The following is a 230,686-nucleotide window of genomic DNA, read 5'->3' on the forward strand; positions in this document are numbered from 1 at the left end:
TCAACAGGACGCCAGTGTTCGGGTGACGGCCCGAAAAAACCGGCAGCAGGTATCGGTGTATGCCTCTCCCCGCCAGGAAACCTCCCTTTCCCTCCCTTTATCCCCATGAAAAAAATAACCTTCCTGATTCTGTGCGTCTTCCCCACAATGATGCGGGCGCAATCGCCTTGCGTCCAGGAATACAAAGGTGAAGTAACCCTGTTTTCCGGTAAAGGAAAAGGACTGGCTGGTATCCCCGTCATCATTGATGGCAACCAGGGCTCGCCCACGGATGCCAACGGTATTTTTCGCTACCGGCTGAGCAAATGTCCGGGTATGAGTGTGCGAATAAAGGTAAGCAGTGAGAATTATGCCATCGTTAATCACATTGAGACGGGTTCATACACCCTGAGGAAGCTGGCCGATCCTTCGGATTTTCAGTTCGCCTTGCTTTTGGCCCCAGCCCGGCAGGTGGAACAGGACCGGGTAGCCTATTATACGACGCTGGCCGGGGTGGCATTAGACCGGAATCTGACCCTCCAGAAGGGTCGGATCGACGAGTTGGAAAAGCTCCTGAAAAGCCAGCAACAAAAGAACGAGGGCGTGATCGACAGCCTGGCCAGTTTGCGCAGCCGGTATGAGCAGGTACTGGGAGAACGCGAAAAACGGCTTAATGACGCCAAGTCGATGGCAGTGGTGTTTGCCCAGCATACGGAAGTGGACAGCAGTTATCAAAAAGCGTTTGGGTTGTATAAGGAAGGGCAGTTTCAGGCGGCTTTAGCCCAGTTATCAGACAACCGGATGCAGTCCGAGAAAAAGCGGTTTCAATCAAAGCTCGGGTTGGCTAAACAACTGGAAGCAGAAGCGCTGCAAGAGCAGGCCTTTTACATCAACAAGTGTGTGTTTAAGGCCACTATCTACCGCAGTCTTAATGAGAGCAACAAGGCCGGGGAGTGGTACCGGGAAGCCGTGCTAACCGACACCACGCAGGCGACTAATCTGATTACGTATGCCGACTATTTGCTGAAAATAAACCAACTGGGTGAACCCGAAGTCTGGTTCCGGAAAGCATTGGCTCTTAACCCGCCAGATGTAGGTAAAGGAGCTATACTGGAAGGATTAGGCATTTATTACACGGACCATAACCGGCCAAAGGAAGCGGAGGTCAGCCTTTTAGAGAGCAAAAGAGTTCGGGAGAAACTTGCCTGGACAAATCCGGATCAGTATGAACCTGATCTGGCGGTAACGCTCCATAGCCTGGGCTATTTTTACGCGGTTATGAATCGATCCCAGGAATCGGAAGCGGTTTTTCTACAGGCGAAAGAGCTTCGGCAAAAACAGGCGAAACGGGATCCCGACAAGTACGAACCTAACCTGGCATCTGCTCTAAACGCGTTAGCCGGCACCTATTTCAACACGAATCAGAAAGCGAAAGCGGAAACGGTTTCTTTACAGGCCAAAGTGCTTCTCGAGAAACTGGTCCGACAGAATGTGAATCAGCAGAATGAACATGAACTGGCCATCACCCTGAGTAACCTGGGGAGCATCTATTCGACGACCAGTCGATTCGCTGAGGCAGAAGTGGTTACGCTCCAGGCTAAAGCAATTTGGGAAAAGCTGGTGGAGAAGAATCCGGGTGAATATGGCCCTTATTTGGTTCATATGCTGAACAACATGGGGGAGGCATACCTTGAAAACAATCGATTAAAGGAAACCGAGACAACCCTATTGCAGGCCAGGGCACTGCTGGAGAAACTTTTGCAGAAAGACCCCGAGCAGTTTGAACCCCAGTTGGCGAAGACAATGGTCAGACTGGGAGACTATTTTAGTAGAGTAAGCCAATTGAAAGAGGCTCAGACTGCATATGCACAGGTCGAAGAAATCTGTAAACGGCTGGCGAAACAGAATTTTGATGAGTACGGCCCCTGGCTGACGTCGATCTTACACAAACGGGGATCGATCAGTACTGGACAGGAACAGATCGATTTTTTTCGGAAAGCGGTTTCCGCGCAGCAGCAAGTGGTTAGCCAGTTAAAAAACCGCTCGTCTGATTCCCTCAGTCTGGCTAAACAATTGGGCGACCTGGCGTACGAATCGCTCTTTAGCAAACAATTTGCCCAAGCTCAGGCAACGGCACAGGAGGGGTTAATGCTAGCTCCCGGGGAAGAATGGATTCAGGCGAATTTGGCCCTGGCCTATTTATTACAGGGGAAACTGGAACAGGCCAAAGCCATTTACGGGACGCTGAAAGACAAACCCTATGAATCCGACACCTTCAAAAAGGTGTTTCTGGGCGACCTGGCCGATTTGGAGAAGGCCGGCATCACGCATCCGGATATGGCAATCATCCGCCAGTTATTAAACTGAATCATCGGATCAGACCTCCCGAACCGCCCAAAATAAGCCAGCAATTAGTACGAATGACCCAATTCTGGAAGCATTTGGCTCAGAATTGAACGCGTTTGCTTGCGCAGCAGAGGATCTTTGAGCGGTTCAAAACCAATTTAATTAAAACCAGCAAACCCCTACCATCAAAATGCAAACATTACCAGAAGGCCAGGTTATCATTTATTCAGACGCATCGTTTAACGGAAGATCCAGAATGTATGGAGTCGACGTGAAAAATACGCCGATTGAGGTTCCAAACTCCGAGGAGCTAAGTCCAGTTGGAAACGATGCCGTTTCATCGGTCAAAGTGGGCAGAGGAGTACGATTGGAAATGTTTTCCGACAATGGCTTTCGGGGCGATAAGCTAACCCTTTTTGAAGGGAATTACCCCCATTTACTCGACTGGAATGACCGGGTAACAGGGCTTAGAGTGGAAAAAATCAATCCGGTCAGACACCCGGTTGCGATGTTCTATGTCGACAACAACATTGGCGATGACGATGCTACCTGCCATGGATTGAGTAGTGGCGATTATCCGGATTCCAGTCAACTGCTTAAAAATGACAGTTATACAGTCGTTGTCGTTCCGTATGGCTTAGATGTCACTGTTTTTGAGAATGGAAACTTTAATGGGTATTCCCAGACATTCAACCGAAAAGGTACTTACTTCCTGAGACAATATAACCTGAATGATAAACTATCATCAATTCGGATTATCAATCAAAAATACCTTCTAACAGAAGTTTTTTTCTCCAACGGAAATATTATCGCTGCCAATCTCCAGGAAACACTTCTTGTTGAAGGTAGTATATACAATGAATCAGATAAGGTTTGGGCTGAACAGGAATTATCTCTCGAAACGAGCAAAATGGCATCCATGGCTTCAACCAAAGAAACCAGTCAAATGTACGGTTTAACCGTTACAGCCGGAACGTCACTAGACATAGAGGGGCTTATCACCGTTGAGAGAAACATTGCCTTGAGTACCCAGCAAGTGTTTGTCAATAGTGAAACAAAGAGCGACCAGACATCACAAGCAATTGGAGGGAAAGTAACGGTTAAAGTTCCGCCCAAAACCAGGGCTCGGGCGCGTTTGGTTGCCACGCCGGTAACAAAGCAGTTCGATGTCACATACAGGTACAAAAGAGTCAATGAAAACGGGCAGGAAATCGCTGGAGGAGAGATCCTTGAAGAGAAGGATACGATAATCCTTAAATATGCCTCACAGGTCTACGTTATTGTAGAGGATATTTCGGGCGACGTCCCGACGTTTCTCGATAATTACAATATAAAGAAAGAGGAAGAGAAAGGGAATGGCCCCAACGCAACCATGTAGCATTTCTGAACCGGGTAGAATCGGTTTACTAAATGAGCGGCATCCCCGTCATCCTCGATGAATTCGATCAAATTTGGGCCGTGTCGGGATTCATTCCCGAACACGGCCTACTTATGAGAATCCGGCGATGCTATCCCTGTGCGCGTTAAGAAATGAATGGCTATCCCGTTTTGCCGATCACTTGTGTTGGCCGATTCGCTAAACGTAGTTCCCAAACCGCTACTCGACTCGCTTCGAATGGATGTGCCCATCAACTTACTGGTCTGTCGTGATTCTTTGCTCCCCTTACATCATCTTAACACCCGCTTCTTTAAATCGCCGGTATAGATTCAACAAAATTTCGCTGCGGAACTGATCTTCTTTGTTGACCGAATTGATCCAGACCCGGACTTTTAGTTCGATGGTATCATTGGTAATGGTAGCCAGAAGAATTTCGGGCTGCTGCCGTTTAACGGCGTTCGGATGTTTCGTAATTTCTTCTTTAATCAACGCTTTCAGGGTGCTTAATTCATGCTCGGCATCGGTCTTAATGGTGAGTTCAATTCGTTTGGCTTTGTGATTGATCGTCCAGTTGATGACCTGCCCCGACAGCAGATCGCCGTTCGGGATAATCACTTCCGAACCTTCCGTTGTGAGCAGGCGGCTGGAACGAATTCCGATGGTTTTTACGCGCCCTTTTTTGTTGGTGATCTCGATAAAATCACCGATCTGAAACGGTTTGTCGAAGATCAGAATAATACCGGAAACCAGGTTGTTGACGATGTTCTGAAGCCCTAGCCCAATCCCGACGCCCAGGGCGCCGACAATCACCGTTACCTTGTCCAGCCCAATGCCGGAAGCCAGAATGGCGAACAGAAAACCGCCAATCAGCATAAAAAGCCGGATCATCACCAGCCGCGAATCGGCGTTGCTGATGTTTCCGCCAATTTCGTCGTCGGTTTCCCCGAAAAAATAGCCAATGTATTTCCGCAACGCACCGGAGAGGTAAAGCACCAGAAAAAACAACACGATGTTTCCCCACGTAAAGCTCGTGCTGCCAACGCTTCGTTCCGTTCCTAAAAAATGGGCAAGAGACTGATACACTGCATTGTAGATGTAGAGGTTATTGGTAAAAATAATCAGCCAGGCGATCACGGCAAGGGCGCTCATCATGCGGTGCAAGCCGATTTCCAGTTTGGCGTAATTAAACCGGGCGGCAATGCCTTCGGTGAGTTTTCCACGCATGACCTGAAGCGCAAAGGCTTCGTTGATAATCTGAATCAGTGTAAAAAGGCCAACGGCCTGCGTCAACCCATAAATGGCGGCTGTAGAGAATATTTTCGCCAAACTCATCCGGCCAAAAATGTTGCAGAAAACCGCCAGCACATTCAGGATAATATACAGAATTGAAACCTGTTTGATAAAACCGGTAAGGGATAATGTTTTGCGGATTCGGAACAGAAACAAAAATCCAAAAACGACCGATATAGCATTGAGAACCAGGAGCCAAAGCCGGAAGGTAAGCCCCGGGTCGATGATTGACGTACGCGTAATGATGACCAGAATATAGAGCGCAACGATCGCCAGCCAGTTGAGGAAAAGCTGTCGCGGCCAGCTTCGGAAAAACAAGCCGGTAAGTGCCAATAAAAGAATAAACTGCGTCAGTTCGACGTAAACCGCCGGGGGGCGAAGGTCGAAAAAGGGGGCTAAATTAAAGACGACAACCAGCACCGGGAAAATGGGAATGGCGCGGAGGTATTTAATTTTTAATTCTTTCTGAACTTCCTGCTGTTTTCCGTGGCGTTTAATGATTGAAAAACTCCGGAATACCCAGGCGAAAAAGGCCACGCCGATCAGCAGCATGTAGAGTCCGTTGCCCGCACTTCGATCAAAATAATACGAGAGCATATCCCGCTGGCCTTCGTAGGAACGCTTGATCAAATTATCTAGGTGATCGTCGGAACCCTCGCTTTTGGGAATGGCCCAGATAAAATCGGTTTCCTTACCGGTAATTTTGACGTTAAACTCCCGGATGCGCTCATTAACGACGTTGGTTAATTCGGCAGTTTCGAAATATCCGTCGGAAACGGCGGCCTGAAGTTTATTGATGCGGGTCAGGTTTTTATTGGTCGATTCACTCGCATCGATCCACTGTTGCCGTAATTCCTTCAAGGAGTTAAAATACAAAGCCCGGTACGAACTGTCGGTGGGAAGAACCAGCACCGAATCCCGCGCCAGCGAAATCAACTGCCCGTTCATGCCCGACAACTGCTTTTCATGCCCGGAAAGCGTTTCCCGCCAGACTTTAAGCTGCGTTTGCATGTCCTCGAGCAGCACCTGAAACATGAGCATGTTTTTCATGTCATGCACCTTTTGGTACAGCGCCAGGTTGGTCCGAATCGTTTTGATATACGACTGAACTTCCGGCAGGTTGTTCTCAATTTGCCAGGTGCTGAATCCCCGCCGGGTGCGGTTGTTGATGTCATTCAGTGCCGTATGTCCTTTTTCAAGCCGGGCAATGATGCTATCGACCGGAATACCGGGTTGCGGAATAATCGGTAAACTGTCCACCGGACTCTCCCCGGCGGTTTTCTGAGCGTATAGCGTTGGCGTTAAAAACAGAAAAATTGCTATTAAACTACTGAAAATCAGGCGGTTTTTAATGATGCATTGGTCTGTTAAATGGCTTTTATTCCCAATCATTCTGCAACTGGTTTTATCCACATCAAGCTCCTCATTCGTTGTGTCGCTCTATATGAATACTACCAAAATTCACTAATTGTTATGATTTGGGGTGTCATTGCCCACCAGTAGCCCGCATTGGGCTTTGAAATTTGGATAGGAACGCGGATTGGACGGGTCTAACAAGCTGTTTGAGTTAACCGGGGAGAGCCCTGGAAGGGCGTTCTGTCAATAGTCAATAAGATCCATCAGCTCGTGGTAGCTCCGGAGGAGCGGCCTGAAGATGTTTTTAGACCGCTCCTCCGGAGCTACCACGAGCTGATGGATTGACTATTGACAGGACAGGCCTCTGGCCTTAATTCAAACAACTTCTAAAGTTTTCCCGGTTTCTGCCGATACCAAAACCCGTAAAACGGAATCCCGGTGGCAATCAGTCCCAGCCCCATCAAAGCTTCACGGGGTTGTTCGATGAGGGTAATAACCACCAGTGTCAAACAGAAAAGACAGAAAACAACCGGCAAAACCGGGTAGCCGATGACGCGGTAGGGGCGGGGCAAATCAGGCTGTGATCGCCGGAGCAGCAGGACGCCGAAGGCCGTTGAACCGTAGAAAATGAACGAGGCAAAGACCAGCATATCCGTCAACTGGTCAAACGTGCCGGACCAGACCAGCGCCACGGCCCAAACCGCCTGCCAGACAATCGACACCGAGGGCGACTGAAACCGGGGGTGAATCCGGGCGACCGCACTGAAAAACAGGCCGTCGCGCGCCATTGCGTAATACAAGCGGGCCGACGTCAGGATGGAGCTGTTGGTGGCGTTGAAGGTCGTACACAAAATCAGGACGGATACCAGCGTGGCTCCGGTCGGACCGCTGACCCGCCGAATGACCTCGACGGCGGCAATCCGGCCGGGCGTCTGGTTGAGCGCCATCAGCTCTTCGATTGGCAACACATAAACGTACATGACGTTCAGGAGCAGGTACAGCCCCACGACGAACAACGTGCCGAGGCCGAGGGCCAGCGGTAGATTCCGTTGCGGATTTTTGATCTCTTCGCCCAAAAAAGCGATGTTGTTCCAGCCGTCGTAGCCCCAGAAAGCACCCAGCGACGCAATGAAGAGCGCTTTGACCAGAACCATTCCTTCAATGGCCCCGCTGTCGAAGGCCGGGCTATTCCGGCTCAGGTTGTCGAAACTGCCCAGCGGGGAACTGAAACCCGCGACGGTAAGCCCGACAATGGTGAGCAGAATGACGCCCATCAGCACCCAACTGATGCCGCCCGCAAACCGGATGCCGCGGTAACTGGCCAGACTGAGGAGGATAATCAGCGCGGAAGCGATTCCTTTCGTCCAGAAACCGGCACCGTCGTCCAACACCAGCAAACCGACCAGCGACTGGGCAAAAATGTGGGCCAGCGCCGAGATGGCGGCCGTTTTGACCACCATAAAATTGCTCCAGCCGTAGATGAAGGCAAAAAAGCGGTTGTAGACTTTCTGGTAATAGATGTATTCGCCCCCCGAATTCGGAAACATGCCGGCCATTTCGGCGTTGGTCAGCGCACCGGCCAGACTCACCAGCCCGGCCAGCAGCCAGCAGAGCAGAATCAGCCCGGGCGACTGCAGAGCGTCGGCCATCGGAGCGATTTTCTTGAACACGCCCGATCCCACCATGACGCTGATCACCAGTACGATAGCCGTGGGCAAGCTTAGTACCCGCGCCAATTTAGGGGCTGGTTTCATCGGTTACAGGGTTAAATCGGTGAGTCCCAAACCGGGCAATCCGGTGGGGCGCATCAGGCCATTTTCAATGCTAAAACCACCTTTGACAACGTCTTCGGCGAGGTCCAGACTGCCGTCCAGATCGAGGTAGCGGGTATGCGAACAGGCAAACGCTGCGTGCAAAGCGGCCGTGATGCTGACAATGCTCTCGTCGTTGCAACCCCAAAACAGCTCAATCTGACTCAGTCGGGCCACCGTTGCAATGTCGAACGCGCCCCGAATGCCCCCGCACTTCATGAGTTTGATGTTGAAAATCCCGAATGGCTGCGGTGTCTGCGCCAGTTTCAGGGCGGTTTCCCCGCTTTTCAGCGATTCATCGGCGGCCAGGCGCTGACGGAGTGGCAACGGCAGTGAGCGGAGTTCGTCCTCCATGCCCACCGGCAACGGTTGCTCAATCAGTTCAACGTTGGCGTCGTCGGTTTGTCCGATAAACTGAATCAACTGATCGACGGTATACCCCTGATTGGCATCGACGCGCAGCACGATGTCGGGGCCAAACTGTTCCCGTAGTTTCCGGATTCGCCCGATGTCTTCGGCGACGTCGAGCCCGGTTTTTACTTTCAACACCCGAAAACCCTGCTGGATATACGCGCGGGCGGCTTCCAGCGTTTCGGCAATCGGCATAATCCCGATCGTGATGGAGGTGGGCAAGGCTGTGATTTTTTGTCCGTACAACTCAACCACCGGAATGCCCAAAAACTGCCCGAGGGCATCGTGGAGGGCAATGTCGAAAGCCGCCAGTGTGCCGGGCAGATTCGGAAACTGCTGTCCGGCTTCGTCGATTAACTGAAACGCATGGCGAATGTCACGACCCACAAACCGGGTGATGCCGTCACTTTGCAGATTGGCGAACGTCTGATCCGGTGATTCGCCGACCACTTCCGGCGACGGGTTGGCGGCTCCAACGCCAATGATACCGTTGGCTAGTTCGACGGTCAGAAAGATGTTCTCAACGGCCGAAATCGTCTGGTAGGCAATCGTATACGGTTTCGTGAGTGCCAAATCCCGGCGGTAGGCCCGGATGGATTTAATCTGCATGATGGACGGTTTTTTCAACAAGTTGACGGATGATCGGAACCACCGGTGCCAGGCCTTCCTGGAGGGGCAGCAACACCGGAACGCCCAGCCGGTCGGTGTATTCCTGCTGAAACTGTTTGGCTTCCTCCAGCGTGCAATCTTCCGTGTTCAACGCCAGCGCCACCACCTCCGATCCGAACTTTTGGATGATTTCGATTTCTGATTCCACCGACGGAATTTCGCCCCAATGCTCATCATAATCAAAATACCTGCGTTTGGGCGCGTGCATCAGCACAACGTGTTTGGCATTGCCCGAAACCATAAATTCCAGCCCACATGGGCCGCTGGGATTCCGTAAGGACGACTGCCCTTCAATCAGCAATACCTCGGCGCCGGTTTCCTGCCAGCACGACACGAGGGCGTGTTCAATTTCGCCGGAAATGAAATCGTTGAGCGTCGAGTCGAAAATAAAACCGTATTTTCCGCCCTGCAGCCAGCCGGTCTGGCCGGTATAAATCATTTGCGCATGGAGTCCGGCGGCCTGGCAGGCCTGGGCCAGCAGGCGGGTGGTGGTTCGCTTGCCCATCGCACAGTCCATACCCAGCACGGCAATGATGGGGGCGGTAATCTTGAAAACATCGCCCGACCAGAAATGCAGTTCGGCGCGGGATTTGGGTTTTCGAATATCGATCAGCTTGGCGCGGTGTTCGGTCGCCAGTGCCACCAGTTCAGGGCGGTCGTTCAGCAAATCATGGAGGCCGTTGACAACTGACAACCCATTTTTCAGGCACGTTTTGATTACGGTCAGAATCTCTTCCGGTAAAACACCGCCGACAGTGGCAACGCCCACAATGCCGTATTGCACCGGCCCGACGGCGGTCAGGGCTTCCTCCAGCGAGGCAAAAACTGGTATTTGACGAGGTTTGCCATCCAACACTTCCCCCGCGTCACGCCCGGCAGTCGGTGGGTCGATCACACCGACGATGGTGTAGCGTTCGCTGTCCCGAATGAGCCCGTGGGCGGTTTTTGCATCCGGTGACGCCAGTAATCCATTGGTTAAAAGTAAAGCACGGTTGTTCATTGTTTCTCTGAGGCATACAGTTCAGCAAAGAAAGCGTATTCTGTTTAATCAGTATCAAAATTTCAAAAAGGACGGATTTTTCATGAAAAAATAGCTGATAAATCCATTTTTATCTCCTATTTGTTCCGTAGCCGGTTCAGAAACCCAACCGAACAAAACCACCGGTTTTTGAGTCTACTTACCAACCAGCCTGAAAGGCTGCAATCATTAGCCCCGGGTATCGCCCGGGGAATGCCGGATATGTGGTTTCATTGCCGGAATGCCGGGTGTGTGGTTTCATTGCCGGAATGCCGGATATGCGGTTTCATTGCCGGAATTCCGGGTGTGTGGTTTCATGCCCGGAATGCCGGGTGTGTGGCCATTAGGCGGGAAACACCGGATGTGGTAATTATCATACATATCCCGAATTCCGGATGTTCCCCGGGCGATGCCCGGGGCTAATGATTGCAGCCTTTCAGGCTGGTACGAATTGTAGATGTGAGCGTTTATGGGTATTCTGTGGATGTATTTGAAACCACACCGTTGGCTGGTGGTTTTGTCGCTGCTGCTGGCGGGTGTTAGTCAGATTTTGATGATGATCGATCCGTTGATTTTTGGAAAGATCATCGACGAGTACGCGACCAAACCGGCGGCTCGGCCTGAAAATGAGCTGGTGAAAGGCGTTTTGTTCTGGCTGCTGATTGCCGTCGGCATCGCCACGCTGGCGCGACTAGCCAAATCGTTTCAGGAATATTTCATGCGGCTGGTTGTGCAACGGTTTGGTACGCAGGTATTTAACGACGGACTGAAACAAACACTGCGTTTGTCCTTTCAGGAGTTTGAGGAACAACGAAGTGGCGAAACCGTTGCACTGTTGCAGAAAGTACGGACGGATACCGAGAAGTTTATCAACGCCTTCATCAACATCCTGTTTTCGTCCATCGTCGGCATGGGTTTTCTGATCTGGTACGCCATCACCAAACATTGGGCGCTGATTCCCATTTTCGTCATTGGAATTCTGGTGTTGGGCGGCTTGACCGGACTGCTCAGTAAGAAAATCAAAACCGTTCAGAAGGCCGTCAACCGGCAAACCGTGAAGCTGGCCGGGGCCATCACCGAATCCCTGCGCAACATCGAACTGGTGCGGAGCCTGGGGCTGACGTTTCCGGAAATCCGGCGGCTCAAGCAATACACCCAACGGATTTACGACCTCGAAATGGAGAAAACCAAACAGGTTCGGACCCTGTCATTTTTGCAGGGAACCACTCTCAACGTGCTGAAACAGTCGATTTTGTTTGCGTTGCTGTGGCTTATTTTCCGGGACGTCCTGACCACCGGCGAACTCATTTCGATGCAATTTATCTCCACGGCCATTTTCGCGCCCTTGCAGGATTTGGGCAACATCATCCTGTCATACCGCGAAGCCGAATCGTCGCTGGGCCTTTTCGATGCGCTCATGCACAAATCCGTCGAACGACGGCCCGACGACTCCATCGACTTTGGTGTGCTGGAACACCTGCGGTTCGATAACGTCGTTTTTCGGCACCAAACCGCTAAGCAGAACGCGATGGACGGCATTTCGTTCCGGGTCGGTATGGGCGAAACCGTCGCTTTCGTAGGGCCTTCGGGTTCGGGAAAATCGACGCTGGTGAAGTTGCTGCTGGGATTGTATAAACCGGTTTCGGGCGAAATTTACTTCAATGACGTGCCGGCGAGCCAGATTCGCTACAACCCGATGCGCCGGCAAATTGGCTTCGTAACGCAGGATACGCAACTTTTTGCCGGTACGATCAAAGAAAATATGCTGTTTGTGAAACCGGATGCCACCGACGATGACATCCGGGAAGCTCTCCACAAAGCCTCCTGCGATCAACTGATTGCCCGCTCCGAGAAGGGCATCCATACGGTTTTGGGCGAAGGCGGTATGAAACTATCGGGGGGCGAAAAACAACGGATTTCCATCGCCCGCGCCCTGATCCGAAATCCCCGGCTGTTGATTTTCGACGAAGCGACCTCGGCGCTGGATTCGCTGACGGAAGAAGCCATTTCTGACACCGTCCGCAGCATTTCGGCCCGGCGCGAACAGATCACCATCCTGATTGCCCACCGCCTTTCGACGATCATGCACGCTGATACGATCATTGTGCTGGAAAAAGGCAAAATTGCCGAAACCGGCTCCCATGCCGAACTGCTCGAACAAAAAGGATTATACTACGCGATGTGGCGGCAGCAAATCGGCGAGCGTCGGCCGGAAAAAGCGGTGGCTGAGGGGCTTGAAAAAATGAATATCGAATAATGAATGTTGAATAACGAAGTCGGTAACCAGCGTACGTACTTCGTTATTCGCTATTCAACATTCATTATTCGATATTCCCTTATTTTTAATTCTTATTGGCTCCTCCCTGGCGGGCCGGTGGCTGCGTGCTTTGCCGCTGTTGCTGCATCGGATTCGGAGCACCCCCACGACCGCCAGCCTGCTGCTTATACAATTGGAAACGCGTCGGTTTTTGCGCCTGACGCGGGAAGGAATTATTCTCCGTGTCGATGTCGGCAATTTCCTGGAATGGATCGAGCGTCCACTGCGTCACCTTCTTGCTGGTCGCAATCACCTTGTTGATCTGCGCATCGTTGAACCGCCAGATCTCCGCCGGAAACCGTGCCACCGAATCCGTACCGTCCTCAAACTGCATCCGAATGATCACCGGCATCGGCAAACCGCCCTTGTTCTTCAGCGTCAGCGTATAAAAGTTGTTCTTCGATTCAAGCGTTTTGCGCTCCTCGTCGCTGAGCGACGCCAGGTAATCCTGGTATTTCTTTTTGTCGGCATCCGTCACCGCAAATGGGTCGTAGCTGTTGTAGAAATCCCGCATGGTCGAGTCTTTGGCCACCACGCTTTGGTCTTTCGTAGCCGCGTCGCGAATCTTGCTCATGGTGTTGGCTTTCGCTTCGGCTTCGGAGCGGGCCAGGGCTTTTTCAATTTCGGGATTCTGGGTGTTGAGCGTAAACCAGTCGACTTCGACCAGATCCTGATCGACGGGTTCGACGCCGTAGAACCAGCCTTTCCAGAACCAGTCCAGATCGACGCCGGAAGCATCTTCCATGGTGCGGAAGAAATCCGCCGGGCTTGGGTTTTTGAAGGCCCAGCGATTGGCATACTCTTTGAAAGCATAGTCAAACAGTTCGCGGCCCATGACGGTTTCGCGCAGAATGTTCAGCGCCACGGCGGGTTTATCATACGCATTCGGGCCAAATTGAATGATGTTGTCCGACGAGGTCATGATGGGGGACAGTGTGGCCGGGTCTGACTTCATATACGGCACAATGCGCTGCGGTTCGCCATAGCCGCTCGGGAAGTTATAGTCCCATTCTTTTTCGGCCAGATACTGACAAAAACTGTTCAGTCCTTCGTCCATCCAGGTCCACTGCCGTTCGTCGGAATTGACGATCATCGGGAAAAAGTTGTGACCCACTTCGTGAATAATCACGCCGATCATTCCGGCTTTGTTGCTTTCCGAATAGGTGCCATCGGGTTCGGGCCGACCGCCGTTGAAGCTGATCATCGGGTATTCCATGCCGCCGTAGCGCGTTGCGTGGCAGGAAATGGCGACCGGATACGGGTATTTGAAGGTGCGGTTTCCGTAGGAACGCAGTGTATGTTCGACGGCGCGGGTCGAATATTGTTCCCAGAGCGGATTGCCTTCTTTGGGGTAAAACGACATGCTCCAGATTTTCTTCCCATCGCCATAGACGTCGGTTTGCATGGCATCCCAGATGAATTTGCGCGACGAGGCAAAGGCGAAATCCCGGACGTTGTCGGCTTTGTAAATCCAGGTTTTCTTGCCGGTCGGTTTGGCTTTTTCGGCCGCAATGGCTTCGTCCTGCGTCACAATTTTGAGTGGCGTTTTGGAGGTCGATGCTTTTTGCAATCGTTGAAACTGCGTGGGCGTCAGCACCTGCTTATAGTTCAGACATTCGCCGGTCGAACCGACGATGTGGTCGTTGGGAACGGTGATGGCCACTTTATAATTGCCGAAAATCAGCGTGAACTCGCCCTGACCCAGAAACTGCTTGTTCTGCCAGCCGTTCACATCGTCGTAAGCGCACAAACGCGGAAACCAGTGGGCAATGAAGTAGTTTCGGTTGCCATCTTCGGGGAAATATTCATACCCGCTCCGTCCGTAATAAGCGGTGATGTTGTAATTCCAGTCGACACCGAACCCGAATTTCTGACCCGGTTTCAGCGGAGCAGAAAGATCGATCCGCATCATGGTTCCATTGATGGTATACTTCAGCGGTTTCCCGGTCGCGTCCCGAACGGCGGTTATTTTATGGCCATATTCTTTTTGGGGATCGATCTGGGCACCGGGCTCGGCATTGTTGAGGTTGTGCAACCGGGTCAGGCTGCTCCCGTTGGTCGAAACCGCCGACCGGGTGGCTAAGTTCGCCGTTGAATTTTTCTCAAACAGGTTCTGATCCAACTGGAGCCAGATGTATTTGAGGGCGTCAGGAGAATTGTTATAATACGTAATGAGTTCAGAACCAATGATTTTCTGGCTCGCATCGTCAAGCTCAACCTTAATGTCATAATCGGCGCGGTTCTGGAAAAAATCCCGGCCCGGTGCGCCGGTAGCCGTCCGGAAGGTGTTGGGAGTGGGTAGTTGGGGGCCGAGTTGTTCAAAGCGGTCGTTGGCCTTATAAGGCGTCGTCGAGGGAGCCTGCGCCCAAGTCCGAACAGTCAGGGTCATGCATACCGCAACCAGAGCGGTGATTTTTAGTCTCATAGGTTCGTAGAAGTCTTTCGCGTACAAAAGTGGATGAAGTGCGCTTTAAAGATAAAACGAAAGCAGAAGTGTCCCAAATTTTCGGCTACGATTCCACGGAAGAACCCGGTTTTTACAAAAAACACCACGCGAATCCTGCCTGATATGCCCGATTCGCGTGGTGTGTGGTATTGGATTATTTCCGGCTTAAACGCTTCTGAGGGGTGATCAGAAGGCGTGGATAATGACCCGTTCGGCAATCTTTTTAACCACCCAGGGGACCTCACCGGACCGTCGGGAAGGCGTGTGGTTTACCTTCCAGGTGCCTTCTTTTGTGCCTGCGATTAGTCTCGGATTATCGGAATTGACCAGCCCCGGTGTCCAGACCACTTTGAGCGATTGACCCGGTTCGAGAAACGTATAGCCCGCAAAGGGTTTGTACTGGTCTTTTTCCGGCAGCGAAATAACTTTCAAATCATCGTATCGTTTGCCCGGATCCCAAACCGACTCGATAAACGTATCATCCTGATAAACAAACCGGTATCCGGTAACGGGAATCCACTTGCCCTCCACTTCGTCGGACCAGGCCATGTAATCCGAGTGCAGCAAACCGGCTTCCCAGTGGGTTTCCAGTCCTTTGGTCCGGTCGGTAAATTCATAGCCCGGCAGTGGCTTCCAGTCGCCCTCGGTTGGGGTGGTTTCGGCATTGAACTCCGGATGTTTGATGCCCGCCAGCCATTTTACGCCGGTGATTTGCCAGAAAAACCGGGCATCGGCATTGCCGCTGTCGGCCCAGCCATACCCAGGGTCAGCCGGTTTCGACAAAAACAGGCCGCAGACCGTGATTTGGTTGGTCATGGCCACAACGAGATGCCACAACACGACCAGAGCGAATATGCCAATGGCAATTTTCTTGTAACTATTCATCCGTCAAAACCGTTTGGTCGTCCTGGTGTCCTTAAAATTTGACCGAAAGCCCAACCCGCGACGACGACAGGCCGGTGTAGCCCAGTTCCAGAAAGGCGCCGACCTTCGCGCCGAAGTAGTATTTTCCACCGATGAAGTAGTTCAGGAACAGCCCGCTGCGGGAATCATACCCGTAGCCATACCCCGAATCATTCCAGCGGAAGCTGCGGTAGCCCAGCCCCAGCCCGGCGTACAGGTCGACCTTCTGGGTGTTCAACTTCAGCAGCCGGTTGGCGTGGAAAGACCCCCGAAGGCCCAGATACGTGGCGGTGTAGCGCCAGCGGGAGCTGTTGTAGTAGTAATCGCCGTAATTGCCGGAGTTATAATCCAGTTGAGCGCCGACGCTGAAATCCTTGTCAACGCCCACTTCATACGATAGACCAATGGGATTGCCGTAGTAATACGATGACAAACCGACACCGATATTGAGCAGGTTGTCGCCTTTTTTGTAGCCGTAGCTGGGCGAGCGGCTCGATTTCCAGGCATACCCCCGAACGGGCGACGGTTGGGTCGTCGTACTCGGTGGGGGTGGTGGCGGAGTGGGTGGTGGCGGTGGGGGCGGAGTGGTTTTCTGGGGAAGTTTCGACGAATTGGCCCGGTCCGCAGCGGGGGTGCCGGGCGTGCGCGGTGCCGGTTTTCTGGCAGGTGCGGCAGCCGGCGTTTTCAGAACCCGGGCTTTGGTCTGGGCGCGAACGGCAACCGACAGACCGAGGGCGAGCAGGATCATCAATATGGTCAGGGACTTTTTCATTTGTGGGCTGGTTTAGAGAAGTTAAATCTTCTTGAAATCGGTGAACTGGCCATGAACCGTGAGGGTGTAGTTGCCAGGCCCCCGTCTGGTCGCAGAAGGATACGATTGCACCATGATCCGGTAGGTTCCTTGTGTTACTTTTTCAACCGCGAGATAAGTTGACTTGACCGCACAACAGGTGTTGTCGAGCTGCTGACCGACGCTGTTCTGCAAGTTTATCCGAACGTCGATGTCGGCCGAGGAGAGATTAATATCCAGTGGCGAATTATTATTGGTAATCTGGATCGTATAGGTATCGAATGCCCCGCCTGAAGCCCAATTTCCCGATACGGTTGTCGACTGTGAGACCACCCGTTTCAGACTACCTACTTTGCCGAATACGTTCAGACGATAACTTCCAATGCTTCCCCGCTCACGGGTACCAGCCATAACCGTGTAAGTGCCTTTTTTGGCGGCAATAATTTTGAATCCATAGCGGTTACCGTATTCCTTTGTAACAAGTTGCCCCAATTCATCATATAAATGCAGCGAAATATCCGTATCGGGCGATTCCAGTTCAACATCGATGCTGGTGTTGTCGTCGGTAATGTCAAACGTGTAGAAATGATTCTTGAATGATTTATCGAGACCTCCACCGCCCAGCGTTCCCCAGTTTTGGGTCTCCGATTGCAGAAGTTGCGACGGTATTCGGACGGGTTCACCGTTTACCCCCAGCATCGTGAGTTCAAATTTGCCCACGGCCCGCCGGTCGGAGGTGACCACCACGCGGTATTTTCCGGCGTTGAGTTTATACGGTTTCGACATACTCCGCGATTGCCCGGTCACATCGATACGCTGTCCAAGCGGGTCGAACAAGGCATACGCTACATTGATGTCGGGTGAGGTAAGTCCGATAATCACTTCCTGATTTGCGTTTTTGACCTCAAAATTGAACTGGTAATTTTTGAAGGTATCGAAGTTATTGAAACCGCCCCCCCCACCCTGGGCTGCCACCCACTCGCCGGTAACCTTTTGGAGTGTAATAATCGGGTCAACAGGTGTAGGAACAACAGGTGTAGGCACAACGGGTGTAGGGGCAACGGGATCAGGTTCCCCTTCTTTTTTGCAACCCAGCAGAATGCCGATCAGCAGGGCGAAAAATAAACTACGTTTCATGGTCGTGTTCGTCTTGAATGTTGCGTTGGTAATTAATTGGTGGCCAGCGTGTAGCGGTTGTAAACGCTTCCCCGGTTTTTGATGCGGATGGTAAACAGACCGGTGTAGCGCGGTGTCCAGGAGGCCACACAGCCGTCGGTGTAATCGTCATCGCGGGCAATCAGGTTGCCGTTGTCGTCGTAGATATACAGGTCGAGATCCGTGTCGCCATCGCCCCGCAGGGCTACGACGGCCGACTCATACCCGCGAAACCGGATTTGGAATACGTCGACCGAGTTGGCAGAAACGCTGGTTGTGCTGTGCTTGGGTCCGCCAACGGCGCCCCGGGTGGGCAGAGCGGGCTTCACCCGGTTTGCCAGAGCCAGTACGGTCGCATCGCCTTTGGCCAGCCGTCGGGCGTCGATCAGCAGTTGTTCGGGATTGGCCAGGTCGGGCTTGGCGGGTTTGGAATCCGCCGGGGCCGATCCGGAGGGGTTCTGACGGGCGCTGGCGGGCAGGGGGCTGACATTCAGTTTGTACATCATGTCGGCAGCCGTGATCAGACACAACGCATTTTTCGTGGCATAACCGTAGCGGGCCAGGCTCAGGGCCGAGCTGTAGTCCTGCACCTTCTGGGTTTGGGGAGTTGTCGGTACGGCGGGTTTTTCGGTCTCTTCGGACTTGGTGACCGGAGTCTTCTGGGCCGACAGGGAACCACACAACAGGGTTAAAATCAGGGCGAAAATAGCGGGCTTTTTCATGGGACTTAGCAAAATGTTTGGTTGTTTAGTAGGTTATTCAGGAGGGGGGGTAAAATGTAACAACCCGTCCGGAAAAATTTTACAACCTTTTTTTGCTTCCGCGTCACGCCCGTCAGTTACCCCGGAAAAGCCCGGAACTCCTCACGGTTTCACCAGGGCCTGCGCCTGGGTCAGCACCAACTGTGCCAGCTCGGGCAGCTTGCTTTTTGTGCCCGTTACCACAAATTCGCCCACCGCAACGGTGGCCCTAAATACTTTACAGGACACCGAAATCTCCTCGCCCCGCAGTGTATAGCGACCGCTCAGGGTGTAAGCTCCCGGATAGTCTTTGGCCTCCATCGTGAGTACCGGCGCGTCGGCACCCCGCGTGGCGATGAGGTCGTTCAGGGCACTTTCGACCTTATTCTTCAAATCCAGCACGTCGTCAAACTGCGTTTCTTCCTGAAAGCTTCTGACCAGCAGCACCGGTTTGGGTTCGGATATCCGGATTTTGGCTTTCACCTCCTCCGTCACCCGCCCAACATCGAAACTGCGCTGGTTCTGAATTCCCCGGTAGAATGGTTGCTGGATACCACCAATGCCTTTGGCCAGCAGCGGAACCTGCTCTACGGCATAGCCCAGCCACTTTTCTACGTCCACAAACTCCTCGGAACCTTCCCGGCGCAGGGCCGCACCCCGCAGGCCTTTCAAGAGTGCGTAGGTGAGTAACCCCTGCCCATACACGCTGGCTTCGTAGCTGACGGCATCAGCCGCCGAACCGGCCAGCACGTAAAAACCGGTTCGCTCCTGGAGCCGATCCAATGCCCGGATCTGGCTGGCGGGAATGTCACGGGCCGCGACGAGCAGCTTCTCTGCGCCTTTGCCAGCCGCGCACACATCCAGAATCAGGAGCTTTTTGCGGGCCGGGATCAGGTTGAGATAACGGGTCAGCTCCTGGCTCGACAGGGCGTAGGTCTGGCGAATGGCCGGATCGGTGAGGTAACTGGCGTCGGCCGAGGTGGCCCCGGCGGTGAGGTAATACAAATCGCCATCCTGTCCGCCGTAGTTGATGGCGTGGCCCGACAGGTGTAGTACAAACAGATCCTCCGGCCGGGTTTTCTGAGCGGCTTCCAACGCTTTTATAATGTCGGCTTTGGTGGATTGGGGTGGTGCGCCCGGCTTGGTAACGAGCCGTTGCACGCTTACATTCGTCGGGCCGAGCAGTTCGGTGGCGGCCAGTTGCAGACCATTCGCAATCTGCTCGGCATCGGTATGGGCAAAGTGCAGCCCGACGTTGGAGGTGCCGACCACCACGGCCCAAAGCCGCACGGTTTTGCGAAGGCCCGACGATGACGGCTTCTCGGCTATGCCTCCCCTTGTCGTAACACCAGGCCGGTAGCTGATTTCGGCGGGGCGGCTGCGCAGCCAGTTGGCCCCATTGAGTGCCACCACCCGAACGGTATTGAGCGTGTCGAATCGATTGGCAAACCGGTTCAATGACAGCGTGAGGGTAAGGTCATTTTTGTTCACATCCCGCACCGGATTAGCGCGCAAATCATTGACGACTTCAGCCCCGTTGATGAAGACCGAAACCGGACCAATGCCACCCCGACGGTTTTTGAGCTTGACAGTCAGCTTGTCATCTTTCAGGGAAAGCTGAATGCTGGGCGGCAGGTTGACCCCTTCGAAAGCGGGCACCTGACGAAGGGTCTCTTTGCTGCTTCCCATCAGAATAGGTAGCAAACCCGGCTGATAGTAGCGCTGTTTCAGTTGTTCCAGTTCAATTACTTTCCACGGTTCGTCGCGGTCCGTGGAGTCGTTGACCACGTAGTGCATGAGATTCATTGCTCCCGGTGAGGCATCGAACAAACCGGTGGGAGTGGTTACGACCCAATCGGTTGAGTTAATGGCGATGAGCGTAGCGAGTTCTCTACCGGTTTCCGTATCCCAGATTTTGGTCGTGTTGTCTTCGGAACCGGAAAAAATGAAGCGGCCATCGGAGGAGAAACATACAGAGTTAACCGCATTTAAATGAACTTCAAAATTGCGAATTAATTTACCCGTACTGACTTCCCATAATTTAAGAGTTTGATCCCCGGACCCGGAGAGGATGTACTTTCCATTGGGTGAAAACGCTACCGAATAGACACTCTTCGTATGTGCGTTAAAAATTCGTATCAGCTTGCCCGTGTTGACCTCCCAAAGAATAAGCTTTCCGTCATCTGCCCCTGATAATGCATAATGACTATCGGGCGAGAAAGCAACGGAATTGACCCATGCTGAATGACCTTCAAAACTCCTTATTAACTGACCGGTATTGGTATCCCAAAGTTTGAGCGTTTTATCCATAGACCCCGACAATGCGAGAAGACCATCCGGCGAGAAACAAGCCGACGTTAAAAATTTTGTATGCCCTTCAAAATTTCGCACCAATTTTCCTGTACTGATCTCCCATAGCTTTAGCGTATTATCCGACGATGCTCCTGAAAGCGCATAACGCCCATCTGGTGAGAAAGAAATTGACCTGATAACCGCATTAGGAATACGACTTGTACTTTTATGTCCTTCAAAGCTTTGCACTAACTGTCCTGTATTGGTATTCCATAAGTGGATGGTTCCACTATTTGTTCTGGATAAGATAGAGGAACTGTTAGGGGAGGGGAATATTCTGTAAATTGAACCAGAAGGACTATAAAAACTCCGCACCAGCCTGCCCGAGTTAATTTCCCATAATCGGAGCGAACCATCCGCTGAAAAGATATACTGGTTATCGAACGAGACCCTAATGGAGTATATTCCAGAAGAATAACCCGTAAAGATTTGTATCAGTTTTCCTGTTTTGATCTCCCATAACTTCAGTTTTCTGTCAAACGATCCTGATAAAGCATGACGACCATCGGGAGAGAAGCAAACGGAGGTTACATTATATTTGTGACTAAAAGTCCGTATCAGTTTTCCTGTGCTAATCTCCCATAATTTAAGCGTATTGTCACCTGAACCCGAAAGGGCATAAAAACCATCGGGAGAGAAACGAACGGAGGTTACGTCATAGGTATGTCCCTCAAAAGTTCGTACTAATTCTCCGGTTTTTATATTCCATAATTTAAGAGTCTTGTCCTGCGATCCTGATAAAGCGTAATTTCCATCCGGTGAGAAACAGACGGTACCAATCACACCAGCATGCCCCTCAAAAGTTCGCAATAAATTTCCGGTATTAACCTCCCAGAGCTTGAGTGTATAATCCTTATAATTCCAGGATCCTGACAGAATGTAGCGATCATCTGGTGAAAAACAGGCTGAGCGAATGGCACCAACGCGGTCCCTTAACGTTCGTAGTAATAAACCCGTGCTAATTTCCCAAACTTTCAGGGTCTTATCAAACGATCCTGAAAGAGCGTAACGACCATCGGAAGAAAAGCAAACCGAGCAAACAGTTTCAATATGTCCTATAAAAGTTCGTACTAACTTCCCCGTACCCGTATCCCATAACTTCAGTGTCTTGTCATTAGATCCGGATAAGATTAAGCGGCCATCTGGCGAAAAAACCGCTGACTCAACCCAACTCGTATGACCTTCAAAACGGCGTAACAATTTTCCTGTACTGATTTCCCAAAGAATAAGAGTATGATCCAAAGATGCTGAAAGCACGTATTTTCCGTTGGGTGAATAAGCCACGGAGTTTATAGCACCTGTATGCCCAATCGGCACCACCAGCTCCGGTTTCTGGCTGTAGGTGATGAGAGAGGCCAGCAAGAGATAGAAAAACAGGATAAACAGCAGCAGGGTTTTCATCGTGATCCGTTCGTAAGATGCAGGTTGACAGGGTAACGTCTTCAAAAGCGGGGAGCTAGGGGCGTGGTTCCGGGCCGGAACCCATCAGACTGGGCAAAAGACCGGGTCGGTAGTCGGGGTGTTTAAACGGCTCCTGTCCAAACACTTTCCACGGTTCAGCGTGGTTCGTGGGATCATTGACTACGTGGTGCAGGCATTTCATCGCGTCTGGTGAGGCATCGAATAACCCGTCCGGCGTGGTGACGACCCAATCGGCAGTATCAATGATAATCAGCGTGGCGATTTCCCGGCCGGTGTCTACATCCCAAAGTTTGATGGTATTATCTTCGGAACCGGAAAGGATGACGCGGCCATCGGGCGAAAAGGCGACAGCCGTAATTTTGTCTGTATGGCCTTCCAGCCGCCGGAGCAATTTTCCGGAACGGACTTCCCAAAGGATCAGCGTTTTATCCTCGGATCCTGAAAGCGCATAACGACCGTCCGGGGAGAAAGCGATGGCACGAACCGAGCCCGTGTGCCCCGCCAGCCGTCGCCGTAATTTACCCGTACTACCGTTCCGAAGAATCAGGGTTTTATCATCAGATCCCGACAGGAGATCGCGACCATCGGGCGAAAAAGCAATGCAGGTAATCGAGTCGGTATGGCCTCTCATCCGTTTTAGCAATTTCCCCGTACGGACTTCCCAAAAGAGAAGCTGGTTATTCCAGGACCCGGCCATGGCATAACGGCCGTCGGGCGAAAAAGCAATGCTGCTAATCCCGCTTGTATGCCCCTTTAGCGGTTGCAGTTTTCCCGTACGGACTTCCCAAAGAATGAGCTCCTGATAACCGTCAATCGACAGGAAATAGCGACTGTCGGGGGAGAAAGCAATGGAATTAATCGAACTTGTGTGGCCTTCTAACGGTCGTACTAATTCCCCGGTGCTGACGTCCCAAAGGATCAGCGTTTTATTCCAGGACCACGACAAGGCATAACGGCCGTCGGGAAAGAAGGCCGCCGACTCAGCCCAGCCGGTATGGCCTTCAAACTCCAGTCGCCGGATTCGTTTACCCGTACTAACCTCCCAAAGCGTAGGATGCTCGAAATCGGTTCCTGACAACAGATAGCGACCATCGGGGGCGAAGGCGACTGACTGAATCGGGGCGCTATACTTTTTCCCGGTGCGCTCCCAATAGCCTCCCGAATGGTCTTCCAGCCGTTGCAATTTTCCCGAACGGACATCCCCCACGATGAGGGTGTCAGGGTTTCCTTCCGATAGGGCAAAGTGTCCGCTGGGCGAGAAGGAGATCGCCCGAATCTGCGCTCTATGGCCTTTGAACTGTCGTATAAATTCCCCCGTACTGACGTCCCAAAGAATAAGGGTGTGATCTTCTGACCCCGATATGGCAAAACGACTATCGGGCGAAAAGGCGACAGCCCAAATCTCCAGCGGATGGCCTTCCAATTGTCGTATTTGTTCTCCCGTATTGACGTCCCAAAGATCAGCGGTATTGTAGTTTCCTGCCAGGATGTAGCGACTATTGGGGGAGAAGGCAAAGAAGACAGGCACCTCCCGATAGCTCGTATTCAACGCTTGCACCAGGCTGCCCGAATTCATATCACAGAGGATAATCGTGAAATAAGACTTTTCCACCACGGAGTAGGTGCCTTTCGGGGCAAAAGGGCTGAGCACAGGAGAGAGCGATTCGCTCCGGGAAAGCGCGGCAAACGCCACAAAGCGACCGTCGGGCGAGAAGGCTACGGGCGCGACACTCTCCGTATGGCGTCCTACGATCCTGCCTGTAGCGACTTCCCAAAGCAGAACCGTTTCGTCCCGGGAGCCCGACAAAACGTAGCGCCCGTCGGGTGAGAAGGCCACGGAATCAACCTGGTCCGTGTGGCTTTCCAGTCGGCGCACCACCATACCCGAACTGACTTCCCAAAGTAGAATCGTTTTGTCCGAGGAGCCCGACACGGCATAGTGCCCATCGGGTGAGAAGGCCACGGAATCAACCTGGTCCGTGTGGCTTTCCAGTCGGCGCACCACCGTACCCGAACTAACTTCCCAAAGTAAAATCGTTTTGTCCCACGATCCCGACAAAACGTAGCGCCCGTCGGGTGAGAAGGCCACGGAAGAAACACCGTCGGTATGACCTTTCAACTGGTTTAGCAATTTTCCCGAACTGACTTCCCAAAGAATGAGTGTCTTGTCCGAAGAGCCCGATAAGAGATAGCGACCATCGGGCGAAAAAGCGACCGAGGCAACACTATTGGTATGCCCAATCGGTACGACCAGTTCTGGTTTTGGGGTATGATTGGGGTGTTTCATCGCGATCATTTTACAGGATTCAGGTTGGGCGTCCGTTGGGTGAAAATACGCTACAAGATAAAAATGAATTGAAATTCAGCCAATCGATCCCCACACCCGGCTTCGTGAAGACCGAAACCGGGTGTTGTTTCAATGGATATGGATAAAATCGGAAAACCGTGGTGTGACGGGTGTTACATTTGGTTATTCTTGCGGAATAAAGAAATGTAACAGGTTCGCCGAAAAAAAACCGTTGTCGCATGGGCCAGCCCTTTTTCATGCACTTTGTACTGGCAGTTAGCCTGCTTTTTCCCGTTTCTCCTCCGAAAAAACCGGTCGATCAAACGGTTTTGATGCACCAAGTTTATGCCCGGCTGCTCCAGACCATTGGCAATCCGCCCGATGCGCCCGTGCTGAAACTCCTGCCACGGCGACAAACCGGTGTCGAAGGCCGGCTGAGATACCGACCCGATAATCCGACCCGAATCGAACTGGGTGACGATGTGCTATCGCTCTGCGGGGGCTTTGGTGCCGAGGCCGATGCTGCACTGGCCTGTTTGCTGGGGCATGAACTGGGTCATTTTCAGTATCGGCACGGCAGTAAAAAGGAATTCTTTTCGCCGTTGGAAGTGCCAAACAGCAACCCCAATTCGCCCGAAAATCAGGAAGCCCTCGCCGATCGTTCGGGGGTATTTATGGCTTATCTGTCGGGCTACGATGCTTTTTCACTGGCCCCGGAAGTCTATACCCGGTTTTACGACGCTTTCGTACACGGTCAATTGACGGGGTATCTCAGCAAGCAGCAACGCTTAAAAATGGTGGCCGACACCACCGACCGGGTGCGGGAACTGGCCCAACTGTTCGAGGTCGGCGAAATCAGTTACCTTATGCGCGATTATGAATCTGCCAGTAATGCTTTTGTCGGGTTAATCAAACGGTATCCGAGTGCTGCAACGCGCAACAATCTTGGAGCGATCAAACTCAATCAGGCGCTGGCCCTGATGCCTTTAGCAAAGGAAGATCCCCGGCTGCGGTTTGAATTTCCGGTCGAATTCGATAGCGATAACCGGCTGCTGACCGTGCTGCGACGCGATCGCTCACTGCCGTTTCGGCAACTGTTGACCGAAGCCCGGACCCTTTTTCGAATCGCTTTGTCGGAGCAACCCACGCACCAGACGGCCGGGCTCAACCTGTCCATTGCGGAGTATCTGCTCAATAATTCCGACGAGGCCCGGCAAACGCTGGCCAATTTGCAGAAACCGCTGTCGGCCAATGCCCATCTGATGTTGGGCATCGTTCAGGCCGACCTCGGTCAGACTGACGAAGCCCGGAAGTCGTTCAAGCTGGCGGTAACACAGGGGGCTTTTCGGGCAGCCGGGAATCTGTCGTATTTTGAAAAAGGCCTGCAACCCGGCTGGAAACAGTGGCTGGACGGCTTCGTTCGGGAGCGGGATGCGAAATCGGAGAAACAGACACCCATTCCAGCCTGGCCAGATCCGAAGAATTTGCCCAAACTTCCGCCGATGGAACAACTCCCCGGCGTTTCAAAGGCCGCCCGGATCGCCCGAACCGACTCGCTGACCAGCTACTGGCTGCCGATTGCCGACGAGCCAGCCAGGAGTTCGTCGCCAACGGTGCGGATGTACCGGATCCTGAAAAGCAGTCGACTGGCCCTGAAAGGGCTCGCCATCGGTAGTCCGGCCAGTCAGCTAAAGCGGTATGGGACGCCGGCGACCGTTATCGCCGGTGCCCGGAACACGGTTTTCTACGGATTTCGGAGTGCCAAACGGTGGCTTTTTCTGGAATACCGCGACAGTCGGCTGGCGGGCTGGGTGGCTGCCGAAACTAATTGATCGGTAAAAGCGGTTTTCGTTCGCCAAAGGTCTGTTTATCAAGCTGGTAGGATTTTCCCTGGGGCGTTCTGAGTAAATAGTCGCCCTCACGCCGATCGCTCAGAATCCATTGTTTTGCATCGGCAGGCAGCTCAGGCAGGAAAAGCTGGATACGGCCTTCACCGCTGCTGTATTCGCCCCCGGACGGCCCCCGGCTGTTGAATTCAACCGAAAAAGTCGTCCGGTTAACTGAGCTGTCAGTTGCCATCGCGAAGTCCCGTTGGTCATACGGAATTTCGACGGCCAGCATTTCCGGAGCGCGGTTGTTGTAGGCCAGCCAGCCTAAGCCCACCACCAGAACGAGGACGGCTGCGGCCCGGACCCAGGTTTGCCGCCAAATCGGTACCGGCAGCGGCTTCACGATGCCTCGCTTCGGCCGGTTTGCCATGAACTGCGCTACGAGATCGTGCTCTTCGGCCTGTTTCTGCACTTCGATTTCGCGGTTAAGCGCCTGTTGAACCAGTACATCGGTTCGAAAAACCGGGTCCTCGTCCATTTTCTGGCGAACCAGGGCCTGTGCCGACGCATCGAGTTTTCCGGCCAGGAATGCCTCGATAAAGGTCCATTTATTTTCGTCCGTAATCATTGGGCTGAGGGGGTGACGTTAAGTTTGCTTTTCAGGCAATCATAAATCTTTTGCCGGGTTTCTTTCAGGCGTACACTCGCGGTGTGGGCGTCCTTATAGCCGGCCATTGCGGCAATTTGTTCCATGCTTAGTTTGTCGAAACTACTGTCTATGTCTTCGTCACTGAGCAGGCCTTTGTCGTAGCCTTTCCAGAAGGCGTATTTGAGTCGCAGCAACAATTGCCGTCGATCCAGTAACTGCTTGAAACAGTCAGCAATGGAGCGCTGGAGTTCTGCGTAGTCAATTCGTTTGAGAAGGGGTCGGAAGTCATCGGGTCGACCTGGTGTTGTATTTTCCTGGACAACCTCTTCGAACCGCAGGTGAAGATCAACACTGTCGGGCTCCTGATTGTCATCGGGCGGTACGGGGTAATCGAAGGTTCCGATGTCGTCGTCTCCATCCGATTCATAGGGTGTTTCGAGCCATTGCCACGAATCTTTTCGATTGATGCCCAATTGTTTTAGTGCCTTGTACCGGGCAATTCCTTTTACCACGGTTGAGATGAGGGCCATCACCGGTTTTTGGTTGGAGATCATCTCAAAAAACACCCTGAAACTGTCGTTCAGAACCTCTTGTTCCTGGTCGGTGGTCCGAAAGGTGTAGGCACTTAAAAACCGCTGGACGGTGGCCTGATTTTCGGCCATGATCTGGTTCATGGCTGTAGCCTGCTTTCGGGCGTCGCCGTGTACGGCCAGCCAGACTTGGGCCTGCTCCCGGGTCAGCCGTTTCGCAAAAGCGGTTTGTTTCAGTCGCTGCTTGGTGGCCACCCGCCGGATGTGGAGAGCCGTCTCCAGCGTTCTGCCCGTAATCTGGTCGATAGCCGGTTCTGAGAGAAAGGCAAAGTCAGTCGTCAAGGTTTGAGAAATAACGGGTTCGATCTGTGACAGATACAGCGGAAGGTCGTCGGGAGTGCGCGGGGGGGCAGCCATCAGGAACAGGAGCGATTAAGCCACAAAGTAAAGAAAAAGCCGCCACATTACACTCCCGTAACGTGGCGGCTGTTTTTTACCGTCCTGGTGGTCTGGTCGGCCGCTCAGGTGCGTCGTCGGCGGAAGTAACACGGACAGCGGGCTGTGTTTCGGCAGGAGCGGGTTCAACCGCTACCGATTCGCAGGCACTCATCGCCAGCATCACCACCAATCCGCACATGCCCAGCCAGCCCATAGCCGAAGCTTTGGCTTTCTTTTGCATAGTGGTAACCCTTTTACGGGTCGTTTATTGGTTGGTGAAAACCGGCTCCGGGACGTCCGCTAAAAGCTTTCGAAGCAGGGTTTCGAAGGTGTATGCCCGGCTCCGAAAAAAAAATCACAACCCACCTGAAAAAAATGTTACATTCCTCGGCAATTGCGGAATATGGGTATGAAACCTGATCCGCTTCCGCATGACCAGCCAGGACCAAAAGCTATATGAAGACCTTTGCTCAGACGACCCGCGCCAATTGGCCGGTGCGATCCGCCAGTTGACCCGTCGGGTCAAAGTGATTGCCCGGCGGATTGTGCTGGCCAATAGTGGAACCCATTCGGATATCGATGATGTGGTGCAGGACACGGTGGTGGCCGTTTGGCAGCAAATGCGCTCGGGCAGTTATCAGGTTCGGCACGGTATACCGTTGGATGCGTATTCAGCCAGCATTGTGCGGAATAAATGGTTGAGAACGCTGCAAAAGCGGTCGGTTGTCGTACCGGGCGATCTTGATGAGACCCGGACCAACGACGTACTGACCGAGCACCCTAAGCTCTCCGATCTGGAAGAGGCTCTGGCGCGGCTGGGTCAGGCCTGCCAGCGGTTACTCAAACTTTTTTACTGGGAGGGCTATTCCATGGAGGAAATTGCCCGCCTGCTGGAGATCACGATGGAAGCGGCTAAAGTGCGGAAATACCGCTGTATGCTGCGGCTGGGTGAAATCCTGCGCAAAAAAAGCGGTCGGGCTGAGTGATTTGCCCGTACCCAAACCGTTCTGATACCGAACGGATGATTGACTAAAAACACCAGGAGCAAGGGCTTGGGCCCGCTCCACACAAACCACATCTGTTATGCGACCAACCGATCAATTGCAACAATGGGAATGGATCGAAGCCTATTACCAGAACAAATTACCGACTGCCGAGCGGCTGGTTTTTGAACAGGAACTGGCCCGTGATGCCGACTTCCGGGAAACCGCCCTGCGGCTCCAAACCGCCGATGAGGCCCTGCGGATCTTAAGTTTGGAACATACCGTTCGGAAAACCGTCCGGCACGAATTGGCACATCGTCGGCCACTCCGCCGGTGGCGGCTGGGGCGGGTCGTGATGAGTGGGATGGTTTTGATCGGGTTGGGACTGGCGTACCTGACTTTCGACCGGGTTGATCTGCAAAGCTACCGCGACGACGTGACGCTGACTCAACGCTACCGGGCGTCGGGCGACGATTTGCAGGAGACCGATCTGACGCCCCGGCAACGGGCGTTCTACCGCGACTTTTTCGACGCGCAGGCGTTTCTGGCCAACGGACAACCCGAAATGGCCATTCCCTCGCTGGAGACGCTGTCGCGGGCCGACAGCCTGCGGCCGTATTTCCGGCAGGCGGTGCAGTGGCACCTGCTGAACGCGTATCTTCTGAACAACCAGCCCGACAATGCCGATGCGACGTTTCAGTTGCTCGACCAGTCAGGGGAGCCGGTGTATCCCATCAATCGAACCGATCGCTGGAAGGTCTGGTGGCAAATTCGCTGGAAAAAACTGGCACCTTAGCGTAATTGATAGTAACGGTATAGTATATACGTAGCAAAACCCAGAAAAACCGTAATGCCAAATCCCAGCCAGCCCCAGGGCCACCCGGCCGGACCGGAGTAAACGGGCTGGTGGTTGCCCATCAGGATCAGGTGAGCCCAAAAATGTGGTGGGGTAAATGCGCCGGCCGTCGCCTGCATCGTCAGAAACCGGAGCTTGGCCTGTTGCAAGGCTACATCCGTCGGTTGGCCGCGCCGGAGTTCTTCATAAAACAGTCGTGTCAGGGTCGCCGTAGTACCGTCGTTGGCATTCCAGAGCGAGGTGATCACCTGCGGGCAACCGGCAGAAGCGAAAGCCCGGCTGAGACTCAGGAGTCCTTCGCCCTCGTGGAATTGGCCGCTTCCGGTGCGGCAGGCACTCAGCACCGCCAACCGAATGTGCCGCAAATCCAGTAAATCCAGTTCGTGGGCATAGAGCCGGTGCGACGAATCGGCGGGGAAAAACGAGATGTTGGAATTACCGGGGTCGGTGTCGCTGGCTTCGGCATGGGTGGCCAGGTGCAGCAACTGGTGCTGGGGAAGCAGGGCCAGAAAAGTGCTTTTGCTGGCGTTGTTTGCCGTTGAATGGGTTCCCGACAACACCTCGGCTTCAACATCTGACCCCGCCAGGGGTTCGTAGCCCCATTGCCGAACGGTTGCCAGGGCGGTTTTTGTTACGGCAAATGGCGCCATACTCAGCACCGATGGGTTTCCTTCCGGGGGAGATCCCTGGCCTTCGGCTACCCGGTTCATCGCATACGCATAGGTGATGGCAGCATAGCGCAGCAGGTAATCATCCGGGCGAAGGCCCGTTTCCAGCACCTCGAAGGGAACGTAGTGTAGCGGCCCGTCGCGCACGATCACCAGTCGGCTGATGCCATGTAAATCCGTCCAGACGGGACCCAGCAGCCGCTCGAACAGGGTCCGCGCTGTGGCCTGACCGGCGTATTGAAACGGGTCGGGATTGCGGTAGGCTTCGCGCCGGAGGAGGGTACTCAGCCGGTTCAGGTCGGCTCCGCTAATGGGCAACAACTGCACCCGAACCGTGTTTGCCTTCACCACCGTCAGCAGCAGCGAGTCGGGCGTGAGGCTGTATTGTAAGATGGCGGTTTGGCGATCCAGGCGGCTTTGTAATTTTGGCAGTTCAAGGGGCTTGGCCAGAGCATGGCGGTTGTAAGGCTGGAGTTTCTGGTAGACGCGGCTCCAGGCCAGTTCGGCGTTGACCAGATCAGGATCAATGGATTGCGGTATACCCGCCTGATTGCGTTCGACCCAGGCGGTTTTGGCTTCCGATAACCGGCTTTTGGTCTGTTGCAGGGCTTCAATCAGGTGCGAGGGCGCGTTGGCATACGGTTTTTGCAATGTTTGGAACAGTTCGTGCAAAACCGACGCGTTGCCCTGTTCCTGCCGGTGCAGCAAGGTTGCGAGTGTGGCGGGGCCGGGCTGTTGCCGGTAACGGGCGTAGGCGACGGCGACAGCTTCGCGGTAGGCTGGGCGGAGTTTTTCCTGCACAAATAATTTAGTCACTTCCGAACTGTAGGACCCCTGCAACAGCTCGCTGAGGGCGAAGGCCCGCTCAAAAGTTTGGTCGGCCAGGTGCAGGTGGTTGGGTATTTCCCCCGCCGATCGGAGCAAGCGGGCTTTCTGACAGAGCGATTCGAAGAGGTCAGGTCCATTTAAAAAATCACCGGGGGTGGGATTCTGGCTCAGGTTGGCGCTTTGAAACCGGATGCTGGCCTGCTGGATAGCCCGCTGGGCAAAAGCCAGTGCGCCGGGCAGGTCATTCTGCTGCTGAGCAATCCGACTCATCGCCATCAGACCACGCCACAGTAACCGGTACGATGCCTCCAGCCGTTGGCTCATTATCAACGACCGGGTAAACAAACCCTTGGCCCTGACTAGCTGGTTTTTTTGTTCCCAGTACTTACCCAGCGACTGATTGAGGTAAACAGCCAGCTCGGCTCCATCGGCCCCCGCCCGTCGTACGCATTGCTTCGCTTCACGCACGAACAGCAAGATCGAATCGGTTCGCTTTTGGTGTAATCGACACTCAATCAGGCCCAGGAGTAGCCATCCGCGCGTGAGATCCGGAGCGGTGTAATGTCGTAGCGAGGCTCTGAAGAGTGAGTCAGCACGAATAGACTGACCAACCTGCCGGTAAAAAAGTGCGAACTGATTTTCAGCAATGGCCAAACGGGCTGGGGTATTTAGGCTACCCAGTAATAATAGTCGTTTCTGAAAGCATCGCTCCGCCTGTTGGTAATCGCCCTGCTCCATATACGTAGCACCCCGGTTTCCCCAGAAAGCCGCCACATGCGTCCGGGTTTCGCGTTCGAGGGCTGGGCGGGTCGTTAAAAGGGCATCGGCGCGTTGCCAGAACCAGGCCAGCGAGTCAGGTCGGTCGCGCCGGTGGTACAACTCGCCTAAGCTGGCCCAGAGTTTAAACCGGGTGCTGTCGGCCAGCGGACTAAGTTGAAGACCGGACCGGCAGATCGTGGTCGACTGCTGGTAGTTGTCGTACACTACGTTATACACCGTGGCCTCGTCCACGAGAATATTGGCGACCCGGTCGGCTTGTTTGTGCCGGAGCGCCAGTTGCCGCGCCTGACCGAAGAGCCGGAGGGCTTTGGCGGGCTCGGTGCGGTAGATGGCGTTGCCCTCCCGTTGCAGAGCCTCCGCCGACTGCGCCAGGGCAGGGAGCATTCCCAGCGGGGCGAGTAAAAGCAGCAGCGAGGCTCGGAGCGACAAAAAAGGATGGCGGATCAAAAAAAACCGGGTTTTGATGTTACTATTTCACCGAATTAGCGAATATAGATGAAATTCCTGTTTGTATGCCAACACTTTCTCTGTCAGTTCGATTCGGACTTCTTTTTTTGTTGATGCCGCTGCTGGCGCAGGCTCAGATTGACCCACGACTGCTAACTGCCATTCGCCAAAACAACCTGACGGGCGTGCAAACCGCTCTCAATGCCGGAGCTAATCCGAATGCTACCGACTCATTGGGCGCTACACCCCTGATGTGGGCGTGTTTTAAAGCCGATACCTCGGTGGTTAAGCTGCTGGTACAACGTGGAGCCAAAACCGAGTGTAACGGTATAATCCGCATAGACAGCACAACTTACTACGGCAACCTGACCGGGCTAGCTGCCGGACTGAACAAGTTGCCTCTGCTGCGTTACTTGCTGGAAACGCTGAAAATACCGATTAATGAGCCGGAGTACGATCCGGAAACCAAGAAGAATAACGGCTGGACACCGGCGGAGTGGGCGATTGCTAATGGACATCTGACGGTGTTGACTTATTTAGCGGGGCGTGGAGCGGATTTGAATGTGGCGAAGGGGAATCCGCTGGTGTTAGCTTTACAGCTAGAAAGGGAGAAAATTGTGGCATTCTTGCTTGGTCGGGGTTTGGTTTTGCAAAAAAATCACCCAAATTATGCTTTGGCTCTTAACAATCTGGCCGTGTTGTACGAGTCGATGGGTCAGTACGAGAGGGCCTTGTCCCTGTATGAAGAGTGTCGTACGATTCGGGAAAAAACCCTGGGTAAACTCCATCCATTCTATGCTACTGTCCTCAACAATCTGGCCGTGTTGTACAAGTCGATGGGTCAGTACGAGAAGGCTTTACCCTTGTTTGAGGAGTGTCTTATGATTCAGGGAAAAACCTTGGGCAAACGTCATCCATCCTATGCTACTGTCCTCAACAATGTGGCTGGGTTGTACAAGTCGATGGGTCAGTATGGGAAGGCTTTACCCCTATTTGAAGAGTGTCGTACGATTCAGGAAAAGACCCTGGGCAAACGCCATCCTGACTATGCTACTCTCCTTGGCAATCTGGCTGTGTTGTACGTGTCGATGGGTCAGTACGAGAAGGCTTTACCCCTGTTTGAAGAGTGTCGTACGATTCGGGAAGAGATCTTGGGCAAACGCCATCCTGACTATGCTACTCTCCTCGACAATCTGGCCATGTTGTACGAGTCGATGGGTCAGTACGAGAAGGCTTTACCCCTGTTTGAAGAGTGTCTTATGATTCAGGGAAAAATCTTGGGCAAACGCCATCCAGACTATGCTGCTGTCCTCGGCCATATGGCCGGGTTGTACGTGTCGATGGGCCAGTACGAGAAGGCTTTACCCCTGTTTGAAGAGTGTCGTACAATTCGGGAAAAGACCCTGGGCAAAAACCATCCTGACTATGCTGCTGTTCTCGGTAATCTGGCCATGTTGTACAAGTCGATGGGTCAGTACGAGAAGGCTTTACCCTTGTTAGAAGAGTGTCGCACAATCCAGGAAAAGACCCTGGGCAAAAACCATCCTGACTATGCTACTCTCCTCGGCAATCTGGCCATGTTGTACGAGTCGATGGGCCAAGACGGGAAGGCTTTACCCCTGTTTGAAGAGTGTCGTATGATTCGGGAAAAGACCTTTGGTAAACGCCATCCAGCCTACGCTTTTGACCTCAATAACAGGGCCGTGTCGTACCTTTCGATGGGTCAGTACGAGAAGGCTTTACCCCTGTTTGAAGAGTGTCGTATGATTCGGGAAGAGATCTTGGGCAAACGCCATCCTGACTATGCTGATGTCCTCGACAATATGGCGGTGTTGTACCATTTGATGGGTCAAAACGAAAAGGCTTTACCTTTATTTGAAGAGTGTCTTACGATTCAGGAAAAGACCCTGGGTAAACTCCATCCTGACTATGCTTTGGCTCTCAACAATATGGCCTTTTTATATGAGGCAATGGGGCAATATGAGCACGCTTTATCCTTATATGAGGAGTGCCGCATAATTCGAGAAAAAGTTCTGGGTAAAGCTCATCACGACTTTGCGAATACACTTCAACTTCAGTCCAGATTGTATGCAAAGTTGGGACAGGACGAAAAAGCTCTGCCACTGGTTACTCTTACTCGTCTACAGTATAAAACACAGCTCCTTCAAAACATTGCCATTCTCAATGAAACCACATTAGGGCAGTTCCAACAAAAATTTGACTTGACGAATACGGCCTATTCTTTCGGCTATACTACTCGTTCGCAGATAATAGCAAATCAGCATTACAACGATGCCCTGCTCAGCAAAGGTGTGGGACTAATGGCCACTCAACTCCTAAACACTCTACTGGCTCAAACGAAAGACAGTGCCACTATCCGCATTGGAGAACAACTTAAGAACATCAAACTAACTTTAAACCGCCAGCTCACACTCCCCTTACCCAGGCAACAGGGCGTAGATTCGCTCCAGCGTAAAGCCGCCGACCTGGAGCAGCAACTCGTTTTGCGTTTGCCCGAATACGGCCAGGCCTTCACTTCCTTGCGCATAGAGTGGCCCCAGATTCAGCAGGGGCTCAAACCCGACGAAGCCGCCATTGAGTTCGTTTCCTTTCAATACTACCATAAACGCCCGACCGATAGCACCCTTTATGCCGCTCTGGTGCTGCGGCCCGGTTATACCCAACCCAAGCTCGTGTTTTTGGGCGAGCAACGACAATTTGATCAATTGCTCACTGCCGGAACCGCATCTCCTTCCGACATCAATGGGTTGTACCGGGGCGGTGTGGCCGAAACCGGCAACGGTAGGGCTCAATTAGGAAAAGGACTCGCCCTTTCTCAGCTCATCTGGCAACCGCTCGATTCGCTCTTACAGGGTGCCAAAACCGTATTTGTTTCCCCCGCCGGGCGGCTGCACCAAATCGCGCTGGCAGCCCTGCCCAACCCCGCCGACACCAGCCAGCGCATGGCCGACCGCTTCCGGATTCGGCAGGTCGGCAGCACCCGCGTGGTAGCCCTGCGCACAGCCCAAACCGAGCAGCCGCTGGTTAAAAACACCCTCAAAACCAGTCTCTACGGCGGTATTACGTACGATGCCGACAGTGTGGGGCTGGTTCGGCAGACCCGTCTGAAGGAGGTTCAGCAGCGACTGGCCCTGCGCGAAGCGACCCGCTCCGGCACTTGGGATTATCTGCCCGGCACCCAGGCCGAAGTGGATAACCTGCGCCGGATACTGCCCCCTACTCAAACTACTTACCTAACCAAAGAAACCGCTACGGAAGGCAGTGTAAAAGCGTTGTCGGGTCACTCGCCGAAAATCCTGCACATTGCCACCCACGGTTTTTTCTTTCCCGATCTGCCCAAACCCAAAACCGACGGAATGGCGCTCGTTAGCGACGAACGCAACCGGTTTCAGTATTCGGAGAATCCGCTGCTGCGGTCGGGGCTGGTGATGGCCGGAGCCAACTACGTCTGGAAAGGAGGCACGCCCATCGAAGGCGTCGATGACGGCATTCTGACGGCTTACGAATTGTCGAATCTGAACCTGCGCGGCACCGAACTGGTGGTGCTGAGTGCCTGCGAAACGGGGCTGGGGCAGGTGAAGGGCAGCGAGGGCGTTTATGGCCTGCAACGGGCGGTGAAGATGGCGGGAGCGCGGTATCTTCTGATGAGCCTGTGGCGGGTCTCGGACCAGGAAACCGCCGAATACATGACCCTGTTTTACCGAAATTTACTCGAAAAAGGCTCTGTCCCCGCAGCCTACGACTATGCCCAAAGCCAGATGCGGAGCCGGTATCCGAAGGAGCCTTTCAAGTGGGCGGCTTTTGTGCTGGTGGAGTAAGGCGTCTGATTCAGCGTAAAATCAATTTTGTGGTTTTGTTACTTTCTTAAGCATCAACGGAATAATCAAAAAAGACCAGCATCTGCGCTATGCTCACCCGACTTCCTCTGCTCCTTCAATCCTTCATTTTTGGGCTCTTGATTACTTCCGTCTTCGCCCAACCGCCAGCTACCAACCGGGGCGGCAAGGCCGAGACGACTCAAACGGCACCTGGCGTCGGCACGACGGCCTACGGCGTGGTGGTGGGAATTTCGACCTACCAGCACCTGCCGTCGCTGCGGTTTGCGGACCGGGATGCGCTCGTTTTTGCCGATTACCTCGTCCGGTCGGCGGGCGTACCCGCGTCGCAGGTCGAGACGCTGATCAACCGGCAGGCGACGCTCATCAACCTGACCGACGCCCTAACAACGGTCAAAAAAAAGGTGAAAACCGGTGATCGGGTCTATGTCTATTTTGCCGGACACGGTGACATCGAAACCCGCACCGACAGTGCCGAAAACGCCATGCTGATGCTCTACGGAGCTTCCCGCCAGGACTATAATGCAACCTTCGACAAGTGCTACCTGCGGGAGATGAAACGCTGGCTCGACGAACTGACCGCAGCCGGGGCCGAGGTGGTGTTTGTGGCCGATGCCTGCCGGTCGGGGGCGTTTGCGCTGATGGGCGGGAGTGTGGGCCAAAGCCGGACGATGCTGGGTCTGGGCAAGGAATGGGCGGGGCAGGTCAAAATTCTGTCCTGCGAACCGGGTGAACTGGCCATCGAAGGGGTTGAATTCGGCAATGGCCGTGGGCTGTTTTCCTACTGCCTGGTCGATGGCCTGATGGGCATGGCCGACAGCGACAAGGATCGTATCGTCACCAAATCGGAACTGGAGGTATATCTGAAAACCACGGTTCCCAAAACCGCCAGGCCCCACGTCCAGCATCCGGAACTGCTGGGTGGAGAGGGCGATATGTCCATCGGAACCGTCAATTCTGACTCGCTTCGGGTTTATCAACAGCGTAAAACCCGCGACTATTCCCTGCTGACGACCACCCAAACCAAGGGCTTTGAAGCCGACCTGCTCCGGGGCCTCGACTCGACTACGCAGCGGGTCTATAAGCAGTTTGAGAAGGCCCTCACCGCCCGGCATCTGCTGCACCCCGCCGGGCAGTCGGCACTGGATTACCTGCGGCAACTGCCCGCCCGCAACAATGCTAAATTGCGGGGCCTGATGACGCGCAACCTGGTGGCGGCACTGCAAGTCCGCACGGAAGGGTTGCTACGACCGCTGTTGCGGGTGATTCGCGACTATGAACTACCTACGCCTGTCGCCCAACTCGACTCTGCCATTGCCGAAATGGATACGTCTATTATACTGCTGGGCAAAGGCCACAACCTGGTTCAGAACCTGACAGCCCGGCGGTTATTTCTGGAAGGAAAACGACTGATGATCACGAAACGTAATCAGATCGAACTCAACGACAGCCTGACCCTGATGGCGATGACTCGCTTCCGGGAATCGGCCAGAATGGAGCCCAATATGCCGTATACCTATTGGGAAATGGGTATGACAAGCTTTGTTTTAACGCAGCTCGATTCCTCAATGATATATATGGAAAAATGCCTGGAATTATTGCCGAACAGCGTAGCTGTACTGAATTTAATAGGTGAACAGTATTTGGCTAGGAATCAACTCAGTAAGGCAAAAAAGTATTATGAAAAAGCCTTAAAACTTGATGCCTCCAGTCCGATGAGCCATGCGGGATTAGCTAAATTTTATCATGAATCAAAAGATAAAAAACGTACTGAATTTCATCGACAAAAAGGTATAGAAGGTTATGAAAGACAGTATAAAGGAAGGTTAAATGAAATACTAATAGCTAAGATAGACATATATCGAAAGATTGGTCAACATGACAAGGCAATCAGTATAGCGCGTGACTTGCTAAAAATGGACTCGACCTATGCCTTTGCACTGGCTGAAATTGGATTGAACTTCTGTATACTGCAAAAATGGGATGAAAGTATTGATGCCTATGAGCGTTATTTTCGACTTAACTCATCCGATGGGCTTTCACATGCGATGATAGCCTTCGCTTATTTAAAACGATACGAAAAGGCCAGGCAAATTAGGGATAGGCAAGGGGCTGATGAAAATTCGCAATTGAGTTTACGCCTGAATCCGGGAAACCTCGTCGGATTACTGGTGCGCTATGACCTTGAGTTCGAAAACGAGAATTATTCTGCCGCTATGCTTTTGGCTAAACAAGCGATTTTGATCTACCCATCCTCTGCCAGTTCTCAATTTAGGCTGGGCAGTATCTATTTAGCTTTAAATGATTCATTACAAGCCTGGCGCTGCTTTCAACTCGCTGACTCGCTAAGTTCTGAAGGGGATGATGTATCGGTAGCGCTAGGTGACCTTTATTTTTCTAAAGGAAATTATAAAGCAGCAGAAAGTAGCTATCGCCGGGCTATTGCTCTACTACCCGATCAGCCGGTAGCTCTGTATCAATTAGCTATGACATTGGCAGTGGTCGGGGATCATAACGATGAAGCTTTGGCACTTTGTCAACAGGTTCAGAGACTTACCCCCAATGATGATGCTCAATGGTTTTTAAGAGGTATGCTATTGGCTGGTCAATACAAATATCCAGAGGCCCTTGCCGCCCTGAAAGAGGCTGTTCGGTTAAATCCCAAAAAAGTCAAAGCACTTGCTTTGATGGGAAATATCCAGAAGCGCGTCGAACAATATCAACCAGCTGCCGAATCCTACCGCCAGGCTGCTTATTGGGACAGCATCAACGCTGCATACGCAGTTGAAGCAGCTTGGTTATATTATAACGAGCTAAGACAGAATGATTTGTCTTTTGAGATGTGTAGCCGGGTACTTGCTATCGATACAGCCGTCTATCCAATTGCCGCACAACGAGGCACTAAAGTGATTGAACGCCTGGCGATAGCTTACGCAATTATGGGCCATATTTCCGTTGATCGGAAACAGGATCATCAAATTATTTATTATTACACGAAGGCAATAACTACCAAGCCTGAAGGTTATGATAATGACAATTATCAGTACCAGATTGGATTAGCTTACATCAATCTGGGTCAACCCGCCAAAGCAATACCCACTTTACAGGAGGCCATTCGGTCGAAGCCATATATTTTAGATTACCATAATTTATTAGCTACAGCTCAGGTCCGATCGGGTGATGCCGTCGCAGGTGAAACCGAAGCCAGAGCCGCATTGCGCCTGGACTCGGTCAACGTGCGGGCTACGCAGACCTTAGCCGTTGCCATCCTGCGCCAAAACCGGTATGCCGAAGCCTGGCAGTGGGGGCAGCGGCTCGAAAAAATAGCCACGGTCAACCTGTGGGAAGCGCCCTATTTCTACGCCCGCTGGTTTGCCCGGCAAGGAAACATAAAAGAAGCATTACCCCACTTGGAGAAAGCTTTTAAACAAGGTTTCGGCACCGATGCCAGCGTCATTCTGACCAATCCCGATTTTGATCCCATCAAATCGGACACCGGGTTTATGAACTTGATCCGAACCTATTGCCCGGAAAAGAAATAAAACCGCTACTCTTAACCCATTTCGGTCGTTCGCACCTGTTACTTTTTGCCCGGTTTTCGGAATAACCCACTAAATACGTTCTTTCAACCTAAGTCTTTTTTCTATGGATGTCCTGCGTCAATTTATCCCGTATTCGGTCCGGGCGGTTTTAGTTGCGTTGGTGCTGGCAACGACGCCCGCGCTGGCTCAGACCAAACGCGCCCTCATTGTGGCCATTGGCGACTACCCGAACGAAACCAACAAAAACCGGGGCAATACCGACTGGCCGGATATCAATTCGGCCAACGATGTGTTGCTGATTCAGGGCGCGCTGAAACGGCAAAATTTTACCGAAATCGTTGTGCTGCGCGACGCCAAAGCGACCCGGGAAGGTATTCTGGCGGCCGTAGACACCCTGATTGCCCATAGCCGGAAAGGGGATATTGTGGTCATTCATTTCTCCAGCCACGGCCAGCAGATTAATGACAACGACAGCGACGAACTGGATGCCCTCGACGAAGCCATTGTGTGTTACGGCGCACCGAGCGATACAACCGGCCAATTTGCAAACTACGACGGAAGCCAGCACCTGCGCGATGAAGACCTGGGCGAATACATCAACCGGCTCCGTACCAAACTGGGGGCCGATGGCGACGTCCTGCTGATTGCCGATGCCTGTCATTCCGGTACCATTACGCGCGGAAACGATGGCCCGTTCCTCCTGCGCGGCAACAAAAAGCCGATGCATCTGGCAAATCATAAAACCAAAACCGCCCCTCCGGTTGCGCAAAAACCGCGTCCTTTTTTGGCTGCAACCTACAACCGCCCCGCCAGCCAGACCGGTATGGCACCCTACGTCGTGATCTCGGCGGCCCGGGCCAATGAAGTCAATCAGGAGTGCATTACGGCGACCAAAATGCCCGCCGGATCACTCTCCTACGCTTTCACCCGATCGATGACGAACCTTCGGCCGGGTGAAACCTACCGGTTATTATTCAACCGGATTGTTACGGAGTTGCTGCGCATGGGCAAGAGTCAGCACCCCGAAGTGGAAGGAGATGTGGACCGGCAACTGTTTGGGGGGCAGGTGGTGGAGCAGCAACCCTATTACACGATCAGCGAAATGGCCGAAAACCGGCGCCAGTTGACCATTCCGGCGGGGCGGTTAGAAATGATTTATCCCGGAACAACCGTCCGCGTTTGCCCGGCCGGAACCCAAAATCCCGCGATGGAAACGAAGGCGGTTTCGGGCACCGTAGCGACCGGTACGCTGTTTTCGACGACCATCAACCTGGCCAAACCGCTTCCGCCGGGTCTGGAGAGTGAATACTGGGTGTTTCTGCAGGAACGGGCTTTTGGCGACCTGACGGTTCGGGTTAGTCTCGACAGCCTGCAGCGACCCGCCCTGCGACAACCGCTGCAGGCTTCATTGGCTAAATTGCCGCTGGTGAAATTTGACCGGACGACGCCCGACTTGCAACTCTGCCAGCGCGATTCCGCGGGATTTTCGCGGGTGGCCGTGAAGCGAACGTCTGACGGAACGCAATTTGGCGACTTGATAAGGCTTGATGAACCGGGCGGGGCAGAAAGGGTGAGCCTCCGGATTCAGGATTATGTACAGGCCAAATTTCTGCAAAATTTCAACCCGTCGTATCCCGGTATCGACGTTCGGATGGAAATCCTTCCCAACAAACCCCAAAGCCGCGACGCCAACGATACCACCAGCCGCGAGCCGTTTCTTCAGAATGGTTTGCTGGCGTTGCCACCGGGGTGGATCTCGGTGCGCATGATCAATGCCGGCGATTTGCCGGTTTATTATTCCGTGATCGACATTCAACCCGACGGCATCGTGTCGGTTATTTTTCCCCGACCGAACACGCCCGACACGCCCGACCAATACCGACTTGAGCCGAAGCAAAGCCTGATCATTCCGAGCCGTGTGGCAATTTCTGCGCCCTACGGAAGCGAAACATTCAAAGTGCTGGCATCCCTCGAAAAATTTGACCTGCGTAATGTCATTAAAATGCGTGAACGGGGCAATTTGAGCATGCGGGGCGTCAACAATGTGCTGGAACTCCTGTTTGGTCGGGCTCAGGTGATGGCCCGGTCGTCCGTTGCCGAAACCGGTTTTCCCGAAACCACCATCGGTTCGTTTAGCTACCCTTTCCTGATTGTCCCGAAAAAACCGTAAGCCTGTCTGCCTGAACCACTAAACCCTCTTATTTCCCGTCTTTCTCATAAAATCGCCACGACGTCTTGAAATCCTTGCTCAGTTTCTGGTTGGTCAGAATGGCCCGGATCATTTCGACCGGCATGGCGTTGAGTTGCAAAATGGCGTCATGGAATTGCTTGTAGGTCATTTTTTTGCTGTCGACGAATTCTTTTTTCAGGCCGTAAAACTGAAAACCGCCCGTCATGTAGGCAAGTTGGTAGAGTGGGGGATAACCGCCCACGAACGACCGGCGCACTTCGCCCTCGGCATTGGCCCGCTCGTGGCCAACCCGGTCCACCAGAAAGTCGATGCACTGCTGCGGTGACCATTTGCCGAGGTGGTAATTGAGCGAAAAAATGATGCGGGCGCAGCGGTGCATCCGCCAGAACAGCATCCCGATCCGGTCTTCGGGCGACTGCGGAAACTTCATGTCCCACAGAATCATTTCCCAGTACAAGGCCCAACCTTCCGTCCAGAATGGCGTGTCGAAATTGCGGTAGGTCTTGTGCCGGTTGTTCATAAATCCCTGGAGATGGTGTCCGGCAATCAGCTCGTGGTGAACCGTCGAGCGTGAGAAATGCGGATTGTTGCCCCGCATACTCATCATCTTATCCTCGTGTTCCATGGTGTTCGTCGGATACGAAATCAGGATGGATTCACCCCCCAGAAAGAATGGAGACACCTTCTGCCGGGCTGCTGCCATCATGTTCATCCGCCAGGTTTCTTCGGCGATGGGCGGAATGGTCACCAGATCATTTTTTTTCAGGAAAGCAATGGATTCATCGTACAGCCGCAGGATCAGTTCGGGCTGTTTGCCGGCCGGGACGGCGGTATTTTTGACTTTTTCCTGAGCGGCTTTCCAGTCCGTGCCGAATCCCATTTCCTGCGAGGCTTTCAGCAATTCCCGGTCGCACCACGCAAATTCGCGGTTGGCAATGTCGACCAGTTCTTCCGGCGAATACGGAATCATTTCAAACTGCAACTGCCGGAGCAGTTCTTCACGACCCACGGCAATGCCCGAAATACCGCTGCCGTCGTCTTTGGTTGGGGCGGCCTCTCTAACTTTTTTGGATAGCAAAGCGGTATACGTCGTCAGCAGGCTGTCGGTTTTTCGGTACGGTTCGGGTACCCACCAGCTAAACTGCGGGTCGTAGGCGTTGTAGAACGTAAATACGCTTTTCAGGGCAGCCTGCAAGCCTTTGGCGGTTCCTTCGGCGCGCCGGGCCTGCGCCGGTTCGATCTTCTCGGTTTTCTCAACCGCCTTCCGAACCGTGATGATCTGTTTCCCAATGGTGTTCAGATCCGCAGCCACCTGCTCGGCCACCAGCGGCATTCCCCGCCGACGGAGTTTTTCCAGCGCATAGATTTTGTCGGCAAACGGAAACCAGTCTTTGGTCTGGTTAACCTCGCGTTCTTCGTCCGCTAATTCCTGAAGCGTTTTCTTTAGGTTTCGTTGAAACAGCAGATAATCCACCCGGCTGTCGGTGCTCATCCGGTCGAAATCCAGTTGTTGCAATTGCCGCAGGTAATCGGTGTGAAACGTCTTGAAACGCTCCCGCCGTTCGGGCGAATTTTCAAGGGTGTAAAACCGGCTGAGACTGCCCCGATCGGCTTCGTAGTTCGTCAGCAGATGATGAACATCGCTTGTTTGCCGGTATAATCCGTTCGACGAATTCGGTTGAGTGAATGCCACGAGTGGGCCGACAAAAAGCAGGAAGGAAAGGACGGAACGGGTAAACGGTGGTTTCATGGACGGTTTCATCGGTGGTTTCAATTCACTAAAGTAGTTATTGTATAATAAAAACCGGAAAATATTCGGCCAAAAACGATTTTTGCCAACTATTCTGTAAATTTTAGGCCTGTTAACCTGAACAACCTGCTCATCTATGAAACACAACTCCGTTTGCTCAGTACTTTGGCTGGCGTTGAGTCTGACCGCGGCACAGGCCCAAAAATTTACCGGTTTTACCCCCGCTCGTCAGGCCACTGAGGAAAAAGCGGAAGCCGAATTCAAGAAACACCAGTCGTCGGCAGCTTTTAAAAAGCACCTCGAAATGCTGAGCAGTGTACCCCACGTGGCTGGAACGCCTGAAAATGAGAAAGTTCGGGACTACATCGCCGAAACCATGCGGAAAGCGGGCTGGCAGGTCGACATTTACCCGCACGACATTTATTTGCCCAAAGGTCCGGGTGAAATTGCCGTCGAACTGGTGGAACCCATTCGCCAGCCGCTGAACATTCGGGAGTTTCTTTTTTCGGAAGACAAATACGCCAAAGACCCGCGCCTAATGCCGGGCTGGAATGCCTATTCCGGTTCGGGCGATGTCACGGCAGAAATCGTTTATGCCAATTACGGACGCAAGGAAGACTTCGAGCAACTGAAGGCAATGGGCATTTCGGTGCAGGGAAAAATCGTGATGGCGCGCTACGGTGGTAACTTCCGGGGCTACAAAGCCCTGTTTGCCCAGGCCGCCGGAGCCGCCGGGGTGATTATTTACACCGATCCGGCCGACAACGGGTATACGAAAGGACTGACGTTTCCGGAAGGGCCGCAACCCAGCGAGAGCGTCATTCAGCGTGGATCATTGCTGACGGTTCCGTATACCGGCGACCCGCTGACGCCCGGCGAACCCGCGTTGCCGATCGACGGAAAAACCAAAATCAAACGGCTCGATCCGAAGGATGTTGCCCTGCACACCATTCCGGTGACGCCCATCCCGTACGGTTCGGCCACCGAAATTCTGAAACGCATGACGGGCAGCAAAGCCGTTCCGACGGGCTGGCAGGGCGGTTTGCCGTTTACGTATCGTCTGGAAGGCGGTTCTGCCCTGAAAGTGCGGCTGATGGTGAAACAGGAAAAAGCCATTACCCGGATTTATGAAGTGGTCGGGACGATGGTCGGAACGGAATTTCCCGACGAGTGGATCATTGCCGGTTGCCATTACGACGCCTGGTCGTTCGGGGCCACCGATCCCAACAGCGGCACGGCGATGTTGCTGAGTCTGACCGAATCATTGGGCAAGCTGGCAAAAACCGGTCAAAACCCCCGGCGCACGATCAAAATAGCGCACTGGGATGCCGAAGAGTTTGGCGTTATCGGTTCGGCGGAATGGGCGGAGCAGTTTCGGGATGAACTGACCCAAAAAGCCGTTGCCTACATGAACTATGATGCCGCCGTTTCGGGCCGGAATTTCGGGGCCAGCGCGTCGCCGTCCATGAAGAAGATTTTGATTGAAGCCACGCAGGCTGTTCAATACCCCGATTCCAACAAAACCGTCTATGAGCATTGGCTGGCGCAGGGCGGTCGCCGGGGCGGCAGCACCGTCGGCATTGCCTCATCGGCACCGGCTACGGTCGTCAACGAGCCGGTTATCGGCAACCTGGGCGGTGGTTCGGATCACATTGCACCCTACATGCACGTCGGCATTCCGTCGCTAAACGCCGGAACGGGTGGCCCGACGCTCTACCATTCTTCCTACGACGACCTGTTTTTTTACGATAAATTTGCCGATCCAACCTACAAAATGGGGCCGATGGTGGAGCAGGTGGTGGGAACCATGACGCTGCGGCTGGCGAATGCCGACGTGCTGCCCTACGATCTGGTGCGCTACGCCAACGATCTGTCGACGCACCTGAAAGCCGCCGAAAAAGCCATCAAAGCCTACGCGCCGACCTATTCCATTGAACCATTGCTGACGGCGGTGGTCGATCTGAAGAAAAACGCCGAAGCCGCCGAAACCGCCCGCCAGAACTATTTGCAGGCGGGTCGCACCGACAAACTGGCGGAACTGAACAAGACCATGCGCCAACTGGAGCAGTCGTTTATCGATCCCAAAGGCATGGCGTTCGGGTCGTGGTATCGCTCGTTGTATGCCTCCTCGGACCCGAACAGCGGGTATGCGTCGTGGATGTTGCCGGGACTGCTGTACGAAGCTTCGTTAAAATCTACCGCCAACCTGCCCGATCTGGAGGCTCGTTACAAGAAAGCCATTCAGACGCTGAGCGACCGGTTGGGAACGCTGGTGGAAGGCATGGCTGCGGGCAATCCGGCGACGTTGGGCGGAGGGAAAAAATAGGGCTGGAATGAATCCATAAATTCAAGAATACCAGCCCACGATTTCAATCGTGGGAGCTCGAAAAAACAACCAGCATCACTAACCGTTTTAACGGTTTAAAATCCCGAAACCGCTAAAACGGTTAGTAGCCGTCCATTTTTTACGCCGTGCCCCCGGTTTTAACCGGGGGCTATTGAAATCATTTTGAATACCGATTGCCTATTTGTCAATTACAGAGTTCAATAAACGGGGTTCTGGTCGTTGGAACGGGTTTTTATTTCCAAAGAAGTAGGTCGTTACTTCACGAAGCTTTTGGAGAAAAAGTTTGTGAAGAAATTAGCCTGCATCCATGAAACACCCGATTCGACGTTCCTTTCATATCTCTCTGTGCTGTGCGCTTTTGGGCGTAGTTCTCCTCCCGTCCGTTCGGGCGCAAACCAACGCAACCGGTCCGGCTACGGCGGCCATTCTGAGTCGCTGGGAAAAGCAGGTGACGCCCGAAAATGCCTGGCGCGACTACCCGCGTCCGCAACTGGTGCGGGCCAACTGGCAGAACCTGAACGGAATGTGGGAATATGCCATCCGGCCCAAAACCGAAGGTCAGCCCGCCAACTTCGACGGGCAAATTCTGGTGCCCTTCTGCGTGGAATCGACGCTTTCGAAAGTAACAAAATCACTCAAATCGGACCAGCGGCTGTGGTATCGCCGGAATGTGACGATCCCCAGCGACTGGAACGGGCAGCGGGTGTTGCTGCACTTCGGCGCGGTGGATTACGAATGCCATCTGTGGGTCAACGGCGGTTTGGTCGGTTCGCACGTCGGCGGTTCGGATGCGTTTGAGTTCGATATTACGGATTTTCTAAAATCGGGTCAGAATCAACTGATTCTGGGCGTGACGGACCCCACCACCGACGGCGAACAACCGCGCGGCAAGCAGGTTTTTAACCCTAACGGCATCTGGTATACGCCGGTGTCGGGCATCTGGCAAACCGTCTGGCTCGAACCCGTTCCCAATTCGGCTTACATTGAAGAAGTCCGGCTCACGCCCGAACTTGATTCCAGCCGGTTGCGGGTGGAAGTGCTGCTAAACCGGCCCCTCACCAACCCAACGAGTGCCATCCGGTTGACGGCGCTGGACGGAACCCAAACCGTTGCGAGCCTCCTGGTTCGGTCGGGACGTGTGGCCTATCTGCCCATCAAAAACCCGAAACTGTGGTCGCCCGACAGTCCATTTCTATACAACCTGAAAGCGGAACTGGTGATGGTAAAAGACCCCTTTCCCGGAATTGAAAACCGCAACCGCCCGCGCCACAACGACGCCGAACGCTCGGCCTACGCCAAAGCCGAGGTAACGGGCAATGCCGTCGATGCGGTAACGAGTTATTTTGCGATGCGGAAAATGTCGATGGGGCCGGGCAAGATCGCCGGGCAGCCCATGATGTTGCTCAACAACAAACCGGTTTTCCAGAACGGCCCGCTCGATCAAGGCTGGTGGCCGGGGAGTTTGCTGACGCCCCCGTCGGACGAAGCGATGGTGTTTGAGCTGGATTTTCTGAAAAAGTCCGGGTTCAACATGCTGCGGAAACACATCAAGGTGGAACCCGACCGGTATTATTACCACTGCGACCGGCTCGGTTTGCTGGTCTGGCAGGACATGCCGTCTGGTTTTTTGAGCGGACAGGACATGGGCCGTCAGGAGGTCGTCGAACCGTTGCGCCGGTCGAAAGGCAAAGAGCAGTTTGAACTGGAACTGCGCCGGATGATGAACCGGCTGCACAATCACCCCAGCATTGTGACCTGGGTGGTGCACAACGAAGGCTGGGGGCAGTACGACAACGTTCGGCTGGCGGATTGGGTGAAGGCGCTCGATCCCAGCCGGTTAGTCAATGCCGCCAGCGGCTGGTCGGACCTGGGCGCGGGCGATTTTTTCGACATTCACACGTATGAAGAAGTGCCGAACATTCCGGAACCCAAAAAAGACCGGGTGATTGTCGTCGGTGAGTTTGGCGGCATCGGCTGGCCGATTACCGGGCATTTGTGGGACCCCAATAAACGAAACTGGGGCTACCAGACGTATCAGGATCAGGATGCGGTTTTGAAGGCGTATCGCACTAAATACGCCAAAATGGTGGAAATGTACCGGAAGAACGGCGTTTCGGCAGCGGTGTATACCCAAACGACGGATGTGGAAGGCGAAGTTAATGGCCTGCTGACCTACGACCGGGAAATTATCAAGATTCCGATTGAGACATTGCGGGAAATCCACGCACCCCTGTTCAAATAAAGGCGGTTTTCCCGACCGGCCAAAAGTCCGGCAAGGACATCAATTTGCCGGATTTTGAGTGAACAGAAACAGCCCTGCAACGGGCGACAACCAGCGGTTGTTGCCCGTTGCAGGGCTGTTTCTGTTGTTGTGCAGGCGTATCGTTTTAGTAACTCTCCAAATGGGCGGAATTAGGTGCCAATTTTGGTCGAAATCGGCAGCTTTACAATCGGTATGGTCTGATTATCAGTTCGTAAATTCTGGTTTCGTAATGTCTCTCATCCGTTTCCGGGCAAAATTTTGCGGTTTACTTGCGTATTAAAATAAAAAACGATTACTTGCTTGCAACTACAAGCAACTATCTCAATGAAGATACAATTTCTACTTCTGATTTCTTTCATCCTGCTCAGCCTGGGGGGATCGGCGCAGGATTTAGATTGGAATACCTATCCGGACGGATCGCTCAATCACACCTATCCGACGGTTGGTAATGCTCCGGTCAGTGTGGGTGTTGTGACGACGGGTAGTACATCATCGCTCAATGCGAATGAACCCAACGGCCGTCCGACAGGCTTGCGGCTTGCGGCTGATTTTCCCGCCAGCGGCAATTGTGTTTCGGTGAAAATTACGTTTTCGCAACCCGTCAGTAACCTGAATTTCAACCTGATCGATATTGATTATGCGGATGGGGATAGTGATTATCAGGACGTCGTAACGGTTTCGGGTAGCAACGGGGGAACACCGGTTAGTCCGAGTATTGGGTCGGCGGCTACCAATACGGTCAGCGGCAATACCGTCACGGGTACGAACAGTGACGTTGCTTTAGCCCAAAACCTGGTCACGTTCAGTAGTCCGGTCACCGAAGTAACCATCCAGTACTGCGCCGGACCGGCTTTTGCTCTTCCCGAATCGCAGGAAATTTATATTGGCGACTTTACCTGGGACGATGCACCCGCTATGCCCGTGCGGCTGGCGTCGTTCAGTGGCAAGCGGGTCGAACACCAGATGTTGCTGGGTTGGCAAACCACCTTCGAGTCCAACAGTGCCTATTTCGTCGTGGAGCGCAGCACCGACGCCAAAGCCTTCGAAGCCATTGGCCGCGTGGTTTCTCAGGGTTTCTCCGAAACGATGCAGACATACGGTTTTACGGATGAGGCTCCGCAAAAGGGAACGAATTATTACCGCTTGCGGCAGGTCGACCGCGACGGCCGGTTCGAATTTTCGAAAATTCTGGGGCTGACCTACGATGCCGACGGGTTCTATTTCGAGGTGCTGGCGCTGGAACGGGGCCGGATCGAAGTGAAAACCAATGCGCCCGATCCCGCGTTTGCGGTGGTGGACCTGCGGGGCATTGCCAATCTGGGCTCGGTTGAAAAAGTGGGCGCGACCCGGTATGTTTTGCAGGTAATACCCGCGGGCCTGGCCACACCGTCCCTGAAAATCGTCCAGATGCGAACAAACCAGTTCGGCTATGCCAAACGGGTGCTGCTGAATGAATAACCTGAATTAATGTTTATTTGTGTATACCAGACACCCTGCCGGTTTTGCTGACAGGGTGTTTTTATGCCCCTTCCTCAAGGGCTGGTGTGAACGCCGAAACACGACCGGAGAATCGTGTCGAACGTGGCCCCGTAGGTTTCCTGATCCGGGCGGCTCACTTCTACTTTTCGGGTGAGTGGCGCGCGGCTGAAAATGAAGACCTTTTCTTTGGGGAGGTCGGCGGGGAGATAGGGTGAATGGGTAGTAATCAGACAGTCCTGCCGGATGGTTTCCGCGTTGTCGCTGCGCTTTCCGTTCGATGTCGGCAGTTCCCGGAGCCGTTCCATCAGGTTCATTCGCCAGACCGGATTGAAGTGCGATTCGGGTTCGTCGAGCAAGAAGAGGACATTTGAAAACGAAATCATGCTGAAAGTTCCCAGGAGCTGGGCCAGTTGATGCTCGCCATCGGAAAGAGACACATAATCGACAATGGCGGTACGATTTCGGGCGTGAAAGTTCACCCGTTCGAAACGGAAAACCTTGTCTTCATCCTGCGGCTCCGGCAATCGTGAGGCAAACCGACGGGCTTTGGTTTCTTTGCTAAACCGTTCGCGGGCGTGTTTGGGAATCACGAGATCATTCAGCATGGCGAGCTTGTGAAAAGCCGAATACAGGTCGAAGGCGGTTTTCCAGAAAAACCGAAAAGCGGTTTTTGTTTCGGTATCCACCAGAAAATCAAAGGTGTAGGTTTCGGTTTTGTCATCGTACTGGTAGCAGGTAGCACAGCGTTGCAGCCGGGTCAGGTATTCTTCGAGTTCGTCCGTGAGCTGGATGCCTTTCCGTTTCGACTGCTTGCCGGCGCGGGCCGGTGCGCGGGGAGCCGCTCCGTGGGCCAGTTGAATGCTGCATCGGAAGGAGTGGAGGTCGTCCAGGTGGGCGTATTTCAGCAGGGCGGAGCGCTGTTCGTCGCTGCCCAGCAGCAGATTGGCAACCAGCACTTCCAGGTGTGTTCCGTAGTCGATCAGCATCAGGCGTGTATCCTGAATACCGGTCGACGGGGTGGTATGATCGATGGCACTCTCGCGCACTTCCTCCGCATAGCCGCTCCGGCTGAGCAGGAAAGGCAGACTCAGCGTCTCATTGTCCCCGGACGAATACCCTATCACCTTGCCGGGCAGCAATTCCTTCGTTTCGGGCGCGGTCAATTCGCAGTTTATCCAGGTTCCGTCCACCATTTTTCGGATCGTCACCACCGGTCGGCGTTTCGTTTGCGCCCGGCGCGAGATCCGGACGTGAACCGTTGCCGGACTGCCGTGGGGCCGGATCAGGTAGTCGACTTCGAACTGCAGACCGGGGTTTCCTTCGATGCGTTCTTCCTCACATACCACGGCATGGAAGGCCGACTGAAACATTTCGGCCAGCACCTGGAGCAACTGTGATTTGCCGGTTCCGTTGGCACCCAGCAGACACAGGGGTGTAAAGGTTGTTTGCTCATCCATTTGAGAGCGCAGCGAAATGTCGAGCCCATCGAGCAGTCCGCCACACGTATCGGCTGAAATGATGTGAATGCGTAGGAGCTTCATGGTTTTATCCGGATCAGGGTCATGGCCTGTTTTTCGGGGTCAAAGACCTGTTTCAGTGCCGGTTGTTTTTCGGAGAGAAGCGTAAAAACCGCTTCTTTCAGGGCATCGTATTCAACGGCGAGCTGACTGCGCAGTTCGTCGAAGGTAAACGGACCATCGGGCAGGAATCGAATGGATTCCAGCACGGTTTCGGGCGAAAGTCGGGTCATTCTGGGTTTTCGGGTGCGTTTGGGCAAGGGCGTTGTTTGGAATCGGGCGGTTTTGTCGGCCTGGAGGCGTTGGAGAAGCAAGTCGGCGGGTTCCTCTTCCGGGTCTTGCAGTACCAGTTGGCCGCGAAAAGCGCTATCGAGTGTGGCCGCCGGCAGCCGCTCAATTTTTGCCCGGGCCGCCAGACAGCGCGTTTCCAGGGCATCGGCATTGGCAAACAGGGCATCTACCCGGCGGACAATTTCGTGCTGCTCGGCGACGGGCGGCACCGGAAACCTGAAATCGCGGCATTGGGAAAGCGAAACATTGATTTGCCCCGCCGACCCGCGCGTCTCGTGCAGAATGGCCGCCAGGTTATCACCTTTGCAAAGCAGGTAATACAGCCAGCCGCTCGTGATTCGCGGGCCGGGCCGGAAAAGCGTCAGGGCCTGGTTGATGTTCCATTCGGGATAGGTATCGGGCACAATGGCAACCTTGCCCAGCGGTGGCCCCACAATATTCATCAGAACATCGCCCGGTCGGGTTTGCGACCTTTTCAGGGCCTTATCGTGCGATGCCGTCGAAATAAACTGTGGTCTGGAAGTGAAGTCAATAGACTGATTGACAATGTTATAAACCTTTAAAAACGGAATATTGGGGTGATCGAGAAAACCTTCTGCGGGGGTGCCTCCGTTTTGAACTTTTGTGCAAACCTCGTCTGCCCGTTCCAGGGTCCAGTCCGACGGGTCTTTCCCGCGCCATTTCTCTGTGAGTTTTCCGGAAATAGCCGCTGATAGAATCGACTGGCGCAGGTTTTTCAGCAGGCCCAGCACCCGGTCCAGACGGTCGCGGCAGGCTTCAATCCGGGTGAGGGTAGCCTCGATTTTGTGTACAATCCGGTGCTGTTCCCGGAGTGGGGCAATCAAAACCGGCAGGCTGGCCACTCGCTTGGGCTGCGCCCGGGTGAGCGACCCCCCCACGCCCGTGACGCCCTGGCAAATCAGTTCGCGGAAAACCGGGGTGCTGAAATAATACCGTAAAAAATCAGGCGATAAAACCGGTAACCGCACAACAATCCATTCGGACGACGCAATTTGCCGGAACTCGCCTTTGGGCATCACCCGCCAGACGCGGTTGATCCGGGGATTGATCTTGCAGATCAGAATGTCGTTGGGCTCAACCAGTTGTTTGACGGAACCAATGGCCGCGCCGGGCAACCGCTCGGGCTGATGGGTTGGAAAGGCCGGGACGCTGTAAAGTTCAAAAATAACATCGGGTTGACTGGCGGGGTTGATCACCAGCGACGCGAATTCGTTGACTGCGCCCAGGTTGACCCTGATCCAGCCCAGCGGTAGGTCATTCATACTTCCACCTCCTCTCCCAACTCCTCCATAATTTCCCGCAATTCCTCCAGCGCCCCCTCGAGTTCTTCCATCACCTCCAGGGCCAGCACGCCCGGCTCCGGCAGTTCTTCGCTTTCGTCCTTGAGCCACGAAATATCCAGGTTGTCGTTGTGCTGCGCGATCCACTCGCGGCTAAACCGGCGGAAGCGGTTGGTGATGCCGGGATCGTCCCGTCGCCGGGACAAAGCCTCCGGACGTCCCAGTGGATCATCGCCAAAGGCGGTTTCAAATTCGGAAAAGTGGTTTCGGGTCAGGAGTGTGCGTTTCCCGTATTGCGGCATGTTGGCCCGCAAATCATACACCCAGACTTCTTTCGTATTGCCCTGATCGGTGTGGCCTTTTGTGAAGAAAATCACGCAGGTTTTCACCCCCTGGGCATAAAAAATGCCCGTCGGCAGGCGCAAAATGGTGTGGAGATTGCATTTATCCATCAAATCGGCCCGAATCTGTTTTCCAATATTGCCTTCGAAAAGCGCGTTGTCGGGCAACACGACAGCGGCCCGGCCACCCGGTTTGAGGCCCCGGTAAATGTGCTGTAGAAAACAGAACTGCTTGTTGCTGGTCGGGTAGGGGAGGTCGGTCCGCTCGGGCAGCCCTCCGCCTTTTTTGCTGCCAAAAGGCGGATTGGAGAGAATCAGCGTGGCTCCCGGCAGCTTCTGCCCGTCGGGCGACAGCGTATCGCCGTAATGAACACCACCCGCATCGGGGTTGAAATCAATACCGTGGAGAAATAGATTCATGAGTGCCAGCCGATGCGTATCCTGCACATGTTCCATGCCAAAAAAGGTGCGGGTGCGATATTTTTCAAGCTGGTTTTTGTTCCAGTTTTCCGGATTCTGGTGTTCACGAATGTAATGATTGGCTGCGATCAGGAAACCGCCCGTTCCGGCCGCCGGGTCCTGAATCAGATCGTCCAGCGTGGGTTTCATCACCGTCACCAGGCTGTCGATCAGCGAGCGGGTGGTGAAATACTGACCGGCCCCCGACTTCTTTTCGTTCGCACTCTTTTCCAGCAGCCCTTCGTAGATGTCTCCCAGGTCTTCCCGGCCGGCATTGTACCACGCCAGTTTATCGATTCCGTCCACCAGCGCCGACAGGGTTGCCGGTTTTTTGATGAACGAGCTGGCATTGCTGAAAATTTCCTTCACAATCTGCTCTCCGTGTGCGCCCAGATGAATCAGGGTGATTTTGTAGGCTTCGAGTCGTTCCGGTTTTGGTTTGGCAATCAGGTTATCCCAGCGGTGGCCCTTCGGAATCTGCCCCTCCGTACCGGTTTCCTTCGCCATCTTGAAAAACAGCAGGTAGGTTAATTCGGTAACGTATTGGTGATAGGTCACGCCATCGTCTTTCAGCACATTGCAGAGATTCCAGAGCCGGGCGATGATGTCGTTGGAAATAGGTTTCATAATCAAAAGAGGATACCCACGAAAACAAAGCAAAAAGCACTATGCTGTACCCTCATTTTCCGAGAAAAGTTACATAGGGTAACCAGTGTTGTGATTCGCTGAAGCTACTGATCTGGGCAAAACTACGCTTTATTGTTTACAAGAATAATTCCTTTTGAATCTTCTCAGACCCCTTTTTGTCTTTTTCTTGTACGGTATTTGACTTTTGCTTGTGTTTCATCTCAATATTTGTTAATTCGCATGTACACACAAATAAACATTAAAATCATGAAACGATTTGTACTACTGGCCATGGTATGGCTAACTAAAACTGTGGGCTGGGCGCAGGATTTGAACTGGAACACCTATCCGGACGGAGAGTTGACGAATACCTATACCAACATCGGGAATATTCCGGTCGATGCCACGGTGGAAGTAACCGGTCTGACGAGTTCCTTTTACCTCGATTATCCCCGGCCGAGCGCCAACGGGCTGGAACTGAATGCCAACTTTCCCACAAATGGCAATTGCATTTCCGTCAAAATAACCTTTTCGCAACCCGTCAGCAACCTGAATTTCAACCTGCTCGATATTGACCGAATTGATGGTGACAGCCAGTATCAGGACGAGGTGACGGTTTCGGGCAGCAATGGAGGAACGCCGGTGAATCCGGCCATTGGGTCGGCCGCAACCAACACCGTCAGCGGCAATACCATCACAGGCATCAACAGCAATGTCAACAATGCGGTCAACTCAATTACGTTCAGCAGTCCGGTGACTGAAGTGACCATCCAGTACTGCGCCGGGCCGGATTGGGTCGACCCGAAGCGACAGTTTATTTTCATCTCCAATTTCAATTGGGACGATGCTGCGGCCATGCCCGTGCGGCTGGCGTCGTTCAGCGGCAAGCGGGTCGAACACCAGATGTTGCTGGGCTGGCAAACCACCTTCGAGTCCAACAGTGCTTATTTTACCGTGGAGCGCAGCGCCGACGCCCACGCCTTCGAAGCCATCGGGCGGGTGGTTTCCAAAGGGTTTTCCGAATCGATTCAGGCATACGGTTTTACGGATGAGGCTCCGCTAAAGGGAACGAATTATTACCGCTTGCGGCAGGTCGACCGCGACGGCCGGTTCGAATTTTCGAAAATTCTGGGGCTGACCTACGATGCCGACGGGTTCTATTTCGAGGTTTTGGCGTTGGAACGGGGCCGGATTGATGTGAAAACCAATGCGCCGGACCCCGCGTTTACGGTGGTGGATTTACAGGGCATTCCGAATCTGAAGACAATTGAAAAGGTCAGTGCCACCCGGTATGTGCTCCACATAACGCCCGCGGGTTTGGCCACACCAGCCCTGAAAATCGTCCAGATGCGAACCAATCAGTTTAAGTATGCCAAAAAGATTCTGCTGAATTAACGGGTCTTTACGGTCAAAGCCAGGTCGGCCCCGAAAGCCGGGGTATTAAGCATCGCCAAACCACCGGAATGCCGAAGTTTTTTCTTCAGCTTCCGGCCGGTTTCCGGCTCAACGTACGTGACCGTGTAGCGACCGGCGGGCAGATTCAGCGTCAGGCTCATGGGTTCGGGCTGTTTCGGATGATTGCCGTTGTAAACGTATAGGGCGTACTGTTTCCCGGTTTCGCTGAGAGCGTGAATCCGTACCCGCGACGGCAGCGAACCGCCCACCAAAACCGCATCCGGTTTCATCCGAACGAAATCCAGCCCTTGCATAAAGTCTTTCAGAACACCCAGTTGCTTCCGAAACGCCGGACTGCCCCCGCCGGGCGATTTCGGCCCCGGCGTGTAGGTTCCGTCGGGTTGGACGGACGTAAACGAATAATCGAGGTTGTTGTAGAGACCACCCCCGGCCAGCAGAAACTCCCAACCTTCCTTGCGGTAGGTCGAGTCGGCGGTGCCTTTAAAACCGGTTTCGTTGTCGCCCAGCACTTTGTTCAGTCCGTAATTGAGCGGGACGGTTTTGGGTGGGGTGGCGTAGTGAAAATTGAAAACCGACACCGCCGGATGCGGCTTTTCGATTTTGGCCGAGCCGTTGGCGATGTTCTGCGTAATGAGGTGTTTGTTTGGTAAATTCGTCTCGGTTTCCACAATGAGGTCGGCGATGTGGTGCTGCCAGTTCAGTTGCACCCCGCCGAAATACGGTTCGTTGCAGATTTCAAACAGCACATTGCTGAAACCGTTCAACTCCGTCACGATTTTTCGCACCATCGCTTCCTGAATGGCCAGCAACCCGCCGTTTTTGTCGAGCGTGTAGACGTCGTTCCGCCCGACGGCCCCGACCGAATTAACGTTGTTGGCGGCATTCATCGGACTGATCACCCACATTTTCTCTTCGTAAAACGGACAGAAAAGCGCCAGTTCGACAACGATCCCGCGTTGTTCGGCGGCTCCCACAAAGGCCTTCAATCGCTTGAAATAAGCCTCATCCCAACGCGAAAGGTCAAACTGGTTGCCGCCCAACGCATAGCCAGCCTGCCCGCTGCGGGGCCACGGACAAACAAACCGCCCCGTTTCCGGTGCCATCGTGTTGTGTTCGATCCCGAAATCGCCGGGGGCTTCGCGGTAGGCTCCGGTGAAGGTACGGGTCAGGTTCAAACCGTCTTTCTGAAGCGTGTTGAGATAGGTAATGAAATCAAAATCCAGGTTCAGAACCGCTCCGTAATGTTCGCCCGACGTGATCAACACCGTATGTTTCCCCTGATAACTGAAATAATGCGGGTTGTCCGGGTGCAAACGGATGGGTTGTGCCGAAAGACAGCCGGTTAGGCCAGCTAGTACAAGGGTCGTTAGAAACCGGTTTTTCATGATTCAGGAGTCGAATGGATGAAGGGTTATTTCTATTCTCTTGTCTTTGCTCGCAGGTCTATTTCAACAAAAAATCCCGCGCCAGTTCCAGTTGATCGGTGCTCAGGAAATCGGCACCGGCTTCGCGGAGTTTGGCCCACACCGCCGGGTCTTCGGGGCAGGCCCAGAGCCGCAGTTTCTTCCCTTCGGAATGAACCCGCTGAACCAGTTGCCGCAGTTTTTGAAACTGGTCATCCGGCATCGGTCCCTGTCCGCGCCATTGAAGCTGGTTACCATACGAATCGCTCACCACCGGCATCAGGTCGCGGCTGAATCCCTTGCCCAGATCGGCGGGCCGTCCGTCGATGCCCACCAGGCGTTCTTTCGCTTTTTTGAGGGTTTCGATGGGGCGGTTTCCGGAAATAAAAACCGTGACGGCTCCGGGCTGGCAGCGGTTTCCCTTGCAGGTGGTTAGAATCGACCGATAGCGTTGCAATACCTTCTCCAGGGCTCGATACGTGCTGTCGGCCCCGGTTTTGAAGTCGATCATCAGGTAAACCGGGCCGTTGTGATTGGCATACACTTTCCCACCGTTCTGGCGAATTCGCTCGGCGAGCGGGCGCAGATACAGATTTTCGAGTGACTTGTCGGCGTTCCAGAAAGCCGGGCGGTTGTGGGCGACGAACAGCGTATCCTTGTGGGCGTACACATCGGCTTCCACACTCGTAAAACCGTGGTCCAGCGCATCCCAAAGCGGCCGCGATTGCTCGTAATCATTGTGGGCGTGGGCGTTGGGCAGCGGCACCACGCTGGCGAGTGGCTGCGGAGTCTGCAACGGAGCCAGGGGCTGCGTCCAGGCGGTTTCGACATCCCCCGGCTCAAACGGATTGAATTTGGGTTTGGTCGAAATGACCTTGGCCCGCACCAGCAGCTCGTCGGTCAGCGTATAACTTGCTTCCGTGCCGGTCAGTTCACGCAGAATTTCCGCCTTTTCCTGCCCTTTCCGAATCCCGATAAACTGAATCCGATAGGTGACGTCCGGTTCGGTTTTAATTTTGAACGCCACAGTTTTGGCGGTTTGCGTCAGGCTTTCGAAGGTGACGCCCGTGGTGGCGTAAAACCGCCCGGCTTCCAGGGCTTCCACAATCGTGTTGGGTTTTAGCTCGGGCGCGTTCACCATCACCCAGCCCCGCCCCGAATTGCTGTAGGTGGGTCCGAAGAAATTGTAATTATGGCTGTCGTCGGTGGCCAGGCCGAGCATCAGCGGTCGACCCTGCCGCAGAAACGTCAGGTTAATTTTGTCCCACATGGCCTCGGTGCCTTCGCGGGTGCTGTCGCCGTAGTTATGCACCTGCGGGTGGCCGTTGAAAACCTCGAAAAACCGCTCGTGCCGGAGTTGCATCAGGTCATTGGCGGTGATGGCGTAATGAAAATTGGGGTGATTGATGTGGGGAAACATGGGCTGACCCGTTTGCCGTCGTTGCGCCACCACGGCGTCGATGTTGTTCTGCATGACCTCGGCCACGCTGTTGCCCGGTAGCGGTTTCAGCAGGTTTTGCAGGTTGGTCATGTTGATGTGAATGGGCTTGCCCTGGTAGCCCGTCGAAACTTCTTCACTCTTGAGAATCAGGAATTTCTCCGGTTCTTCGAAATAGCTCCGGTATTCGCTCAGGTTTTTCAGCCGCACTTTCAGGGAATCATTCGGGCCGGTCTGGTATTTCACCCAGTCGGGGCCGAAGGTGCGCAAATACCGCTCGAAGGTACGACGGCGGTCGGGAGCGCGCGGCACTTTGATCCATTTTTCACCTTCCTGAAACGTGTTGTGATCCGACAAACCGATGAAATGGTAGCCGTTGGCCTTGTACCAGTCCATGATCATTTCGGGATAATCGTCGCCGTCGCTCCAGAGCGAGTGCGTGTGGAGGTTACCTTTGTACCAGTGCTGGGCCTGGGCAAGCGGAATAAACGACAGAAGGAAAAGAAAGAAGAAAACCGGTCGCATGGGAGGATAAATGAGGATGCAACCGGGAAAGAGATTTGGGGGCGTTTTCTAACCTCTTCCACTTCGTTATTCGGTACTAACTTCGTTATTCGTTATTCGTCATTCAATATTCGATATTGATTTCATTTTTCGACTTAATATCGAATATTGAATGATTAATATCGAATAACGAAGTAAAATGGAAAAGTATAGAACAAAAAAAAACATGCCGGGAAGCATGTTTTTCAAGCGTTTCAAATTATTATATCTTTCGATTAAATAACCTCTACGTTAACGGCATTCAAACCTTTTTTACCTTGCTCAACTTCAAATTGAACTTTGTCGTTCTCGCGAACTTCGTCAATTAAACCTGATACGTGAACAAAGATGTCTTTGTCTGAATCCGAAGGGGTAATAAACCCAAAACCTTTGAGTTCATTAAAAAATTTAACAGTTCCTGTTTGCATTATATTGTATTGTATTTTAAAATTTCACCAAAGGTAACAAGAATAAATCAGAACTGCATCATGTCCTTTATTTATTTTGATGCACGGCAGGCCGAATAAAACCGCCCTGTCCGGATTTTTCGTGTTTCGAAGATCATTCCGTCAGTTTCTTCTCAAGACCACAGCCTGCCCGCCGGAGGGTAACAGGTTGGCCGTCAGTCGGTCTTTCGACGTGACGGTCCGGCTTTGTTTCCGGATCTTTCCCGTTCCATCATCTTCATACGCCGAGAGCGAATACCGTTTGCCCGGCTCCAGAAAGGCGAGCGACAGGTCGATTTTTCGGGCTTCGGTGCTGGTAATGGTGCCGACAAACCAGTCATTCCCTTTCCGCCGGGCCACCGACACAGACTGACCGGGGGTTCCATCCAGCACTTTCGTTTCGTCCCAGACCGTCGGGAGGTCTTTCCAGAATTCAATTTCCTGCCGATCCGGGAAATCGGCCGGTTTGCCATACCAGTACAAATATTGAAGCGGACTGAAATAAATCACCGGCAACGCCAGTTGGTGGCCTTTGGTGTTGGTCAAACGCGGCTGATTAAAGCAGAAGGTGTAATCGGCGGCTCCGGCAATGTACCGCGTGAAGGGCAAAACCGTGTTGTGGGTCGCATTGGGCCACTCTTCATTGCCCCGCACGCCTTCCTGCGTCAAGAGGTTCGGATAGGTCCGGCTGAAACCGGTCGGGCTATATTCATCGTGGATGTCCAGAACCAGTTGGTGTTTGGCGGCTTTGCGGATGGCGTCGTGCAGCCAGACCGTCCAGTGGTGCGATCCCGTATGCACAAAACCGTATTTGATGCCGGCAACGCCCCAGCGCTGGTAGAGCGGCAGCAGCGTGTCCAGTTGTCGTTCGAGGGCGCGGTGGTTGACGTACAGAATGACCTTCTTCCCTTTCGATTTGGCATACCGGATGGCTTCGGGTAAATCCAGATCACCTTTCGGATTCCGGCGCGGATCGACGGACACTTTGGTGGCATCCGACGCAATTTCGTATTCATGGCCGTACCAGCCCGCGTCGAAATGGAGGTAGTCGATGTTTTGCTCCACCGCAAAATCGACCAGGTTTTTGGCTCCGGTGGTCGACAGCGTCACTTCCCGCATCACTTTACCCGGTTTTATCCAGCTCACATCTTTGATTTCATTCGGCGGATTGAGGTTCTGAATCAGGTAGTTGTGTTCCAGTAAATCGCCGGGCCGGTCGGCTGCCATCACCACCCGCCACGAACTGGCAAAGGGCGACGCTTCGGTGATTTCGCCCGCCAGTTGGCTGACGAGTTGGTTCAGACCGGCGGTTTTGAGTCGTACCAGCGGATAACTGCTTTGCTCGGCTTGTGTGATGCAGGCCCAGGTTCCATTGTCGAGTTTCAACGTCAGCGGCATTTGGGCGGCTTTCGTCCAGTTCTCTACGGTCCGTTCTTCGTAGCTTCCCTGCGCATGATCGGTATAGAGCGCTTTCGTTTTCGGCGGGAGGTTAAAAAAGGTCATTTCCTGCCCGACATCCAGAATCTGCATGCGCAGATCTTCCGGAAAAAAATACCGGAAAGCCACGCCCTCGTCGTACGCCCGAACGATGAGCTGCATCGTTCCGCCCGGCCCCGACCCGTTGCGCAGGCTGACAACCAGCTCGTTGTAGTGATCGGGAATCTCGGCGCGTTCCCCCCAGACCGGTTTCCAGTTCGATTGCTGGCTCCGTTTCGTCGCCGACACGATCCGCAGGTTCTTATCCCAGTTCAACGGCCGGGAAGTAGCGGGATTACCGCCCAGTCCCAGCCGTGAAGGCTGAATCAGGGGCTGGTTCCGGTACGATATTTCGTACACCGGGCTTTGGGGCGATTCCGGCAGGTCGCGCAAGGCAATCGACCACGTAAGCAGTCCGTTGGGCGAACTGATCCGGAGTGAATCCGGCGTTTGCGCCCGCCCTTTCTGAAGTAAAATGAGGCAGGAAAGGATACAAAGAATTCGGGTCATTCAGGTTGAAAGGTTAAAAAGGTACATACACCAATCGCGCAGGTTGTTCGCGATGACGGTTTAATATAGGAATTAAAAAGGCGAAGCATCCCGTAGGGATTCAACAGCGCAGCGTCGGTAGAAGACACGGAGTCTCCATGTTTCCGCGTGCCTTTAGGCACGCAACGATTTGTGGTAGCGTTCGGTCGCGTGCCTAAAGGCACGCCGGAACTGTTGGTACCTTATTTTCTACCGACGCTACGCTGTTATGCCCCTGACGGGGCATAATTCCCGATAGCCCATACTTACTTATCAAGGTTCTCCGGGCAGTTATCTACTACCGGTTTTTCAATTAATACCCCGGATTCTGCTCAATTTTAGCATCGAGGTTGGCATCGATGAATTTCTGCGGAATCGGGAATAATTCGTGTTTTTCGACGATGTTGCTGCCGGTTTTGGTATTGTATTTCTTTACCCGTTCAACCAGCAGGGGTGAATTGGCCAGAAAACCGAAGCGGATGAGCGTTCGACGGCGGGGCTCTTCCATGATCAGTTCCCGCACGCGTTCGTCCAGAATGTAGTCGAGCGTGGCGCGGTCAGCCGTAACCGGTTTGGCTTTGGCCCGGCTGCGCAGCACGTTGAGGTCGTCGGCGGCTTTTTGCCGGTCGCCTTTCCGGATGTAGGCTTCGGCCCTGAGCAGGTAGGTTTCGGCCAGCCGGATTTTATAAAATTCTACGAACGTTCGCCCGGCGGTATTTCCGGCCAGCGGATCACCCTCGAGCTTGCGGGTATACGGATAATACCAGCCGGAGTTCAGCGTATCGATTTTGGCCGCCACAGGATCAACTTTCTGTCCGAAAAAACGGGAGGTGGCATTGTTGTAATAGAACGTCCGACGCATGTTGTACGGTGAATTCCGCATGTCGTTCCAATCTTCTTTCCAGACGTCGTAACTGGCGTAGGGCGTTCCCATCACCCAACCCACCGGACGGCCCAGGCTATCGCAAACGACCATGCCCGACTTGCCTTCCGGGTCTTTGATGTTGTGATACCCGGCTCCCCAGGCCCGCATGCTGCTGTTTCCGCCGAAAGCGGTCGCGTTGGTTGCATTGGTGTAGGCAACGCCACCGGGTGTCTGGTATTCGAACTGAATGGCCCAGATGGTCTCGGTATTGGCCGCCAGATTCTGGTTTTTATCCCGAAACAAATCCGAAAAAACATCGCCGGGTTTGTCCAGTTTGCTGCCAAAGCGCTGCGTCATGAGCTTGTACGAACCGTCGTTGATCACGGCGGAAGCGGCTTCAATGGCTTTGTCGTTGTTGCCCAGCGCCAGGTAGACTTCGCTCAGAAAATGGTCGGCAGCGGCTTTCACGATCCGACCGGGAGCCGCCGGTTTTTTGGGGAGCCATTGCGAGGCAAACTCAAGATCCTGCCGGGCAAACTCCAGCACCTCCTGACGACTGGCCCGCGTATAATCCGTTTTGGGTGCCGTTTCGACATGCGACACCAGCGGGACACCACCGTACAGATTGGCCAGAATCGAGTAGGTGTAGCCCCGAAAAAACCGTGCTTCGGCCAGAATGGCGTTCTTTTCAGCTTCATTCGCCCATTTGGCGGTCGGTTTATCGGCATAATCGACCACGATGTTGGCACGCGGCAGCATTTTGAGATACGCCCATTCCCACCACAGATCGACGGACGCCAGCGTAGGGGTCAGCGAAACGTTGTAATCACGCAACAGCGTCGATACGGCCCCCGGCATGTAGGCATCCGTGCCGATGTTCATGGCGTGCAGGTTCTCGGTGTCGGTTCCGAATAATTCGTCCCGGGCGGCCGCGTGAATGGCGATGATGGCGGTTTCAAAACCGGCTTTATCCACCAGCACTACATCGGGATTCAGAAAGGCCCGGGGCGTTTCGTCGAGTACATTGTCTTTGCAGGCACTGGCCCAGAAAACCAGCAGCAGCGTTCCCAGGAGCGTCAGATGCCGTTTTGAAGCTAAAAAAAGGATGCGTTTCATTGGTTGAAATCCGTTCAGGGTGGCTGGAATGTTAAAAACTGAGGTTAATACCGCCCGTCAGGGTGCGGGGCATGGGATAACCGCTGGCTTCGGAGCCGATTTCGGGGTCAAAGCCGGGATACTTCGTGAACGTCAGCAGGTTTTTGCCACTGACATAGGCCCGGATGGTTCCGACTTTCCAGCGATTCAGGAGTTTTTTCGGCAACTCATACGCCAGCGAAACATCCTGCACCCGAACAAAATCGCGGCTGACGTAATACCCGTGTCCGTACGGATTGGTATACACCAGCGATGCCATCGTGTTCGATTTGTTTTCGGACGTCCACCAGCCGTTGTCCGGAAAATTGGACGCACTTCCCGGAAAATTGTTGCTCGGAATCATCTGGTTGTAACTTCTGATCCAGCCCTGCATGGCATTCAGAAAAACCGACAGCGTGAAATTGCTGTAGCGGAACGTGTTCGTCAATCCCCAGCGGTATTTGGGTTCCAGACGCCCCACCACCGCGCGGTCGTCAGTAGTGATTTTGCCGTCGCCGTTCAGGTCTTTCAGGCGGTAAAAACCAGCTTTATAACCGGTCGGGAGCTGATCGCCTTCCTGGTAAACGCCGTCGATGAGGTAATCGAAAGCAACCTGCACGGGCTGACCAATGAACCATTTGTTGCCCAGATCATTGTCTTCCAGGCCATCCTGGTTCAGATCGCGGCTGTAGATGTGGACAATGCGGTTGCGGTTGGTCGAAAACACGATGTTGCTGCTCCATTCAAAAGGACCCCGCTGAATGTTGGCGGTATTGATCGTCAGCTCGAACCCCCGGTTGTTGGTGGCCCCCAGGTTGGTGATGACCGATTTGAAACCGGTAGCGGACGGCAGGGAACGGTCCAGGAGTAAATTTTTGGTGTCCATGTTGTAGTATTCGAGCGTTCCGCCAACCCGTCCTTTCAGGATTTCAAAATCAACCGCGACGTTGGCTGAGGTGGTGGTTTCCCACTTCAGATCGGTGTTGGCCATGCCCGATGGGTAGGTGCCGGTATAGGTCGGGCTGCCGTCGCCGAAAACATACTGCGCGATTGCCGAACGACTCAGCGATTGGTAAGGCGAAATAGCCTGATTCCCCACGGAGCCGTACGACACGCGAAACTTCAGCAGGTCGATGAAAGGCATCGACTTCAGAAAAGGCTCATCGGAGGCAATCCAGGCCAGGGCGGCCGAAGGAAAAGTCGCATATTTATTCTGGGCACCAAACACCGAACTGCCATCCCGGCGGGCGGTGAGGGTCAGCAGGTAGCGGTCTTTGAAATGGTAGTTCAGCCGCAACATCGACGAAATACCGTCGACGGAGGAGGCTCCCGTTGTGGTTTGCTGGGTTTGGGCAATGCCCAGGTTATTCCAGCCGTTGGCGCCGTTGAAGAAATTGGAAGCCGTGGCGGTGGTCGATTCCGACTGGCTGTGGTTGCGGCCATACAAAAGTGTCACATCGAAGGCATGATCGCGGCCCAGTTGGCGGCTGTAGGTGGCAATGTTTTCCAGCACCCAGTCGAAAATTTCGACGTTGTATTTCGTAGCATTCGACAGAATGTTCTCGCCAAAACGCTGATACGCCGGTTCGAAGGTGTAGTTGTGCTGCCAGCGGTAATTGGGCGAGTAATTGATCCGGTAGCTAAGTCCCTTGACAAATGGCACTTCAATTTTGGCGTAGAAATTTGAAAACAGGTTGTGGTAAATTTCTTCATTCTGACGCCGGATGGAGTTGAAAAGCGGATTCGGCACCAGTTGTACATCCTGCGGAAAGTGAACCGGATCGGTTTTGGCGTCATCGTAATACATCTTGGCAAAGGGGCTGATCTGGGCCGCCCAGTTGAGAGCCACATCGACGCCCGACAAATCCCGGCGGGCGTAGGTGGCATTGGTCCCCACCGTCAGCCAGTCGGCCACCTTCGTCTCCAGATTGGTTCGTAACGTAACGCGTTTCGCCATGTCCTTGTAAATCAAACCCTGTTCGTTCACAAAAGCCCCGGAGACGAGGTAATTCGTCCGGCCCGACTGGCCGGCAATGCTCAGGTCGTAGGACTGCACCCCGGCTTTCTGCGAAATTTCATCCCAGGGATCGGTGACGGTGCCATTGCGGTAATTTTCGGCTTCGGTATTCTGGAGATAACTGGCCACGTTGGCCGGATTGGCTTCCTGTCCGCTCTGCGCGCGGTAATCCAGCGTTTTCTGAAGGTAGCGTTCCGGCGACAGCATTTTGATGCGGTTACTCCAGTCGGCCACGCCATAATAGCTGTTTATCCGAATGGTTGGCTTGTCGCTTTTGCCGCGTTTGGACGTAATCAGAATAACGCCGTTGGCGGCTTTGGAACCGTAAATAGCGGCTGCGCTGGCGTCTTTCAGAATTTCCATCGACTCGATGTCGTTCGGATTGATTTCGGCCAGACTGCCGTTGAAAAAAATACCGTCCAGAATAATGAGCGGATCGTTGCTGGCGGTGATGGAACGACGCCCCCGAACGAGGATGCTACCGCTTTGTCCCGGTCGCCCGTTGTCGATAAACTGCACCCCGGCGACGCGCCCGCGCAGGGCCTGAGCGACGTTGGTATTGGGCAGGTTTTCGGTAACTTTCATGTCTACTTTTGCCACCGAACCGGTGACGTTTCGTTTCGACTGGGTTCCGTAACCTACCACAACAACTTCACTCAATGCCTTGGTATCGGATACCATCTGAATGGTGAGTATCTGCCGGTTGGTAACCGGAATTTCCTGCGTTACATAGCCAATGGAGCTAACGACCAAAACCGCTTTCCCGTCGGATACCTGAAACGTAAACTTGCCGTCTTTGTCGGTGGTCGTTCCCCGGCTGGTGCCTTTCTGAATGAGGTTGACGCCCGGCAGGCCTTCGCCTTTTTCGTCGGTTACGGTGCCGGACACGGACTGATCGAGCGGGGCGGTTTGGGCCATGTCATTGTCGGGCAGCGGTTTGGCGGCCGGTGTGGCGGTGAGCAGAATCTGTTTGCCTTCCACTTTATAGGTAATCTTCAACGGCGTCAGGAGTTGATCGAGGATGGTTTCCAGCCGCTCATCGACCGCCGTAAACGTGACTTTCCGGTCGGCCTGAATGAGCAGCGAGCTGTACAGAAACCGTACCTGAGCCGCTTTGCTGATGGACTTCAGGGTGGTTTTAACATCCTTATCGACCACCTGCACGGTTACTTTCTTGTTCAGCATTTCCTGAGCCCGGCTATCGCGGGCGAAGGAGAGGCTAACCACACAGGCAGCAAGCAGCACCTGGAGGAGGGAAAGTTTCATAAGCTTGATAAAGGAGGGTGAAATCCAGTCTGGATTTTTCATAAATTGGGTCGTTTTTTGAGTCGTTTCGGTTCGAAATGGACAAAAAATACCTCATCGACGCCCTTTTGGGCGTCTTGCAATCCGATGAGGAAATGGGTGGAACGGGCTGGGGGGCGCGGTCGGGTGTCGGAACGATGCTGTTGGAACCATTACCGGTCAGGCAGTCGGACACGCCAACCCAGCGACGTTTTCGCGAAGGCGGTGAGGGGAAGTAGAGTTTTTAGTCAGGCATAGGCAGTGCGGGTGGTTTTGAAAAGATTCACGAAAAGCGTTTGGAAACCGTCAGGGCGTGCAACCCGGGCTGTGAATCATCACCCGACCCTCTACAACCTCGTAGGTCGCTCCAATGGCCTGGCAGATAAAACCGAGTTTTACGGATAGCGTTTCATCGGAAAATTGTGCGGTAATCGGGCATTTTTCCAGCAGTTTTTCCTCGTAATCAATAGCGACACCGTAGGCTTTTTCCAGTTTGGCCAATACCTGCGTCACCGGCACATCTTCAAAATCCAGTTCCTGAACGTGGGTAGCCACGGCCACCCGCTCCGGTTTTTCGACCAGCCCGCGTTGCAACTGTTCGGTTTTTCGGTTAAAGACCACTTCCTGATTTCGAATCAGCAGAACGCCGTTGCGGGTTTCGGTCTTCGTTTTCCGGAACGTCTTTTCAGCGAAAACCGAGACTTTCCCGGTTCGGACGGCCACGGCCACTTCCGGTTCGTGATCGAAAGCCCGAATGCGAAAGCTGGTCCCCAGCACTTTGGTGACGGTTTCACTGGCGTAGATCAGGAACGGTTTTTCGGGATTCCGGGCAATTTCAAAAAATGCTTCGCCCGACAAATACACTTCCCGGAACGAACCGGTAAACGTCTTCGGGTAACGGATGCGGCTGTTTTTTTCCAGCGTAATGGCCGACCCATCGCTCAGCACCAGGGTCAGCGGTTCGTTGGCCGTATTCACTTTTTCAGAAAGCACCGTCGAATCGCTGGTCAAAAGCCGGTGGAATGCGGTCTGATTGGCCGGAGAAGGGTGGTCTGGCCGAAGCAGTAGGAAGCCTAGGCCGATGATCACGAGAACCGAAGCGGCCAGACTCAGCCAGGTTCGCCGGTTTTGCCCCCACCAAACGACCGGTTCAGCTCGGGATTCGTCGTCGTTTGCCCGCTCGGCCTGTTTCCGTTGGCGGAACTGCCCCACCAGATGCTGCACTTCCTGCCGTACTTCGTTGTCTGACAAATCCACCGGTTGTTGTTTCAGGGCATATAGCAGTGCTTTGGCCTGATTCAAAACCGCCCGTTGTTCCGGGTGCTGGCTGCGCCAGGCTGTCCAGAAGGCCGTCGCGTCCGGGTCGCCGTCGATCCAGGCGCGGAAGGTGGGGTCGTTCAAAAAATCGTCAACCTGCTGGTAGAGCTTCATGAAAAATGCGGAGCGTTAAAAAAGCCATTCAGATTAGGAGAATCAGCATGTTGCCGGAAATAATCAAAAAAATCATTTTATTTTTTTATAAATGCCGGAAGTTGCCCGACTTTTGTAGTCGGCAGAAATCCCCATGAGCGGGTAAAAACCGGTTGGTGGTCTCTTTTACCGTCGGCTCCGGGTGGAAGGCGGTTTTCGTTTGCCGGTTGCTACCACCAGAAATTAGTCGTACCATGCCGTATGTTTCGCGCACCCTCCCAAAACCGTCCTTCTGAATCGCCAACTGACGCAGCCTTGTGGCATCAGTTCAGGGAAGGCGATGAAGTGGCCCTGGGCGAGCTGGCGGAGCGGTATTACAAACGCCTGTATGGCTACGGCAGCAAATTCTCCCGGGATCGCGAAGCCGTCAAAGATTGCATTCAGGATCTTTTTCTGGAAATCTGGGACAAGCGGCACACCATCAGCGAACCGGATTCGGTTAAACTCTATTTGCTGGTTTCGATCCGGCGAAGAATTCTCCGGCGGAAAACCGGAGACAAGTGGCTGGAACAAAGTGAAGAACTGGATTTTGATGCCGCCGTGGTGGGTGATTTACCCATCGAAACCGCCATTATTGAAGACGAAACCAGCCAGTATTACGTCCGGAAACTTCAGCAACTCATTCCTCAGCTTTCCCGGCGGCAGCAGGAAATTATTTACCTCCGGTTTTACGAAAATCTGGACAACGAGGCCATTGCCGAAGTCATGTCACTCAGCCGGGGAGCCGTTGCCAACCTGCTCTGGCGCGCTCTGAAAGAGCTGAAGGAATACTGGTATGCCGGGTTACTGCTTTTCATTGTACCGGGAATCTATCTTTTGAAGTAGCTGGGAAGGCTTTTCCAGTAACCTTTGTTTACTCTTTCGAAAAGAGCAAATTGTTGCCTGCAATGCCACTTTATCCCCTGATTTGGGTGAAATTAGCGCAGCTTCCGGCTAAAATCAGTAAACTATACCGGAATTCGCCTTCGATTCGTTATACTAGACTGCTACCAGCGCGAACCAGTTTCTGTTTCAGTTGTTAACAGAAAGAGACAACTGCTAACCTTCTTTTCTATGTCGTTCAAAAAGTTTGTATTCCGACTCCTGAGTCTCTATACATTCATCCTGTTTGGTTTCGCCCGTGGGCAGGCCCAGACATCCCAATGGTTTCACCTCGATTCGAAAGCCGACAGCGTCTGGGGAATCAGCACCGACCGCACCTACCGCGAATTACTGAGCCACCGCAAACCGACGCCGGTTGTCGTGGCCGTGATCGATGGCGGAATCGACTCCACCCACGAAGATTTAAAACGAATTCTGTGGACCAATCCGAAAGAAATTCCCGGCAACGGGATCGACGACGATAAAAACGGCTACGTCGATGATGTCCACGGCTGGAATTTTATCGGCGGAAAAGACGGCCGGAACGTCCAGTATGAAACCGCCGAAGTGACCCGGCAGTACGCCCGGCTGCGTCCGCTGTATGAAGGCAAAAGCCGGTCGTCGCTGAAACCGGCGCAGCAGAAAGAATTCGACCAGTTTGTGAAATACAAAACGGAGATGGAGAAGAAACGCGCTGAGTATAAGGAGCAATACGATTCGTACAGCACGTTCAGTACCCAACTGGTGACGATCATCGACGGATTGAAAAAAGCCCTGAACGTCTCCAAACTGGACACCGCGACGTTGCGCAATCCGGCCACAGACAATGATTTTGTGAAAAAAGCGGCTGCTGCCCTCTATGAAATGACCAGCGCGCAGGGATTTGGACAGGCCGAAGATATTCAGTCTGAACTGACCAGAGGGCTGGAAGACCTGAAAGGCAAAGCCGAATACGCTTACAACCCGGACTTCGACAGCCGCTCGATTGTGGGGGATAAACCCGACGATCTGACCGAAACCGCCTACGGCAATCCCGACATCACCGGCCCCGACGCGCTGCACGGCACGCACGTCGCCGGCATCATTGGTGCCGACCGGAGCAACAACCTCGGTGTTCAGGGCGTGGCCGATCAGGTGCAGATCATGGCCGTTCGGGCCGTTCCCGATGGCGACGAACGGGACAAGGATGTGGCCAACGCGATCCGGTATGCGGTTAATAATGGCGCCCAGATCATCAACATGAGCTTCGGAAAAGACGTTTCGCCCCAACGCAAAGCCGTCGACGACGCCATGCGGTACGCGCTTTCCAAAGGCGTGCTGCTGATTCACGCGGCTGGGAATGACAACAAGTTGCTCGATACAACCGCCAGTTTTCCATCGGATCGGTTTATGGATGGTTCGGCCATTCCCAACCTGATTACGGTGGGGGCCATTACGTCCAAAAACAACGAAAACCTGGTTGCTCCGTTTTCCAATTATGGCCGCAAAACCGTCGATGTGTTTGCGCCGGGCATGGCCATTTATTCGACAACACCCCGCAACGGGTATGACAACCTGAGTGGTACGAGCATGGCGGCTCCGGTCGTAAGCGGGATTGCCGCCGTTCTGAAGTCGTATTTCCCGAAACTGACGTACAGCGATCTGAAACGGATTATCGAAAAATCGGCCATTGTGCAAAACCGGCAGGTGCTTCGTCCCGAGTCTACGGATCTGGTCAATTTTACCGATTTATCGAAAACCGGTGCCATCGTGAATCTCTACGAAGCTGTCAAACTGGCTGAGGCCGAAGAAGCCGCAGCGGCTGCGAAGAAAGGCTGACGGTTTACGGCAATAAAGAAGGCGGGGCGCACTATCGGGTCAGACTGAGTGCGCCCCGTTTTTGTTCAGCCAACACGCTGGTGCCTTGCTGAAGCTGGTAGCGAATCTGCCAGCCATACACCCCAACCGGCGCGGTTTTTCCCTGGTACATTCCGTTCCAGGCGAACGGCGGCTCGGCGGTCTGGAAAACCAGTTCACCCCAGCGGTTGAAAATCGACAGCGATGTAATGGTAATGTCTCCGCAGCCAAACGGTTGAAAGACATCGTTTTGTCCGTCGGCGTTGGGCGTAAAGATATCCGGTGTATACAACACACAACCGCAATCGGCGTACGAAATGCGAACTGTATCGCGTATGGTTGCGCAATCGTTGCTCACCGATGCCTGAAAAAAGCCGGACTGCCCCACGGTTCTGATAACCGCTTCGAATGGGTCCTGCCAGCTAAATTTCCCTTCGGCAAAGTCGGGCCGGATCGTAAATACTTCTGCCCCGCACAGGTTCTGATCTGGCCCCAGATTCAGCCGGGGTGGCGGCACAAACCGGATCTGAATGCTGTCGGTAGCCACACAGCGAGCCTGCTCGACCCGCAAGCTGTATAAACCATCCTGCCGGACGGGATAGGTCAGGGCAGTAGAACCGTCCTGCCAGCGGAATGTTGGCGGAACATCAGGGGGCGTTTTGAGCGTCAGGGTTTGTCCCTCACACAGCGTCGTGTCGCGGCCCAGATCGAAATCGAGGGCGTAATCCACCCGGATGGTGTCGCGCAGAACTTTGCAGGGCGTGGTGACCGTGACGGAATAATGGCCCGGTTTGGTGACCCGAAACGTGGGCGATGTGCTGCCGTCGTGCCAGCGGTATTCCGTAGCGCCGGGCGTAGTCGCATTGAGCAGGTGGGTGCTGGTTCGGCCACAAAGCGTGGTGTCTTTTCCGAGATCCATTTCAATGGGCAACAGCGAAACGTCGTCGATGAACAGGTAGAAATAACCCAGAAAAACCGGCAGTTTTTTAAAACTCCCGATGGTTAAATACTGCTCCCCGCCTTTAGCTTTGACGTAGCCCGAAATTCGTTCCCAGCGCAACTGCAGAATGCTGGTGGTCAGGGCATTGTCAATGATTTGCGCATCCGCCGGAAGCAATCCTTTTTCCAGGGAACTGATCGGTTTTTCGGACAAAAAAGCACCCACCGTTCCGCTTAAATATTTGTTGGGCGTTGGCGTCGCAACGTACATTTCGAAAAAATAACACTCATCAGCAACCAGCGGTTTTTTCAGGGGTGTCGCGAGGTATTCGGCCCAGCTCACATCCAGAAAAAGCCGCGCCAGACCCTGCCCGGAATGGGGTGGCAATTCCATCTGAACCGTCGGAAAACACTGGTGGTAAAAATCGGGCGTGGCGCCGTTGGGATTGTACCAGGGCAGGGCTTCTCCCAGTAGATTGTCCTGACGGGGGCAGGCTCGGTACTCCTCAAAACCGCCGTTCTGAAGCAGATTCTGGGCCACAGCGATTCCCGGCAGGCACATAACCAGCCACCACACCATCCAAACGGCACGACTCCGCATGTTTCAGTCTACGCGCTAAAGTGATCGGGGAGATGTAATATACGGTCTTTTTGCGAAAAACCCCGTTGGGTTGGGTGATTGGAAGTTAGAGTTTCAGCCGGATGCCTGCTTTGCCCAGCATTCGGGTTATCCAGACACACAGCAGGGCAAACAGGAAGGATTTCAGCAGGCCGATGCCGCCGATTAACAGAACGTCCGGCAGGCGGATTCTGAGGAAAGCCGTGGTGGCGTAGGCGAAGTACGGGATCAGGTAGCAGAGCAGCGTGTCCGTTCCGGCGGGTTTAATCAACTGGAACCAATGGCTTTTGCCCTTTACGTCGGCAATCCAGTAAATGGCCGTGAACGCCAGAATCGTGAACGCACTGCACAGAAACAGCCAGGCTGGCGTGGCATCCAGCTTCGATAAGCCCCAGTAGGGCCGGGTGATGACGGACAGACCGGTTAGCAAAACCGCCGTTCCGAGAAAAACGCTGGTCATCCGCAAGTTGTCGCCCTGTTTGCGGTAGAACTGAAACAACGTCGCGATCACAACCCCGCCCATGCTCAGACCCGCCAGCGTGCCGCCCCGGATGGCAGCCGGAATGAAGTTGATGGCGCTGGGTAAAAGATCTGCCTGCGACAGCATACTCAGCAGTGCAAAACCGCACCAGGCCGCGATGAGCAAAAAAAGCCGGTTTCGGGCAAACACCGTGACGAGCGCGGCCGCCAGATACGACCAGCCAATGAGTCCCAGAATGCCCCACCAGTGCGGCTCGAAACGGGTAATTCTTTCAGCATCACCACCCCGATACAGGACGGCCAAGACCAGGAGCGTTAGCAGTCCGACGGTTTTCGCCCCTGTGCTTAGCCACGTCGGAACTGATTTTGGGTAGATGTTCCAGATCAGAATGAACGACGTGCAGCACAGCACATTCCACAAAAGCCGGGGCAGGCCCGTTGCGGTTTCGTTGATGGATTCGCCGTTAACCAGAAAAACACCCATCGTCAGCAACGCCACCGACCGCAGCAGAACGTGCCCGACGAGTTGAAGATCCGTGTCGCCTTTTTTTCGCCGGTTATCGATGGCGAAGGGCAGCGACATGCCGACAATGAACAGAAAAACCGGGAAAACGACGTCGGCCAGTCCGATGCCGTCGGCGCCGGGCGACACGTGTTCGAGCCAGGCCGGAATGCCGGTTAACGACCAGAGATCATTGACGAAAATCATGAGCACCATCGTCAGCGCGCGCAGTATGTCGATGGCCCCGACCCGCGCCGGATTCAGAGCGGTTTGAGTGGGTTGAGGAGAAAGGCTTGCGGTTTTGTTCATGAATAGGACTGGCTGATGGGAACACGGATTAGGCTGATGGGAACACAGATAGAGCGGATGGAACGGATTGACACAGATTAAAATTAAAATCCGTTTTTTGATCCGTTCCATCCGCCTAATCCGTATTCCCATCCAATTTGGTTCGTAAACTTCACGCACGTCCTAACGCCCACCGTCAAATGTACACGCATTCGTGGGTTGGATGAAACGAAAACGGGAGAAAATACCGTTCGAAATTTTATTCCGAAAAAAGGAGTATAGGCCGTACACACTTGCATCTTTACATACAAATAGCAAAGTATTACTGTTTTGTATGCAAGATTATCGGAATTTCGAGGCTGAAGAATTAGCTATTGATCCGTCTTTTCAACGTTGGAAATTACTGGACGATCCTGCCGATCGTGATTTTTGGAAAGAATGGCTGGTTCAGAACCCTGATAAAGAGGAGCTTGTCGATAAGGCCTACCAGTTGTTGAGTACCCTGAATGACGTTTATACCCGGTTTCCGGGCGAGCGGGCAACGGTTTCGGACCGGGAAGTGCAAAACGAAATTCAACGGTTGAGTCAAGCCATCGATAGCCACGGGAAACCGTCGGTTCGCTGGTATCGGTCGGCGTGGGTGCGGTATGGGATGGCGGCTAGTATCGTCCTGATGCTGGGCCTGTTCTGGCAGTATGGAATCCGCCCGACGGAGCCGAAAAATGGGAACGTTACCTACGACGAACTGGTGGCGCAGGTGTCGAATCCGCTTCGGGAAGTGGCTAACACGACCAACGCATCGCGTCAGGTTCAGTTGCCGGATGGAAGTACCCTTATATTGAAACCGAAAAGCCGGGTGAGTTATCCCGATCCGTTTCCGGGAACGACCCGCGAGGTTTACCTCGTCGGGGAGGCTTTTTTTCAGGTTCAGAAAGACCCGAACAAACCGTTTTATGTCTACGCCAATGGGCTGGTCACGAAAGTGCTGGGGACCAGTTTTACGGTGCAGACTTTCGAGGATAACAAGCAGGTTAAAGTGGTGGTTAAAACCGGAAAAGTATCCGTTTTTGCCGGCACTCAGGCTACGGTAACCCAGCAGAAAGAGGATTATAAACTGGGAGGAATCGTGTTGACGCCTAACCAGCAGATCGTCTTTACGCCGACTGACACCCGGATTGTCAAAAGCCTGGTGGCCGAACCGGCTTTGCTGGAAAAACCGGTTCAGAAACAGCCGTTTAGCTTCAGACGAACCCCCATTGCCGAGGTGTTTGCTACCCTTGAAAAAGCGTACGGCATCCGCATCGTGTTTGACGAAGAAATCATGAAATCGTGTTACCTGACGGCTTCGCTGGAAGACGAACCGCTCTTCGAAAAGCTGGACTTGATTTGCAATACCATCAACGCCCGCTACGAGCAACTGGACGCCCACATCATCATCAACAGCAAGGGGTGTGAATCACTCTAAAAATAGCCGAATACATTTTTGACCAAAATCTGGCAGGATACGTAAAAACATTTTACTTTACTTAAATTTTTTTAGTAATCATTCATCCATTCTTCAATTTTCTAATGAAACCACAACGCCGATCCATTTTAAAACGACTCTTTGCCTCCGTAGCCGGTGTTACTGGCCTGGGTGTGGCTACCACCGCAGCTAAAGCCGAAGCCGCTCCCGAAAAGGAAGTATTTAACGTGGTGACTGAACAGGATGTCCCACTGTTTTCCGGTTCAACCAAGATGGGAAATCTGGTCTTCGTGGCCGGGAAAGGATACCACAAGGATGGGGACATCAAAGTGCATACGGACGAGGTGCTGAAGGAGTTGGAAAAGGAACTGATCAAAGCCGGTTCTTCGATGGAGAAAGTGCTGAAAGTAACGGTTTTTTTGCACGATCTGAACGACTATAAAGCCATGAATGAAGTCTACAAAGGCCGGTTTGGCAGCAAGCCGCCGGTGCGCACGACGGTAGCCGTTTACGGCGGTGTTCCCGGCGCGTCGCTGGTCGAAATGGACTGCATCGCCTATATTTAATTGGCCATTGTTCCCCACTTTTTTGCTAACCCATCCCATGATCAGTAGAAGAACCATCCTCAAAAGACTGTCGGCCATGCCGCTTTTAGGCGGTATCATCGGCAGTGCCGCCCCCTTGTCATCGGCTGTGGCCGCCACGGCACTCGCTCCCCGCAACCTGGTGAAAGAGCTGGGCATCAGAACGTTCATCAATGCCGCCGGGACCTACACGGCCATGACCGGCTCGCTGATGCAGGACGAAGTAATGGAAACCATCCAGGCGGCTTCCAAAGAGTTTATGATGCTCGACGATGTGCAAACCAAAGTCGGGGAAAAAATTGCGGCCATTGTCCACGCCGAATCGGCGGTCGTAACGGCGGGTTGTTTCTCGGCTATGACGCTCGGACTGGCGGGGGTGCTGACCGGCATGGATCAGAAAAAAGTAGAAGCCTTGCCCCAACTGGAAGGCACCGGCATGAAATCCGAAGTGATCGTTCAGAAGGGCCACAATGTCGGCTATTCGCACGCCTTAACCAATACCGGTTGCAAGATGGTTTTCGTGGAAACCGTGGAGGAAGTTGAGAAAGCGATCAACGAAAAAACCGCCATGATGTGGTTCCTGCACATCCAGTCGGATCAGGGGAAAATCATGCACCAGGAGTGGGTGAATATGGCCAAAAAACACAACATTCCGACCATGATCGACATTGCCGCCGATGTGCCGCCGGTCGAAAACCTGTGGAAATTCCACGAAATGGGCTTCGATCTGGTGTGTGTTTCGGGTGGAAAAGCCATGCGCGGTCCCCAGAGTGCCGGTATTTTGATGGGCAAAAAACACCTCATTGCAGCCGCCCGGCTGAGCATGCCACCGCGGGGTTCGACCATCGGTCGCGGCATGAAAGTGAACAAGGAGGAGATTCTGGGCATGTACGTCGCGCTGGAGAAATTCGTGGGTCAGGATCAGCAGAAAGAGTGGAAAATGTGGGAAGACCGCGTCGCGCACATCGCCGATGCCGTCAGGAAAGTCAATGGCGTCACGACCGAAACCGTCCGGCCCGAACTCGGCAACCACACGCCGACGCTGCGGATCAAGTGGGAACCGGCCAAAATCAACCTGACGACCAAAGCCCTGCAGGAAGCCCTGCGCAACGGCAATCCGTCCATCGAAATCGTGGGTGAACAGGGTGGTATTAGCCTGACCACCTGGATGTTGAAGCCCGGTCAGGAGAAAATCGTTGCCACCCGCCTGAAAGAAGAACTCGCCAAAGCTGCGGTCTGATTTTTCCGGTTATTGTTCCCTAAACCCATGCGAAAACTTTCCTTTTTACTGGCCGTACTTGGTCTGATCAGCGGTTCGGTTGACGCCCAAACCTACAGCCTCGTCATCAAGGGCGGGCAGGTCATCGATCCGAAAAACAACCTCAACGCAGTGATGGATATTGCCATCACCGACGGTAAAATTGTTCAGGTTGCCAAAACCATCGACGCGAGCAAGGCCAAGCAGGTCGTCAATGCCAAAGGGATGTATGTCACGCCCGGCATCATCGACATTCACGGCCACGTTTTCTACGGAACCGAACCCAATCACTACCTCAGCAACGGCCTGACGGCGGTTTCGCCCGACGGTTTCACGTTTCGGGTGGGCGTCACCACCATCGTCGATGCGGGTGGGGCGGGCTGGCAATCGTTTCCGGCGTTCAAAAAGAACATCATTTTTTCGTCCAAAACGCGCGTTCTGTCGCTGCTGAACATCGTGGGCGAAGGCATGCGGGGTGGTGACTGGGAGCAGGACACCACCGACATGGACCCCAAAATGGCGGCTGCGATGGCCCTCGGCAATCCGAATGATGTGGTCGGCTTTAAAGTGGCACACTACATGGGCGGCAGTTGGGCGCCCGTCGATCGGGCTGTTCAGGCCGGAAAACTGGCGAATATGCCGGTGATGATCGACTTCGGTCGACACGATCCTCCGCTTTCGCTTGAAGAACTGTTTATGAAACACCTCCGCCCCGGCGATATTTTTACGCACACCTACACCTTGCTGGAAGACAATGTGCGGGAAACGATTGTGGACGAAGCCAGCGGAAAAGTGAAACCGTTTGTCTGGGAAGCCCGTAAACGAGGCATTGTGTTCGACGTGGGTTACGGTGGGGCGAGCTTCAATTATTCGCAGGCCATTCCGGCGGTTAAGGCCGGTTTTTATCCGACCACGATCAGCACCGATTTGCACACCGGCAGCATGAACGGTTCGATGAAAGACATCCTGAGCATCATGTCCAAATTTGTCGGCATGGGCGTTCCGGTGGCGGAGGTCATCAAAGCCAGTACCTGGACCCCGGCGCAGGTGATCAAACGCGAAATGCTGGGGCACCTTTCAGTGGGAGCCATCGCCGATGTAGCCATCCTGAACATGCGTGAAGGCAATTTTGGCTTCTACGACAAAACCGGGTATCGGGTGGAAGGCAAGAAAAAATTCGAGTGCGAAATGACAATCAAAGGCGGCAAAATCGTGTATGACCTCAACGGCATCGCCAACCCGCTGGTGGTGAACTAAGAATGAATCTGACTAGTCCTAATCTCTGAAACTTCTGAATGTCAAGACTCTATACCCGTAGCCTTTTTCTGGCTTTACTTGCTGCGGTCGGTTTTGTCCGGCCCGAAACGAATACCAACCTTCCGGTTCGGACGGCGGAAAATGGCGGACTTTTTCTGCCGGAGGGCTTTGAAGCTACCGTCGTTGTCGATAGTCTGGCGGGTCGCGCACGGCATATTGCCGTCAACGACAACGGCGACATTTACGTGAAAGCACGGTTTGCGCGGGACAAGGACGAATCGGTGATTGCCTTGCGGGACACCAACGGCGACGGCCGGGCCGACATCATCAAACGCTTCGGCGGTCTGTCGCGCGAACGGGCGTACGGCACGGCGATGCGGATTCACAACGGCTATCTCTATTTCAGCTCCGAGCTGATCGTGTACCGCTACAAATTGACGCCGGGCAAACTGATTCCCGACGGGCCGGTGGAAATCATTCTGACCGACGATCACGCCCACGGCATGCACGAACACATTACCAAACCGGTAGCCTTCGATAACAAAGGCTATATGTACGTGCCGTTCGGGGCCGGTTCCAACGCCTGTCAGGAGAAAAACCGCATTCCGAGTTCGCCGGGGCTGAATCCCTGTGGCCTGCTCGCCGACCACGGCGGCATCTGGCGGTTCGACGCCAACAAAGCGGGGCAGACCCAGAAAGACGGAAAACTCTTCGCCACCGGGCTGCGGAGTATCGTTGCGCTGGACTGGAATCCGGTCGATCAGACGCTGTACACCGTCGGCCATGGTCGGGATGATTTTCTGATGCTGTGGTCCCATTTGTATTCGCCCTGGGAAAGCGCGGTGTTGCCTTCCGAGGAGTTTTTGCGGGTGAAAGAAGGGATGGATGCAGGCTGGCCGTATTATTATTACGATCAGGAAAAGAAGAAAAAACTGCTCAATCCGGAGTACGGCGGAGACGGTAAAAAAGCGGGGAAAGGGGCTGATTATGAGCAGCCCATCATCGGTTTTCCGGCCCACTGGGCGCCGAACGATCTGGTGTTTTACCAGGGTGCCGGTGCTTCAAACGGTTTTCCGGAGCATTATAAAAACGGCGCGTTCATTGCGTTTCACGGTTCGACCAACCGCGCACCGTATCCACAGGCGGGGTATTTCATCGGGTTTGTTCCCGACAAAAACGGCTCGCCGTCGACCGATTGGGAAGTGTTTGCCGACGGGTTTGCTGGTGTCGATCCGATTGTCAACGTGAGCGACGCGGTCTATCGTCCGATGGGTATTGCGGTGGGGCCGGACGGTTCGCTGTATCTGGCTGAAACCGAAAAAGGGAAAATCTGGAAAGTGACCTACAAGGGTGATAAGAGCAAATTCGGTTCGGCGCAACTGGCGCAGATGGAAAAACGCAAGACGCTAGCGCACATCCGGACGCCGGATAAAGTCAATGACAACCTCGACAAAGACAAGCCGGTGCTGGGGAGCAAAGTCTACGGCGTCTATTGTGCCGCCTGCCACCAGCGCAACGGTCGGGGTGACTCGCAGCGGTTTCCGCCCCTGGCCGATTCGGAATGGGTGCTGGGCGACAAAACCCGCCTGATCGAAGTGCTTCTGAAAGGCCTGGAAGGGCCGATCGAAGTGAAAGGCCAGTCGTATAACAACGTGATGCCGCAGCACGATTTTCTGAAAGATGAAGACATTTCCGAGGTGCTGACGTTTGTCCGGCAAAGCTTTGGCAATTCGGCCAGTGCGGTTTCCGCCGATGAGGTGAAAGCCGTTCGGAAGTCGATTAAGAAAAAGAAATAACCGGTTATCAAAAAAATAGCCCACGGTTAAAACCGTGGGATTATGTCGGAAAACGCTGTCTCACATAAACCGTTTTAACGGTTTCGACGACCAAAACCGTTGAAACGGTTTCAGAATTGCCCGCTATCCGTTTGAACCCCCGGTTAAAACCGGGGGCTAATACGTGGTTCATCCCTCCGGGATTATCAAATCCAACAATCCTGGAGGGATGAATCATTTTGTATCGGTGGTTTTTAATCTGCCTGCGTTAAAACTCAATTTCAATTCAACAATGCGATTTTTTAAAGGATTCATCATTGGTTTTTTAGCCCTGGGTTTAATCGGCATTATGGGGTTCAAGGATAATCCAGAACCCGACGAGCCGAAACAGGAGAAATGGAAAGCCCCTGTCTGGGCCGATACGCTGAAAAGCCACTTCCCGACCGAGCCGTTGACGCTCGAACAGGGCGAAGAATTATTCATGGAATATTGCTCGTCGTGCCACGGCGAAGCGGGCTACGGCGATGGCGCTGCGGGCCGGGCGTTGGGGGCCAAACCGGCTAACTTTCACGATCCGGAAGTGACCAAACAAACCGATGGCGCCCTGTTCTGGAAACTGTCGACCGGTCGCGGAAATATGCCGCCTTTTAAAGATGTTTTTTCGGACGAACAGCGGTGGCAACTGGTCGCTTATCTCCGGAAATTAACCAAAAAGAATACCGACACGAAATGAGGGCGTTCAACGCATTTTTGAGAAAAATAAACCTGCTGACGGCCAGTGTGCTCTGCCCGGTTCTGCTCCACGCACAAGGCCCCGACGCCAAAGCTCCCATTCCGCCGACGGCCCTGCGCCCGGACATCAAGGTCGAGCATTTCATGACTGTCGGCCCTGAAGCCGTGCGGCTGATCCAGCATCCAGGCACCGGCGATATCTATTACACGACCTTTACCGGGGACGTGTTTCGGGTGAAGCTAAATGGCCAACCGCCGGTGGCGGAGAAGGTTTTTTCGGCCGAAGACCACGGTATTACGCGCCTGCAGGGGGCGGCTTTTCTGAAAAACACGTTGTTTCTGGCGGGTAACATCAGCGTCAACGACAACAAGGGAACGAAGGGCCGGATGGTGCGCTACGACCTGGCGTCGGGCGAAAAACCGGAGCTGACCGTTGTGTTCAATACGGTTGAATACGGGACCAATAAAACCACCTTCGACCACGGCTGGAACGCGCTGGAAATCAGCCCGGATCAGAAATACATCTACGTCAATACCGGTGCGCGAACCGACCACGGCGAGGTGCAGGACAACGGGGGCGTGTATCCCAACGCGCGGGATAATGCGTTGACCGCCAAAATCTTCCGGTTTCCGGTCGATGCGAAAAACCTGGAACTGCCGAATGACGAAGCCAAACTGAAAGCTGATGGCTACATCTACGCGGAAGGCATCCGGAATGCCTACGATATGGCGTTCGATGGCGATGGCAGGCTGTTTGCGGTTTCCAATTCCGGCGACTACGACCACGCCGAAGACATGTTCTGGGTACAGAAAGGGCATCACTACGGTTTTCCGTGGGTGATGGGCGGCATCGACAATCCGCAGCAGAACCCCGACTGGCAGCCCGATCCGGAGAAAGATCCGTTCCTGAGCAAATTCGCCCACGCGTGGCTGATGCGGTATTTCCGGAATGATCCCGAGTTTCCGAAAAAACCGGCGGGCGTCAACTTCACCGGGCCGGTTTTGAACGTCGGCCCCGATGCCAACGAATACCGCGACCGGGCCACCGGCGTCGTCATGGATGGGGATTCGACGGGCGTTCCGGTTGGCACGTTCAACGCGCACAGTTCGCCCTTGGCCTTGTTTTTTGATACCCAAAACGTGCTGGCGGATGACCTGAAGGGCGACGGTTTTGTGATCCGGTATTCCGGGCCGCGACGCAATTCGACGGCGATCAATCCGCTGAAAAAACAGGGGCGGGACCTGTTGCATCTTGATTTAACGTACAACAAAACCACAGACAATTACTCGGTTAAAACCACCCGCCTGGTCGATGGTTTCACGGAGCCAACGGACGCTTTGCTGGTCGGCAACACCGTCTATGTGATCGAATACGGCGGCAAGGGCGGTAACCTCTGGAAAATTACCTTACCCGCCGATTCGAAAGCGGCAAAGAAACAGCGTAAGAAGTCCAACTAACCGATTAATGACACGATTATGTTAAGCAGAAGAAAACTCATCAAACGCCTGTCGAGTGTCCCGCTGTTGGGCGGACTGGCAGGCGGTTTTTCGTTACCGGCTGCCGCTGCGGTGGCGGCTCCCAAGCGGGATTTATTCAAGGAATTTGGGGTTCGGACATTCATCAATGCCGCCGGAACGCTTACCTACATGACGGGTTCGCTGATGCACGACGAGGTGCTCGAAGCCATCAATTATGCCTCGAAAGAGTTCTGTTTGCTGGACGAATTGCAGGATAAAGTCGGGGAGAAGATTGCCAAAATGGTGCATTCGGAAGCCGCAGTAGTAACCTCTGGTGCTTTTTCCGGGATGACCCTGGGACTGGCCGGCATTCTGACCGGAACGGATCAGAAAAAGGTCGAAGCGTTGCCGCATCTGGAAGGAACGGAGATGAAGTCGGAGGTGATTTGCCAGAAAGGACACGATATCGTCTATAACCACGCGCTGACCAATACCGGCTGTAAAATGGTGATGGTCGAAACCGTCGAGGACGTGGAAAAAGCGATCAACGAAAAAACCGCGCTGATGCACTTTCTGCACATCCAGTCGGACAAAGGCAAAATCATGCACGAAGAATGGGTGGCGCTGGGCAAAAAACACAACATTCCGACCTGCATCGACATTGCCGCCGACGTGCCGCCAACCGAAAACCTCTGGAAATTCAACGATATGGGGTTCAGTTTTGTCGTTGTTTCGGGCGGAAAAGCCATGCGTGGTCCCCAGAGTGCGGGTTTGCTGATGGGCAAAAAAGACATCATTGCAGCCGCCCGGATGCACATGCCTCCACGTGGTTTCAACATCGGTCGTGGCATGAAGGTCAACAAGGAGGAGATTCTGGGCATGTACGTCGCGCTGGAAAAGTTCATTTCGCAGGATTATACCAAACTCTGGAAGTCGTGGGAGGACGGCGTTGCGCACGTTGAAAATACCGTCAAAACCATCAACGGCATCAAAACCGAGGTGCGCGTGAACCCACTCGGAAACCACACGCCCTCGCTTCGCATCTCCTGGGACCCGGCGGTGGTGAAAGTAACCGGAAAACAGGTGCAGGAAGCCCTGCGCAACGGTGACCCGTCCATCGAAGTGGGGGGCGGTGGCCCCAGCAGCATCGGCGTGACGGTCTGGATGATGAAACCGGGTCAGGAAAAAATCGTGGCGAAACGAATCAAGGAAGAACTTTCGAAGGCGGTTTGAGAAAAAACGCCCCTAAATCCCCTAAAGGGGACTTGGACGCGGCTTAATCCGGATGCTGTCGCGTCCGTGTCCCTTTAGGGGTCTGGGGCAAAAGCGAATTCCTATAATCAATAACCTGAACTCTATGAAAAAATTAACATTTTTCATTCTTGCGGTTTTTGTCGCCTTCGGCAATCTCGCCTGGGCGCAGCCCTACCACGTCGTCATCAAAGGCGGTCATGTGATCGATCCGAAGAATAATATCAACGGGATTATGGATGTGGCCATTCTGGACGGGAAAATCGCGAAGGTGGCGAAAAACATCGACGCGACGGGCGCCCGGCAGGTGGTCAAGGCCAAAGGGTTGTATGTAACGCCCGGCATCATCGACATCCATACGCACGTTTTTTTCGGAACGAACATGGACCAGACCTACAGCAACGGCCCGAATGCCTTGCCGCCCGACGGTTTTACGTTCCGGAACGGCGTGACGACCATCGTGGATGCGGGTTGCTCGGGCTGGCGGGATTTTGAAGCGTTCAAGAAGCAAACCATCGATGCGTCGCAAACGCGGGTGCTGGCGTTGCTCAATATTGTCGGTAGCGGGATGCGGGGCGGTAAGTTCGAGCAGAACATCGACGACATGGACGCCAAAGCGACGGCGGAAATGGCCCAAAAATATCCCGATCTGGTGGTCGGTGTGAAGCTGGCGCACTTCAACGGCCACGACTGGACGCCCACCGACCGCGCGGTGGAAGCCGGAAAGCTGGCGAATAAACCGGTGATGATCGACTTCGGTGGCAGCAAACCGACGCTTTCCATCGAAGAATTGTTTCTGAGACGCCTGCGGCCGGGCGACATTTTTACCCACTGTTTCGGTCAACTGGCCACCCGCGAGCCGATTCTGGATGTGGCAACCAACAAGGTAAAACCGTTTGTTTGGGAAGCGCAGAAGAAGGGTGTCATTTTCGACGTCGGCTACGGTGGGATTAGTTTTGCCTTTTCACAAGCCATTCCGGCGCTGAAAAGCGGTTTTTTTCCGAACACGATCAGCACCGATATTCACACCGGCAGCATGAATAATGCCATGAAAGACATGTTGAACGTAATGTCGAAGTTCATGGCGATGGGCATGGATTTGCCAGCGGTGATCAAAGCCAGTACGTGGAGTCCGGCACTGGCCATCAAGCGGCCCGAACTGGGCAGCCTGACCGAAGGTTCGGAAGCAGATGTCGCCATTCTGGATTTGCAGGACGGCAAATTTGCGGTTCGGGACACCGGTTATTTTGGCTTCTTCGATTACACCGGCCACAAGATTGAGGGAAAACAGAAGCTTACCTGCGAAATGACCATCCGCAAAGGCCGGATCGTGTACGACCTGAACGGTATTGCCGATCCGATTGTGGTGCGTCCGCGGGCGCAGTAGCGGTATTCGGTTTACAGTTTTCGGTTTCCGGTGGGCTGACGCATTCACTGGGGCTAATCAAGATTTGCAATCTTGATTCTAGCTGTTCCGGATTTTAAATCCGCAACAGTTTAGGTCGGTATTTCAAATGCCGACCAGCGCAGACAGTTACCGGGACGACGGCCCGGCGTAAACTGAAAACCGAATACCGTCAACCGAATACCTCAAACTGTTATATTTGGGGGTAATTCCTAAACCTTCTGAAAATAGTATCATGCATAAACTGATTTTGGGTCTGGCGGGCGTCTGTCTGCTGGTAGCACTGGGGTTGATGATCAGCGGAAATCTTCCGCTGGCGGGTCCGTTTCTGATTGCTTTCTTTCTCGCGGTCGCCATCGGTTTTCGGGGGTTCGAAACCCTGAAAGGGTTTTCCTACACGGTTATGATTTTTGCCGCCGTCACCACGGCCTTGTTTTATCCCACGTATTTTGTTTCCTACAACGGCTTTAAATTCAGTACGTTAATTACGCCATTGATTCAGCTCATCATGTTCGGAATGGGTACGTCGATGAGTCTCGATGATTTTGTCGGTGTGGTTAAAATGCCGCGCGGGGTGCTGATCGGCGTCGTTAGTCACTTCATCATTATGCCGACGATCGGCTACACGCTGGCGAGCATCAGCGGTTTGCCACCCGAAATTGCCGCCGGAATTATTCTGATCGGCTGTTCACCCAACGGCATGGCTTCCAACGTGATCTCGTATTTAGCCAAAGCCAATCTGGCGTTGTCGATTACGATTACGGCCATTTCCACCATGCTGGCTCCTTTCGTAACGCCCCTGTTGATGCGGACGCTGGCGGGTGCTTTTGTCGAAATCGACACGCTGGCGATGATGTGGGACATTACGAAAATGGTGATTCTGCCGATTGGTGCGGGCTTGCTGTTCAACAAGTTTCTGAGCGGGAAAGCCAAATGGCTGGACGATGCCATGCCCTATGTGTCGATGTTTGGCATCACGTTTATCATTGTCATCATCACGTCGGCGGGGCGCAACAGCCTGCTGTCGATCGGACCCATTTTGCTGGGTCTGGTTCTGATTCACAACCTGTCCGGTTATTTTCTGGGCTACTGGTCGGGCCGTCTGTTCCGCATGAGCGAGCGAGACTGCCGAACCATTGCTATCGAAGTCGGCATGCAAAACGGTGGTCTGGCGTCGGGAATTGCCAACCAGATGGGGAAAATGGCCACCGTTGGTCTGGCTCCGGCTATTTTTGGGCCGTTGATGAACATTACCGGTTCCATTCTGGCGTCGTGGTGGCACCGCCGGATGCCGAAAGAAGAACGCGATGCTCCGCAGGAAGTGGTGCACGGCCACCGGAGTTTGTAGTTTTTAATTGGCTATAAGCGACAGCGATCGTAATGAGTAATGAATCCCTGTAGGGATTGAACAGCGTACCTATCGGCACGCTGGGAAAAATCAATTACGTCGGGGCTACCGACGCTGCGCTGTTTTGACCCTTTGGGCAAAAACGCTTTGGTAATTACGGTTCGATAATCAATGAGAATCAATCCGACGTCAAAACGATTATAAACCGTGAATCACGGACTTTTTACAATGAATCGAATGCCCTTCAAAAAAATATCGCTCGTTGTTGCCGCGCTGACTGGCGCGGGTTTACTCCTGATTTCAGCCATGCCGAATACGGCTGAGGAATTGTTCAAATCGACGGTTTTTACGCCGGTCAACGGTTTTACCTCCGGCGTCGAAGGCCCGGCGGTGGATAAATCCGGGACGGTTTATGCTGTCAACTTTGGCAAACAGGGCACGATCGGGCAGGTGACGCCAACGGGTGATGCCAGCGTGTTCATCGAGTTGCCCGAAGGCAGCATCGGCAACGGGATTCGGTTCAATAAGAAGGGCGATATGTTCATTGCCGATTATCCCAAACATAACATTCTGAAAGTGGCCGCAGGCACCAAAAACCTGAGCGTTTTTGCCCACGAACCGCGCATGAACCAGCCCAACGACATCGCTATCGACGGCAAAGACCGCTTGTATGCGAGTGATCCAAGCTGGAAAAATAATACCGGCAACCTCTGGCGCATCGATACCGACGGCAAGGTGACCCTGCTCGAAGAAAACATGGGAACCACCAATGGCGTTGAAGTAAGCCCGGATGACAAACACTTGTATGTCAACGAGTCGAACCAGCGGAAAGTCTGGGTCTACGATTTATCCGCCGATGGTAAGATCAGCAACAAACGCCTGTTGATCGAGTTCCCGGACTTCGGCATGGATGGCATGCGTTGCGACGCCGACGGCAATCTCTATCTCACCCGGTTTGGCAAAGGCACCATTGCCAAAGTGGCCCCGAGCGGCAAGGTGACTCAGGAAATTCAGTTGGTGGGCAAACGCCCCACGAACATCTGTTTTGGCGGAAAAGACGGTCGCACGGCCTACGTCACGCTGCAGGACCAGGGCAATCTGGAAAGCTTCCGGGTCGATAAACCGGGCCGGGAATGGGCGATCCGGAAGAAATAACCGGTTTTTTACGGCGGTTTTACCAGCGTGACCGTTTCAGTTTTTCGGGCTGGAGCACGCGGATGTTGGTTCCGCTGATGTCGATCAATCCATCGCTTTTAAACTCACTCAGCGTTCGGATCAGCGATTCGGTGGCGGTGCCGACCATCGCGGCCAGGTCATCGCGGGAAAACTGAATCACCGGCTCACTTTCGTGGGTTTGCAAATTCTGGTGGAGCCGCAGCAGCGTGTCGGCCACCCGCCGACGCAGCGAATCGTAGGCCATTTCCAGCAATTGCTGTTCGCGCTCGGTCACCCGGTTGGCCAGCAACTGCACAAAACTCCGGGCCACTTCCCCGTCGCGCGAAAGGAGATCGATGAAGACTTCCTTTGGAATGTACACCAGTTCGGAATCTTCCAGCGCCACCGCCGAATCCGTGTGGTCGGTTTGCTCCAGCAGGCTCACATACCCGAAAAAGTCGCCTGTCTGGTACAATCCCGTAATAAATTCCTTGCCATCCGGGTTGGTTTTGTAGGTTTTCACGCGGCCACTCTGCACAAAATACAGCCGCATCGGTTCGTCGCCTTCCGAATACACAAACTGCTTTTTGCGGATCAAATGCCCTTTCCGGTCCACGGTCAGCGAATCGATGCCGGTCAGCGTCTGGGCATCGTCCAGAAATTGAGCCAGGCCGTCTTTGGTTTGTTCGTAGGCCGGTCGCATCTGGTCGAAGCGTTTCAGCCGTCCTTCCACCGCGTTCAGCAATTCAATTTCATCGAACGGTTTGGTCAGGTAATCATCCGCGCCCATTTCCATGCCCCGGCGGAAGTCGGAACGCTCGGTTTTGGCGGTCAGAAAAATGAACGGAATGCCCGACAAAACCGGGTTTTTGTTGAAAATATGCAGCACGCCGTAGCCATCCAGAATGGGCATCATGATGTCGCAAATCACCAGATCGGGCCGGGTTTCGAGGGCTTTCTCCACGCCGATCTTGCCGTTTTCGGCCGTCAGAACGTGGTAGTTGGCGAGTTCCAGAATTTCGGCCGTATTTTCCCGGATATGACTGTTATCTTCAATGAGCAGAATCGTCTTCATGACTGAACGAAATGGTTACGGTGGTTCCCTGGTTAAGCTGGCTCTGGAAGTCGATGGTGCCGTTGAGCAGCGTCAGATACTGCGCGACGATGTGTAATCCCAAGCCCGTTCCCTGAATGGCCGTGACGTTTTTGGCGCGGTAAAACCGTTCGAACAAATGCTTCTGATCGTCGGCTGACATGCCGATGCCCTGGTCCTCGATCGACAGGCGGACCCGGCCATCGCGGCACCGGAAACGAACCCAAATCGGTTTATTTTCCCCGGAATATTTAATGGCATTCGACAGCAGATTGACCAGCATTTTGCGAACCAGCGACGGATCCAGCCACACGCTTCCGGCACAATCCCGCTCGGTTTGAATGGTTTGGCCGGGTTTTAACATACCCTGCACATCCGCGATTACGCTGGTTACCAGCTCGTCTAGGTCGAACCGGGAGTAGGACGCTTCGATTTTTCCTTCTTCCAGCTTGCCAACCGACAAAAACTCTTCCAGAATGTCGTTGAGGTGGTTCACCGACGCCTTGATGCGCTGGATGTGGCGGTTGCGTTTGTCCTGCTGCTCCGTTGTTGTGTATTTATTCAGCAAATCGGCCGACGTCTGGATGGCGCTCAGGGGCGTTCGGAATTCGTGCGATGCCATCGACACGAAGCGGGATTTGAGTTCGCCCAGTTCGCGCTCGGTGGTCAGGGCTTTTGACAGCTCGTCTTTCGACAATTCCAACTGGTGCAGCGTCACCATGAGGGCGTTGGTCCGGTCGGCTACTTTCTGTTCCAGTTCGGCGTTCAGTTGTTCGATGCGGTTTTTCTGTTCGATGAGTACCCGCTCGGCTTCTTTTTTGTAGGTCGTATCGATGATGTAGGCGACCACAAACAGCTCATTTTCCCGGTGAAAATAACTCAGGCTAATTTCGGCCGGAAACAGCGAACCGTCTTTGCGTTTGACGTGCAGATCGCGACCGTGGCCCATCGGGCGTACTTCCGGCCGGGCATTAAACGACTTCCGGAGGTTCTGGTGGAGGTGAACCAGCGAGTCGGGAACGAGCAATTCGATGGATTGTCCCACCATTTCGGCTTCCGAATACCCAAATAGTTGGAGCGCGTAATGACTCACCGAAATCATCCGGCCCCGGCTGTCGGAGAGAATAATGCCGATGGTCGCGTTGGCAAAAACGGCGGAAAATAGGTCGGAAATCATGCGGTTTGTCCGGAAACTGGCAATAAAAGAGCATCTAACGGGATTGGATGCAAGTTAAGCGGGAAAAAGAAGCCGCTACCTGACAAAAATCAGTTCGCGAACCAACCTATCTCATGGTCGTTGGGGCGGTAAAGCGGCAATTTTGGGTATTCTGTTTAGAGTTTATGATTTCCGGGTTGATCGTTGGGGCTGACTTATGCTGCTCTCGTATCGTAAACCGTAAACTTTAAACCGTAAACCATGAACTGAATTTATGAACTCGACCCTTTTTCGGCCCCTGATCGTTCCCGCCAAAACCGTGGTTCTGCTGGTGTTTGTCCCTAATTCCGGGTCACAGCAGAATTCGGTCAATCAGTTGTTGGACCGGGTTGGAGTGGTGTTGGGCGATCGCATTCGGATCACCCGCGTCGATCAGGTCGTTCATCCTGAAGTGGTCAGAAGCTTTGGGGTTCACCAGTTGCCGTCGTTCATTCTGCTGAAACAGGGCATTGAGATCTGGCGGCACAACGGGTTGATGGACGCCCGGGAGTTAGTTCGTACCCTGTCGGTGCAACTCCAGGAAGAGGGCAGGGAGTAGATCAATCGCAATCTAGTAAGCGTAAATATAGTGCCGTGTAAATTCTGACTTAGCTGTTCGGAAACGTACCCTGAAAGCGTGTGATGGGAAAACAAAACCCTGCCAGGGGTCTAAACCGCCCCGGCAGGGTTCCCATTTACCATCTTACTCAAACGTACTCAACTATTTATTGTCGTCCGTAGCCGAAGCTTCCGGTTTTTCCTCTTCTTTTTTGGTATCCGCCACCCTATCCCGTTTATCGATGTAGTCCAGCAGTTGCTGAACGTTCTTGTTGGCGGGGTCCAGCTCCAGCGTCTTTTGCAGATACGGAACCGCCTGAGCAATGTCTTTTTCGCGGTAATACTGATAACCGATGAAGCTGTTGGCTTCAATCAGGTCTTTCTTCGACACCTTGGACGAATCGGCACTTTCCAGAAAAGCCTGGTAATACGTAATGGCCCGCAGACCGGCGCTGTCATCTTTCATATACCGGTTGACCCGCGCGCGCCAGAAAGGCCCCCGGTCGTAGGTGGGATTGACCTCCGTCAGTTTGGCAAAAGCCGAGTCGGCTTTCGGCAGCAGGGTGCTGTCTTTGTTGATGGAAAATCCGAAATACGCACTCCGGCCGACGTTGTAATAATCCTGCCCTACCACGCGCTGGTTGTGTTGTTGCTTCCACTGGATGCCCTGTTCGTAGGCGCGGGCGGCCTCGCCGTAGTTTTTGAGGTCTTTATACTGAATCAGCGCGATTTCGTCGAAATAGTTTTTGGACGTGTCCGCCGTGGCTTTGTTCAAAAACACCAGCGCCAGCGAATCACTGACGGTTGTCGTATCGGCGCGGTTGGCATAGGCCCGGCCCAGAGCCGCATAGTCCATCGTAAACTGGTCTTCTTCTTTCGATTCGTTCAGCACCTGCTGCATCAGCTCCAGGGCTTCGTCATACTTTTTGTAGTCGTCCGTCACGTAGGCATAGGCATACATGCGCCGGACGGCGTTGCTGTTTTTCAGGAGCGACTGGTCTTTGATTTTGGCCAGATAGTCCATCATGTTCTTGTAATCTTCGCTCAGGAAAGCCAGCTTGGTGTAGCGCAGGATGGTCGAATCGGACGGTTCTGAGTTATCCACCATTTTTTTGTAATTATAAGCCGACGACCGGTAATTGCGGCTCAGGGAGTACAGATCACCCAGGTTTTCGTAGGCTGGCGTGAACGTCGAATCGACGCCGAGGGCTTTGACGAAGTAATCACGCGCGGTGTTGTAGTTTTTCGACCCTTTGAAAATATAACCGATGTTCGTCAGGACGTACGGTTGCTGAGCGTCAAGCTGCAAAGCCGATTCGTAGGCCGACACGGCTTCGCCACCCTGGTTTTTCAGGCGCAGCGCGTCACCTTTCAAGACATAATATCCGGCTTTTTTCTCCACTTTTTCGTTGGACAACACCTTGTCGATCAACCGCAGGGCTTCGTCGGGATTCCGGTTTTTGTCGATGAGAATGTTCATTTCGGCCAGTCGGTGGAGCCAGTCGGGGTGTTTGCGTTTGGCTTTTTTCTCCACTTCAGCCCAGAGCGTTTTGGCTTCGTCGGCTTGCCCGCGCAGCAGGGCCACGCCCCCCAGACCGATTTTATTCAGGTAGTTCTTTTTTTCCAGATCAGCCCCTTTCTGAAAGGCCAGACGAGCCGAATCAGGCTGGTTGATTTGCAGGTAATACCGGCCCAGAAAGAAATAGGAATCGGGAGATGGCTGGCTGGAAACGGCCTGCCGGTAGAGCTGACCCGCCTGCTGGGGCCGGTCGGACTGAAAATGGGTGATGGCCTGCTGGATCGTGGCATCGGCGGATTGTGCGACCGCCGTACTGCCCGCCAGAAGCGCCCCTATCAAGGAAAAGATGATGTGCTTTTTCATGGTTTTGAGCGTTTGCGTGGATGCATTTCACCGGGAAAATCCCGGTGGGATGGACTGCAAATTGCATGAGAAAGCTAAGAACGGGCTTAATAAAACCTTAGAATTGCCTTAGAGCCTGCGGACGTCAGTGGCCGGAAAACCGTCAGGTTGCTTTCGGTGTCGCAACCGGTTCGTTGGGCATGGCTTGGTGGGTTTCGGCCAGAAATCCTTTTTTCAGGTGTTCATACATCGAGTGTGGATCGACCAGCGAAGCTACCAGTTGCGCGGTCATGCCGCCGAGCAGCAGCGGGAAGATGGCCGAGTGGCGGTCGGTCATTTCCAGCACCAGAATGGCCGCTGTGAAAGGCGAACGCACCACGCCGGTCAGAAAACTCACCATCCCGACCAGCACCACAACGGTGGTTTCCTGCTGGTCAATCGTCAATACGTGCGCAATCAGTTCGCCCAAAACGGCTCCGGCGCTCAATGAGGTGGCAAAGATTCCCCCGGCTCCCCCGCTGCTGTAGCTCAAAACCATGCCCATGATCCGGGCCGGAAACACGTACCAGGGCACTTCGCCGGGGTGGTGGAACAGCAGGTGATTGATGAGCGGTTTGCCGGTTCCGGCCGCATCGAGGCCACCCCAGTAGATCAGGGCGGCAAACAGGACGCCACAGCCGATGACCCAAAGCACCTGCTGCGGCACGGTTTTCCAGGTTTTCCGGTATTGATTGATTTGCACCAGCAGTTTGCCAAAGAGCGCCCCGGCCAGCCCGGCGATGAGCGCAGTAACAAAGGCTACACCCAGAAAAGACAGGCCGGTGGTAGGAATGGCGGGATAGCCGAGGTATAGATAGGAGCCCAGCAGAGCCTGTGCCGTCATGCCGGCAATGATGACGGCGGTGAAAACAGCGGTTCGGTAGAGCGTGATGTGCGTGTGCGTCAGTTCTTCCACCACAAACACGATGCCGCCCAGCGGGGTGTTGAACGCGGCCGCCAGCCCGGCGGCTCCGCCGGTGACGAGCACAATCTGGCGGGATAGCTGCGGCCAGCCCCGGGGTTGCAGGCGGTTGATGAGTTGAAAGAGCGAGGCCGAAATCTGAATCGTGGGACCTTCGCGGCCAATGGCTCCCCCGCCGAGCAACAGAATCCCGCTGCTCAGGATTTTGACGATGGCAATCCGGATGCTCAGCAGATACGAAATTTTGGTGTGATGGGCGGGGGTCGCCAGGTCAATGGCGGCCATGAGTTGCGGAATACCGCTCCCGCGGGCGGCCGGAGCCAGCACCCGAACCAGCGCCCATGAAAGCAAAAAACAGAGTGGGGTGAGCAGGAAAGCCCAGGCCGGAATCCGCTGAAACCAGGTTTGAAAGGTGGCTTCTGACCACGCAAACAGGCGTTCGTAGCCCACCGTCACCAGGCCCGTCAGGAGTGAGGCAATCCAGAACGGAATGGATTGCAGCGTAGTTCGGCGGACGCGCTCATTGTAAATGGACCGGACAAAACGGTTGTCGAAACGGGTTAATAGCTTCTGGTACAACGAGGGCTGGTTTTTCATCAACGATAGAAACGTTCCGACGGTCTGTTTTGTAAATCTGGAAAAAGAACGAATTTTAAACGCTTTCCAATCCAATAAGTTATTCATTGGGCTGAGTCCTGGTGCGTTGCAGAAAGCGGTTTACCACCTGGTATTTATCGATCTACTATCTGAACCTGTGGATTGGTGCTGGCTGCCAAAGCTGACGAACACCGATTAGGCCGGGCTTAATACCGGATTAGATTTTGCTTAGAACCCGGTTTTTTGGAACAAAAATTGCGTTTTTTAAGATAGATTCAACCCGGTTCTGGTGTCATCTTCTTATTGGAAAAACCGGAAAGCATCAGATTAGCTCCTAAACCTACCGACGTTATGTTAACCGAAGAGCGGAATCAAGCCCAAAAACAACGAAGTTCGACCTGGGATACCATCCGCCATTTCATCCGCGACCGGTTCAGTCTGGATGAGGATAAGGCCGATGAAGCCGAAATTATTCAGTCCATCAGCCGGGGTATCGAGTTTAAAGGGACCAATCTGTGGGCGCTTATTTTTGCCATCTTCATTGCCTCCATCGGGTTGGATGTCAATTCGACGGCGGTCATCATCGGAGCCATGCTCATCTCTCCGCTGATGGGGCCTATTATGGGCATTGGATTGGGCGTGGGCATCAACGATCTGGCCCTGATTCAACGGGCCTTCAAAAACCTGTTCATTGCCGCCATCATCAGTCTGCTGACGTCCACTCTCTACTTTCTGGTTAGTCCACTGCACATTGCGCAGTCGGAATTACTGGCCCGTACCTCGCCCACCATTTGGGATGCGTTCATCGCTTTTTTTGGGGGCCTGGCCGGCATTGTGGCAGGGTCGCGACGGGACAAAATCAGCAATGTTATTCCGGGCGTGGCCATTGCCACCGCTCTGATGCCGCCCCTTTGCACGGCGGGTTACGGCATCGCCAACGGCAATATTTCGTACTTTTTCGGGGCATTTTACCTGTTTCTGATCAACAGTGTCTGCATTAGCCTGTCCACCTTTCTGATCGTACGGTTTCTGGGGTATCACCAGAAGGAATACGCCAATCCGGCCATCGAGAAACGGGTTAAAAATACCATTCTGGTCGCCGTCCTGATCGTGCTTGTACCAAGCACCTACCTGGGCTACCAGATTGTTCGGAAAACCATCTTTGAGCAAGCCGCCAAACGGTTTGTGACCAACGAAGGAAATTTTCAGTATCGGCAGGTGGTCAATTATACGGCGCGTTACCAGCGGAATGCAAGCAGTATCGAACTCATGGTGGTGGGCGAACCCATGCCACCCGATTCGATTCAGCTCCTGAAAGCCAAGTTGCCTGCCTATGGATTGGGGAATACCGCCCTGATCATCAGGCAGGGAGCCTTGAAAGATGCGGAAGTCGATGTCAACACCATCACGTCGACCGTCACCGACCAGATCATCAAATACAGTCAGGGGTCGATTGCCCGCAAAGACCAGACGATCGATTCACTCCGGAATTACATCGAAACCACGCAATCGGCCCATTTGCCAGTGGCCGATTTGCGCGACGAACTCAAAACCCTCATGCCCGACGTGCAGTCGTTCACAGCCGCGCGGTCGCTGGTCATGAGCCGCACCGGCAACCGCCCGGATACGGTTTTGCTGGTCTACGCCAAATTCAGCCGCCGACACCGGCCCGCCGAAAAAAGGCGTATCGAAAACTGGCTGCGCAGCCGCACCAAGAGCCGGAAAATTAAGTTGATCGTGGAATAGCCTTCTGGCTGAAGTCAGATAACCGTATTCTTCTCGAAAATCTGCTGAATTCGGGCAATTTCTTCGCTGTAGATGGTTTTTTTCCGGGTGCCGAAATACAGCGTGTTTTCAATGACGTTCGTTCCTTCCCAAACCAGTTTCACCAGTCCCCGATCCATTTCGTCCCGGCACAGAAAATCCGGAATGATCGAAAAACCCTCCCGGTCGCTCAGGCAGCGGACAATGGAGCAGATGTTCGGCACAATGTAGTTGGGTTTGAAGTCCGGGTGGCGGTTGAAATTCAGGTGCCAGAACCGCCTGAGGTGATCCATGTCGGCGGCTGTGCTGTACCAGACCTGCTGTTTTAACCAGACTTCGGCTTCGCCAAACTTTTTCTGATTCAGCAACGCGTCCAGTTCGGCGGTTTGCGACCTTGCACCCCCGATCAGCACAATTCGCTCTTTCGAAAACGGCTGGTAAGTCAGGTTGGTCTGTGTGCCTTTCTGGGGCGTAATGATCAGATCCAGCAAGCCTTTGTCCAGATCGTGCTGCATTTCGGTGTATTCCCCAAACTTGATGATGACGTTGAAGGGCAGCGTAGCGATGTGCGGTTCCAGCGTAAACTGAAACGTCTCGAAACACATGCCGATGCTGATGGTCGCCCTGCCGGTTCTGGAGCTTTTGTGAAACTGCTGTTCGGCGGCTTCGAGCTTGCTGATGGGCTCCAGAATGAAATTATACATGACTTTTCCGCGTTCTGTCGGCACCATTTTCCGGGCCGCCCGGTCGAAGAGTTTGTAGCCCGTATGCGCTTCCAGCGAATTCAGGTGCAGGCTGACGCCCGGTTGCGAAATATACAGGGCTTGGGCCGCTGCGGTCAGTGAACCGGTTTCGTAGATGGCCTTGAACGTCCGAAACCATTCCAGATTGGCAATCATGATCTATCAGTTTTATGATGCAAATCTACTATTTAACTTATTTTTATGATAGTGGTAGGGCCATTACTTTTGCATCGACATAAACGAAAAACACCCATGAAGAATATATTTGTAATCAATGGCGGTCAAAAATTTGCCCATTCAGGCGGGGCATTCAACCAGACGCTGACGGGCTGGACCGTCGATTTTCTGCGCCAGCATCCTGATTTTGCCGTAAAAGTGACCAATGTCAACGACGACTACGACCCCGCTGAAGAAGTGAAAAAATACGTCTGGGCGGATGTGGTGATTTACCACACGCCGGTCTGGTGGTTTCAGGTACCCCACCGGCTGAAGGAGTACATCGACGTCGTGTTTACGGCGGGTCATCAGCAGGGCATTTACGTCAGTGATGGTCGTTCGCGGACAAATCCGGCCGTCAACTACGGCACCGGCGGAACGTTGCAGGGGCGGCACTATATGCTCACCACAAGCTGGAATGCGCCGGAAGAAGCCTTCACGCTGCCCGGCGAGTTTTTCAACCAAAAAAGTGTCGATGAAGGTGTCATGTTCGGGTTTCACCGGATGAATGCTTTTACGGGAATGGAGCCGCTGGAAGGGCTGCACTTTCATGATGTGGAAAAGAATGCCAACATCGACCGGGATCGGCAACGGTATTTTGCCCATCTGGAACGGGTGCTGTTGAGCGATTCCGTGGTGGCTGCTTAAGGCGGTTTTTCAAAACCGACCGGCTGACCGGGTTGATGCGTTTGGAAGATCGATCAGGAGGGCGTAATTTGTGGACACCGATTCAGGTGTCTTCCCAACCATTCGATTAACTCATTCTTCATGCGTGACCTGGTTTTCCTCGGACTGGCTTTGTTACTGGGCATGGCTCTGCTCGCAACGCTGGCGCAGCGGTTGCGGATTCCTACGCCCATTTTTCTGGTCATCGGCGGTCTGCTGACCAGCCTGATTCCGGGTGTGCCGACGCTGACCATCGAACCGGATCTCATCTTTCTGGTATTTCTGCCACCCTTGCTTTACGAAGCCGCCTGGTTCATGTCCTGGCGCGAACTCTGGCGCTGGCGACGGATTGTGCTGGTGCTGGCCTTCGGGTTGGTTGTGCTGACGGCCACGGCGGTGGCGTATGCCTCAACGGCCCTTATTCCCGGTTTTACGCTGGCGCTGGGGTTTCTGTTGGGCGGTATTATCTCCCCCCCGGATGCGGTGGCGGCAACCTCGGTGCTGAAAGGGGTCAACGTTCCCAAAAGCACCCTGAGTATCCTGGAAGGGGAGAGCCTGATTAATGACGCGTCCAGTCTGGTGGTCTTCCGGTTTGCAATGGCGACGGTGATTTCGGGCACCTTTGTCTGGCAGGAGGTTGGCCTTAATTTTGTTCTGGTGACGATCATGGGTGCGGTGATCGGCCTGGCGGTAGCGGGTGTATTTTACGCGATTCACCGCTGGTTATCCGTACAGCCCCGAATCACGATTCTGCTGACGTTCATTGCGCCTTACATCATGTACCTGACCGCGGAGCAGTTTCATTATTCGGGGGTCATTGCGGTCGTCAGTGGCGGGCTGTTTCTGTCGAACCACAGTTCGCGGCTGCTCAATCACACGGAGCGGGTGCAGGGGCTGGCGATGTGGGCAACGGTTATTTTTATCATCAACGGCCTGGTGTTTGTGTTGATCGGCCTGGAATTAGCCGTTGTTGTGAAAGGACTGGACGGCCATTCATTGACGGACGCCATTGGCTACGGTCTGGCCATATCGGCCCTGGTCATCGTCGTTCGGCTGGCGTTTGCGCTGTTTGCCATGGTATTTACCGAAATCGCAGGGCGGTTTATTCCCGTTGCGGTGCGGAATGTAGGTTGGCGGGGCCCCGTCGTATTGGGCTGGGCAGGCATGCGGGGTGTGGTCTCGCTGGCGGCTGCCCTGTCGATTCCGTTGAAACTGCCCTCGGGTGGCCCGTTTCCCGAAAGATCCCTGATTTTGTTCATTACGTTCGTGGTGATTCTGGTGACGCTGGTGTTGCAGGGACTGACGCTGCCGCTGGTGATTCGCTGGGTTCATCCGAAAGAACTGATTCCGCGCCTGGCCGAAGAAAAGCAGGAGGCTACCATCAACCGTCAGTTGCACGAAGCGGCTTTACGGGAACTGACCCAACAGTTTACCATCGCCGACAACCACCTGCTGGTAAATTTGAAAAACCGGCTGGAAAGCGGTTTACTCCTGAATCAATACGTATCCTCCGACCGCGACGGCCCGCTGCTGGCCGACTACAACGAGGCCCTGGCCCGCTTGCACCGCATCAAACGCCAGGAACTGGAGCGGCTCCGCCACCAGGAGGAGTTCGACGTGGATGTGATCCGGAAAATAGAAGCGCAGCTCGATCTGGAAGAAGAAAAAAGCAATCACGCGATTCGGTAACGACATCCGTTTTCAGACCGTCATACCAGACTGAGCGATAGCTACGTCGTATGAACCGCCATTTTATTTGTATATTCACAAAAATTAGAGCGCCATGAATGCAATTCGCCAAATTTTAACGCCGGATTCGTCAGGGAACGTACAAATTCAGGTTCCCATTGAGTTTCGTCAGAAGGCTGTTGAAGTCATTGTAATGCCAATCGGAGAAGAAACCGATAGCCTTGACCTATTGACAGTCATGGACTATATAGGATTCAAGGCGAAACAGCGCGGTTTGACGCCCGAAATTCTGGACGATTTACTACGGGAAGAATAGTGGCTATCGTCGTTTTTGATACAAATATTCTGATCAGTGCAGCTTTGCTGCCTGAGTCCCTCCCTCGAAAAGCATTAAACAAAGCAATTCTTCATCATACCCTTGTTTGTTCGGACGTCTGTTTTAATGAATTGTCTACAGTATTGCCCCGGCCAAAATTCAGAAAGTATATTACTGAAGGGGAAGTGAGCCTGTTTCTAGTGGCGTTTGCTCAACAAGCCAAATGGACTGACATTACTTGCACTATCACTGACTGTAGAGATCCTAAGGACAATAAATTTCTGGAATTAGCAGTCAGCGCAAATGCTGCATACCTTGTTACAGGCGATGCAGATTTATTGATTTTGCACCCCTATCAAGCTATTCAAATCATCACTCTCGCCGACTTTTTAGCCCAAATTTGAAATTTTCTGTAACACGACCTTTTTTGTACTCAATCACCCGCATCTTCCCCTCCGCCCTCTGCTCCGTCAGGAACTTAACAGCGTATAATCTGGTAAATCACGAATTCAACCGTCATTCTCCGCCCTCTGCTCCATCAGGAGCTGAACAGCGTAGCGTCGGTAGAAGGTAGTTATCCCTTTCGTCCGCAGCGTGCCGTGAGGTACGCGACTTCTCCGGTTTTTACGATACTGACACGACCAGTTGCACCGGTTTTACCGGCAAAAGGCTCTCACCTATTCGGAAGGCCGATGTAAATTCCGCCAGTCCGTGGCTGCCGCCGTTGACGAGTCTGCGGGCTTGCCGAAGATCGTTTTCGAGCAACGCTTCCTTGATTTGTCGTTCTTTCCGTTTCAGGAAGAGCGCCAGAATGGCCGCTGCTACGTCGGGTTTGTTGGCCAGCGCCGGATTCCCGATCAGATCGACGCCCAACTCTTTTCCGATGGACTGGTAGTTGCTGCGTCCGGTGAGCTGGATGAAGCCCCGGCCCTTGAACCGATCGCCGTCGGGCGGCCCCTGATTGCCCAGATCCCGGCGATTGTCGTACAGGTCGAACGGTTTGCCACCCGGCGAGGTGTTGAAACGCGATTTGCCTTCGTCGATGGGTTTGAAACCGGCGGTTTCGGCCCGGATGGTCGACAGGGCCATCAGCACCATGTTGCGGTCGGTCAGGTCCTGCTTTTTCAAGGCGTCGAGTACGGCGGGGAGGTGCTTTTTGATGTTGTCGAGGGGCGTAAGCGGAAACATCCGGGACACCACGCCTACGGTAACCTGCGGCAACACCGAGTCGGCAGCAACGGCTTCGGGTGTGGGTTCAAAACCGAGTGCCCGCAGGGTTTTGAGACCAACGATGCCGTCGGCCAGCAATCCTTCGCTTCGCTGAAACGCGATCACGGCGGCTTCGGTGCCGGTTCCGAAATCACCATCGATTTTGCCGGGGTTGAAGCCCAGGGCTTTCAGTTTTTCCTGGAGTTGGACGACGTCGGCGCCGGAGGAATTGAGCTGCAAAGGTTGCATGAAGGAGAAGGTTTAGACGCTTGTGGGAATGCGCCCAAGTTCGCTCATTTTCAGGGCAATGGAAAACCGTTCACACAAAAGTCGGCGTGAGATTGCCGAATTTCAAAGGTCGGGAAAATTGCCGGAAAACAGCGGACGACAACGGTTTTTGGTACTGGGATGCTGTCACTGCCATCACCGGTTCGCTCTACAACGACCGGCTGCTGTTTCATTTTACCGAACAGAAAGGCAATACCAGTCAACAAAACGAAACGCTCCGGTTTTACTGGAAAAAATCTGGCGTTGGAAACCGTTTCAACGGGTCTTGACATATCCGTGATTATACAAATTCGCCATTTTTATTTATCCGTAAAGTAAACGTACTTCGTATTTGATTTTGCGGCACCTCCGAGAAACGTTCTAAAAAGAAAAACATGTTAAAAATTTCTTTAAGTCTGGTCTATAGTGTTCTGATCCTGATGGGGTTGGTTGGACAACTAGGCAATTCTGAAACCAAACTACTCCAAAAATCTACGAATCGGGCGGTTGTTTCTGCCGACCCTGATGAACTGGTCATTACGAATTTTGCCGGCCCCGACCTGACCCCCAGCCCATCCTGCCTTGCTGTGGCCCCCACCGGCGAAGTTTATGTCGGGGTGGACATGATCGGTTCGCTGGGCAAAACGCCGGGCAAGGGCTACATCATCAAACTGGTCGATAGCAACAACGACGGCAAAGTTGACCGGCACACCAAATTTGCGATGGCCGACAACCCGCGCGGTATTATTTCCCAGGGAGATCAACTGTTCGTCCTGCACACGACGTTTTCGGCCGAAACCGGGGTCGCCAGTGGCATGGATCTGGTGGTTTTCGAAGATAAAAACCACGACGGTGTGGCTGATGGCCCGTCAAAACCGCTGATTCAAAACATTAGCTCGCCCAAATTTCTGCAAAGCCGGGGTACCGACCATTCGACCAACGGCATCCGGATGGGGATCGACGGCTGGATTTACATCGCCGTCGGCGACTTTGGCTTCCACGGCGCCGTGGACCGGAGCGGAAAGAAATTGACCCAACTCGGCGGGGGCATTGTGCGGGTGCGGCCTGATGGAACCGAAATGGAAGTGTATTCGCACGGGATGCGGAACATCTATGACGTGGCTATCGATCCCTACATGAATATTTTCACGCGCGACAACACCAACGACGGCGGGGGTTGGAACATCCGGTTTAGCCACCAGATTCAATCCGGCGAATACGGTTATCCGGTTCTTTTTAAGGGTTTTACGGATGAAATCATTCCCGCGCTGGTCGATGTGGGGGGTGGTTCGGGAACGGGTTCGCTGTTTATGGATGATCCGACCTGGCCGGAAAAATACAACCACGTGCCGATGATGGCCGACTGGGGAAGAAGCCAGCTTTACATTCACCGTGTGACGCCGGACGGCCCGAGCTTTACGCAAAAAGAAGAAGAATTTATCAAATTGCCGCAGATCACCGATGTGGACGTCGATGCGTCGGGCCGGATGTATCTGTCGGCCTGGGACGGTGCGGGTTATTCCGGCAATCCGGCCAAAGGCTACGTGGTGCGGGTTGTGCCGAAAACCTGGTCGTACAAAGCCTTTGCGGATGTCAAAAAGGCGTCGGTGAAAGAGCTGGTCGCCCTGTTGAAATCCGGGAGTGCCGTGGCGCGTCTGGCGGCCCAGCAGGAGTTGCTGACCCGCCCGAAAGACGCGGCTGACGCTTCCTGGAAACTGGCCGCCGACAAAAGCCTGCCACTCTACGTCCGGGTGGCCGGAATCTTTACGTACGCACAGGCGGCCGGTGCCAACGGGATTTCCAATCTGGTGAAACTGACCTCGGAAGCTGATGTCCGGGAATTTGCATTGAAGGCCCTGGCCGACCGGAAACCGAATCTGCAAACCGTGCCGATTGAACCATTTCTTCAGGGATTGAAAGATCCGTCGGAGCGGGTGCGGCTGGCGGCCACCGTCGGTCTGGGGCGTTTGGGACGGATCGAAGCGGCTCCGGCCTTGTTGCAGGTGAAAGTGCCGGCTTCGTTTGTCGCCCCGGCGAAAGGCGCGGAAGGCCCGCACGCGACGCCTAACGCGGCCATCATTCCTCCGCACCTGGCGGTTCGGGCGTTGGTGAGCCTGAACGCGGTCGATGCGTGTGTGAACGCCATCGGCACCGAAAATTCGACGATTGCCCTCTGGGCGCTGCGGTATATGCATGACCCGAAAGCAGCCACCGGTTTGATTGCGGCCTATAAAAACGCGAAGGATGAAACCCTGAAAAAGCAAATCTTGACGACGTTGTCACGGCTTTACAAAAAAGAAGCCGATTACGACGGTTCGTGGTGGTGGAGCACCCGGCCCGATACGCACGGTCCTTATTACAAGGGTGTTACCTGGGAATCGTCACCGGCCATCAAAGATTTGCTGATGCAGGAATGGACGAAAGCGGATGCGTCGGGCAAGCAATTTTTTGCTGATTTGAACGGACGGCACCGGATGGAAATCACTGAATTTGGCGGGGAGGAAGTCGTGGCGGCCAACGAAGAAACGAAAGTCGATCTGGAAAAAATCCGAAACCAGAAAGGACAGGTTGGCAAAGCGTCGATCGAGGACGTGATGCTGGCGATGGCGAAAATCAAGGGTGATGCGGCCCTCGGAAAAACGCTGTTTACTCAGCAGGGCTGCATTGCCTGCCACAGCCTGAGCAAAAGTGAGCCGATGAAAGGGCCGTTCATGGGGCAGATTGGCTCGATCATGAACCGCGAACAGATCGCCGAGTCGATTCTGAAACCCAACGCTTCGATCTCGCAGGGCTTCGCTACGGTGCTGATCACGGCCAAAGGCAATAAGAGCTACATGGGTTTTGTTTCCGAAGAATCGGCCAGCAAGGTGGTAATGCGCAACATTACGGGCGAAGTGTTCACTATCAAAACCAGCGATATTCTGTCGCGAAAAGAACAGGAAACCTCGATGATGCCTTCGGGTCTGGCCAACGCCCTGTCGTACGAAGAATTTGCGTCGCTGATCACGTTCCTGTCGCAGCAGAAGAAGTAAAGGCAGTTTTCGGTATACGGTTTTCAGTTTAGGGTTTACGGTAGGCTGACGCATTTGGAATGACGCGTCAGCCCACCGCAAACTGAAAACCGTATACCGAAATTAAACCGGCTCGGCCGTTTGCAAGGCTTTCCGAACGGCTGGGGCCACTTTGGTTCCGAACAATTCGATCGCGCGAAGCACTTTGCTGTGTGGAAGCTGATGGCTGCCAATGAGTTGGGCCAGATAGCGCGTGTTCTGGAACAATTCGTGAAAATGCAGAATCTTGTCGATGGCTTGCTGCGGACTGCCCACCAGCAGCGGCCCGGACTGGCGCATGTACTCAAAATGCTCCCGCCCAATGGGCGACCAGCCCCGTTCACGCCCAATGCGGTTCATCATCTGTTCGTACGACGGAAAGAGTTCGTCCGACGCCTGTTGTGAATTGTCGGCCAGGTAAAAATGGGAGTTGATCGCCAGCGGCAACTTCGCAACGTCGTGACCGGCTTTTTGCGCCGACTGCCGGAACAAATTCACAAACGGCACAAACCGGTCGGGCGAGCCGCCCAGCATCGCCAGCGTCATGGGCAGGTTCATCGTACCCGCCCGAACGGCGGATGCGGGTGTTCCACCAACGGCCAGCCAGATCGGGAGCGATTCCTGATACGGACGGGGGTAAACGCCCAGGTTGCGGATGGCGGCCCGGTGTTTGCCCTGCCAGTTCACGATTTCGCTTTTATTAATCGCCACCAGCAGATCCAGTTTTTCGGTAAACAACTCGTCGTAATCCTTCAGGTCGTAGCCAAACAGTGGGAAGGATTCGATGAACGAACCGCGCCCGGCCATGATCTCGGCCCGGCCGTTAGAAATGAGATCCAGCGAAGCGAAATTCTGGAACACCCGAACCGGATCGGCGGAACTCAAAACCGTGACGGAACTCGACAGCCGGATATTTTTCGTGAGAGAGGCTGCGGCTGCCAGAATGACCTCCGGGGCCGAAACCATAAAATCCGGCCGGTGGTGTTCGCCGAGGGCAAAGACGTCCAGCCCCACTTCGTCGGCGAGTTTAATTTCTTCCAGCAATTGCTGCATCCGCTGGTGGGCGTTGACGGCTTTTCCGGCCACGCCATCGGGCAGAACTTCGCCAAAACTGCTAATACCTAATTCCATGATTATTCAGTTAAAAAGTATACGTCGTAAAAAGCAGACCGCCCCAAACCGGTTTGTTGAATTCAGAAGCAGTTCCGTTTTGTTATTAACACAAATTATGAGACTTACTACTTGATTGTGAGTTAATTACGTGCCATAGGTACGATATGTTTGTAGCAAAAGGAATCACCTGGTCCCTCCCGCGTGCCTTTAGGTACGCAACAGGTCCAGGAGATTGCGTACCTAAAGGCACGTGGGAAGGACCAGGTGATTCCTTTTGCTACAAACATCAGTCCGCTACGCGTCCAATAATCTCATAGTACGCGCGCGTTGTTAGTAGTACTTTTAAAAACCGCCAATAGTTCATTTATGGAATCCACTGCGTTACAGTTTTCCATTTACCACATTTTTGTGGAATTCCGTCGTAACCTACTTATTTTGCGTATATTCATAGAGCGATTAGTCAATCCAAAAGATGAGCAAACTGGATAAACCCGAAAAAATACTGGCAATCGCGTTGAAACTCTTCGTTGCCTACGGTTTTCACGGCACGCCCACGAGCAAAATCGCCAGCGAAGCCGGGGTTTCCAACGGAACACTTTTCCATTATTTCAAGACGAAAGACGAGCTGGTAGTGGCTCTGTATACGGCCATCAAGGAAGAACTGAATCAGTATTTGGCAGAAAAGGTCAACGAAACCGGCGACGTGAAGGAAAAATTCAGGAACCTGTTTCGGCATTCGCTGGAATGGGCGCTGGAAAACCGGGACGCTTTTTACTTCATCCAGCAGTTTCATTTCTCACCGCATCTGGGCCTGGTTCCGGACGAGGCGATTCGGAAGCAATCTGAAAAGCACCGAAACCTGTTTCAGGAGGCCCATGACGCGAAGGTGTTGAAACCGTTGCCGCCAGACTTGCTCATGATGCTTTCGATAAACCAGATCAATGGACTCTTTCAGTATCTCACTGCCCAAACCGTACCCGCTGAAAACCAGCAAAACCATATCAACGACGTTTTTGAACTCACCTGGACGATGATCGCAAACCCCGAAAAACCATGAAAACGAACGGAATCAGAGCCATTATTACCGGTACGACCGGCATGTTAGGCGAAGGCGTTTTGCACGAATGCCTGCTGCATCCGGAGGTGGAAGCGGTGTTGATCATCAACCGAAAACCGTCCGGAATCTCCCATCCCAAATTGACAGAAATCATTCATGCGGATTTTTACGACCTGTCGGCGATTGAAAACCGTTTGTCTGGTTATAACGCGTGTTTTTTCTGTCTGGGCGTCTCGTCGGTTGGCATGAGCGAACCGGAGTATTACAAAGTAACCCACACGCTCACGCTGAACGTGGCGACGGTTTTGAGCAAACTGAACCCGGACATGACGTTTTGTTACATTTCGGGAGCCGGCACGGACAGCACGGAGAAAGGCCGTTCGATGTGGGCGCGGGTCAAAGGGAAAACCGAGAATGATTTGCTGAAACTGCCTTTTAAGCAGGTATTTAACGTCCGGCCGGGTTTTATCAAACCGACCAAAGGACTGAAAAATACGCTGAAAATGTACCGGTATATTCGCTGGCTGTTTCCCATTGGCCGGGCGTTGTATCCCGGCGGTTTTTGCACCTTACGGGAGTTGGGGCTGGCCATGATCCATACCGTCAGCAAAGGCTACGAAAAACAGATTCTGGAGGGGAAAGATATTATTGAACTGGCAAAACGGTAGAGACTGGCAAGCGGATGTGAAAAGTAATCCGTTCGTTTTCAGGAAGTAAACTGACGGACTAGTTCCAGTTGAAAAACCGTGGGCTGGCCTTCGCCGGAGGTGACGGACACCCGGCCCTGATGCAGCCGGACGATGCGTTCCACCAGTGACAGACCGACGCCGTTGCCCCTGACTTCGGCGGTTTGTCGACTTCGGTAGAAAGGTTCGAAAATATACGGCAAATCATCGGCGGGAATGGGTGTGCCATTGTTCTGTACGCTGATCAGAACGGCGGTTTTGGTGAAACGGACGTGGATCACGGCTTTGCCGTCGCTGGAAAATTTGCAGGCATTTTCGGTCAGATTTTTCAGGGCCGTTCGCAGCAGGGCGGTATTGCCCGGCACGGCCAACTGGTTGAAATCGTCCGGTAATTCGTCAAAACGAACCGTTACGTCGTAGCGGGAATGGATGTTGCTGACTTCCTCCCGAATGTCCCACACCACTTCGTCCAGGCGCACCGAATCCGTCAGCAAGCCGACCGCCGACGCCTGGTTGACCTGCGAAAGCTGCAGCAATTCCCGCGTCAATGTTGACAGCTCGCCCACATCGTCCAGCACCGACCGGATCGTTTCTTCATACACCGCCGACTCCCGGCGGTTGAGCAACGCCACTTCCAGTTGGGAGCTGATCTGGGTCAGCGGATTCTTTAGTTCGTGCGAAACATTGGCCACAAACATCCGTTGCAGCCGAAATGAATCGTCGATGCGGTCGAGCAGGCGGTTGATGGTGGTCGACAGGCGGCTGATTTCGTCATTGTCCGTACTGACCGGCAGCCGTTCCTGCAACGTATTCGGAAAAATGTGGTTCAGTTGCTGTTCCATGCGCTTCATGGGCCGGAGTGCGTCGCCCGCGTAGAGCCAGCCCGAAAAGGCGACAATCCCGACAATGCCACCGAACAATCCGACCAAAACGACCAGCATCTGGCGTAGAAACTGGTCGCCATAGCGGTTTTCGGCGCTGGCCAGCACCACATACTGGCCCGAGGTGGTGGCGTAGCGAACGCCGGTTACGTAAGCCGCTCCCTGCCGGAATTTCTTGTTTTTTTTCGCCCGAATGGCGTCCAGCACCTGGGTCGAGACAGCCAGCGGAACCTGCTCATTGGTGATGAAAACCGGACTGTTCCGACCGTCATAGACCGCTATTTTCTGCGCCGGAAGCTGATCTTTTCGCAGTCGGGTAAATTGAATCAGGAGCTGAGGACCCATTTGCTGCCGAATGAGCAATTCGCCAATGGTGTCGGCTTTTCGGTCGAGCCGCCGGTAGAAATCGGACGAGATAAAATACCAGCAAAACGCGTAGAGACAGGCAAAAGCGAGGGCCAGAATGGCCGAAACCAGGCCCGTAAAACGGAGTGTCAGGCGGGTGCGGATGGTCATAAAACACTACCGGAGTAAAGCCGGAATGTCGACCAGCCAGGCAATGAGCATCGTCAACACAAACAGGCTCACCATCAGGATCATCAGCCAGTCGGGCTGTCGTGGTTCGCGGTTGTTCGATCCGGCGGGAGGTGAACTGTCTCGGTGTCCCGTCAAAGGACTCGAATCCGTTCCGTAGGTGTGGTTGTATCGCAAGTTAGAAGTCATATCACGTGCTGGGAAAACACTTCTTAACGACAAAACTGGAGCGAAGATCTTAAGCAGGATTAAATAACTGCTTAGAATTTCCTTAGAAGTTATTTGAATTAAGGCCGGAGGCCTGTCCTGTCGATAGTTAATAGGATCCATCAGCTCGTGGTAGCTCCGGAGGAGCGGTCTAAAAACATCTTCAGGCCGCTCCTCCGGAGCTACCACGAGTTGCTATCGGCTGTGGACTATTGACAGACCGCCCTTCCAGGGCTCTCCCTGGTTAACTCAAAACAGCTTGTTAGAAAACCGGTCGCCCAACCGAAGACTCTATTCTTCTTTGAGCACATACCCCATCCCAAATTGCGTATGGATAAGTTTCTTAGGAAAATCTTTGTCGATTTTCTTGCGTAAATAATTGATATACACCTCCACGACGTTCGTTCCCGCATCAAAATTCAAATCCCAGACCCGTTCGGCAATATCCACTTTCGACATCACCCGCCCCTGGTTGCGCAGCAGGTATTCGAGCAGGGCAAACTCCCGGGCGGTGAGGTCGATCACCTGACCATCGCGACGAACGGTTTTGGCATCCAGGTTCATTTCAATACCCGAAAACCGGAGCGTCTGGGCCGTCATGGCGACCTGCGTACTGCGCTTGGTCAGAGATCGGACCCGCGCGAGCAACTCGGCAAACTGAAACGGTTTGGTCAGATACTGATCCGTTCCGGCATCGAAACCCATCACTTTATCACTGCTTTCGCCCAGAGCCGTTAGCAGCAGAATGGGCGTCGTAACGCCCTGCGCCCGCAACTGCCGAATCAATTCAAAACCGTTCAAACCCGGAATGATAACGTCGGTAATGATGACGGCATACGAATTTTTTAAAGCCAATCGCTTGGCAATCAGGCCGTCGTAGGCAATGTCTACTTCAAACTGCGTTTCTTCCAGACCCTGCCGAATGGCATTCAGGGTTTTGGGCTCATCCTCAACCACTAAAATTTTCATATACAAAAGGTCAGGTTCTGACTACCTAACCATCGCTGAATCGGATTGTTATCGTACCCCTTTCATTTCATGAACCGCGCTGGAGGGGAAAGCGGCATCCGGTCCCGGCTCACTAAGCAGATTCTAAGCAGTTCTTAACCTCGCTCTAAGAATGCACCGGTTATTTTGCGGGCAGAGGTCAAAAAAATGACGATACAAACCCGATCCTGTTCGACCCGAATACCGGTTTTTATCGTTCAAAGCGTTTTTAGGTTTGTCTATAATTCCCGGATAGCCACTGGAAAGGAGTTCAGTGGCTATTTTTTGTCCGCTTTACTGGAGCAGACACATCACCAGCAGCCAGTACTTAAAAAAGGAAATCTGACTCTTGAGCGACGTCAATGCTTTATAGAGCAAATTGGCTACGGATTGGCGGTTGATTTCCATCAATTCCGCGATCTGCTCATTTTCCAGGCCTTTGTAAAACTTCAGAAAAACCACTTCCTGCTGCCGTTTCGGGAGCGATTCGATGGCCTGACGAACTTTGCGCTGGTTTTCCGAATCGGCCTCATTTTTCTCAATGGCGGTTTCAACCGTTTCCCAGTCAGACAGTTGGCTGATTTCCTGAAAGGACGGAGCCGCAACCGCGTTTTTATTCCGCCGGAATTCCTGCATCAACTGGTTGCGGAGCGATTTGAACAGGTAAATCGCCACGTACTGAATCGTGAGCACCTGACGTTTCTCCCAGATCGTGATAAAGATTTCCTGAATCGAATCCTTAATAAACTCACGATCCTCCGTAAAATTGGCCGCATAACTAAACAGGGCCCGGTATTGCGACTCGGCCAATTGGCAAAAAGCCGCCTTATCTCCGGCCTTCGAACGATGCCAGAGTTCCAGTAAATAGTCGTTTTCCTCGATTATGCGCTGTCGGTGGTCCAACATACCTTGTGCAATTCAAAGGTAAAATAACAGCATTAATCGTTAATACATAAATAAAAAATGGACGATTTGCGATTTATACAAGTAAAAACCGTTTAAATGCCAGGTTGTCAGAATAAAATTGCGCAGAATGGTTTACGGTTTTCAGTATACGGTTTACGGTATTCGGTGGCTAACGCGCGCTTATGAATGCGTTAGCCACCGAATACCGTAAACCGTATACTGAAAACCGTTAATTCATTCTTGAAACTGAATCGTAACAAATTTCAGAATCGAATCGTTGGGTTTGGTTCTCTTGATGGCAAAAAAGTAGACGTCGTGTTTGCCCGTTACCGGTTTGCTGATCGAACCGGTAACTTCCTTGGTCGTGTTCCAGGCCCCGGTTGGTTGGTAGGCCGTCGTGCTGATCACCGGTCCGGCCTGCGAGTCGATCCGCACCTGAATTTCGCCCGGCTGATCCAGCGAGGCATACTCGTAGGTAAACTGGTTAATGTGGGTTAAGTCAATGTTTTTCAGGAGAAGATACGCCTTATGGCCGCCCTGCGACAGGTTGACGCCAAATCGGGGGAAACCCACCTGCGCATCGGTATACACCGCCCGAACTTTCGCATTTCGCAGCGTGACGGCGTCGATGCCGGTCAGTGGACCGACCACGTTCCCACCCTTATCGGTATACGAAGCCAGCAGCGTATATTGTCCCCGTAGCTCCTCTTTCTGGTGGTCGTTCAGGATCAGTGAACCTTGCAGCGGCACGGTTTTCTGAGCCCTCGGTTTGTCGGTCAGGGAGAAGATGTAACGCACCATTTCCTGCGCATCGGTTACCGAAATCTGCGGGTGAGCGCTCATGACGTGCACGGTTCCCCAGTTTCCACCACCGCCGTTGATGATTTTGGTCGCCAGTTGTTCCAGCGCCCCGGTTTGGGTTTTATACTTTTGCGCCACCGCCAGCAGCGACGGCCCCACCGATACTTTATCAATCGTGTGACAGGCTTTGCAGTCGCTGGCATCCATCAGCATTTTGCCCGGCGGATTGCTCACCAGCACGGAAGTCGGCGATTTCGGCGCGTTCGGATCGGCAGTGCTGGGTTGCGGGTTGTAGGCATACAGCACCTTGACGCGCTTCGGGTCGACTTTCCCGTCCTCTCGATCCTGCACTTTTACCGTATACGTAAACGGTTTGCCTTCCCAGAAAAAGGATTGGTTGTCGGTGCTGGCAATGGTTACCGCTGGTTTGGTGTTGCCTACTTTAACGATAACCGTATCCCGGCCCACCAGCCCGGCCCGGTCGGTGACTTTCAGAATGGCTTTGTAAACACCAGGTTTGGCGTAGGTGTTGGTCGCGTTCGGCGTGGTGGCTCCCACTTTTTTGCCATCGAACAGCCACTCGTATTTCACGTCATCATCATCATCCAGATCGCGTGAACCCCGGCTTACGAAGGACACCCGCAACGGAGCAGCCCCGGCGGCTTCGCGCAGAATCGGAAAATTCCGGCGTTCGGACGTCAGAAAAACCGTGCGGTCGAGGTGGTTTTCCACGGCTGTGTCCTGCACGCTGGCCTGCGCCAGTGGCGGGCGGTTCCCGGTGTTGTATTCAATCTTTACCAGACGGGCATCTTCGTTGTCAGCCCCGTAAACCGAACCGTATTCCAGCATATACATCACACCATTCGGCCCGAAATCCAGATCGATCGGGCGTCGAAAATCGCCGTTGGACGCCATAAACGGTTCACTGCGCACGTAGTTTTCGTTTTCATCGAACGTTAGCGCCAGCACCCAGTTGCGCATCCAGTCGAAAACAAACAGCTTGCCGTCGTAATACGCGGGGAATTTATTGGCAGACTTCGAGTTCCTGTCGAAGGTGTAAAATTTACCCGCCATCGCGCTGCGACCGCCGAGGCCCAATTCCGGAAATTCGGTCGAAGCCGCGTAGGGATACCAGATGATCGGGGGCGTCGCGGGCGGTAGTTGGTTCAACCCGGTATTGTTGGGCGAGTTGTTGACGGGAGCCGCCGGATCGAATTTCGGACCGGCGGTTTTGGTCGCAAAATCCCACTTGACGTACGGATAATTGTTACCGACGAAATAGGGCCAGCCGAAGTAACCGGCTTTTTTCGCCTGATTGAATTCGTCGTAGCCACGTGGTCCCTGCACGCCTTCCTTGCCCGCATCGGGGCCAATTTCGCCCCAGTACAACACCGACGTTTTCGGATTAACAGCGATGCGGTACGGATTCCGGCAGCCCATCGTGTAGATTTCGGGCCGGGTTTTTGCTGTTCCTTTCGGGAATAAATTGCCGTCTGGAATCGTATACGTACCGTCGGGTTGGGGATGAATTCGCAGTACTTTTCCTTTCAGATCATTCGTGTTGGCTGCCGACCGTTGGGCGTCCAGACTGTAAAATTCCTTGCCGGGCCGTTCGTCCATCGGCGAATAGCCGTCGGACGGAAACGGGCTGGAACTGTCGCCGGTCGATAGATAGAGGTTGCCGTCTTTGTCCCAGGCCAGCGAGCCGCCGTGGTGCGAACCACTGTTTTTCTCCACCGGTACCGTCAGCAGAATCTTCTCTGACTTCAGATCGAGGGTGTTGCTGGTAGTAACCGTAAACCGGGAAAGCTGAAAATTGATCGGTTCTTCGGTTTGCCCGGCGGGGGTATAATAGACGTAAATGTGCCCATTTTTGGCAAAATTCGGGTCAACCGTCACACCGATGAGTCCGGTTCCGCCCACGTAGGTAATCGGAAATTTGTGAACCAGTGCGTTTTTCCGTGTTTTCGGGTCATAGACCGACAGGTTTCCCTGAATTTCGGAGAAAAACACACGTCCGTCGGGGGCAACCGCCAGTTCCATCGGCGAAGCCAGGTCATTGACCAGAACGGTTTTCACGAAGCGGTTTTGCTCCGGCGTCACGTTAGCGTAGGCTTTTTTATAATCGAGCGGTTTGGCCTTTCCGATGGCGTATTGGATGCCGCCCAACAGGTGTTTGAGAAACAATGGTTCGCTGTAACTTTCGTCGGTGTGGCCATTTCCGGTATAAAAAGCCCGCCCGCCATCAAATTCATGGTACCAGCTAATCGGGTGATTGGCGCCGTTGGTGCCACCCTCGTACGAGTTTTCATCCAGGTTCGCCAGCACGTTGATGCCCGAATAAAACGAGCGGTAATTGTACCATTCGTCGGTGCGATCCCAATGATCCGGTAAGGTCGTCGTAGAAACATGTTTTTTGTCGGTAACATCGACGGTCGCTTTGCGGACGTTGGAATTGTGGGGATGGCTGGCAAAATGCGCGCCCATCAGCTTGCCGTACCAGGGCCAGTCGTATTCCGTATCGGCGGCCGCGTGGATGCCGACGTAGCCACCACCGGCCTGGATGTAGCGTTCAAAAGCCGCCTGTTGCTCACCATTCAGGACGTTGCCCGTGGTGTTGTTGAAGATCACCGTGGCGTATTTTTTCAGGTTTTCGTCCGTAAACACGGCGGCATTTTTTGTGGTATCCACCAAAAAATCATTCTCCTTTCCCAGTTTCTGAATGGCTGCAATCCCGAACGGAATGGAGGTGTGTTTCCAGCCTTTGGTTTTGGAAAATACCAGCACATGAACCGGGTCGGCCACCCGGACAGTCATGCTGGCATGCAATAAAAAAGTAAGGCCAATGATGACACAGGAACTGATTCTCATGAGTACTGACATAAACACAGGGCTTAGGAGGTTGGTTTTTTTGCGCAAACCCCTGTGGCTGGTCTCCCGGGTTTGCAGACTATAAAGCAGATTTGTCGAACAATCTGCTTTATAGTTCTAAAAAATAGTGCTATTATTCCCTCTGAGCATCAAAAATTGCCATGCTACACCTCAAAAGCGTTCACCACATCGCCATCATTTGCTCGGATTACGAGCGGTCGAAGCATTTTTACACGGAGATATTGGGATTAAAAATCATTCGGGAAGTGTACCGCGCCGAACGCGATTCGTATAAACTGGATCTGGAACTAAACGGCCAGTACATCATCGAACTGTTTTCATTTCCGAATCCGCCCGCGCGGCCATCCCGGCCCGAAGCTCTGGGGTTGCGGCATCTGGCGTTTGCGGTGTCGGATGTGGAAGTCGCTAAAACCGCCCTTGAAACCGCAGGGATTGACGTCGAACCCATCCGGACCGATGCGCATACCGGGCGACGGTTTACGTTTTTCAGCGATCCGGATGGGTTACCCTTGGAGTTTTATGAAGAGGATTGACACTCGGAGCACCCTGTCAGCGGTCGGAGACCCTGACAGGGGTATAACAATGTTCGTAGCTCTCGATTAACCGGTAGCTTTTGTGATCGGTTTTGAGCCAGTTTCGGGCGGGCGTTTGCTGGATCAGCTCCTGCATACAGGGATATTTGGCAAAGGCCACTTCCAGATTATGGCGGTTCAGCGACAACACCGGTTCGTCGGGCGTAACGCTAAAAAAATAATGTTCCGTGGCCCCTTCCCCAAATTCAGACTGGCGGTAGAGCGTCAGCGTTTTTTCCTGCACCACCTCGTAGATGTTGCCGAGATACAGCCGGTACAAGGTTCCGTCTGTCTGCTTATAGCCCCAAAGCTGCTCGGTGGCTACGGTTTTTCTCTGTCCCGAATCCGTCGTTACCTGCACCGTATACGGGTGCCACTGCACCTTCACCGCCCGCAGATCCGGGTTCTGAACCTGGTAGCCGCCCCGGTCGTTGCGATACACCAGTTGGTAATGCGTCCGGTGGGTAGCACAACCCTGGACCAACAGCAAAACCGCCCCCAGCAAAATCCAGTACCGCATCATTGCTGAGAAGTGTTTATGGCCTGACCATCGCGAATTTCTTCCGAAGCAATTTTAACAACGGGTTCTCCGGCCCGCAGTCCGCCGAACACTTCGACCAGGCTGTCGAGCGTGTTGCCTTTTTCGACCGAAACCCACTGCGCCTTGTTATCGCGCACCCGAATCACGAACGTTTTTTCGCTGGAACTGACCACGGCGGTTTTCGGCACAAACAACGTAGGAGCCGTCCGTTCCATCGGCATCTTCACCTCAGCATACATCCCTGATTTCAGTTGGTTGGCCTTGTTGTCGAAGTCAAATTCGGCCAGCATCGACCGGTTGGCTTCCACCAGGCTCTGGGCACTCCGGGCCAGTTTGGCGTTAAATTGCTGTTCGGGAATGGCATTAACCGTAAACGTAACCGCACTTTTGGCAGCCAACTGATTCGCAAACGTTTCGGGAATGGCCACCGTTAACCGCAGCGTCCGGCTGTCTTCTAGCACAAACAACGGTTTGGAATTGCTGTCGCCCGCGCCAACCAGCGCCCCGGCGCTCACGTTCCGTTCGGTAATCACACCGTCGAACGGCGCGGTGATGGTCAGGTATTGCCGCAGTTCTTTCCTGGTCTGGTAATTGGAGCGGCCCACCTGAATATTTCCGGTGGCAACGGCCACCGTCGCGCTGTCGGCCAGCATCCGGGCCTGCGCCTGATCGAGTTCGTGCAGCGAAACCGCTCCTTCGACCTTGCTGGTCTGCAGCAAGCGGTTGTAGGTCAGCCGACTGGCGCGGAACCGGGCGATTTGTTCCTGCAACGCGGCTTCCTGCGCCTGGAGTTGGGCCTGCGCGGTGCTCAGTTCCGACAAAACCTCCGGCGCATCGAGCACGGCCAGCACCTGGCCTTTCCGAACCGGCGAACCGCGATCCACGCGCACATCGCGGATAAACCCTTTCACTTTGGCGTAGAGGCTGACGCGGTTCCAGGGCTTCAGTTCGCCAGGCAGGGTAACCGCCTGACTGGGCCGCATCGTTTGCACTTCTGATGTGGCAACCTTTTGTACGTCAGGTGCTTTAGCGGTTTTTTTTTCTTCACTGGCCGCCGACGTACAGGCCGCCATTCCGGCAGCCGCGACGACGGGCCAAACAAGTTTTAACAACGGTTTCATACGACGGTACTCAGGGGTTGATTATAAAATTTGCTTTCCGGATCTTCCGGATCGAGGGAGACAGACTGAACCGAAGCATTGGTCTGGAACTGGGTGAAAACACACGGCAGAATCAGCAGAGCCGCCAGCGTGGAGGCAATCAAACCGCCGATAACGGCCTGACCGAGCGGAGCAATCTGGTCACCACCCTCGCCCATCCCGGACGCCATCGGCACCATCCCGGCAATCATGGCAATGCTGGTCATCAGAATCGGGCGAATCCGGCTGTTGGCCGCCAGCACGACGGCTTTGCGGGTGTCGCCTATTTCCAGCCGTAAATTTTCCGCGTTGGTCACCATCAGAATGGCGTTGGCCACCGACACGCCCACCGACATGATCAGGCCCATATACGATTGCAGGTTGAGTGTGGCCCCGCAGGCCAGCAGCATCAGCAGTGCCCCGGCCACCACGGCCGGAATAGCCGCCAGAATGACCAGTGAGAGCTTGAAGGATTGATAGTTAGCGGCCAGGAGTAAGAAAATAATGACAATCGCGACCAGCAGCCCGGTTTGCAAACTGCTCAATGTATCGGTCAGCAGGCTGGTTTGTCCACCCATTTCGACCAGAACACCCCGGGGCGGGTCGCCCGCGTTTTTGATGGCCAGTTCAACGGCTTTCTGCGCCGAACCGAGGTCTTTGTTTTGCAAATTGGCCGTGATCGTCACCAGCCGGTTGGGTCCGGCGCGGTCGTATTCACCGGGGGCAGTTCCTTCCGAGAACGTCGCGACATCCGACAGCAGCGGATGCATTTCGCCACTTTTCAACGGAATATTCCCGATGTCGCTGGCGCTGCTCATTTTGTATTCCGGAATCTGCACCTGCACCTGGTAGGCCAGCCCTTTCGACTCATCGAGCCAGAGGTTTTTGTCGGTAAAACGGCTGGACGAGGTGGCCGCGACCATCGACCGGGCTACCTGCGTGGATGTCACGCCCAGTTGACCGGCCCGTTCGCGGTTCAGCGTCACGTTCAAAACCGGATAGGCGAGGGGTTGCGCAATTTGCACATCACGCAAAAAGTCGATCTTCGTCATCTCCGTCCGAATCTTGTTGGCAAACCGCCCGGCTTCGCTCAGGTCTTTGGCAGCCACGGTCACCTCAATCGGTGTCGATGCGCCCTGACTCATGATTTTCTCGGTCAGCTCAATCGGTTCAAACGAGATATTGGCTGTTGGCAATGCCTTCGCAATTCGCTCCCGAAGTTCTTCCTTCAGGTTATCCATCTTCACGGGATGATCCTCCTTCAGCGACACCTGTAAAACCGCTTCGTGCGGGCCGCTGTTGAACACAAAAATGTTGGACGTCCCGTAACTCGACGGAACCGTGCCGACGTAGGCCGACGAAATTTCCACGTTGTCGGCACCGACGGCTTCTTTGATAATGTCCAGCACTTTCAGCGTAGCGGTTTCGGTGCGTTCCACCCGCGTTCCGTCGGGAATCCGCAGGCGCATCTGAAACTGGTGGCTGTTGCCGTGCGGCAGAATATCCGTTCCGATGACCATAAAACACACGACGATAATGGCCAGACTACCCGCCAGATAACCGCCTACGACCAAGCCCCGACGGTTCAGGATTTTTTCGAGCCAGGTCGAGTACCGTTGTTTGAATTTGTCGAAACCAGTGGCATTTTTGACCGGATGCGCACCTTCTTCCAGCATCGTATGACGTTCTTCAGCATCGAGTGCCAGCGTGGCCGGTTCGTGCGCCGGATGGCTTTTCAGCAACCAGTTGGCCAGAACCGGTACGAACGTTTGCGAGAGCAGAAACGACGCAATCATGGCAAAACCAACCGACAGCGACAGCGGCAGGAACATCGAGCGCGGGACGCCACTCATCACAAAAGCCGGGGCAAAAACCGCCAGAATCGCCAGCAGAATCAGGAATTCCGGGAAAACGATTTCTTTACAGGCATCCCAGATCGCAACGGCTTTGGGCCGACCCATTTCGAGATGCTGGTGAATATTCTCAATCGTCACCGTGGCCTGATCCACCAGAATCCCGATGGCCAGCGCCAGCCCCGAGAGCGTCATGATGTTGATGGTTTGTCCGCACAGATTGAGCATAATCACCGCCGACAGAATCGAGATCGGGATGGTGACCACCACGATAATGACACTCCGCCAGTCGCGGAGGAAAAGCAACACCATCAAACCGGTCAAAACCGCCCCCAGAATTCCTTCCGTAACGAGGCTTTTCAGGGCGTTGGTGACGTAAACCGACTGGTCGAATTCGTAGGAAATCTTCACATCTTCCGGCACCGCGGCCCGCAGTTCAGGCAGGGACTTTCGAATGTTGTTCACGACGTCGAGCGTCGACGCATCCGATTTTTTCACCACCGGAATATACACCGCCCGGCGACCGTTGACCAGCGCGTAACTCACCGTGACGTCGGCCCCATCTTCCACCGTGGCAATATCCCGCACAAAAACCGTCGGTCCCGAACCCACCCGGATCGGAATGTTCAGGAAGTCTTCGGGTTTCTTGACCAGTGAGTTAACCGGCGTCATCAGCGTTTTTTCGCCAATCCGAATGTTTCCGGCGGGAGACGGCTGGTTGTTGGTCACAATCGACTTGATCACTTCTTCCGGCGTGAGCTGATAACTCCGCACCAGCGCCGGATTCACTTTCACGATCACCGTCCGCTGGTTTCCCCCGAACGGCGGAGGGCTGGAAACGCCCGGAATCCGTGAGAACATCGGCCGCACCCGCGACGACGCGTAATCCTGAATTTCGTTGAGCGACCGGCTCGGACTTTCAAAAACCAGTTGCCCCACCGGCACCGAGCTGGCGTCGAACCGCACGACCTGGGGCGGCACGGTTCCCTCCGGCATGTAGGCTTTGGCGCGCGACACGTTGTTGGCCACCTCGGCAGCCGCCTGGGCCATGTCGGTTCCCGGATAAAACGATAATTTGATCAGCGACAAGCCCTGAATGGTTTTTACGTCGATGTCGCGAATCCCGGAAACATACAGAAAGTGATCCTGGTAGCGGGTGGCGATAAAACCGTCCATCTGGTCGGGGGCCATGCCGCCGTAGGGCTGGACCACGTAAATCGTCGGCAAATCCAGATTGGGGAAAATATCGACGGGAATGGTAAACAGCGACATCACCGAAAAAAACAGGAGGCCGAGCACCAATACCACCACCGAAATGGGTTTCCGCAACGCGGAACGAATGAGTTGATACATAGTTTTGCGGTTTTCGGTCTACGGTATTCGGTTTACGGTGGGCTGACGCATTCCTGCTAACGCTCTGTATAAACGGGCAAGAAGCACGCGTCAGCCCACCGTAAACCGAATACTGTAAACCGTATACATCACTTCAATTGATTCATAAACAGTGAGATGTCTCCCTCGGCTGCGGCTTTCAGGAGCAGGTAGCGCCAGACGTTGCTGGTGGCGACGTAGCCATCGGTTTCGGCCCGGTTCAGGGTTACGAAGCTTTGCAGAAGCGTGGGCAAGTCGGCCAGTCCATTCTGGTAGCGGGCTTTGGCCTGGTTGTAGGCTTGCCGGGCGGCACGCAATTGGACGGGTGCCTGACGGGCCTGTTCCAGTCCGAGCGTCAGTTGCGTTTCGGCTTCCCGGTTTTGCCGGGTGATGCGCAGTTGCTGGTCGTTGTAGAGTTGCCGGAAGCGTTCGACCTGGAATTGTTCGCTGCGGGCGTCGTGTTTGAGTCGCAGGTTGTTGGTCAGATTCCAGCGGGCCACCACGCCGACCAGGTAGTTGGAAGCCTGATAACCCAGTCCCCGGTTGAAATCCATCGCGAAGGATTCATCCGCATTGGCAAATCCCGAACCCCGCGCCCAACCGGCTCCGACGAGCGAGATCGACGGCAGCATGGAACGCTGGAGCGCCACGGTTCGCGCAGACGAAAAGTTGATTTGCGACTGGAAAAACCGCAAAACCGGGTTTTTCGGAGAAATGGAATCCGATTGAAATGTGGTTTGCGGCAGCGTGGTATAAAACCGCATGCTGTCGATGCGAAGACCGGTCTGCACCTGACCGATGAGTTCCGAGAGCCGCAGCCGCTGCACCTGTTCGCGTTGCTGGCTTTCGAGCAGGACTAGCCGCGCCCGAACCGCTTCGGCGGTGGCCAGCGAACTATCGACCCCCGCCCGCATCCCCGAATGAACCCCGGCGTCGACTACGGTTTTGAACGTTTCCGCCCGCTCGACGTTGCTACGCTGGACATCGACCAGTTTCTGGTTGACCAGGAGCGTGAGGTAGGCGTCGATAATCCGGATCTGGTGCTGGAACAGTTCGTTTTCGTAATCGGTTTGCGAGCGGTTGAGATCGGCTTCGGCGGCCTTCACGCTGGCTTTTACACGACCGAAATTGACGATTCGCCAGTCGATGACGGCGCTGACAAAGCTGCCGGTAGTACCCCGGTAAATGTTGTCGGGCCGAATGCCGCCGGAAGTCGAAATGGACGTTCCTTCGTTGGGGAAAAACGAACCGTTGAGGGCGTTGCTGGTCGCATAGGTGTACTGATCCTGTACGATGACGCTGGGCAGAAAGTCCGTGCGGCTGGCCTGAACCCGCTTTTCGGCGCTCTGGATTTCGGCCTGTTTGGATTTCAGAAAAGGGTAGACTTGCGTTCCCCGCTCCAGGGCCTGCGATAGCGTCAGGGTTTGCGCCTGGACCATACGCTGGCCAAACAGGAGCGTTCCGGTTGTGGCCGTTAGTAACCAGATGTGCAATCGGCGGAACCTAAAATGTACGTGTTTCATTGGCAACTCATTTTCCGGCCTTGGTAACAAAACCGTGGTAAGTGCCTGCAAAACAACGGGGCAATTCTGGAAACATTTGGGATAAAAAAGATTGTTTCGCAGAGTTAAGCGGAGGAAATCGGAGTTTATCAGAGAAAACTTTGCTTAACTCTGATTTTCTCCGCTTAACTCTGCGAAACAATCTTTTTCCCTCCAGAATGTTTCCAACATTGCCCGCTACTTTTGGTGTTTATGTATTGGATGAACCCGGAGAAGGATGAAAGTACTGGTGGTAGAAGATGAAAAAGGCCTGGCCGAAAGCATCACCGACTATATGAACAAAGAGGGCTATCTTTGCGAAACGGCGGGGACTTTCCGGGAAGCAGACGAGCGGATTTATCTGTATCAGTATGACTGTGTGATTGTGGATCTGACGCTGCCCGACGGCGACGGTTTTCAACTGATTCAGTCGTTGAAGAACCTGCTGGCCACTACCGGTGTCATCATCATTTCGGCCCGCAACGCGCTGGAAGACAAGATCAGAGGGCTGGAAATTGGCTCGGACGACTACCTGACCAAGCCGTTCCATCTGTCGGAGCTGAACGCCCGGGTGAAGTCGCTGATTCGCCGGCGGAATTTTGGGGGACACACCGAAATCCGTTTCCGGGAAATCCGGGTGAATCCGTCGTCGCGGAAGGTGTATGTGAACGGCCAACTGGCGGTTTTGTCCCGGAAAGAATACGATCTGCTGCTGTATTTTTTATCGAACGTCGACGTTGTGCTGACCAAAGTTTCCATTGCCGAGCATCTGTGGGGCGACAACATCGACTCCGCCGATTCACTGGATATGGTGTATTCGCACATCAAAAATCTGCGCCGGAAACTGCTCGAAAAAGGCGGTTCGGATTACGTACGGTCGGTATACGGGATCGGCTATAAATTCGGGGAACCGTGAAACTGCTCGCTAAAACCAACCGCATTTACCTGGCTTTCTCGCTGGTTATTTACCTCTTCGCCGGGCTGGCCTTCTACCAGGTTGTCCGGATTCTGATTTACAACGAAGTCGAAACCCGCCTGAAGGTGGAAAAACGGGATTTTGAAGCCTATCTGAAACAGCACAAAGCCTGGTCGGATACGACCTATTTTGTTGAAAACAAGATCGATGTCGATCCGGTGGGCACTCATTCAGGCCAACTGGAAACCTTTAGCGACACGTTGATCCAAAACCGGTACGACAATGAACTAATGCCTTTTCGGCAGCTTACATTCTATGTTCCCATCCAGGGTGTGACACACCGGGTCGCCATCCGGAAATCCCTGATTCAATCCTACCAACTCATTGAAGTCATCACGGTGACGATGGCGGCCTGTCTGGGGTTGCTGCTGCTCGGCACGTTCTGGTTTCAAGGGAAACTGTCGGGGCGGCTCTGGCTGCCGTTCTACGAAAGCCTGTCCCGCATTAAACGCTTCAATCTGGCGAGTGCAACGCCCCTGCAACTCGACAAACCGGAGATCAACGAGTTCCGGGAACTGAATGAAGTGCTGCGCAAGATGGGCGACAAAATGCAGCAGGATTACCGCAGCCTGAAGGAATTTACCGAAAATGCATCCCACGAAATCCAGACGCCCCTCGCCCTGATCAACGCCAAAGTGGAGCAACTCATTCAGTCGGAAAAACTGACGGAAACGCAAACCCGCTGGATCGAGGACATTTACCAGGCCTCCCGGCGCATGGCCCGGCTGAATCAGGGATTACTCTTGCTGGCAAAAATTGATAATCATCAATTTACCGACAACCAAACCGTTGACCTGGCGGCTTTGCTGGCCGCAAAACTGGGTGCGATGGACGAGGTGTTGCTCCACAAACGAATTGCGGTGGAGATCGGGAATTTGGCCCCTTTTGCGGTTCAACTGCCCCCGGCGCTGGCCGATAGCCTGGTGACGAATCTGGTCAACAATGCCATCAAGCACAACCACGCGGAGGGGCGCGTCGAACTGCGGTCCGACGGAAAAAGCCTGACACTGGGCAATACCGGTCATGCGCTGGTTTCGAATCCCGAACGCTTGTTTGAACGCTTCAAAAAAGAAGGCTCCAGCCCGGATTCCGTGGGCCTGGGTCTGGCCATCATCAAGGAAATCTGCGACACCTATGGGTTGCAGGTGCACTACGACGAAAACAATGGCTGGCACCGGTTTGGTATTTCCCGGAAAGTGAACGAAGAGTAACCCTGGCAGCGGTTTCGGTTTATGCAGAAGGGTTGTGCATTGCCTGACTCTTTAAGCCTATTTGCATCCCAAAAACCGTTGATACCGCTCGTTGGCATCGAACAGGGCCTGTTGCTGCGCATCGGTTAAGGTGGTGAACAGGCTGGTTTCGATCAAAACCGCATCTTTCTTCAACGTCCGTTTCCAGGTGCCAGCCACCCGCCCGTCGATCACGATAACCGGGCTGAAAATACCGTTGCCGGTTTTGGTGATCTGCGCCGGGTCCAAACCGCCAAGCGGGGCGCTCCGGTCTTTGTAGGCGACCAGATATTCGTCGTAAACCGGTAACAGATAGGCGGTTGTGGTGTTGCTGGGCAGGGCAGGCAGCGACGCGGGCATCCAGTACGTTTGACCATCCACCACCTCCGACACAAAACCGGATTTGATCAGATCCATCCCGGCTCTGGCATCGGTCAGCGTCAGGCCCGACCACCAGCTAAAATCCGCCAGCGTTGCCGGGCCGTGGCTGGTAAAATACCGCCGGGTCCATTCGGCCAGGGCTTCTTCGCGCAGCAGCGGTTTGGTGGGCGGCACCCAGTCGTCCAGCAGCGTGAACGTAAACTCCTTGCCACGTCGGATGCCGTGGCAAAGCAGCCGGTCGTAGGACGCCCGCGCCAGCAGCATACTCAGGCGGTTTTCGTGGGCCGGAATGCCCGCCTGTTCAAGAGCGGTTTTTAATTCGGAGCGAGTCAGGTGTTGGCCGCCGGACAACACTTTCGTAAAAACCGCCTTACTTCTTGCAATAACCGGTTCGTTGAGTTCAAGCTGGCGGAAATGACTGGCGTAGAGGGTTTGCAAACGGGGCTGGTTCAGTTCCAGAATCCAGTGAATATCGGCAGCCGCCACAAAATGCAGGGTGCCGCGCATTGGCCAGGTTCTCAGGATGATCCGGTTGGCAATCGCCTGCTCGATGTCGGCGTCGGTGCTGCCGGGGAGCCGGTTGCCGATGGCCCATTTGCCGGCGGCATAATCCTGCCCCTGAACAGCCCCAAACCAGGCTACCAGGTCGCCTGGGGTTGTCAGCGATGGTTGCATGAGGTGCTGCTGAGAAAGGCGGTATTGAACGATGTCCGAATGGGTCATGGGTGCGCGGTGAAAAGAGACGATGGCGTGTCGTGATTGGGCTGATTGGTATATCATGTTGATACAGCGTAAAAGTACAACCGACTGGTGACAGCCCTGTGTCAGCAGCAAAAATCGGGCGTTTGCATTTTTGAAAAATTTCCCCGCTTATTTTTTCACAGGTGTTGATAACTTTGTACCCATGCCATCCCAACTCATTCAGCAACAAGAACCCGCGCCAGCCCTGTCGGGAATCGATCTCGATGCTTATTTTCAGCGCATCGGCTACACAGGAGACCGTATGCCCACGCTCGAAACGCTGCGAACCCTCCAGCGGCTCCACACCGAAACCATTCCGTTCGAAAACCTCAACCCGTTGCTGGGTCTGCCGGTTTTGCTGGACAGTGATTCGCTTCAGCAAAAAATGGTGCAGCGTGGGCGGGGCGGGTATTGTTTCGAGCAAAACCGGCTGTTGAGCTTCGTTCTGCAAGCGCTGGGTTTTCAGGTTCGGGGGCTGGCCGCCCGCGTTCTCTGGAACGTTCCGGAAGGCAGCGTCAAAGCCATCACGCACATGTTGCTGCAGGTGGAGATGGGGCCGGAATCGTACCTGGTGGATGTGGGTTTTGGCGGTTTGTCGCCCACCGGCCCCGTACGGCTTGAGCTGAATACGGTGCAGGAGACTCCCCATGAACCGTTCCGGTTGATCGAGTCAAACGGTGAGCTGGAAGTACAGGCGGAAGTCAGAAACGAGTGGCGGTCGTTGTATCGCTTTACGTTGCGGGAGTTCCTGTTGCCTGATTATGAAATGTTTAGCTTTTATCTGTGTACGCATTCCAACTCGTATTTTCTCCGCAGTCTGGCCGTTGCCCGAACGACGGCCGACCGGCGGTATGGCCTGCGCGATACGGTTTTGACGACGCATCGTTTGGGGGGCGAATCGGAGCAACGGGAACTTGGCAGCGTGGCCGAATTCCGCACGGTACTCGAAGAAATTTTTCGGCTGACGCTACCCGATACGCCAAACCTTGACGCAACTTTGCAGCGCATTATCGATGCATCATCCGCGGATCAATAACTATTTTGTGGTTACCCGGTTTCGTATTGTAAAGGGGGCGCTGTCGCTTTTCAGTACAGACTGCCCGGTTTGATTTTGATAGAACGAAATAAATTGCCGAGATTGGGCGCTTACTTTATCATCCTATCCCATGAATATTAGCAGCGTATTTCAAAACAACGAAAAGTGGATCGCCGAGAAACTGGCTGGCGACGAAGATTATTTCACCAAGTTGTCGCAGGGGCAACAGCCGGAGTTTCTCTATATTGGCTGTTCCGACAGCCGGGTTACTGCCGAAGACCTGATGGGGGTTAAGCCGGGGGAAGTGTTCGTTCACCGCAACATTGCAAACCTGGTCAACAACGTCGATTTGAATGTCATGTCGGTGCTGAATTATGCCGTTCGGCACTTGAAAGTCAACCATGTGGTCGTGTGTGGACACTACAATTGCGGGGGGGTGAAAGCGGCTATGGAACCGGTCGATCTGGGGATTTTGAACCCGTGGTTGCGCAACATCCGCGATGTATACCGCTATCACAAGGACGAATTGAATGCCATTGAGGACGTTAAAGCCCGTTACGACCGGCTCGTGGAACTGAATGTGGAAGAACAGTGTGTCAACCTGATCAAAACCGCGGCCATTCAGGAAGCCTTCCGCGAGCGGGGCGTCCGGGTTCACGGCTGGGTGTTCGACGTTCGCACCGGAAAATTGATCGATCTGAAGATTAATTTTGAAGAGAAAATGAAAAGCATCATGGAGATTTATAACCTCTATGAGCCCGTTTCACCTATAGTGAAATAAGTCGGGCCAAAACAAATCTGCATGGCCTCAGGCTCAATTCGATATCCGTTACTGACTGCCGTACGGCTTAATTAAGCCGTACGGCCGGTTGAAAACCCGGGAGGTATAATTCCAAAAGACTTTATTGATCAGAGAACTTCATTAACTTGCTTTATGGTGTTTAGGATTTAGGGTAATAAGCGAAAGTGTTGATATTCTTTTGCTATTTTTAAGTTGTTGGATAATTGGCTACATTATGAACCATTTTAGAATTGAAGAATTAGTGGTTAACAAAATAGGGCCGTTTGCTCATTTGAAGATGAAATTCCCACAAAAAGTTAACCAAAATAAAGCTGAAATCCATATCCTTACAGGAGAAAATGGGACAGGAAAAAGCACCATTCTGCAAATTTTAAGTCGATGTATTCCTCAAAATGATCCTGTTTTAAAAAAAAAGCAGTGGACTGCAATGGTTGATGAAAGTAATTATACTATTGCATTTTCTGATGGTTATAAGGGTAACTATGACTTTCGCCATTTAAGATATATTTATACCAAAGGATCCTCGAAGAGCAGAGAAAAGGTTTTTTCAATAGGCAATGATATTATTAAAAACATTAACTCCCCTACTATTAAAAATTATTTATCTAGTGGAGATGAAGATAAATATATAATTGCGTTTTTTTGTTACTCAGGCTACCGGAAATTGTCAGATTCTACTGTCGATGCCATTTCTGGTTTAAAAATGAGCCCATTTGAAAATGCTCTTGATTTTGATAAATCGACCGATACTAAAACATTAGTTAAATGGCTAGCTAATGCTATCACTAAAAATGCCTTGGCTTATGTGAAGAGAACTCCGAAAGACAGAGAACGTGCGTTTGAATATCATAGACCAATAGCACAGCTCGAAGATATTATATCAAAAATAACCGGACAACGCATAGAGTTTGAATTGCAAGAAGATCCTCTTAAAATTGTAATTTATGTAGATGACAACCCACTTGAGTTCGATCAATTACCTGATGGGTTGAAGTCGATTATTAGTTGGATAGGTGATTTGATAATGCGATTAGACCGTATTAACTGGGAAACACCAGAGTCTATAATGGAACGCAATTTTATCTTATTTTTAGACGAGATAGAAATTCATCTTCATCCAGCTTGGCAGCGAAAAATATTGCCGATTATTCAGCATTTATTTGTAAATGCTCAAATTTTCATCTCAACTCATTCACCTTTTGTAGTTGGCTCAGTTGACGGAGCTTGGATTCATCGATTTGTGAAAAAAGATAATGTCACAAGTGATTCTGTGGGGAAACCTATTCTTTCAGAAGATTCAAACAGTTATGAGTATGTATTAAATGAAATTTTCGAAATTAGGGAACGATTTGGAGTCGAAGTTGAAGAATCTTTGCAAGAATTTAATAAGATTAAGAATAAAATTTTAAGTGGCGATAAAGACTATGACCGAACACGATTTTCTGTTCTGATTGATATACTAATGAAGCAAAGTACTGAGATCCAAAATATAGTGGGTATGGAATTACGGCAATTAAACCGTATAACTAATCAAAATTTTGCGTAGAAAATGAAAGCTTTTGTTCGATTAAATTCCCCACCTGTACTCACAGAATTAGATAGTGCTACCAACAAACCGAGATGGATATCTTTTGGCGAACGATATAAAAATAATCGTGAAAGAAATCCTGGGTTTCGCTTTAATTGGCCTAATATTCGAAAAGTTTCATTAAATGCCCACATATTGCCTACACTTAGATTGCAAACACAAGATCATTGTTCTTACTGTGATGGTTTTCCGCTAAAAAAGGGAGAAAATTCAATAGACCACTTTCTTCCAAAATCGAAACCGACATTTTATACGATTGTTTGTCAATGGACAAATTTATATTTGGCATGTACTCATTGTCAAGATTCAAAAGTTGAAAAAGTAAATCCGTTCATATTGCGTCCTGATAATAATGAATATTTATTTTCACGTTTTTTTGTGTACAACTACATATTGCAAACGATAGAAATAAATCCTCTATCTTCTGCTCAAGATCAAAAAAGGGCTGCTGAAACTATACAGTTTTTTGATTTTAATCATACTGCTTTGATAATTAGTCGACGTCATGCATTTGAACGATATAATGGGGTTGTGAATCCTATAATAGATGATTTTAATTTCAGATTTATGTTTGAGTGACAATAAGTATTAAGTTAGTCTTAATTTTAGTATTAAATCTTTCTTGAAGGAAAGGAATCTATTTGTAATTAGTAGTGAATGATTAAAAATAGATTGATGAAACTGGTTTTATTCTATATTTTAATTGATTACGATTCTGGAAAAACCTAAATAGTGGTAATTCTAAATGACTGTTTTAATACATTACCCAAAAATTCTCTAGGTAGTTCTAATCTTTTCTACACTACTTATCTGAAATTAATTTTGTATTAGACGGACCCATTCAGTCCGGCGACCCATGGGGAATTAGCCGGAAGCGATACCGGAGCGCGATGTGTTCCAGGGCACCATCGGGCAACGGATCTTCCTGTTTTGCAGCAGGAGTCAGCCAGGCCGACCAATCCGTCGATGCCTGCGGCCGCTTGGGAAGGTCGAGCGGAAAATCGACCGGCGTATTGTGAACGAATACCCGCATATGCCATTTTTTTAGGCTGATTGGCGTAGTCTCCCACGGTAAAATCACAAAATTTCCTTCTTGTCGAATCCGATCGGGATGCGGGTTGTCCAGATCCTGTCCGATGAATTGAGGAATCAGAACCGAGTCGATGGCCGCTCCCTTGAGAAAGGATTGTGTGGCACGCATCTCCACCTCCACCACCGCCCGGTGATCGGCGTATTCCAGCCGGTATTCCTGCTGATCCGACCAGTTTAGGTATAGTATGAACCAGATAATGAGCGCAATACCGTCGAAGATCTGGAGATGCCGGATGTAATTTTCGACCAGGAAATACCGCGCCAGAAACCACACTACGAAGAAGCCGATGAAGGCCGCCAGAAAACCGCCCCAGGTTGCCAGGTAGGCTACTCCCAGCCGGGCATCCGGGCCGGTGGCATGGCTGTTGAGGGCAACGGTTACTTCGAAAAACAAAAAATAAAACAAGGGTGCCGCACACAGGCTGGCGACGAATAAGGTGAAAAATCGTTCCATGATGGAGCGAAATAACGAACCGAGAACGCACTATTTAAGTGGGAATTGACATTGAGCGTGGTTTGGTGAATAAGGCAACCCGAAAAATCAATAGATAACAAAACTGTTTTCTGCGAATACAATTTCACGCACGATTTTTGATGGAATAGTACAATTGTCAGACACGGTTATAATTTGTTGAGAAATAGTTATTTTACCAAAAAATAACGCAGCGGGTTTTGTATGAAAGTAATATGTGCTGTTCTGTTGCTATCCCTCTTGCAGGTTCAGCCGTTTAACGCCCGGGCCGTTCCAATACGGTTCAAACACCTTACCACCAACGAAGGGCTATCCCAGAACAATGTAACCTGTGTTTTACAAGACAGGCAGGGATTTATGTGGTTTGGCACGCAGGACGGTTTAAACCGCTTTGATGGCTATACCTTCACCGTATATCGGAATGACCCCAGAGAAGAAAACAGCCTGAGTCATAATTTTATCCGGACAATCTACGAAGATCGCAAAGGCCGCCTGTGGATCGGTACGGAAGACGGTGGTCTGAATCTCTTTAACCGCGAAACCGACACCTTTGTCAGCTTTCAGCGGACGGCCGACAAGCTCAACAGCCTGAGCCACAATCAGGTGATCTCGATGGCAGAAGACCGTCAGGGAATGCTGTGGGTCGGCACCTACGGTGGCGGTTTGAACCGCTTCGATCCGACCCGGCAAGCCTTTACCCATTTTACCCACAATGCGGCCAAACCCCGGAGTCTGGGGAATGATTTTATCTACGATATACTGGTCGATGCGAAAGGACGGCTCTGGGCGGCAACCGGCGGGGGCGGACTGGATCTGTTCGATGCGACGACGCAAACATTCCGGCACTTCGTCAACAACCCCGCCGATCCGGGTTCGCTGAGCAACGACAACGTCACCGCTCTCCTGCAAGATTCGCAAAACCGGATCTGGGTGGCCACCGAGGGCGGTGGCCTGAACCTGTTGAATGCCGATCAGCACACGTTTACCCGGTTTCAACACAGCAAAACCGATGTCAACACCATTGGCCACAACGACGTTATTTCGCTGGAAGAAGGAAATGCGGGAAGTCTGTGGATAGGTACCCGGAATGGCGGAATTAGCATTCTGAGCAAAGATTTTACCACTGTAGTCCGCCATCCTTTCAGCGAAACCAACAGCGAAGGATTGAACAACGGCTCGATTTATGCCATCTGCCGGGATCGGAAAGGCGATATGTGGATCGGTACCTACAGCGGAGGAGTCAACTTTTACGATCGTGAACCCCGAAAGTTTGAACACTATGAAAAAGATCGCTACAATCTTAATAGTCTGACTAACAACAATGTATTGTCTGTGCTGGAAGATGCCGAAGGGAACCTCTGGATGGGAACGGACGGCGGAGGTCTGAACCGCCTGAACCGCAAAACCAATCGGTTTACCCAGTTCAGGCACGACCCTGATCGTCCACGCAGCATCGGCAGCGATTTTGTGATGTGTGTCTTCGAAGACCGCGATCACCGGATTTGGGCGGGCAGTTACAAAGGTGGGCTGAGTCGGTGGGAAAAAGAACCGGGCGAGTTTGTCAATTTCCCGAGAAGTGACGGTCCGGATGGCATCAGCCACGAAAGCATTTGCGCCATTACCGAAGACAACGAAGGTAATCTGTGGCTCGGAACGCTGGGCGCCGGGGTGAGCCGGTACGACAAAAAAACCGGGTTGTTTACGCATTTTCGGCCTGATCTGACCCAACCGGGTACCCTGAGCCATGCGGTTATCCGGTCGTTGTATTGCGACCGGGGCGGTACGGTCTGGGTTGGCACGGAAGGCGGTGGGCTAAACCGGTTCGATCGCCGGAGCAATACCTTCATGAGTTACCGGTACCACCGAAATGTGCCCGGAAGTCTGAGCAACAATCTGGTCAACAGCATTTACGAAGACTCTAATGGCACGTTGTGGGTGGGCACCGACAGCGGGCTGAATAAATTCAATGCCAAAGCCCAAACGTTTACAATATACCGTCAGGCGGAGGGCTTGCCGAACGATGTGGTTCAGGGGCTGGCGGAAGACCGTCGGAAAAACCTCTGGATCAGTACCAATCGGGGGCTTTCCCGGTTTACGCCACGAACCGGCACCTTCCGGAACTACGGTGTCAGCGATGGTTTGCAGGGCAATTCGTTCAACCGGAGGGCGGTTTCTAAGGGGCGGCTGGGTGAACTTTTCTTCGGCGGAACCAACGGTCTGAACGCGTTTGATGCCGATAGTTTGCATGATAATTCGGCGATTCCACCGGTTTTTGTTACGAATTTCCACCTGTTTAATCAACCCGTGGTTATTGGCGCTCCGGATTCGCTGCTGCGAAAAAGCATCGATGAAAACACCCAAGTCACACTGGCCTACTGGCAGTCGATGTTTTCGGTAACCTTTGCCGCCTTGAATTACAGCCAGCCCGAAAAAAACCAGTATGCGTATCAACTGGAGGGATTCGACCGGGGCTGGATTTACGCCGGCCATTCCCGGATGGCAACCTACACCAACCTGGACCCCGGCGCGTATGTTTTCCGGGTGAGGGCATCCAACAACGACGGCGTTTGGAACGAGCGGGGCACCTCGCTCCGGATTGTTATTACCCCGCCCTACTGGGAAACCTGGTGGTTTCGAACCGGCCTGGTGCTGGCTTTCCTGCTGGGGGCCTATGGCTTGTATCGATATCGGGTAAAAACCATCGAAAACCAGAAAGAGGAGCTGGAAAAAGAAGTGGGCGAACGAACCGCCGAAGTGTTGTACCAATCGGAAGAAATTCAGACCCAATCAGAACATTTACAGGTTCTGGTCGAAGAAATCCACGAACAACGGTTGCAGGAAAAACACGCGCGGGAAGAAGCCGAAAAAGCCAACCAGGCCAAAAGCGTCTTTCTGGCCACGATGAGCCACGAAATCCGGACGCCCATGAATGGTGTGCTGGGCATGACCTATTTGTTGCAGGAAACGGAACTGTCGGAAGAGCAGCACGAATACGTCGACACCATTCACCAGTGCGGAACGAATCTGCTGGGCGTGATCAACGACATTCTTGATTTTTCCAAGATCGAATCCGGGAGTCTGGAACTGGAACTCCAGGATGTCGATCTGCGGCATTGCGTGGAAGACGTCCTCGATCTGTTTGCCAGCAAAGCCGCCGAACTGGAGCTGGATCTGGTCTATGAACTGGATCCGCAGGTGCCGACACAGGTCATTGGCGACAGCCTGCGGCTGCGTCAGATTCTGATCAACCTCGTGGGCAATGCCATCAAGTTTACCGAGCGGGGTGAGGTGTTTGTCAGCATTGGGTTGCAACGGCGGATCAGCGATCGGGAACTGGAGCTGGTTTTTCAGGTTCGCGACACGGGCATCGGCATTCCGGAAGACAAACTGCAGCGGCTGTTCAAAGCCTTTTCGCAGGTCGATTCATCCATGACCCGGCGGTATGGCGGCACGGGTCTCGGACTGGCCATCAGCGAACGGCTGGTCAAACTTATGGGTGGGGAAATTACGGTTAATAGCCAGATCGGGCTGGGAACTACGTTCACATTCACGATTCAATGTCAGATCAGCCAGCAGGCGCAACGGCAGTATATTTTCTTCAATACCGGCGAAAACGACGGGAAACGGGTTTTGCTCGTCGATGACAATCCCACGAATTTGACCATTCTAAAGGCTCATCTCGAACAGTGGAAACTCGTGGTGGTGGCGGCTTCGTCGGGCAAGCAGGCGCTGGCGATCATAAACCAGGAAGCGCCTTTTCAACTGGTTATTACGGATATGCAAATGCCGGAAATGAACGGGGTGCAACTGGCGCGGGCCATTCGCGGGCGAAACCTGGCGTTGCCGGTCATTCTGCTGAGTTCCATCGGTGAAGAAAGCCGCAAATCGTATCCGGAGCTTTTTTCGGCGGTTTTGACCAAGCCCGTCAGGCAGCAGCAGCTTTTTGATGTGGTGCAGAAGCAACTCAAGCAATCGGTGGAGCCCCGGGCGGTTGCCGCCAAAACCGTCCACCACGCGCTGTCGGATCAATTCTCCAAAGACTATCCTTTGCAGATTCTGGTCGCGGAAGATTACCCGGCCAATCAGAAACTGGCGCTCAACATTCTGAGTAAACTGGGGTATCAGGCGCATTTGGCCCAAAACGGTGCCGAAGTAATGGATCTGGTGAAACGGCGGTTTTACGACGTCATTCTGATGGATGTGCAGATGCCGGAAGTAAACGGCCTGGAAGCCACCATCCGCATTCGTCAGCAGCCGGGGCCTCAACCGACCATCATTGCAATGACGGCCAACGCCATGGCCGACGACCGCGAAGCGTGTTTGCACGCAGGGATGGACGATTACATCGCCAAACCAATTGTGATTGAAGAACTGAAAAATGCCCTCCAACAAGCCGCGATTTTACGGCAAACCGAACCCTGACAGCGCCGGGCCGTCGATACGGCCAACGGCCCTGTCAGCGGTTCGGTTTGCCGTAAAATCAGCCTGAATACAGAAGAAGCGGAAGACGTAATAGCCGCTGACAGCAGTTCGGTCTGCCGTAAAATCAGCCTGAATACAGAAGAAGCGGAAGACGTAGTTGCCGCTGACAGCGCCGTTGGCCATATCGACGGCCCGGCGCTGTCGGGGCAATTACGTCTTCCGCTTCTTCTTCTTGGCGGATGGAAACAGGACGTTGTTCAGAATCAGGCGGTAACCGGGCGAATTGGGGTGTAAGTTCAGGTCGGTCGCCATTCGCCAGCCTCCGCCCCGCGTTCCTTCGGGGTCGTGGCCCCCGTAAAACGTCCATTGGCCAATGCCGACTTCGCCGTAGATGTAGCGGTCGGAGGAAGGGCTGGTGCCCATCACCAGCACATTGGGTTTGACGGTGCTTTTGCGAAAAGCCGTGGTCTGGCCGTGGAATTCCTTGATGTTCGATTCGTGGTTTTGGACGAGCATGGCGGGAATCATATCCCACTTCGCCGAGAAATTGAACAGGTTGAAATAACCCGAGGGCTGATCCCAGCCACCGCCAAACCGCCCCGCCGAGCTGTTGATGTCGGAGAACGCCATGCCGCCGTAGCCGTTGTCGAGTTCGAGGGTGAAGTTCTGGAAGGCGACGGTTTTTTCAAAATCCAGTTTCGACTGCGCTTTGGGGTCAATGCCGTCGCCGTCGTAGGTGCTGCTCACAATGTCGACGCCCTCGGCCGCCAGCGCAATGTCGAACGTTTCGGCACCCGAACACATGGCAAACATATAGCCGCCCCCGGCGCAGAAATCGCGGATTTTCTTGGCAACCGCCAGTTTCATCTGGGACACTTTCGGGTAATTGAATTTTTTGGCAATGTCTTCCTGCGCCTTGACGTCTTCTGCCGACATCCGGCGCGTGTTCCGGCCATACTGACCCGTAAAATCTTCGTGGTGCAGGTGAATCCAGTCGTATTTGGCCAGATCGCCTTTCAGAATCTCTTCGTCATACACGACTTCAAACGGAATTTCAGCGTATTTGAGCACCAGTAAAACCGCATCCGTATTTTCAAATTCAGACGGGCTGACCTTGATTGGCGAATAGACTACAATCCGGGCGGCCGACACCAGTTTGACCGATGCCATGTTCAGGTCCGGGTTGGAAATCTGCTGTTGAATGGTGTTGGCATCGGCATCCGATATGATCTCGAAGGAAATACCCCGAACCCGGCACTCGGTTTCGACGGTCGGGCTGTGTTTGATCATAAAACTCCCGCCCCGGTAGTTCAGCAGCCAGTCGACTTCCAGTCCGGCTTTCAGAACAAAGTAGGCAATACCGTATGATTTTAAGTGGTTTTTCTGGCGGTCGTCCATCGGAATCAGGATGGAATTGGCGCGGCTGGCAATCGACAGCATGACCAGCAGGAGCGTGAGATATCGTTTCATAACGGAATTCGGTTCATGAAAATAGTAAACACAAAAAACTCCCTGTAATTCAGTTACCTAAGTTACTTTAAGTTTAGTCAAAAACGGTGGTTGGACTAAAATTTCTGACGGAAATCTATTGAGTGAAACCCCGGCCGTCAAGGCAGCCGTTGGATACCGGCGTTACTTATTAACCCAAAGCAACTCAGTGTTGATTTTCGATGGTGTTCGCCGGTCGGTATTCCCATCTTCGGGGCATGAAAATCATTACCACGACCAACTGGATTTTTATCGGCATTTACGGAGCACTGGTCATTTTTACCCTGATGACCGTGAACCGCTCGGGCAACGATGCTGCCGGGCGGGGCATGGAATCGGGCCTGGCGATTTTTGCCACGCTGGTGCTGGCCGGTCTCATCGTCCTGAATCTGCTACCGTACCGTTTTGCGAAGATCATCGCGCTGATCGTTCTGTCATTGCCTGCGGTTTTCGGGCTGTACAACGGCATCAGCAACTATTTCGAGTTACAAAAACAGCGCAGAGATGCCGTGGCTGTGGAAAACGGCTCGTTCTATTTCCCGGATGTGGAGCGGCAGCAAATTGCGGCTGCGGTGGCGGTTGGTGATGTGGAGCAACTGAAAACGCTGTTGCAAAAAACACCACGCCAGATCAATCAAAGCGGATACCAATCCACGACCCTGCTCGATTTTGCGGCCCTTACGGCCGTAAGGAGTAAAAACCCGCAGCGGATCCTGCAATGCATGGAACTGCTGCTGGAACACGGTGCCACCCTTCAGGGGCCAGACTCGTTGCACATGCCCACCCAGTTTCTAATTTGCGAAACCGGGTCGCCCGCCCTTCTGGAGTGGTTTCTCGCCAAAGGAGCCGATCCCAACGAAAGACCGCACGAGGGAAGCCCGCTTCTTTTTAAAGTGATGGATCTGGATGTCGAGCGACTGGAGAAAGTACAGGTATTGCTCGATCATGGTGCCGATCCGAATGCGCCTGCCGGTAGCAATGAGTACACGATCAGGCCGTTTACGTCGCCCCTGATGTATGCCGCACAGCGGCAGTCCTGGGCGATTTGCCAGCTTCTGCTGGAACGCGGAGCCGACCCGGCTTACCGGACTCCGGAAGGCGAAGAGCTGAAAACCGTGCTGGCGAAGTTCGAAGAACCGTATACGGACCGGAAGAGCCTGCCGGCAGAATACCAGGCTTTCAAGACGTTCCTGAACACGAAGGCGGCCAAAAAAAGCTAACGAAGGGTATGAAAATCATCACCATTTCAAACTGGATTCTGATTGGTTTATACGGGAGTTGGGTTCTCTATGTACTGCTGGGACCACGCCGACCGGGGGGAGATGCGGCCACCCGTGGATTGGATACGGGATTTGCTTACCTTGGAGCTTTCATCCTGGCGGTATTTCTGGGGATCAATCTACTGCCATACCTGATCCCGAAAGTCCTCATCATGATTCTGATGCTGGTGCCGGGATTTCTTATACTGTCGCGTCTATCTAACTACTACCTGACTTCGCTGGAGCGGGGCCAGGTTGCCACGGCCCGGGCCAATGGTTCAATCTTCTTCCACGACAAACCCCGTCGGGACGTTGCGGCCGCCATCGGTGCCGCCGACACCACCCGGCTTCGGCAGTTGCTGCAGCAGCCGGTTCCGCGCCTGAACGAACCTGGTTCTCAGGCAACGACTCTCCTTGATTTTGCGGGTGAGAGAGCCGCCACCAGCCAGAACATCACGCAGATGATGGCGTGTCTGAAGCTCTTGATCGACCACGGTGCCACCATCCAGAGTGCTGATCCACAGCACATACCGACACATTTCAGAGTCTGTAAACACGGCCCGGCGGTTTTGCTCAAGTGGTTTTTGAACAAAGGTGCCGATCCCAATTTCCGGCCTGCGGACGGTAATCCGATTTTGATTGAAGTAATGCGGTATGGCGACGACCCACTGGAAAAAGTGCGGCTCCTGCTCGACCGGGGTGCCGATCCCAACGCGGTGATGGCGGATGATGAAACGACGTACGAAGCGAGTTATTCGCCCCTGATGTATGCGGCCCGGGAGCAGTTGTGGGACATTTGCCAACTGTTGCTGAAGGAAGGGGCCAACCCGGCCTATCGGACACCGAAGGGCGATGATTTAAAGAAAATAATGACCCAACACGCGGAATTGTATGCCGATGTGGACGATACCCCGCCAGCCTATACGGTTTTTAAAAAACTGCTCTAAAGTCATACGCAGCCCGGACCAAAGTGAAGCGTTACACCTCTTATCCACGATCGCGCTGATGCGGTTTTCCAGAACCCGCCGGGGCTTCACTTGCCTGAAACAGTCGCTAAATTTCCTCATTACCGGGAAAATCCATCTACGTTATATTTACAAACAAGAGTCAGGTTTACATTCCCTCTACGCTAACACACTGATCGTCAATTGCTGATTGTTCTTTTTGGGGCAATGGCACGGTTTTATCCATAGGGAGATATGAATTCGAAAAATTGGACGAAATCGTTAACGAGCAAAGACCTGAAAGATCAGTAAAGAAAGACTGGTCAATTTCTCTCCTTCACTGATTACGTAAAATCTAAAACGAGTTTATTGAAGCGCGACACCACTGTTTTCGCCGAACTGAAATCAGCCAGGATGGAATACAGCGGGGAAGCGTATGTCTTACCCAATCTCTATCATCTCTATTTTAAACACGTTTATGGAACGCACAATTCTGTACGAAGACCGGCCGGGCCGGATGAATTTTATGAAGCGCATTTCCTGGAGTGCGGTCTTCGCTGGTGTACTGGTAGCCATCGTTACCCAGATGTTGTTGACCCTGCTTGGATTAGGCATCGGGCTTGGCACGATCGATTCGGTCGAAGAGCGTAATCCAACGGCAGGATTGGGCATAGGGAGTGCGATCTGGTACATTATCAGTAGTTTGATCTCCTTGTTTTTGGGCGGCTGGGTGGCCGGACGTCTGGCCAGTGCGCCCCGGTTATTCGACGGTGTCATTCACGGCATATTGACCTGGTGTCTGGTAACGCTGCTGACTATTTACTTCCTAACGACCACCATCGGCAACCTGATCGGAGGAGCTGGCCGGTTGGTTGGCGGTGTTGTCCGATCGGCCGGGAATGTGGCTGCTTCAGCCGCGCCGGGCCTGGGAAATATGGTGCAGAACCAGCTCAAGGAAAACGGAATCGATGCCGATAATCTCGATTTGAGCAATCTGAAAAACGAAGTTAACACGATTCTGCGCCAGACGGGCGATCCGAACCTGAATCCGAACGCGTTGGAACGGAAAGCCGACAGGGCCGCTGGTCAGGCTGAGAACACGGCTGAGCGGGCGGCATCGAATCCGCAGGCAGCGGACGATCTGGCCAGCGGATTATTCAACCGGCTTTTTAAAGAAGGACAAAGCACCATCAACCAGGTTGACCGGGACGATGCCGTGAATGTGGTGATGAAGCGGACAGGCAAGAGCCGGGCTGAATCCGAGCGCATTGTAGACAACTGGATCAATACGTACAAGCAGGCGGCTGCAAAATTCGAGCAAACGAAAAAAGGAGCCGAAGCCAAAGCGCGGCAGATTGCCGACGATACTGCTTCAGCCGCGTCGAAAGCCGCCATCTTCGGATTTTTTGGTCTGCTCATTGGTGTGGTTGCTTCGGGCTACGGCGCCAAGATGGGTACTGACTCAAAGGACGATCATAGCAGGTATGACCGCCCGGTGGGAGCAGCACAATAAGCCTGATTAAAAATTGAGTAAGTAAACACCAAAAAAAGCGGACTTTAACGGTCCGCTTTTTTTGGTGCTTTGTAATCCTTATTACCTGGGTTGATACGGTTGATCGGGTCGGGCCGTCAAATACCGCTCGCCTTTCGGCATAATGATCCACAACACAATGTAGATCAGAACGGTGGGGACGGGGTTGGGGATAACCACCATCAGGACGAAGAAAATACGGACTAAAACTTTATCGATTCCGAAATAATCAGCGAGTCCGGCGGATACACCACCCAGCATGGATTCGGAAGGAATGCGGTGCAACTGTTTCGTATTCATGGCTTTATTAGTCTGGTTGTTTACTTTTTCGTGTTCTTTTGCTGTTACTGTTGATTCAAAGGTACTGTGCAATGCCAAGTAGTGAAAGAACTTTCTTACCAACGGATTCGGGGCTATATGACAGGTAAAAAACCGGGATGTTCAGGTCAGAATGGTGTCGGTGAGTTTGGCGATGTCGTGGCTCACTTTCTGAATAAACTCCAGTTGTTCTTTCAGGGAGCGGTCTTCGGTTACAACGGTTTCCGGTTTTTCCGGCAACACCGGCTCGGGAGCGGAGGATTCTGCTGCAGCTTGGGGCGGGGCCGGGTCGAGTTTTTTCAAACTTTCGTTCAAAACCGTCAGTGAACGCCGGATGGGACGCAGAATTTCGGGCGGACAGGCCGCTGGATGCTCGACGTTCAGCCGGGCGGAGGTGATGGTGGCGATGTTGGACGATAGAATGTGGTTCAATACCACAAATTGGTGGATTTCGTTCTTGTGCCATTGCTTGCTCTGCGGCTCGGAAGTCATGCGCTGAAAAGCCGCCGACAGGTTGGCCGAACTAACGTAGACTTCCTTGCGGACCAGTTTGTATTCCAGCAGCGTCAGCGGTTTGCCCGACAGACTTTCGGCCAGTTTGCGCAGATACGCGCGGTTGGCTACCAGCACATCGCGCAGCAGATTTTTGAGTTGCTGTGATTCCCAGTGTGGAAAAAGGTAGCTGGCGGCAAAGGCAATCACGCAGCCAATCAGCGTATCGACCACCCGCTCTTCGGCCACGCTGATGCCGCCTAAACCCAGAAACCGGAACAGAATGAGGATGTAAGGCGTCATCAGGATGACCATCACGATGTAGTTGGTGCGCTGGAAACTGTAGGCACCGATCATCAGAAACAGCATCACCCAGAACAAACCGGTGGTGTTTGGAATCAGAATCAGCAGCCCCACGCCAATCAATCCGCCGATGACCGTGCCGATGATCCGTTCGTAATTCCGTTGTTTGGTCAGGCTGAACGCCGGTTTCAGTATCAGTGAAGCCGTCAACAGAATCCAGTAGCCGTGGTTGCCATACGCGATCAGTTTAGCGGCCACAAAACCGACCAGACAGGCAATCGTGACCCGAAGCGAATGCCGGAAAATCGAGGAGCTGAGGGTCAGGCTGTTGACCACCAGTTTCGGGTCGATCTCCTGGTGCGAAACAAAGCGGGAATACTCGGTAGCTCTACTTTTTTGCGGTTTTTCGCTCAAAACCGTCGGCGAATACGTGTGGATGTCGTTCAGCCGCTGGTTCAGGTTGCGGAGGGTGATCAGGATTTTTTTCAACACCAGGTTGCTGCCTTCGGTGTCTTGTTTGCCAATGTCGTCGATCTTCGTTTTAAGCCGTTCCAGGTGCCGCATGAGATCTTTCCGGCCCTTGTAGGGGCGGTTCGACTGGATGGCAAGGCCGATGTAGTCCATTTCGATGGCCAGTTGGCGAATGAGCCGGGCAATGTCGTCCAGAATCCCGGTTTTGCCGAACCGTTCCCGAATAGAGGGATAATCGTAATACATCGCCGTAATCTGCTCGTACAAATCCAGGATGTCACTGAACGTCAGCACGAGCAGGCGGCCCGTCCAGGTTGTTTCTTTCACAATCACGCGGGTTTTGAACAGGATTTCCCGCACGGCATCCTGTTTTTCGCTGACAATGGCCTGTTGCGCCATCAGTTTCCGGTAATCTTCCTGTAAATCCGTCCGAATGCTGTAAAAGTCGGCCTTGATCATCAGGAATTTTGAAATTTCGTGGATGCATTCGCCCAGGGCCTGTTGAGCGGCCCGGTAGGGGCGGAGTTGGGAAAACGTCAGGCTGATGGCCGTATACCAGAGCCCCCCCGCGCAAACGAGTGCGCCATACTGCCAGACAGCTGCCGGTTCGAGTTCCCGGTCCATGGTCAGGATCATCGCCAGCAAACCGGCGGTTCCGACGGCGGTGGCCCGGTTGCCGTAGAGGGCAAACATCGAGAAGAAAAAACTGAAGAGCAGGATTTCAACGCCCAGGAGCCAGACGTTCAGGCGGGCAAAACCGGTGATGAGCGAAACCAGCACCACCACCAGCAGGCCGTATAGCATGCCATTCCGCCGGTGTACGACCGGGCCGGGCGCGTCCGTAATGCTGACCCAGAAGGCACCCAGCGAAATGATCAGACCGGTTTCGAATTGCCCAAACCGGTAAAGCACCACGGAAGGAATCAGGATGGCTAACGTAATGCGCAGGCCATCCGAAAAATGCTGACCGAATAGAAAATACCGGACTTCCCGGATCTGCCTTTTCATAGTGGCAAGGTAGGCGGTATTGCCCGTGTAACCAACTCCGAAAAGCGATATTCCCGTTTGTTACTAGCGAACTGCGACGGGATACCCGGCTTTTTCCAGTTGCCGGACCCATTGGGGAGGCACGACGCAGAACCGCCGTTTGTCCAGACGCAGAATGCTGTGGAGTTCGCCGGTGCGTTTGTCGATGCACTGCCGGCGATAAAGCGCGTCGGAAAGGCAGTCGAACTGCGGAAATGTTTTCAGAAAATCAGAGGATTCAGCTTGCTGCTGGGTCAACGGTAACGACATACACACGTAAACTTAAAGGGGCGAATAGTATAACACGGATCAAAAAGACGCTTCAAAAAGTGTTACGGTGGGGGAAAGCAGACGGTTGGAAAACCGACTGGTGTGGCGTTTTCGAGAAAGTACCCGATCACTTAAACACAGTTACAAAAGTAGAAGATTTATTAAATAAATACAACTAACAGGAGATGTAAATATCCTTGTATTGATATGATTTTGCGGATATTTTTTACCGATCAATCACTTATTATTATGATAATAGCGAGTTTGTCTCTAATCGGATTCTAATGTCAGGCTTACCTTTGCGACAAGAAATTTACTATTTTTAGACTGGTTTGTCAGACAAGCAGGGGGGTGGATGACCAAATGGTGCTCCAGAACGTCTTGCGAAAACCAGACCTGTTTTTGTATTTGATAGCTGTAATGTGTACTATTACACATTACAGGCATGGTATGATTATCAATTTTCGGCACAAAGGATTACAGCTTTATTATGAGGAAGGTAATTCTTCAAAACTGCCTGCTTCCTATCTCCGAAAAATCAATCGGGTTTTTGACCAGTTGGATGCGATTACATCGGTTGGTGATGTCCAGCAAATAGGATCCGGGATTCATAAACTGACAGGTGATCTGGCAGAATTCTGGGCCGTAACCATAACCCCGAATTACCGGATCATTTTTCGGTTTATAGATGGAGACATTTACGACGTTGATTACGTCGATTATCATTAAGTGGAAAACTATGTTGAAACGCGGACTACCGCCGGTACATCCTGGCGAGATTTTACGGGAAGAGTATATAAAGGAACGCAACCTGACGATTACCGAGGTTGCCAAAGGACTTGGGATTGCCCGGGCGAATTTGTCGGCGATTGTGAACGAGCGGGCAGGCATCAGTCCGGAGCTGGCTGTAAAACTGTCGGAAGCGTTTGGGAATACGGCCCAATTTTGGGTTAATCTGCAAAATAATTACGAACTCTGGCACGCTGAGAAGAAGGTAAACCGTGCAGTGATTCGGCATTTTGGTCATGCAGGAACGGGATTGCAGTCGGCTTAAGGAAAATCCCGAACGCGACTGACGCAACCTGCAACACAAGCTTGCAAACAATTCCCTGCCAATCCCGTTAAAAGGTGATTCAACCAGTCCGAAAACGTGCAGAAAAGAGTGAGGTGACCGGGGAGATACACACAATTACGTAAACGTCACTTACCATGTCTTCGGTTACCCCCCCGCCGTTTTACCACCGGCTTTCTCACACACTTCTGGCTCTGGGTCTGATCATGACCGCATTTTACCTCGGTCAGGACATCATCGTGCCGTTTGCCATGGCCGGTTTGCTGGCGGTTTTGCTGCGCCCCGTCGAAGCCTGGCTCGTCCGGCGCAGGGTGCCGAAAGTGGTGGCTATTAGTCTGGCGTTGCTGCTGGCCGTTGGGGCAATCGTGGGGCTAACCATGCTGATTTCGATGCAGATCGCACATTTTGCCGACGACTGGCCCAAGTTGCAAAAAAACCTCAGCGACTTCTACAACGACGCCCGGCGCTGGATTCGGCAGGAATATAATGTGAGTTACAGCAAACAGGACCAATACCTCAAAAAAGCCCAGGCGCAGACCATGGACACACTGCAGGGCTCCGGAACCCTGGGTGTCATTACCGGGCCGCTGGGAACGTTGCTGATTCTCCCGATTTATATGTTTCTGCTGCTGTATTACCGGGCTATGCTGATTCAATTCATCATCCGGCTGTTCACCAGCCAGCATACGGAACGCGTTCGCGAGGTGTTGGGCGAAATCCGGAGCGTCATTCAAAGTTACGTGGTGGGGCTGGTCACCGAAACCGTCTGTGTGGCCGTGCTCAATTCTGTTGGCTTGCTGGTTCTGGGTGTCCAGTACGCGGTTCTGATGGGCGTGATTGCCGCCATTTTGAATTTAATTCCTTACATCGGCGGGTTGGTAGCAACTGGTCTGGCAGTGGCGGTTACGTTTGTCAACCATCCCGAACCGTCGATGTTGCTGGGGGTCGTAGCGGTTTTTCTGGTGGTGCAGTTTATCGACAACAACTTCCTGGTGCCGGTAATCATCGGGTCCAAAGTGCGGATCAACGCGCTGGTTTCCATCGTAGGCGTGCTGATCGGTGGAGCACTGGCGGGAGTTTCGGGGATGTTCTTGTCGATTCCGATTATCGCTATTCTGAAAGTGATTTTCGACCGGGTCGAAGGCATGGAGCCCTGGGGCATTTTGCTGGGCGACCAAACCTCGGAGGAAGACATCAATAAAATGCTGCGATTGCGACGGCGGAAGAAGAAAATTCCGTCGAGCCAGCCGGGCTAGCCAAACCGGCACGTTGCCTGTTGGAAAAGACCGCTTCTCTGCCTATTTTCCGGTATGAAAACCGCCTTCCGCGTATTCCTGACGGCCCTGCTCCTCACCGGCTGCTACACCATGCAGGCTCAATCGACCAAACGCCCCCGCGACTACGGCATTCGCTTCGGCGTCATGCCCACCGGCCCTCTCAATGCCATCACCGATGTGCCGGGTGTGCGGGTTGGGCAGGTGACCTTGCTGGAAGGCCAGCGGGTGCGGACGGGTGTGACGGCCATTTTGCCCCACGGCGGCAACCTGTTTCAGGAAAAATGTCCGGCGGCTATCTATGTTGGCAACGGTTTTGGCAAACTGGCGGGCTACACACAGGTTGAGGAACTTGGTACGCTCGAAACACCCATTGTTCTGACCAACACGCTCGGCGTTCCGACGGCGGCCGATGCCGTGATCGACTACACCTTAGCCCAACCCGGTAATGAACAGGTGCGCTCGCTGAATCCGGTGGTCGGCGAAACCAACGATGGTGGTCTGAACGACATCCGCAGCCGCCCCGTTACGAAACAGCACGTTCTGGATGCCATCAGACAGGCCAAAACCGGTGCGGTGGACGAAGGCAATGTCGGTGCCGGAACCGGTACGGTTTGCTTCGGTTTCAAAGGCGGTATTGGCACGGCTTCGCGAAAGCTGCCGGTTTCGCTCGGCGGCTACACGGTTGGGGTTTTGGTGCAAACCAACTTCGGGGGCGTTTTGCAAATTGCGGGCGTACCCGTCGGCGTGGAACTGGGCAAATTCTCGTTTAAAGAAAAGCTCGACGGTTCGTGCATGATGGTGGTGCTGACCGACGCGCCACTCGACGCCCGGAATCTGAAACGACTCGCCAAGCGGGCGTTCATGGGCCTGGCCCGCACGGGCGGCATTGCGTCCAACGGCAGTGGCGATTACGTCATCGCCGTCTCGACCGCCAACCGCATTCCCAATGCCTCGAAAAGCACCTTCGACGAGGTGAAACTCCTCCGCAACGATGAGACTTCGCCCTGCTTCATGGCCGCCATCGAAGCCACCGAAGAAGCGATCATCAACTCGCTGTTTGCCGCCCGGTCGATGACCACTAGCAGCGGCTATCAGGTTGAGCAACTGCCGGTTGAGAAAGTGGTCGACCTCCTGAAAAAAGCCGGACAGGTGAAGTAACTCCTCAGCGTTTCCGCGCCCAGATCAGGCCGTAATCCATTTGCGTAGGAATATTCTCGTGAGTGGGTTCCAGTCCGGCTTTGGCAAACCAGTCGCGGTATTCCCGGCGGCTGTAGCAGCGGCCTTTGGTGCCCCAGAACAATTGGGCGGAATAGTCGGTAACGGCCAGCGGACCATCCAGCGCATCGTTCAGAAACGCATCGTGTACCCACAATTCTCCGCCGGGGCGAATGGCGGCAGCAAACCGGTCGGCCAGGAGCTGGCAGGCCTCCGTTGGCCAGTCGTGAAACAGGCTGGCAGCCAGTAGAATATCCGTCTGCGGGATGTCGTCGGTCAGCATGTCGCCGGGTTGGAACGTCACCCGGTTTTTGACGGTTTCGGCGCCCGGACGTCCGCTTTGGGCAAACGCATCGAGTAGTTCTTCGGCCACGGCCAAAACCGCCGGGCGATCCAGAATCGTAGCAGTGGCTGTCGGATTGAGCAACAGCCATTCGTAGGTGTAAAAACCGGTGCCGCCCGCCACGTCGAGCAAATGACCCTCGCTTTTCGACAGCTTTGCGGCCACAATCGGCGACAGTTGCTGCGCCCTGCCGGCCAGGCCGAGCGTAAACATCCGACTCAGATCGGCATCGTCCATCGGCGATGGCTCGTCGCCTTCCTTGACATACGAAATACCGCCGGAAGTATCCAGTGGCCCGTCGTTCCGCAGTCGAACCGCCATTTCCACGGCCCCCGGATCGTTCTTTTCCAATCCGACGTATCCGATCAGATTGGGGGTCTGTTTTTGGGTAAGAAACCGCCCTAATGCCGTGACTTGAAGCGCACCGGTTTCGTTGCTTTCCAGCATGTCCATCGCACAAAGTGCCGGAAAAAGAACGCTGGACGGGCGGTTTTTCAGCCCAATCCGCTGACTGAGTTCGGCGATTGACAGCGGCCCGTTGCTGAGTTCTTCAAAAACCGCCAGATGGTGAACGGCGGCAATCAGCAGCCGGGAGCCAAACATGGCGCGCAGGTGTCGGGTAATGGGAGCGAGGTCGGGTTGGGGTGTTGGTTGCATTCGTACGAAGTAAAAAGAATGATAAATTTAAAATGATGAACGCTAAATGTAAAAGTATTACCCAATCTGACACTTTTACATTTAGCGTTCATCATTTTAAATTTATCATTTCATTTCTACGCTTTCCCGGCTCCAAAAGAAGGAAACGTTCCCGAAAGCCACAGCGGTTTTTCGCAAACTAGTCTCCGGTCGGTCGCGGTTTGGTAAACCAAACCGATTCCAAGAGTGCTGTCAGGGCTGGATAAACTCGGTGAGGTCCAGCCGGGTACGTATTCTGCTGAGTTCGATGTCATTAAATTGGTATACCTTGGTTACTGTAAAGAAAACTTTGTAATTGAAATCATCATTGGCGGCTGAAAGGGTCTGCGTTGATCCAATTCCCCAGTCATTGGATTGGCCCAAAGTCAATTCATTCGCCGGGAGTGGGTCATTGGCCGACGAATCGTCAATTTCGATTCCTGAACATCTGACCACAAACTGCGTCTTGTTGTTGTTCACGTCAACATAAAACTCCCGGCCGACTGGGTGATCGCTATTGTCTCTAACATTATCTGCCCGCCAGTTATATTGTTGAGAATCAACCGTTATGTTGAGACTCCACTCGGCAGAATTGCCCGGTTCACTGAACCAGCCATCGTAGCTCTCCGATTTCCTGACCTGGATACTGTCGATTGTTACTTTAATTCTCTTTTCCATTTTAGTAGATGAGTCAATTGTGGGATGAATACCGGGAAATTGTATTTTCTGACGGTTGATGAACCTGATTTACTGCACGGCTCCACTCGGACCAGGCATGTATACTTTGCCTTTGATGAACGCTACCGGATTGGTGATGGGATTCCAGTCGGGTGAAGAATAAGTACCACCGCTGATGGTGAGCTTGATTGCTCCCGTGGCAGCATCCAATGCGTAGATGGCCGGAGTATATTTCCCATTCAGTTCACTCCCGGTGGCATAAACGATGCCGTCGTCGGTCACGATAGGGCTTGAATAAGCCGGAAATTTGGCGGCAGACCATTTTTTTGCCCCTGTTGTTGCATCGATAGCGTGTAGAAAAGAATCCGACCCGACGACATAGATCACCCCGTTGGCACCGATTGGGGAGGACTCAAAGTGCGCGTCGAACTTGGTTTTATATTCCCACTTTTTATCACCGGTTTTTGCGTCGAGCGCATACAGAATCCCGTCGTAGGAAGCCGCATAAACGAAACCATTGATGACTGTAGGCGAGTTATTGATGGTGCCGGATGCCGCAAAACGCCATTTAACCGTGCCTTTGTCGGCTTCGAGAGCAAGCAACCCTTTATTGTTGTTGTCTTGCACGTAGACCAACCCGTTCGAGACGCACACACCGTTCTTTAAATCGCTGGTCGGGTATTTCCATTTTACGGCTCCACTGGCTGCGTCCAGGGCAAAGAGCATTTTGTCGCCATAACTCGTAATGTAAACGACCCCACCGACAACTGTTGGACTGGCCTGAGCCGAGCTGCCAATTGCAAATTCCCATTTTTTAGTGCCGCTGGCAGCATCGAGCGCATAGACTTTTTTGTCCAGTCCATTACCCCCGAAATAGAGCGTACCGTTTTCGACCACCGGACTCGACCGGATTACGTCTGCCGTTTGAAACTCCCATTTTTTAGCCCCGGTCCGGGCATCGAGCGCATACATTTTCTTCTCGCCCGAACCAAAGTAAATGGTTTCGCCGAGTAGATAGGGGTCTGTCGATATCTGGAATTTATTAGCCGCATACGTCCATAGTTTCATTCCGGTAGCAGCGTCAAAAGCCTGGAGTCCGCCCGTCTCGGTTCCGAAGAAAAGGTAATCTTTAGCGGTAGAACTTGATTTTCCCACCGTTACAGAAACCGTATAGGCCTGCGTGCTGCCGTCTTCGGCTGTAATCGTATAGGTGACGGCTTTGCTGAAATCCTGCACCACGCCCGTGGCGGGTGAAACCGTGGCTTTCTCGGAAACCGTGAGGGTCGGAACCAGCCTCGTTAGGTCAGTGCCGATCGGAACTTCGGCTTTGATGGTTTTGGCCGTCGCGTCGATCGTGGCCGCAACGGCGGGCGTCAGCGCATTGAAGGCGAAGGTTTTGAGGTCTTTGGCCGAACTTTTGGTCGGTGTAACAGGCGTTGGTGTAACGGGCGTTGGGGTGATGGTTTCTTCCTTTTTCTTGCAGGAAATGGCCCCAAACAGCAGCAAATAGAGAAGAACCGTGATGAGTGATACTGGTGATTTCATAATTGAGGTACGTTTATGGTCTATCGAAGCGAATGCGGTGCCGTGGCTGGCCGGTCGATGGTATCAAAGGTCGATACGATTCCGGCGGTCGGAAATCCCTGATACAGATGATTTTGCATCCTAGAATTTGAGGATATGCGCATCCGAAAACCGCCTGGTGGGTGCTATGATTAATGTGAGGGATCGCTTATGTTTGCGGATTACCCGCCGAACATGAAGAAACTGCTGCTCATACTGTGTTTGCTGGCCCGGGCAGGAGTTGCCCAAACGCCGGAGATCGACAGTTTAAAACAGAACCTAAAGGTGTTGCGGGCGCAGCCTGTGAGCCTGGCGCGCGACACTACGATTTACGCGTCACTAAAACAGCTGATGACCCGCTATGTCGAGGTCAATCTGGACTCCGCCCTTCACTTTACCGCTCAGATGATTGCTTTGAGTCAGCAACCTAAACTGCAAAAGGACCTGATTTATGCGTATCAATTTGAAGGGTATATCTACCAGATTAAAGGAGATCATTACCAGAGCATCCAAGCCCATTATAAAGCACTCCTGCTCGCTGAAAAATTAAAAAATCATACGCGGGCTGCCGTGTCATTGGGCGGTCTGGCCCACGCGTATATGAGCCTGAAAGACTATTCAAAAGCCATTGAGTTGTGCGAGAAGGGGCTGAGAATTATCCGAAATCACCCGAACCCCAAAGCCCAGATGCCCATTCTGAATGTATTGGGAGGGGTATACAAAGAGCAGGGTCGGCTTCGCGAAGCGTTAAACGTTTATCAGGAGCTTAATGCCGTTTCCAGAGAAGCCGGGAACCTTTGGTATGAAACCCAGAGTCTGCACGCGATCGGATGGGTGTACGATGGAATGGGAAACGGCCCGAAAGCGCTGGTGTTTTATCAGAAGTCATTGGCACTTTCCGAACAAACCGGCAGCGTGGATTTAAAAGGAAGCATTTTGCTCAACATAGCCGGTTTATACATCACCCAAAAGAAATGGAAGGAAGCGTTAACGTATTGTAATCTGGCCAAAAATTTTGCACTAAGCGTCAACAATTCGAGCGTTGTGGTGGAAGCAGAGGAAAAGCTTTACCAGATTTTTAAACAGACCGGCGAGACCAATGAAGCCCTGAAAGCACACGAAAACTTTACGGTTTTAAAAGATAGTTTATCGAAAGAGCGAAACGAGCAGCGGATTGAAGCGTTGCAGGCACAGTATGACAATGTTCAGAAACAGAACGAATTGCAGAAACAACAGGTGCAGTTGCTGGCGCAGGAAAACCAAAACCAGGAACTGGCCCAAACCCGGAACATACTATTTCTGGGCATAGCGGGAATCCTGTTTCTGGCGGTATTGCTGTTCTGGAACAACCGGCGGCTGCAAAGTAAAAACCGGCAGATCAACCAGCAGAAAGTGCTGGTTGAACAGGCGCAGGAACAACTTTCGAATATTAATAAAACCCTGGAAGTCAGGGTGGAAACCCGGACCCAAGAACTGGTGCAGGCCAACCGGGAACTGATCAAGAAAAATGAAGAAATCAAGGGGGCGCTTTTTAAAGGCCAAACCATCGAGCGGAAACGCGTGGCTATCGAACTGCACGACAACCTGAGTAGCCTGCTGAGTGCGGTCAACATGAGTATTCAGCACATCAACCCCCAAAATCTGTCGGATCAGGAACAATCCGTCTACCGGAACGTGAAGCAAATGGTGAAAAGTGCCTATTCGGAAGTGCGGAATATTTCGCATAACATTCTCCCGGCCGAGCTTGAAAAAGAGGGGTTATCGAGCGTTCTGACCACATTGATTGCCAAATTAAACCAGAATTCTCCGTTGCAGTTCCGACTATCGACGTCGCTCTTCCAGGAACGTCTTCCGGCCGAAATCGAGTTTAACGTATACAGCATTCTGCTGGAATTGATCAACAATGTGATCAAGCACGCTCAGGCGCTAAAAGTGGACATTGAGCTGAAGCAGACAGTCCGTGGAATTGAATTATCCGTCGCCGATGACGGTATTGGCCTTCCTGCGGAATCGGGAAAACAGGGCGTCGGGTTGCAGAACATCAGAAGCCGGCTGGATGCGTTGGGCGGCACGTTTGATGCCCGTCAGCGAATGCCCCAGGGGACCGAAATGGCCATAAAAATCCCCATCGAAAGTAGTTACTCTGATGGGGATGTTCAGGGGCTTGAACTGAGTGCTTAACTCATCCGTCGGCCGGATTCTACCCGGGCCAGGTTACCAGCTTCGAAGTGATTAAGATCGAGTGAAAAAGCGGTAAATTGCTTCGGGGGAGCGCCGGGAGGCACTTTTTCCATAGCCGCTGCAGAGATCCCGGGAGCAGGAAGGATAAAGGGCGGGATGGGAGCCAGACCGGCTGGGATAAACTCTTTTAATTTGGAGAACCGGTCTTCCGTATATGTCACGACTAAATTCAGAAAAGTAACCGTCTGCCCGCCAATTTTGCAGGAGAAAATTTCTTTTTCGAGAACATCCTTATACGGTATTTCAAATTCATGAACATGGTCAGCGTCGTCGTCGCCGTCAAAAAGCTTTACGGTAATTGATTCATTTCGAGCGTGGTGGTCGATTATGGCAAAGCCTTGCAGGCGGAGGGTTCTGGTCTCATTGGATGAGTCGGGTACGGCTCGGTCGAGGGATTCGTCGGACATGGAAGGAGCAATTTAAGGGTTGAAAATGGTTTAAATAAGCTGGAATTTGATGGCATACTTCACCAGCCCAATCGTCGTTTGCGTGCCCAGTTTCTGCATGAGGTGTTTGCGGTGGGTTTCGACGGTGGTGGGGCTGATAAATAATTTTTCGGCAATCTGCGTCCCCGAAAATTCCTGTGCGATGAGCTTCAGCACTTCCAGTTCGCGTTGGGTAATCGTGATTTTCTGCGGTTTTTCAACATTCGGATTCAGCTCGTGGACGGGGTCGTGCGCCAGTTGCATCAACACGGCGTCGCTGTAAAATTTCCGGCCTTCGCAGATGGTTTTCAGGGCGGTTTCCAGGTCTTCCCGTTCCGCACTTTTCAGTACGTAGCCGTCGGCACCGGCCCGCAGGGCTTCCTTGATGGCTTCGGGTTGATCGGCCACGGTAAGCAGGCAGATTTTGACCTCCGGGAAATGCACCCGTATCTGGAGCGTCAGCTCGATACCGCCCATCACCGGCATTTGAAGATCGGAAACCACGAGGTCGATGTTTTTTTCAATCTCCAGCGCGGTCAGAACCTGTTTGCCATTGGTGTGCTTGCCCACGACCTCGATGCCGTCGATACTCGACAGCAGCATCGAAATACTTTCCAACAGAATCCGATGATCTTCGGCGACAAGAATGCGCATGGCAGTGACTTTAAGAACAGAAGGGCTTGCAGACCGGAACTGAATAGTACACTATTTTTCCATTCGAAATCGGTAAACGCGCCAATTATTTTTCTGTGCAAATGTCACAAACGATGCCCTGCCTTGAAATCCTCAAATTCGGGGTTTTTGCATCCTTGAATTTAAGGAGGAACATCGGCTTTTCGAGCTGTTTCAGATGTTATTTAAGCCGATTCTTCGCCGATAGCAGGAGCCAACTGAATCCGCTTCTATTTCGACTCTATTTTCTTGTAGAAAATATTTTTGTATTGGACGATAAAGGGCGGCCCGGCGTGCATCTGAAAGCCTAATAATCCCTCGGGAACAAAGTTTTTAGAATCTTCATCGATCGATATACTCATAACCTGATTGTTAATGATATGGATCATGATGGGGCCGCGGGCAATAATATGGTAGGAATTCCATCCATTCGTGTTGACCACCCCCCGCAACAGAACCGGGTCTGCAATCTTTGCCACGGATTTAAAGGTGGGTCCGTCGACCACCCGCGTTACTTCCCCGCGTCTTGCTAAAACCACATGCCCGGTTCTTCCCCGTTCTTCATGAACATTTCCGGTAAATAAATTAGTGAAATCCAGATCGGCCTGGTAGCCTTTCAGAATCCATTTTCCAACTTCCGGCAATTCGGTACTCCGATACTGCATCCCGCTGTTGGTTCCGTTTATTTTAAAATCAAATTTGATTTCAAAATCTTTCACTTTTCCTCCGCGCCAGATGAGAAAATTATTGACCTTAACAACTTTTTCGGGTGTTGTTTCGCCGATGAGAATGCCATTTTCGGCGCGCCAAAAGGTGGCATCGCCATCCCACCCATTCAATGTTTTTCCATCAAAAATAGAGACAAAGCCCAGGCTGTCATCCTTTACGGTTGCGGGAAATAACCGCCCTACTCCACTTCCTGGTCTGTTGGCTGAATTAGCAGCAGGGGCGGTTTGAGCCTCAACATCAGATCCGGTTAACAATGACAGGAATAATAAGCATCCTCCAAACGCAGGAAGATGGATGCGATTGGTCCAGGTATTTTTCATTTTCATTTCGGTTTAAATGTTGAATTTTTTATTTTAGAATGGCCGTTAAATGGTTATACATTGTATGACAATTCGGTCAATCCTGCACCTGAAAAGGGAGGATTTACTGTATTAATTTCGAATTTACCCGCACATTGTTGAGCATAAACCCCTTGACGACGGTTTTGTCAATGGCCGCGTTTTTACTTTCCACGAGGAAGTTCTCAAAGGTAAAATGGGTGAGTTTGTCGCGTTCTGAAACCGCTACGTCAAAGAACGTATCACACACCAGTTCAATGTTTTTCAGCGTCACGTGATTCGCGAATGAAAGCGGTTGGTCCTTGCGGCCCTGTAGGTCATAAAACTGGGTCCAGGGTTTGGCATACAGCAGGCTGTGGGCCTGGCCTTTGATGTTTTCGACGGTAATGTATTCGTAGAGTTGGGGCGTATCCGGCCGCATCTTCAGCCACAACACCCGGCTGGCTTCGCTGACATGGCAGTTGCGCATCAGAATGTTCCGGTTATGAATGGCTTCACTGCCGCAGGTCAGCGCCGAATGGCAAAAGCCAAATTCACAATCTTCGATGATGATATTGGTGTTGGCACCGTTGCTGGGCACCCGGTCGGCCCAGGGACCCTTGCCGCCTTTGAGAGCAATCGCGTCGTCATTGACCGATAGGTAGCATCCCTTAATCAACACGTTGGTACAGACATCAAGGTCGATGGCATCCGTACTGGGGGCTTTCACGGGTTTGTAGGGCGAATAAATGTGGACATTCAGCACTTTCACGTTCCGGCACTGGTAGTAATGGCTGGTCCAGAAACCCGCATTGTGCAGCTTTACGTCCTGCACCTGCACGTCGTTGCATTTCCAGATAAAGACTAGCCGGGGCCGGGAAACCTCCAGATTCGTGCAGTTCGGATTTTCTTTCCGCCGGGCCCAGAAGGCCTCCCAGAAACGCAGCCCGTTGCCGTCGATCGTTCCTTTTCCCGAAATTGTAAAACCGTCGACCTGATAGGCATTCACCAGTGCCGCAAAGTAATCCAGACTCAGCCCCTCCATCCGCGACGGTAGTTTCGGGTAGTCGGCGATGTTGTCGGAGCCTTTCAGCGTGGCTCCTTCCGCCAGGTGCAAATGGGTTTTAGGCTTGAAAAATAAGGCCCCGCTCCTAAACGTCCCTTTCGGGATGATGACAACGCCCCCGCCTTTCCGGGCTGCGGCATCGATGACCTGCTGAATGGCATCGGTTTGTACAAGGGTACTGTCTGTTTTTACGCCAAAGTCCGTAATCACATACCGCTTTCCGAGTTGAACCGGGTCTACTTTCCGGATCGTCGTAAACCAGCTACTAATCGGACTACCGTCCGGGAAAGACGCTTTTACCGCGTTTTGCGCAAGCAGTGGGGTGCTTAGTGCTAGCCAACACACCAGGGCAACGATCCTTGTTTTCATACTGACTCCGTTTTGCTCAACAGGGTTTGTCTGGTAAGCAAACAGGATGTCTACTTCTACTGATTGATCTTTCTTCGCTTTCCCCTATTTTAGCGAAAGTCTTGAACCCAATCGTTTAACCTGTTGATACCATGCAAAACCGGATGACCCTGAAGATGCGATTTACCCTGCTGCTGACCCTCTGTCTGAGTGCTGTCGGTACGTTTGCCCAAGTGCCAAACTCGCCTTTGCGTGTCATCGTTATTGGCGCTCATCCGGACGATTGCGACCTGGGTGCGGGTGGAATTGCCGCTATTTATTCCGCCATGGGTCACAAGGTGAAATTTGTGTCGATGACCAATGGTGACGCCGGGCATCAGGACATGGGTGGGGGCGAACTGGCCCAAAGAAGGTATAAAGAAACCCAGGAAGTGGCTAAACGGCTGGGCATTACCTACGACGTGCTCGACAATCATGACGGGGAACTGATGCCCACCCTGGAAAACCGCCTGGCAGTCATTCGTAAAATCCGGGAATGGAAGGCAGATCTGGTGATTGCGCCACGGACCAATGATTATCACCCGGATCACCGAAACACGGGCGTTGTCGTGCAGGATGCGGCTTATCTGGTCATCGTGCCCAACGTGCTGAGCAGTGTGCCTCCGCTGACCAAAAATCCGGTTTTTCTCTATTTTCGCGACGGTTTTCAGCGCCCCAATCCGTTCCGGCCCGACATCGCCATCGACATTACCGAAACACTGGCGAAGAAAGTAGACGGTCTCGATGCCCACACCTCCCAATTCTATGAGTGGCTGCCCTGGACCCGACAGGATCTGGCCAACGTTCCCAAAGACCCCGTGGAGCGCAAAAAATGGTTGCTGGCCGCCATGGAAAAGCGGTCTTCCCTGACGCCGGAGATTAAAGCTTCCGTCGAAAAATGGTATGGCCCGGAAAAGGCCGCGAAGGTCAAATCGGTTGAAGTCTTCGAAATTTGCGAGTACGGCAGACAGCCCGGCCCGGACGAAATCAAGCGCCTTTTCCCCATGTTGCCGCGCTGACATTGGCAAAGTAACGGGCTACCGACGACGCTTTCCGGGCGTTTCGATAAACCGGCTTTTAGACCCTCATCCGTTCATACACCGGATTGCCGGCCACCGGGTCGATGCCGAACAGTTCGATGTATAACACCTTCGGCATCAGGCCAGAACCGGGTTCGAGTTGCACGAAGACTTTTTGCAAACAGGCTTTTTGCCCGTTGATGGTCGTTAACGCCATCGGTCGGCCCTGTTGGACATCCACCCAGATGGTGCGTTTTTTGAAGGCATTCAAATAAATCTCAAAACTGTTTTCGCTGCGATTCAACGCTTTGTGTTTGTAGCCGTATGCCAGTTTCCACTGAATCATCGACAGCGATTCGCGTTGTCCCTGCTCGGCGTAGCGAATCCAGTAGACACTGACCGGATCGCTCGCATCCAGCCGCCGACCGGCTGTTAGATTTGCTTCATAAATAACGGTGTTGGTGTTATTGCTCCGCTGAATGTAAAACAGCCGGTTGGGAGCCGACGGCGGCACCGGAAACTCGCGGACGCCGGCCAAAACCGGGATGAATGCGCTGGTCAATTCCAGTAAAAACAGAAAAAAGGAGGTGTGGAGGCTCTTCGTGATCATGATTCAGTAGTTTGTTGTTTACGACCCTAAGACCGCTATCATTGATGTTACCCCTACGCCGGTTTTGAAAAATTTAGCGGATCGTGCAGCGTGCAGCCCGTCATTTTTTCTTCTACTTTCGCACAACTTAACTGCTTTCAGCGTTTTACGCAGGTATGAAGTCATTCCTTTTTCGATTCGGTGTTGTTCTGACTGTCCTGGTCCTTGTTAACCTGCTGTCGTCGTTTTTGTTTTTTCGGGTCGATCTCACGCAGGACGGTCGCTACACGCTATCGGAAGCCACCGAAAATCTGCTGGCGAATCTCGACGATGATGTGCACGTTAACGTCTATCTGACGGGCAAACTGCCACCGGGTTTTAAACGGCTGGAAACCAGCATTCGCGAAACACTGAACGAGTTTCAGGCCCGGGCCGGGCAGGATCTGACATTCCGGTTTATCGACCCCACCGCCAATCCGGACGCCAAACAACGCGCCGAACAACAGACGCAACTGATCCAGAAAGGATTGGCTCCCACCAGCCTGAATTTTACCGCCGAAGGCAATCAGCGCACCGAGCAACTGATTTTTCCGTGGGCGATTGTTTCTTACAAAGGCCGCGAACAGCCGGTTTTGCTGCTGCGCGGAAACCGCTCCAATTCGTCGGAAGAGCAGTTGAACCAGTCGATTGAAAACGTGGAATACGAACTGGCATCGGCCATCCGTCGGCTGACGATCAAGGAGAAAAAAGTGCTGGGGGTGGCGATTTCCTATACCAACGTCGAACCGCTCCGGCTGTCCGATCTGCTGGCGACACTCAATGCGTTTTACGACATCAAGCTGATCAATTTGCAGGAATCCCGCGATTTGGTGGGGCTGGATGGGTTGATTGTACCCAAACCCGACCGCGCCTTTTCGGAAGCCGACAAATACAAAATCGACCAGTTTGTGGTCAACGGCGGCAAGGCCCTGTTTTTTGTCGATGGCCTGAAAATCGACAGCGTCGGGCGGGAGGGCACCTTCGCCCAGCCACTCGACCTGAACCTGAACGATCTGTTTTTTCGCTGGGGCATTCGGGTCAACAACGACATTATCAAAGACTTAAGCTGCGCCATGATTCCGCTGAACGTCGGCGATATGGGCGACAAACCCAACGTTCAGATGTTGCCGTGGCGGTTTTTTCCATTAATCAACACGTTTGGGAAAAGTCCGATTGTCCGCAATCTGGATGCGGTTTATACGCGGTTTACCAGCACACTTGATACCGTACAGGCTGTGGGCGTTGCAAAAACGCCCTTGTTGATGACCTCACAATACACCAAAATCCTGAAAGCCCCGGCCTTGGTGAGCTACAACGAAGCCCGGCAGCAACCCGACCCACGCACCTACAACAACGGCGTTCAGATGATTGCCTGTTTGCTGGAAGGTCGTTTTCAGTCGCTCTATGCCAACCGCATTCTGCCCGGCGACCCACGCGCTGCAGCTTTCAAGGCCCTGGGAGAATCCACCAAAATCGTGGTTTGTTCCGACGGCGATCTGCTCATCAACGACATCAATTACCGCACCAACACGCCCTATCCGCTGGGCTACGAACGGTTCTCGAAAAACACCTTCGCCAACAAGGATTTTGTGGTCAATGCGGTCAATTACCTGCTGGACGATAACGGGATCATTGCGGCCCGCACCAAACAGGTGACGTTGCGGCCACTGGACAAAATCCGGATGAAAGAAGAGCGCACGCCCTGGCAACTTCTGAACCTCCTGGGGCCGGTGGTTTTGGTCGCTTTCGTGGGCGTCATCTGGCAATTCGCTCGCCGGAGAAAGTACGCATAGGGAGGGAAAAGCTATTACACAGAGTTTATCAGAGAAAATCAGGGGTAATCAAAAAACTCTCTGATAAACTCTGATTTTCTCTGATAAACTCTGTGTAACAACCCCTGAAAATTCGACTATTTTTCCTACTTTTGTTCTCATTGGACTAACGGCCCCAAACAAAATTGCATATGAAATTCATCGTTTCCTCCTCCGTATTACTCAAGCAACTTTCGGCCATCAACGGTGTGGTGGCAACGAATCCGATTGTGCCGATTCTGGAAAACTTTCTGTTCAAACTGGAAGATGACATCCTGACGGTCACGGCTTCTGATCTGCAAACGACCATGATCACCAACATTGCCGTGGAGTCGTCGGAGAAGGGAGCCATTGCCATTCCGGCCAAACTGCTGCTCGATACGCTGCGCGGTTTGCCCGAACAACCGATCACGTTCAACGTCAATACGGAAACCTTCGGAACCGAGATTCTGACGGATAACGGTCGCTATAAACTATCGGGCGAAAATCCGATCGACTTCCCGAAAATTCCGACGGTCAACCGCAGCCTGACGGTCGAACTGTCGTCGGATGCTTTACTGAGCGCTATCAACAATACGGTTTTTGCCACCAGCACCGACGACCTGCGCCCGGCCATGACGGGGGTGTATCTGCAACTGACCGCCGGGAGCGCGACGTTTGTGGCCACCGACGGCCACCGGCTGATTCGCTACCGCCGGACGGACATCAGCTCGCCCAGTGATTCGTCGATGATCATTCCGCGCAAAGCCCTGACGCTGTTGAAGGCTTCTTTGCCCGAAGCCGCGCCGGTGAAAGCCGAGTTCAGCCAGTCGAACGCATCGTTTACCTTTGCCGGATCGCCCGCCGGATCGACGCAGATGATCTGCCGGTTGATCGACGAGCGGTTCCCGGATTTCGAAAACGCTATCCCGACCAACAATCCGAACATCATGACGATTGGCCGGACGGACATTCTGAATTCGCTGAAACGGATCATGATTTACGCCAACCGCACGACGCACCAGATCCGGCTTTCGCTGAAAACAAACTCCCTGACTATTTCCGCCGAAGATCTGGATTACAGCAATGAAGCCAACGAAAAACTGCTCTGCGACTACGACGGTGATCCGCTGGAAATCGGCTTTAATGCCAAATTCCTGACCGAAATGCTCAATAACCTGAGCGCCAAAATGCTCTCGTTCGAGATGTCGGCCCCCAACCGCGCCGGTCTGATCATTCCGGCCGACAAGGAAGAAGACGAAGATATTCTGATGCTGGTGATGCCGGTGATGCTGAATACGTACGCGTAATTGGTGATCCGATAGGCTTGAGTGTTTTTAATTTCAAATAATAAATGGTGAATATTAAATGTAAAAGTGCTGGTACTGAGCAACTTTTACATTTAATATTCACCATTTTGCATTTATAATTATTTTATTTTTCACGCCACACCCGGCTTCCTGGGGCATACGGTTGGCGGTGGCCGGAACCGCTCGGCCGGTTTGAACACCCTGCATCAAAAAGCCGTTGCTCCCATTCCCCCGCCGTAAAATCAGTTCACGCCCTCTTCCTGATTTTTAGATTTGCCTTTGTTGCGCCTATTCGTATATTTGAGTTTGTTGCGTATTCTAACCGGACGGCAAATCAGTCTTTTTGCTTTCTTTTCTGAAGCTTATCCTTTCTGTCCGGAAGCGCGATTTTTTTACGACCAACCCGGCAACATCGAGTTTGGTGCAGTCAGGCAGTAATCATTACGGTGTTATGAAAGTCTCTCCCACGGAACCGTTTCAACTGGTCTATTCACTCCTGGAACACGAGTTTCTGGGGTATCTGTTTGAAGCCTTCGTCGTGCAACTCAATGCGCGGGGTGAGCTGACGTTGCAGAACCAGACGCTGTCGGCCAAAAACGCCGGGGAGTTTGCCAGTGAACTGGATGACGCTGATTTTGAGCTAATTCGCATCATCGACGAAATCCAGCAGGACGTCATTCTGAAAAAATTCAATCCCAAAAAATTACCGGCGGTCGATTTCTTTCTGAAGATTTACGACACCCAGAAAGGTGATAAAGAACTGCGGGAACGGATTTGTGAGTACCTCGAAACCCGCCGGGCGCTGATTCTGGAGCGACTGGCCGAAAAACCGTTGTACGTCATGGGCAACGACGGCAACCCGGCCTGGATGTCCGTTGAGCGGATGCCGGACAAGGCCCGCGTCTTCTTCAACTTTGTGCGGACCGAAATTTCCACGGAATACTTTCCCATTATCAAATACGCCGGGGAACGGGTCGAATTTCAGTTCAAGGATGCGCTGTTGATTTGCGACGATCCGGCCTGGATGATGGTGGGAAAGCGGTTGTTTCATTTCGACAAAAATGTCGACGGCAAAAAACTGCGGCCGTTTCTGCAAAAAAGGAATATCGTTATTCCGAAAAATATTGAGGATCAGTACTATCACCGCTTCGTGGCCCCCCTGATTGCGTCCTACGACGTATACGCCAGAGGGTTTGAGATTCGCAGCGAAGTGCTGCCGCCCGCGCCCGTGCTGACGGTTTCGGAACATGCCGTGGCGCAACGGGCCACGCCCGCGCTGTTCGATCAGGCGGTTTCGAACGGCCATCGCAATGGAAACGGGGCGTCGGAACGGATGAATAATGTGCTGACGGAAATGGCCCAGGCCGCGCCCGTCGACGACTCGCAGGTGGTTTTCGACCTGCTGTTTCAATACGGTCAGTTCACGTTTCGCTACGACGGTTTTACGGATTCGTCCAACGTCAGCATCGAAAAGAAGGGCGACGACTACGTTTTTCACAAGATTCGCCGGGATGTCCGGAAAGAGAAATCGACGCTTTTCTGGCTCAAGGAAAACGGCCTCGAACTGAAAGACAATGGCCATTCCAAACTCGGGAAAGCAGTTGCTTTCGAGTGGCTCCAGCAGAACCACAACCGGCTGGTGGAAGCCGGTTTTCAGATTTCGCAACACGCCAGCGATGCCAAACGGTATTTTTTGGGCTATTCGTCCATCGTAGTTTCGATCAACGAAACCCGCGACTGGTTCGACATTTACGCGAAAGTGCAATTCGGCGAATTTGAAATCCCGTTCATCAAGCTGCGTTCGCTGATTCTGAACAAGAAACGGGAGTTTACGCTGCCCAACGGCGAAGTCGCCGTCATTCCCGAAACGTGGTTTACGAAATATTCGGAACTCTTCGCGTTTATGGAGCACGAGGTCGACAGCGACCGGCTGGTGCTGCACAAACACCACATTGCGCTGGTGCAGGAGTTGCAGGAAGAGAGCCTGGCGTCGGCGGTGATCAGCCGGAAGCTCGAAAAACTGCGGAGTTTTGAAGAAATCAATGCGCACCCGCTGCCCGCCGGTTTCAAAGGCGAATTGCGGCCTTACCAGAAAGCGGGGTACGACTGGCTGCAATTCCTGAACCAATACCGGTTTGGCGGTTGCCTGGCCGATGATATGGGGTTGGGAAAAACCGTCATGACGCTGGCGATGTTGCAGTCGCAGAAGGAAGCCGGTTTTACGGAACCGACGCTGCTCGTGATGCCCACTTCGCTGCTGTATAACTGGGAGCTGGAAGCCAAACGGTTTACGCCCGGCCTGCGTGTGATGGCCTACACCGGCACCTACCGCGACAAAAATACCGCCCAGTTCGATGACTATGACGTCATTCTGACCTCGTATGGCATTGTCCGGATCGACATCGATTTGCTGAAGATGTACCGGTTTCATTACATCATTCTGGACGAATCGCAGGCCATTAAAAATCCGTCGTCGCACATCACCCGGGCAGTCATGCAACTCGACTCGGCCCACCGGCTTATTTTGACCGGAACGCCGTTGGAAAACAGCACGATGGATTTGTGGACGCAGATGACGTTTATCAACCCCGGTTTGCTGGGAAGCCAGACGTTTTTCCGGAATGAGTTTCAGATTCCGATCGAGAAAAAGAACGACGAGCAGAAAACGCAGCGGCTTTACGGCATCATCAAACCGTTTATGCTCCGGCGGCACAAGTCGCAGGTGGCGCGTGATCTGCCCGAAAAAGTGGAGAATATTCACTACAGCGACATGTCGCCGGAACAGGAGAAGCAGTACGAAGAAGCCAAATCGTATTACCGGAACCTGATTTTGGAACGCATTGAGGAAGACGGCATGGCCAAATCGCAGATGGTGGTTTTACAGGGTCTGACCAAACTGCGCCAGATTGCCAACCACCCGCGCATGATCGACGAAACCTACGAAGGCAACTCCGGTAAGCTCGACGACATGGTGATGCGGCTGGAAGGGGCGATGGCCGACAATCACAAGATTCTGGTATTCAGTCAGTTCATTAAGCACCTGGACGTTGTTCAGCAGTATTTGCAGGAACGCGGGATTCAGTATGCCTACCTGGACGGTTCGACACAGGACCGGCGGGGGCAGGTGGATCTGTTTCAGAACAACGATTCGATCAAACTGTTTCTGATTTCGCTGAAAGCGGGCGGATTGGGCCATAACCTGACTGCGGCCGATTACGTGTTCATTCTGGACCCCTGGTGGAACCCGGCCATCGAGGCCCAGGCCATCGACCGCGCCCACCGGATCGGGCAGAAACGGACGGTTTTTACTTACAAATTCATTTCCCGAAACACGGTGGAGGAGAAGATTCTGGCCCTGCAACGTTCCAAGCAAAAGCTCGCCAGCGACCTGATTACAACCGAGGAAAACTTCATGAAATCGTTGACCAAGGAAGACATTCTGGCGTTGCTGGATTGACCGGATCAGTTCAGATTCAGCAGTGATTTCAGCCGTTCGTAGAAACCGGTATTTTTGAACGTGAAGGTTTTGTGCAGAATGTAATTGGAGATGAAGCTCAGGCCCATCCCGAACGTGTGAGAAAACAACTTATTAACGTTCACGGTCTTGACCGATCCTGGCAGTGTAAACACGTAAATCCCGTTCTGACTGACCGAAAAGTTGTACAGGGCCGACGCGCCGTAGACCGTGATCAGGCAGGAAATCACCGAAACCATCGCAAATTTAACCATCTCCCGGCGGGTTTTAGTCGAATTTTTGGCGTTGAATGCCAACAGTTTGGTGAGAAAAAAGCCGATGAAAAACGAGCTGATGTAGCCCAGTAAGACGCCATTTTCGTAGGAAACCTTGAACCACTCCTGAAGCAAGGAACTCACAACAATTTGCAGGGAGGCACCAATGGCCGCAACAATGAAATAGGCAATTAGGTCTTTTTGATTGAATAGTTTGTCCTTCATAGGTTAAATAGAGATGAAAGAGGTTAGACGGGAGAAATGAGGCAGATGGTTGATCATCAATGGGTTAATGTGTCTCTTGTCTTTCACCTCTTGTCTTGTACGCTATTTTTGGTACTTCCTGCTTGTGATATGAACGTGCAAATTAACAGGAAGAGTTGGAATTGTTGAGAACCGGGCGGGTGCGGAAAAACGGATTATTTATTAAAAAATCAAAAAACGGCTAAAACAGTCATTTTAAACCCAAAATTGCTGATTGAAAAGACAAAAAATCCAGCCCACGGTTAAAACCGTGGGTCTATGACAGAATAAGTGGAGTTCGAAACCGTTTCAACGGTTTTATGCCCCAAGCCGTTGAAACGGTTCAAAAATGCCTAATTTGATTTATTATCATAATCGCACGTTCAAAACCGGGGGCTGAGCTTCGATATGCGCTTGCAGCAGGAAGGCAACGGGACGCTAAGTAGATAGAATATAGTGTCTTAAAAAGTACGATAAAGTCCGAATTGGGGCTACTTTTGCGGAGGATTGTTACAAGTATGCTTACATTCAACCCCAAAACCCGCATTGGTATTCTCGGAGGAGGTCAACTGGGCCTGATGCTGATTCAGGCCGGGATCGACTGGAACCTGATCGTCCATATTCTCGACCCCGATGCCGAAGCGCCCTGCCGCCATCTGGCTACGGCATTCACACAAGGGTCACTCACCGACTACGACACGGTTTATGAGTTTGGCCAGCAGGTCGATGTGCTGACGATTGAAATCGAGCGCGTGAACGTCGATGCCCTGGAAGCTCTGGAGCGCGAAGGAAAGCGGGTTTTTCCGCAGCCGTCGGTGATCCGGATTATTCAGGACAAACGGGCGCAAAAACAATTTTACCGCGAGCACAACCTGCCGACCGCCGATTTCATTCTGACCGAAAACCGGGACGATGTGGCGCAGGCTTTAGCAACTCGTCCGGGCTTTTTGCCCGCTTTCCATAAACTGGGCCGCGATGGCTACGACGGGCGCGGGGTTCAGCGCGTTGCTTCTACGGACGATGTCGACAAAGCCTTTGACGCGCCGGGCGTTCTGGAAAAAGCCGTTGATTTTGAGAAAGAACTGGCGGTGATTGTCGCCCGCAACGAGCAGGGCCAAACGGCGACCTTTCCGACGGTCGAAATGGTGTTTCATCCCGAACAGAATCTGGTGGAATACCTGTTTGCCCCCGCAGCCATTTCCGAAACCGTCGACCGGCAGGCGCAGGAAATTGCCCGAAAAACCGCCGAAGCCTTCGGGATTGTCGGTTTGCTGGCAGTGGAGTTGTTTCTGACGAAAGACCAGCAAATCATTGTCAACGAAGTCGCTCCGCGTCCGCACAACAGCGGTCACCATACGATTCGGGCGAACGTAACGTCGCAGTTTGAGCAACACTGGCGGGCCATCCTGAACCTGCCCCTGGGCGATACGTCCATCCTTTCGCCAGCCGCAATGATCAACCTACTGGGCGAACCCGGCCACAGCGGCCCCGCCCGATATGAAGGCATGGAAGCCCTGCTGGCAATGCCGGGCGTGTTTCCCTTTCTGTACGGTAAAAAAATCACCCGCCCGTTTCGCAAAATGGGACACATTACCGTTATTAGTTCGGATTTAGAACAGCTTCGGGCGAAAGCCGAAACCGTTAAAGAAAGTATAAAAGTCAAAAATGATGAACGATGAATTGCTCGCGTCAGCTAATTCATCATTCATCATCCTACATATGGTTGGAATCATCATGGGCAGCAGCTCGGACCTGAAGGTCATGCAGGAAGCGGCCGACATATTGACTGAGTTGGGAGTATCGTACGAAATCGATGTGGTTTCGGCCCACCGGACACCGGAAAAAATGGTTGACTATGGCAAAACCGCCCGCCAGCGCGGTTTGAAAGTCGTGATTGCCGGGGCGGGTGGCGCGGCTCATTTGCCAGGAATGGTCGCTTCGCTGACGACCTTGCCGGTAATTGGTGTGCCGGTGAAATCCAGCAATTCGATCGATGGCTGGGATTCCGTTCTGTCGATCCTGCAAATGCCTTCGGGTGTGCCGGTGGCGACAGTAGCCCTCAACGGCGCGCGCAACGCCGGAATTCTGGCGGCTCAGATTGTGGGAACGTTCGATGAAACCGTCGCCCAACGGTTGCAGGACTACAAGGAAGACATGAAAGTGAAAGTGGAGAAAATGAGTCAGGAGGTTAAAAACAGATAAAAGGTTTACGGTTTGCAGTTTTCGGTTGGCTGACGCACGAATAAGAATGCGTGAGCCAACCGAAAACGGTAAACCGTAAACCGAAACCCCAATTATGGAAACCGAAAATGCGAAGCGTAACCCCCGGCAGACGGAGGGTTCAAGTTTGCCCACCATTACGCTGGCCGTTCTGATTCTGACGATTCTGGCCCTGTTGTATGTGGGCTACGAGTACGTGGCCGATGACACGAAAGGGTCGGAAGAACTGACCAGCGTTGCGTTGGATACGACGGTGCAAAAACCGGTAGAACTGCCGCTGGAACCGGAACTGGTGGCACCCATCGAAATCGATACGTCCAGCCGGAATGCGCCCGTCGATTTGTCGCAGACGGCCCCCTCGCCCATCGATGAGGAAAAGGAGGTTCCTAAAAAACCGGCTTTGGATTCCGAAGAACGCCCGGCAGTGGGCAAACCGGCGGAGAAACCGGTAGCCGAAGTCAAAGAAGAAAAACCGGTGCGGGAAGAGAAACCCGTTGAGGAAAAACCGAAAGAAGAAAAGCCCAAGGAGGAGAAAAAAGAAACGCCCAAAGTGAATGTTCCGGCGGGTGGCGTGTCGATTACGCATACCGTAAAACCGGGCGAAACGATCTACAGCGTAGCCACCAAGTATAACCTGAGTATCAGTACGTTAAAAGCGATGAATCCGGATTTGAAAGACAATGCGGTCAAGGCCGACGTGACCAAACTGAAGGTGAAAGCCCGGGCGTATCATACCGTTGGGGCCGGTGATATTCTCCGTGTCGTGGCTGAAAAATACGGGGTTACGGTCGATGCGCTGATGAAAGCGAATGGGAAAACCAAGAATTATGCCGCCCGGGGTGAGAAACTGGTCATCCCGTATGCCGAGAAGCAGTAGGCAGTAGTTTCCGAAGTAGATTGACTTATTTGAAACATTCCGCAGTTGCAGCGTTAAAACTTACGAACCCATTTTATGAAAACCGTTTTTGCCACCCTTCTATTTTTTGGTCTCGCCCTGACCGGCGCTTCCGCTCAAAACAAAATGAATTCATCCGATCTCACCCACGTCGTCCTGTTTAAATTCAAACCCGAAGCTACGCCCGCGAAAGTGGCCGAAATTGTAGCCGCTTTTGAAGCCTTACCGTCCAAAATAAAAGAAATCAAGGGCTTTAAGTGGGGAACCAACAACAGCCCGGAGAAACTCGACAAGGGCCTGACGCACGCCTTTGTGCTGACGTTTGCGAACGAAAAAGACCGGGATACTTATCTGCCGCACCCGGCTCACAAAGAATTTGGTAAACTCGTTGGCGGTTGGCTGGCCGACGTCACGGTGGTCGATTTCACCAACCAGGCGAAATAATCAAGAAAAAAGGCAACGGGAAGTACCGGTTTTAGCCGTTCCTTCCCGTTGCCTTTTTTCCTGGTTTGCTACTCTTTTATCTTTTCGGGTTCTGCCAGAAAGCCCTTCCGTTTCAGGAGTGTATCCATAAACTTCAGTTCGTTTTCGGTGGTGAAGATCGAATACGGCAGGTAGAGGAACTGGGCATTTTTCATGCCTTTGGCCACGATTTTGGCCAGCCAGTTTACTTTCATGCCGTTCATCGCCTGGTCGTTGGAAACCACCATGACGTAGGCGGTTTTGTCTTTGGTCACGCTCCGGATCTGATCCCATTTCAGAATACCACCTTCGCGGGCGTTCAGTTTCAGCAGAATCTGGCGGCTGTCAATCTCGTAGACGTACTTTTGAAACAGTGATTTGGTCTGTTCCATTTGCGTGATGCCCGTAAATTGGACGGCCCAGAACAGCACGTAAAGGATGGTGAGGAGCACAATGACGAGGTAAATCCACCAGTTTGGGTAGACGCCCGTCACGTTCAGCATGGCATTGGCAAAAATGAGACCCAGTGGGACGAAACCCCAGTACCAGTTGTTTTTTACCCAGCTACGCATCGCCAGACTGATGTAAGTTTTCTGGTCGAGGGCGTATTTTTTGGTTTTGATAATCATGAAATAGATAAACTTTTAAGACAAGAGAGGTTAGACAAGAGAACAAAGAAAAGAAACTGAGCGTCTTTTATCTCTTGTCTATCATCTCTTGTCTAATCAGAGTTGCAAAAGTACGAAAAGGCTTCGTTTATTTTGAGCATTCGGCGTTTTCGGGTAATTTTCATTTTTTACCATCGACTTCCCTGATCGGTTATGACTTCCGAGACTACCCAGATTCTGACCCGCGTACAAGTAGAGCAAAAAATACGCCGGATTGCCTTTGAGATTTACGAGAACAACTTTGAAGAATCCGACGTGATTCTGGCTGGCGTATCGGGCGAAGGGCATGTGCTGGCCGAACGACTGGCGGAGGTGCTGCGGCAGATTTCCCCCCTGGAAGTTAAGGTGATGAAAATTATGCTCGACAAAACCACGCTGGAGCAACCGCCGGTGCATCTGGATGGCGAGGAGTCGGTTTTTACCGGTAAATCGGTCATCGTGATTGATGATGTTCTGAACTCAGGCCGAACCCTGGCGTTTGCCCTGCAACCGTTTCTGAATGTACCCGTGACCAAGCTGAAAGTCGCGGTGATTGTCGACCGTGACCACAAACGCTACCCCGTTGCCGCCGATTACATTGGCTACAAACTCAGCACCACCCTGACCGAACACGTGCTTGTGGTGCTGAGCGACGAGGACCGGATTGGCGTGTATATGCAGTAGAAAGTGTACAACCGTTTACCGAATAACCGTAACCCGCAGGAACGTGGCATCTACCGAAGTGAGATTCGGATTGGTGCTTTTGTTCTGACTGGCAAACAGGTCTTCTAATTCGCGCTGTAGCTCCAACGCTTTCCCATTTTTTTCGGCGGCTTCAAACGCGTTCATGGTCGGGCCGTAATAGTTTTTGAACGCCTGAACGAATTCGGAGGGGGAATACGGGGCATTGAAGGTAAAGGTATCTTTCATAAAGGTTATGTTGTCTTTGGAAACACCGGCTTTCTCGAAGCGTTCAGTAACGTGGCTTTCTACTCCCCACAACATGGGGCTGATGAACCCTTCCGGCGGTGGGGGCGTATAGGCCGAGCTGATTTTTAGTATTTGGGCCACCAGCGTAGGATCGCCCGGTATCCAGTTTCCCATGACGATCCGGCCACCGGGACGGGTCACCCGAACCATTTCTTTGGCGACCTCAAAGGGCTTTGGAGCGAACATGGCCCCAAAGATGCTGACGACGAGATCGAAGCTTTGATCTTCCAGTTCCTGCAAATCGGTCGCATCTCCTTCCTGGAACGTGCAATTGGTCAGCCCTTCCGCCTTGGCCCGCCGGTTACCGGCTTCAACCAGATTCCGGGCGATGTCAACGCCTAAAACCGTTGCCCCCCGTTGGGCTTCCGGGATGGCCGTGGTGCCGTCGCCACAACCCAGGTCGAGAACGTGAAGGTCTCTGGTGATGTTCAGGTCGGCAACCAGTTTCTCACCACTTTCCCGCATGGTTGCGGCAATTTGGGTAAAGTCCCCTTTTTCCCATAACGCTTTGTTCGGATTCATGTTTCTACCGTTAGAGTGACGTGTCTTTGACCAGCTTCCCCACCCGGTTTCAGATAAAAAGCAAGGTAAAGACGAGCTGGTTAGATTGCATGAAAGGTAGAAAAACTTGGTGAGTAGAAAGGGATAGTATTGAGTTAACGGAACGTCGATACCGTCACAGCGTCTTCTCCACCACGCCACCCTTCCGGCTGTCGACCGAAACCGTGTATTTGCCACCACTGCCTTTCACGATCCAGCGGACTTTCACGTACCCCATGCCCGGAATGTTCGGCACCTCGATCGTTGCGGGGTTGTTTTTCTGCTCTTTTGTGATATTCAGATCGGCATTTTCGACAATCATGGCCGCCAGTGGCGTGGCTCCTTTCAGCGTGATGTAATCGGGCCGTTCAATTTTAAACCGGATGTCGTGCGAGGAGTGCGTGGGAATCACGCGCTGGTTCACGACGGTGGCCGTCACTTCCGTCAGGCCGTTGCCGAGCGGTTTTGTGGTGATGGCCTGAACGTCCAGTTTCGGCGTCTGATGGGCGTGGAAAAGCGTGAACGACATGTTCCGGTGGGCGTCTTCTTCCAGCATAAAACCGGGGTGATTCCGGATGTAATTCTTCTTGGGGCCGCCAATTTCGATGTCGCCATACTGCGGGTGTTTGAACGGTTTCCAGGCCACATACGCGTCATCGAACAGCAGATATTTCCCAAACTGATTGAACTCATCGTTCTGAAACCGGTTGCTTTCTCCCGGTTTTTGCCGGAACAACAGATACGACGACATCAGCTCGTTCGAGAACGTGAAAACGCCACGGCCCAACGCAAACCAGTCGATTTCGCCACCATAAACTGTATACAAATCCTTGTAAATCACGTAATAATTGTAGCCGGGAATGATTTTTTCGCCCGTTCGCCCGATCACGTCATACACCGCAATGTCACTCGGATTGTAATATTGCTGATCTTCTTCCGCACCCGGTCCGCGCAGCATCATCCCGCCGTAGTTGTGATAGCTCTGGGCACCAGCGATGTTCGGGTGGGCGATGACGTATTTCTTGATGGCCTGCGTTTCGGGCAAGGTACCCGGATAAAACAGCGCCCCGCCCTGAATGTAATCGGGTTGCCAGCCCCAGCCCCAGTCGCGGTTGGGGTCGTAGCGTCCGGCCACATCTTCGTTCACCTGTCCGTCGCCATCGTTGTCGATGCCTTCGTAGCCCAATAGTTCGTATTCACCCGGTTCTTCGGGCTTGGCCGGAATCATGCGCGTTGGGTCGTTGGGGTCCTGTTTCATACGGCCCAGCGGGGTTTTTCGGCGCATCAGCACGATGTTGCCGTCGCCATCCAGATCGTCGTATTTGTCTTCATCGATCTCGCCATCGCCGTCGTCGTCGAACGGCATCAACCCCGAGCGGGGTGAGTTGGGGTTGTTGGGATTTTTGATGAAGTCTTCCCGCGCGTCGAGGTTGATGCTGGGCGCGATGTAAAACACCTTGTCTTTCAGCAACTGGGTCGTAAACTCGATGGTGCCAAAATTCTCGGCCAGATACCAGGCCGTATACATCGCGATTTCCGACCCCTGCAACTCGTTGGAGTGAATGTTGCCGTCGATGTAAAAACCGGGTTTGCGCTCCACGTTGCCGGTTTTGAAATCACTCACCACCAGCACCCACAAATCGCGGCCCTGAAACGTTTTGCCCATCGATTCGAGCTTCACCAGATTCGGGTGGGCTTTGGCCATATCCTGGCAAAACTTCGTAATCCCGGCGTAGTCGTTGTAGTGATTCCACCGCATCGGCACTTTCGGATTGGCGGGAGACCCCACGGCCCGTAAACCCGTCAGATCGTCGTTCTGCGCCGGTTTCTGCTGCGCGAAGAGAGCGAGAGGAATTCCTGTTAGGAAAAGAAAGAATATCTTTTTCATAAAAATTTTCTCTGATTACCTCTGATGTTCTCTGATCAACTCTGTGAAACACTATTAATCAGAGTTGATCAGAGAACATCAGAGTTGATCAGGGTTTATTTAAGGGTGATGTCGATTGATTTAGTGCCGGTCATGGCGTTGCCAGCTTCGAGGGTGGCGCGGCCCGTGCCGGAGACGAGGAACGTGACTTCCATTGACTCGCCAGCCGCCATCGGACTGCGCAGAATCCGCTTCCGGCCCGACACCACGGTTTGGCCGTTGCCGGTTCGCAGTTCAATTTTCATTTTCGGAACAAACCGCACCCGGTCACCAATCTCGGAACCGGTCGGCAGCAAACCCCGGTTGATGACCTGCGCCGTGACCCGCGTCAGTCCGCCCGAAAGCGATTCCGTTCGCAGGTTTACCACGTCGATTACCGGCATCTGGCGGACAAAAGCCGTCATGAATTTCAGGTGTTTGTCGGCGATGTCGTTCAGGAACGAAACCGGCGGATTTAGTTTGGCAAACGGAGCGATACCGCCCACTTCTGCTTTCCGGCCCGGAAAGTCGGGGTGTTCGATGGGTTGCCAGTTGACAAACACCTCGCGGACGTTGTTGGCATCGGCCCATTTCAGAAACTTCACATCGTCGTTGTCCGACGGTTTTGCAGCGGCTTTTCCCTTCGTTGTATCTGACGAAGCAGTGGCTTTGGGTGTCCACCAGCCCGGTGTCGAGAAACTAAACCGCCCGTAGTGGTAATAGGCGGTTTGGGCAAAATTGCCTTTGGTGGGCGGCATCGGTGGCGCATCTTTCAAGGCTGTCTGGCTGTTGTAGAGCTTCGAAACCTGATCGCCGACGGGGGCGTCTTTTTCCAGAATACCGGTGACGATTCGCCGGGCGGTTTTGGTTCGGTCGAATTTCGGCGCTTCCGAAAGGTTGTTGTACGGCCCGAAGGTGAAAACCGCGTAGATGTTGGGGGCTTTGTACAGAAAATCGAGCAAGGCCCGGTTTTCCGGTTCCGACACCGGCATCTCGCCCGAACCCGGCGTGAAGAACGGATAATCGAAGGTGAAATTTTTGTCCAATGCGACTCCACCCGCGCCGTCTTCGTTGAACACGCCGTCTTTATCGTTGTCGGTTCCTTCCGAGATCACCAGATAACGACCCGTTTCAGACTTTGCCGGGTCGGCTTTCACCAGCACGCGCGGGTCGTCTTTGCTGGAAACAAACGTGCCGGTCGGGTCTTCTACGCGGATTTGCGTGATCAAACCGTCTTTGTTCAGGTCTTCAAAAGGGTCTTCGTTCAGCCGACCGTCGCGGTCGTCGTCCGTGTCGGCACCGTTGCCGGTTCGTTCGTAGCGCAGTTTGGCCACAAATTGTTCCTGGGCGTCGGGATTGATGCTGGGGAAAATATAAAACGTCTTGCTATCGAGCAACCGGGCCACGCTATCCTGACCGGAAGCCGCCAGCAGTTTTTCGGCGAGTTGAACGGCCAGTTCCGTACCAGCCAGATGCGCCCCGTGAACTCCGGCAACGATGGCAATGGCCGGTTTTTGGGCTGCCGCTCTACGCCCGACCGTCAGTAGCCAGACGTCTTTTCCTTCGCGTGATTTGCCGATGGACTGTAGGTTGGTCAATGCGCCGTAGCGGCTGGTCAGGGCTTTTAATCGGGTTGAAAGTTGAGCAGAAGAGGGATATGATCCAGCAGGTGGTGTTTGCGCAACGGCCTGGAAAAAGACCGCAAAGCAACTCAGAACGCCCGCCAGCCCGGCCGGGAGAAAACGGTGTTTCATGAAAAACGGGTAAACAAATTTTGAAAGATGGAGCGAAGCGTTAAATTTAGATAATTTGCGGTAACTTTTTAACCCCGTCAGGGTCTTCGACCGCTGACAGCGGTGAAAAAGTTACCGCAATATTCTTCTCAAAGAAACCAAAAGTTTAACCGCTGTCAGGGTCTCCGACCGCTGACAGGGTTTTCGCCCTAAACCCATGAACGCAGATCGTCGTACTTTTTTACAGTCTCTGGCCGGTTTGGCCGCGCTGCTTCCGTTGACCAAAACCGCTGTGGCCGAAGCCAAAACCGCTGCCGCCGGGCGACCGCAGATTGCCTGCAACCAGTATACCTGGCACACGTTTTATCAACGGCAGGGCCGCAACTGGTCGGCGGATTTGGATGCGTCGCTGGCCGATTTTGCCAAATCGGGTATTGTCGGGTATGAGCCGTCGATTACGTCAGCAGACGAAATCCGGAAGCTGGCGCCCTTGCTAACAAAACACAAGCTGGAGATGCATTCGCTGTACGTCAACAGCACTTTGCACAAAGCTGATGAAGCCGATAAAACGCTGGCAACGGTGACGGCCATTGCGGATGCGGCCCGTCCGCTGGGGGTGCGGCTGGTGGTGACCAATCCCAGCCCGATCAAGTGGGGGAGTGGGGAGGACAAAACCGATGCGGACTTAGCCACACAGGCCGCCAACCTGGACCGGCTCGGGGCCGAACTCCGGAAGCGGGGCATGACGCTGTCGTACCATACGCACGACGTCGAAATGCGCAATGCAGCCCGCGAATTTCACCACATGATGCTGGGAACCGATCCCAAAAATGTGTCGCTTTGTCTGGACGTACACTGGATTTACCGTGGTTCGGGCAACTCGCAGGTCGCTTTGTTCGACATTGTGAAACTCTACGGAAAACGCATCACGGAACTGCACCTCCGCCAGTCGAAAAACGGTGTTTGGGCGGAAACCTTCGGCGACGGCGATATCGATTACCCGCGTCTGGCCAAAGAGCTAAAAAACCTCGGAATCCGCCCGCATCTGGTGTTGGAGCAATGCATCGAAAAGCAATCGCCCAACACGATGGACGCGCTGACCGCCCACCGGCAGGATTTAAAAGAGGTGAAGGCGGTTTTTGGGAGTTAGTTTGCCGGTTTACAGTTTTCGGTAAACCGTATACTTAAAAACCGTAAACCGATCATTCCTCCGCCAGCGTTTGCGAAATATTCATCCGGTAGACGCCCAAAGCCGGGAGTGCTGCGGCAATGATCCCGATCAGGACGGCGACGCCCAGCACCAGCCATTCTTCGGGCAGGATGCTCAGGTTGTTCAGGCTGTAATGGAAATTGCGTTCGGCGCGCATCGAGAACAGCAGTAAACCGATGCGGCTGAGAACCAGCCCTAACAGGAAACCGATCAGAGAAAGCGTCAGTCCTTCCAGTAGCAACATGCCGAAGAGTTGTGTCCGGCCAGCACCCATCGAAAGCATCAGCGCCATTTCGTACTTGCGTTCTTTCAGCGAATTGTAAAGCGACACAAATACGCTGATGCCCGCGATGAGCATGATGGCCACCGCCAGCCCGCGCAGCGTATCGACGCCAATGCCCAGCAAATCGAACAGGCGGTTGATTTCGATGGCGGGCAGAGCCGCCAGCAGTTTGGAGTTGTCGTTGATGCCACGGGCCACCATCATGCCCATTGGATTCCGGAACTTCACCAGCATGCTGGTAATTTCGCGGGGTGCTTCGGCTTCGTGATCAGGATCTTCGTCGGCGTGTGCTTCACCCTCGTGATCATGTTCCTCGCCCTCGTGTTCTTCGTGGTGCTCATGAATCGCCCAAACGCTCGACAAAGGGGTGAGAATCAGTTGATCGATGACGCTGTTGCTGGGGTTGAAAATACCGACGACCTTGTATTTCGTCTCGCCGTGTTCTTCGCCATTGCCGTCCAGCCCGTGCGAACCGGCGAAAGTATCGCCTAGTTTCAGACCGGTCGTTTCGGCCACGCGGGCGCCAATGGTCACTTCCAGGTCTTTCTGAAAAAGCGCGCCCTGGTCGACGGTGGCTTCAAAATGATCGACGTATTTTTTGTTCGTACCGACGATCCGGAAGGTTTTGTAACTATCGCCCATCGAAAGCGGAATGGCGGTTTTGATCATCGGGTTGCGGGTCAGCCGTTCGGCATCTTCCAGCGGAATGTTGCCCGTCGGCGAATCGATCTGGTAGATGCTCGACAGAATCAGTTGCAGCGGGCTGCCTTTCGCGCCCAGCACCATGTCGATGCCTTTGACGTTACGGGAAAACTGCTCGTCCAACTGCTTGTTCAGCAGCAGTAACAGTGAAATGATCGTGATGCCCAGCGTCATCAGCAAACCACTCAGAAAACTGCTGAGCGGTTTATCTTTCAGATTGGCCCAGCTTATTTTAAAAAGATTCATACGTTTCTATAGAATCACCTGATTCGAAAATTCGTCTTTCAGTCGCTGGTCGTGCGTCACCACGATCAGACTGGCCCCAATTTGTTCGGATTGTTCGCGCAGCAAGGCCACTACCCGGGCGCAGTTGACGTCGTCGAGACTGGAGGTGGGTTCGTCGGCCAGAATGACCCCCGGTTTGTTCATAACGGCCCGCGCAATGCTCACCCGTTGCTGTTCGCCCTGACTCATCTGGTGGGTTTTCTTGTTCAGGTGTTCGGCAAAGCCCAGATGCGCGGCCAGTTCGCGGGCGCGGTTTTTGTCCTGCGGGTTTTTGGCTAAATAATTGGCCAGCAGAAGGTTGTCCATTACCGAAAGTGCGCTGACGAAATGCGGTTTCTGGTAGATTATACCCACATGAGCGGCCCGGAAGGTAGCGGTTTTGGCTGGAGGGAGTTGGGTCAGATCGGTCTGGTCGATGGTCACCGAGCCGTTCTCCGGTCGAAGGAGTAACGCCAGCAAGTGTAGCAGCGTGGTTTTGCCCGTACCGGATTTTCCCAGAATCAAAACCGCTTCGCGGTCGTTACAACGGATGTCCGGAAAGGCGAATCGTTTGGTCGGTGCGTACGAAAAGGTCAGTTGATGCGATTGAAGCATACGGCTAATATCATCAATTTTTTTCGAAAGATACGTAGGTTTGTAGCGTTATTGCGTTCCATTTTGATCAATCCATGAAGCGAATTGCCATTTTTGCCTCCGGCTCCGGCTCCAACGCGGAGAAAATTGCCGGGTATTTGACGGATCATCCCGACATCGAGGTCACGTTGATCCTGACCAACAACCCGAAAGCGGGGATCATTGAGCGGGCGCGCCGGGGTTTTGGCCCCGACCAGAAACTACACATACCGGTTTTGGTGTTCGACCGAAAGACGTTTTACGAAACCAATCGCATTGTGGAACTCCTTCAGAAACAGGAGATTGATTTGATTGTGCTGGCGGGTTTTATGTGGCTTATACCGGAAGCCCTGGTTCAGGCGTTTCCTCAACGGATGATCAATATTCATCCGGCTTTGTTACCAAAGTTTGGCGGCAAAGGCATGTACGGTCATTTCGTGCATGAAGCCGTGGTTGAAGCTGGTGAACTGAAGTCGGGCATCACGATTCATTACGTGAATGAACAGTATGACGAAGGAAACATCATTTTTCAGGCTTCCTGCGCGCTCGAACCATTTGATACGCCGGAGGATGTGGCCCGAAAAGTGCAGGTGCTCGAACACCGGTATTATCCGGAAGTGGTGGAAAAGGTGTTAATGAATATCGAATAATGAATACTGAATATCGAATACTGAAGTTTAGACCGGGCGGTTTCGTGGGATTGATTTTCCTGATGGCGAGTCTGGCGGGGTGCTTTCGACCGGCGATTCCGATTTCGATGTCGCCCAATTATCCGGTGGATGTATTCTACGAAAATCAGCAGCCTGACCGGCCGTTTACAGAAATGGAATGGCTGGAATACAAGGAAGAAGTGCCGCTGACCCAACAGCAGCAGGAGCCGATCAAGGGGCGCATGGTGAAACGGGGCAACAACATCGAGCAAAAAGAACTGCTGCTGGCGCGCTTAACGATGCAGGCGAAAAAACTGGGAGCCGACGCGCTGATTGCCGTTCGGTACCAATACTACAGTTCGGCAACCGTCAATGGGTATTCCATGCGGGGAATGGCCGTGAAGTACCAGAAGGAACGGGAAGTGGGGCAGTAAGGTTACTTTACCTCGTCGTAATCCACGTATTCGCCCCCTTTCAGCTTGGAGTCGGTGGCACCGGGCGTAGTCGTATAAACGCGGGTCTCGCCTTCGCGACCGCCCTGGTTGAAACGCTCATTGGCTTTACGCTGTTCTTTAGCAAGTTGGCGGCCGACCAGCAGCCAAAAGAAAAACCGTCGTACCGGTGGTACAAAGGCGATCAGGAGTAGAAGAACGAATAAGAATTTAAAAATCATGCTGAACGACCGGGTGTTCGGGTTATGAGATAAAGATATAACGCAAAAGCGGATTAAACAGTTGCTCTACTGTTGAATATATCGATTATAAAACTCGCGTGGCGACAAAATCTCGGTCTTCTCAAAGGTAACCAGGTCCAGCAGATCACGGTCGCCGGTGATAATAAAGTCCGCATTAACATACTGAGCTACTTGCAGGATGTGGTTATCGTCGGCATCACGGCAAACTGTAGGTAACTCGGAGTCAGGAAAAACCACTTGATGGCGTATCCGTATTATTTCATTAATGGCAGAACGGCGTTCGATAGAACAGCGGAATTTGGGAAGACCTAATTTTTCATCTAACTCGTTGAGAATCCATTCGGAAGTGAATAGTTGAAAATTTACCGCGCAAAAATCGTGGACTTTGGCAGAGAAACCGGGAAAGGCAAAGGTAGAGATAAAGACGTTGGTGTCGAATACAATGACTGTCGAAGCCAGTAGGCTTGGGCGAGTTTCCATGGTAAAGTTAAATTAGAAATGGAAACCGACTACCCCTTAGCCGATTGGTGTAAAACTAAGCAATTATTTGTTAAACTCAGGAAATCTCTCTGAAAATATCTTCTTCCGATTGAAAGCCTGCTTCTTGGACAACACCTTTCATTTCCTTGCGAATCTGATTCACTTTTTCCAGATACAAATAGTCGGCTACAATCTTCTGAATTAACTTTTCGGAGGATAAGTTGAGTTGCCTGGACTTCTCCTGTAAGTCATTGAAAGCATTTTCTTCGAGCGACAAGGTCAGGACTGTCATGGTTCTCTTTTTAATAAATATCCGACTTCATAACGTAAAAAACAAAAAAACAGTTGAGTCAACCCAGAATAGGTCGGCTCAACTGTTTTGTAATTAGTATTCGATTACCGGCTCAGATATAAATTCCGCTCGGAGTAGACTTTCTGGAAAAACTCGTCTTCGAGGTCGTCGATGAAGTAAATGCCTTCACCGGTCGATTTCATTTCCGGGCCGAGTTCCTTGTTTACATTCGGGAATTTGTTGAACGAGAAGACCGGTATTTTGATCGCATAGCCTTTTTTGACCGGTTTGAAGTCAAAATCCTTCACTTTTTTCTCGCCGAGCATCACCTTCGTCGCGTAGTTGACATACGGTTCCTGATAGGCTTTGCAAATGAACGGCACTGTCCGCGACGCCCGGGGGTTGGCTTCGATGATGTACACCATTTCATCTTTTACCGCAAACTGAATGTTGATCAGTCCAACGGTTTTCAACGCTTTGGCAATCGTCCGGGTGTGGGCTTCGATTTGCTGGATGACGGCGTCACTCAGGTCGAAAGTCGGCAATACGGCGTAGGAGTCGCCCGAGTGAATCCCGGCCGGTTCGATGTGCTCCATGACCCCGATGATGTAGACGTCCTCCCCATCGCAGATGGCGTCGGCCTCGGCTTCAATGGCATTTTCAAGGAAGTGATCGAGCAGAATATTGTTGTCGGGAATGTCGTGCAGAATTTTGACGACGTGTTGCTCCAGTTCCTGTTCGTTCAAAACGATTTTCATGCTCTGACCCCCGAGAACGTAGCTGGGCCGCACCAGAAGCGGAAAACCCAGTTCGCGTGACAGCTCGACGGCCTCGTCGGAACCGCGTACCGTTCCGAATTTCGGATACGGAATGTTGTAATCCCGCAGCAGCGCCGAGAAACGGCCGCGATCTTCGGCCAGATCGAGGGATTCGTAATCCGTTCCGATGATTTTAATGCCGTAGCGCGTCAGTTTTTCGGCCATTTTCAAAGCCGTCTGCCCCCCCAGCTGCACAATGACCCCCACCGGATTTTCGTGCATGATAATGGCGTGGACGTGTTCCCAGAAAACCGGCTCAAAGTAGAGTTTATCGGCAATGTCGGGGTCGGTCGAGACGGTTTCTGGATTACAGTTGATCATGATCGTCTCATAACCACACTCCTTGGCGGCCAGAACGCCGTGTACGCACGAGTAATCGAACTCGATGCCTTGCCCGATGCGGTTTGGGCCGGAACCGAGGATCACCACTTTCTTGCGATCGCTTGTGATCGACTCATTTCCGGCTAGCAAACCAACGGGTAGAGCCCCTGTTTCGGGGAAATCGCCACCGGCACTGGGCAGTTGCGGGCTGTTAAACGTCGAGTAGTAATAGGGCGTCCGGGCTTCAAACTCAGCCGCACAGGTGTCTACGCATTTGAAGACGCGCCGGATGTTGTGCTCCTGACGAAAATCGTAAATCTTGCTTTCCTTCACCCCCAGCAAATGCGCCAACTGGCGGTCGGCATAGCCTTTCTGCTTGGCTTTCAGAATCAAAGCGGCCGGCACATCGTCCAGATCATACTTTCCGATCTCCTTTTCCAGTTCCACCAGTTCCTCAATCTGGTATAAAAACCATTTGTCGATTTTGGTCAGATTCTGGATGGTTTTGAATGACATGCCAATCTTGAAGGCGTCGTAGATATGGAACAGGCGGTTCCAGCTTGGGTGCGCCAGGCTTTGGGTCAGGGCGGCCTGGTCGGTCAGTTCACGGCCGTCGGCACCCAGGCCGTTGCGCCGGATTTCGAGCGACTGGCAGGCTTTCTGCAAGGCTTCCTGGAAATTGCGGCCAATGCCCATCGCTTCGCCCACGGATTTCATTTGCAGACCCAGCGAGCGGTCGGCACCCGGAAATTTGTCGAAATTCCAGCGCGGCACTTTCACAATCACGTAATCGATAGCGGGTTCGAAGAACGCCGAAGTCGAGCCGGTGATCGGGTTGATCAGTTCGTCCAGGTTGTAGCCAATCGCCATTTTGGCCGCGATTTTCGCAATCGGATACCCGGTTGCTTTCGACGCCAGGGCCGACGACCGGCTCACGCGCGGGTTGATTTCGATGGCGATGATGGAATCGTCGGCCGGGTTGACCGAAAACTGCACGTTACAGCCGCCGGCGAATTTCCCGATGCCGTCCATCATTTTAATGGCCAGATCGCGCATTTGCTGGTAGAGCGTATCGGGCAGGGTCATCGCCGGAGCCACCGTAATGCTGTCGCCGGTGTGAATCCCCATCGGGTCGAAGTTCTCGATGGAGCAGATGATGATGAAGTTGCCCGCCCCGTCGCGAAGGAGTTCCAGCTCATATTCTTTCCAGCCCATCACGCTCTGTTCAACCAGCACTTCATGCACCGGCGACGCGTGCAGCCCGTTGTTGAGTGCCTGATCGAAGTCTTCCGGCAGGTCAACAAAACCGCCCCCGGTTCCGCCGAGGGTATAGGAAGGCCGGATAACGAGCGGAAAACCGATTTCCTGAGCAATTTCTTTTCCTTCGAGAAACGAACGGGCCGTGCGTCCTTTGCAAACGCCAACCCCCAGTTCGATCATTTTCAGCCGGAATTTCTCCCGGTCTTCGGTGGTCTCGATGGCTTTGATATCCACGCCAATGATGCGGACGCCGTACTTTTTCCAGACACCGGCTTTATCGCAGTCGATGGCTAAGTTCAGGGCCGTTTGGCCACCCATGGTCGGTAAAACCGCATCGATGGGGTGACCCTCTTCCTGATGCTTTTTGAGAATTTCGACGATGGATTTTTTCTCAAGCGGTTTCAGATAGACGTAATCGGCATTGATCGGATCGGTCATGATCGTGGCCGGATTCGAGTTAATCAGCGATACCTCGATGCCTTCTTCGCGCAGCGAACGGGCGGCCTGTGAACCGGCATAGTCGAATTCGCAGGCCTGACCGATGACAATAGGGCCGGAGCCGATAATGAGAATCGAACGGATGGAGGAGTCTTTGGGCATTACAGTGAGACGAATGAATAATGAATCTGGCAACCGTTGCCACGGCAAACCGATGAAAAATGTGTGTCAATCCTTAACACACAATCACTATTCCTGACCCCCTGAAACGTACTGGCCCGAAGCGAAAACAGGTTGGCACAGCGACCGGAACGCAGACACAGGGCGAACCGTTTAGTTGCTTCCGAAGCCAATCTGTTTCGGTATGGTCAAAAATCCCACAAAATTAGTGGATGGAGACGAATTAGGAAGAAAAACTTTTAAATGTTTTTGTCGTTGCACCCGGAAACCGCAGTGCAACGACAAAAACGCTATTTTTTAGTAACAAAGATCAAATCCTGGTAATCAACGGTATTGAGTCGACCACACCAGTTGCCAAACTTAATATCGCGAATGGTCAAGCCCGCTTTTTCAAACGCTTTCCGGGCGTAGGTCTCGTCGAACGCAATCATACTTTCGGGCAGATCCTGCAGATACACCATCGTGTTGTCCGTAAAAGGCGTCAGGTGTCGTTCGTACTTGTTTTTTCCTTCGGCATTCAACCGGCGGGATTCTTCGTTCAGCAAAAACATGGTGATATAGCCCCGCGCGCCCTTCTTCAACGTCCGCGAGATTTCGGCCAGATACCGCTCAAAATCCGGTTCGAGCATGTGGGTAAACACCGAATTCAGAATGACATAATCGAAGGTTGCAGACTCAAACGGAAACCGCAGCTCGTGGGCCTGCATGGTTCCGTTCGGGTTATACATCTTGTTGTAGACGTTCAGGTGGTGAAAGTTGAAGTTCGGGAAGCGTTTGTGTACTTCCTTGTTACACCAGTCTACGCCGTCTTTGACGATCTCGATGCCGTCGTATCCACCGGGCGTTTTCAGGTAGTCGGTGAGGGGAATGGCCAGCCGGCCAATGCCGCTGCCGACGTCCAGAACGCGGTCGGTTGGCTTCAGGTCGCCGATTTCTTTCATCCGGTCAATCGTGAGTTTTCCTACTTTCCTGAAATCGCCGTCACCGATAAAAATCATCCTGGACGGAGGAGTGAGGGCATCCCGTTCGCCGGTAATAATCTCCAGTTGATCGATAACGGAAACCGGAATGACATTCTTTAGTGCGGTTTTTATCGAGTTGGGAATCAAGCTTTTCAGGCCCATTATTGAATTGCTTTTGGTTTAAATAGCAGCCAAGTTAAACATTAAAGCCATTATTTTGTAAACTTATCCCCAAGTTTACGTTCTGGAAGAAACAGATATTTATTGATTGGAAAATTAACGGGTTAGTCTCCTTTACAACTATGATGGTACGTCGACGTGCATGGGTCCTGATAGCGGTGGTTGGTCTGACGTTTGCAGGCTGTTACAAATACGAAGAGCGGGTCTGGCGGACGCCTTCCAACCAGGGTGGTACGTCCGGAACGCCGGGTACGCCGGGCACGCCGGGGGGGAATACGGGCGGAAGCGGTCCCGGAACCTCGCCCATCACCGGTTTGCCCAATCCACCGGCCCGACCTTCTTATATCGATAACGGGTCACTTCGCCTGAGCGTCGATCTGAACATGGGCGGGGCCATCACCTACCTGGCCACGTCGGCCAACGGGCAGAACCTGGTGAACAACTGGGATTCGGGTCGTCAGATTCAGGCGTCGTTTTATGCCGGGCCAACACCCTTTGCGCCGGGCGGCAAACAACCCCATCCGCAGTGGCAGGAGTTGGGCTGGAACCCGATTATGTCGGGCGATGTTTTTGGCAACCGTTCGAAAGTGCTTGAGTCGCGGAATGATGGGCGGGAAATTTACGTCAAAACCGTGCCGATGATCTGGCCCAACGATAATGTGGTGGGTGAATGCACGATTGAAACCTGGATTACGCTCGATAAAAATACCGTTAAAGTGCGTCACCGGTTGAACAACAACCGGAGTGATACGAAACAATATTCGGCGAAACCGCAGGAGTTGCCGGCCGTCTTTCTGAATGCGCCGTTTCGGAATGTCGTTGCCTATACGGGTGCGCGCCCTTTCACCAATGATGTGCTCACCAAAACGAATAGCCAGACGGTCAACGAAATTTTTGGCGGACAGCCGCTGATTTCCCCGGAAAACTGGATGGCGATGGTCAACGATGCCAATTGGGGAGTGGCGGTTTATAAACCGAACCACCACTATTTTATCGGCGGTATTTTCGGAACCTCACCCATTGGGGGCGAATACGACTTCACCACGGCTTACATTACGCCCTCGGCCTACGAAGTGATCGACTACAATATTCAGTATCAGTACGATTATACGCTGGTTGTAGGCACGCTCGACGACATCCGGAAGTATGTCTATGCGCAACCCCGCCCCAAACTGGCTCCGGATTATCGCTTTGTGGCCGACCGGCAATCGTGGTGGTATTATCAGGGCACCGATCGCGGCTGGCCCATTAAAAACGAACTGGATCTGCCACTCGACAACGGCAGTTTCCTGATGATTGGCCCGAACGAAATGTACCAGGCCGCCGATGTGCCGAAGATGTACATCAAAGGTGCTTTCAAAACCGATGCAACGCAGGCCCGGCTTCGGTGGATGGTGCCGAAAGACCCCGAATTTGTGGCTGGAAACTTTGTCGATTTTCCGATTATTGGCGATGGACAATACCGGACGTATGAAATCGATATGACCAAAGTGCCCACCTGGAAAGGCTCCATTATTCAACTCGGTTTTGAACCGGCCCTGGGCGAAAAAGGCGGAGCGGGTAAGTTTGCCAAAATTCAGTCCATCTCGTCCAAACCGTAACGGTTGCCCTTTTTATGAAGATACTGGTTGCCATCGCATCCCTTTTTCTGCTGAGCTACCGCCCCGCTTCTGTGACGGAACGCCCGGATTTCGAACGGTTTTTTACCGAACAGAAACTGAAAGGGTCTTTCCTGCTCTACGATCCGCAGCGCGACCATTACACGGCGTATCAGTTTGAACGTACCCGGCAGGGATTTCTGCCCGCGTCCACGTTCAAGATTCTCAACACGCTGATCGGTCTGGAAACCGGTGTTCTGAAAGACGAGCATTCCGTCATGAAATGGGACAGCGTCAAAAGGGACATCGAAACCTGGAACCGCGACAATACACTCGAAACCGCCTTTCAAGTTTCCTGCGTGCCGTGTTACCAGGAAGTGGCCCGGAAAGTGGGCCTGAAACGGATGCGCGAGTGGGTGGCTAAAGTGGGCTACGGAAAACTGGACATCAACGCCGACAACCTGGATTCGTTCTGGCTGGAAGGCAAGTCCACGATTACACAGGAGCAACAAATCGATCTGTTGCGCCGGATTCACGAGGGCAAGGTGCCGTTTGCACCCAAAAACCTGGCGGTTCTGAAAAAAATCATGCTCATCGACGAAAAACCGGGTATGAAACTGTACGGCAAAACGGGCTGGGCCGGCGGCAGTGCGAATCCCAACATCGGCTGGTTTGTAGGCTACGTCGAAAAAGGCGATAAGGTCTATTATTTTGCCACGAATGTCGAAAGTCCAAAACCGGTTCCCGCTACGTTTGTCCCCGCCCGTCGCCAGATCACGGAAGCGATTTTGAAGGAGCTGGGAATTTGAGTTAATACCCCACCGCTTGCCCATCTTTCCGCATTTCTGAGGCCCCGTGATAAACTTTTTGCGTGGTATCGGACAGAATGGCCTGATAGCCGCCGAAGAAATCCTTGGGAATCAGGTGGTGGCCCCGGCGCGCCAGTTCTTCGCGGACTTCGTTTGAAATACCGCTTTCCAACGCCAGGTGACCGCCGTCCAGCATGAGGGTGCCAATGGGTTCGCTGCTGCCGGAGTGGCTGAACCGGGCCGCGTCGCCCGCTTCCTGCACGTTCATGCCGAAATCCAGGAGATTACACAGAATCTGAACGTGGCCCTGCGGTTGCATCGCTCCGCCCATGACGCCAAAACTCAGGAACGGTTTTCCGTTTTTCAGGACAAAAGCCGGGATGATGGTGTTGAAGGGACGTTTGCCCGGTTTGTATTCGTTGGCGTGGCCGACTTGCAGGCTGAAACTCGTTCCCCGGTTGTGAAAAACAAATCCCAGCCCGTCGGGGACCAGCCCACTGCCAAATTCGAGCATGTTGCTTTGAATCAACGACACGATATTGCCTTCGTCGTCGGCCACGGTGAGGTAGGTGGTGTCGCCCTCCCGCAGCGGCAGCGCGCCGGAGTCGACGCGTTTGGCGGCCTGTTTCGGATCGATTAATTTCCGACGCCGGGCAGCGTAGTCCTTCGATAGCAACCACGATAGCGGTATTTTGGCGAAATCCGGATCTGCATAAAACCGGGCGCGGTCTTCGAAAGCCAGCTTTTTAGCTTCCGTCAACACGTGCAGATACTCCGCGCTGTTGTGTCCCATTCGCTTCAAATCATACGCTTCCAGGATGTTCAGCATCTGGAGAACGGCGATTCCCTGGCCGTTGGGCGGTAATTCAAAAACATCGAAGCCCCGGTAGTTGACAGAAACCGGATCGACCCAGGTGCTTCCGTGGCTGGATAAATCCTCTTTGCGAAGATATAGTCCGGTTTTTCGGGCATATTGATCGATGACTGCGGCAATCTCGCCTTTGTAAAAAGCATCCCGACCGCCGTTGGCGATTTTTTCGTAGGTAGCCGCCAAATCCGGGTTTTTGAAGATTTGTCCTTCTTTGGGAGGTAGCTGATTGATCAGAAACGTCCGGCGGAAGTTGTCGAACTCCTGAATCGTGGACCGGCTCGCTTCCAGCCGCCGAACGGCCTCCTGCCAGGAATAGGCAATGACCGACGGAACGGGAGCGCCTTCGCGGGCGTAGCGGATGCCGGGCATCAGCAGGGTTTTCATGGCGAGTTTGCCAAACCGCCGGTGCAATTCGAACCAGCCGTCTACGGTTCCCGGCACCGAAACCGACAGGGGGCCATACAGTGGAATCGTCTTGCTATCGCCTAAAACCGCCTTGAGTTTTTCGGATGTCAGCCCCCGCGGAGAGCGACCGCTGGCGTTCAAACCGTACAGTTTCCGGTCTTTGGCCGACCAGACGATGGCGAATAAATCGCCACCGATGCCGCAGTTGTTGGGTTCCAGCACACCCAGGGCCGCGTTGGCCGCAATGGCGGCATCGACAGCGGATCCACCCTGTTTCAGGATGTCGAGGCCGATTTGCGAAGCCAGGGGATGAGCCGTCGCCACCATGCCATGGCTGGCTACAACCGGGCTTCGGGTGGCGAAATTCAAGCCGCTGATGCGATCTCCTTTCCCCGTTTGCGCCATTCCCGGCGTGGAAAAGAGCACTAACAGGACATGACTGGTCAAGAAAAGCGTCGTCAAACGTTCTATTTTTAATTTCATACCGTAATTGCGTAGGCTCGGTGGGTAAGTTATCAAATAATGAGAAGCGGGGTGGAATTTCTCCCTGAAAAGCGGTCGGAATTCGATTTATTCCTATATTTCCGCAAACCGGTCACCATTTTTTCAACGACCGGTGCCGCATTCGTTTACCGTATCCTACGATGACAGAAATCAAACTAGACCTCGATCAAAAAAATCCCGGTGCTTTTTACCTCTACGAAGAGGGGGTTAAAATTGGCGAAATGGTAGTCAATATCGCCAACAATAAACTGACGGTTTACCACACCGAAGTGGTGCCGGAAGCCGAAGGAAAGGGCTACGCCAAACAGATGCTGGATGCGATGGTGGCGTATGCGCGGGAAAATAGCCTGAAAGTCGTTCCGCTTTGTCCATACGTACACGCCCAGTTCAAGCGGCATCCGAAAGACTATGCGGATGTTTGGACGAAGGAAGAAGACGGATTGTGAAAAAAGGAATTTTAAATTCCCTTCTTTACCCCTGCATGGGCTGCCATTTCCAGTAGGTTAGGGATCGCCAGAGCCATTCGAAGGGGCCGAAGCGGAAAAACCGGAGCCAGACGGCCGAGAAGATGAATTGAAACAGCCACACGGCGGCCACGACGAAGTAAAGTTCGTAATACGACAGCTTGCCGAAATAGCCAAAACCATACCCGTAGAAAAACAAGGTGCAGATAATGCTCTGCATCAGGTAGTTGGTGAACGCCATTTGCCCAACGTTGGCCAGGGCTTTCATGAGCCAGGGAACGATGCCCGAGCGGTAGATCAACAACAGCAGACTCGCATGACCGAGGGCGGAAGCGGCCCGGCGGATCTGGTAGAAAGCCTGGAAAGGAAACGAATTTGCATCCAGGACCTTGCCGGGATTCGTAAACCAGGCGACGCCATCCCAGAAGGCAAACCAGCCCAGCGATAGGCCGATGCCGTAACCGGCCAGCAAGGTCAGAACGTAGGTTCGGGTGGGCAGTTGATTGGAAAAGAAGCCCCATTTGAACAGCGCCATGCCCAGAAACATCAGCGCCCAGGCGTCCCAGATGAAATTCTGGTAGAATTTAACCGACTCAAATTTGGTATTCAGCGGCAGATATGATTTGAAAATCGTGCCGTAATCGCCCTGCATGGTTTTGTTGATTTCGTCTTCTTTCTTCTTATCATATTTCGCGTTTTTTTCTACGGCCAGCCAGCCTTCTTTGGCTTTTTTAAGCTCGTCGGTCAGCGTTTTTTTCTGTTTCTCCAGTTGAATGGCTTTGAGGTAGCCTTCCCGTTTCTCCTGGGTTTCCATCGCCTTGAAAAACCCTTTTACGCCCAAAACCGCCACACAGAAAAACGCAATCAGGAGATACGACCGGGGCTTCATGTTCCGAAACGGAAACAGAAACAGGCCGCAAACGCCGTAGGTATACAGAATGTCGCCGGGCCAGAGCAGCACAAACGCGTTGAACATGCCGAACAGAATGAGCCAGAACAACCGCCGGTAGTAGTAATCGGGCATGCCGTAGCCATCGGTTCGGGTGTCTTTTTTGGCCATAAACAGCAACATCCCCGCGCCAAACAACATCGAAAACAAGGCCCGCATGGTTCCTTCAAAAACTACCGAAACCGTCAGGAAGGTCCGAAAATCCGGTGAATCGACCGGGGCCGTGAAAAACCGGGGCGTGGCCGTGTACGACAGGCCAAAGTAGGGGATGTTCATCATCAGAATGCCGAGCAGCGCAAAACCACGAATGACGTCGATGGTCTGTATGCGGTCGGCTTTGGCAACAGGCTGAACGGCGACGTAGCCGGGAGATTCGGAAGTCAAAGCGACGGTGGGGGAAAGGGCATCCATGGAGCAGAAGGGTAGAGGTTGACGATACCGTTTTGATTTGAAAAGGCCAGAGGATAAGTTTACTGCCGGTTACGGATACCAAACGCAGACAGAAAAGGTATTTTTGTTGTTTATTCTCTGTAATATAACCGGTTACATTCTGGGTATCAAAACGTTTTATTTAACGGCAAATCTTCAAAGAGCCTCACCATCGTGTCATGAAAAAAAGTATTTATAGTCTCGTCCTCCTCCTCAGCATTGGACTTTTTACGTCGGTTCAGGCCCAGAAAGACGTTAAGCTACAGGGTAATGTCAACGGACTGGGTACGGTTATGGTGTACCTCAAAAAAACCGATAATGCCAACAGCAAGCCCTTGATCGTGGATTCGACCCGGGCGGTGGATGGCAAGTTTGCGTTTAGCCGTACCATTCCTGAAATTGATTTCTACAACGTGGTGGCGGCTGGTTTGCCGGGGCAGGTGCAGTTTATCTGGGACGGTGATCTGACCCTCGAAGGCACCCGCGACGCGTTTCGCGAAGCCGAAGTAAAAGGCTCTCCGCTGACCGATCGCTGGCTGAAATTCCAGAATGAAGTGGACCGCCCCTACCGCGAAGTGCTGATGGATTTGTATAATGACCGCCAGCGGTCGACCGGCGACACGGCCATTGCCAACCGGGTGGTGCGGGAAGAAAAGCGGCTGAAGGCCGAACAAAACCAGAAAGTGGCCGAGCAGATCAAGGCCAATCCTGATTCGCAACTGAGCCTGTATTTGCTGAACTGGTACTGGAACCAGTTTCCCAAAGCTGAAGCCCGCGCCATGTACGACAAGCTCAGCAGTTCGTTCAAGAGCCACACGCTGGCCAAACGGTTACAGAATCAGTTGAAGTAAAACCGGTATTCATGTCCGTTTGCTAAATCGTTGTCAGCCTGTTTGGATTGATTGGCCTACTTTTGCCATTTCATTTCAATCCATCCACGCTGCATGAGTCCTTTTTTACTCCGAATCCGGCTGATCGTCCTGATTCAATGGTTTGCTTTTCCTGCGTTTTGCCAGACGCCGAAATTAATACTGGCCACCTATACCTACGCCGACAACAACCGCCTGGGCAATATTCAGCCCCTGGCCGACGTCCTGAGTCAGAAACTGGGAATGCCGGTTCAGACCAAAAGTTACGCAAATGTGGCTTCGTTCATTGCCGGTATCGAGGCTGGTGAAGTCGATCTAGCCCTCATCAGCACGTTTGGGTATTTGCTGCTCATCAACCGGGGCGCCAGCCCGTATACGCCGGTAGCGGCTTTGCAGGTGCCGCCCGATGTGCGAGATAACTATAAAACCGCCCTTATTGCCCACGCGTCGTTGCCTATTGACCGGATGGCCGATTTGACGAAACAGGCTGCGCAGTATCGGATGACCTTTGTGAGCGAAACCTCCACCTCCGGCAACCTCATTCCACGGGCTTATCTGTATGCCCATGGTCTGCCGGAACCGGACCGGCAATTCAAGACCGTAGCATATAGCAAAACCCACGCCAACGGACTGACGCAGGTGCTGGAACGGAAAACCGATCTGGCGGCTTTCGGCAGTGAAGAGTACCACCAAGCCGTCCGGAAAGATTCAACGCTCAAAAACCGGATTAAACTGGTCTGGGAGTCGGAGGAAATACCGCTAGGCCCCGCTTTGCTAAAAAATACGCTGGACGTTTCGTTGCAGAAAAAGATCACGGAAATTCTGCTAGCCTTACACACCGAAAACCACGCTGCGCTGGTGGCCCTGCGTTCGGGTTGGTCGGAAGCCCGGCAAGCCGAGAAATTCCGGCCCATCGACAGGGCTTTTTACCAGTCGTATCAGCAACGAATCGGCGCTCCGAAAGCCCTGATTGAGCAGTTCGCCAATTTAATCCGGTGACGGCCTTTGTCACTACGCCAGCGGAATCCCGGCTTCGGCTGCTTTGCGAATGACGAATTGACGGGCTTCGTCGTATTCTTCCGGCGTGCGGAGGTGTTCGAGCATAAAGGGAACTTCGTTCGGCAAGGCGGTTACATTTCGGATGTAGGTCGGGTAATCGAGCGTTCCGCGGCCCGGCATGGTTTCGGCAAAGTGAACATCCTTGCCGTGGACATCTTTGGCGTGAACGGCCACAATCCAACGCCCTAAGGTGCGGAAAGTCTCGTTGATCAGGGCCGTGTTGTTGTAAAACCGGTCGGGCGTGTTGATGATGTTGGCCATGTCGACGTGTGCGCCAAAAGCCGGTCGGTCAATGGCCTTGATGAATTTCAGGTATGAATCCGGTCCGTCGGGCAAACTCCAGCCCATCATTTCCAGGGCAAATTTGGCTTTTTTCGGGTTGACAGCATCGATGACCTTCCGGCAGTTTTCCACCGTCGCATCGAAGTATTCTTTTGTTAGATTGCGGGCATCCGGACCGTCCCATTGTTTCGGGTTGTAGGAACCGGCAATGTTGACGCAGGTGAGCGCCCCGATCTCTTCGGCCAACGCCAGCCGTTCGATGACATACGCCAGGTTCTTGCTCCGTTTTTCGGCATCCTGATCCAGCATGTTGACCCAGGCCCCCACTTCGGCAATGAGGACGTTTTGCTCCGCGAAAGCCTTCCGGATGGCGGCAATTCTGGCGGTTTCTGTCAGCTTGACCGCCGGAACATACGCCGAACTGTAGTGCAGCCGCCGGTGCTCCCGCGCCAGTTCTGCCGGGTCGTCGCTCTTCAGAAAGATGGGGCCGCCGAGTCGCAACGGTTTCGGGGCGGTTTTCAGAACCGGGAGTTGAGGAGCCACCAGACTGCCTGCCAGCAAGGTGGAGGATTGGAGGAAGTGGCGACGGGAGAAGGAGAGCATACGGTGATTTTGGGTTAAATATACAAGGATTGGAGGAAAGGTTTTTTGTTACCATTTGTGCCTTTTTTTCAATTCAGATGATAACTTATTGCCTGATTTGGCATTTTTAGCTGACGGTGTTTGATGGAGTTTGTTCCCGAGCGGCTGGTTTATGGCCCGTTTGTGCTGCTGTCATCCAACGGATGCCCGTTTTTTGTCAGAAATTTGAAGCGAAATGAAAGCATGTTGAAAATGGATGGGAAAATAGTTGCAACCCTGTTGGTGCTTTGCATCAGTATGATTGAAGGCATATCACCTGCCCAGGCGCAGAAGAATGACGCCAAAAAGTACAAGGATTTGATGGACCTGGGTGTTGCGGCTTTTCAGAAAAAAGACTTTGAAACCGCTGTGCGGCATATGTCGGAAGCAGGTAACCTGATGTCGGCTGACACCATTGCTCCGCTTTATACCGGAATTGCTGCCCAACAACTAAAAGATCAGCCTGCCGCACGTACTCAGTTTGAGAAGTATGTTGTACGTGGAGGGCGGGATGCCGCCGTTTTTTACGCCTTGTCATCGATTTATAAAGCCGATCAGGACTATGAAAAGGCCCTTTCTACGCTCGACAAAGCCATTGCCATTCACCCTGCTAACCGGGATCTTGCCAACGAACGAATCAATATTTTTTTGACTGCCAATCGGATCGATGAGGCAATTGACGATTTGAAAAAGGCGGTTGTGCGAAATCCGAACGATGTACAAAGTCTCGTTAATCTTTCCATCATCTACTCAAATCTAGCTGCTAAAACGGACGAGGAAGTTGGCAAACTGGAAATCGAGACCAAGAAAGAAAGCGATCTGGGGAAACAACTGGCGGATACGAAAAAAACGCTGGACGTCTATCTGACTGAGCAGAAGCGACTCAATGCGCTCCTCAGGAAACAACCCCAAAATGCCGAATTGAAACGTCAACTAGGCACGGTAAAACAGCGCATTACTGATAATCAGGCTACAATCGCTCAACTGGAAGCGAATGACCAATCGGCCATGCACGCTTCAGCCGCGTTGGAAACTGGCAGACGGCTGGCGGAGGTCAGGGAGAAATATGCCGGAGAAAAAAAACTGGAAAAAGCTTACCTGACCCGCGCCCTAGCCCTTGATCCTGGTAATTACGATGCCAATTTCAATATGGGCGTCTGGTATTTTAACCAGGCCGTTAAACTTAAAAAAGTAGTCGATGGCATGAATTTGGCGGAGTATGCCCAGTATGGCAAACGGATAGAAGGGCAGGTATGTGGCACGTTCAAAAAAGTAGTGCCGTATTTTGAACGGGCCAGACAGACTAAAAGCACAGAAGCCGATCTGAACGAGCATTTAACCAATCTGCAAAACATTCTGAAGCAGTTTGAGGAGAAAAAAGTGGCTTGTGTCGTGCCCATCGGCGACGAACCTTTTTTGACCACCATATCCGCCGACCCCGTTGCACAGCGCCCTCCCGAATCTAAACCTACTACCACGCCGGGCCCAAAACCGGGTCAGACCACCCCGCCCACCACGGCGGCTGCCCGGCAACCGGTTGATTCGAAACCCGATAAGCCGACTGAACCACCCGCCAGCCAGGCCGCTGTCGTAGCCTTTCCCCGACGCTTTGCGCTCGTGGTCGGCAACTCCGCTTACCAGAATGGGTCGTCGCTGGAAGGAATGCCCGTCAATGATGCCACTGATATCGCCGATCGGCTGCGTGCGCTGGGTTTTTTGGTGACGCTGGTGACGAATTCTACCAAATCCACGCTTGAAACAAGCATCGGTCAGTTCAATCAACAGCTTAAAAACGCCGATGTCGCGCTTTTTTTCTATGCCGGACACGGTATTGAATTCGATAATCACAACTACCTGATTCCGGTGGATGCAAAGCTGACGGATCCGGACGATGTGGATCTCCAGGGCGTCGATGTGCAGAAACTGATCGACCGGATGCGCCGGAATACCCAGGCGGCTTTTAATGTGATTATCATGGATGCCTGCCGCGATAATCCGTTCAAATCCTTCAGCCGGGGCGGTTCCCGGGGGTTTAAACCCGTTGGTGATCTTTCCGGCGAAGGCAATATGTATCTGGCCATGGCAACCGGCTGGGGGAACGTTGCCGAAAATAGTTCCGGAAGAAATGGCGTATACACCCGCTCGCTGCTCAACCACCTTCGGTCGGGCGAAGTGCTGGATGATGTCTTGTTACGCACTCAGATTGAGGTGAAACGGCAAACCAAAAACCGGCAAAACCCGCAGGTTGTTACGGAAATGGCGCAGGAAATCAAGTTGAAATTCTGATAAAAACCAGGCTGATCATGCTGATCAAGATTTGCCATCCGCGACACAAGTACAATGGGTTGTAATCTTGCTTTCTCGCTGCGGATTGCAAATCCGCGGCAGAGTGGGTCGAGATTTTAAATCTCGACCAGCCATTCCAAATCCCGACCAGCGGTTAACTAATCCGGCTCCAGTTCGTTTCGCCTTCCCGCTGCATTTCGACCTGATTCCGGACGGGGGCGTGCTGGGGCAAAATCAAATCGGGGTCTTCGTCCAGAATCTGTTGCGCCGATTCGCGGGCGGCTGTCAGAATGGCCCCGTCTTTGGCCAGGTCGGCCAGAATGAGGTCGGCAATACCGCTTTGCTGGGTGCCGGAGAGGTCGCCGGGGCCGCGAAGCTGGAGGTCGACGTCGGCAATTTCAAATCCGTTGTTGGTTTTCACCAGCGTCTCGATGCGGGTGCGGGTTTCTTTGGAGAGCTTGTAGTCCGTCATCAGAATGCAATACGACTGCTCGGCACCCCGCCCGACGCGCCCCCGTAACTGGTGCAACTGCGCCAGGCCGAACCGCTCGGCACTTTCGACCACCATCACGCTGGCATTCGGTACGTTTACGCCCACCTCGATCACCGTCGTAGCCACCATGATTTTGGTCTCGCCCTTCACAAACCGGTCCATTTCAAAATCCTTGTCGTAGCCCGTCATCCGGCCGTGCAGCACGCCGATGGGATGATTTGGGAAGGCCCGCGTGATGCTTTCGTGACCGTCCATCAAATCCTTGAAATCCAGCTTTTCCGATTCTTCGATCAACGGATACACGATGTAAATTTGCCGCCCCTGCTCAATTTGCTGCCGGATAAATCCGAACACTTCCAGCCGGTGCGTGTCGTATCGATGAACGGTCTTGATTGGTTTCCGGCCCGCCGGGAGTTCGTCGATCACCGACAGATCCAGGTTGCCGTAAAGCGTCATCGCCAGCGTCCGCGGAATGGGCGTGGCCGTCATAACCATCATGTGCGGGTAAATTTCCTGATTTTTATTCCAGAGCCGGGCGCGCTGGGCCACGCCAAAGCGGTGTTGCTCGTCGATGATGCACAAACCGAGGTTTTTGAACTGCACCACGTCTTCCAGCAGCGCGTGCGTGCCGACGATGATGTGCATCAAACCGCTTTGCAATTGGTCATGGATGATCCGGCGGCCTTTGGTGCGGGTCGAGCCCGTCAGCCGCCCGATGGTCAGGCCCAGTTGGTCGGCAAACACTTTCAGTCCGTAGTAATGCTGGTCGGCCAGAATTTCGGTCGGGGCCATGATGCAGGCCTGAGCGCCGTTGTCGATCGCCATGAGCATGGCAATGAAGGCGACGATCGTTTTGCCGCTGCCGACGTCCCCCTGCAACAGCCGGTTCATCTGTTTTCCGCTGACCAGATCGCCGTGAATTTCGCGCAAAACCCGCTTTTGGGCATCGGTTAGTGAAAACGGCATGAACTCCTTATAAAACCGGGTCAGCAGCGTCATGTTTCGGAATATCTGACCAGGGTATTCGGTTTTGTGAATCAGCTTGTTTTTGATCAGCCGCAACTGGTTGTAAAACAGCTCTTCAAACTTCAGCCGCCGTTCGGCCTGTTTGAGCCAGGCCTGGCTTTTGGGCAAATGAATGTTCTCAATCGCGTCGGCTTTCGAGATCATCCGGTATTTTTCCAGCAGCGAATTGGGCAGCGTTTCGTGAATGTGCGGATACGCTATTTCGAGCAACTGCTGCATCATGCGGGCAATCAGCTTGCTGTCGACCCGCATCCGGCGCAGTTTTTCGGTCAGGTTATAAATCGGGTGAAACGTGCTGCCCTGCTCGTTTTCGGCGGTTAAGGGGTCGAGTTCCGGGTGGGTAATGCTGAATTTGCTGCCAAAGGCAATCGGTTTGCCGTAGGCGATGTATTCGGCACCGGGGCGCAGAAATTTCTCAAAATGCGAAATGCCCTGAAAAAAAACCAGATCCATCGAACCGGTATGGTCGGTAAACTCCGCCACCAGCCGTTTCTTGGGGCCTTCGCCGATTATCGCCCAGTCGCGGATACGCCCGATGACCTGGGCCGCCGGGAGGGCTTCCGAGAGTTCAATGATGGTGGTAAAGCGGGTGCGGTCTTCGTGCCGGAACGGGTAATACTGAATCAGGTCCCGGTATGTAAAAATGTTGAGTTCGGTATTGAGTAACGACGCCCGCTGAGGGCCTACACCCTTCAAATAGTCAATTTTTGTGTCGAAAAACGTTACGCGCTCAGTCATACCCTCAATTTGTTGAACAACCCCGCGGGAGTGGAATGGTTCGGGAGTCAGCCATGTGGTTAACCAAAACTACAAAATTTCGTAAAAGATACTGTTTTTCGGATGAGTTGATACCAATTTGTCGCTTGAAATCAGGGAATAAAGGGCTGAAAATGAAAATTTTTAGAACGATTCTTTTAAATTCTGCCATAATGGCTTACTTTTTGTAAGTACATACCGGGATAGCATGTGGTCTATGGCTCAACGGAATACGTTTCTTTTATTTCTGGTGCTCATCGCCTTAAGCCGTTGGGTATCAGCTTCACATATCGTCGGCGGCAACGTCCGGCTTACCGCCGGGGGAACGCCTGACCAATATACCTTGTCGCTGGATTTGTTCATCGACGAACAAAACAGCCGGGCGGGCGACATCAAGCCAAGCCTCAAACTGGCGATTTACCGCCGACGGGACAATCTGAAAATGGGCGAGTTCGAACTCCCCTTGCTCAGTGAGCAGGCGCTCGCCGTTTCTAACCAGGCCTGTGCGCAACTGCGGCCCCTGAAACTTCGCGAAATCATTTACAGCAAAGCCATTGAACTGTCCGGCGATCGTTTCGACGACCCCGACGGCTATTACGTCGTCCACGGGGTGTGTTGCCGCAGCGGAGCCATCGATAACATCGTTCAGGCTGATGAGTCGGGTATGGTTTTTTACCTGGATTTTCCGCCAATCAAAACCGTCCCGAATTCGTCACCGGTTTTTTCGGTTCCTACGGGCGAATATGCCTGCAAAGGACAACCGTTTACGTTCAGCTTCAAGGCCACCGACGCCGATGGCGATCAACTCAAATATTCGATTGTCACGCCCTACAAAGGCTTTACGAACCAGGGTGTTGCCTTTGACAACCAGCCCAGTTCGACCTACCCGACCGTTGGATGGAAGGCCGGTTTCAGTGCGGCCAGTTCCGTTCCCGGCACGCCGGGCCTTCAGGTCAATGCCGAAACCGGGGTGCTTACCGTAACCGCCAGCCAGGTGGGCCTGTTTGCTTTTGCGGTTTTGTGCGAAGAATACCGGGATGGAAAACGGATCGGTTCCGTTCGGCGGGATTTTCAACTGGCCGTTGTCGATTGCCCGAATAACACACCACCCGCTCCAACGATTACGCTGGAGAAAGCCCCCGAAAATGCCGTGATCGGCAAGGCGGCAAACGGAGCCATTTTAAGTGTTTCAGCCTGCCAGGGTCAGAGCGTAATCCTCAAAACCGAGGCTTCCCCCACCTGGTCGTTTCAGTGGCAACGCGACGGTCTCAATCTGCCGGGCGATACGCTGGCTACGCTGGTGGCCAGAGAATCCGGAAATTATACGGTGGTCAAACAATTCCGGAACACCTGCGGCAAACCCAGTCCGGCGCAAACCAGCGTGAAAGTCGACCTGTCGGAAGCCGAAACCCTGAAACTGACGGCGACGGGGCCGACCACGTTCTGCGACGGGAAATCCGTGATCCTGAAAGCCCCCGAAGGCCCGTATTTGTATGCGTGGTTCAAAGATGACCGTGTGTTTCCGGGTGCCAGCGAGCCGGATTATCAGCCGCACGAAACCGGCGAGTACAAGGTTCAGATCACGAGTGCGATTACCGGCTGCGTCGTCACTGACAGCGTCATGATTCGGGTGAAACCCAAACCGCAGGCGTCGATTGTCCCGCCCTCACTGACAACGGCCTGTTCCGGCGATACCATCCGGTTGAACGCCATCACCCGCCCAACCTATACCTATCAATGGGCCAATACCGGAACGGTTATCGACCAGCAAGCAGGAGCGTCGCTGGCGGTCACACAGGCCGGCCATTATGTGCTGACCGTCACCGACACCAACCAGTGCCAGGCCACTTCCGAAGAGGTTCTGCTGCAATTTAAAACCGCTCCCGCCGTTACGATGGCGCCTTTACCGGCCCTTTGTGAAAATGCCACTGCGCGTCTGGCCCTGCGTGCCGAACCCGGTGGCGGAACGTTTGCCGGTGTGGGGCGGGCGGCTGGTGCCGTTTCGGGGCTGGAATTCGACCCGGCCAAAACCGGCCCCGGTCAGTTTGTGATTACCTACACGCTATCGATGCCGGGCAATACCTGTCCGGGCCGGGCGCAACAGACGGTGGTGGTGCATCAGGCGCCGACCATTACCGTTGCCGACGCGACGGTTCGACGGGGCAGCGAGGTTGAGTTAAACAAAAACAGCATCGATTCGCTCCGGTATTACTGGACACCCTCCATCGGATTGAGCAGCCCGGTGGCGGCCCAGCCTTTTGCGAGTCCCGACACCACCACCACGTATCGGGTGAGGGTTACTTCCCCGCAGGGCTGTGAATATACCACCCGGTTGACGGTGACGGTGATAACGCCCCTTTTTATCCCGGATGCCTTTACACCCAATAACGATGGAATGAACGACCAGTGGGTGATCCGGGGAATCAGCGATTATCCTGATTGCCAGGTTGAAGTATACAACCGCTGGGGCAATCCGGTTTTTGTTTCCCAGGGCTATTCGCAGCCTTGGGATGGCAAAAGCGCAGGGCAGGATTTGCCCCCGGCGGTCTACCATTACGTGATTAAACCCGGTGACTCGCAGCCCCATCGGAGCGGCAGTTTGCTGATTACCCGGTAAAAGGGCAAAACCGTCATGGAATCGCTTTACGACAGCGTGTAAGCCACAGGCCGACCGTTTCTAAAGAGTTTTGTTTAATTTTTCTTCCACATTCTTCCTTTTTTTGATTGAATGGGCTTAACCATTGCCCACGATTGCCGATTTTTGGCGCTTCTTGTGAACGAAAATTGGATCGCATGGAAACACAGTATACTAATTCTGAGAGTAGACCAACGGTTTTGTTGGTAGATGACGACGAAGAGGACCGGATGTTGATGCGAATGGCGCTTGAATCGATGGAAATGGCGGCCCCGATTCGGGAGTTTGACAGTGGAGAGCGGCTGTTGAGTTTTATGGAGCAGGAAGGCGATTCGCCGGCTGCACTGAGTTCGTGGATCATCATTTTGGATAAGTACATGCCGGGCCTGAGCGGATTCGACACGCTGCGGGAAATCATGGACAGGCCGGTCTGGCAACGCATCCCGGTGGTCTTGTTTGTCAATACCCAGAATCAGGGCGAAATGGAATTGTGCATCGACCTCGGAGCCACGGTTTGTATCAGTAAACCCCTTTATTTTGAAGAGATTAAAGAGTTGATGCGGCAGGTCTACCAGCATTGGCTGGCGTTGACGTCGGCGTCATCGACCAACAATTTATCCGTCCAGTAACCGCACTTCGACCCGCCGGTTTTTCCGTTTATTCTCCTCCGTGTCGTTGGCTGCAATGGGTTTCGTCTGCCCGTATCCTTTGAAGCGAAGGCGGCTTTCGGCAATACCGTTGGTTGTCAGGTAGGTTGTAATGACCCGGGCGCGGTTTTCGGAAAGCGCCAGATTCAGCCGCGGATCGCCCACGTTGTCGGTATGACCCGAAATCTCAATTCGCAAACCCGGTCGGCTTTTCAGCAGAGCCACCAACTGATTCAGTTGGGTGTAGGATTCGGGGCGCAGTAAATAACTGCTCTGGTCGAAGTAGACGTTGTTGAGCGTAACGGTTTTTCCCGTCGTCAGGGTGGCTAAATCCGTATTGACCGGGGCGGCTGTGGTCGCTGGTTTGGCTTCCGGCACCACCGGTTTGGTCTCGGCAACCACCGGAGGAGTTGTTTGCTTTGGGCTGGGTGTTGCCACCACCGGGGGCGAAGTCGTCGCGGGGGGCGTTACCACCGGCGGGGTAGTCGCAGGCGAAACCGGTTCTGCGGTGGGCTGCGTTTCGGCAACAACCGAACTTTTGGCCCGCTGCAACCGGATCGTGATGTCGTGCTGATCTTTCACATCAACCGTGTACTCGTAGGGCTGATAGCCTTCAACCTCCACGGTAAACCGGATTTTTTGCCCGAATTCTGCCAGAAACGTAAAACGTCCCTCGCGCGGTGGGCCGTTCATAATCACCCGTTTTCCGTTAAATTCCTGAATTTGGACATTCAGCTTCTGCCGGACGAGTTGCTTGGTGTCGTAGTCAACCACGGTGACATTAACGGGCGATTCGGCCGAAACCTCGCGTTCCATTTCAAGCACGATGGTTTGCTGGGATTGCTCCGGGTCGGTTACGCGGTCGAGACGAAGAATTTTCTGCGTCGGTCGGTAGCCGACATAATTGGCATCGAGCCGGTAGATGTACCCGGCGGGCAGTGCCACGGTGTAAGAGCCCAGTTGCAGTGTACCGCGCTGGACTTTCCTGGTTTTTTCGTTGGTAATGGTCAGGGTTGCCGGAAGCAGGCGGCCGCTGCGGTCTTTCGTTTCAATCCGAACAGTGTATTCTTCCACCGGATTGGTTTGTCCGGTACCCACTACGGCCTGTAGCGTCAGGAAGAGGGAAAGAATAAAAGCGTTAAAACCTTTCATTTCGCTTAGGAGCTACGGTTTTCGGCGACGGCTACCCAGCGCCAGCCCGGCATAGACATCGGCCCCGCGCGGACTCAATTTATTGGAACTACTACCAATCATGCCAAACAGATTGTCGGTTCCCAGAAAAACCGGCCCCACCCGGATGGAAGCCCCCGCCATGAAGGCGTTATTCAGAAACACCAGCGGAATGGCTACGCCAACTGTCGAGGTTTCGAGCCGGGGCGTTATCGCAACCAGCGAAGGCTGGCGAATGGCAATCGCATCTTTGGCCCGCAAATCCTGGAGTAAAGTCCCCGTCAGGTAGAAGCCCCGCCCAACGTTGATGTCGGCATTGAGGGAAAGGGCCGTTGGCAATCCGGACGTAAACCGCCCGGTGTTGTTGGCTTCGGTCAGATTCAGTTCATCCCGAACCACTTCGGCAATGCCTTCGCTGCCTTTGGCTTTGATGAAATCGTCGGACGTAAATTGCTGGTTGGTGGTATTGATCGAATACCGTTGGACGTACCGGTTATCCTCATACCGAATGGCACCGATATCCATCAACGCTACCCCTAGACGCAGCGTATACTGGTCCGGATCATCGGCCGATTTAAGCTGGTATGAAAAGCCAATGTCGGCTCCCCAGCCTCTGCCGGGGTTGTTGCCGTCGAAAAACTGACGCAGGCTGACCGACCGCCCCTGATCCTGCAAATAGGTTGTGTAGCCCAGCTCGGCGTTAAGCTGATCGACCTGCATGTAGTAGGAACCCGTGTTGGCAGTGTCCGACAGGACGCGGTAGGACAACCCCTTGTTGTTCAGAAAACCGGCCGTGATGCCCTGCAGGCGTTTCACCGTGACGCCAATCGAAAGCTGTTGATACTCGTCCTGAATGAGTGCTGCCGCCAGCGTCAACCCGATTTCGGCGTAGGTGTTGGTGTTGATACTGAACTGGTTATCCTTATTCGGAATGTTGTAGAGTTGTTCGTCCTGCAAACCCGCCCGCACCACCGACAGCAGCGATTCCGACGCATTGCGGATCTGGGCCGTGGCCCGTAGCCGGGTTGTCAGCCCAATGGCCGCCCGACCACCCAGTTGAAGCAACAGAGACGGCCCGCGCAGGTCGGTCCAGGCGGTGGCATTTTTGGGTTTCCCATTGGCGATTTCTTCCAGATATTCGGGGCGGAATAAAACGGCCCCATCGGATAATTTATATTGATCCGGCACCCGTTTCAGTGCGAGCGAAGAGAGCGAATAGGGAGCCTGGTAGCGAACGTAATTGTTGTCGATGTGGGCATTCCCGGCCCCCAGATTCAGGTAAAAACCGTATTTGGAGTCGGTGGCAAAAGCGGGATTCAGATAAAGGCTCTGGGTACCGCCGTAGGGACTGGGCGCGATACCCAGAAAATTTTGGGCCGCAACCGAAGAAGTAAACAGACAAAAAGAAAGAAAACGGGTGATCCGTAAACTCATAAACAAAAAGGTTATAAATCTAGATTATGAATGATGGATGATGAACGATGAATTAGCTAACGCATACAAAATTCATCGTTCATCATCCATCATTCATAATTATTTAAACGCCTTCTGCTTCGACTTGTTTTACTTCGGGTACTAAACGCGTCAGGAGATTTTCGATACCGGCTTTCAGGGTCAGCGTGGAAGAGGGGCAACCGCTGCACGAACCTTGCAGCAACACCTTCACGGTGCCGTCTTCGTCGTTGAACGAGTGGAAGCTGATGGCTCCTCCGTCGGATTCAACGGCCGGGCGGATATATTGATCCAGGACGGACTTGATTTTTTGAATGGTCGGCGAATCCGCTTCCACTTTGGTGGTGTTGGAGTCGATGGTTTGCTGGGCAAAAACCGGTTTCTGGTCGTTGAAATACGCCCGGATATATTGTTTAACCTCAATCAGAACATCTTCCCACTCGGTTTGTTCGTCTTTCGTAACCGTGATAAAGTTGCTGGCAATAAACACCCGCTTCACGTAATCGAAGCCAAATAAAGCCACCACCAGGGGCGAATTTTTCCCGTTGATCAGGGCTTCCGACGCGTCGGCATAATCGAACGAAAGCCCTTCCGGTGCCAACGGAAAGTTCACCACGAACTTCATGGAGTTGGGATTCGGGCTGCTTTCGGTATACAGCGATAAAGCAGGATATAACGTACTCGTCATTTTCGTAATCGTTTCAGTTGTGTATCAAAACCGCTACTGGACAAACACCCGGCCGGATTGATTAGTTTGCCAACAATAAAAAACCTGTCCGGTATTCCCAGACAGGTTTTTAAGATCGCTGTGAAACCCTTCGGAATCACAAAAAGAATTTGATTAAGCTACCGGAGCTTCGGCCACTTCTGCTGCCGGAGCCGCTTCTACCGCTGCCGGGGCTGAGGTGATGATGCTCACGAATGAACGGCCACCTTTGCCTTTGCGGAAATGTACGGAGCCATCGACCAACGCAAACAGCGTGTGATCGCGGCCAATGCCGACGTTTTTGTCGGGGTGATGCTTGGTGCCGCGTTGACGAACGATGATGTTACCGGCAATGGCCGACTGACCACCGAACAGTTTCACACCCAAGCGCTTGCTCATCGAGTCGCGGCCGTTCCTGGAACTACCTACACCTTTCTTGTGTGCCATTTTTTTAGAAAGTTTACGGTTTACGGTTTATGGTTTACAGTTTCTGGTTAGCTAATACATCCGGGACAAGCACGTGTCAACCAACCGAAAACCGAAAACCGGGAACCGAAAACGATTATACAGTTATGTCTTCGATTAATACTTTGGTCAGATACTGACGGTGGCCATTTTTCTTCTTGTAGCCTTTCCGACGTTTCTTTTTAAAGACGATCACTTTTTCGCCTTTCAGGTGTTCCAGAATTTTGCCGGAAACCTGGGCGCCTTCGACGGTCGGGGCACCTACCGAAATTGTCCCGTCATTATCGACAAGTAGTACCTTGTCGAACACAAGTGCAGCGTCCGTGTCGCCTTCCAACCGGTGGGTATAGACGTATCGGCCCTTTTCAACTTTAAATTGCTGCCCTGCGATCTCTACGATTGCATACATGATTGATACAGAAAATGTTGTTTCTCAGAAATGAGGTGCAAATATAGGAGTTTTTGTTTGAAAAAAGAAATCAGAACCTTCTATTCGCCAGAAATGTTAAATTAACAGGAAACGCACTGGTTGTTTGTTGGTTAGCACGAATTTTGTGCAGCGTTTTCGGGTTAAACGGCTTGCGTAACGTAGGAGGGCTTGCCGTCGGTCACCGGGCCGAAAGGGTGTATGGGTTCGGCATTGTAACGTCCTGCGGAGAAGATTATTCCGACTTTAACTCGATTCGTATGAAAGCATGGATAAGTCTGCTTGCTGTGCTGATGATTGCAGCAGCGGCCACGTTTGCGCCGGTACCCCCTTTGGCAGAGGAGAAAGTGTATACCATTGGCGACGCCGTCGTGGATTTTAAGCTGAAAAATGTCGATGGTCGCCTGGTTTCACTGAGCGATTATAAAAACGGGAGAGGGGTCATTCTGGTCTTTACGTCCAACCACTGCCCGTTTTCGAAAGCCTACGAAGAACGCATTATGGCGCTGGATCGGAAATACGCCGTGGCCGGTTTTCCGGTGATTGCCATTCAACCCAACGACCCGGGGGCCTACAGCGAGGATTCGTTTGAAAACATGAAAATCCGGGCGCAGGAAAAAAACTATTCATTCCCGTATTTGTCGGACGAAAGCCAGACCGTGGCCCACGCCTTTGGTGCCACCCGCACACCCGAAGCATTCATCCTGAAACGTTCCGGCGACCGATTTACGGTCGAGTATACCGGCTCCATCGACGACAGTCCGCAGATTCCCGCGGGCGTGCGTCGGCGGTATGTGGAGGACGCCGTCAATAACCTGCTGCTGGGCCGCCCCGTTGTTCTGACCACTACCAAAGCCATCGGCTGCGCCATCAAGTGGAAAAGCATGTAAGAGGATGATGGATGATGAACGATGAATGTGTAACTTCTACTCATCGTTCATCATCCATCATCCTCTTTTGGCACTGCTTTTGACAAGGGGTGTTTACAAACCAATCAATCAGTAAATCGTATGAAAAAGGTGATCATGACGTTCAAACAGATTCGTATGTTGGCCGGGGCAGCTTTCCTTGTGGCTTCATTATCGCTGACGTCTTGTCAGAATGACGGGAAAAATGAATCCCGCACCGAAGATGCCATGGAAAAAACGGGTGAGGCCGTAGAGGCCGATGCCGAAGAAGCCGGTGATAAAATGGAAGCCAAAGGCGAAGAAGCGGCTGCCGATTTTCGGGAGGAACGCGACAAAGTAGTGGCTGATATCAAGGAAGAACAACGGGATCTGGATGCCCGTATCGATAAATTAAAGGCGGATATCAACCGCGAAGGGGCAGAAGCCAAGGCAAAATCCAAAGAAAAACTGGCCGAACTGGAGGAAGACCGGAAGGAACTCGGTCAGGATCTGGAAAACGCTCAGAACGCCACCGCAGCCGCCTGGAAAGATGTGAAAAAAGGCTTTAAGGAAGCGGGCAAAAACATCGGCGATGCGTTTGACAAAGCTGGTGATAAACTTGATAACGATAACTAATCGTTCTGGTTAGTTAGGTATAAAAGCCGCCCCAACCGCGTTGGTTGGGGCGGCTTTTCTGTGGAAAAATATACACAGAGTGTTGGAATAAATGAACAGTGTTTGGAAAAAACGTTGAACATTTGGTGGTTTTGAAGACCTGAAAAAATATTTTTTCCGTTTTTTGATCAAAAAATGCCCTCGCGATTCTTATTCAGGGAGCGTACTTAACCCGCATAATTCCATTGATTGTAACGTTCACTTTGCTGCGGTATCCGGCGCGGGGATGGTACCCGGCTTTTGCCAACATGGGCCGGTGGGTCATGCGGCCATTTCGGGCGGAAGGGCTGCAGTTCCAGAAAATGATGGGCTGTGGGCGAAACTTTGGCCTGATTCCGGACTTATCGGCCTATGTTTTTCTCGGCGTCTGGACGGACGAAAAAGCCGCCCGGTTGTTCTTTAAGTCAGACCGCTGGAAAACGCTCTGCCAAAGCACGAAAGAGGTGGGAACGCTGTATATGAACCCGTTGCGGTCGCACGGCGCGTGGGATGGGCAAAATCCATTTGACGTGCCGGAGCCCTCGCGTTCGACCGGTTTTCCGGTGGCTGTGCTGACCCGTGCCACGCTTCGGCTGGCGGCTTTACCCGATTTCTGGCGGCACATTCCGCAGGCCCGCCAACGCCTGAAAGCCCACGCCGATGACCTGCTCCTGGCCATTGGCGTCGGTGAAAAACCGTTTACGCAGCAATGCACGGTCAGCGTCTGGAAAGACGAGAAAACCATCGATCAGTTTGCCTACCGGCAGAGCGGCCACAAGGAAGTGGTTCGGCTGACGCGTGAACGACGGTGGTATTCGGAGGAATTGTTTGCCCGGTTTGCCGTTGTCGGAAGCGAAGGGACTTTTTCCGGAAAACCGCTTCTGCCGGAAACCGCTCTATAAAATCGCCATCAGTTCTTTCAGGTGCTGGATTTCGTAGGTTGGTGCAGTTCCTTCGATGGGCAGGCTGGCCGTGTTGTAATACACCACGTCCATGCCCGCGTTCAGGGCTCCGCAGACATCCGCTTCGTAATTATCGCCAATCATCAGGCTTTCACCGAGCGAAGCGCCCGATACGTTCAGGGCAAACTCGAAAATGCGCGACTCCGGCTTTTTGGCTTCGGCTTTCTGGATGGTTACAATGTGCTGAAAGTAGTCGGTCAGGCCCGAACTGGCCATTTTCAATGCCTGAATTTCGTCAAAACCGTTGGTGATGACGTGCAACTGATAGCGTTCTTTGAGGTAGTCCAGCACATCGGCAGCCGATTCCATCAGGTGCGGTTTGCGGGGCAGCAGTTGCAGATAAGCTTCGTTCATCTGGTCACAAACGGAATGATCCGAAACGCCGACGGCATCCATGACCATCCGAAACCGGTATTTCCGAATGTCGGTATGGCTCAGTCGGTTGTTGTAGAAATCGGACCAGAGCTGGTTGTTGATGGCAATGAAGTGGCGGTTAAACTCGTCGGCGGAAGCAATACCGGCCTCCGAGAGCCGGAACACCTCATATAATTCAAAAATCGATTCCGTGGAATTCCGGTCAAAATCCCAGAGGGTGTGATCGAGATCGAAAAAAAGATGTTTATACATGGCTGAGAAAGTCGGGCGTCAGAACCGACATTGCTTACCCGTCTGTGCTGACGCCCGAACCATTAAAACGGGAGCACCAGTCGCTCCACGGGTTGATTATTGACGAGGTGGCTTTCCACAATTTCTTCGACATCCGAGAGTTGTACATTGCCGTAATAGGTGCCTTCCGGATACACCACCATCGACGGCCCCAGAGCACAGGTATCGAGGCAACCGGCGCGTTGGGCGCGGATGTCAATTTGCAAACCGCGTTGTTTCAAGGCCTCCTTGAAGGCATCGACCAGCGCCAGGCCGTGGGCTTCTCCGCAGCTTTTTTTGGGGGCCGGTTTTTGATTGGCACAAATAAAAACGTGTTTCTTAAATTTCATGAGAATGGATTCAATCGCGCCGATGGCGAATTTCGTATATGAGTAAGTATTGCAAAGTTCCGTTAAAAATCTCAGGAGTGCTACCCGAATAGTAAGGAAAGAATTTCGGTCGGTTTAAACCCTTTGGCATCATTTTGGGTCTATCCAAGTGGTTGGTAAAAAAAGTACAAATCAATCCTTGAATAAGGCAGAAATGTATAAATGATCAGGAATTAAAGTTTTTTTTACAATTCACACAATAAAGTGTTGTATTTTGACCGATTAGTATGAAAATAATTTTTCCGCCTATTGCAAAGTACAATGAAAATATTTTACTTTGAGACAACCAATCAGATCTTTCACTAAAAATCCCAACGCTCACACACTATCGATACAAAGCTCTACGTTACCTAACTGATTACTGAAAATGGACAAATTGCAGGTTAGCGACAGTGAGCTTATATCCCTGTACATCCGCGGTAGTGAAAAAGCCTTCGAAAAACTGGTTCAACGCCACAAATCGAAAGTTTATACCACGATTTATCTGATTGTAAAGGACCAGTACGTTGCCGAAGACTTAATGCAGGACACCTTTATCAAGGCTGTTGAAACATTAAAATCCGGTAAGTACAACGAAGAGGGTAAATTTTTGCCCTGGATTATTCGGATCGCTCACAACCTGGCTATCGACTTTTTTAGGAAAGAAAAACGCTACCCCAATGTAGTGTTTGAAGATGGTAGTAATGTGTTCAATACGCTGGAATTTGCCGAGGACTCCATCGAGTCGGTGCAGATTCGGCAGGAGACGCATGAACATCTGCGTGAGCTGATTCAACGGCTGCCCGAGCAGCAGCGACAGGTTCTGATTATGCGGCATTACGAGGAAATGAGTTTCCAGGAAATTGCCGATGCAACCGGAGTCAGTATCAATACGGCATTGGGGAGAATGCGTTATGCTTTAATTAATTTGCGTAAGCAGTTAAGCAAACGTTCCCCATACTATGATACAAATTTTTACCAACGATGACGTAATCCGGTATGTCTACGAAGAGACTTCCACCGAGGAAAATCTCCTGATCGAAGACGCCCTCATGGCAGAACCGGAATTGATGAGCTTCTATTTAGATACGCTCGAAATCAAGTGTTTGATGAATAAAATCGAACGCAAACCGGCCGAACGTACCGTTCAAAATATCCTGAATTATTCGAGAAATTACGCGGCAAACCCGTCAGCCTGAATCCATCTGGCTGACGGGTTTCTGTTTTCTCTGATCAACTCTGATTTTCTCTGATTAACTCTGTGTAATAATTTTCAAAGTTGTTACACAGAGTTGACCAGAGAAAATCAGAGTTGATCAGAGGGAGTTATCTTTGCTGTATGCTGAAGAAAGAGCGGTTTCGCCATTTTCTCGATTACTTCATTACCCACTTCCCGGAACCGGAGACCGAGTTGCATTACCGCAATCCGTATGAATTGCTGGTGGCGGTTATTTTGTCGGCTCAATGCACCGACAAACGGATCAACCAGGTGACCCCGAAGCTGTTCGAACGGTTTCCCGAACCGGAATCGCTCGCGGCAGCGTCGGTCGATGAGGTGTTTGGTTACATTCGGAGTGTTTCGTATCCAAACAACAAGGCGAAACACCTGGTGGGGATGGCGAAGGTATTGACGGAGGAGTTTGGGTCGGAAGTGCCGGCGAAAGTAGACGACTTGCAGAAGATGCCGGGGGTGGGCCGGAAAACCGCCCACGTCATTGCGTCCCTTATTTTTAATCAGCCGACGATGGCGGTCGATACCCACGTCTTCCGCGTGTCGCACCGGCTGGGATTGGTGCCTAAAACCGCTACAACGCCCCTGGCGGTCGAGCTGGCATTGGTGAAATACATCCCAAAAGAATACGTTCCCAAAGCCCACCACTGGCTGATTTTGCACGGACGGTATGTGTGCGTCGCCCGGTCACCCAAATGTTCGGAATGCGCCCTGACGCATTTTTGTCAGTACTATCAGAATATTAGACTGTCTTGAACTCGGATTACACAGATTAAAGGATTAACCCAGATGGCTCCGCAATCTAATCCTTTACATCCTGTTAATCCTTTAATCTGCGTAATCCGAGTTCAGAACTGCTCGATACCGGCAAAGAAGAAGTCGCCTTCGATTTTCGCGTTATCGTCGGAGTCCGAGCCGTGAATGGCATTGGCTTCGATCGACTTGGCAAACCGTTTCCGGATGGTTCCCTCTTCGGCCTGGGCCGGGTTGGTGGCACCAATCAGCTTGCGGAAATCAGCCACGGCATTGTCTTTTTCCAGAATCATTGGAATGATGGCTCCGGACGACATATAGGCGCACAGATCGTTGTAAAAAGGGCGTTCGCTGTGAACGGCGTAAAACTGGCCGGCCCGCTCTTTCGTCAGCAGGGCTTTCTTTACGGCTACAATCCGAAATCCGGCTTCTTCGATCATTTGAATGATTGCACCGGAATTCCCCTCCGCCACGGCGTCGGGTTTAATCATCGTGAACGTACGGTTGGTCGTCATCAGGGAGTGAAACAAAATATTATTTGGCTCCAAAGGTATAAAGATTAGAGAACAATTCTTCGTAATTTTGCGAATTGATACCTGCCCGTTCACCCGGGGTAATTCATAAATGCAAGACTTCGACGCTATCCGTACGCTGATTGACCAGCCCCAGACGGTGCTGATTACCACCCACCTAAACCCCGATGCCGATGCCATGGGCTCGTCGCTGGGCCTGGCGGGTTATCTGAAAAAACGGAACCACCATGTTAAGGTGATTACGCCGACCGATTACCCCGAAAACCTGTACTGGTTGAGTGGCAACGACGACGTGCTGGTGTTTGACGAAAAGAAGCGGGTCGAAATCAGTCAGTTGTTCGAACAGGCCGACCTTATTTTTTGCCTGGATTTCTCCGCACTCAACCGCATCCGGGATCTGGAACCGCTGGTGCGGCAGTCGCGCGCCAAAAAGGTGATGATCGACCATCACTTGGAACCGGAGTCGTTCGCTGATTTTGCCTACTGGGACACGAAGGCAGCCGCCACCGCTCAGCTTGTGTTTCAACTGATCGACCGGTTTGGTGATAAAAAACTCGTCGATGTGGGCATGGCCGAGTGTCTTTACGCCGGTATTATGACCGATACGGGCTCGTTCCGGCACGCCAGTACCACGGGCGACGTGCACCGGGTGGTTGCCGAATTGATCGATATTGGCATTGAAGTAAGTCCCATCCACCGCCGGATCTACGACAACGTTTCGCTCGACAAACTTCGGTTTACGGGCTATGCGCTGTCGGAGAAGCTGGTGGTTTTGCCGGAATACCGGTTTGCCTACATCACCATTACCGATGCGGAACTGAAGCGGTTCCGGTCGAAAATGGGCGATACGGAAGGTCTGGTCAATCAGGCGCTGGCGGTCGAAGGGGTCATTATGGCGGCCATTCTGATCGATCGGGGAGACGAGGTGAAAATGTCGTTCCGGTCGGTGGGTGACTTTTCGGTGCGTGATCTGGCCAGCCAGCATTTCAGCGGGGGCGGTCATAAAAATGCGGCCGGTGGCCGGACAACGCTGACGCTCAAGGAAACAGAACAAAAACTACTGAGTGTATTGCCGGCGTATCAGGAGCAATTGCTGGAGTCGGTTTGAAGATGGTTTACGGTTTTCCGTATTCGGTTTACGGTGGCTGACGCATTCGTATTCTCGCGTCAGCCACCGTAAACCGAATACGGAAAACCGTAAACCATATACTATTTTTGTCAACTAAACAAAGTCCCGTTTGTGGTGTGTAGTTAACCACAAATTTTAAAACCAAACTACGAACTACAAACACTAAATTTCATGACTATCAAAACCGTTAGTAAACTCTCTCTGCTGGTCGTGGTACTGGCTTCCTGCGACAACAACCGGGTGCAAGTAACCGAAACCGGCTTGAAGTACAAGTTTCACGAAGATGTCGAAGATACGCGTAAAGCGAAAGTCGGCGACGTGATGACCTTTAATTTAACGGTCAAAAACAGCAAGGATTCACTGCTGGGCAGCAGCTATCAGAATGGGGCGCCCGTGAAACAGCCTTTGCAGGCATCGACCTTCAAAGGCAGCCTCGAAGAAGGTCTGGCTCTGTTGAGCAAGGGCGATAGTGCCACCATTTACGTCAACGCCGATTCGATTGCCGGCCGGTCGCAGCAACCCCTGCCGCCGTTTATTCCGAAAGGCTCCGATATTGCCTACACCATCAAAGTGATCGATATTCAGTCGATGGAGGAATTCCAGAAAGCGCAGGTATCGCTTCGGGAAAAGCAGAAAGGTACCGACGACAAAACCATCGCCGATTATGTAGCCAAGAACAAACTGGCCGGGCAGAAAACCGCATCCGGTTTGTATGTCGTCATTACGCAACCAGGAACGGGCGCAAACCCAGGCTCGGGTGATGTCGTGAAAGTGAAATACACCGGCAAACTGATGAACGGAAAAGTGTTCGACAGCTCCGATAAAAACCCGCAGACGCAGGCCGGGATCGATTTTCCGCTGGGTCAGGGAGCCGTGATTCCGGGTTGGGACGAAGGGGTTCGTCAATTGAAAAAAGGAGGCAAAGGAACGTTGATTATTCCGTCGGGCCTGGCCTACGGCGTGGAAGGCGCACCGGGTGCTATTCCGCCAAACTCCGTGATCATGTTCGATGTGGAACTGGTCGATGTTAAAAAAGGAGCCGCACCGACCCCGCCGATGCCCCAAATGCCGCAGGGCGGACGGTAATCGATACCCGAAATCTGTGAACGAACCCGATACCAGATTCGTATCGGGTTCGTTGTTTACCAATAGAAGTAGAAAAGCGTATTTAGATACACGAATGAGATGGCAGGAATGAAAAATTGGCTGAAATGGAGTGTTGCCGTTTCGCTGATTGGGCTACTGATCGCACAGGTGAGTTGTGCGCCGGATCCGGGCGAAGCGCTGAACGATCGCAAACGACGCGAAAACGAGGAGGAAATTACTGCTTATATTGCTCAGAAAAATCTCCAGGCCACTAAGGATGATGCAACCGGTTTGTATATCGCTAAAACCAAAGCTGTACCGACTGGTCAGACTCCGGTAGCGGGCGACGAAGTTCGTTTTTACTTTGTGCAACGCCGGTTGGATGGAGTCATTGTAGACAGTTCTGACACATTTGCCAAAAAGCCGAGTACCGTGACCATTGGTGCGCCCTCACAAGGAACGATTACGGCCCGGCTTTACAACGGCCTGCAGTTGCTGAAAGAAGGCGAAGAAGCCATCGTATTGGCGCCCTACGACCCGACCGACAACAAGAGTGGTAATTTACTCCTCCCGGCTTATACGCCCGTCCGGTATGACATTACGGTGGTCAGCGTCCGGACCGAAGAAGAACAGATTCAGGATTATCTGGTCGCCAAAGGCTTGACGGCGGCCGAGAAAACCGCTTCCGGTCTCCGGTTTCTCCTGACAAAAGCCTATCCTGACTCGGCTCTCGTGAAAGTAGGACAGACGGTGAAAATAAAATACAAAGGTACTTTGCTCAATGGCAATCAATTTGATGCCAATGCCGATGGAACCGATTTCAACATTGGAACGGGTGCGGTTATTGCCGCCTGGGATGAAGCACTGGTAAAAATGCGGGAAGGTGAAAAAGCGACCATCGTTCTGCCTTCTACCATTGGGTATGGGCAGTTAGGAAAGGCTCCCATTCCTCCCTACGCTTCGCTTGCATTTGATATTGAAGTCGTTAGTGCCAAATAAATCATCTTTCCAGATCCATAGGCTGTCTTTAGCGAGGCAGCCTATTTTTTTAACTCAGTTTCTATGACGCTTTGTTTCGCCACCAACAACGCCAACAAACTGGCCGAAATCGCGGCTCTGCTGGGCGACCAGTTTACCTTGAAAACCTTGCAGGATATTGGCTGTCTGGAAGAGATTCCCGAAACGCAGGATACCATTCCCGGCAATTCCCGCCAGAAAGCCGAACACGTCTGGGACCATTACCACGTCAATTGCTTTGCCGATGATTCGGGCCTGGAAGTCGATGCGCTGGACGGCGCGCCGGGCGTCCATTCCGCCTATTATGGCGGTCATCCGCGCAGCTACGAACGCAACCTGAATTTGCTGCTAACCAACCTGAAAGACCAGACCAATCGCCGGGCGCGGTTTCGGACGGTGATCACACTGGTCATCGACGGGCAGTATTGGTCGTTTGAGGGCGTTGCTGAAGGACAGATTCTGACTGAGCCACGCGGCACCGGCGGGTTTGGCTACGACCCCATTTTCCAGCCCGACGGCTACGATCGCACCTTCGCCGAGATGAGCATGGAGGAGAAAGGCGACATTAGCCACCGGGGAAAGGCGTTTGCCAAACTGGTGGCGTTTTTGAAAGAGTTGCCAATGCCCTTGTCGACCTAAATTTAATAACCGGTATATCAGCCCACTGCTTTAGCTGTGGGTAAATGCAAACAAACCCGAATCATGACAAAACCGTTTTAACGGATTCATCGACCAGCAAACCGTTAAAACGGTTTCGCAATGATTGATTCAGGTTCGTTTTAATTTTCCCACAGCTAAAGCAGTGGGCTGATATACCGGTTATTAAATTTAGGTCGATAAGGGGGTTAGGGCAAAACGAAAAGGCTTCCCGAACGGGAAGCCTTTTCGTTTTGCGTAAGATCAATTCGTTTAATAGAACTTCGCCCGGCGGTCTTTCACCTTGGCGTTTTCACGAATGGCTTCATTGATCATAAAACCGGTGCGGCTGCTGGCGTTTTGCTGAAGCTGGGTTTTATAAACCGTGTAATCGGCTACCGTTGGGGCTGGCGTTACGGAGGTGGTTTCCACGATCAGGACACCGGCATCACCCGCAAAAGGCTTCGAGCGTTTGCCGTTTTTCAGACCGAATATTTTACCCACGGCCACCGGATCGACGCCCGCGCTTTTCAGAAAACCGTTCGCCAGGTTCAGGTCGGGTACTTCTTCGACCAGCGCACCGGCACCGTATTTCTGAGCAATCGACTCAAGGGTTCCCGACGCACTGTTCAGTTTGGCAATGATCTGTTCCGCCTTCACCTGGTTGCGAACTTTCGCGGTCAGTTCCGGGCGGAAGTTGTCGATCTTCACTTCGTCTTCGGATGTTTCGCCGGTCAAAACCGCCACCACATACTGGTCGTCCACTTCAACTGCCGATGAAACATCGTTGATGTCTGTATCCTCGTTGAAAGCCCAGCGAACCAGTTCACGGGCATTTCCCAGCGCGTTGACGTTGGTTGAGTTTTCCGGAATCCGTTCGGCCGTAGCTACGACCAGTGTTTTGTCTTTCTTTGCGTTTTCGTCAAACGCTTCTTTGGTTTGGCTTTCCGTCGCGAACTGCTCGGCTTTGCGATACACTTCATCGCGGGTTGCCTGGCTCGGGGTAATGGTTTTCCCGATCGTCGAAATCCGGTACAAGGTATTCGTTTTCGGCTCGGTTACTTTGATGATGTGGTAGCCAAATTCGGTTTCGACCAGACGCGGAATCAAACCGGTGCCGTTAAAACCGAAAATCGCATCCTGAAACGGTTTCACCATCTGGTTGTTATTTTTGAAGTACCCCAGATCGCCACCCTGCTGGGCCGATCCGTCAGCGCTGTTGGTTTGGGCGAGGGCTTCAAAGCTGGCTCCTCCCTGAATTTGACGCAGAATGCCTTCGGCTGTAATCCGGGCTGCGGCTTTCGCCGAATCGCTTCCGGCGGCCCGAATCAGAATGTGGCTGGCCCGAACGGTGAAGTTGGTGTCTTTTTTCACGCCACCGTATTTGTAGATAAAATAGGTGTTGCCTTCTTTGTAGGGGCCATACACACCACCCGGAGCAAACGTACCGACGGTGGCTTTCAGTTGTTCGGGCATTTCGCCGAGCGTCATGTACAGCGGAGCCTGAATATCGGAGTTCATCCGGGCATACGATGAATCGTTCGTGGCCGTTGCCAGACCACGGGCCAGCGTTTTAATCTGGTCGTATAAAGCCGTGCTGTCTTCTTTCGACGGCGCTACCGGGAAGGTTACATACTGAATCGTCCGGCTGTTGATGCTCTTGTATTCGTCCTTGTGCTTGTCCAGGTATTCCTGAAGCTGGCCATCGGTTATTTTCACCGTCGTATCCGGAACGGAGTAATACGGAACCAGCAGGAACTTGGCATTGGCGCGGGTGTTCTGGGCCTGGTATTCTTTCTGGGCTTCGGCGGTTGTGACAAACGACGATAACCGCAGCAGGTTCTCGTATTTGGTCCGGGTGCGGTCGGCGCTCAGGTTCTTCTCAAAATTGGCCCAGGCCTGTTGTTGTTCGGCGGGCAGCGTTTTGAGGCTTTTCAGGTAATTGATAACGGTATTTTTGTCGAAAGAGCCGGTTTTGGGGTCCGTAAACGTCTGCCGGATGGCGGGGCTAATGTAGTTCCCCTGCACCATATCGACCAGTTCGTCGGGCGTTACCGACAGGCCGAGGGCATCGTATTCTTTCTGGTAGGCAATGTCTAAAATGAACTGATTCCAGGCCTGATCGCGGAGTTGAACCTGGTCCTGTTCGGTAGCGGGGCGACCGGTTTGTTGCTCATAAGCGGCCCGGGCTTCATCGACTTTCGCATTGAATTCCGGATACGAAATCTTTTGGCCGGCAATCTCACCCACATTCTGGTCCTGTCCGCCAAACAGGCTTCCCGGACCGAGCAGATCACCTCCTACAATAAATAAAATCAAGCTGACGGCAATTACACCAACCGCAACGCCTGATTTTTCTCTGATCTTGTTAATTAAAGCCATTGTTAGTTTTACGCAGAAATTTGACCCGCAAAATAACACTTATTCTCACAGAAATACAAGGAGAAAACGGGTGCGAATAGGCTGTGTTTCAAAATTAACGCGGCTGACGCGGGTGGGTTGGACGCTTCGGATAAGCGTCCTGTTTTCGCAAATCTTTTGGAAAGCAGGATGCCGGGACCTGAACTGATGTTTACTGATGCCGACCGCGAGGGGAATCGTTGGTGGGGCTCCACCTGGTGAACATCGACCGGATTTGACATACATTGACCGCTTATGGGTTGATAGTCAGAAGGAAAAAGAAATTCTTTTTTGCCACAAGGTTCTTCAGACGAAGCCTGAGGAACCCTGTGCGCAGCCTGTTTCCGGAAGCCATGCAGAGCGATGCCGGAGTTCTTAAAACAAGAAAAAAAGTGGACGCCCGGCGCAGGAAAAACGGGTAGTTCAACAACTTTTGGGCCATCATCAGCTACTCTTTTACCCCGGTCTTCAGGGTATAAACGTCGGTTTTATGCGGTTATTACCGACGTTTATACCCTGTAATGGTTTATTATGGATGATTTTATTTTCTCCTCAACAATAAGAACATCCCGCCGTCGTTGGAGCCGGAATGGCGCGGTCAGGAATTATAAGACAGGCCGGGTTTTCGCATTGCAGGAAAAAGGAAAGTGTATTCATTTCATCAAGTTACTGATGTAGTTTATTTGGCGACATAATTTTCCACTTTATTGAGCCGGTTTTTAGCATTATTCCAGATTATAAAGGACAGTTTAAGGAAACCGGTTGGTGTAATAACGATTTTCTTTTGAGTATTTATTACCATATGATTTTGATAATAAAGTTCACTTTTTTTTTACTATTCAAAACTGGTGAAAAGCGGCCGAAACAAATTCTAAAACTGTTGGCAAAGACGCCCGCCAATACGTCCATGTGTGACCGCCATCCCGAATCCGAAATTCGTGTGGAATTTCTTTTTTACGCATGGCAATATGAACCAGTGAGTTTCCTTCATACAGGAAGTCATCGTCACCGCAGTCGATATACCAGCGAACCGCTTTTTTCTGATTATCAGGTATATTATTCACCAGATTTAACACGCTTTGCCGGTTAAAATAAGCCTGCAATTCGTCGTCTGTCGCGGTCTGGTTGTTTCGGGCCAGCCGGGTTTTGGCATCTTCGGTTGAGACCGGCCCCGTGGCCGCGCTGAGCGGGCAGGCCGACGAAAACAATTCGGGGTGGTGAAGCGCATAAGTGAAGGTGCCACCGCCCCCCATCGACAGGCCGGAAATGGCCCGAAACCGCTTTTCCGCTTTGATTCGGTAGTTTTTTTCAACGAAAGGCATCAGTTCTTCGAAGAAAAAATCTTCGTAACGCCATTCTCCCTTCACATCATTTTCATAACCACGACGGCCGGTATTGGCGTCGGGCATCACGATGATCATGGGGGTTGCTTTGCCTTCTGCAATGGTTCGGTCGGCAATGTGAAGCACCTCGCCGAATTGTACCCAGCCCGTATGATCGTCGCCGGCACCGTGCAGCAGATACAACACCGGGTAAGTTCGTTGCGAGGTTTCGTAGTCGGGGGGCAAATAAATGGCAAACTTCCGGTCACTCTTCAAAATCCGGCTTTTTAACGATTGGTTGTCCAGCACTTTTCCGGTTTGGGCAGCCACCAGTGCAGGCAAAACTGCCAGGAACATCAGCACCTGGAACGTAGTTTTTTTCATGAACGAAAAGGGGTTTAGGAATGAGTTAAAACCGTTCGTCAAAGCGCCTTTCTACTCCCGTAAAATTGCCCGGTCAGAACATCTCCGACGACTTTCCAAGATACGATAAAGAAATAAAAAAGGAACGCAAGTCGTCCTGCGTTCCTTTTTTAACCAACTTTTTGTGGCCTCACATCGCGTCCTGAATCGCTTTGATGGTATCGTAGTGTTTTTGCAGGGTCGGAAGGGTCTTTCCTGCGAACGCTTTTACATCCGGGTCTTTGGCGTTGAAAGAAGCATCTTTGAAAAGGTCGATATCTTCTTTGTGGTCATCGACCATCAATTTAACGTATTCTTTGTCAAATTCTGCCCCCGAGAGTTTGCTTAGATCGTCTACATGTTTCTGATGATCTTCGCTCAGGGTGGCCGGTATGGTGATGTTCTTGGAGGTCGTCAATGTTTTTAATTCATCGTTGGCTTTGGCATGATCGGAGGCCATCATGGCACCAAACTCCTTCACTTTCGGATTCAGTGCTTTCTGTTCGGCCAGTTTTCCCAATTCGACTTCCATCATGCCTCCGCTGGCTGCTTTTATCGCAAATTCGGAATCATCTTCGGGCATGTCTTTCTCGTCATTAGCTTCTTCGGCCTGTTCCGCGCTGTCCTTATTGCTGCTACTATTACACGCCTGGAAGGTGTACGTCCCCAATGCTAACAGCAGAAATAAACTTACTTTTTTCATGATCGTTGAGCTTTATTGTGTGAGATGTTTTGTTAGACTCTTGACTGTAAAACTCACGATTCCGGGTAAAGTGTTTTCAATTATCCTGAATATTATCCAAAGGTCCCGGATGGGCGTCCCGGAAATACGGTATCAGGGTGTTCGTTTTTTGGGTTTCCTGTACGGAATATGAATCCTGCTTCGCGGTATAATGGCCAAAATTAGCATGATGGGAGGTTTGGCTAATTAATGAATGATCAATTAGTAATGAAATGATAACATAATCCATGTTGAAAAAAACTGCGTTTTTTAAATTGTCTTCAGAACACTTTATTCGACCTTTTCTCGTATTTATCCTGAAGTGATCGGACGAAAATATTGTTTTACCAGACATCTTTTTTGCCCGAAGAAAGATCGTTTCGTTGGCCTAATTTCTCAAGTGAATCGTTGATCAGTCTTTAAATGAAATTAATTATTTATTAAAGAAGTCTTTTTTATATCAATCGATTTGAATAAAAGTGAAATAAATTAAACAGAATTGAATAGCTTTGTGGGCAAACATTTTTCAACACACCCAATGAAAGTAAAACCGAACAAAATCCGTTTCTTCTCACCGGAAGACAATACGGATGAAGCACCCAAAGTAACACCGAAAGAGACTTCATTTTCGACGTCTGTGACCAAAACCGGTCGCCTGGCTTTCCCCCAAAAATTGATGGAAGGATTAAGCATCGATCCTTCGAAACCGCACTACAAAGTGGGAACGGTTAACCGTCGCAAAGGCGTCAAAGCGTTGTATCTGATTCCGACGGAAGCCGGTGATGATGAAGCGTTTGAATTGTCAAAAACCGGTCGTGGTTATTCCATTCCCCTGAAAGGAGTCTTCCAGAAGATCGGCCTTAATTTTCAGGATCATGAATACACGTTCGTGATTAAGCCTTATGAGTATGGTGATGGCGTATCCGGTTTTGAACTGGTTTCTGACCAGCAAACACCACGCACGGCAGCCTCTGATGAATCGGAGGAGTAAGCTTTGGATAGCCGGATTGTTGTTCGCTCTTGTGGCGAACCTTTCCGGCTTTTCTCAGTCGACGTATTCTCAACATCTTTTGGCGCATCGGGAAAAGTATAAAGCCGAATTCCTGAAATCGCCGAAGAGTCCGTTAAAAAAAGAGGATTTAAAAAATCTCCGCTTCTACGATCCCGATTCTACGTATCGGGTCGAAGCCACGGTTCAGCGAACGCCCCAGGCCGAGCCGTTTGATTTGCCTACCTACGACGGTCAGAAAAAAAGCTACGTTCCGTATGCCGTCCTGACATTCCACATTCAGGGTAAACCGCATCAACTGACAGTTTACCGCAGCCTGCAACTGGCAAGCTTACCCCAATACCGGGATTATTTATTTCTGCCGTTTAAAGATGCCACCAACGGCCGGGAAACCTACGGCGGTGGGCGTTACATCGACCTGCGGATGGGGGATATCAAAGAAGGAAAGACGGTAATTGATTTCAATAAAGCCTACAATCCGTCCTGTGCCTACAGCGACGGTTATGCCTGTCCGATTCCACCCAGAGACAACCATCTGGCGGTGGCGGTGGAAGCGGGGGAGAAGAATTATGAATTAAGAGTTAAAAATTAGCTATTGCCTTTAAGGGCGCCAACTTTTAACTCTTAATTCATCACTCTTTTAACTCCAATCCCGGTCCGACGAATCGCGGGTGTTCCAGCTATCGGTGGGGGCAAACCAGGTTGCGCCTTTCCGGAGGAATTTCTTGGCAACTTCTTCGTTGAGTTCGACGCCCAGGCCCGGTTTGTCGGGCACTTTCACGAAACCTTTTTCGACGATCGGTTTAATGCCGGTCACAATGTCTTCCCAGCCGTCCACGTCGACACCGTGGTGTTCCAGCGCCACGAAGTTTTCGGTCGCAGCCGCGCAGTGAATGTTGGCCATCATGCAGATCGGCGAACCGGCAAAGTGCATCGCCATCGGGATACCGGCTTCTTCGGCGTAATCCCCGATTTTTTTGGTTTCCAGCAAACCGCCCGACGAAGCCAGATCCGGGTGGATCATGTCGATGGCCTTGGCGTCGATGAGTTTGATGAATTCTTCCTTGGCGAAAATATCCTCACCGGTCAGCGTGGGCGTTTCGATGGCATCCGAGATTTGCTTCCACTGATCGGTATAGAACCAGGGCACCAGATCTTCGAGCCACGCCAGCCGGAACGGTTCCATCGCTTTGCCAATCTGAATGGCCGTGTTGACGTCGAAGTGTCCGAAGTGGTCGGCGGAAAGTGGCGTGTCGTAGCCCACAATGTCCCGAACCTTGCTCACGTGCAGGGCCAGCGCGTCGATGCCCTTTTTGGTCACCTGAATGCGCGTAAACGGGTGTTTGGTCTGCGCATAATTGCCCATCAGCCCCGGTTTGGCATCATTCCACTGTTGCTTGACGTTCCAGTTCTTCGTACCGACCAGCATACCCGGCGTGTCGGCCAGCATCCCGATGCCGAAGTCCATCTTCAGGAACGTATAGCCCTGATCCCGGCGCCGGACCATGTGTTTGGCAAATTCATCGTAATCCCTGCCTTCGGGCGTATCGGCGTAGAGCCGGATGTAATCCCGGTATTTGCCGCCCAGCAACTGGTAGGCTGGCACGTTATAGGCTTTGCCCGCCAGGTCCCACAGGGCCATTTCGACCCCGCACACGCCCCCGGCTGCCCGGCCATGATTCCCAAATTGCTTGATCTGTTTGAAGATCTGCTCAACATTGCAGGGATTTTTTCCCAGAATGCGGCTTTTCAGCATGAGTGCGTAGTTGGCACTGGCACCGTCGCGCACTTCACCCCAGCCCACCAGCCCCTGGTTGGTATCGATCCGGATGATGGGGCTCGAAAAAGGAACGCCCTGCAAAACCGCAATGCGCATGTCGGTGATCTTGAGGTCCGACGGTTTCGATTCGCGCTTTACTTTCTGGGTGATAAACTCCAGCTCGCGCTCCGGTTTTCCGTCAAACAGCATTCCCATCGACAAACCGCCCAAAGCCGAGTTGCGCAGAAAACCACGCCGGTCGACGCCGGAAGACGGACCTCCCGATTGGGGTTCGGCGGCTGCCGGTGCAGGATACTTCTTCAATAAATCAAGTAGGTGTTGAATTTTTTTCATGCGATTAACTGGATTTAGGTAATACTATTTCATTCAGTCGGTATTTACATAGAAAAGCAAACTTCAGTCTGGATATAATTCAATTTATTGAGAAAGTTAATGAAAAACCTCATTTTTTCGTTTTGAGGGCCTATTTTTTTACACCAGCCGCTTGGGTCAGTATTTTACCCAATCTCCTGTCTTTATGAGTAGACCTTTTTGACTTTTCTAATTCCTTAATCTTTCCGGGTGCAGCATTTGCGTGCAGTTTTGCGGACCGGTAATCCTTAAAAAAGCGATGATAAAGAGAACACTTGTAGTACTGGCAATTGCCCTTTCAGGAAATCTGACGGCCCAGGCCCAGCGGGTTGGCTCCTCAGTTGAGCAGGTTACCGCCTTAACGTCTAACTGGAAAGGGGCGCGTTTGCCCGACGGTCGGCCGAATGTGCCGGATTTGGTTCTGGAGCGGCTGCAAAACTGCACGCTGGAGCAAATCTGGGGCTATCTGGGCAATAAAGGCTACCGTAATCAGGTCGAGAAGAACTGGGTAATTCTCAAACCCGGCGAAACCATGACCGGGCGGGTGGTCACGGCGCAGTTTATGCCAACCCGGCCCGACCTCGACAGCCTGGTCAGGAAGCAGGGCAAAGCCGAAGGACGGTCGCAAAAAGGCGGGATCAACATCTGGCCGATCGATATTCTGACCAAAGGCGATGTGTATGTGGCCGACGGTTACGGAAAAATTAAAGACGGAACCCTGATTGGTTCGAGTCTCGGCAACGCGATCTACGGTAAAACCGGGAAGGGTGTCATTTTCTACGGTTCGGTTCGGGATATGCAGGAATTAAAAGACACCAAAGGGTTCAATGCCTGGGTGAAAGGACACGATCCGTCGTATATCAAAGACATGACCCCGACGTCTATTAATGCGCCGATTCGCGTCGGTGAAGTGACGGTTTTTCCGGGCGACGTCGTGTTTGCAAACGAATACGGCGTGGTGTTCATTCCGGCGCACCTGGTCGAAGGGCTGGTGTCGGCTTCGGAGATGACGGCCTTGCGGGATGAATTTGAACGTGTACTTTTGCAGCAGGGAAAATACCCCTCGGGCGAGATTCACGGCGACTGGTCGGCCAAGATCAAAGATGAATTCAGAGCCTGGGTGGGTAAATACCCCAAAAAACTAGCGATTACCCAGAAAGACATCGACGCCTATCTGGCGAAAGAACATTGAAAAAAGGGAATGATAAATTATAAATGAGTAATGATAAATGTAAAAGTGTTGGGTTGAAAACTACTTTTACATTTATCATTACTCATTTTACATTTATTATTGTTTATAGATTAATTGACTCCGTATGAAATTCAGCATTGCTTTAATCGTTGCCTTCGCATTCAGTACGCATTCGTTGGTTGCCCAAACCATTCCGAAGGAGGAATTAACATTTTTAACGTCGGAATGGAAGGGAGAGCGGTTTCCCGACGGGCGCCCTAAAATTCCGGATGCCCTCGTGGATCGGGCTAAAAAAATCGGAATCGACGATGCCTGGACGGTCTTGAAAAATGAAGGCTACACGAACCAGTTTGAAGGCGGCTGGAAATTCATTCACGACGACGTCATCGTGGTGGGCCGGGCCGTGACCGCGATGTTTATGCCCAGCCGACCGGATGTGGAAAAAAACATCAAGGAGCGTGGCACCACCAAACAGGGTCGCAAGGGAAATACCAACACCTGGCCCATTGAAACGCTGACGAAGGGCGATGTGTATGTGGCCGACGGTTTTGGGAAAATCGGCGGAGGAACGCTCGTGGGGGCAACCTTGGGAAATGCGATTTTCAGCAAAACCGGCAACGGCGTCGTCTTTAACGGAGCCGCCCGCGACTTGCAGGAATTGCAGAACATCAAGGGTTTCAACGCCTTTGTGCGGGACTTCCACCCGTCTTTTCTGGAAGAAATGGTGTTGATGGGGCTCAATACGCCGATCCGGATGGGTGGCACGATGGTGTTGCCAGGCGATCTGGTGATTGCCCAGCGCGAAGGCATTCTGTTTGTACCGGCACACATGGCCGAACAGGTAATTACCACCTGCGAATTTGTGACCCGCAAGGATCAGTTTGGATTCGAAATGGTGAAATCAAACCGCTACACCACCGGCCAGATCGACAGCCAGTGGACCGACGAAATCAAGACGGAATTCCTGAAATGGCTGGGGCAACACCCCGAACTGGGCGCCATGACCCGGCCGGAACTGGACAAAGTCATGAGCAAACGAACCTGGTAATTTATCATAGACAAGAGACGTTAGACAAGAGAATAAAGACAAAACATTATAGAATCGGTCCTGTCTTTATTCTCTTGTCTACCATCTTGCATCTACCAAATGACCGACCAAACAAAAGACATTCTGCGCCGGGCAGCCTCGTTTTGCGCCTATCAGGAACGAACCCAGCGGGAGGTTCGCGAACGACTCGGTGAGTGGGAGGTGTTCGGCGATGAGGCTGAGGAGTTGATTGCGTGGCTGATCGAACAGAATTATCTGAATGAGGAGCGGTTTGCCAAAACGTTTGCGGGCAGTAAGTTCCGGGTGAAACGCTGGGGGCGGCATAAAATCCGGCAGCACCTCAAGCAGCGCGGCATTACCGGCTACAACCTCGAACAGGCCATGAAGGAAATCGAACCCGACGATTACCGCCAGACGCTGGTCGATTTACTCGAAAAAAAGAAGCGCAGTCTCCAGGGCGAAAGTCCGCTGGTGATGAAGCAGAAACTGGTTCGCTACGCCATCAGCAAAGGCTACGAAAGCGAGATGGTGTGGGCGGTTATCGAGGAGAGTGGGAGTGGAGACGATTGACGATTGTCCATTGTCAATCGTCAATCGTCTTTATTCTAAGAGCAACAAACGTTAAAAATCAGCGTCGAAGGTAATTTTCTGATCTTCTTTTTCTTTGGTAGACGACATGACACCGGCTTTCTGGTATTCGCCGACGCGTTTCTCGAAGAAGTTGGTTTTGCCCTGCAGCGAAATCATGTCCATGAAATCGAACGGATTCGTGGAGTTATACACCTTCTGTAAACCCAGCGACACGAGCAGGTGATCGGCCACAAATTCGATGTATTGCTTCATCAATTCGGCGTTCATTCCGATGAGCGAAACTGGCAGTGATTCACTGACAAACTCCTGCTCAATGCTGACCGCATCCTGAATCATGGCATATACCTCCGATTCCGGCAGTTTATTCTTGATGTGCTCCGTGTAGAGCATGCAGGCAAAGTCGCGGTGCAAGCCTTCGTCGCGCGAAATCAGCTCGTTCGAGAACGATAGACCGGGCATCAGACCCCGTTTTTTCAACCAGAAAATCGAGCAGAACGAACCGGAGAAGAAGATGCCTTCCACGGCGGCAAACGCCAGCAACCGCTCCACGAACGTGCCGTTTTCGATCCAGCGCATGGCCCAGTCGGCTTTCCGTTTCACGCACGGGATGGTATCGACCGCCCGCAGCATCTTGTCTTTCTCGACCGGGTTTTTGATGTACGTATCGATCAGCAACGAATAGGTTTCCGAGTGGATGTTTTCCATCATAATCTGGAAACCGTAGAAGCATTTGGCTTCGGCATACTGCACCTGCGACAGAAAACCGACCGCCAGATTTTCATTAACGATACCGTCTGAAGCCGCAAAAAACGCCAGGACGTTGGAGATAAAATGCCGCTCGCCGTCGTTCAGATTTTCCCAGTCTCGCTGGTCCTGCGAGAGGTCGATTTCCTCCGCCGTCCAGAACGACGCTTCGTGCTGCTTATACATTCTCCAGATGTCGTGGTGTCGGATCGGGAAAAGAACGAAGCGGAGTGGATCATCTTGCAAGATCGGTTCGATTGCTTCAGGTTGAGCCATGATTCTTATAGACTTAGTGGTAAGTGTAACGTTCAGTAAACTAAAAAGCGGGCTAACAAAGTTATCGCATTGGCGGAGGAATGCAACTTAAAAATTGATGCGTGAAACTTGCCGGTCAGCCGCTTTCTGAATAACTCCATAGCTATCAAATAGTTGTTGAGCGGGCAAAAAAATAACTTCTTAGAAATCTGCTAAAATTTGATTTTTCGCCTTTCAAAACACTCATTTGCAGTCCCATCTCGATTTTAGTGTTTTTATGTCCGAGTTGCCATTGCCCGGCTCACCGCCGGTGAGTGCTGTGATGATTACTTTCAACTCCGCCCGCATGCTGCCGGCGGTTCTGCGAGCCTTAAGCTGGTGTGATGAGATTGTCGTGGTCGATTCGGGCAGCACTGATCAAACCCTTCCGCTGGCGCAGCAATTTGGTTGCCGGGTTCTTCACCGGGATTTCGACGGTTTCGGTTTGCAGAAAGGATTTGCCGTCAGCCAGGCCCGGAATCCCTGGGTGATGGTGGTCGATGCCGACGAGGTCGTAACCGATGACCTCCGTTCCGAAATCCAGCTTCGGCTGGCGGAAGTAGCTTCCGGCCAACGCGATTTTCACGGTTTTGAAGTCCCGATTTCGCTGGTCTTTCTCGACCGGCTGATGCGGTTTGGCGGAGAATACAAAATGCCCCACCTGCGGCTTTTCGACAAACGGTTTGGCAACTACAACACCGCCCGGGTTCACGAAGACGTAGTGCTGAGCGGGCCGGTCGGCAAACTGACGCACCACATGCTGCACGACAGCTACGGCAGCCTCCACGAATACTTCGAGAAATTCAACCGCTACACCACCGCCGGTGCCCGCGATTTGCTGAGTCGGAACAAACGCGGTTCCATTGCCCAGATCATTTTCCGGCTCCCGATCACGTTTTTGAAAGAGTATGTGATTAAACGGAATTTTCTGAACGGTTATCCCGGTTTTATCTGGTCGTTATTTTCGGCGATGTACCCGGTGGTAAAATACGCGAAGCTGCGGGAGTTGCGGAGGAAAAAGAACCCCAAAGCAGCGTGACCGAAGAGAGGATCGCAAACAGCATTTACTCCTTTTCTGCCTTAAATAGTCACTTGTTGTTTGTCTGTTAAATGGGTTGGTAACATAAAAAAGTGACATTTAGCAATTCTGTCGTTGCCAGACAAAAATAAGTTGGTTTCTGTAAAATGTGATCCCATCTTGCGCGCTATTCGCTGGGCAAGTCCGGATGGGAAACCCTTTTAGTTAGCGCATTTTAGACCGACTTTACCTCCTCCATTTTCGTATGGGCAAACGCTATACTTTAGTCATACAGGTATTTATATTTATAGTTGCTTGTGCATCAAAATGTTTAGGAATTGATTTTAGTAATTTGGAAGAATTGCCAGATGGTAGTAAGCGGACGCCGAAAACAAAAGTAAGTACGAATAGGACCATAAGCCGGTTCTCTAAGGTTGACACGGCCCCGTCTGAAAATCCATCCCCATCAGGATTAGAACGACCCAAATTGATTCCGGCGCGGCCTTTCCGGCTTAGCCCCGTACGATCCCTGAAAAACAGTGTGGATCCCGTCCGGTTTATGCTGACCGCCAATAAAACGACGATCACCGTTGGGGAAGAGATTGAGCTAACCATCCGGGCCGAATTGCTCGATATTCCACCCAGCCTGTTCTTCTTTTTTGAGGATCAGAAATCGTTTTCCCTCAAACTGCTGTTGCCCGACGGGTTTGAGATCACGGGTGGAACCTATACCGACTTCATTGGTGCGACGCTTGATCTGCAATCCAAACCCGCTGTCGAGTACACAGTTAAAGGGAAGTTTATCCGGTACTCACCGGAACCTTTTACGCTTCTGAGAGGACCTAAAGATGTCAGCACCCAAAGCCTTTTTGAGAAGAAAGCGGAATTGGTGCTGGATCTCCAGCCTGTCTGTACCCTGGAGGCCAGTCAGGTTCGGGTCTATGAGCCGGTGGCGGGGGTCTTGGTGATCGAGGTGCCGGAAAACCCGACCAGTTATGTATACAGTCTGGATAACATCACGTTTTATCCGACCAATTTCTTTCCCCGGAATCCGGCTAAAAGCGGCACGGTCTACGTTCGGGAAAAGCAGAATGCCGCCTGTGTAGTAGCCGTCAATTATTCTTTTGCCCAATCGAAACCCATTAAAGGCGCACAAGGGGCGACACCACAAGGTGCTACACCACTATCCGATTCGCCTTGTGATGATCCAAGCGCTAAACCTATCGTAACGGATGCGGGGGGTGTATTGACTGTGTATAACTGTTTGGGAACGCCCCTTTGGCTTCGGGAGGGAATTTATCTGAGTCCAACGTTAGGACAAAACACGATCATTGCCTGTAATAGTGGTGGGAATGGAACCTATACGGTTAGTTGCAACACCGGTTCTGGTGGTTGTGCCGATCAATCCAGCGATCCAGTTTATGTTTCCAGTTGTGTTACCGGACCCGGCGAACCCGGAGGTCCGGGTGGCCCTGGTGGGCCCGGTACCTGTACGAATACACAACCGCAATGGGAGGATGTAGGAGGTACTCAATGCATAGGGAAAGAACTACACAAACTACAGGAAGATAAAAATAGCTGTTCAGCGACTTTTGGTCAGCAAAAATGGGTATTGGTTGATCCATGTGGGTGTAATAACTTTGATAACTGGCAGGACACTGGAAATACGCGCTGTAGTCCGGATTGGTCAGAGTGGCTGGAGAAAGAACAGCTAGACTTAAATACTTGTTCACCTACAGGGGGGCAGACCCGCTGGGTGATCAAAGATGTTTGCGGGTGTTTTTCAGGGGCAACCTGGACTGTAACTGGTGAAACCCGTTGCGAAAATGGTATCATTGAACGAGAAGAACTTGATATCAGCGGTTGGTGTTCACCAACCTATGCTCAAGTTCGCTGGATATCGACAGGGCAATGTTGTGATAATCAGCCTAGATGGGAAACAACAGGGGCCATTCGTTGTGATGCTTCAACAGGCTATCAGGAACAGCGTGAGGAACGGGACAACGCTGGGTGTTCGCCAACCTCGGGTCAGTTTCGCTGGATAACGACCGGTCAAACCTGTCCATCTCCGCCGGATTGGCAGGGAACGGGGGCGTTCCGGTGCGATGCTTCCACGAATTATCAACAGGAGTACGAAGAGCGGGACATTGCCCAAGGCTCACCAACGTATAACCAAACCCGCTGGATTCCAACCGGCCAGAGTTGTATACCGGGAGCTAATTGGCAAAATACTGGAAATCTACGTTGCGACGGCTCCACGAATTATCAACAGGAACGAGAGGAACGGGACATTGCTCAAGGCTCACCGACTTACGATCAAACGCGTTGGATTCCCACCGGTCAAACATGTGTACCCGGCGCAGATTGGCAAAACACAGGCAATTTCCGCTGTGATGGTTCGACCAATTATCAACAGGAGCGTGAAGAGCGGGATGTCGCTCAGGGTTCGCCTTCATTCGATCAAATCCGTTGGATTGGAACGGGTCAAACGTGTGTGCCGGGCGCGAACTGGCAAAGCACGGGCAATTTCCGGTGTGATGGTTCAACGAATTATCAACAGGAACGCGAAGAGCGCGACGTTGCCCAGGGTTCGCCGACCTACGATCAAACGCATTGGATTCCCACCGGTCAGAGCTGCACGCCCGGTGCAGACTGGCAGGGAACGGGGGCTTTCCGGTGCGACGCTTCGACTAATTATCAACAGGAGCGTGAAGAGCGGGATGTCGCTCAGGGTTCGCCTTCATTCGATCAAATCCGTTGGATTGGAACGGGTCAAACGTGTGTGCCGGGCGCGAACTGGCAAAGCACGGGCAATTTCCGGTGCGACGGCTCCACAAATTATCAACAGGAGCGCGAAGAACGGGACTTTGCTCAAGGCTCCCCGACTTTTGATCAAACGCGTTGGGTTCAAACCGGCCAGACGTGTACGCCCGGTGCGGATTGGCAAGGAACCGGTGCTTTCCGCTGTGATGGCTCCACGAATTATCAGCAAGAGCGTGAAGAACGGGATATTGCCCAAGGCTCGCCGACTTACGATCAAACGCGTTGGATTGGAACGGGTCAAACGTGTGTGCCGGGCGCGAACTGGCAAAGCACGGGCAATTTCCGGTGCGACGGCTCCACAAATTATCAACAGGAGCGCGAAGAACGGGACTTCGCTCAAGGCTCCCCGACTTTTGATCAAACGCGTTGGGTTCAAACCGGCCAGACGTGTACGCCCGGTGCGGATTGGCAAGGAACCGGTGCTTTCCGCTGCGATGCTTCGACCAATTTTCAGCAGGAACGCGAGGAGCGCGACTTAGCTCAAGGGTCATCGACTTTTGACCAAACGCGGTGGGTTCAAACCGGTCAGACCTGTACGCCCGGCGCAGATTGGCAGGGAACGGGGGCTTTCCGCTGTGACGGTTCGACCAATTATCAACAGGAACGCGAGGAACGGGATGTCGCCCAGGGATCACCGACTTATGACCAGACGCGTTGGGTGCAGACCGGTCAGACCTGCACGCCTGGTTCCAACTGGCAAGAGACCGGGAATCTGCGCTGTGATGCTTCGACCAATTATCAACAAGAACGCGAAGAGCGCGATATCGACCAGGGTTCGCCGACTTACGATCAAACGCGTTGGATTGGAACGGGTCAAACATGTATGCCCGGTGCGGATTGGCAGGGAACGGGCAATTTCCGGTGTGATGCGTCGACCAATTATCAGCAAGAACGCGAGGAACGGGATGTTGTTCAGGGCTCTTCTACATATGATCAAATCCGTTGGATTCAAACGGGCCAGACTTGTACGCCTGGCGCGGATTGGCAGGGAACGGGCAATTTCCGGTGTGATGGTTCAACGAATTATCAACAGGAGCGCGAAGAGCGGGACGTTGCACAAGGGTCTCCCTCATTCGATCAAACGCGTTGGGGCCAAACCGGTCAAACGTGTACACCCGGCGCGGACTGGCAGAGTACGGGGGCTTTCCGGTGCGATGGCTCCACGAATTATCAACAGGAGCGCGAGGAGAAAGATATTGCTACTGGCTCATCGACGTATAATCAAACGCGGTGGACTCAGACCGGGCAGACCTGCACCCCTGGAGGCAACTGGCAAACCACCGGTAACGTTCGCTGTAACCCTACTGCCAACCGCCTGGAACGGGAAGAGCAGGACATGGCGACGGGTTCGGCGACATATAACGAGACCCGGTGGATCCTCACTACCGATTGTTGCCCAATTAGTGCCCCGACAGTCAGTGCACTGCCTGCCGCGATCTCCGGCCCCCAGACCGTCACGCTGACGGCGTCGGGTTGTGCTTTCCAGGTAGAATGGTCCGGTCCGGGCGGCACGTCAACGGGGGTTGTCTTGATGGTAACGCTATCCCAAACCACCACCTTCACGGCCCGTTGCATCGACAACAATTGCCAAAGTCCCACCGCAGCGGTGACGGTGCAACGGATCACAGTTCCGGCCCCCATCATCCGCACCAACGGAACCGCCTTGTGTCAGGGTGACACCCTGCAACTGGATGCCGACGGCTGTGAAGGCCAGGTGCATTGGTCGAATGGGATGATGGGCAACCGCATCCGGTTTGTGCCGACGGCCACCACGACCTACTCGGCGACCTGCGTGGTGAGCAACGTGGCCAGTGAGGCTTCCAACGCCATCGGGATTTTGGTGCAAACCGCCCCCACCGGTGCCAGCGCCACGACCGGCCAAACCAGCTATACGACGGGGCAAACCATCAGCCTGAGCGCGACGGCTGCGGGGGCTACCCGTTACGAATGGAGTGGTCCGGGCGGTTTTATGGTCACTGGCCAGTCGGTGAGCCGCCCAACAGCAACCGTGGGCATGAGTGGTTCGTACACGGTTCGGGCGTATA

179 protein-coding genes and 1 pseudogene (2 of these 180 only partly in view) are annotated in these 230,686 nt (G+C 52.7%); 91 read left to right on the top strand and 89 right to left on the bottom strand.

Annotated features, from left to right (window positions below):
* The 3 genes from ACO064_RS18890 to ACO064_RS18900 all read left to right on the top strand — a co-directional run.
* On the top strand, positions 1-109 hold the 3' portion of the coding sequence (locus ACO064_RS18890) for a CHAT domain-containing protein (RefSeq protein WP_421828789.1). The gene continues 1,151 nt to the left of window position 1, outside the view; 109 of the gene's 1,260 nt are visible here — the last part of the coding sequence; its start codon lies beyond the left edge, outside the window; the stop codon is at positions 107-109.
* On the top strand, positions 106-2,346 hold the full coding sequence (locus ACO064_RS18895) for a tetratricopeptide repeat protein (protein ID WP_421828790.1): 2,241 nt from the start codon (positions 106-108) through the stop codon (positions 2,344-2,346). Before ACO064_RS18890 ends, ACO064_RS18895 begins: the two co-directional genes overlap by 4 nt.
* Positions 2,347-2,515: 169 nt before the next feature.
* Positions 2,516-3,703 carry a hypothetical protein gene (locus ACO064_RS18900; RefSeq protein ID WP_421828791.1) on the top strand — a complete coding sequence of 396 codons (1,188 nt, stop codon included), beginning with the start codon at positions 2,516-2,518 and terminating at the stop codon, positions 3,701-3,703.
* A gap of 285 nt (positions 3,704-3,988) precedes the next feature.
* On the opposite strand, the gene ACO064_RS18905 is transcribed toward ACO064_RS18900, so the two are convergent.
* From ACO064_RS18905 to ACO064_RS18920, 4 genes are all read right to left on the bottom strand, one after another.
* Positions 3,989-6,385 (bottom strand): mechanosensitive ion channel domain-containing protein, encoded by a 2,397-nt coding sequence (locus tag ACO064_RS18905; RefSeq protein ID WP_421828792.1) that lies wholly within the window; start codon positions 6,383-6,385, stop codon positions 3,989-3,991.
* A gap of 350 nt (positions 6,386-6,735) precedes the next feature.
* Positions 6,736-8,103: an APC family permease gene (locus ACO064_RS18910; protein ID WP_421828793.1), complete on the bottom strand. Its 1,368-nt coding sequence runs from the start codon at positions 8,101-8,103 to the stop codon at positions 6,736-6,738.
* Between the two features lie 3 nt (positions 8,104-8,106).
* Positions 8,107-9,180: a mandelate racemase/muconate lactonizing enzyme family protein gene (locus ACO064_RS18915; RefSeq protein WP_421828794.1), complete on the bottom strand. Its 1,074-nt coding sequence runs from the start codon at positions 9,178-9,180 to the stop codon at positions 8,107-8,109.
* A complete protein-coding gene (locus ACO064_RS18920; protein ID WP_421828795.1) occupies positions 9,170-10,240 on the bottom strand; it encodes a DUF1611 domain-containing protein in 1,071 nt (356 codons plus the stop codon). Before ACO064_RS18920 ends, ACO064_RS18915 begins: the two co-directional genes overlap by 11 nt.
* 487 nt (positions 10,241-10,727) lie before the next feature.
* Between ACO064_RS18920 and ACO064_RS18925 the strand changes: the two genes are divergently transcribed.
* Positions 10,728-12,515 (top strand): ABC transporter ATP-binding protein, encoded by a 1,788-nt coding sequence (locus ACO064_RS18925; protein ID WP_421828796.1) that lies wholly within the window; start codon positions 10,728-10,730, stop codon positions 12,513-12,515.
* 85 nt (positions 12,516-12,600) lie between these two features.
* Here the strand turns inward: ACO064_RS18925 and ACO064_RS18930 are convergent, their stop codons facing one another.
* The 8 genes and pseudogenes from ACO064_RS18930 to ACO064_RS18965 all read right to left on the bottom strand — a co-directional run bounded on the left by ACO064_RS18930 (position 12,601) and on the right by ACO064_RS18965 (position 24,679).
* On the bottom strand, positions 12,601-14,964 hold the full coding sequence (locus ACO064_RS18930) for a M1 family metallopeptidase (protein ID WP_421831040.1): 2,364 nt from the start codon (positions 14,962-14,964) through the stop codon (positions 12,601-12,603).
* Between the two features lie 243 nt (positions 14,965-15,207).
* Positions 15,208-15,906, bottom strand: coding sequence for a hypothetical protein (locus ACO064_RS18935; protein ID WP_421828797.1), 699 nt, complete (start codon positions 15,904-15,906; stop codon positions 15,208-15,210).
* Between the two features lie 31 nt (positions 15,907-15,937).
* Positions 15,938-16,696, bottom strand: coding sequence for a hypothetical protein (locus ACO064_RS18940; RefSeq protein WP_421828798.1), 759 nt, complete (start codon positions 16,694-16,696; stop codon positions 15,938-15,940).
* A 21-nt stretch (positions 16,697-16,717) separates the two neighbouring features.
* Complete coding sequence (locus tag ACO064_RS18945) at positions 16,718-17,851, bottom strand: hypothetical protein (RefSeq protein WP_421828799.1); 1,134 nt, start codon at positions 17,849-17,851, stop codon at positions 16,718-16,720.
* Between the two features lie 32 nt (positions 17,852-17,883).
* Positions 17,884-18,591: a hypothetical protein gene (locus tag ACO064_RS18950; RefSeq protein WP_421828800.1), complete on the bottom strand. Its 708-nt coding sequence runs from the start codon at positions 18,589-18,591 to the stop codon at positions 17,884-17,886.
* Positions 18,592-18,732: 141 nt separating this feature from the next.
* Positions 18,733-20,415, bottom strand: coding sequence for a caspase family protein (locus ACO064_RS18955; RefSeq protein ID WP_421831088.1), 1,683 nt, complete (start codon positions 20,413-20,415; stop codon positions 18,733-18,735).
* A 111-nt stretch (positions 20,416-20,526) separates the two neighbouring features.
* Positions 20,527-22,362, bottom strand: a pseudogene (locus tag ACO064_RS18960) (WD40 repeat domain-containing protein); the annotation flags it as partial.
* A gap of 55 nt (positions 22,363-22,417) precedes the next feature.
* On the bottom strand, positions 22,418-24,679 hold the full coding sequence (locus ACO064_RS18965; protein ID WP_421828801.1) for a WD40 repeat domain-containing protein: 2,262 nt from the start codon (positions 24,677-24,679) through the stop codon (positions 22,418-22,420).
* A 230-nt stretch (positions 24,680-24,909) separates the two neighbouring features.
* Between ACO064_RS18965 and ACO064_RS18970 the strand changes: the two genes are divergently transcribed.
* Complete coding sequence (locus ACO064_RS18970) at positions 24,910-26,502, top strand: tetratricopeptide repeat protein (RefSeq protein WP_421828802.1); 1,593 nt, start codon at positions 24,910-24,912, stop codon at positions 26,500-26,502.
* Here ACO064_RS18970 and ACO064_RS18975 read toward each other — a convergent pair.
* The 3 genes from ACO064_RS18975 to ACO064_RS18985 all read right to left on the bottom strand — a co-directional run bounded on the left by ACO064_RS18975 (position 26,495) and on the right by ACO064_RS18985 (position 28,357).
* Positions 26,495-27,127 (bottom strand): hypothetical protein, encoded by a 633-nt coding sequence (locus ACO064_RS18975; protein ID WP_421828803.1) that lies wholly within the window; start codon positions 27,125-27,127, stop codon positions 26,495-26,497. The two genes, ACO064_RS18970 and ACO064_RS18975, sit on opposite strands and share 8 nt — an antisense overlap.
* Positions 27,124-28,095 (bottom strand): hypothetical protein, encoded by a 972-nt coding sequence (locus ACO064_RS18980; protein ID WP_421828804.1) that lies wholly within the window; start codon positions 28,093-28,095, stop codon positions 27,124-27,126. Before ACO064_RS18980 ends, ACO064_RS18975 begins: the two co-directional genes overlap by 4 nt.
* Positions 28,096-28,171: 76 nt before the next feature.
* Positions 28,172-28,357: a hypothetical protein gene (locus ACO064_RS18985; protein ID WP_421828805.1), complete on the bottom strand. Its 186-nt coding sequence runs from the start codon at positions 28,355-28,357 to the stop codon at positions 28,172-28,174.
* A gap of 190 nt (positions 28,358-28,547) precedes the next feature.
* Between ACO064_RS18985 and ACO064_RS18990 the strand changes: the two genes are divergently transcribed.
* Both ACO064_RS18990 and ACO064_RS18995 read left to right on the top strand, forming a co-directional pair.
* On the top strand, positions 28,548-29,102 hold the full coding sequence (locus ACO064_RS18990) for an RNA polymerase sigma factor (protein WP_421828806.1): 555 nt from the start codon (positions 28,548-28,550) through the stop codon (positions 29,100-29,102).
* A 97-nt stretch (positions 29,103-29,199) separates the two neighbouring features.
* Entirely contained in the window at positions 29,200-29,895 is a 696-nt protein-coding gene (locus tag ACO064_RS18995; RefSeq protein WP_421828807.1) for a hypothetical protein, read from the top strand.
* Here the strand turns inward: ACO064_RS18995 and ACO064_RS19000 are convergent.
* Positions 29,892-32,678 (bottom strand): CHAT domain-containing protein, encoded by a 2,787-nt coding sequence (locus tag ACO064_RS19000; RefSeq protein ID WP_421828808.1) that lies wholly within the window; start codon positions 32,676-32,678, stop codon positions 29,892-29,894. The genes ACO064_RS18995 and ACO064_RS19000 overlap by 4 nt on opposite strands.
* A 65-nt stretch (positions 32,679-32,743) precedes the next feature.
* On the opposite strand from ACO064_RS19000, the gene ACO064_RS19005 reads away from it, so the two are divergent.
* The 3 genes from ACO064_RS19005 (at position 32,744) to ACO064_RS19015 (ending at position 42,247) form a co-directional block, all read left to right on the top strand.
* Positions 32,744-36,517, top strand: coding sequence for a tetratricopeptide repeat protein (locus tag ACO064_RS19005; RefSeq protein WP_421828809.1), 3,774 nt, complete (start codon positions 32,744-32,746; stop codon positions 36,515-36,517).
* Positions 36,518-36,606: 89 nt separating this feature from the next.
* A complete protein-coding gene (locus ACO064_RS19010; protein ID WP_421828810.1) occupies positions 36,607-40,077 on the top strand; it encodes a tetratricopeptide repeat protein in 3,471 nt (1,156 codons plus the stop codon).
* A gap of 103 nt (positions 40,078-40,180) precedes the next feature.
* The gene (locus ACO064_RS19015; RefSeq protein WP_421828811.1) at positions 40,181-42,247 is read left to right on the top strand and encodes a caspase family protein; all 2,067 of its coding nucleotides are present in this window, start codon (positions 40,181-40,183) and stop codon (positions 42,245-42,247) included.
* Positions 42,248-42,275: 28 nt separating this feature from the next.
* On the opposite strand, the gene ACO064_RS19020 is transcribed toward ACO064_RS19015, so the two are convergent.
* Positions 42,276-44,018: a DUF885 family protein gene (locus ACO064_RS19020; protein ID WP_421828812.1), complete on the bottom strand. Its 1,743-nt coding sequence runs from the start codon at positions 44,016-44,018 to the stop codon at positions 42,276-42,278.
* A gap of 136 nt (positions 44,019-44,154) precedes the next feature.
* Here ACO064_RS19020 and ACO064_RS19025 point away from each other — a divergent pair, with 136 nt between their 5' ends.
* The 3 genes from ACO064_RS19025 to ACO064_RS19035 all read left to right on the top strand — a co-directional run bounded on the left by ACO064_RS19025 (position 44,155) and on the right by ACO064_RS19035 (position 50,086).
* The gene (locus tag ACO064_RS19025) at positions 44,155-46,344 is read left to right on the top strand and encodes a M28 family peptidase (protein WP_421828813.1); all 2,190 of its coding nucleotides are present in this window, start codon (positions 44,155-44,157) and stop codon (positions 46,342-46,344) included.
* 328 nt (positions 46,345-46,672) lie between these two features.
* A complete protein-coding gene (locus ACO064_RS19030; protein WP_421828814.1) occupies positions 46,673-48,607 on the top strand; it encodes a glycoside hydrolase family 2 protein in 1,935 nt (644 codons plus the stop codon).
* A gap of 345 nt (positions 48,608-48,952) precedes the next feature.
* Positions 48,953-50,086: a hypothetical protein gene (locus ACO064_RS19035; RefSeq protein ID WP_421828815.1), complete on the top strand. Its 1,134-nt coding sequence runs from the start codon at positions 48,953-48,955 to the stop codon at positions 50,084-50,086.
* 74 nt (positions 50,087-50,160) lie between these two features.
* Here the strand turns inward: ACO064_RS19035 and ACO064_RS19040 are convergent, their stop codons facing one another.
* From ACO064_RS19040 to ACO064_RS19050, 3 genes are read right to left on the bottom strand one after another with little or no spacing between them, the layout of a single operon-like run.
* Positions 50,161-51,648: a restriction system-associated AAA family ATPase gene (locus ACO064_RS19040; protein ID WP_421828816.1), complete on the bottom strand. Its 1,488-nt coding sequence runs from the start codon at positions 51,646-51,648 to the stop codon at positions 50,161-50,163.
* Positions 51,645-53,198: a restriction endonuclease subunit S gene (locus tag ACO064_RS19045; RefSeq protein ID WP_421828817.1), complete on the bottom strand. Its 1,554-nt coding sequence runs from the start codon at positions 53,196-53,198 to the stop codon at positions 51,645-51,647. Before ACO064_RS19045 ends, ACO064_RS19040 begins: the two co-directional genes overlap by 4 nt.
* Positions 53,195-54,643 carry an N-6 DNA methylase gene (locus ACO064_RS19050; protein WP_421828818.1) on the bottom strand — a complete coding sequence of 483 codons (1,449 nt, stop codon included), beginning with the start codon at positions 54,641-54,643 and terminating at the stop codon, positions 53,195-53,197. Before ACO064_RS19050 ends, ACO064_RS19045 begins: the two co-directional genes overlap by 4 nt.
* A 267-nt stretch (positions 54,644-54,910) precedes the next feature.
* On the opposite strand from ACO064_RS19050, the gene ACO064_RS19055 reads away from it, so the two are divergent.
* Positions 54,911-56,038, top strand: coding sequence for a hypothetical protein (locus ACO064_RS19055; RefSeq protein ID WP_421828819.1), 1,128 nt, complete (start codon positions 54,911-54,913; stop codon positions 56,036-56,038).
* Here the strand turns inward: ACO064_RS19055 and ACO064_RS19060 are convergent.
* From ACO064_RS19060 to ACO064_RS19085, 6 genes are all read right to left on the bottom strand, one after another.
* The gene (locus tag ACO064_RS19060) at positions 56,035-57,444 is read right to left on the bottom strand and encodes a cellulase family glycosylhydrolase (protein WP_421828820.1); all 1,410 of its coding nucleotides are present in this window, start codon (positions 57,442-57,444) and stop codon (positions 56,035-56,037) included. The genes ACO064_RS19055 and ACO064_RS19060 overlap by 4 nt on opposite strands.
* A gap of 58 nt (positions 57,445-57,502) precedes the next feature.
* Positions 57,503-59,425, bottom strand: a complete 1,923-nt coding sequence (locus ACO064_RS19065) for a histidinol-phosphatase (protein ID WP_421828821.1) — start codon at positions 59,423-59,425, stop codon at positions 57,503-57,505.
* A gap of 254 nt (positions 59,426-59,679) precedes the next feature.
* The gene (locus tag ACO064_RS19070) at positions 59,680-59,871 is read right to left on the bottom strand and encodes a cold-shock protein (RefSeq protein ID WP_114409215.1); all 192 of its coding nucleotides are present in this window, start codon (positions 59,869-59,871) and stop codon (positions 59,680-59,682) included.
* Between the two features lie 141 nt (positions 59,872-60,012).
* Positions 60,013-61,875 carry a glycoside hydrolase family 97 N-terminal domain-containing protein gene (locus tag ACO064_RS19075; protein WP_421828822.1) on the bottom strand — a complete coding sequence of 621 codons (1,863 nt, stop codon included), beginning with the start codon at positions 61,873-61,875 and terminating at the stop codon, positions 60,013-60,015.
* A gap of 331 nt (positions 61,876-62,206) precedes the next feature.
* Positions 62,207-63,874: a RagB/SusD family nutrient uptake outer membrane protein gene (locus tag ACO064_RS19080; RefSeq protein ID WP_421828823.1), complete on the bottom strand. Its 1,668-nt coding sequence runs from the start codon at positions 63,872-63,874 to the stop codon at positions 62,207-62,209.
* A 31-nt stretch (positions 63,875-63,905) separates the two neighbouring features.
* The gene (locus ACO064_RS19085; RefSeq protein ID WP_421828824.1) at positions 63,906-67,175 is read right to left on the bottom strand and encodes a TonB-dependent receptor; all 3,270 of its coding nucleotides are present in this window, start codon (positions 67,173-67,175) and stop codon (positions 63,906-63,908) included.
* 77 nt (positions 67,176-67,252) lie between these two features.
* Here ACO064_RS19085 and ACO064_RS19090 point away from each other — a divergent pair, with 77 nt between their 5' ends.
* Positions 67,253-67,432 (top strand): hypothetical protein, encoded by a 180-nt coding sequence (locus ACO064_RS19090; RefSeq protein WP_421828825.1) that lies wholly within the window; start codon positions 67,253-67,255, stop codon positions 67,430-67,432.
* A gap of 67 nt (positions 67,433-67,499) precedes the next feature.
* On the opposite strand, the gene ACO064_RS19095 is transcribed toward ACO064_RS19090, so the two are convergent.
* Positions 67,500-68,624 carry a FecR family protein gene (locus ACO064_RS19095; protein ID WP_421828826.1) on the bottom strand — a complete coding sequence of 375 codons (1,125 nt, stop codon included), beginning with the start codon at positions 68,622-68,624 and terminating at the stop codon, positions 67,500-67,502.
* 240 nt (positions 68,625-68,864) lie between these two features.
* On the opposite strand from ACO064_RS19095, the gene ACO064_RS19100 reads away from it, so the two are divergent.
* Together ACO064_RS19100 and ACO064_RS19105 are read left to right on the top strand one after the other, a co-directional pair.
* Positions 68,865-69,488: an RNA polymerase sigma factor gene (locus ACO064_RS19100; RefSeq protein WP_421828827.1), complete on the top strand. Its 624-nt coding sequence runs from the start codon at positions 68,865-68,867 to the stop codon at positions 69,486-69,488.
* A gap of 228 nt (positions 69,489-69,716) precedes the next feature.
* Positions 69,717-71,342 (top strand): S8 family peptidase, encoded by a 1,626-nt coding sequence (locus ACO064_RS19105; protein WP_421828828.1) that lies wholly within the window; start codon positions 69,717-69,719, stop codon positions 71,340-71,342.
* Between the two features lie 31 nt (positions 71,343-71,373).
* Here ACO064_RS19105 and ACO064_RS19110 read toward each other — a convergent pair whose 3' ends face one another.
* Complete coding sequence (locus tag ACO064_RS19110) at positions 71,374-72,900, bottom strand: T9SS type B sorting domain-containing protein (protein ID WP_421828829.1); 1,527 nt, start codon at positions 72,898-72,900, stop codon at positions 71,374-71,376.
* Between the two features lie 85 nt (positions 72,901-72,985).
* Positions 72,986-74,209 carry a DUF5009 domain-containing protein gene (locus tag ACO064_RS19115; RefSeq protein ID WP_421828830.1) on the bottom strand — a complete coding sequence of 408 codons (1,224 nt, stop codon included), beginning with the start codon at positions 74,207-74,209 and terminating at the stop codon, positions 72,986-72,988.
* A gap of 313 nt (positions 74,210-74,522) precedes the next feature.
* Here ACO064_RS19115 and ACO064_RS19120 point away from each other — a divergent pair, with 313 nt between their 5' ends.
* From ACO064_RS19120 to ACO064_RS19170, 11 genes are all read left to right on the top strand, one after another.
* Positions 74,523-75,653, top strand: coding sequence for a FecR family protein (locus ACO064_RS19120; RefSeq protein ID WP_421828831.1), 1,131 nt, complete (start codon positions 74,523-74,525; stop codon positions 75,651-75,653).
* Positions 75,654-75,757: 104 nt separating this feature from the next.
* Positions 75,758-76,219 (top strand): RidA family protein, encoded by a 462-nt coding sequence (locus ACO064_RS19125; protein ID WP_421828832.1) that lies wholly within the window; start codon positions 75,758-75,760, stop codon positions 76,217-76,219.
* Positions 76,220-76,256: 37 nt separating this feature from the next.
* The gene (locus tag ACO064_RS19130; protein ID WP_421828833.1) at positions 76,257-77,477 is read left to right on the top strand and encodes an aminotransferase class V-fold PLP-dependent enzyme; all 1,221 of its coding nucleotides are present in this window, start codon (positions 76,257-76,259) and stop codon (positions 77,475-77,477) included.
* 27 nt (positions 77,478-77,504) lie between these two features.
* Positions 77,505-78,752: an amidohydrolase/deacetylase family metallohydrolase gene (locus ACO064_RS19135; RefSeq protein WP_421828834.1), complete on the top strand. Its 1,248-nt coding sequence runs from the start codon at positions 77,505-77,507 to the stop codon at positions 78,750-78,752.
* Positions 78,753-78,790: 38 nt separating this feature from the next.
* Positions 78,791-80,548, top strand: a complete 1,758-nt coding sequence (locus ACO064_RS19140; RefSeq protein ID WP_421828835.1) for a PQQ-dependent sugar dehydrogenase — start codon at positions 78,791-78,793, stop codon at positions 80,546-80,548.
* 271 nt (positions 80,549-80,819) lie between these two features.
* The gene (locus tag ACO064_RS19145; protein ID WP_421828836.1) at positions 80,820-81,260 is read left to right on the top strand and encodes a c-type cytochrome; all 441 of its coding nucleotides are present in this window, start codon (positions 80,820-80,822) and stop codon (positions 81,258-81,260) included.
* Between the two features lie 17 nt (positions 81,261-81,277).
* On the top strand, positions 81,278-82,717 hold the full coding sequence (locus tag ACO064_RS19150) for a PQQ-dependent sugar dehydrogenase (RefSeq protein WP_421828837.1): 1,440 nt from the start codon (positions 81,278-81,280) through the stop codon (positions 82,715-82,717).
* Positions 82,718-82,735: 18 nt separating this feature from the next.
* Positions 82,736-83,950 (top strand): aminotransferase class V-fold PLP-dependent enzyme, encoded by a 1,215-nt coding sequence (locus ACO064_RS19155; protein WP_421828838.1) that lies wholly within the window; start codon positions 82,736-82,738, stop codon positions 83,948-83,950.
* 124 nt (positions 83,951-84,074) lie between these two features.
* Positions 84,075-85,355: an amidohydrolase/deacetylase family metallohydrolase gene (locus ACO064_RS19160; RefSeq protein ID WP_421828839.1), complete on the top strand. Its 1,281-nt coding sequence runs from the start codon at positions 84,075-84,077 to the stop codon at positions 85,353-85,355.
* A gap of 253 nt (positions 85,356-85,608) precedes the next feature.
* On the top strand, positions 85,609-86,721 hold the full coding sequence (locus ACO064_RS19165) for a bile acid:sodium symporter family protein (protein WP_421828840.1): 1,113 nt from the start codon (positions 85,609-85,611) through the stop codon (positions 86,719-86,721).
* Positions 86,722-86,958: 237 nt separating this feature from the next.
* The gene (locus ACO064_RS19170) at positions 86,959-87,876 is read left to right on the top strand and encodes an SMP-30/gluconolactonase/LRE family protein (RefSeq protein WP_421828841.1); all 918 of its coding nucleotides are present in this window, start codon (positions 86,959-86,961) and stop codon (positions 87,874-87,876) included.
* A 19-nt stretch (positions 87,877-87,895) separates the two neighbouring features.
* Here ACO064_RS19170 and ACO064_RS19175 read toward each other — a convergent pair whose 3' ends face one another.
* Both ACO064_RS19175 and ACO064_RS19180 read right to left on the bottom strand, forming a co-directional pair.
* Positions 87,896-88,951, bottom strand: coding sequence for a response regulator (locus tag ACO064_RS19175; protein ID WP_421828842.1), 1,056 nt, complete (start codon positions 88,949-88,951; stop codon positions 87,896-87,898).
* The gene (locus ACO064_RS19180; RefSeq protein ID WP_421828843.1) at positions 88,929-90,146 is read right to left on the bottom strand and encodes a PAS domain-containing sensor histidine kinase; all 1,218 of its coding nucleotides are present in this window, start codon (positions 90,144-90,146) and stop codon (positions 88,929-88,931) included. The genes ACO064_RS19175 and ACO064_RS19180 overlap by 23 nt, the downstream gene beginning before the upstream one ends.
* A 253-nt stretch (positions 90,147-90,399) precedes the next feature.
* Here ACO064_RS19180 and ACO064_RS19185 point away from each other — a divergent pair, with 253 nt between their 5' ends.
* Positions 90,400-90,723 carry a thioredoxin gene (locus ACO064_RS19185; RefSeq protein WP_421828844.1) on the top strand — a complete coding sequence of 108 codons (324 nt, stop codon included), beginning with the start codon at positions 90,400-90,402 and terminating at the stop codon, positions 90,721-90,723.
* Between the two features lie 162 nt (positions 90,724-90,885).
* Here ACO064_RS19185 and ACO064_RS19190 read toward each other — a convergent pair whose 3' ends face one another.
* Positions 90,886-92,604 (bottom strand): tetratricopeptide repeat protein, encoded by a 1,719-nt coding sequence (locus ACO064_RS19190; protein ID WP_421828845.1) that lies wholly within the window; start codon positions 92,602-92,604, stop codon positions 90,886-90,888.
* Between the two features lie 142 nt (positions 92,605-92,746).
* The gene (locus ACO064_RS19195; protein WP_421828846.1) at positions 92,747-94,141 is read right to left on the bottom strand and encodes a chloride channel protein; all 1,395 of its coding nucleotides are present in this window, start codon (positions 94,139-94,141) and stop codon (positions 92,747-92,749) included.
* Positions 94,142-94,492: 351 nt separating this feature from the next.
* On the opposite strand from ACO064_RS19195, the gene ACO064_RS19200 reads away from it, so the two are divergent.
* Complete coding sequence (locus tag ACO064_RS19200) at positions 94,493-95,887, top strand: TIGR00341 family protein (protein WP_421828847.1); 1,395 nt, start codon at positions 94,493-94,495, stop codon at positions 95,885-95,887.
* A 14-nt stretch (positions 95,888-95,901) separates the two neighbouring features.
* Here the strand turns inward: ACO064_RS19200 and ACO064_RS19205 are convergent, their stop codons facing one another.
* A complete protein-coding gene (locus ACO064_RS19205; protein WP_421828848.1) occupies positions 95,902-96,804 on the bottom strand; it encodes a LysR family transcriptional regulator in 903 nt (300 codons plus the stop codon).
* Positions 96,805-96,900: 96 nt separating this feature from the next.
* Between ACO064_RS19205 and ACO064_RS19210 the strand changes: the two genes are divergently transcribed.
* From ACO064_RS19210 to ACO064_RS19225, 4 genes are all read left to right on the top strand, one after another.
* A complete protein-coding gene (locus ACO064_RS19210; RefSeq protein ID WP_421828849.1) occupies positions 96,901-97,512 on the top strand; it encodes an NAD(P)H-dependent oxidoreductase in 612 nt (203 codons plus the stop codon).
* Between the two features lie 120 nt (positions 97,513-97,632).
* Positions 97,633-99,219, top strand: coding sequence for a Na+/H+ antiporter (locus ACO064_RS19215; protein ID WP_421828850.1), 1,587 nt, complete (start codon positions 97,633-97,635; stop codon positions 99,217-99,219).
* 94 nt (positions 99,220-99,313) lie between these two features.
* The gene (locus ACO064_RS19220; protein WP_421828851.1) at positions 99,314-99,535 is read left to right on the top strand and encodes a hypothetical protein; all 222 of its coding nucleotides are present in this window, start codon (positions 99,314-99,316) and stop codon (positions 99,533-99,535) included.
* A complete protein-coding gene (locus tag ACO064_RS19225) occupies positions 99,535-99,939 on the top strand; it encodes a putative toxin-antitoxin system toxin component, PIN family (protein WP_421828852.1) in 405 nt (134 codons plus the stop codon). Before ACO064_RS19220 ends, ACO064_RS19225 begins: the two co-directional genes overlap by 1 nt.
* A 220-nt stretch (positions 99,940-100,159) precedes the next feature.
* Here the strand turns inward: ACO064_RS19225 and ACO064_RS19230 are convergent, their stop codons facing one another.
* On the bottom strand, positions 100,160-100,993 hold the full coding sequence (locus tag ACO064_RS19230; protein WP_421828853.1) for a peptidoglycan-binding protein: 834 nt from the start codon (positions 100,991-100,993) through the stop codon (positions 100,160-100,162).
* A gap of 92 nt (positions 100,994-101,085) precedes the next feature.
* On the opposite strand from ACO064_RS19230, the gene ACO064_RS19235 reads away from it, so the two are divergent.
* Positions 101,086-101,301, top strand: a complete 216-nt coding sequence (locus ACO064_RS19235; protein WP_421828854.1) for a hypothetical protein — start codon at positions 101,086-101,088, stop codon at positions 101,299-101,301.
* 105 nt (positions 101,302-101,406) lie between these two features.
* Positions 101,407-104,043, top strand: coding sequence for a DUF7133 domain-containing protein (locus ACO064_RS19240; RefSeq protein WP_421828855.1), 2,637 nt, complete (start codon positions 101,407-101,409; stop codon positions 104,041-104,043).
* Positions 104,044-104,145: 102 nt separating this feature from the next.
* On the opposite strand, the gene ACO064_RS19245 is transcribed toward ACO064_RS19240, so the two are convergent.
* Complete coding sequence (locus ACO064_RS19245) at positions 104,146-105,192, bottom strand: Atu2307/SP_0267 family LLM class monooxygenase (protein ID WP_421828856.1); 1,047 nt, start codon at positions 105,190-105,192, stop codon at positions 104,146-104,148.
* A 454-nt stretch (positions 105,193-105,646) separates the two neighbouring features.
* On the opposite strand from ACO064_RS19245, the gene ACO064_RS19250 reads away from it, so the two are divergent.
* Together ACO064_RS19250 and ACO064_RS19255 are read left to right on the top strand one after the other, a co-directional pair.
* Positions 105,647-106,231 (top strand): TetR/AcrR family transcriptional regulator, encoded by a 585-nt coding sequence (locus tag ACO064_RS19250; RefSeq protein ID WP_421828857.1) that lies wholly within the window; start codon positions 105,647-105,649, stop codon positions 106,229-106,231.
* Positions 106,228-106,899, top strand: coding sequence for an NAD-dependent epimerase/dehydratase family protein (locus ACO064_RS19255; RefSeq protein ID WP_421828858.1), 672 nt, complete (start codon positions 106,228-106,230; stop codon positions 106,897-106,899). Before ACO064_RS19250 ends, ACO064_RS19255 begins: the two co-directional genes overlap by 4 nt.
* A 38-nt stretch (positions 106,900-106,937) precedes the next feature.
* On the opposite strand, the gene ACO064_RS19260 is transcribed toward ACO064_RS19255, so the two are convergent.
* From ACO064_RS19260 to ACO064_RS19280, 5 genes are all read right to left on the bottom strand, one after another.
* A complete protein-coding gene (locus tag ACO064_RS19260) occupies positions 106,938-108,314 on the bottom strand; it encodes a sensor histidine kinase (protein WP_421828859.1) in 1,377 nt (458 codons plus the stop codon).
* A gap of 6 nt (positions 108,315-108,320) precedes the next feature.
* Positions 108,321-108,521, bottom strand: coding sequence for a hypothetical protein (locus tag ACO064_RS19265; RefSeq protein WP_421828860.1), 201 nt, complete (start codon positions 108,519-108,521; stop codon positions 108,321-108,323).
* A 309-nt stretch (positions 108,522-108,830) separates the two neighbouring features.
* The gene (locus ACO064_RS19270) at positions 108,831-109,508 is read right to left on the bottom strand and encodes a response regulator transcription factor (protein ID WP_114405517.1); all 678 of its coding nucleotides are present in this window, start codon (positions 109,506-109,508) and stop codon (positions 108,831-108,833) included.
* 312 nt (positions 109,509-109,820) lie between these two features.
* Positions 109,821-110,432 (bottom strand): RNA polymerase sigma factor, encoded by a 612-nt coding sequence (locus ACO064_RS19275; RefSeq protein ID WP_421828861.1) that lies wholly within the window; start codon positions 110,430-110,432, stop codon positions 109,821-109,823.
* A 234-nt stretch (positions 110,433-110,666) separates the two neighbouring features.
* Positions 110,667-114,104, bottom strand: coding sequence for a ThuA domain-containing protein (locus tag ACO064_RS19280; RefSeq protein WP_421828862.1), 3,438 nt, complete (start codon positions 114,102-114,104; stop codon positions 110,667-110,669).
* Between the two features lie 161 nt (positions 114,105-114,265).
* Here ACO064_RS19280 and ACO064_RS19285 point away from each other — a divergent pair, with 161 nt between their 5' ends.
* Entirely contained in the window at positions 114,266-114,658 is a 393-nt protein-coding gene (locus ACO064_RS19285) for a VOC family protein (RefSeq protein WP_421828863.1), read from the top strand.
* A 16-nt stretch (positions 114,659-114,674) separates the two neighbouring features.
* On the opposite strand, the gene ACO064_RS19290 is transcribed toward ACO064_RS19285, so the two are convergent.
* The 4 genes from ACO064_RS19290 to ACO064_RS19305 all read right to left on the bottom strand — a co-directional run bounded on the left by ACO064_RS19290 (position 114,675) and on the right by ACO064_RS19305 (position 121,124).
* Positions 114,675-115,220 carry a hypothetical protein gene (locus ACO064_RS19290; RefSeq protein ID WP_421828864.1) on the bottom strand — a complete coding sequence of 182 codons (546 nt, stop codon included), beginning with the start codon at positions 115,218-115,220 and terminating at the stop codon, positions 114,675-114,677.
* The gene (locus ACO064_RS19295) at positions 115,217-116,359 is read right to left on the bottom strand and encodes an efflux RND transporter periplasmic adaptor subunit (protein ID WP_421828865.1); all 1,143 of its coding nucleotides are present in this window, start codon (positions 116,357-116,359) and stop codon (positions 115,217-115,219) included. Before ACO064_RS19295 ends, ACO064_RS19290 begins: the two co-directional genes overlap by 4 nt.
* A complete protein-coding gene (locus ACO064_RS19300; protein ID WP_421828866.1) occupies positions 116,356-119,583 on the bottom strand; it encodes an efflux RND transporter permease subunit in 3,228 nt (1,075 codons plus the stop codon). Before ACO064_RS19300 ends, ACO064_RS19295 begins: the two co-directional genes overlap by 4 nt.
* A gap of 128 nt (positions 119,584-119,711) precedes the next feature.
* Positions 119,712-121,124 carry a TolC family protein gene (locus ACO064_RS19305; RefSeq protein ID WP_421828867.1) on the bottom strand — a complete coding sequence of 471 codons (1,413 nt, stop codon included), beginning with the start codon at positions 121,122-121,124 and terminating at the stop codon, positions 119,712-119,714.
* A 256-nt stretch (positions 121,125-121,380) separates the two neighbouring features.
* Here ACO064_RS19305 and ACO064_RS19310 point away from each other — a divergent pair, with 256 nt between their 5' ends.
* Both ACO064_RS19310 and ACO064_RS19315 read left to right on the top strand, forming a co-directional pair.
* Complete coding sequence (locus tag ACO064_RS19310) at positions 121,381-122,058, top strand: response regulator transcription factor (RefSeq protein ID WP_421828868.1); 678 nt, start codon at positions 121,381-121,383, stop codon at positions 122,056-122,058.
* Positions 122,055-123,329, top strand: a complete 1,275-nt coding sequence (locus ACO064_RS19315) for a sensor histidine kinase (RefSeq protein ID WP_421828869.1) — start codon at positions 122,055-122,057, stop codon at positions 123,327-123,329. The genes ACO064_RS19310 and ACO064_RS19315 overlap by 4 nt, the downstream gene beginning before the upstream one ends.
* Before the next feature lie 57 nt (positions 123,330-123,386).
* Here ACO064_RS19315 and ACO064_RS19320 read toward each other — a convergent pair whose 3' ends face one another.
* Positions 123,387-124,508, bottom strand: coding sequence for a winged helix DNA-binding domain-containing protein (locus ACO064_RS19320; protein WP_421828870.1), 1,122 nt, complete (start codon positions 124,506-124,508; stop codon positions 123,387-123,389).
* Positions 124,509-124,632: 124 nt separating this feature from the next.
* On the opposite strand from ACO064_RS19320, the gene ACO064_RS19325 reads away from it, so the two are divergent.
* From ACO064_RS19325 to ACO064_RS19340, 4 genes are all read left to right on the top strand, one after another.
* The gene (locus ACO064_RS19325; protein ID WP_421828871.1) at positions 124,633-125,505 is read left to right on the top strand and encodes an arylamine N-acetyltransferase family protein; all 873 of its coding nucleotides are present in this window, start codon (positions 124,633-124,635) and stop codon (positions 125,503-125,505) included.
* A gap of 130 nt (positions 125,506-125,635) precedes the next feature.
* Complete coding sequence (locus ACO064_RS19330) at positions 125,636-126,286, top strand: carbonic anhydrase (RefSeq protein ID WP_421828872.1); 651 nt, start codon at positions 125,636-125,638, stop codon at positions 126,284-126,286.
* Between the two features lie 235 nt (positions 126,287-126,521).
* The gene (locus ACO064_RS19335) at positions 126,522-127,853 is read left to right on the top strand and encodes an AAA family ATPase (protein ID WP_421828873.1); all 1,332 of its coding nucleotides are present in this window, start codon (positions 126,522-126,524) and stop codon (positions 127,851-127,853) included.
* Between the two features lie 3 nt (positions 127,854-127,856).
* Positions 127,857-128,474: an HNH endonuclease gene (locus ACO064_RS19340; RefSeq protein ID WP_421828874.1), complete on the top strand. Its 618-nt coding sequence runs from the start codon at positions 127,857-127,859 to the stop codon at positions 128,472-128,474.
* 262 nt (positions 128,475-128,736) lie between these two features.
* Here ACO064_RS19340 and ACO064_RS19345 read toward each other — a convergent pair whose 3' ends face one another.
* Positions 128,737-129,441 carry a hypothetical protein gene (locus ACO064_RS19345; protein WP_421828875.1) on the bottom strand — a complete coding sequence of 235 codons (705 nt, stop codon included), beginning with the start codon at positions 129,439-129,441 and terminating at the stop codon, positions 128,737-128,739.
* Positions 129,442-129,663: 222 nt separating this feature from the next.
* Here ACO064_RS19345 and ACO064_RS19350 point away from each other — a divergent pair, with 222 nt between their 5' ends.
* A complete protein-coding gene (locus tag ACO064_RS19350) occupies positions 129,664-133,881 on the top strand; it encodes a two-component regulator propeller domain-containing protein (protein ID WP_421828876.1) in 4,218 nt (1,405 codons plus the stop codon).
* Here the strand turns inward: ACO064_RS19350 and ACO064_RS19355 are convergent.
* Together ACO064_RS19355 and ACO064_RS19360 are read right to left on the bottom strand one after the other, a co-directional pair.
* Positions 133,861-134,091, bottom strand: a complete 231-nt coding sequence (locus tag ACO064_RS19355; protein WP_421828877.1) for a hypothetical protein — start codon at positions 134,089-134,091, stop codon at positions 133,861-133,863. The genes ACO064_RS19350 and ACO064_RS19355 overlap by 21 nt on opposite strands.
* Entirely contained in the window at positions 134,092-135,351 is a 1,260-nt protein-coding gene (locus ACO064_RS19360) for an asparagine synthetase B (protein ID WP_138990136.1), read from the bottom strand. It lies immediately after the preceding gene.
* Positions 135,352-135,587: 236 nt separating this feature from the next.
* Between ACO064_RS19360 and ACO064_RS19365 the strand changes: the two genes are divergently transcribed.
* The 3 genes from ACO064_RS19365 to ACO064_RS19375 all read left to right on the top strand — a co-directional run bounded on the left by ACO064_RS19365 (position 135,588) and on the right by ACO064_RS19375 (position 139,085).
* Positions 135,588-136,589 (top strand): ankyrin repeat domain-containing protein, encoded by a 1,002-nt coding sequence (locus ACO064_RS19365; RefSeq protein ID WP_421828878.1) that lies wholly within the window; start codon positions 135,588-135,590, stop codon positions 136,587-136,589.
* A gap of 8 nt (positions 136,590-136,597) precedes the next feature.
* A complete protein-coding gene (locus ACO064_RS19370) occupies positions 136,598-137,575 on the top strand; it encodes an ankyrin repeat domain-containing protein (RefSeq protein ID WP_421828879.1) in 978 nt (325 codons plus the stop codon).
* A 475-nt stretch (positions 137,576-138,050) separates the two neighbouring features.
* Positions 138,051-139,085 carry a hypothetical protein gene (locus tag ACO064_RS19375; protein ID WP_421828880.1) on the top strand — a complete coding sequence of 345 codons (1,035 nt, stop codon included), beginning with the start codon at positions 138,051-138,053 and terminating at the stop codon, positions 139,083-139,085.
* 81 nt (positions 139,086-139,166) lie between these two features.
* On the opposite strand, the gene ACO064_RS19380 is transcribed toward ACO064_RS19375, so the two are convergent.
* The 3 genes from ACO064_RS19380 to ACO064_RS19390 form a co-directional block, all read right to left on the bottom strand.
* A complete protein-coding gene (locus tag ACO064_RS19380; RefSeq protein WP_421828881.1) occupies positions 139,167-139,403 on the bottom strand; it encodes a PspC domain-containing protein in 237 nt (78 codons plus the stop codon).
* 141 nt (positions 139,404-139,544) lie between these two features.
* Positions 139,545-141,695: an FUSC family membrane protein gene (locus ACO064_RS19385; RefSeq protein ID WP_421828882.1), complete on the bottom strand. Its 2,151-nt coding sequence runs from the start codon at positions 141,693-141,695 to the stop codon at positions 139,545-139,547.
* 63 nt (positions 141,696-141,758) lie between these two features.
* The gene (locus ACO064_RS19390; protein WP_138990131.1) at positions 141,759-141,983 is read right to left on the bottom strand and encodes a hypothetical protein; all 225 of its coding nucleotides are present in this window, start codon (positions 141,981-141,983) and stop codon (positions 141,759-141,761) included.
* Between the two features lie 450 nt (positions 141,984-142,433).
* On the opposite strand from ACO064_RS19390, the gene ACO064_RS19395 reads away from it, so the two are divergent.
* The 4 genes from ACO064_RS19395 to ACO064_RS19410 all read left to right on the top strand — a co-directional run bounded on the left by ACO064_RS19395 (position 142,434) and on the right by ACO064_RS19410 (position 145,490).
* Positions 142,434-142,712, top strand: coding sequence for a type II toxin-antitoxin system RelE/ParE family toxin (locus ACO064_RS19395; RefSeq protein WP_421828883.1), 279 nt, complete (start codon positions 142,434-142,436; stop codon positions 142,710-142,712).
* Between the two features lie 10 nt (positions 142,713-142,722).
* Complete coding sequence (locus tag ACO064_RS19400) at positions 142,723-143,037, top strand: HigA family addiction module antitoxin (protein WP_421828884.1); 315 nt, start codon at positions 142,723-142,725, stop codon at positions 143,035-143,037.
* Positions 143,038-143,192: 155 nt separating this feature from the next.
* A complete protein-coding gene (locus tag ACO064_RS19405; RefSeq protein WP_421828885.1) occupies positions 143,193-144,311 on the top strand; it encodes an AI-2E family transporter in 1,119 nt (372 codons plus the stop codon).
* Between the two features lie 54 nt (positions 144,312-144,365).
* Entirely contained in the window at positions 144,366-145,490 is a 1,125-nt protein-coding gene (locus ACO064_RS19410; RefSeq protein ID WP_421828886.1) for a P1 family peptidase, read from the top strand.
* A gap of 4 nt (positions 145,491-145,494) precedes the next feature.
* On the opposite strand, the gene ACO064_RS19415 is transcribed toward ACO064_RS19410, so the two are convergent.
* From ACO064_RS19415 to ACO064_RS19425, 3 genes are all read right to left on the bottom strand, one after another.
* A complete protein-coding gene (locus tag ACO064_RS19415) occupies positions 145,495-146,547 on the bottom strand; it encodes a methyltransferase (protein WP_421828887.1) in 1,053 nt (350 codons plus the stop codon).
* Between the two features lie 231 nt (positions 146,548-146,778).
* Positions 146,779-147,243, bottom strand: coding sequence for a hypothetical protein (locus ACO064_RS19420; protein WP_421828888.1), 465 nt, complete (start codon positions 147,241-147,243; stop codon positions 146,779-146,781).
* A gap of 69 nt (positions 147,244-147,312) precedes the next feature.
* Positions 147,313-148,788, bottom strand: a complete 1,476-nt coding sequence (locus ACO064_RS19425) for a PQQ-binding-like beta-propeller repeat protein (RefSeq protein WP_421828889.1) — start codon at positions 148,786-148,788, stop codon at positions 147,313-147,315.
* A gap of 213 nt (positions 148,789-149,001) precedes the next feature.
* Between ACO064_RS19425 and ACO064_RS19430 the strand changes: the two genes are divergently transcribed.
* Positions 149,002-150,987, top strand: a complete 1,986-nt coding sequence (locus tag ACO064_RS19430; protein ID WP_421828890.1) for a tetratricopeptide repeat-containing sensor histidine kinase — start codon at positions 149,002-149,004, stop codon at positions 150,985-150,987.
* Here ACO064_RS19430 and ACO064_RS19435 read toward each other — a convergent pair.
* From ACO064_RS19435 to ACO064_RS19450, 4 genes are all read right to left on the bottom strand, one after another.
* Entirely contained in the window at positions 150,984-151,454 is a 471-nt protein-coding gene (locus tag ACO064_RS19435; protein WP_421828891.1) for a hypothetical protein, read from the bottom strand. The genes ACO064_RS19430 and ACO064_RS19435 overlap by 4 nt on opposite strands.
* 30 nt (positions 151,455-151,484) lie before the next feature.
* Positions 151,485-152,126 carry a response regulator gene (locus ACO064_RS19440; RefSeq protein WP_421828892.1) on the bottom strand — a complete coding sequence of 214 codons (642 nt, stop codon included), beginning with the start codon at positions 152,124-152,126 and terminating at the stop codon, positions 151,485-151,487.
* 248 nt (positions 152,127-152,374) lie between these two features.
* A complete protein-coding gene (locus ACO064_RS19445) occupies positions 152,375-153,193 on the bottom strand; it encodes a 3-keto-disaccharide hydrolase (RefSeq protein ID WP_421828893.1) in 819 nt (272 codons plus the stop codon).
* A 103-nt stretch (positions 153,194-153,296) separates the two neighbouring features.
* Positions 153,297-154,625, bottom strand: coding sequence for a rhamnogalacturonidase (locus ACO064_RS19450; protein WP_421828894.1), 1,329 nt, complete (start codon positions 154,623-154,625; stop codon positions 153,297-153,299).
* Positions 154,626-154,780: 155 nt separating this feature from the next.
* On the opposite strand from ACO064_RS19450, the gene ACO064_RS19455 reads away from it, so the two are divergent.
* Positions 154,781-155,662, top strand: a complete 882-nt coding sequence (locus tag ACO064_RS19455) for a PIG-L deacetylase family protein (protein ID WP_421828895.1) — start codon at positions 154,781-154,783, stop codon at positions 155,660-155,662.
* A 58-nt stretch (positions 155,663-155,720) separates the two neighbouring features.
* On the opposite strand, the gene ACO064_RS19460 is transcribed toward ACO064_RS19455, so the two are convergent.
* Positions 155,721-156,272, bottom strand: a complete 552-nt coding sequence (locus ACO064_RS19460) for a DUF4833 domain-containing protein (RefSeq protein WP_421828896.1) — start codon at positions 156,270-156,272, stop codon at positions 155,721-155,723.
* Between the two features lie 155 nt (positions 156,273-156,427).
* Between ACO064_RS19460 and gldG the strand changes: the two genes are divergently transcribed.
* The 3 genes from gldG (at position 156,428) to ACO064_RS19475 (ending at position 162,847) form a co-directional block, all read left to right on the top strand.
* Positions 156,428-158,083, top strand: a complete 1,656-nt coding sequence (gene gldG / locus ACO064_RS19465; protein ID WP_421828897.1) for a gliding motility-associated ABC transporter substrate-binding protein GldG — start codon at positions 156,428-156,430, stop codon at positions 158,081-158,083.
* A 170-nt stretch (positions 158,084-158,253) separates the two neighbouring features.
* Positions 158,254-159,390, top strand: coding sequence for a DNA polymerase III subunit beta (dnaN, locus tag ACO064_RS19470; protein WP_150876600.1), 1,137 nt, complete (start codon positions 158,254-158,256; stop codon positions 159,388-159,390).
* 451 nt (positions 159,391-159,841) lie between these two features.
* A complete protein-coding gene (locus ACO064_RS19475) occupies positions 159,842-162,847 on the top strand; it encodes a DEAD/DEAH box helicase (protein ID WP_421828898.1) in 3,006 nt (1,001 codons plus the stop codon).
* Positions 162,848-162,852: 5 nt separating this feature from the next.
* Here ACO064_RS19475 and ACO064_RS19480 read toward each other — a convergent pair whose 3' ends face one another.
* The gene (locus ACO064_RS19480) at positions 162,853-163,344 is read right to left on the bottom strand and encodes a GtrA family protein (protein WP_421828899.1); all 492 of its coding nucleotides are present in this window, start codon (positions 163,342-163,344) and stop codon (positions 162,853-162,855) included.
* A 536-nt stretch (positions 163,345-163,880) separates the two neighbouring features.
* Here ACO064_RS19480 and ACO064_RS19485 point away from each other — a divergent pair.
* The 4 genes from ACO064_RS19485 to ACO064_RS19500 all read left to right on the top strand — a co-directional run bounded on the left by ACO064_RS19485 (position 163,881) and on the right by ACO064_RS19500 (position 166,921).
* Entirely contained in the window at positions 163,881-165,041 is a 1,161-nt protein-coding gene (locus ACO064_RS19485) for a 5-(carboxyamino)imidazole ribonucleotide synthase (RefSeq protein ID WP_421828900.1), read from the top strand.
* 40 nt (positions 165,042-165,081) lie between these two features.
* Positions 165,082-165,564 carry a 5-(carboxyamino)imidazole ribonucleotide mutase gene (gene purE / locus ACO064_RS19490; RefSeq protein ID WP_421828901.1) on the top strand — a complete coding sequence of 161 codons (483 nt, stop codon included), beginning with the start codon at positions 165,082-165,084 and terminating at the stop codon, positions 165,562-165,564.
* Positions 165,565-165,658: 94 nt separating this feature from the next.
* Positions 165,659-166,459: a LysM peptidoglycan-binding domain-containing protein gene (locus ACO064_RS19495; RefSeq protein ID WP_421828902.1), complete on the top strand. Its 801-nt coding sequence runs from the start codon at positions 165,659-165,661 to the stop codon at positions 166,457-166,459.
* A 75-nt stretch (positions 166,460-166,534) separates the two neighbouring features.
* On the top strand, positions 166,535-166,921 hold the full coding sequence (locus ACO064_RS19500) for a Dabb family protein (RefSeq protein WP_421828903.1): 387 nt from the start codon (positions 166,535-166,537) through the stop codon (positions 166,919-166,921).
* A 68-nt stretch (positions 166,922-166,989) separates the two neighbouring features.
* Here the strand turns inward: ACO064_RS19500 and ACO064_RS19505 are convergent, their stop codons facing one another.
* Positions 166,990-167,568, bottom strand: coding sequence for a YcxB family protein (locus ACO064_RS19505; RefSeq protein WP_421828904.1), 579 nt, complete (start codon positions 167,566-167,568; stop codon positions 166,990-166,992).
* A 192-nt stretch (positions 167,569-167,760) separates the two neighbouring features.
* Here ACO064_RS19505 and ACO064_RS19510 point away from each other — a divergent pair, with 192 nt between their 5' ends.
* Complete coding sequence (locus tag ACO064_RS19510) at positions 167,761-168,270, top strand: phosphoribosyltransferase family protein (protein WP_421828905.1); 510 nt, start codon at positions 167,761-167,763, stop codon at positions 168,268-168,270.
* Between the two features lie 15 nt (positions 168,271-168,285).
* Here ACO064_RS19510 and ACO064_RS19515 read toward each other — a convergent pair whose 3' ends face one another.
* The 3 genes from ACO064_RS19515 to ACO064_RS19525 all read right to left on the bottom strand — a co-directional run bounded on the left by ACO064_RS19515 (position 168,286) and on the right by ACO064_RS19525 (position 172,776).
* Entirely contained in the window at positions 168,286-169,098 is an 813-nt protein-coding gene (locus ACO064_RS19515) for a class I SAM-dependent methyltransferase (RefSeq protein WP_421828906.1), read from the bottom strand.
* Positions 169,099-169,252: 154 nt separating this feature from the next.
* Positions 169,253-171,004, bottom strand: a complete 1,752-nt coding sequence (locus ACO064_RS19520; protein ID WP_421828907.1) for a M14 family metallopeptidase — start codon at positions 171,002-171,004, stop codon at positions 169,253-169,255.
* Positions 171,005-171,099: 95 nt separating this feature from the next.
* Positions 171,100-172,776, bottom strand: coding sequence for a M14 family metallopeptidase (locus ACO064_RS19525; RefSeq protein ID WP_421828908.1), 1,677 nt, complete (start codon positions 172,774-172,776; stop codon positions 171,100-171,102).
* A gap of 196 nt (positions 172,777-172,972) precedes the next feature.
* Here ACO064_RS19525 and ACO064_RS19530 point away from each other — a divergent pair, with 196 nt between their 5' ends.
* Positions 172,973-173,905: a sugar phosphate isomerase/epimerase family protein gene (locus tag ACO064_RS19530; protein ID WP_421828909.1), complete on the top strand. Its 933-nt coding sequence runs from the start codon at positions 172,973-172,975 to the stop codon at positions 173,903-173,905.
* Between the two features lie 52 nt (positions 173,906-173,957).
* Here the strand turns inward: ACO064_RS19530 and ACO064_RS19535 are convergent, their stop codons facing one another.
* Both ACO064_RS19535 and ACO064_RS19540 read right to left on the bottom strand, forming a co-directional pair.
* A complete protein-coding gene (locus ACO064_RS19535; RefSeq protein WP_421828910.1) occupies positions 173,958-175,196 on the bottom strand; it encodes an ABC transporter permease in 1,239 nt (412 codons plus the stop codon).
* A 6-nt stretch (positions 175,197-175,202) separates the two neighbouring features.
* Positions 175,203-175,829 (bottom strand): ABC transporter ATP-binding protein, encoded by a 627-nt coding sequence (locus ACO064_RS19540; protein ID WP_421828911.1) that lies wholly within the window; start codon positions 175,827-175,829, stop codon positions 175,203-175,205.
* Between the two features lie 74 nt (positions 175,830-175,903).
* On the opposite strand from ACO064_RS19540, the gene ACO064_RS19545 reads away from it, so the two are divergent.
* Together ACO064_RS19545 and ACO064_RS19550 are read left to right on the top strand one after the other, a co-directional pair.
* Positions 175,904-176,497: a phosphoribosylglycinamide formyltransferase gene (locus ACO064_RS19545; protein WP_421828912.1), complete on the top strand. Its 594-nt coding sequence runs from the start codon at positions 175,904-175,906 to the stop codon at positions 176,495-176,497.
* Positions 176,497-176,931, top strand: coding sequence for a hypothetical protein (locus tag ACO064_RS19550; protein WP_421828913.1), 435 nt, complete (start codon positions 176,497-176,499; stop codon positions 176,929-176,931). The genes ACO064_RS19545 and ACO064_RS19550 overlap by 1 nt, the downstream gene beginning before the upstream one ends.
* Before the next feature lie 2 nt (positions 176,932-176,933).
* On the opposite strand, the gene ACO064_RS19555 is transcribed toward ACO064_RS19550, so the two are convergent.
* The 5 genes from ACO064_RS19555 to ACO064_RS19575 form a co-directional block, all read right to left on the bottom strand.
* Positions 176,934-177,170, bottom strand: a complete 237-nt coding sequence (locus ACO064_RS19555) for a DUF4834 domain-containing protein (protein ID WP_114405469.1) — start codon at positions 177,168-177,170, stop codon at positions 176,934-176,936.
* A gap of 66 nt (positions 177,171-177,236) precedes the next feature.
* Positions 177,237-177,671: a putative toxin-antitoxin system toxin component, PIN family gene (locus tag ACO064_RS19560; RefSeq protein WP_421828914.1), complete on the bottom strand. Its 435-nt coding sequence runs from the start codon at positions 177,669-177,671 to the stop codon at positions 177,237-177,239.
* 76 nt (positions 177,672-177,747) lie between these two features.
* The gene (locus tag ACO064_RS19565) at positions 177,748-177,963 is read right to left on the bottom strand and encodes a hypothetical protein (RefSeq protein ID WP_421828915.1); all 216 of its coding nucleotides are present in this window, start codon (positions 177,961-177,963) and stop codon (positions 177,748-177,750) included.
* A 104-nt stretch (positions 177,964-178,067) separates the two neighbouring features.
* Positions 178,068-180,962, bottom strand: a complete 2,895-nt coding sequence (gene carB / locus ACO064_RS19570) for a carbamoyl-phosphate synthase large subunit (protein WP_421828916.1) — start codon at positions 180,960-180,962, stop codon at positions 178,068-178,070.
* Positions 180,963-181,270: 308 nt separating this feature from the next.
* Positions 181,271-182,104: a class I SAM-dependent methyltransferase gene (locus ACO064_RS19575; RefSeq protein ID WP_421828917.1), complete on the bottom strand. Its 834-nt coding sequence runs from the start codon at positions 182,102-182,104 to the stop codon at positions 181,271-181,273.
* A gap of 140 nt (positions 182,105-182,244) precedes the next feature.
* Here ACO064_RS19575 and ACO064_RS19580 point away from each other — a divergent pair, with 140 nt between their 5' ends.
* Together ACO064_RS19580 and blaOXA are read left to right on the top strand one after the other, a co-directional pair.
* Entirely contained in the window at positions 182,245-183,723 is a 1,479-nt protein-coding gene (locus ACO064_RS19580) for a hypothetical protein (RefSeq protein WP_421828918.1), read from the top strand.
* A gap of 14 nt (positions 183,724-183,737) precedes the next feature.
* On the top strand, positions 183,738-184,529 hold the full coding sequence (gene blaOXA / locus ACO064_RS19585) for a class D beta-lactamase (RefSeq protein WP_421828919.1): 792 nt from the start codon (positions 183,738-183,740) through the stop codon (positions 184,527-184,529).
* A gap of 1 nt (position 184,530) precedes the next feature.
* On the opposite strand, the gene ggt is transcribed toward blaOXA, so the two are convergent.
* A complete protein-coding gene (gene ggt, locus ACO064_RS19590; protein WP_421831041.1) occupies positions 184,531-186,210 on the bottom strand; it encodes a gamma-glutamyltransferase in 1,680 nt (559 codons plus the stop codon).
* A 239-nt stretch (positions 186,211-186,449) separates the two neighbouring features.
* Between ggt and ACO064_RS19595 the strand changes: the two genes are divergently transcribed.
* Positions 186,450-186,755, top strand: a complete 306-nt coding sequence (locus tag ACO064_RS19595; RefSeq protein WP_421828920.1) for a GNAT family N-acetyltransferase — start codon at positions 186,450-186,452, stop codon at positions 186,753-186,755.
* Positions 186,756-186,780: 25 nt separating this feature from the next.
* Here the strand turns inward: ACO064_RS19595 and ACO064_RS19600 are convergent, their stop codons facing one another.
* Positions 186,781-188,133 carry a DUF418 domain-containing protein gene (locus ACO064_RS19600; RefSeq protein ID WP_421828921.1) on the bottom strand — a complete coding sequence of 451 codons (1,353 nt, stop codon included), beginning with the start codon at positions 188,131-188,133 and terminating at the stop codon, positions 186,781-186,783.
* Between the two features lie 197 nt (positions 188,134-188,330).
* Between ACO064_RS19600 and ACO064_RS19605 the strand changes: the two genes are divergently transcribed.
* The gene (locus ACO064_RS19605; protein ID WP_421828922.1) at positions 188,331-189,002 is read left to right on the top strand and encodes a DUF4369 domain-containing protein; all 672 of its coding nucleotides are present in this window, start codon (positions 188,331-188,333) and stop codon (positions 189,000-189,002) included.
* Between the two features lie 93 nt (positions 189,003-189,095).
* Positions 189,096-190,019 carry a phosphate/phosphite/phosphonate ABC transporter substrate-binding protein gene (locus ACO064_RS19610; RefSeq protein ID WP_421828923.1) on the top strand — a complete coding sequence of 308 codons (924 nt, stop codon included), beginning with the start codon at positions 189,096-189,098 and terminating at the stop codon, positions 190,017-190,019.
* Between the two features lie 12 nt (positions 190,020-190,031).
* Here the strand turns inward: ACO064_RS19610 and ACO064_RS19615 are convergent, their stop codons facing one another.
* Positions 190,032-190,964 (bottom strand): sugar phosphate isomerase/epimerase family protein, encoded by a 933-nt coding sequence (locus ACO064_RS19615; protein WP_421828924.1) that lies wholly within the window; start codon positions 190,962-190,964, stop codon positions 190,032-190,034.
* A gap of 123 nt (positions 190,965-191,087) precedes the next feature.
* On the opposite strand from ACO064_RS19615, the gene ACO064_RS19620 reads away from it, so the two are divergent.
* The gene (locus ACO064_RS19620; RefSeq protein WP_421831042.1) at positions 191,088-193,268 is read left to right on the top strand and encodes a caspase family protein; all 2,181 of its coding nucleotides are present in this window, start codon (positions 191,088-191,090) and stop codon (positions 193,266-193,268) included.
* Positions 193,269-193,422: 154 nt separating this feature from the next.
* On the opposite strand, the gene recG is transcribed toward ACO064_RS19620, so the two are convergent.
* Entirely contained in the window at positions 193,423-195,525 is a 2,103-nt protein-coding gene (gene recG, locus ACO064_RS19625) for an ATP-dependent DNA helicase RecG (RefSeq protein WP_421828925.1), read from the bottom strand.
* A 226-nt stretch (positions 195,526-195,751) separates the two neighbouring features.
* Here recG and ACO064_RS19630 point away from each other — a divergent pair, with 226 nt between their 5' ends.
* Positions 195,752-198,160, top strand: a complete 2,409-nt coding sequence (locus ACO064_RS19630) for a gliding motility-associated C-terminal domain-containing protein (RefSeq protein ID WP_421828926.1) — start codon at positions 195,752-195,754, stop codon at positions 198,158-198,160.
* 176 nt (positions 198,161-198,336) lie between these two features.
* Positions 198,337-198,807, top strand: a complete 471-nt coding sequence (locus ACO064_RS19635; RefSeq protein ID WP_421828927.1) for a response regulator — start codon at positions 198,337-198,339, stop codon at positions 198,805-198,807.
* Here ACO064_RS19635 and ACO064_RS19640 read toward each other — a convergent pair.
* From ACO064_RS19640 to rplU, 5 genes are all read right to left on the bottom strand, one after another.
* A complete protein-coding gene (locus ACO064_RS19640; RefSeq protein ID WP_421828928.1) occupies positions 198,793-199,977 on the bottom strand; it encodes an OmpA family protein in 1,185 nt (394 codons plus the stop codon). The genes ACO064_RS19635 and ACO064_RS19640 overlap by 15 nt on opposite strands.
* Positions 199,978-199,989: 12 nt before the next feature.
* Entirely contained in the window at positions 199,990-201,429 is a 1,440-nt protein-coding gene (locus ACO064_RS19645) for a DUF5723 family protein (RefSeq protein WP_421828929.1), read from the bottom strand.
* 103 nt (positions 201,430-201,532) lie between these two features.
* Positions 201,533-202,135: a NifU family protein gene (locus ACO064_RS19650; protein WP_114405452.1), complete on the bottom strand. Its 603-nt coding sequence runs from the start codon at positions 202,133-202,135 to the stop codon at positions 201,533-201,535.
* A gap of 153 nt (positions 202,136-202,288) precedes the next feature.
* Positions 202,289-202,600 (bottom strand): 50S ribosomal protein L27, encoded by a 312-nt coding sequence (rpmA, locus tag ACO064_RS19655; RefSeq protein WP_421828930.1) that lies wholly within the window; start codon positions 202,598-202,600, stop codon positions 202,289-202,291.
* Between the two features lie 115 nt (positions 202,601-202,715).
* Entirely contained in the window at positions 202,716-203,027 is a 312-nt protein-coding gene (gene rplU, locus ACO064_RS19660) for a 50S ribosomal protein L21 (RefSeq protein WP_138990084.1), read from the bottom strand.
* A gap of 278 nt (positions 203,028-203,305) precedes the next feature.
* Here rplU and ACO064_RS19665 point away from each other — a divergent pair, with 278 nt between their 5' ends.
* The 3 genes from ACO064_RS19665 (at position 203,306) to ACO064_RS19675 (ending at position 205,488) form a co-directional block, all read left to right on the top strand.
* A complete protein-coding gene (locus ACO064_RS19665) occupies positions 203,306-203,935 on the top strand; it encodes a thioredoxin family protein (protein WP_421828931.1) in 630 nt (209 codons plus the stop codon).
* 120 nt (positions 203,936-204,055) lie between these two features.
* A complete protein-coding gene (locus ACO064_RS19670; protein ID WP_421828932.1) occupies positions 204,056-204,568 on the top strand; it encodes a hypothetical protein in 513 nt (170 codons plus the stop codon).
* Positions 204,569-204,792: 224 nt separating this feature from the next.
* Complete coding sequence (locus ACO064_RS19675; protein ID WP_421828933.1) at positions 204,793-205,488, top strand: DUF3291 domain-containing protein; 696 nt, start codon at positions 204,793-204,795, stop codon at positions 205,486-205,488.
* Here ACO064_RS19675 and ACO064_RS19680 read toward each other — a convergent pair.
* Positions 205,483-206,175 carry a YjjG family noncanonical pyrimidine nucleotidase gene (locus tag ACO064_RS19680; protein WP_421828934.1) on the bottom strand — a complete coding sequence of 231 codons (693 nt, stop codon included), beginning with the start codon at positions 206,173-206,175 and terminating at the stop codon, positions 205,483-205,485. The two genes, ACO064_RS19675 and ACO064_RS19680, sit on opposite strands and share 6 nt — an antisense overlap.
* Positions 206,176-206,237: 62 nt before the next feature.
* On the bottom strand, positions 206,238-206,543 hold the full coding sequence (locus ACO064_RS19685; protein WP_421828935.1) for a (2Fe-2S) ferredoxin domain-containing protein: 306 nt from the start codon (positions 206,541-206,543) through the stop codon (positions 206,238-206,240).
* 406 nt (positions 206,544-206,949) lie between these two features.
* Here ACO064_RS19685 and ACO064_RS19690 point away from each other — a divergent pair, with 406 nt between their 5' ends.
* The 3 genes from ACO064_RS19690 to nth all read left to right on the top strand — a co-directional run bounded on the left by ACO064_RS19690 (position 206,950) and on the right by nth (position 208,548).
* Positions 206,950-207,549, top strand: coding sequence for an RNA polymerase sigma factor (locus ACO064_RS19690; protein ID WP_114405445.1), 600 nt, complete (start codon positions 206,950-206,952; stop codon positions 207,547-207,549).
* Positions 207,524-207,760: a hypothetical protein gene (locus tag ACO064_RS19695; RefSeq protein ID WP_150876519.1), complete on the top strand. Its 237-nt coding sequence runs from the start codon at positions 207,524-207,526 to the stop codon at positions 207,758-207,760. Before ACO064_RS19690 ends, ACO064_RS19695 begins: the two co-directional genes overlap by 26 nt.
* A 140-nt stretch (positions 207,761-207,900) precedes the next feature.
* A complete protein-coding gene (gene nth, locus ACO064_RS19700; protein WP_421828936.1) occupies positions 207,901-208,548 on the top strand; it encodes an endonuclease III in 648 nt (215 codons plus the stop codon).
* A 92-nt stretch (positions 208,549-208,640) separates the two neighbouring features.
* Here nth and ACO064_RS19705 read toward each other — a convergent pair whose 3' ends face one another.
* Positions 208,641-209,060, bottom strand: a complete 420-nt coding sequence (locus ACO064_RS19705; RefSeq protein ID WP_114405442.1) for a nucleoside-diphosphate kinase — start codon at positions 209,058-209,060, stop codon at positions 208,641-208,643.
* A 109-nt stretch (positions 209,061-209,169) separates the two neighbouring features.
* Between ACO064_RS19705 and ACO064_RS19710 the strand changes: the two genes are divergently transcribed.
* The 4 genes from ACO064_RS19710 (at position 209,170) to rdgB (ending at position 212,949) form a co-directional block, all read left to right on the top strand.
* Positions 209,170-210,186, top strand: a complete 1,017-nt coding sequence (locus ACO064_RS19710) for a DHH family phosphoesterase (RefSeq protein ID WP_421828937.1) — start codon at positions 209,170-209,172, stop codon at positions 210,184-210,186.
* Between the two features lie 192 nt (positions 210,187-210,378).
* Positions 210,379-211,293: an FKBP-type peptidyl-prolyl cis-trans isomerase gene (locus ACO064_RS19715; protein ID WP_421828938.1), complete on the top strand. Its 915-nt coding sequence runs from the start codon at positions 210,379-210,381 to the stop codon at positions 211,291-211,293.
* A gap of 108 nt (positions 211,294-211,401) precedes the next feature.
* Complete coding sequence (locus ACO064_RS19720) at positions 211,402-212,292, top strand: FKBP-type peptidyl-prolyl cis-trans isomerase (protein ID WP_421828939.1); 891 nt, start codon at positions 211,402-211,404, stop codon at positions 212,290-212,292.
* A 63-nt stretch (positions 212,293-212,355) separates the two neighbouring features.
* Complete coding sequence (gene rdgB / locus ACO064_RS19725) at positions 212,356-212,949, top strand: RdgB/HAM1 family non-canonical purine NTP pyrophosphatase (RefSeq protein WP_421828940.1); 594 nt, start codon at positions 212,356-212,358, stop codon at positions 212,947-212,949.
* A gap of 270 nt (positions 212,950-213,219) precedes the next feature.
* Here the strand turns inward: rdgB and ACO064_RS19730 are convergent, their stop codons facing one another.
* The 3 genes from ACO064_RS19730 to ACO064_RS19740 all read right to left on the bottom strand — a co-directional run bounded on the left by ACO064_RS19730 (position 213,220) and on the right by ACO064_RS19740 (position 217,773).
* Positions 213,220-215,328 (bottom strand): peptidylprolyl isomerase, encoded by a 2,109-nt coding sequence (locus ACO064_RS19730; RefSeq protein ID WP_421828941.1) that lies wholly within the window; start codon positions 215,326-215,328, stop codon positions 213,220-213,222.
* Between the two features lie 857 nt (positions 215,329-216,185).
* Positions 216,186-217,052 carry an alpha/beta hydrolase gene (locus ACO064_RS19735; RefSeq protein WP_421828942.1) on the bottom strand — a complete coding sequence of 289 codons (867 nt, stop codon included), beginning with the start codon at positions 217,050-217,052 and terminating at the stop codon, positions 216,186-216,188.
* Between the two features lie 169 nt (positions 217,053-217,221).
* A complete protein-coding gene (locus tag ACO064_RS19740) occupies positions 217,222-217,773 on the bottom strand; it encodes a DUF4142 domain-containing protein (RefSeq protein ID WP_421828943.1) in 552 nt (183 codons plus the stop codon).
* A gap of 556 nt (positions 217,774-218,329) precedes the next feature.
* On the opposite strand from ACO064_RS19740, the gene ACO064_RS19745 reads away from it, so the two are divergent.
* Positions 218,330-218,782, top strand: a complete 453-nt coding sequence (locus tag ACO064_RS19745; RefSeq protein ID WP_114405434.1) for a hypothetical protein — start codon at positions 218,330-218,332, stop codon at positions 218,780-218,782.
* Between the two features lie 79 nt (positions 218,783-218,861).
* Positions 218,862-219,392, top strand: a complete 531-nt coding sequence (locus ACO064_RS19750) for a DUF1684 domain-containing protein (RefSeq protein ID WP_421828944.1) — start codon at positions 218,862-218,864, stop codon at positions 219,390-219,392.
* A 48-nt stretch (positions 219,393-219,440) separates the two neighbouring features.
* Here the strand turns inward: ACO064_RS19750 and ACO064_RS19755 are convergent, their stop codons facing one another.
* Entirely contained in the window at positions 219,441-220,913 is a 1,473-nt protein-coding gene (locus tag ACO064_RS19755) for a mandelate racemase/muconate lactonizing enzyme family protein (RefSeq protein ID WP_421828945.1), read from the bottom strand.
* 277 nt (positions 220,914-221,190) lie between these two features.
* On the opposite strand from ACO064_RS19755, the gene ACO064_RS19760 reads away from it, so the two are divergent.
* The 3 genes from ACO064_RS19760 (at position 221,191) to ACO064_RS19770 (ending at position 223,741) form a co-directional block, all read left to right on the top strand.
* Positions 221,191-222,123 carry an RraA family protein gene (locus ACO064_RS19760; protein WP_421828946.1) on the top strand — a complete coding sequence of 311 codons (933 nt, stop codon included), beginning with the start codon at positions 221,191-221,193 and terminating at the stop codon, positions 222,121-222,123.
* Between the two features lie 124 nt (positions 222,124-222,247).
* The gene (locus ACO064_RS19765) at positions 222,248-223,171 is read left to right on the top strand and encodes an RraA family protein (RefSeq protein ID WP_421828947.1); all 924 of its coding nucleotides are present in this window, start codon (positions 222,248-222,250) and stop codon (positions 223,169-223,171) included.
* A gap of 99 nt (positions 223,172-223,270) precedes the next feature.
* Positions 223,271-223,741: a regulatory protein RecX gene (locus ACO064_RS19770; RefSeq protein ID WP_421828948.1), complete on the top strand. Its 471-nt coding sequence runs from the start codon at positions 223,271-223,273 to the stop codon at positions 223,739-223,741.
* A 51-nt stretch (positions 223,742-223,792) separates the two neighbouring features.
* Here ACO064_RS19770 and ACO064_RS19775 read toward each other — a convergent pair whose 3' ends face one another.
* The gene (locus tag ACO064_RS19775) at positions 223,793-224,782 is read right to left on the bottom strand and encodes a ribonucleotide-diphosphate reductase subunit beta (RefSeq protein WP_421828949.1); all 990 of its coding nucleotides are present in this window, start codon (positions 224,780-224,782) and stop codon (positions 223,793-223,795) included.
* 301 nt (positions 224,783-225,083) lie between these two features.
* Here ACO064_RS19775 and ACO064_RS19780 point away from each other — a divergent pair, with 301 nt between their 5' ends.
* Positions 225,084-225,839 (top strand): glycosyltransferase family 2 protein, encoded by a 756-nt coding sequence (locus ACO064_RS19780; RefSeq protein ID WP_421831043.1) that lies wholly within the window; start codon positions 225,084-225,086, stop codon positions 225,837-225,839.
* 538 nt (positions 225,840-226,377) lie between these two features.
* A protein-coding gene (locus tag ACO064_RS19785) for a hypothetical protein (RefSeq protein ID WP_421828950.1) crosses the window boundary here: on the top strand, positions 226,378-230,686 show its 5' portion. Its footprint extends 2,633 nt past the window's final position; 4,309 of the gene's 6,942 nt are visible here — the first part of the coding sequence; it begins with the start codon at positions 226,378-226,380; its stop codon lies beyond the right edge, outside the window.

Source organism: Larkinella sp., assembly GCF_965227735.1.
GTDB lineage: Bacteria > Bacteroidota > Bacteroidia > Cytophagales > Spirosomataceae > Larkinella.

Excerpts from the sequence above, each read along its gene's own strand:
- ACO064_RS18895 (WP_421828790.1), top strand. The coding sequence starts at position 106 with ATGAAAAAAATAACCTTCCTGATTCTGTGCGTCTTCCCCACAATGATG.
- ACO064_RS18900 (WP_421828791.1), top strand. The coding sequence starts at position 2,516 with ATGCAAACATTACCAGAAGGCCAGGTTATCATTTATTCAGACGCATCG.
- ACO064_RS18905 (WP_421828792.1), bottom strand. The coding sequence starts at position 6,385 with ATGATTGGGAATAAAAGCCATTTAACAGACCAATGCATCATTAAAAAC.
- ACO064_RS18910 (WP_421828793.1), bottom strand. The coding sequence starts at position 8,103 with ATGAAACCAGCCCCTAAATTGGCGCGGGTACTAAGCTTGCCCACGGCT.
- ACO064_RS18915 (WP_421828794.1), bottom strand. The coding sequence starts at position 9,180 with ATGCAGATTAAATCCATCCGGGCCTACCGCCGGGATTTGGCACTCACG.
- ACO064_RS18920 (WP_421828795.1), bottom strand. The coding sequence starts at position 10,240 with ATGAACAACCGTGCTTTACTTTTAACCAATGGATTACTGGCGTCACCG.
- ACO064_RS18925 (WP_421828796.1), top strand. The coding sequence starts at position 10,728 with ATGGGTATTCTGTGGATGTATTTGAAACCACACCGTTGGCTGGTGGTT.
- ACO064_RS18930 (WP_421831040.1), bottom strand. The coding sequence starts at position 14,964 with ATGACCCTGACTGTTCGGACTTGGGCGCAGGCTCCCTCGACGACGCCT.
- ACO064_RS18935 (WP_421828797.1), bottom strand. The coding sequence starts at position 15,906 with ATGAATAGTTACAAGAAAATTGCCATTGGCATATTCGCTCTGGTCGTG.
- ACO064_RS18940 (WP_421828798.1), bottom strand. The coding sequence starts at position 16,696 with ATGAAAAAGTCCCTGACCATATTGATGATCCTGCTCGCCCTCGGTCTG.
- ACO064_RS18945 (WP_421828799.1), bottom strand. The coding sequence starts at position 17,851 with ATGAAACGTAGTTTATTTTTCGCCCTGCTGATCGGCATTCTGCTGGGT.
- ACO064_RS18950 (WP_421828800.1), bottom strand. The coding sequence starts at position 18,591 with ATGAAAAAGCCCGCTATTTTCGCCCTGATTTTAACCCTGTTGTGTGGT.
- ACO064_RS18955 (WP_421831088.1), bottom strand. The coding sequence starts at position 20,415 with ATGAATCTCATGCACTACGTGGTCAACGACTCCACGGACCGCGACGAA.
- ACO064_RS18965 (WP_421828801.1), bottom strand. The coding sequence starts at position 24,679 with ATGATCGCGATGAAACACCCCAATCATACCCCAAAACCAGAACTGGTC.
- ACO064_RS18970 (WP_421828802.1), top strand. The coding sequence starts at position 24,910 with ATGGGCCAGCCCTTTTTCATGCACTTTGTACTGGCAGTTAGCCTGCTT.
- ACO064_RS18975 (WP_421828803.1), bottom strand. The coding sequence starts at position 27,127 with ATGATTACGGACGAAAATAAATGGACCTTTATCGAGGCATTCCTGGCC.
- ACO064_RS18980 (WP_421828804.1), bottom strand. The coding sequence starts at position 28,095 with ATGGCTGCCCCCCCGCGCACTCCCGACGACCTTCCGCTGTATCTGTCA.
- ACO064_RS18985 (WP_421828805.1), bottom strand. The coding sequence starts at position 28,357 with ATGCAAAAGAAAGCCAAAGCTTCGGCTATGGGCTGGCTGGGCATGTGC.
- ACO064_RS18990 (WP_421828806.1), top strand. The coding sequence starts at position 28,548 with ATGACCAGCCAGGACCAAAAGCTATATGAAGACCTTTGCTCAGACGAC.
- ACO064_RS18995 (WP_421828807.1), top strand. The coding sequence starts at position 29,200 with ATGCGACCAACCGATCAATTGCAACAATGGGAATGGATCGAAGCCTAT.
- ACO064_RS19005 (WP_421828809.1), top strand. The coding sequence starts at position 32,744 with ATGCCAACACTTTCTCTGTCAGTTCGATTCGGACTTCTTTTTTTGTTG.
- ACO064_RS19010 (WP_421828810.1), top strand. The coding sequence starts at position 36,607 with ATGCTCACCCGACTTCCTCTGCTCCTTCAATCCTTCATTTTTGGGCTC.
- ACO064_RS19015 (WP_421828811.1), top strand. The coding sequence starts at position 40,181 with ATGGATGTCCTGCGTCAATTTATCCCGTATTCGGTCCGGGCGGTTTTA.
- ACO064_RS19020 (WP_421828812.1), bottom strand. The coding sequence starts at position 44,018 with ATGAAACCACCGTTTACCCGTTCCGTCCTTTCCTTCCTGCTTTTTGTC.
- ACO064_RS19025 (WP_421828813.1), top strand. The coding sequence starts at position 44,155 with ATGAAACACAACTCCGTTTGCTCAGTACTTTGGCTGGCGTTGAGTCTG.
- ACO064_RS19030 (WP_421828814.1), top strand. The coding sequence starts at position 46,673 with ATGAAACACCCGATTCGACGTTCCTTTCATATCTCTCTGTGCTGTGCG.
- ACO064_RS19035 (WP_421828815.1), top strand. The coding sequence starts at position 48,953 with ATGAAGATACAATTTCTACTTCTGATTTCTTTCATCCTGCTCAGCCTG.
- ACO064_RS19040 (WP_421828816.1), bottom strand. The coding sequence starts at position 51,648 with ATGAAGCTCCTACGCATTCACATCATTTCAGCCGATACGTGTGGCGGA.
- ACO064_RS19045 (WP_421828817.1), bottom strand. The coding sequence starts at position 53,198 with ATGAATGACCTACCGCTGGGCTGGATCAGGGTCAACCTGGGCGCAGTC.
- ACO064_RS19050 (WP_421828818.1), bottom strand. The coding sequence starts at position 54,643 with ATGAAACCTATTTCCAACGACATCATCGCCCGGCTCTGGAATCTCTGC.
- ACO064_RS19055 (WP_421828819.1), top strand. The coding sequence starts at position 54,911 with ATGAAACGATTTGTACTACTGGCCATGGTATGGCTAACTAAAACTGTG.
- ACO064_RS19060 (WP_421828820.1), bottom strand. The coding sequence starts at position 57,444 with ATGAAAAACCGGTTTCTAACGACCCTTGTACTAGCTGGCCTAACCGGC.
- ACO064_RS19065 (WP_421828821.1), bottom strand. The coding sequence starts at position 59,425 with ATGCGACCGGTTTTCTTCTTTCTTTTCCTTCTGTCGTTTATTCCGCTT.
- ACO064_RS19070 (WP_114409215.1), bottom strand. The coding sequence starts at position 59,871 with ATGCAAACAGGAACTGTTAAATTTTTTAATGAACTCAAAGGTTTTGGG.
- ACO064_RS19075 (WP_421828822.1), bottom strand. The coding sequence starts at position 61,875 with ATGACCCGAATTCTTTGTATCCTTTCCTGCCTCATTTTACTTCAGAAA.
- ACO064_RS19080 (WP_421828823.1), bottom strand. The coding sequence starts at position 63,874 with ATGAAACGCATCCTTTTTTTAGCTTCAAAACGGCATCTGACGCTCCTG.
- ACO064_RS19085 (WP_421828824.1), bottom strand. The coding sequence starts at position 67,175 with ATGAAACTTTCCCTCCTCCAGGTGCTGCTTGCTGCCTGTGTGGTTAGC.
- ACO064_RS19090 (WP_421828825.1), top strand. The coding sequence starts at position 67,253 with ATGGACAAAAAATACCTCATCGACGCCCTTTTGGGCGTCTTGCAATCC.
- ACO064_RS19095 (WP_421828826.1), bottom strand. The coding sequence starts at position 68,624 with ATGAAGCTCTACCAGCAGGTTGACGATTTTTTGAACGACCCCACCTTC.
- ACO064_RS19100 (WP_421828827.1), top strand. The coding sequence starts at position 68,865 with ATGTTTCGCGCACCCTCCCAAAACCGTCCTTCTGAATCGCCAACTGAC.
- ACO064_RS19105 (WP_421828828.1), top strand. The coding sequence starts at position 69,717 with ATGTCGTTCAAAAAGTTTGTATTCCGACTCCTGAGTCTCTATACATTC.
- ACO064_RS19110 (WP_421828829.1), bottom strand. The coding sequence starts at position 72,900 with ATGCGGAGTCGTGCCGTTTGGATGGTGTGGTGGCTGGTTATGTGCCTG.
- ACO064_RS19115 (WP_421828830.1), bottom strand. The coding sequence starts at position 74,209 with ATGAACAAAACCGCAAGCCTTTCTCCTCAACCCACTCAAACCGCTCTG.
- ACO064_RS19120 (WP_421828831.1), top strand. The coding sequence starts at position 74,523 with ATGCAAGATTATCGGAATTTCGAGGCTGAAGAATTAGCTATTGATCCG.
- ACO064_RS19125 (WP_421828832.1), top strand. The coding sequence starts at position 75,758 with ATGAAACCACAACGCCGATCCATTTTAAAACGACTCTTTGCCTCCGTA.
- ACO064_RS19130 (WP_421828833.1), top strand. The coding sequence starts at position 76,257 with ATGATCAGTAGAAGAACCATCCTCAAAAGACTGTCGGCCATGCCGCTT.
- ACO064_RS19135 (WP_421828834.1), top strand. The coding sequence starts at position 77,505 with ATGCGAAAACTTTCCTTTTTACTGGCCGTACTTGGTCTGATCAGCGGT.
- ACO064_RS19140 (WP_421828835.1), top strand. The coding sequence starts at position 78,791 with ATGTCAAGACTCTATACCCGTAGCCTTTTTCTGGCTTTACTTGCTGCG.
- ACO064_RS19145 (WP_421828836.1), top strand. The coding sequence starts at position 80,820 with ATGCGATTTTTTAAAGGATTCATCATTGGTTTTTTAGCCCTGGGTTTA.
- ACO064_RS19155 (WP_421828838.1), top strand. The coding sequence starts at position 82,736 with ATGTTAAGCAGAAGAAAACTCATCAAACGCCTGTCGAGTGTCCCGCTG.
- ACO064_RS19160 (WP_421828839.1), top strand. The coding sequence starts at position 84,075 with ATGAAAAAATTAACATTTTTCATTCTTGCGGTTTTTGTCGCCTTCGGC.
- ACO064_RS19165 (WP_421828840.1), top strand. The coding sequence starts at position 85,609 with ATGCATAAACTGATTTTGGGTCTGGCGGGCGTCTGTCTGCTGGTAGCA.
- ACO064_RS19170 (WP_421828841.1), top strand. The coding sequence starts at position 86,959 with ATGCCCTTCAAAAAAATATCGCTCGTTGTTGCCGCGCTGACTGGCGCG.
- ACO064_RS19175 (WP_421828842.1), bottom strand. The coding sequence starts at position 88,951 with ATGAAGACGATTCTGCTCATTGAAGATAACAGTCATATCCGGGAAAAT.
- ACO064_RS19180 (WP_421828843.1), bottom strand. The coding sequence starts at position 90,146 with ATGATTTCCGACCTATTTTCCGCCGTTTTTGCCAACGCGACCATCGGC.
- ACO064_RS19185 (WP_421828844.1), top strand. The coding sequence starts at position 90,400 with ATGAACTCGACCCTTTTTCGGCCCCTGATCGTTCCCGCCAAAACCGTG.
- ACO064_RS19190 (WP_421828845.1), bottom strand. The coding sequence starts at position 92,604 with ATGAAAAAGCACATCATCTTTTCCTTGATAGGGGCGCTTCTGGCGGGC.
- ACO064_RS19195 (WP_421828846.1), bottom strand. The coding sequence starts at position 94,141 with ATGAAAAACCAGCCCTCGTTGTACCAGAAGCTATTAACCCGTTTCGAC.
- ACO064_RS19200 (WP_421828847.1), top strand. The coding sequence starts at position 94,493 with ATGTTAACCGAAGAGCGGAATCAAGCCCAAAAACAACGAAGTTCGACC.
- ACO064_RS19205 (WP_421828848.1), bottom strand. The coding sequence starts at position 96,804 with ATGATTGCCAATCTGGAATGGTTTCGGACGTTCAAGGCCATCTACGAA.
- ACO064_RS19210 (WP_421828849.1), top strand. The coding sequence starts at position 96,901 with ATGAAGAATATATTTGTAATCAATGGCGGTCAAAAATTTGCCCATTCA.
- ACO064_RS19215 (WP_421828850.1), top strand. The coding sequence starts at position 97,633 with ATGCGTGACCTGGTTTTCCTCGGACTGGCTTTGTTACTGGGCATGGCT.
- ACO064_RS19220 (WP_421828851.1), top strand. The coding sequence starts at position 99,314 with ATGAATGCAATTCGCCAAATTTTAACGCCGGATTCGTCAGGGAACGTA.
- ACO064_RS19230 (WP_421828853.1), bottom strand. The coding sequence starts at position 100,993 with ATGCAACCTTTGCAGCTCAATTCCTCCGGCGCCGACGTCGTCCAACTC.
- ACO064_RS19240 (WP_421828855.1), top strand. The coding sequence starts at position 101,407 with ATGTTAAAAATTTCTTTAAGTCTGGTCTATAGTGTTCTGATCCTGATG.
- ACO064_RS19245 (WP_421828856.1), bottom strand. The coding sequence starts at position 105,192 with ATGGAATTAGGTATTAGCAGTTTTGGCGAAGTTCTGCCCGATGGCGTG.
- ACO064_RS19250 (WP_421828857.1), top strand. The coding sequence starts at position 105,647 with ATGAGCAAACTGGATAAACCCGAAAAAATACTGGCAATCGCGTTGAAA.
- ACO064_RS19255 (WP_421828858.1), top strand. The coding sequence starts at position 106,228 with ATGAAAACGAACGGAATCAGAGCCATTATTACCGGTACGACCGGCATG.
- ACO064_RS19260 (WP_421828859.1), bottom strand. The coding sequence starts at position 108,314 with ATGACCATCCGCACCCGCCTGACACTCCGTTTTACGGGCCTGGTTTCG.
- ACO064_RS19265 (WP_421828860.1), bottom strand. The coding sequence starts at position 108,521 with ATGACTTCTAACTTGCGATACAACCACACCTACGGAACGGATTCGAGT.
- ACO064_RS19270 (WP_114405517.1), bottom strand. The coding sequence starts at position 109,508 with ATGAAAATTTTAGTGGTTGAGGATGAGCCCAAAACCCTGAATGCCATT.
- ACO064_RS19275 (WP_421828861.1), bottom strand. The coding sequence starts at position 110,432 with ATGTTGGACCACCGACAGCGCATAATCGAGGAAAACGACTATTTACTG.
- ACO064_RS19280 (WP_421828862.1), bottom strand. The coding sequence starts at position 114,104 with ATGAGAATCAGTTCCTGTGTCATCATTGGCCTTACTTTTTTATTGCAT.
- ACO064_RS19285 (WP_421828863.1), top strand. The coding sequence starts at position 114,266 with ATGCTACACCTCAAAAGCGTTCACCACATCGCCATCATTTGCTCGGAT.
- ACO064_RS19290 (WP_421828864.1), bottom strand. The coding sequence starts at position 115,220 with ATGATGCGGTACTGGATTTTGCTGGGGGCGGTTTTGCTGTTGGTCCAG.
- ACO064_RS19295 (WP_421828865.1), bottom strand. The coding sequence starts at position 116,359 with ATGAAACCGTTGTTAAAACTTGTTTGGCCCGTCGTCGCGGCTGCCGGA.
- ACO064_RS19300 (WP_421828866.1), bottom strand. The coding sequence starts at position 119,583 with ATGTATCAACTCATTCGTTCCGCGTTGCGGAAACCCATTTCGGTGGTG.
- ACO064_RS19305 (WP_421828867.1), bottom strand. The coding sequence starts at position 121,124 with ATGAAACACGTACATTTTAGGTTCCGCCGATTGCACATCTGGTTACTA.
- ACO064_RS19310 (WP_421828868.1), top strand. The coding sequence starts at position 121,381 with ATGAAAGTACTGGTGGTAGAAGATGAAAAAGGCCTGGCCGAAAGCATC.
- ACO064_RS19320 (WP_421828870.1), bottom strand. The coding sequence starts at position 124,508 with ATGATATACCAATCAGCCCAATCACGACACGCCATCGTCTCTTTTCAC.
- ACO064_RS19325 (WP_421828871.1), top strand. The coding sequence starts at position 124,633 with ATGCCATCCCAACTCATTCAGCAACAAGAACCCGCGCCAGCCCTGTCG.
- ACO064_RS19330 (WP_421828872.1), top strand. The coding sequence starts at position 125,636 with ATGAATATTAGCAGCGTATTTCAAAACAACGAAAAGTGGATCGCCGAG.
- ACO064_RS19335 (WP_421828873.1), top strand. The coding sequence starts at position 126,522 with ATGAACCATTTTAGAATTGAAGAATTAGTGGTTAACAAAATAGGGCCG.
- ACO064_RS19340 (WP_421828874.1), top strand. The coding sequence starts at position 127,857 with ATGAAAGCTTTTGTTCGATTAAATTCCCCACCTGTACTCACAGAATTA.
- ACO064_RS19345 (WP_421828875.1), bottom strand. The coding sequence starts at position 129,441 with ATGGAACGATTTTTCACCTTATTCGTCGCCAGCCTGTGTGCGGCACCC.
- ACO064_RS19350 (WP_421828876.1), top strand. The coding sequence starts at position 129,664 with ATGAAAGTAATATGTGCTGTTCTGTTGCTATCCCTCTTGCAGGTTCAG.
- ACO064_RS19360 (WP_138990136.1), bottom strand. The coding sequence starts at position 135,351 with ATGAAACGATATCTCACGCTCCTGCTGGTCATGCTGTCGATTGCCAGC.
- ACO064_RS19365 (WP_421828878.1), top strand. The coding sequence starts at position 135,588 with ATGAAAATCATTACCACGACCAACTGGATTTTTATCGGCATTTACGGA.
- ACO064_RS19370 (WP_421828879.1), top strand. The coding sequence starts at position 136,598 with ATGAAAATCATCACCATTTCAAACTGGATTCTGATTGGTTTATACGGG.
- ACO064_RS19375 (WP_421828880.1), top strand. The coding sequence starts at position 138,051 with ATGGAACGCACAATTCTGTACGAAGACCGGCCGGGCCGGATGAATTTT.
- ACO064_RS19380 (WP_421828881.1), bottom strand. The coding sequence starts at position 139,403 with ATGAATACGAAACAGTTGCACCGCATTCCTTCCGAATCCATGCTGGGT.
- ACO064_RS19385 (WP_421828882.1), bottom strand. The coding sequence starts at position 141,695 with ATGAAAAGGCAGATCCGGGAAGTCCGGTATTTTCTATTCGGTCAGCAT.
- ACO064_RS19390 (WP_138990131.1), bottom strand. The coding sequence starts at position 141,983 with ATGTCGTTACCGTTGACCCAGCAGCAAGCTGAATCCTCTGATTTTCTG.
- ACO064_RS19395 (WP_421828883.1), top strand. The coding sequence starts at position 142,434 with ATGATTATCAATTTTCGGCACAAAGGATTACAGCTTTATTATGAGGAA.
- ACO064_RS19400 (WP_421828884.1), top strand. The coding sequence starts at position 142,723 with ATGTTGAAACGCGGACTACCGCCGGTACATCCTGGCGAGATTTTACGG.
- ACO064_RS19405 (WP_421828885.1), top strand. The coding sequence starts at position 143,193 with ATGTCTTCGGTTACCCCCCCGCCGTTTTACCACCGGCTTTCTCACACA.
- ACO064_RS19410 (WP_421828886.1), top strand. The coding sequence starts at position 144,366 with ATGAAAACCGCCTTCCGCGTATTCCTGACGGCCCTGCTCCTCACCGGC.
- ACO064_RS19415 (WP_421828887.1), bottom strand. The coding sequence starts at position 146,547 with ATGCAACCAACACCCCAACCCGACCTCGCTCCCATTACCCGACACCTG.
- ACO064_RS19420 (WP_421828888.1), bottom strand. The coding sequence starts at position 147,243 with ATGGAAAAGAGAATTAAAGTAACAATCGACAGTATCCAGGTCAGGAAA.
- ACO064_RS19425 (WP_421828889.1), bottom strand. The coding sequence starts at position 148,788 with ATGAAATCACCAGTATCACTCATCACGGTTCTTCTCTATTTGCTGCTG.
- ACO064_RS19430 (WP_421828890.1), top strand. The coding sequence starts at position 149,002 with ATGAAGAAACTGCTGCTCATACTGTGTTTGCTGGCCCGGGCAGGAGTT.
- ACO064_RS19435 (WP_421828891.1), bottom strand. The coding sequence starts at position 151,454 with ATGTCCGACGAATCCCTCGACCGAGCCGTACCCGACTCATCCAATGAG.
- ACO064_RS19440 (WP_421828892.1), bottom strand. The coding sequence starts at position 152,126 with ATGCGCATTCTTGTCGCCGAAGATCATCGGATTCTGTTGGAAAGTATT.
- ACO064_RS19445 (WP_421828893.1), bottom strand. The coding sequence starts at position 153,193 with ATGAAAAATACCTGGACCAATCGCATCCATCTTCCTGCGTTTGGAGGA.
- ACO064_RS19450 (WP_421828894.1), bottom strand. The coding sequence starts at position 154,625 with ATGAAAACAAGGATCGTTGCCCTGGTGTGTTGGCTAGCACTAAGCACC.
- ACO064_RS19455 (WP_421828895.1), top strand. The coding sequence starts at position 154,781 with ATGCGATTTACCCTGCTGCTGACCCTCTGTCTGAGTGCTGTCGGTACG.
- ACO064_RS19460 (WP_421828896.1), bottom strand. The coding sequence starts at position 156,272 with ATGATCACGAAGAGCCTCCACACCTCCTTTTTTCTGTTTTTACTGGAA.
- gldG (WP_421828897.1), top strand. The coding sequence starts at position 156,428 with ATGAAGTCATTCCTTTTTCGATTCGGTGTTGTTCTGACTGTCCTGGTC.
- dnaN (WP_150876600.1), top strand. The coding sequence starts at position 158,254 with ATGAAATTCATCGTTTCCTCCTCCGTATTACTCAAGCAACTTTCGGCC.
- ACO064_RS19475 (WP_421828898.1), top strand. The coding sequence starts at position 159,842 with ATGAAAGTCTCTCCCACGGAACCGTTTCAACTGGTCTATTCACTCCTG.
- ACO064_RS19480 (WP_421828899.1), bottom strand. The coding sequence starts at position 163,344 with ATGAAGGACAAACTATTCAATCAAAAAGACCTAATTGCCTATTTCATT.
- ACO064_RS19485 (WP_421828900.1), top strand. The coding sequence starts at position 163,881 with ATGCTTACATTCAACCCCAAAACCCGCATTGGTATTCTCGGAGGAGGT.
- purE (WP_421828901.1), top strand. The coding sequence starts at position 165,082 with ATGGTTGGAATCATCATGGGCAGCAGCTCGGACCTGAAGGTCATGCAG.
- ACO064_RS19495 (WP_421828902.1), top strand. The coding sequence starts at position 165,659 with ATGGAAACCGAAAATGCGAAGCGTAACCCCCGGCAGACGGAGGGTTCA.
- ACO064_RS19500 (WP_421828903.1), top strand. The coding sequence starts at position 166,535 with ATGAAAACCGTTTTTGCCACCCTTCTATTTTTTGGTCTCGCCCTGACC.
- ACO064_RS19505 (WP_421828904.1), bottom strand. The coding sequence starts at position 167,568 with ATGATTATCAAAACCAAAAAATACGCCCTCGACCAGAAAACTTACATC.
- ACO064_RS19510 (WP_421828905.1), top strand. The coding sequence starts at position 167,761 with ATGACTTCCGAGACTACCCAGATTCTGACCCGCGTACAAGTAGAGCAA.
- ACO064_RS19515 (WP_421828906.1), bottom strand. The coding sequence starts at position 169,098 with ATGAATCCGAACAAAGCGTTATGGGAAAAAGGGGACTTTACCCAAATT.
- ACO064_RS19520 (WP_421828907.1), bottom strand. The coding sequence starts at position 171,004 with ATGAAAAAGATATTCTTTCTTTTCCTAACAGGAATTCCTCTCGCTCTC.
- ACO064_RS19525 (WP_421828908.1), bottom strand. The coding sequence starts at position 172,776 with ATGAAACACCGTTTTCTCCCGGCCGGGCTGGCGGGCGTTCTGAGTTGC.
- ACO064_RS19530 (WP_421828909.1), top strand. The coding sequence starts at position 172,973 with ATGAACGCAGATCGTCGTACTTTTTTACAGTCTCTGGCCGGTTTGGCC.
- ACO064_RS19535 (WP_421828910.1), bottom strand. The coding sequence starts at position 175,196 with ATGAATCTTTTTAAAATAAGCTGGGCCAATCTGAAAGATAAACCGCTC.
- ACO064_RS19540 (WP_421828911.1), bottom strand. The coding sequence starts at position 175,829 with ATGCTTCAATCGCATCAACTGACCTTTTCGTACGCACCGACCAAACGA.
- ACO064_RS19545 (WP_421828912.1), top strand. The coding sequence starts at position 175,904 with ATGAAGCGAATTGCCATTTTTGCCTCCGGCTCCGGCTCCAACGCGGAG.
- ACO064_RS19550 (WP_421828913.1), top strand. The coding sequence starts at position 176,497 with ATGAATACTGAATATCGAATACTGAAGTTTAGACCGGGCGGTTTCGTG.
- ACO064_RS19555 (WP_114405469.1), bottom strand. The coding sequence starts at position 177,170 with ATGATTTTTAAATTCTTATTCGTTCTTCTACTCCTGATCGCCTTTGTA.
- ACO064_RS19560 (WP_421828914.1), bottom strand. The coding sequence starts at position 177,671 with ATGGAAACTCGCCCAAGCCTACTGGCTTCGACAGTCATTGTATTCGAC.
- ACO064_RS19565 (WP_421828915.1), bottom strand. The coding sequence starts at position 177,963 with ATGACAGTCCTGACCTTGTCGCTCGAAGAAAATGCTTTCAATGACTTA.
- carB (WP_421828916.1), bottom strand. The coding sequence starts at position 180,962 with ATGCCCAAAGACTCCTCCATCCGTTCGATTCTCATTATCGGCTCCGGC.
- ACO064_RS19575 (WP_421828917.1), bottom strand. The coding sequence starts at position 182,104 with ATGGGCCTGAAAAGCTTGATTCCCAACTCGATAAAAACCGCACTAAAG.
- ACO064_RS19580 (WP_421828918.1), top strand. The coding sequence starts at position 182,245 with ATGATGGTACGTCGACGTGCATGGGTCCTGATAGCGGTGGTTGGTCTG.
- blaOXA (WP_421828919.1), top strand. The coding sequence starts at position 183,738 with ATGAAGATACTGGTTGCCATCGCATCCCTTTTTCTGCTGAGCTACCGC.
- ggt (WP_421831041.1), bottom strand. The coding sequence starts at position 186,210 with ATGGCGCAAACGGGGAAAGGAGATCGCATCAGCGGCTTGAATTTCGCC.
- ACO064_RS19595 (WP_421828920.1), top strand. The coding sequence starts at position 186,450 with ATGACAGAAATCAAACTAGACCTCGATCAAAAAAATCCCGGTGCTTTT.
- ACO064_RS19600 (WP_421828921.1), bottom strand. The coding sequence starts at position 188,133 with ATGGATGCCCTTTCCCCCACCGTCGCTTTGACTTCCGAATCTCCCGGC.
- ACO064_RS19605 (WP_421828922.1), top strand. The coding sequence starts at position 188,331 with ATGAAAAAAAGTATTTATAGTCTCGTCCTCCTCCTCAGCATTGGACTT.
- ACO064_RS19610 (WP_421828923.1), top strand. The coding sequence starts at position 189,096 with ATGAGTCCTTTTTTACTCCGAATCCGGCTGATCGTCCTGATTCAATGG.
- ACO064_RS19615 (WP_421828924.1), bottom strand. The coding sequence starts at position 190,964 with ATGCTCTCCTTCTCCCGTCGCCACTTCCTCCAATCCTCCACCTTGCTG.
- ACO064_RS19620 (WP_421831042.1), top strand. The coding sequence starts at position 191,088 with ATGGAGTTTGTTCCCGAGCGGCTGGTTTATGGCCCGTTTGTGCTGCTG.
- recG (WP_421828925.1), bottom strand. The coding sequence starts at position 195,525 with ATGACTGAGCGCGTAACGTTTTTCGACACAAAAATTGACTATTTGAAG.
- ACO064_RS19630 (WP_421828926.1), top strand. The coding sequence starts at position 195,752 with ATGTGGTCTATGGCTCAACGGAATACGTTTCTTTTATTTCTGGTGCTC.
- ACO064_RS19635 (WP_421828927.1), top strand. The coding sequence starts at position 198,337 with ATGGAAACACAGTATACTAATTCTGAGAGTAGACCAACGGTTTTGTTG.
- ACO064_RS19640 (WP_421828928.1), bottom strand. The coding sequence starts at position 199,977 with ATGAAAGGTTTTAACGCTTTTATTCTTTCCCTCTTCCTGACGCTACAG.
- ACO064_RS19645 (WP_421828929.1), bottom strand. The coding sequence starts at position 201,429 with ATGAGTTTACGGATCACCCGTTTTCTTTCTTTTTGTCTGTTTACTTCT.
- ACO064_RS19650 (WP_114405452.1), bottom strand. The coding sequence starts at position 202,135 with ATGACGAGTACGTTATATCCTGCTTTATCGCTGTATACCGAAAGCAGC.
- rpmA (WP_421828930.1), bottom strand. The coding sequence starts at position 202,600 with ATGGCACACAAGAAAGGTGTAGGTAGTTCCAGGAACGGCCGCGACTCG.
- rplU (WP_138990084.1), bottom strand. The coding sequence starts at position 203,027 with ATGTATGCAATCGTAGAGATCGCAGGGCAGCAATTTAAAGTTGAAAAG.
- ACO064_RS19665 (WP_421828931.1), top strand. The coding sequence starts at position 203,306 with ATGAAAGCATGGATAAGTCTGCTTGCTGTGCTGATGATTGCAGCAGCG.
- ACO064_RS19670 (WP_421828932.1), top strand. The coding sequence starts at position 204,056 with ATGAAAAAGGTGATCATGACGTTCAAACAGATTCGTATGTTGGCCGGG.
- ACO064_RS19680 (WP_421828934.1), bottom strand. The coding sequence starts at position 206,175 with ATGTATAAACATCTTTTTTTCGATCTCGATCACACCCTCTGGGATTTT.
- ACO064_RS19685 (WP_421828935.1), bottom strand. The coding sequence starts at position 206,543 with ATGAAATTTAAGAAACACGTTTTTATTTGTGCCAATCAAAAACCGGCC.
- ACO064_RS19690 (WP_114405445.1), top strand. The coding sequence starts at position 206,950 with ATGGACAAATTGCAGGTTAGCGACAGTGAGCTTATATCCCTGTACATC.
- ACO064_RS19695 (WP_150876519.1), top strand. The coding sequence starts at position 207,524 with ATGATACAAATTTTTACCAACGATGACGTAATCCGGTATGTCTACGAA.
- nth (WP_421828936.1), top strand. The coding sequence starts at position 207,901 with ATGCTGAAGAAAGAGCGGTTTCGCCATTTTCTCGATTACTTCATTACC.
- ACO064_RS19705 (WP_114405442.1), bottom strand. The coding sequence starts at position 209,060 with ATGACGACCAACCGTACGTTCACGATGATTAAACCCGACGCCGTGGCG.
- ACO064_RS19710 (WP_421828937.1), top strand. The coding sequence starts at position 209,170 with ATGCAAGACTTCGACGCTATCCGTACGCTGATTGACCAGCCCCAGACG.
- ACO064_RS19715 (WP_421828938.1), top strand. The coding sequence starts at position 210,379 with ATGACTATCAAAACCGTTAGTAAACTCTCTCTGCTGGTCGTGGTACTG.
- ACO064_RS19720 (WP_421828939.1), top strand. The coding sequence starts at position 211,402 with ATGAAAAATTGGCTGAAATGGAGTGTTGCCGTTTCGCTGATTGGGCTA.
- rdgB (WP_421828940.1), top strand. The coding sequence starts at position 212,356 with ATGACGCTTTGTTTCGCCACCAACAACGCCAACAAACTGGCCGAAATC.
- ACO064_RS19730 (WP_421828941.1), bottom strand. The coding sequence starts at position 215,328 with ATGGCTTTAATTAACAAGATCAGAGAAAAATCAGGCGTTGCGGTTGGT.
- ACO064_RS19735 (WP_421828942.1), bottom strand. The coding sequence starts at position 217,052 with ATGAAAAAAACTACGTTCCAGGTGCTGATGTTCCTGGCAGTTTTGCCT.
- ACO064_RS19740 (WP_421828943.1), bottom strand. The coding sequence starts at position 217,773 with ATGAAAAAAGTAAGTTTATTTCTGCTGTTAGCATTGGGGACGTACACC.
- ACO064_RS19745 (WP_114405434.1), top strand. The coding sequence starts at position 218,330 with ATGAAAGTAAAACCGAACAAAATCCGTTTCTTCTCACCGGAAGACAAT.
- ACO064_RS19755 (WP_421828945.1), bottom strand. The coding sequence starts at position 220,913 with ATGAAAAAAATTCAACACCTACTTGATTTATTGAAGAAGTATCCTGCA.
- ACO064_RS19760 (WP_421828946.1), top strand. The coding sequence starts at position 221,191 with ATGATAAAGAGAACACTTGTAGTACTGGCAATTGCCCTTTCAGGAAAT.
- ACO064_RS19765 (WP_421828947.1), top strand. The coding sequence starts at position 222,248 with ATGAAATTCAGCATTGCTTTAATCGTTGCCTTCGCATTCAGTACGCAT.
- ACO064_RS19770 (WP_421828948.1), top strand. The coding sequence starts at position 223,271 with ATGACCGACCAAACAAAAGACATTCTGCGCCGGGCAGCCTCGTTTTGC.
- ACO064_RS19775 (WP_421828949.1), bottom strand. The coding sequence starts at position 224,782 with ATGGCTCAACCTGAAGCAATCGAACCGATCTTGCAAGATGATCCACTC.
- ACO064_RS19780 (WP_421831043.1), top strand. The coding sequence starts at position 225,084 with ATGATTACTTTCAACTCCGCCCGCATGCTGCCGGCGGTTCTGCGAGCC.